The following is a 230,686-nucleotide window of genomic DNA, read 5'->3' as shown; positions in this document are numbered from 1 at the left end:
TTGTCATTTCTGAAAACCTCAATATCCGGATTTATTTCACCAATATACTGATATAAGTTATAAGTAAATGAGTCATAGTTATCTATAATAAGTATTTTTCCTCTACTTTCCATCATCTTATTTCACCTACTTCCTCAAGTGCCTTAAGCAATGCTGTAGCCTTGTTTATTGATTCTTCATATTCCTTTTCTGGGTCAGAATCTGCTACTATTCCTGCTCCGGCCTGTACATAAGCCTTACTGTCTTTGAATACCATGGTTCTTATAGTAATACAGCTGTCAAGATTGCCGTTGAAACTCAAGTATCCTATTGCGCCTCCATACGTTCCCCTCTTAACAGTTTCTAGCTCATCAATTATCTCCATAGCCCTGACCTTTGGCGCTCCTGATAATGTACCTGCAGGCAGTATTGACATAAGTGCATCAAAAGCTGTTTTATTGTCGCTGATTACACCCTGAACGTTTGTGACAATGTGCATTACATGGGAGTATTTCTCTATATGCATCAGATTTTTCACTTCTACAGTACCGTACTTTGATACCTTACCTACATCATTCCTGGCCAGATCTACGAGCATAGTATGTTCTGCCAGTTCTTTTTCATCACTCAGCAGATCCCTTTCCAGGGCTTCATCTTCCTGCAAGGTCTTTCCTCTCTTCCTAGTACCCGCAATAGGACATGTCTCAACCAAGCCGTCTTCCACACGGCAAAGCATTTCCGGTGAAGAGCCCACTACCCTGTAATCCTTGAATTTCAGATAATACATATACGGCGAAGGATTTATTACTCTCAGCACCCTATATACGTTAAAGGGATCCTGTTTGGTTTCTACGCACAACCTTTGCGACAAAACAACCTGAAATATATCTCCGTCCTTAATATACTGCTTTGCCCTTCTAACATTGCTGCAGTATGTTTCCTTATCAATATTGCTGGTATATACGAATTTACTTTTAGCCCTTCCGAAATCAGGTTTAAAATTATCGGCTATTTTCCATCTTGTTGAAAGAATTTCCCTATATATTCCCTTGATTTTTTCTACAGTGCTGTTGTAAGCCCTTTCTATATTTCCGTTAACATGGAGATTGACAACAATGTGTATCTTCTGCTTCAGATGGTCAAAAACCAGCACTTCGTCTGTAAACATGAAATGGCAGTCGGGAAGTTTCAATTCATCACATGCCGTATTGGGCAGGTTCTCATAATACCTGATAAGGTCATAACCAAAAAAACCTACAGCCCCACCATTAAACCTGGGTGTACCTGTCAAGTCCGCAGCCTTGTATTTCCCCATCAAGTCTCTTAATACTTCTATAGGGTTACCGCTATTTTCCGTAACATGACCATTGCTATCCTCGATAATCACTGAATTGTTAATGCATTTCAGAGTTATGAAAGGATTTCTGCCAATAAAAGAAAATCTTGCCCATTTTTCTCCTCCTTCCACACTTTCAAGCAGGAAGCAATAGCTACAGTCTTCAAATCTTTTAAACAGACTGATGGGAGTCTCCATATCGGCATAAACTTCCATGGTAACCGGTATTAAATTGTGGTTCTCTGCTAAAACCTTTACTTCATCAAGAGTAGGATAAAACACTACGACGCCCCCTTTTTAAAGGAAGACATGAGAAATGACGAAAATAAAAATTCTTTAAGTCAGCTCAAGTAATGATACTTAAGCATAATAAAAGCCGGGTAAGAAGCTACCCGGCGTGAAAGCAACAATTATCTAAAGTATCCGCCTCGTCTCTTCTCATCTCTTCTCAAACTCACTAAACTCATCTAAACTCTAAACTAATCTTTCAAGTCTACTTATTGGAATTATAGCATGATAAGATATCATATGCAATAGCTAATTAGCAAAAATAGGAATTTTGTGCCAACAAAACATTGTTAATGTCTGCCATATTTCTTCATCTCATTCAGCCTACCCGAGTAACCGGAAAATGTGTACGATTAACTTTACTCCAATAAAAATATAAACTATAATAAAAAAGTGTACTACCTTGCACGAATCAAGACTAAGATCAGATCATACTTTAAAGACAATCATACTGCTTTTTATTTTTTTATCTGGATCTTAACCTTATACGTACATTAATTAACTTTATGCAGCTTTTAAGTTGCATTTTTATCTTGGAGGGTCAATATGTCAAAGAAACTGCTGATGGGTAATGAAGCTATTGCCTTGGGTGCCATAAAAGCAGGTGTAAATGTTGTGTCAGGTTACCCTGGAACACCATCTACCGAGGTACTTGAAACAATAGCCGAAAATAATCCCGGGGATATATATGTAGAATGGTCCGTAAATGAAAAAGTAGCAATGGAAATAGCTGCAGGAGCATCATATGCAGGAGCGAGAGCACTTGTAACCATGAAACAGGTAGGGCTGAATGTAGCGTCCGATCCATTGATGAGCCTTGCATATATTGGTGTAAAGGGTGGACTGGTAGTGCTTGTCGCAGATGATCCGGGACCGTTTTCTTCCCAGACAGAACAGGATACAAGACATTTTGCGCGTTTTTCCAATCTGCCGGTTTTTGATCCCTCTTCACCAGAAGAGGCTTATGAAATGATACAGTCTGCTTTCGAGCTTTCCGAGCAGACTCAGCTTCCTGTATTCTTGAGGCCTACAACAAGAATTTGCCATTCATGCAGTACAATTGATATTACTAATACTGCCGTCTGCCACAAAATAGAGGGTTTTGAAAAAGATCCCCGCTGGGTGATTTTCCCCAGCCTTTCCTACAAAAAGCATATTCATATAGAAAGTCTGCAAGAAAAATTAAGCGAGATTTTCTCATCAAGTAAATATAACGGAATAACAGGTTTCGGAAAAATCGGCATTGCAGCATCAGGTATTGCATACTCATATGCAGTTGAGGCATTATCTATGCTGAAACTGGATATAAAGGTGCTAAAAGTCGGTACGCCTTATCCGCTTCCCACACAGCTGGCAAAAGAATTTATAGATGGCCTGGATAAGGTATTGGTGCTGGAAGAGCTCGATCCTGTGATTGAAGAAGAACTTTTGCTTCTTAGTGCCGGAAATAACGGTAAACCAGAAATATCAGGAAAGAAATCCAAAGACCTGCCTTTTGCGGGTGAGTATAGTCTTGAGTTGGTTAAGTCAGCAATCATGAAATTTTCTGGATTAGAGTCAGGAGAAACAGCAGAAGCTTCTTTACAGGTTCCTCAGCTACCTGTAAGACCTCCCGTTCTTTGTGCTGGCTGTCCTCATAGAGGTGCTTTTTATTCTGTAAAGATGGCTATGAAGAAAAAAAAAGCAGTATTCACCGGAGATATCGGCTGCTATACCTTGGGTAATGCCAAACCCCTGGAAATGGTGGATACCTGTTTGTGCATGGGTGCTGGAATTACTATAGCTCAGGGACTGCACCGTTCAGAGCCTGATGCAGACCATATCGCTTTTATAGGCGATTCCACTTTCTTCCACACAGGAATACCAGGAATAATCAATGCGGTATATAACAATACGGATATTACTGTTGTTATTCTTGACAACAGTACGACAGCAATGACAGGTCATCAACCGCACCCTGGAATCGGCAAAACAATGATGGGTACAGAGTCCGGAAAAATAGACATCTTCGCGCTTGTATCTGCATGCGGGGTAAAATATGTATCGAAGGTAAATCCGTTTGAATTGCAGGATGCGGTAGAAGCTGTCCGTGAAGCTGTTAATTTTAAAGGACCTTCAGTAGTGATATTTGAAGCTCCTTGCATTTCTTTATTTAAGCCTTCAAAGAAATTGCATATAAATGAAAAATGCACCTCATGCAAAAAATGTATAAAAGAGATCGGTTGCCCGGCCATGTCTTTTATGGAAGGCAAGGTTTCCATCGAACCTTCCTTGTGCTACGGATGTACCTTATGTTCACAAATTTGTCCATTTGATGCTGTAGGGGGTGCTGATAAATGAAATATGACGTATTGATCGCAGGAGTTGGCGGACAAGGTACTGTACTGGCCTCAAGAATGATTGCTCTGGCTGCTATAGATGCAGGTTTGTTTACCAGAACTTCAGAAACTATAGGTATGGCTCAAAGAGGAGGTTCCGTTGTCAGCCATGTAAGGGTAGACAGCAGTGCTTCGAGTCCTATAATTCCCATGAGTACTTCCGACGTTATTATAGCCTTTGAGTTGGCTGAAGCGGCACGCAGCCTTCCCAGATTAAAAAAAGGCGGCAAGTGCATTATTAATACTCAGATTATCAAACCAGTGACGGCTTCCCTGGGAAACTCCGCTTATGATTCGGATGAAATAATCGGTTTTATTAAGAAAAACGTTCCAAAAGCTGTTTTTATTGACGGTTATTCCCTGGCAGAAAAGGCCGGCTCTGTTAAAGCGGTTAATATCGTTCTGTTAGGTGCTGCCTGCGCCGCAGGAATGCTGCCCTTTTCAAAAGAAAGCCTTGAGAAAGCTATAAAAGAAAATGTACCTGAAAAATATCTGAATTTAAATATAAAGGCCTTAAACTCAGGCTATGATTCAGTTAATAATCTTTAGTTCATATTTGCCCACATGGTTTATTTTGTCAAACATTAAGGCCGGAGATTATGCCATATATATCCGGAATACAACTATAAACAGATTAGAAGGAGATGCCTGCTGAGGGATAGCTGCAAAAAGTTTGTGCAGTTTCGAAATAGATATGGTGTCTGCCTGTGAGGAGAGAGACGAGATGAGAGACACTCAGTTCAATCAACTAAAACATCTTTTGGAAAGAATATCAGTAAACAGTCCATTTTATAAACAGAAGTTTTCTTCTTGCGGAATCAGCATTGAGGATATAAAAACCTCTGAAGACATACAAAAGCTTCCCTTTACTACAAAGGATGAGCTGCGTGATGCCTACCCCCTTGGGCTGCAGGCAGTACATGACGAAGAAATTGTGAGGATTCATTCTTCTTCAGGAACTACAGGTAGGCCTGTAATAATTCCCTATACCGCCAATGATGTCAGTGACTGGGCAGAAATGATGGCCAGGTGTTTTAAAACTGCCGGAGTTACTTCTGTCGATAGAGTACAGATTACCCCTGGTTATGGATTATGGACGGCTGGCATAGGTTTTCAGGCAGGTGTTGAAAAGCTCGGAGCTATGGCTATTCCAATGGGACCGGGAAATACAGACAAACAGCTCCAGATGATGATCGACCTGAAATCTACTGCATTTGTAGCTACATCCTCCTATGCTCTTGTTCTGGCAGAAGAGGTAGAGAAAAGAAAGATTAGAGAAAGCATTCAACTAAAAAAAGGAATTATAGGTTCGGAACGCTGGGGCGAAAAAATGCGTTCAAGAATCAAGAATGAACTGGGCATAGAAATCTATGATATATACGGCCTTACTGAAATATACGGGCCGGGTATTTCCATAGATTGTGATTATCATACGGGGATGCATTACTGGAATGATTACCTTTATTTTGAAATAATTGACCCTGTTACAGGTAATCCCCTTAATGACGGTGAATATGGGGAACTTGTCATTACTACACTGAAAAAAGAGGGCGCTCCCCTTTTAAGGTACAGAACACGTGATTTGACCCGGATAATCCCCGGTACCTGTCCGTGTGGTCTACCCTATCCCCGTCATGACAGAATCATTGGAAGGACCGATGATATGGTTAAGGTAAAAGGGGTTAATATTTATCCCGGACAGATTGACGAACTTCTGAAGGAAGCAGCTGGGGCAAGCAGTGAGTATCAGGTAGTAATCAGTCATTTGGATGGAAAAGATATGATGACCCTTAAGGTTGAAAAAGAATATGCTGCTGATAAAGAAGCAGTAGAAAAAAATGTAACCGACCTATTCAAAAAGCGCATAGGCATTCTCATAAGTGCAGAAGCATATAATATTGGGGAACTTCCCAGAAGTGAAAAGAAAAGTAAAAGAATTCTTGATTACCGTGAAAGCTGATTACTGTAAGTAATCAGCATCAAAGCTTTTTGATAGGATTTGAATTGACATTTGAAATCTTTAATGTTACTATAATGTTAATTGGTTTTGAGAAGAGATGAGAAAATTTAAGACGAGATGAGACGAGATGAGCCTACTATCAATATGATGTTACATAGTCGGGTTTATCCTGGCTATTTTTATTATCAGAAATTATTTCAGATAGTATAAATAATTGATTAATGTGCAAATCTCAACCTTCTTCTCACAGAACTCAACAGTATATTAAGGAGGTTGTATTTTTATGGAAAATGTAGCAATGCAAAAAAGAGAAGTTTCAGCAAAGAAAGGTATGCAGGCAGTCGATGTAGTATTAGTAGGAATTTTACTCGCAGCAGGAGCAGTACTAAGACTATATGCACCACAGGTATTCGGTATAACGCCAAACTTTGTCATCGGTATGTACTGTCTTGCAATTATTCTTATCAGACCAAAATTCCTTGAAGCTGTAGGTATCAGTTTAGTTGCAGCTGCTGTGTGCCATTTCACAACAAAATCACTTATCCCCTACATTAATTTTCTGAGCGAACCTGTAGGACTACTGGTGGCATATGGGCTTACAATGCTTCCTTTCAAACCGTCTGTAAAGAAATTTTCACTTAAGCCGGCCTTAGTTACTTTCATTGGTACTCTGGCAAGTGGACTTACTTATATCACTACACTAAAATTCCTTATTCTGTTTGTGGAAGTGAAAAAAAATCCTACATTTACTTACCTGCTGACTGTAGTCATAGTAACGGCCGTAGTAAACACTATAATTGCACAGGTTTTATACTATCCTATTAAAACCGCTTTAGGAAAAAAAGATTGATAAGAGGCTATAATGATTGATATCAAAAATCTTACATTCAACTATACAGGCTCGGCAGAAGCTGCGCTAAAAAATATAGACCTGAATATTTCGGAAGGTGAGTTCGTAGGCATAATAGGCCCTACAGGTGCAGGAAAATCAACCCTTACTCTTTGTCTTAACGGAGTAGTACCTCACTTTCAGAATGGCGACTATTACGGTCATGTAATTATAGATGGCAGGGATACAGTGGATAATACCTGTGCTGTCCTTGCTTATTCAATCGGAAGTGTGTTTCAGGATCCGGAGGCTCAGATAGTATCTTCTATTGTAGAAGAAGAGATAGCTTTTGGTTTGGAAAACATGGGTATACCAAAACCAGAAATGGAGAATCGTATAGAAGAAAGCCTGAGACTCGCAGGGATATCCCACCTCAGACACTCATCAACAGTGAGGCTTTCGGGTGGCCAGAAGCAAAGAGTCGCAATAGCTGCTGCAATAGCACTAAGACCAAAAGTATTGGTTTTGGATGAACCAACATCCGAACTTGACCCTCTGGGAAGCCTTGATGTATTTGAAACTCTTAAAAAGTTAAATACCGAATTTAATATCACAGTAGTAGTTGTCGAGCAAAAAATGCAGCTTGTTTCAGAATACTGCTCCCGTTTGGTTGTTATGAACAAGGGAAGTATTATTATAGACGGTCCGACCCGAAATGTACTTTCCCGGCAGGATATTTTGCAGGAACTGGGTGTAAGCTGTGCACCCGTGACAAGGTTGGTTTCAATGCTGAAAAATGAAGGACTTTACAACGGTGAAATACCTGTGGATGTAGCAGAAGCATTTATGGCTATAAGCAAGGTGTTAAAAAATTTATCGTAAGCAGAGAACTTATTACCCTTATGACATATATGCAGGTTCTTTTACAATAGATATACAATTATCGATACATCTAAATGATAGGGTTGGTCACACAGGCCAACTTTATTATGTTGTCTGCTGCTATCTTCACTACCGGGTGTCATTACTTAGTCACTGAAGTATATTGTTTAGCCCTTAAAAAGCTTTGGAGGAAAAAAATGATTCATATAGAACATCTTAGCTATGAATATACAAACGGAATCCAGGTATTGAGAGATTTGAATCTCTCAATTAAGACGGGAGAGTTTGCCGCCATAATCGGCCAGAATGGTGCAGGAAAAACTACATTGCTCAAGCAGTTCAACGGCCTTCTTAAGCCCACAAAAGGTAAAATAACGGTAAATGGTGTGGATGTCTGTTCTGCTAAAACCAGTTCGTTGGCACAGCATATAGGATTTCTTTTTCAGAATCCGGATCACCAGATTTTTTGCAGTACTGTATTTGATGAAATAGCTTTCGGACTTAAAAATTTAGGAAAAAGCCAGGAGTATATTGATAAGCACGTACGGCTTGCTGCAGAAAATGTAGGCCTATCCGGCCACCTCGGATCAGATCCGTTTTCACTCAGTAAAGGTCAGCGCCAGCGTATTGCCCTGGCTTCAGTATTAGCAATGGAAACGGAAGTCATAGTACTCGACGAGCCTACTACAGGACAGGACTATCAGGAAAGCATAGAGATAATGGAGATAATAAAGCTGCTTAATATGTCCGGAAAAACAATCATATTCGTAACACATGATATGGAGCTTGTGTCCAGATATGCTAAACGGGTTATTATTCTGTATAAAGGACAGATACTCGAAGATGGACCTGCTGAGACAGTTCTTGGCAAGACAGAAAGTCTTTCACTTGCAAAGCTTCACTCACCTCAGATATACCTGTTGGCCAGAAAATTCCACAAGCAAGGCCTCTTTAAAAACGCATATACAGTAGAAGATATGTTTAATGAAATATTATTACTTACGGGTGGTGAGAAAAATGCCTGCAATGGTTGAATATATAGCTAAAGATTCGTTTGTACACAGGCTAAACCCTATTACTAAGATCATTTGGACGTTTGTTGTTTTAGCGCTTAGTTTCATGTTTAGCCAACCATTGATAATCCTGGTCATATTTGTAACAAATCTTTTAGTTGCGGCTGTAAGTGGTGTATTTAAACAAATTTTGCCAATAGTCAAAGGATTGTTTATATTTTCTCTTTTTCTGGTTCTATGTCAGATTTTCTTTGTCACAGATGGAAACACATTGTTTTATGCTATACCCTATTTTAATAAAGGAAGAATTACAGATACAGGTCTCATCCTCAGCCTCACAATGGCTCTGAGGATGCTTTCTACAGTCTCTGCCATTCCTATCATGATAATGACTACACCAATGACCGATATAGTAGTAGTTATGGTTGAGAAACTAAAAGTTCCTTTTAAGTATTCATTTATGTTTATTACAGCACTCCGTTTCATACCCACATTTATGGGTGAAATGGAACAGATACTGCAAGCACAGATGTCAAGGGGCTATCACTCTGATACAAGAAACCCTTTTAAGAAGCTTGTAATCGTAATCCCTCTTGCCGTCCCCTTGCTGGTTTCATCGGTAAAAAAGACTGAGAAAATGGCAATTTCCATGGAAGTGCGGGGTTTTGGGTCTGGAAAACGTACTCACTACAAGGAGATTAAGATGCAAAGTATGGACTACTTCGTACTTGTTTTTTTCACCATTACAATTATTTCTTCATTTATATTATCGACAATGATTTAAAACATATAAAATAAGAAAGCGCATGTATATGCATGCGTTTTCTTACGTAATAGCAGCTTCACCTCTCTGGTCGGTTCTGATTCTGTACGCATCTTCAACATCGTAGATGAATACTTTGCCATCCCCAATCTCACCGGTTCTGGCTACTTTTATTATCGCCTGCACAATCTCATCTACCCATGAATCCTTGACAATAGTTTCAATCTTTGTTTTCGGCAATAGGTTGATTGAGTATTTATTGCCTCTGTAATATTGTGTCCTTCCTCCCTGCAATCCACAACCCATAACCTGGGTAACCGTTATCCCGAAAATCTGATGGCGATTAAGCTCATCAAGTACATCATTAAGCTTGCCAGGCCGTATAATAGCCTCTATTTTCTTCATATCTCTTCCACCTCATTGTGCAATTTGGACTTTGCTGCAATAATCCCCATTGATCTAATAATATATGATTCTAAAGTTAATATTCAATACATGTTATTCTGCATAAATCACAAAAATCCTTTATGATTTAGAGAACCTTAGTATTACCCGCATATTATTTTATTGCATTAGAAAGTTATATCATATATAATTTTATAGGCAATATGCAACAGCTTATTTTTGTTGCTAAACCCTGATAAATTTGAACTGATTATTTAAATCCGGAATAAGTGGAATAAACTAAAATTGTATAGAATACGAAAGGACAGATGATATAGATGAGACTCGGAATTGTTGGTTTGCCGAACGTAGGAAAAAGTACACTTTTCAATGCTATTACCAAAGCAGGAGCTGAATGTGCCAATTATCCCTTTTGTACTATTGAACCCAATGTAGGAATAGTTGCCGTTCCTGATGAAAGACTTGACAAACTTGCCCAGATGTACAATCCGGAGAAGGTTACCCCCACTACAGTAGAGTTTGTTGATATTGCAGGTTTGGTAAGGGGCGCAAGTAAAGGTGAAGGTTTAGGGAACAAATTCTTATCCCATATCCGTGAAGTTGATGCCATAGTTCACGTTGTAAGGTGTTTTGAAGATGGGAATATAGTACATGTTGACGGTTCTATAGGACCCGTCCGCGATATCGAAACAATAAACCTGGAACTGATTTTTGCTGATATGGAAGTAATGGAAAGAAGGATAGACAGAACAAGGAAAATGCTTAAGTCCGGGGATAAGAAATTCCAGGTAGAACTTGAACTCTATGAAAGTATCAGAGACAATCTGGAAAAAGGCAACTCCGTCAGAATGATGAAATTTGATACAGATCAGCAGACACTAGTAGACCAGTTGCTGCTTCTTACCTCCAAACCAGTACTTTATGCCGCAAATGTGTCTGAAGACGATCTCCAATCAAGCGGCGACAATGCCTTTGTAGCAGAGCTAAAGGAATATGCTGCAAAAGAAGGCTCCGAGGTAATGATCATATGTGCAAAAATAGAAGAGGAAATAGCACAGTTGCAGGATGAGGAAAGAGAAGAATTTCTTGTTGAGTTAGGGTTATCTGAATCCGGTCTGGATAAACTGATAAAATCCAGCTACAAGCTTTTAGGACTTATTAGCTACCTCACAGCAGGGCCTCAAGAAGTAAGGGCCTGGACAATAGTAACCGGTACAAAAGCCCCTCAAGCTGCCGGTAAGATTCACAGTGACTTTGAGAGAGGATTTATACGTGCGGAAATAGTAGCTTATAATGACCTGATGGCCTGTGGCTCATACACAGTTGCAAAGGAGAAAGGACTTGTAAGGTCTGAAGGCAAGGAATACGTGATGCATGATGGAGATGTTACACTGTTCAGATTTAACGTTTAATGCAAAAAGCGGGGCTAAAACCCCGCTTTTATTTTATCCTGTTTAGTTTTTTATTTTCTTAACCTCAGTTTCGGTCAGAATACCTGCCAAATCCAGTACAGATATTATCCTGTCCCCTTTTTTCCCTATACATTTCAAGTATGTATTTCCTGTCCTAACAAGTATTTCTGGTAAAACTTCTATTTCTTCATTAGAAAGCTTTATTAATTCTATTACATCATTTACAATATATCCGACAAGCTTGCCATTAATTTCGGATATAAGCACCTTCGTTTTTTTGTTAATTTCAGTCTCTCCGTAATCAAATCTTTTGTTTAAATTGATTAATGGTATTACACTCCCTCTAAGATTAATCATGCCTTCTACAAATTTAGGCATTTGGGGTACTTTTGTAACATTCTGATATTTTACTATCTGCTTAACCTGTAAAGTATCAGCCCCACACATGTCGTTATTTAGACTAAATACAACTACCTGTAATTCAGCCATACCACCACTACCCCCTGTTAATTGATCGGTAAAACACTTGGAATTGTCTGAGTAAAACTTACAAAGCACTATTATCCTTCAAAAGCCGTAAGAATTTAGTAAACTAAAACATCATAGCAGTTAATAAATTAATGGCACTAAGTGAAAATGAATAGACAATTACCCTAATCAAAATATTGATCACATAAAATCATAATATTATAATACCATAAAATGATATTTTTTTGCAAATTTTTCGCATGCCTAATAAATACAAACATATACTTTTTTCATGCTATTTTAGCCAAGCAGCTCTCCGGAATTTCGTAAAAAGTTGTTTGTCTATATATTGACAGCCATAAAAAAACGTGTTATCATTAACCAAATAAAAATTTAAAAGCAATGATAAGGAAAAGTAAGTTACTTATCCACTTAATCAAGTGTATATATACTTTTAAAGCGATCCGGAGATGGTGAAAGTCCGGAAAAGTAAAAGTAACCGAAGTTCTCCTTTGAGCTGTTGGCTGAACCATTAGCGGAAACCATGTTTCCCTATGATAGAATAAAGATTTTTATCGAGTAGGCTAAACCGGATTCTTCACCGTTAAGAGAAGAAATGTATCGGATTCTTATTTTCCCGTACATTAAAGAGGGATTACATATTTCTGAGTAGTCCAATATGGGTGGTACCGCGTGGAGAATATACTCCTCGTCCCAGACAGGTCAATGACTTGTTTGAGACGAGGAGTTTTTATTTTATAATTTATCAAAAACCGGGGATACTGTCCCTTAAATTCAAAAAACTTTAATCGAGATTAGTATTATGGGAGGTTATGTTATGATTATTGTAATGAGCTCAACAGCTACAAGGGAAGAAATCGACAATGTAGAACGGAAGTTATCGGATCTGGGTTTTAGAACTCATCCCATTTTTGGGGAAATCAAAACAGTTATAGGAGCAATTGGAGATAAAAGACTGCTTAATACACATTCTATCATATCAATGCCTGGTGTAGAAAACCTTGTACCGATTATGAAACCTTACAAGCTTGCAAGCCGTGAGCTTAAACAGGTTCCTACCATTATTGAGGTGGGAGATATTAAGATTGGCGGGGATGAAATAGTTGTGATGGCAGGCCCCTGTGCCATTGAGAGCGAAGAAACTTTTATAGAAACTGCTATTAAAGTAAAAGAGGCAGGTGCAAAAATACTTAGAGGAGGAGCTTTTAAACCCCGTACGTCCCCTTATGCTTTCCAGGGACTAGAAGAAGACGGGTTAAAGATTATGGCAGCAGCCAGAGAAGCAACTGGCATGAAAATAGTTACTGAGGTCGTAGATACACGTGATGTGGAATTGGTAAATTCATATGCAGACATAATCCAGATAGGTGCAAGGAATATGCAGAATTTCAGACTCCTCCAGGAGGTGGGTATGTGTAAAAAGCCGGTACTTCTTAAAAGAGGCTTATCTGCAACAATAGAAGAATGGCTTATGGCATCAGAATATATAATATCCTCCGGCAACCCGGATGTTATACTTTGCGAAAGGGGTGTACGGACTTTTGAAACAGCAACAAGGAATACGCTGGATTTAAGTGCGATACCTGTAGTAAAAGAAAATTCACATCTTCCGATATTTGTTGACCCCAGTCATGCAACAGGTGCGTGGAAATATGTCGGTTCACTGGCAAAAGGTGCAATAGCAACAGGTGCAGACGGGTTGATTATCGAAGTGCATTCGGACCCAAGTACGGCCCTTTGTGATGGACCTCAGTCATTACGTCCGTCGAAATTTGCACAGTTAATGAAAGAATTCAGAAAGGTTGCGGCAGCAGTAGATAGAACAATTTAAAGATATAGTGTCAACCTCTTAAATATAAACGGGTATGGATTTTTTTCTATATCCGTTTATACAATCCTTCCATGTGATTTGATCATATCCTCATATGAGATAACAATATTTTTACCGTTTTCCTTTGCAAAGTACAATGCTTTATCAGCCAGGTCAATTGCTTCCTTGATGTTGCCGGAATGAGTAGGAAACTGAGCTACGCCGCAGCTGACCGTAACTTTCTTTCTGTTATCATCATCGCCCACGTAAATCCGTTGTTTTTCAAGCTGCCGCCTTATCCTGTCACCTACACTCTTAGCAGTAGCAGCATCAAGATCTCTTATAAGTATAAGAAATTCCTCTCCTCCGTATCTGACTGGAATATCTGTTTTCCTGATGTTCTGTTTTATAATATCGGAAAACAGAGTGAGAAGCTTGTCTCCCCAGACATGTCCGTAAGTATCATTAAACTTTTTAAAATTATCAAGATCAAATATTAAAATATTAAGAGGTTTGCTCGAATTAACAGCGTAATCTGCCTCCTCAACCAGCTTCTGATCAAAGTAATGCCTGTTTGCAAGCCCTGTAAGCTTATCTGTTCTGGCTAGTTTGAATTCCTTTTTATGTAATTCTCCATATTTTTTCACTTCGTTATTTATCATGGTAATTCCACAGGTAGCAAGAACTAAATATACATCTCTTATGACAAGTCTCCAGTGATTTATTTCGTCAACGCTTTTTCCAGCCATATACAAACTAAACAGTGTATATGAAGCTACACTAAGTATACCTACTTTAAGTGTAAATACTTTTTCTTTGTAAATACCACAATATCCCAATATAAAGAAAAGGAGGATATACATATCAGAATCGATGCCGCCTGATTGGGTTGTAAATAGAGAAATAATAATGGTGTCTGCATAAATAATAGGTTTTGAATTGAATTTGCTTTTATGCCTGCTCTTAATAACAAATGCTGTAATTAATATATTATAGATCAATGCTAGTGAAAAAAACACAAAGAAGTACTCACACCCTGCCGTATCATCACATGCAAGAAGAGCATAGGCTGTAATGGATGCCAGGGCGAACCACCTGAAACTGATTATTAGTATTCTATTTTTTTTATTCTTTAGTGATTTTTCGTCTGAACTGTCCTTTTTTACCTTATCCATGCTACTCACATTAATCCTCTTCTTTGTTCATCCATAGGATGGTTTAGGGAAGCCATGTAAGGTTATTCGATATATTATTTATTAATTCTCCATTTTATGCAAAAATCCTTTAAATTACTTGCTATTTTTTCCTTAAAACCATTCCAGTAAATCACCGTTGTGATTCCCAATATTACTAATACAGTACCTATTACCAGGTTAACAGTCATTTGCTCCTTCAGGAATATTACGGCTATAGCACTCGCCAATGCAGGCTTTACAAAGAAAACAAGCGATCCTTTGCTTGCTCCTGCAATAGATAGGCCCTTAAAGTAACTAAGATATGCCAGTCCTGTGACAAATACCGATAAATAAACAACCTGCCAGAGGCCGGAATAGTCAAATCTGACAACAGGTATTCTGAAAAATAAGAGTAACGGCAACAATGCAACACTTCCGAATATAAAGGAATAGGCGTTCATTTTAAGACTTCCGAGCCGTATGGAAAGTCTCCTTCCCAGCACAGTATATAAGCCGTAAAAGACAGCTGATAAGAGTGCAAAGAATGGACTTTTAAAATCAGAAAAACCTGTTATGAATTTATCCTCAAATATTACCAATATACCAATCAGGCCAATGAAGAGTCCGGCAATCTTATTAACGCTTAGCTTTTCCCTGTCCATAATTGCAGCAAATACAGCCACAAATATCGGATTGCTGCTGAATACAACAGCAGATACCGATGCTTGAGCCCCCTTCATATAAAGGCTTAGCTGCATAAGACTCATACTAAGGACAACATTTATTATTCCTACACCAACCAGCCAGAAAAAATCATTCATACTTATCTTAATATCTGATTTGACCAGTAAAAAAACAAACAAGATGAGTCCACCTACTAAAAAGCGGATGAAATTGATTTGGAAAGGATCAATTTTGTTAACCAGTGTTTTTACAACAGCCTCATATGTACTGAACAGCATTACGGTTATCAGCAGATATAAATATCCGTTCTTTTCGGTTTTCAACTTATTTCCTCCTGTTATTACAATTCATCTGTTAATTATAACATATAACAAGACGCCCCGGTATACAAATAACTATAGTTCACAAGTCCCACACCCTTGGGTCAGTCCATTCTAAAAATAAGACCCTTAGTTTATTAACATATTTCAATAAAGAGACTATAATAAAATCAAGACACCTATAGATAATCTCCCATTCCTTGGTTAGGGCATAAGTCTTAAGGAAATTGAAGAGTTTAAAAGACTTTGCTGCTGTACCGGTTTTTCAGGTACTGAAATAAATAGCCAGGGCAACCAATTGATTATATCCCATAAATGTTTTTGCAGAAAGCTCTGGTTCAAAAATGGGATAATTTATCTGCCCATGGCAGAAATGGAGATAAAAATGGTAGGTATTAAGAATTGTAAAAGGTGCGGAAGAATTTATGAAATAAATACGGATACCGAATACTGTTTTGACTGTATTCAAAAAGACGAAAAGGATTTTAGTAGAATCAAGGAATACTTGTATCTGCATCCCTATGCGAAAATTTTTGAGGTCTCTATCAATCTCGATATTTCTATTAATAAAATTAAGAGATACCTGCGTGAAGGCCGTATGGAAATAGTGGAAAAAGACAACCAATTCCTTAAATGCGAACTATGCGGATGTTCTATCTGTTCAGGTTTGTATTGTGATGAGTGCGGCAGGAAGACATCTCAAAACTTTAAATCCGTATACATGGGCAGTGATCCCCTTAGAGCCCCGCACAAGGTAAACTATCTGCAAAAAAAGAAATCTCCGGCAAAAAAGCATTATTGAACTGTAACTGACAAAAAACCTTTGCTTCAGGGTTTTCCGTCTGCAAAGGTTTATTAATATTACCGCCTAAGCTTTATTTTCAACAGCTATACTTCAATATCATCTACACCTTTAAACTCTATCCTTTCGCCGTTAAACATAACAGAAACGTATCTCTTACCTGCTGATTCCTGCTTCATAAGTTCATTTCCTTTTATATAGAGGTTGATGTTATGTTTCACATCTATATGAATCCTGTCGAAAATATCACTCTGCATTATCCTGATTATTGAATCTATATACTTTGCAGGAGAATGTGAAGTCTTTCCTTCAATCAGAACAGGCATACTGCCTTTTTTGTTAGGACTTAAAAGTTCAACATGTATGCTTCCTGGTTCAAACATATTCTCTGTCGGATAAAGCAAGTCTCTCTCATACACAATATTTTTGTCCATTGTTTATTCCCCCCGCTTTTATTCTATCGTTTGGCATATTTTCCATAAAGCACATAACTATTTTATTATTAATCATGGATTATTTCAACATAATTTAAGCCTGTTCATACAGTTTTTTATATACATTGTAATAGTTTTTCACTTTTTTCAGGTAATTATCGGTTTCTTTAAAAGGAATCTTCTCCAGTGAATTCCCAGACTTGCTGTACTCCTTGTTTTTTAGCCATTTGCTTACATTACCGTTTCCTGAATTATATGCAGCAATTACAAGATCAAGCTCATAATCAAACTGTTTCATCAGCCATCCAATATACCAGCAGCCAATTTTAATATTTGTATCAGGATCATACAGGTCTTTTTTATTGAATTTCTTGATTTTCAAATGCTTGGCACCCCATTGCCCCGTTTCATCCGTTACCTGCATCAATCCCCTTGCTTCTTTTTTAGATGTAGCGTCGGAATCAAATCCACTTTCCGCTTTAATTATTGCATATACCAGAAATGGATCAATATCATTTTCCGCTGCATACTTATTAACCAATTCCTGATATTTCATGGGGTAAGACAATTTTAAAACCTGAGACTTTCCGTTTATAACAACCACAATGACTAAAACGGCTGTAACAAACAGTAATATATACTTAAAGCCTTTATTGCTTTTTTTATACAAACATAACCCTCCACGCTGAAAGACTTTACAAATCTTAATCCAGGTAATTTTTTACCTGGATAACCAGATCTTCCGCACTTCCGTTGTTGATAATCACTTTATCCGCTAATTTCATATATTCTTCATCGCTTTTTTGAGACATAATCCTATCATGCACCTCATTATATGTCAGTCCGTTTCTATCCATAACCCTTTTTATTCTGAGTTCCATATCAGCAATAACAACCCACACTTCCTGAACCACATCCAAAAATCCATGCCTGAAAGGAATAGCTGCATCCACCACTACCAGGCCTGCTTCGCTAGCCCTTAATGAATTGATTCTATCAATTATTCTCTCTATTATATACTTATGTGTAATTCTATTCAGACTTTCCAGTTTATCATTTTCACTAAAAACAATATTTCCAAGTTTTTTACGGTTCAGTTCGCCGCTTTCAGTAAGTATTTCTTCCCCAAAGTGCTTAACTATTTCCTGCAACGCCTCTTGTCCTTTTTCAACTATCTTCCATGCTATGATATCTGCATCTATAACTTCCGCACCGAAGTCAGAAAGTATTTTTGTTACAGTACTTTTACCGCTCCCTATACCTCCTGTTACTCCAATAACCTTCATTATTGCCTCCTAAATTTACCGACTAAAATCCTTATTTTGTTTCATACCAGTTGCTGCCAAATTTCACATCCACACTTAATGGTACCTGCAAATCAGCGGCACTCTCCATACTTTCCTTTAATATGGCAGCTACCTCCTCTTTTTCATCTTTATGGGTTTCTATTATCAATTCATCATGTACCTGAAGTATAAGTCTCGAGTTTAGTTCTCTTTTTCTCAATTCTTTATATACCTTTACCATGGCAATCTTGATAATATCAGCAGCACTGCCCTGTATTGGAGTATTCATTGCTATACGCTCACCGAAGGATCTGATATTGAAATTACTGGATTGCAGCTCCGGCAAATATCTTCTTCTGCCGAAGAGAGTGTTTACAAAGCCAAATTGTTTACCCTGCTCAACTATATCATGCATATATTGTCTGACATTAGGGTATTTATCAAGATAACCGTCTATATATCTTCTGGCTTCTTTTCTCGTAATACCCAGATCTTTTGAAAGACTGAAGTCTCCAATCCCGTATACAATGCCAAAATTAACAGCCTTAGCCCTGCTTCGCATCAATGAAGTCACTTCTGACTTTGGAACTCCAAAAACCTGTGATGCTGTAGTTGTATGAATATCCTCGTTATTTTTAAAAGCATATATCATATTTTCATCGCTTGTTATATGCGCCAGTACTCTTAACTCTATTTGGGAATAATCTGCGTCGGAAAGTATATAACTTTCACTGCTCGGAACAAATACCTTACGTATCTTTCTTCCCATTTCAAGTTTTATGGGTATATTCTGCAAATTAGGTTCAGTACTGCTGATTCTTCCGGTAACAGTAACCGTCTGATTAAAGCTTGAATGTATTTTGCCCGTTTCAGTATTTATGACATTCAAAAGCCCCTCAACATAAGTCGATTTAAGCTTGACCATCTGCCGGTATTCCAGAATTTTTGAAACAATTTCATGCTTTTCTGCCAACTGCTCTAATACTTCTGCGTCTGTAGAATATCCGGTTTTTGTTTTCTTTATTATAGGCAGCCCGATTTTTTCAAACAGTATAACTCCCAACTGCTTAGTAGAGTTTATGTTGAATTCTTCACCTGCAAGTCTGAAAATATCTGATGTCAGCAAATTGATTTTTTCTTCAAGCTCTACTGCAAATTCCTTTAATCCTTTCTTATCGATTCTGAATCCCCAGTATTCCATATCAGCCAATACTTCTACCAGTGGCAGTTCTATATCATAATACAACTTTTCTTGTCCATTTTCGACAATCAGCCCGTTCAGCACTTTTACAGAATTGAAAACTACCTCCGAATGTATACCAGCTACGGCCGAAAGCTTTTCTACGGGCATTTCACTAAACGGAACAAAATTTTTGCCTTTTCCAGACAACTCTTCGATAGGTTCTATATTAATCTTCAGATATTCTTCAGAAAGCTCAGCAACTCTGTAAGTCTCCCTTGAAGGATTAATCAGGTATGCGCCGATCATTGTATCGAATGCAAGTCCCTTGAATTCGATTCCATTTTTCTTCAGGTATACAATTAAACTCTTCAAATCATGACCGTATTTTTTGATACTTTCGTCTTCAAAAACGAGTCGGAATTCATTTAAAAACTCTTCCTGAGTAAGACAAGATTTTCCACAAACATCTCTAAATCCAATATAACAACTTACATCCTTAGCCCAGGAAACAGCCACACCTGAAAGCCTTTCAGAAAATGCAACGTTTTTATCCATCAAATAGAATATTGCGCACTCTTTTGAAGAAGAAATGTTCTCCCTTATTATCCTAAGTTTCTCCACACTAAATATGCATGTTATTTCTTTTGATATTGCAGCAGAAACAGGTGCAGTTTGTCCAAGCTTCAGCTTTTCTATCAGACTTCTGAATTCAAGCCTTTTAAATATTTCATATAACCTTTCACCGTCAAACTCTGTTCTTTTCAATTCATCAACACCACATAAGCCGGGAACGAATCTATTGATAGTAGCAAGCCTTTTACTTAGGAATGCCAGTTCTTTGTTTGCTTCCAGCTTTTCTTTTACACCTTTTTTCTCAACCTGATCAATGTTTTCATAGAGGTTTTCAATTTTACTGAATTTTTTAATCAGCTCCAGGGCAGTTTTTTCTCCGATTCCAGGCACCCCCGGGATATTGTCGGATGTATCACCCATAAGACCTTTTACATCAATGAACTCGTCAGGGGTAACACCATACTTTCCCATCACCCTGTCGTAGTCGTACTCCTCAGTTTCTGTTTTTCCTGCTTTGGTAGTAGGCATTTTTATACGTGTTGTTTTGCTGGCAAGTTGAAAAGAGTCCCTGTCTCCTGTTACAACAACTACTTCAAGACCATCCTTTTCTGCACATAAGGATATGGAGCCTATAATATCATCTGCTTCATAGCCTTCTACTTCAAGCCTTTTGATATTCATTGCATCAAGTACGTCCTTTATCACAGGTACCTGCACTGCAAGCTCCTGAGGCATGCCTTTTCTGTTAGCCTTATATCCGTCATACTCTTTATGCCTGAATGTAGGCGCTTTAAGGTCAAAAGCAACACAAAGGTATCCCGGGTTTTCTTCATCAAGATATTTATATAGAATATTTAGAAACCCATATACGGCATTGGTGTATAGCCCCTCAGATGTTGCAAGCAATTGCTTCCCCTGAAGCCCATAGAATGCTCTATTTAAAATACTGTTCCCATCAATAATCATTAATTTTCGATTGCTCATTTGATTTCTCCATTCTACGAAAACTGATACCTTGAATTACAGATTTGGATTCCCGGCTTTATCCAATGTCAGGTATACTGTCTCGCCTTCTTTATATGTGCCCTTTATTTTTTCATCAGGAATATCTATCTCTATTCCCATCTCGTCCGAAAGCAGGATGGCACAGCCATTTTCGAACCTATCCAAAATTGTTTCAATTAACATTTATCCACCTATAACTATTATTTGTAATAATATTTAGTACAAAACCATTTTACACAAAAAAACAACAACCGTAAACGGCTGTTGAGTATTTTTTACTAATTAACTGACTACCTGAGGCATTCAGATATATATTCCTTTTCATTTTTATTTAAAGAGGCTATTAACTTACTAAGCAGACTTTTATTCCCCTCATCTATTTTAATAATCTCCATGCCATATTCATAATAGTTTGCTTTCCTTGTATTTCTTATGATTTTTGCCTTAAACTCCAAAAGTCCGTTATCCGGAATACAAATACTCATAACTACAATACTGTCAGTATCCAACTGTTCCCGTATAACCGCTGATACTCCTGAATCGCTTATGTTCTTAACTATTGCATACAAATTTCTGCTGATATCTGCACTGCTTATATTTGCCTGAAGGTTTGTCAAGTAACGCTTTGATTTTCTTTTGTTTTTATATCTGTCGACTTTATCAATAGATACCTGAACCTGCCTGGGGTACTGCAATTCTATATCACTTATCATACCTTGTATGACATATTCATAATTATCCTGAAGAGTCTGAATTGTAATCTGATCACCTTTAAAAATGTTATACTTTAAAAATGTGTCAGGAATCCTGAAAAAAACATTATTGCCCTCTGTTTTTTGAACTACAGTCAATACAGGCTCAAAAAGCAGCGGATGTTTTATACTGATAACAGTCCCTTTGGTAATATTAATACTGCACGGGGTATTCCCGGTAAACACTTTGTTATTCTGTGCAAAATTTTTATTAACAGGAACCATCTCTTTCCTCCGGATATCTGGTTTCAGAATAAATTTGGAATTACAACCAGAATTACTTATTATATATACTAATATTCGACAAAAATATTTAATTTCCTCTTTTATTTGAGCACCAATAATTATTAAAGGTAATAAACTTTATAGTACTGTTTCATACTATAAAGCTTATTACCTTTATCTTACTATACTTTTACTTCCTGATAATATCAAGGCAAACCGAAATGTATTGTACATCCCTCTTAAGGTTGCTTAATTCCCTTTGCATATTTTCACGTTCCGTTTTCAGTTTTTCCAGTTCTTCATTTGCCGCGGTCTGATTCATTGCAGCAAGTTCGCTTATTTTTTTGTCCAAACTGCTGATTTGAGTTTGTAATGTGTTTATATTTTCATTCATATCTATTGAATTAATACTTGCTGTTACCACAAAAGACTCACCTAAAACTGCCTTTAACGAACTTACAAATGGATTGTACTGTGTGTACGGCATACGGAGTGTAACTCTGATTTTCCCGGACTCACCTGTATTCTCTCCACCGGCTCCATCCATTGCTTTCCTTTCATCGAATTCCGCTCCGAACTCTACAGCTTTAAGCCTTATTTTTTCTAATTCTATATCAGGGTTTTCGACTCTAACTGTAATATCGGTATCTCTTATTACGTTGCTTGCTGATGCAGAAAAAGCATCAATCCGTTTGGTAGTAGGCACTGCATCAAATACTACCATTTGTTTTTCTTCTCCGTCACTTTTTATTTCTGCCTCATTTTCAGATGCCTTCAGATCGGGCTGTTCACTAGAAAATAACTTAACATCATCAGTACTATTCCCGTTTTTTTCCTTCATAGTAGTTTGTGGGTTTATGCTTTTTGCAGTATCAGCACTGCCATCAACTACTGTTCCATATTCATCAGCCGCTTGTATATTCTCTGAACTGGCAGTCCCATTAGCAATCTTGCTTTCAGCTGCAGCTGGTGCTTGTGCAGATTCTGTAGTGAAATTTTTTGTTGGGCTGCTCTCTGTTGTTTTATCGGAAACACTGCTTAAAGGGAAAAGTACTTTTATCATTACAGCTATTATAAAAACAGCCGCAATTGATGCGCAAATTCTTATATAGTTTTGAGGTAGTATCTTTTTAAACGGTTTTATTAACGCTTTGGTTGCATTTTCACTTCCATTTACAAGTACCAGCTTTTCATGCAACTGCTGTTTGAAATTCTCAGGCAATTCTTCTTCCGTGATACTCTTGCACAAATTGGCAATCTGCTGCAACTCCTGAAGTTCCTTCCTGCATTCAGAACATACGTCAATATGTTCTTCAAGCTCTATACATAGCTCTTCATTCAACTCATTTTCTATATATAACGATAATATTTCTATTACCTCATTACAGTTTTTCATCTTCACCCCTCCTTTCCATATTGTTTGACGTATTCATCGCTAAAAAGTTCCCGTTTACTTTTGAGTATTTCCTTCAATGCCAGCCTGGCTCTGTTTATTCTAGATTTTACCGTCCCCTCAGGGATCTTGGTTACCTTTGCAATCTCTTCATAGCTAAAACCTTGTATATCCCTCATAACAATCACCAACTTATGCTCTTCTGACAGTAATTGTATGGCTTCCGTTACAATTTTTTTCAGCTCGTTCCTTTCAGCTATTATATCTGGAAGCGGCTTGATATCTTCTATTTGTCTTGCAACTTCGCCATCTTCCAGTTTCATCTCTTCATCTATGGAAACTGTCTTTCTGTTTTTTCTTTTTCTCAATTCATCCAGACAAATATTAGTGGTAATCCTATATACCCATGTTGAGAAAGTCGATTCCTCCTTGAAGTTCTTTATTGACTTAAGTATCCTGATAAAGACCTCCTGAGCAAGTTCATTTGCATCATCATGGTTTCCTATCATTCTAAGCGCTATATTATATACTTTCTTCTGATATCCCTCTATTAACAGTTCAAAAGCCTTTAAGTCACCATTTTTGGCCTTTTCGAGAAGAATCTTCTCATTCTCGCTCATATATTTGAATCCCCCCTTGAAGTCAAACCATCAAATGCACAACAAACGGCCAAACATGTCTATTGTTTAATAAGTCACTTATTCCCTCAGGCCAGCTCAATGAGTTTATGAACAGGCATATTAATAAGCAACAAAATAATTATACATTTTTTATTTGTGTATTTAAACTCTTATCATAAATTTTAGCATATCTTGAAGAGTAAAAATCCAGGTTTATTTTTCCATTTTATATATTTGCTAAATAGAAATGAAATACATCATCCTTAGAATCCAGTTTTATTTGCATAAAAAAAATCAGATGCAGCCTACACCTGATTTTTATCAGTGTTTCAGTTTTATTATTTACATTGCCAGACCGACAGCATTTACAAGATACCTTATTTTATCCTTATCAAGATTATTCCCAAACTCAATACTATTGAAGTTCATATTTTCTACAGAAAATACGGGTTTCTGCATTATATCCCTTGCAAATCCCCTCAAACCTTTCATTTCTGAACCTCCACCGATAAAGAAAATCCTCTCTACTGCTTGTCCATCACACTTGTTTACGTAAAATTCAATACTCCTTTTAACATTATTCATAATTTCTCCTATGTATTCTCTTATACACGTATCTACTATATTTTCTATTTCATCCCCCATATGTCTTTCACTTACGATACCATGCATCTTCTTATAACGTTCTGCTATGTCATGCCTCACACCAAGTTTTTTACCTATTATTTCATCAAGGCTTCTTCCGCCTGAAAGTATCACTCTGTTAAACTCAAGTGCTCCCGCATTCAAAATACTCAAATTTGTAGTTTCCGAACCAAGATCAATAACTGCAGTAGCACCACTGTCTATATGATAAAACATATTGTGAACGCCCCTGCTTTCCCTATCAATCACATTTACACCTTTACTAAAAAAGCGTGCTACACTGCTGAAAGGTATTTCTATTGCAATAGGCTTAAAGTTCAATAGTTTTATGAGCTTGACGTAATTTTCAATAGTTGTATTTGGTACAATTGTAACAAGTGCTCTTAAACACTTCTCACCTTCCCTTTCTGTCTCACCTGTAACCCTGTAAAACAACTTTTGTGTATTAATGTCTACCAGACTATGTTTCATTATTTCATTTCTGATTTTATCCTCAACCTTTTTTGAGTCATCTTTTGGTATAAATATAATTTTAGAAATAATGTTTGAACCCGCAGATATTACAAATTTCACATTTCTCTCATTTATACGGTGCTCATTTATCACTTTTTTCAGGTTGTCTGCGACTCCATCCAGATTGGAGATTATTCCGTTTTTTATACAGCCATTAGGTGTGCTGCCTATGCCAAAATTGATAATTTTCAATTGATTCCCGTTTTTTTTTCTGCTGTGTACTACTTTTATATTAGTAAAGCCGATATCTATGCTTAATATATCGTTATTTAAAAATCCTCTTCCCAAGTCACTTATAAACGATGGCAGCATCACGCTTTTCCACCCCCACCAAATTAGCCTTTTGTACATGTTTGCAGCTTGTACGGATAAAGCATCCGTCTAATATTTTACATCAATTACCCTGTAATGCTGGTTGTCATAATATAATAATTTGATCTTCAAAGGCTTAATTGCTAAATATATCCTTTCCTATTCCAAGTCTTACGACTTCTTCAACAGTTGTTATTTTATCTTTGATCAGTCTTATGCAGTTATTCTTAAAACTGCTGCTTTCCTTTTGCATCCTGTGTTCAATAATTTCAGGATTATCCCCCTTATTTATCAGCCTTCTATACTCACTGTCCATATGGAACACTTCAAAAATTCCTATCTTCCCTTTATATCCTACATTATTGCATATACTGCATTGTTCGACATAAGCAGCATTCTTGCCAATTTCACTTTGCAAATCCAAATATGCTATAGCTTGTTTGCTATTTTGACAAGAAGTACAAACTTTTCTTACCAAGTGCTGAGCAATTATCCCTTCAATAGAAGTAGAAACCAGATAACGCTCAACCCCCATGTTAAGCAATCCGGAAATTGTCTCAAACACACTTGGGAAATCCATGGTAACTATAACCAGTTTACCACTGATTGCAGTATTCATAAGCTGCTTAAGTATATCAAGGCTCCGTCCCGAAGTTCCATCTATATTAAGGTCTGCTACTATGACATCAGGGTCGTGGGCTAATACGGACTCAATGAATTCCTGTTCGGCACTATCCTTTTTACTATAAAGCTGTATCTGGCTAATCCCCTCAATTTTTATTGTATTCCTTTTCTCTATAGTTATGATGTTTAGCTCTTTTGCTACAATTCTTTTTATCATGGCATAGCATGTAGTTGTTTTACCGCTTCCACCCAACCCGCTTACTACTATCATTCCGGTCCTTTTAGCCAGCATTCCGGAAATAAGCTCCATCTCTTTTTCAGATATTCCGATATCTTCCAAAACATGGTGGCAGGAACAGTTTTGAAGCTTAATCAGAATTTTTTCCCCGCCAACCACAGGAAGAACGAGTACCTCCAGATTTACTTTTTCCTTTTCATTCACCGCATAGTTTATAAATCCTTTCTGAGGCGCATTACGGTCACAGGTAAATAATCCTGCCATTACCTTTACCTTTACTATCAGCTCTTCGTAGCCTACGTTATGCCTGCTGTCTTCCTCCAGCAAAGAACCGTCCACTCTATACCTTATTCTCAGTTTTTTATTCAGTGAATCTATATGTATATCAAAGCAATTAATTTTAAGAGCCTTCAATATAATAAACCTGAAAAGCTCATCTACACTTTCTGTTGAGTCATCGCTCAAGATACTGATAGTATTGGACTTAAACTCTTCTTTCTTCTCGTTTCCTCTTTCCGTCTTCACTTTTCCTTCATCACTATCTTCTATTCGGCTCTCTACATTTCCATCGCCATAAAAGTACATGATCGCTCTGCTCAGGAGCCTATTGTCAGCTAGGAATGGCTTTATTTCCATCTGAGTAAAGACTTTTATTTCATCAATAAGAAATATGTCATCGGGATTCTGCATGGCAAGAAACAGAAGATTGTTTTTTATATTAAACGGAAAAACATTATATTTTACTGCTATTTTGGCACTTAGCATAAAAACTGCATCTTTACTTACAATTACATTTTCCAGGTCAATATACTCAACACCCATTTTTTTTGCGGTTATTTCCAGTATTTCTTTATAGTTGATTACTCCCTCTGACAGTAATATCCTCTCAATTTTTTCACCTGTTCTTAGTGCAATATCCTTAATTTCCTTAAGCTTCTGAGGGCTTATCAGACCTGCTTCCAGAAGAATGTCTTCTGTTTTTTTCTGCTCTTTTCCCTGCATTTCCTTATCAATTCCCTCTACAAAAATAGTAGTACTAAATATTCTCTGTATTATAAGTAAATTATATACTCCACTTACATTTATTGTCAATATTGCCTAAGGAAGTTCAAAATACGCAACAAATCCTTTTTTTCCCAAAGGTTTTTTGTATTTAGCGTAGAATAATAAAGAATAGTATGCAATAAAATTACTTAAACTGCAGACTTAAGGATTATTCACATGTGCTTTACAGGAAATATTTTTTCCTGAATAATTTTTATTTGCAGATAATAAGTGTTCCAAACATGACACTATAGCTTGGGAAGCTAATATACAACTGCCGTACGGCGTGGAGGTTTGATATGATAAATACTATTCTTGTAACAGATGATAATGTATTGGATAATGCAATATTAAGAAACTATTTATACAAAGAAAGGTTTAATGTGATTTCCGCATTAAATGGTCGCGAAGCTCTGGAGCTTTTAGAAAGCCGTAATGTGGATCTTATTATGCTGGATCTTGTAATGCCTGTAATGGATGGTTTTGAGTTTTTAAAGCTGTTTTCGAAAACCAAATTTTATAATGAAATCCCTATAATTGTTTCCTCAGGTTTGGATGATACCAAAGAAATAGAGCAAATACTCAGCTATAATATCTATGACTATATAATCAAGCCTCTGGATCATATAAATAGGCTGATACTGGTAAATAAGATAAAAAATGCAATTAATCACAGGAATAATTTATTAGAGATGCAGAAATTACAAAAGGAAATCGAAAAATCTGACTCAGAGAAATGATTATTTTTCTTGATAAAGATACAAACTAATTGTGTTGCGTTTTTTGCAATACTATATTATTCTGGGAGGTTGTTTTTATGAAAGTCCGCGAAGGCTTAGTACCTGCAGTGTTAGGAACAGTAGTAACAGCAACCGGTATAGCACTCAAACCAGTAGCACCGTTTCTGTCGTGGGGCATAGCTGGTTTTGGCCTGGCGCATATTGTGCTGGGATCAATTGACCTTGTAGAGCATCGTTCCAGATAACAATGGTAAAAAGTATAAGAGGAGCTTATGCTCCTCTTATTATTCTAAATACAATTTTTCAGCTAATTTTTTCCCTGTACTTGTCTTGAAGTTCTTTTCTATCACTGCCTGGAGATTTTCTACTGTTTTATCAAGCTCTTCCTCCTGGATATTTACTAATAAATCAGCCTCCCATATAATCTGAAAATCCAGGCCATTATTTTTTGAGCTGGTATGATGCCCACCTACTATATAGCATACGCGCTCAATCATGCTTTCTTCTACTTCCATCTCCTCCATGATTCTTCTTGCTATCGGAGGACCTTCTATTTCCTGATACCTGCCGGAGTTGGAGTTGTGTTTCCGCTCCGCTTCCCGTATACCAATATCATGCAAGACTGCGGCCAAAATTACAACATCCTTTTTATCTCTACCACCCACCTCACCTTCGATTATCCTTTCTGCAAAATTCAAAACCTTTAGGGCATGATTTATACGCCTTTGATCAGTTCCAAACTCTTCTTTCATCTTTTCTACTACCTTAGTTTTCAATTCCATGTTATGTACTCCTATTCAGATTTATATTCTTAAAATACCACACCTGAAAGCTAATAAACAGAAAAGTGTGCCCATAATATAACACAACCACCAGGATAGCATATAGTCACTTTTCCACAGCGCGCAAGCATAGGTCCGATAAAAATAACCGAAGATCTCATTTCAGTAGCAAGTTCTTCAGGAATTTCGAAATTGTTAACAACAGATGAATCAACTATTACAGTATTTTCTTCCATGTTAACCTTGCAACCGACCTTTTCCAATATTTCCAGCATTATTTCTACATCTCTTAATCTTGGACAGTTTCTAATTACGTTTATACCCCCGTTTAAAACTGTTGCAGCTAAAATTGGAAGTACTGCATTTTTAGAGCCTTCAACAGGTATTTCACCTTTCAATTTCTGTCCACCGGTTATGATAATTCTGCTCACGAAATTCACCTCCATAATGTACGGTGGATTGTGGTTTTGCAGCCACATAATCATTTTATGCGGTGTAAATAAAATTGTTACTTTGACTGCCATATTGCTTTTGACAGCTCTTTACATCTGGTAGGCTAGGTCAAAACGTATATGATTTAAGTAATCAGTTCATAATTACTAAAAGCAAGATACCCTCCGCTCCAGTTAATTAGTATATACTTATTGCCCTACCCATAAAATAACTGATGAAAAATTATGAACTAAACCAGAGAATTTAAAGAAAAATTACTGCTTAAGTATTGTTTTATACTACTACATAATATTAATTTAGACCAAGCGTGCATAAATATAAACAAGAAGCACTAAAAATCTTTCTCATTATCTTTCCGACCTTCACGTCAACTTACTCTGCCAACCTTGCATTAAGTACTTTAAGTCCGCCTGCAATAGAGTGGGATAAAAGCTCATCTTCTGCAAGAACATGCGCTTCGTTCAATTCTATCTGATGCTTTGTTAATTCCTTTCCTTTTCCCTTCCCAGCATGGTACAATTCCATTGTGGTTGCTCCTTTCGTAGAATCTGTTTGCCCAGCAATAGTTTACAAAACTATCGTCAGGAGTACCACATTCAAATTTACGAAATTCGGGACATGATCGTATCATTCTAATATAATTTTCATCCATTTATTGTTTGTTAATTAATGGCGATTATAACAAATCATTATTTGTTTCAACATATACATGTGCTGATTCATAATCCACCCACATGTCCATACTATCAAATTTAATTCCCTCATAAGAAAATAATTTTGAAAATGTAAAAATTTTGGCATTATAAACGCCAAAATCAGTTTTATTTCCCTTATAATCAGGAATTGCCGCCCGGTATTCATTATTCTTGCTTTTTAGCTGTAATGGTCTGTAAGTTAGATTACTATATTTTTTCCCAACGTATCTTTGTTTTTATCTATTGGAATGCTTTTGTTTATGAGTAAATAACTATTTGCATCGATAGTAGAAACCAAAAAGAAATTATTATTATCATTATCCGAGAAGGTGCAGTAGATATTGTTTTTGCCCCCCAGAACAGGTGGTACGCTTAATATAAAATTCGTTCACTAAAGGTATAAGAAATATTATAAATAAGCGACTTTTTCTCATTATGTTCCTCACTAAAATCTTAACATCTTAATTTGTATTTTGTTATTTTATACTTTTTTAAGTTTTTTCTCTACTGGAATAATTATTTTTTTATCAATAGAATAGATTAATTCATTACAATCCTTATACCTCTTTGTCTTGAGTACCCATGGGTATCTTTTCAAACTTTTAAACATACTAAATTCGTCAAAACCATGCTGTATAATGGGAACAACGGGTACTGATGGTAAGGCAGGTATTATTGTTGCCAGTTCTAGGGGAATACTTTTAGGTTCAGTTAAGTCAGCTATAATAAATTTTGATAAATGCGCTAAGGTAAAAACAGTTTCTTTAACATCCCTATTAATGGATTCATCAAAATCAAACATAACAGGCAAATAGTTGTGGTTTCTCAGTTCAACCCTTATAGCATCAAGTACTTCCTTGCGCTCCTTTATAAATCTGCCTAGTATCAAAACTAACTTTGAGGTAATGGTATCAATTACATGCCTAATTTTATTATTATTAAGTAATAGATATATAAACTGTGCTACTTCAAGATTATCAACAGTGATTTCCAATTCTTTATGCGGAGTTATTATAAGATTATTACATAATACATTATCTCCCATTTCGACATCCCAGACAGATATACCGTATACTCTACACCCACTTATATCAGTATTTTCAAATTTAGTTTTAACAACACTGCAATAACTGAGGTCTGCCCCTTTTATGTTTGCAAAACTACAGTCTGCATTTGTAAGATCGGCCCAACTTAGCGTTGCCCCGCTTAGGTCTGACCCACTGAGGTCTGCCCCGTTTAGGTTTGCTCTGCTCAGGTTTTCTTCACTTAGGTCAACCTTGCTGAGGTTTGCATCACAGAAATTTGTACCGCTGAGATATGCCTTTGTAAGTTTTGCCCCACTTAGGTCCGCTCCACTGAAGTCTGCACCACTGAGATCTGCTTTGCTGAAATCTGTTTCTCTTAGGTCTGCCCCTCTTAAATTTGCTCTGCTTAAGTCTGCACCACAGAAGTGTGCCTTGTTAAGTTTTGCTTTAATGAGTTTTGCTCCACTGAGGTTTGCCACATTAAGCTTTGCTTCACTGAGATCTGCTTCACTTAGATTTGCCCATCCAAGGTTTGCCCCAAAGAGGTTTGCCTTACTAAGGTTTGTCCAGCGAAGATCTGCACCAATGATTATTGCATTACTTAAATCTGCTTCACTTAGATTTGCTTCTGTAATTCTCGCTCCACTGAGGTTTGCTCTATTGAGCTTTCCATCATTTAGGTTTGCCATGAAGAGCATTGCATCTTTGAGATCTGCTCCACTGAGGTTTGCCTTGCTGAGGTCTGCCTTTCTGAGCGACACTTCACTGAGGTCTGCCTTTGCTAAATCTGCTCCGCTGAGGTCAATACTCTCCATATTGTTTATCTGTATCCATGCATCTCTGAGATCTGCTCCACTGAGGTCTGCCCTTCTGAGCGACACTTCACTGATATCTGCTTTGCTTAAATCTGCTCCGCTGGGATCAGTATTATCCATATTGTATATCTGTATCCATTCTTTCCAAGCTTTCTTTCCTAGCCTTAATACATTGACTTTATATTCATCTGCCATGTTATTCCTCACAACAATCAATATGTATTATAATCTTATCACAATGAGATAACATTTTCCATTATGCTTACCAATAGAAATTCCCAAGAATACCGCATTTTTCAATTATCAAAGACCAATTCTCTTATTACCCATTGAAGTAGAAGAATGTCAAAACTGATTTTGAACAATCCTTTTTGCTTTAAATAATCCTTACTATAAAAAAAGTCCGCCTTCAGGAGCGGACTCAATAAGCTCTTTGAGATTTTTATATAAGTATTTACTTTCTTTAGCAATTCATAAATACTTCTCCTTACTGTAATAACTCTCATTGACCTGTTATTCTTCTTCTGGATACTTGTGCTTATCTTCCTCCAAAACCTTCGCCTTTCTTATTCAAAAATATAGGACTACCTGCAAAGGTAGTCCTTGTAAAAAATCAAGTTTTATAAGTGAAATAAAACAATACTTTACTACAAAGGGATACTTTAAACAATTGGTATAGTATCAGCGAATATTGTTATATCTTTTCCCGTAAGGCTGCATGTCCTAATATTAGTATACTTCTCCTTCAAACTTATTTCAACAAATAATGGATTATTTTCCATATTATTGTATTTACAAATTCTGCTCAGGACATTGTGTAATCTCTTTAACAGAAAGTAACATCAATACCGGTTAAAATGAATTTTATCATAAAGCAGTTCTTTCTCATCATAAGGCTCCTTAATTTCTCCCGGATAGCCTATTGCTATAATGTTTTCAACACTATACTTTTCAGGTATTCTCAAAATTTCTTTGATATAGTCTTCAACTATTTTATTATTATGTAATCTTTGCCTCACCTGTATCCAGCATGAACCCAGCCCCTGTGATTGAGCGGACAGCTGAATGATGATAGAAGATAAGGACGCGTCCTCTATCCAGACGTCACTTGCCTCCGGATCAGCAATCACAACTATCCCTAGTGGAGCCCCTGCTAAAAAAAATGAGCTATGCTCCCTGCATTGAGAGAGCTTCAGCAGTAATTCCTTGTCAGTGACAACAATGAATTCCCAAGGTCTTCTTGATCTTGACGACGGAGACAGCAACGCACTCCTTAGAATTGTATCAATCTTCTCTTTTTCCACTTCTTTATCAGAAAATTTCCTTATACTTCTTCTGGTTCTTAACAGGTCATAAAACATATACTTATACTCCTTCCTACTGCATGACATAAAAATTACCAATTGCATACTATGTATGATAGCTTTGCCAAGTTTATAATCATTAAGTACAAGAGAACCATAAATATAGATCAAACATCCATTATTTCGTACATGTAAACGTAAATATATTAATTATATTCTACCATTTATGCCATAAAAACGTAAATATACTGAATCATGCAAATAAAAAAAGTACACTCGAGGGATTAAGGAATATAAACATTAATCTTAATATTGACTGTACACTTGCTATAATTTTGTATAATATGCTATAAACAATTGAGTTATGATAATAATTTGTTTAATGTTAATTGTAAAAGGCTATAGTATTTTGATTGTCATCTGAATAGTACTAACCCTTTGAATGTTTTCTTTATCATATATTCACAGCTAACTCCTCAGCCATATTTCGCTACTTTTTCTTATAATTATATATGTTGTAAAGAATTAATTCTAACATTTTTCTGAACAGTATAACAGTCTTTTTTTATTCCATGTTTTACTATAAAATCTAATCTAATATAATTAAGGAGGATAAATTAATGAGAAATTTGAAAAAGATAGTAAGTTCAGCTATAGTTTTAGTAATGGTATTTTCCCTTTTATGTATTAATGCTTACGCATATGATGCAAATGACTTAACTAATTCAGCATATGCACATTACGCAAGTAGTACTATAGGCGGAGCCGCAAATCATGCATCGGATAATGATTACACATTATTTGTAGCTGATCCAGCGTCAGGTGGTTGGTGGCATAGTAATGCAGGTCAAAGCCAGTGGATTGCCATTGACTTTGGAGCTACTAATTCAAAGAAAATTTCAAAACTTAATTTATTATCAGGAGCGCCAGGCTATGGAGGAAATCTGAAGGATTTTAAACTGCAAGCTTCTAATGACTCAACAAACGGAGAAAATGGAACTTGGGTAGATATATATAGTAAAACAAATAATACAGATCAAGTTAACACATGGCAAACATTCGAGTTTAATGCACCTTCAACTGCATATAGATTTTATAGAATATATGTCACAGCTACATGGAACTATAATTATGTAATTATTACAGAGTGGGAAATGATGGAATCACAGATCCAAACACCCAATGCACCCACAAACCTTACAGCAGTTGGCAGCAACTCAAAAGTTGATCTCTCATGGACAGCATCAACAGGAGCTACAAGTTACAATATTAAGCGTTCACTATCAGCGAGTGGGCAATTTACTACTATAGGAACAAGCACAACCACAAACTATACTGATACAACGGTTACAAACGATACAACGTACTATTATGTTGTTACAGCTGTAAATAGTGGAGGAGAAAGTCCCAATTCTAATGTAATAAGTGTCACACCGACGAACAAGGGTAATCGTGCAATCCTTGTTATTACAATGACAAATGGAATCGTAAAAGAGTATGACATGTCTGCTGCTGAAATAGATGCATTCTTGAATTGGTATGACAATAAGGAAAATGGAGTTGCTGGAACAAAATCATATTTTCCAATTAAAAAGAATTATAATGTTAAGCCTTTTCTTAACAGGATAGACTACATAATATTCAGTAAGATTCAGGATTTTGAAATTAAGGATTATAACGCTTAATCATAAAAACAACTTAATAAATAAAAAACCAACCTCCAATCGTTAGATTTTAGGTCTAACTTTTGGGGGTCGGTTCAAACTGAATGTGGTGTTTTTTATGAAGCATCTATTGATAACCGAAAGCACCGCTAAATATAGCAATAGCCTTATCCTCTGCTGAAAATAAAGAGATTATTTGAGACAAAATATTGTCTGACTCCATAAAATCCCTCGCTATCTGTGGTTAATTTCTTTTTCGGGCAGGGCGACAAACCGAGCCTCTTATTCTTTGGTTGATCCTTTTCATTCAGACATAAAAGCAAAATAGTGACCAGATAATAACGTTCAGTTTACTGATACTTTACCTATTTTTTCACCAATAAAACACATCTAGTATAAATTGAACTTCCACAACTATATTATCCGCCAGGACAGGGTTCCAACCACATTTGAAGTACACACGAAATATTAGGCAAAAACTAATACTTGGGGGTTACACATAAAGAGTTCTCTTTTGCTAACATAAATATATTTTATATTTTCTTCTTTATGATTTCTGACAGCATTGAGTATATTTTTTCTGTCGCATTTGAAATACCGGTTTTCTTACTGTTTCGTGACATTTTTGCCAGTTGTTCCTTATCTTTTAGCAGGCTTATCATCTGATTGTACAGTATATTTCCATTTAAGTCTTTTTCAAGTATAACTACTGAAGCCCCCTGCTCTTCCAATGCTCTTGCGTTATGCTCCTGATGGTTTGCTGTAACATATGGCGAAGGAACCAGTATTGAAGGTATCCCCATAACTGTAAGCTCACTTGTTGTAATAGCACCTGCACGACAAATGACGAGATCTGCAGCAGCCATTACATTTGCCATATCATAAATATATGGTACCAATTCAATTGATTTTGGAATTTTATCACCCATTTTTGCCTTTATTTTCTCATACTGAGCTTCTCCAGTGGCAAAAATAATTTTATAGTCCTCATCACCTAGATACTTAACAGCCATTTCAACTACAGATTCATTAATTTTTTCTGCGCCCCTGCTTCCGCCCATAATGACTACTGTCGGTTGTTCCAAAGCTATATCCAGTTTTTTTCTGGCTTTTATCCTATCTGCCTCAAGCATTTCACTCCTTACAGGATTTCCTGTCAGCACAAGCATTTTGGCTTTTTTGAAAAACTCTTTTGATTCCTTGAAGCTTATTGCTACTGCATCAGCAAACCTGGAAAGTATCCTGTTTGTCACACCCGGGTATGCATTCTGTTCATGTATTAGAGTAGGAATTTTCATTCTGGAAGCATTAAAAACAACAGGACCGCAAACATACCCTCCTGTACCGATTACAATATCCGGTTTATAGCCTTTTATTATTCTCCTCGCTTCAAAAATCCCCTGAAAAAGCTCTTTTACTGCAAGGAAAGTATCGGAAGAAAGCTTCCTTCTGAAACCCCTTACCGTTATGAGCCTAAGCTCGAATCCCTCACGGGGAACCAGCTTTGTTTCAAGCCCTTTCTGTGTACCCACAAATACAATATCTGCATCGGGATTCTTTTGCTTTATATATTTTGCTATGGCTATCCCCGGATTAATATGTCCTGCAGTTCCGCCACCGGCTATTAATACTTTCAAGAATTCTCACCTCAATTAGTTTATATTCTTTCATAGTTTGCATATCTGGAAATATTCAGCAGTATCCCTACTTCACACATGAAAAACAAAAGGTTTGTTCCCCCATAGCTGAAAAATGGCAGCGGCATTCCTGTTGTTGGCATAGATGATGTAACAACAGCAACATTTATTATCACTTGGACAGCAATAAGTGATGTAATTCCGATAGCAGTAAGACTTCCAAAAACATCCGGTGCATTTATCGATACTTTAATACCCCTCCATATGAAAATCAGGAATAATGTAAGTACAACAACCACACCTATAAAACCCAGTTCTTCTGCTAAAACAGAAAGTATGAAATCGTTGTGCGGCTCCGGTAGGTATAGATACTTCTGCATACTCTTTCCAAGGCCTTTACCAAACAAGCCTCCTGACCCGATAGCATAGAGTGAATTAATTGCCTGCCAGCCCTCGTCCTGTTTATATTTGAATGGATCGAGAAATGCGTACAGTCTCTGCATTCTAAATGGCTCGATAATAATTGCAACTGCTACTCCACAAACTGCCGGAACTGTGAGCATAACAAAGTGACTGATCTTTGCCCCCGCACTAAAGAGTATAACACAAGCAATCATAACAATTACCAGAGTACCGCTCAAATGTTTTTGAAGCAGTAAAAGCATAGCTGCAAATACCCCTATTAAAAAGAGATACGGCAGTAAACCTTTGAAAAATGACTGCAACTGATCCTTTCTTTTTGAAAGGCTGTATGAAAAAAACAGTATAACTGCCAGCTTTGCAAACTCTGACGGCTGAAAGCTGGTAAAACGCAAATTAATCCATCTTCTCGCACCATTGATTGTCATCCCCACTCCAGGCAAGGGAACAAGCAGTATGAATATTATACATGTCACCAAAATTATCGGTGATAATTTGCCCAGTTTTCTGTAGTCGAAATTCATCATGAAAAACATGGCAAAAAGACCTGGTGGCAATACAAACAACTGCTTTTTCAGAAAATAGTATGCATCATTCTCATAGTTATAAGCTGATGGAGCACTTGCACTAAACACCATTATCGTTCCTAAAGCCAGTAAAATAATTACTGTCATAAAAATCCAGAAATCAAAAGGTTTTTTCGATTTCATCAATATCCTCCAAAAGACTCAATTAAAGCTTAATAATAGTCTTTATAAAAACCTGAGACCCATTACTAAAAATCCTAATAAGCATAAAATCAAAGTTACAGACCAAAATACTGCAACCACTTTTGTTTCTTTCCAACCAAGCAACTCAAAATGATGGTGTATTGGTGCCATTTTAAACACCCTTTTGCCCCTGAGCTTAAAAGAAGCAACCTGTATTACAACTGAGAGCATTTCCATCACATATACAGCACCTACAACCAAAAGAATAAACGGTTCCTTCATCATAATTGCAGTTGCAGTTACAGCACCGCCTAAAGCCAGTGAACCTGTATCTCCCATAAATACCCTGGCAGGATGAATGTTGAATGTAAGGAATCCAAGGCAGCCCCCTGCTATGGTAGCAGCGAATATCTTTAAATAATCCCATTCACTATTGGTCATGGCAACAACCGTAAAGAAAACCATGACAATAAGAGTCATACCTGCACAGAGCCCATCCAGTCCATCGGAAAAATTAACAGCATTAGTCATTGATATCAAAACAAAAATTGTAAATGCAATAAAAAACCATGTAGAACTGATTGTACCAATCAAAGGTATATCTATATCTATGCCCAAATCTGTATAAAATGCAGTATAAACCGAAAATATCACTGCTACAAGAATCAGTCCGAACATTTTTTGTTTTGCATATAGTCCATCTTTTCTTTTCTTTACAACCTTAATGAAATCATCTATAAATCCGATTACTCCGAACCCAAAAGTAGCAAAAGTGAGAGGTAGAATTCTTGGATCTTTGATTGAATAATATACCGAAACTATTAAAATAGGTACGAGAAATATTATGCCTCCCATAGTTGGCGTACCTGTTTTTTTGAAGTGGGTTGTAGGCCCATCGTCCCTTACGGTCTGACCGAATTTCAATCTGGTTAATACAGGGATAAAAACAGGACCTGCAATTAATACCATAACAAAAGTTATTATGAAAACCACTACTTGCGGCGAATTTAAAAATGGTATATTCAAAACCTTCCACCTCACGTACAGTATAATTTAGCGACCTCTGGTATCTACTATTTCTTTATAGTATATGTCTGACAGTTCTTTTTCGGGTCCGGAAAAAGATTACAGTTTTATTTCTAAAGCACTTATATATATTACCCTTTTACTGAATATTTTTCAAATGTAGAAAAAGTAAAACGATATTTTAATCAATTGTGAGTTTTTCTACAATTTGCTCCATCTTCATGCCCCTTGATCCTTTTATCAAAATTACATCATTTTGTCTTTTGAAGTCTTTTAAGAATTTTACAATATCCCCGTTATTGTCAAAGGTTTTGACATTGCTAAAATCAGCACCGGCTTCAATGGCACCTTTAGCAATATTCCTTGCTTCTTCACCTACTGTAAAAATACAGTCAATCCCCTTAGAAACAGCATATTTCCCAACATCAATATGTGCTTTAAATGCCCAATCTCCTATTTCCAGCATATCTCCAAGAACAGCTATGGTCCTTTTGCTGCCGGCAACATCTTTCAGTACATTTATAGCAGCCTCCATTGACTGTGGACTGGCATTATATGTATCATTTATAATCTTGATATCACCATGTGAAACTATATTCAGTCTCATTTTACTTGGAGAAAATTCAGATATTCCTCTGATTATTGCTTCCATCGGTATTTTAAGTTCAACTCCTGCTGCAATTGCCGCCAGAGCATTATATACATTGTGCACTCCAGGTACAGGTACAGGTATAACGTAATCCTTACTACCTATGGTTATTTCAAAGGTAGTACCATGTTCTCCTGATGTTTTTATATTATAGGCCTGGTATTCCAAGCCCTCTTCCATTCCATACAGCACCGTGCGCTGCTTTAACATATCCTTAACACCAAACAAAAGATTATCATCTCCGTTTAGAATGACAAGGCCATTTTCTCTTAACCCTTCAAGGATTTCAAGTTTTGCTTTCAGGATATTCTGCCTGGAGCCAAGTTTCTCTATATGTGAAATCCCTATATTGGTAATGATAGCCACATGGGGTTTCACTATTGAAGTAAGCCTGCTTATCTCACCAAAACCACTCATTCCCATTTCTATTACTGCAGCTTCATGAAAAGTGTCAAGATTAAAAATTGTTAACGGAAGTCCTATTTCATTATTAAAATTACCTTCCGTTTTCAAAATATTTAGGCTCTGACCCAGGACAGTTGCTACCATATCCTTTGTACTGGTTTTGCCTACACTCCCAGTTACCCCCACAAAAGGAATATTGAATCTTCCCCTGTAATATGCAGCTATCCTGCCTAAAGCCTTTAAGGTATCGTCAACCTTTATTATCAGCTTATCCCCTATGGGAATCATATCTTTTTGTGTCAAGGCTGCAGCGGCACCCGACTCAAGTGATTGTGCAATATAGTCGTGTCCGTCAAACCGCTCTCCTACAAGTGGAATGAACAAGGTTCCATTTTGGATTTTTCTTGAATCAGTCGATATACTGTCTATCTCAGTCCCGCTATTTCCTGATAAGAGAGTTCCACCAGTTGCCTCAAGTATTTGACTGCATGTAATTTTTTGCATTGTCCTTCCTCCTGTTGCCGGTTACTTTTTCTTATTAGCGAATACACCAAACTTGTTCTGTTATTTCCCGGTAGTAGATTGGTCCAATATTTCCCGTACTACTTCCCTTTCATCAAAATGTATTGTTTTATCTTTAAATATCTGATATGTCTCATGTCCTTTGCCTGCCAATACTATTATGTCATTCATTTGTGCATTTTCAATAGCGTAGCTGATAGCCTGACGTCTGTCTACTATTTTTATATATTCAGCATTTGTCTTTTTAATTCCTTCTTCAATATCATTTATGATTTCAACAGGTTCTTCGGTTCTTGGATTATCGGAAGTTATGACAGTAAAATCCGCAATCTTGCCGGATATTTCGCCCATTACAGGCCTTTTTGACCTATCACGGTCTCCTCCACACCCGAATAGGCATACAAGCCTGCCAGGAGTGTAACCTTTTACTGTAGTCAGAATATTTTCCAGACTATCCGGTGTATGTGCATAGTCAATCATAATTGTAAAATTTCTGCCTGTTTCAACTATTTCAGCCCTACCGGGTACACTTACCTTTTCAAGTCCAGAAGCAATTATATCTAAAGGTATTCCCATCTTCAAACAAACCCCTATAGCAGCAAGGGAATTGTATATGGTAAATTTCCCTGGAATATTCACTTTAATATTACCTTCTCCCCATGGAGTTTTCACTTTGAATTCGACATTGTCCGGGTTTGTGGCTATATCTGTAGCCCTGATATCAGCATCCTTATCGATACCGTAAGTAAAAACTTCACACTTCGCTCTTTTTATTACCTCTTCCCCATATTTGCTGTCTATATTCACAAGACCCATTTTACACATACTGAACAGCTTGATTTTTGCGTTGAGATAATGTTCAAAATCCGGATGTTCCTTTGGTCCTATATGATCTTGTGAGATATTTGTAAACACTCCTATGTCAAAATCGCACCCACCTACCCTATGGAGTTCCAGACCTTGTGAGGAAACCTCCATAATTACACTGTTTACATCTTTTTCTACCATATCAGAAAATAATGCTTGTAAATCATAGGATTCAGGGGTGGTTCTCTCTGTAGCAAGCACCTCTTCACCTATACGGCTCCCCAGTGTTCCTACCAGACCTACTTTATGATTTGCTTTATCCAAGATAGATTTTATCATAAAAGTAGTTGTTGTTTTACCTTTAGTTCCGGTAATACCCACTAGTGTAAACCTGCCTGATGGATGCCCATAAAAAACATCTGAAATTCTTGCCAGTGCGTAGCGGGTATTTTTCACCTTAATAACTGTAATTTCATCAGACACATCTACATGCTTTTGTACAAAAAGAACTTTTGCTCCATTTTCAACAGCAGCGGGAATATACTCATGCCCATCAACATTAAATCCTTCTATACAAACAAAAGCAGTCCCCATTTTTACTTTTCTCGAATCATATGCAATTCCACTGACTTCTGTTTTCATATTGCCTTTGTAATCTAGTATTTCCAATCCGTCTATTAACTGTTCCAGTAACATATATATCCTCCATTCTGCTAGTCAAAATAAATATGGCTATAGAAGCTTATATCAGCCTGGCTATTCCGTATCAGGATGTCTGAAATCAACATTTATGACATCGCCCTTTTCTACCTCTGCACCAGGCTCATATTCCTGTCCGAATGCTACCCCATCTCCATTTACTTTTATATTCAGGCCAAGTTTATTCAGGGTCTGTGTAGCTTCATCTATAGTTTTGTTTCGTACATCCGGTATTTTTATCATCTTTTGCTGCTTGGGTTTATAGGTATACAATATCACAACTGATTTTTTATTCAAACTGATGCCCGGTTTAGGCGTCTGATCAACAACAACCGTATCATTATTATAACCTTCACCCTCAACTTTAAACTTAAGATCAAATTGGGCTGCCGACAATACCTTTCTTGCCTCGGCAATGCTTTTCCCTCTTATATCAGGCACAAATACCTGTTCTGTCATCATTTCTTTGTCCTTCTCCGTATACCTTTTCTCTACGCCAAGGTATTCCAGAGTATCTTCCAGTATTGATTTGGCCACAGGTGCAGCTATAACCCCTCCTTGATGTCCAAACGGCCCCTTAGGGTAATCAAGTACTACAAGTACACAAATGACGGGATTATCTGCAGGTGCAAACGAGGAAAAAGAAGCTATATATCTGTCTTTAATCGTAGTTTCAGAAGTTCCTGTCTTACCTGCAACATGATAGCCGCTTATATATGCATTTTTTCCGGTACCTTCCGATACAACACCTTCAAGTATTTCTCTCAAAGTATCGGATGTCTTCTTGGAAATTACATTCCTTACAACCTCAGGTTCAAAACGTTCAATAATATTTCCTTCCGAATCGGTAATTTCCTTAACAATCCGAGGTTTCATCAGCTTTCCACCATTTGCTATAGCGGTATATGAAGAGATTAACTGTAAGGGAGTTATCTGAAATCTCTGTCCAAAAGACGATACAGCCATATCGATTTCTTTAGGATTTTTGAACATAATACTCTTTGCTTCTCCCGGAAGGCTGATTTCTGTCCTGTCGTAAAATCCGAAAGCTCTTACATAGTCAAAAAACTTCTTTGGTCCCAGGCTTTGGGACACCTTTACAAATACAGGGTTGCAGGAAAAATATACACCCTGTCTGAATGTTTCATTTCCATGCTCTCTTCCCCTTCTCCAGCAGTATATTGTGTGTCCCTGCACACTGATCGGAAAGTCACTGGTTTGAGTATCAGGGGTTACAGCACCCTCTTCCAGGCCTGCAGCTGAGGTAATAGCTTTAAATGTAGATCCTGGCTCATAAGTATCTACAACAGCTTTATTTCTCCAAACTGTCTTCTGAAGCTTCTGAATACCTTCCTTAGTCCTTCCATTCCATGTATTCGGATCCTCCCCCGGAGGAGCACCCCATGGGTCATTCAAATCAAAATCCGGCTTTGAAACCAAAGCAAGAATATCTCCATTTCTGGGATCCATGACAATCGCACTTGCACCATTCATTAGCTTGTTATCATCAATAGCCTTTTCCAGCGCTTTCTGAGCAAAGTACTGAATTGTTTCGTCTATTGTAAGTACAACATTAGCTCCATCCTGCACCCCTATATGTTTTTCCTCTTTTATAGGTAACTCTCTGCCTCTTGCGTCAGTTTCGCTGAGAATCTTACCGGGAATTCCCTTTAAATATGCGTCCATTATAGCTTCAATTCCATCCAGCCCCTGATTATCATCACCTGTAAATCCCAAAACATGCGCGGCGAGGTTTCTGTTAGGATAGAAGCGTTTTGTATCTTCATCTATATAAACACCGGCAATATCATTTTTCTTGCACCATTCTCTTATCTTGTCTCCGGTATCTTTAGAAATCTTTCTCTTGATAACCTCGTAACTGCTTCTCTTTTTTACCTTTTTCAATATGGTTTCACTATCCATATCCAGCATTACAGCCATATCTCCTGCAATTGCTTCATCACTCATGTCCGAGTCCCTCACCTGTTGCGGATTTATGATAACCTTTTCTACAGATGCACTGATTGCCAGTTCTTTGCCATTCCTGTCATATATCTTTCCCCGCTTGGGGCTGATGTCACGTCCTCTTGTTTGCTGCTGATATGCTTCCTTTTGATACCAGTCTCCTTTAAATATCTGAATCCAGGCCAGTCTGACTATTAGCGCAGTAATCAGAATAGAAAAACTTACAAGTAAGATAATAAGCCTCTTTTTTATCAGTAAACTTGGTCCAGCCAAAATTTGTCCCCCCAATAAAACATTAAATTCATGTTTTCACATAGTATTATGTATCAACAACCGCATCTGTCATTTAATTTTATTCAACTTATTTCATTAATATATCTAAGTTTACCTTCTATATGCAATAAACACAACCTGAAATCCAAGGCATTTTAGTTAAATACATAAAAAAGACCATAGACTGTATAAAAATAAATTTTATACTATCCACAGTCTACAATTCCTGGATACTTTAATGCATTATACTAAAATATCAGTACTTTGTATATTTTTATTGCTAGTACAATAACTCGGTTATTTTACCAAGCTTGTCAATAACTGCTGCAACTGCACCTTTTGATTCGTCAGAATCCTTATATTTTTCCGACACCATTGAGAAGTCATTCCTTGGAACATTCACATATACAATCTGATATTTATCAGGCTTCTGCATTCCAAGCTTTCCCTCAGCTATGTCTTTTATCTTGGATATATTCATGTTTTCCTCTATAGCTACTTTTAATCTGGAATTCTCATTTACTATTTTATTGTATTCTTTTGTTTTTTTGTCTATATTGTAGCTTATTTCGGTTATCATGGCATATCTAAGGGCTATTATGGCACCCAGAGCAAAAACAAACAATATGTTGAGTATCATTTTGACTTTTACTTTATTACTACTGCGCTGCTGCTTTTTCTGCCTGAGAACGTTGTTTTCCTCGTATACATCATATTGAATTTTTTCGGCAGCAGTACCATATACATATTTATGTTTCATATCAGCCAATTAATTCACCTCAACTCATACTTTTTTAGGTAGCGGGTACCATTCCATTTCAAGCTTTTTGCGATGTGAAAGACAATAAATCCGGGGACTGGGAAAACCAGTCCTCCGGCAAACAAATCACATGCATCAAAACTTATCTTCTGTTTCTTGTCTTTCATTTTTTCTTTTGTAAACTTTATAATTTTAGCTTTTGTAAATTAGAATATCTTTTGTGTCTTGTTACTGATTAATACTCTTTTGTATTTTACAATCTTTTGTATACCAACCTTATTTATGCATAATTTTTTCTTAAGTAACCTTATATCTTTTGAATTACCCTCAGTTTTGCACTCCTTGCTCTGGGATTGTTTGCAACCTCTTCTTCAGTAGGCAGTATCGGTTTTCTCGATACAAGCTCTGCTCTTGGCCTTAATCCGCATGCACATACCGGAAAAGTTGAGGGACATATGCAAGGGTTAACTTTTTTCTGGAATTCCGTCTTTATTATCCTGTCTTCAAGAGAATGAAAAGTAATGATACACAACCTTCCTCCAGGTCTTAATACTTCAATTGAGTCATCCACAGCCTTTTCCAATATTTCCAGCTCACTGTTCACTTCAATTCTGATTGCTTGGAATGTCCTCTTTGCAGGGTGTGGTCCCTCACGTCTTGCAGCACTAGGTATTGCCGCTTTGATTATATCTACTAATTCCCCTGTAGTTCTTATCCTCTTATCATCTCTTGCCTTTACAATAAATGCAGCGATTCGTGCTGCCCATTTTTCTTCTCCATACTCGCGAATAATTCTTTTTATACTTTCTTCAGAATATTCATTAACTACAGCTTCTGCGCTTAATTCCTGTCTTCTATCCATCCTCATATCCAGAGGTGAATCTTTTTGATAGCTGAAACCCCTCTCGGACTCATCCAGCTGGTGGGATGATACGCCAAGATCCATCAGTATCCCATCAACTGCTTCTATTTTGTTTTCCATACATATTTCCTTAATATATCTGAAATTTCTGTTTACAAATATTAGTCCTGCTTGTCCGCCCAAACTCTGAAGTCTGCTACTGGATGTTTCCAGTGCAAATGCATCCTGGTCTATTCCTATTAACAACCCTTTTGCAGATAACCTTTTATATATCTCTGTCGAATGTCCGGCTCCACCTAAAGTCCCATCTATATAAACCCCATCAGGCTTTATATCCAAGTTTTCAATACATTCATCTAACAAAACCGGTTTATGGCTGAATTCCATACCTATTACCTCTAATTTACCTTCCTAGATTGCAGCTTTATTTGTTCTAAACTTTCAACGTCTGCCATTAACAACTATATACCCAGCATAGACATTTTCTCAGCAATCTTGTCCGCACTTACATTATCGTCCCCACTATAGTTTTCCCATTTTTCCTTATCCCATATCTCAACTCTGGTAGAAACACCTATAATATAAATATCTTTTTCCAAACCGGCATATTCTCTTAAATTTTGCGGAATTAATATTCTTCCCTGCTTGTCCACTTCACATTCGCTTGCACCTGCAAAAAAGAATCTTACAAAAGCTCTTACATCCTTATCGGTGAAAGGCAGTGATCTTAGCTTTGCTTCAAGGTTGCTCCATTCCTGTGATGAATACGCAAACAAACAGTTATCCAGACCTTTGGTCAATATGAATTTCTCACCAAGGCCTTCCCTGAACCTGGAAGGTACAATAGCCCTGCCTTTAGGGTCTATCGTATGCTGGTATTCACCATAGAACAATTATTTCACCTCACATTTTGGTTTTTTCCACCACTTCACTCCACTTTCCACCACTTCTATAGTTATTTTATTGCAAATCATATAAATAATCAAGACAAATTTGGAAATTTGAGCAAAAAAAATATAAGATAGGGCATAAGACCTACTAAATAAAAAGGAGCTGTGCACTAGTTACTTAGTGCGCAGCCCCTGCTTATTTATGTTTTCTCACTGGGAACTGTTAAATATCGTTCGTTTCCTTCGTATTGAAACACTTAAGATAATCCCAATGGCTATATAGTTGGTTACCATGGCACTTCCTCCCTGGCTTATAAACGGTAGAGGAACGCCGGTGATAGGAAGTATGCCTATATTCATACCGATATTTTCAATGAAATGGAAACCCATCATAGCTGTCAGTCCCGATACAAGGAACGAGCCGTATAAGTCCCTTGAATTCTTAGCAATATATATGCACCTCATCAGAATTATATAAATTAGTGCTACTACTACTATACAACCTATAAAGCCAAGTTCTTCACCAATTACCGTAAATATAAAGTCGGATTCCTTTACTGGTACTATGCCTCGCTGTGTCTGTATCCCCTGAAAAATACCTTTTCCGGATAATTTCCCGGAACCGATAGCTCTTATTGCATATTTTATATGAAAACCGTTACTTAAAGGGTCAGCTAAATCGGGAAAAATAAAGGTAAGAATTCTGTCTTTTCTCTTTTGGTTAAGAAGAAATATCCATGCTAACACTGCACAGGGTATGGAAGCAATCAGACCCATAAATATATATTTATACCGTAATCCATAAATATATAGTATGATAAAAAACATAAAAATAAACACCATCGAAGTACCATAATCCTTTTGAAGTATAACCAACCCAATAGGTATAGCTGAATATATTATGAATTTCAACAGATTTCTACCTTGCTGTTCCTGCCCTTCCTTTAACCTTTCCAGGAAAGTGGAAATTACTATTACAAAGGTTATCTTTGCAATTTCTGATGGCTGAAAACTCCCAAAAACCGGCACTTTCATCCAGCTGTTGCTCCCCCACTGTGTAGCTCCGGTACCTTTAAAAATGACATATATAAGCAATACAATACTTATCAGATAAAATATGATTCCAACGGTTTTAAAATCTTTATAGTCAAAAAAGCTTATTGCTAAAGAAAGCACTATTCCTATACCAAGAGCCACACCTTGCTTAACTACCATATTAAAATCATCCATTGACAGAGTTGCACTGTATAATGCAACCATACCTATTCCGGATAGAAGTAAAACTGAAATAAACAACACATAATCATAATATCTGAAGTAATTCAGGCCTCTGGTTTTTTCAACAAAATACATAGTCAATTCACCTGTCTATATAAAAACTTTTATCATCCTCTTATAGTATTATCATTTCCCGATATACAGAAACTTCCGTTCAATATAGCTATCCGTCAATAAATTCTATCATAATTACTAAAACAAAACTAGTATTACAAAAGACATAATACTAGTTTATAATCATAACATTAATTAATTAAGTTAATCCATAGGTATATTTTTCATTATACACCTAAACTTTTCTTTCATTGTAGTACTGCAATATTAATTTATCCAGCTTGACACTCAACTCATACACTTCCGTAAAATTATACCCTCTGTCAATCAGATGGTTCAACTCATTTTGCAGCGCTTCAATTTGAACTTCAACCATATTCGCCACCACCGTCATCTTTAGTATTCTGAATACAAATGTAAATCATGATTTACTAATACTATTTTATTATATTTATCACCAATAATCAACTATAATTTTCTATTTTTTCCCATCTTCATTAATTATATCTTTGCTTTCGACACCTGTTCCTATATCAGCTTCTGATTTATCGTTTCCAGCGTTATTTCCGGTATACTCGTCACTCTCGGGCGTATGGTTGTCATTTGGTACATCAGTACTACTATCATTGTTATTATCTGTTTCTGTATTATCAACAGACTCTTTCTGTTCTAGTTCCCTCAGAACTGTGCCATAACTGCTTGCTCCCAATTCAACTACTTCTTCAGCACTTATCTCTGCTGCCTTTTTTCTTCTTATAATAAATACTGCTGTAAACGTAATCGCGAGAATTATTCCCAAAGCCTGTGAAACTCTGAAATTACCAAGCATCAGGCTGTCGGTCCTTATTCCTTCAATAAAGGCCCTTCCTATTCCATATAAAATCATATACAGAAAGAAAACGCCACCTTCCAGCTTCCTCTTTTTCCTGTATAATATAAGAAAAATAAAAATCAGAAAGTTCAGTAATGACTCATAAAGAAAAGTAGGATGTACTGGCAAATCCGGGGTGACATCCATACCCAGGTTTTCGCGCATGCTATAAAGTTGCATTTTTATTGAGTCACCTGTCATGCCCCAAGGTAGTGTTGTATTGGTTCCGAAGGCTTCCTGGTTCACAAAATTTCCCCACCTGCCTATAGCTTGAGCTAGTACCAGGTAAGGCACGCCCAGATCGAAAAGTTTTAGCACTCCGATTTTCTTCCATCTGGCAAAAAAGTATGCCGATAAAAAAGCACCAATTATTCCGCCATATATAGCAAGGCCGCCACGTCTTGTATTAAACACTGACAGTATATTGTCACTAAATTCGCTCCAGTTAAACAAAACATAATATAATCTTGCGAGAACTATCGAAACAGGAACCGCTATCAATACCAGATCAATAATGTTTTCAGGCTCTATCCCAAATTTTTTGCTGTTTTTCATAGCCAGAAGCACAGCCAGAAGAAACCCAAACGCAATTATTATCCCATACCAGAAAATATCAATACCGAACACCTGAAATGCAACTCTATCAATTGCAAATTTCAGCCCCAACTTTGGAAACTCAATCATTTTCTTTAATCCCCCTTGTTTATATTACTCAATCCAGAGTTATCTTTTGATATTATTAATATCCCTACCCTGCCGAAACAGGCTTTATTACTGAAAGTGCAAGATTATTAAGGTTAAAGTGGTCACTAAAAACATCGTTTATATATTCAAAGGTAATTTTATCATAAACTTCATAATAATCAAACATATTGACTCCTCGAAAATACACCGAAATAAAAGTATGAGATATTCTCTCTACAGAATTCAACTGTTTTATGAATCTTCCTGTCATGGCCCTTTTTATGCGTTCATAGCTATCCTTATCAAGTCCCTTACTTTTAATATCTTTAATAGCACCGGATATTCTTTCCCTTACTTTTAAAGGATCAACAGATTCGCCGCCAAACATGGAAAAAGCATAATTTTCCTCGATTGTATAATCAAATTCAAAAGTGCTGTTTATAAGGCCTTCCTCGTACATCTCATTGTAAAGCCCTGAACTTCTTCCCATTATCATTTCCAACAGGAGTTTTACGGCAACTTCTCTTTTCAAAGCTTCAATACCTTTAGTATTATGTGTATTATCCCTGAATCCCATTTGGAAAAGCGGTGTTGATACTGCCAGCGCTTGTTCTGCATAATCCTTGTTTAGTGATTCCTGTTCTTGTGGAAAAATCCTCTTGATTTCCGGTCTCTCCTGTGTGTTTTTAAGTTCACTCTCCACATGCTGAAAAACTTCTTTCGGGTCAACATCACCTACCACAAGTATAATCATATTTGAAGGATGATAAAAAGTATTATAGCATCTATATAGTACGTCCCTGTTTATTTCTGCTATAGATTCAATAGTTCCGGCAATATCTATCCTCACAGGATTATTTTTGTAAAATGCTCCCAGCAGGTTGAAAAAAGCCCGCCATCCTGGATCATCCTCATACATTTTTATCTCCTGACCTATAATTCCTTTTTCTTTTTCAACACTTTCCTCAGTAATATAAGGATTCTGAACATAATTTAGTAAAAGTTTAAAATTTTCATCAAATCTGTCTGTACTTGAAAACAAGTAAACTGTCTGACCGAATCCGGTATAAGCATTAGGGCTGGATCCCAATTGCGAAAACTTATCCATTACACTGCCGTCCTCTTGTTCAAACAGTTTATGTTCAAGAAAGTGTGCAATTCCGTCAGGTACTTTAGTAGTTTCAGCCTCACCCGGAATAATAAATTCATTATTTATGGAGCCAAAATGTGTAGCAAATGTAGCATATTTTTTTGAATACCCCTTCTTTGGCACCACAAAAGCTTTCAATCCGCTTTTGTGTTCATACATGTACATCAATTCATTAATATTCTTATATTCAATAGTTTTTATATCCATATTTTATCTCCTTTTACCAAATATATACTCCTGCCGTTCCATAGACTTCCCTAACTCTCTGATTTATCAGCAACAGGGATATCCGGAGTTGTGCCTAATATCCTGTAAGAAAATAAACAGTATCAAGTACTACCCTTTTTGAAATATCTATAACATCTTCTTTTGATACATTCTTTACTTTTTCGATAATTGTACTGAAACTATCATTTGTATCTACAACGGCTTGGCTCAGATAAAAATCCACAATATGCAGCTGACTATCCCTAAGCGATTTTACTCCTGTTTCTATGGTCTTGATAGTTGAATCAAACTCATAATCGGAAATTTCCCCGTTTTTTATATCATCTATTTGCCGGAGAATTATATCCATGGCTTTGTCCTTATTCTGGCTTTCTATTCCGCTGCTTATTACCATCAAGCCTTTAAATTTCTCCAAGCGTGAAAATACATAGTAAGCCAGACTTCCTTTTTCTCTCACGTTCTGAAACAGTTTAGAATGCATGCCTCCGCCAAGAATACCGTTATATACCAGAAGAGAATAATAGTCCTTATCATTGGATGCTGTATTTGTTCTGAAGCCAAGAGAAAGTTTTGCCTGATTTACACTCATTTTTTCAGTGATATTCTTTATTTCTTTTACATCTTTCCCTACTTTGCTTATATCAACATTTTTCAGGTTATTCCTATTAATGCCGGATAATCTGCCTGTAAGAGCTTTTATCCGTTCTTCGCTTGTATTGCCGGTAAAATATATACTTATTGGCAGACTTTCCAAAAAAGTCTTATAGTGCTCATATAAATTCGCCGCATCTATTGAATCCAAATCGGATACAGCGCCATATTCAAATATACCAAAACGTTCATCTCTGCACATTTCTTCAAAACACTTGTCTACGGCATATTGAACTTTATCATTTACCCTGCCCTCTATAAGCCGCTTAAGGTTTTCTTTTTCCTGCGCTACGTATTCTGTCTTAAAATGCCCGCTTTCCAATACAGGATTGGTTATTATATCAATCAAAAGGTTAAATGTATTTTCTAATAAGTCTGCCTTTTCAACTGTATACTCATCTGCAACAAATTCCGTATAAAACTGTATTATCTGACGTTCTCCCTTTTTTACTACACCGCAGTCAAAAGCTGCTCCATAGAGCCCTTCAAGGTATAAAGCAATCTCCTGAAAAGAGGGGAATGGGACGCAGCCCCTGCGTAAAACAGCAGGGATAAGTGCGTTTTTTGAAGCATTTTCCCTACTCAAGTTATCATGAAAGAAAATATTTATAGAGTTGGTTTTAAACTTATTTGTCTTAATATTGTAAACATCAATTCCGTTATACGAAGCTACTTTAGTGACTTTTTCCTCTATTATGTTATTCATCCGAACCTTCCTTCCGTCATTTCCTCAACCACGATTTTACATTAATAGTATAATAAAAAAAGGCATCATTATTCAATATCTGGAAAATTAATTTTTTATGACAAATAAACCCAGCATTTAATCAGATTCAGATTGTAAACATATTCTTTTAAACCCATTTGCAGGATGTTATAATAAGATAATGCAGCAACCCCCGCTTAAAAGGAGTATTTGAAATGACTACAATACTTGAATATCTGATTATTATCATATTAATCATTTGCGTCTTTTTCATTTATATGTATCTAAACAAGAAAAGAAATCTGAAAGCTCTCAAAAGAAAGCTTGTGGAGCAATGGGCCAGTGAACCTGGAATTAATTACAGTCCAAATGAAATAGAATCGATAGCAGACTAATAGTTATTGCTTCATACAGAGACAGCCTGACCTATTACTCCAATCCTCAATTAACTAAAAACTCAAATAACTATGATATCTCAATATCATTTAAGGATATATACCACCCTCTTATTAATAGACCTGTCCCCAATTCACTAAAAATAAATAAGCCTGTGCTTATCACTGGCTCAAATGCATCAGGTAAGTCTACCTTTCTAAAAACAATTGCCATAAACTCAATTTTTGCACAGACAATTTATACATGCCTTGCAAATGAGTATGTGTCCAGCTGCTTTATGATTTTCAGCTCAATGGAATAGTCATATACGTTTATCCAAATTTCTTATCCATAAATATTACGCAATAACTTTGAAAATAATAAAGGTAAGAAATATTAGGAGGCGATAAGGTGGAATACGCTAGATATAGAAGACATCCAAGGGTATATCAGAAACAAAACAATGAAAAGGATGAGGAAAATAGCCTGGTACTAAATGTAGCAGTTGCAGCCGGCATAGTAGTCTTTGCATTTGCAAAGGGAATGTTCTGGGGTTATATGCTCAAAAGAAAATTAGGGTAAGCACAAACGGGCTGGTCTGTTCCAGCCCGTTTTTAGTTCAGCCATTCTACCCTTGGCCTAAACCTCAATTCATTCAGCATATCGTGATAATCCTCTTCCGAAAGCTCTTCAGGATTTTTACCGGATAAGCTCACTATTAAGGCTTCAACTACATTTGTCCCAAAAGACCTTCCATCCCATTCGGGTGTAGTTGTAACAAGCTGCATTACTCCTCTGGCTCTCAACATATTTACATCTTCAGGCGTAACAGTATTTGTAACTACAATTTTTCCTTCCATATTTTCCGGCATGTATTTTTTGATATAGTGATAATCTCCCGCAATTATATCAGAATTCCAATAGTATTTTGAAAATCTTTTATGATTGTTTTCTTTCTGCCTGTCTCCTGTAGGATACAGCATTTCAAAGGGCAGTTTTGATACAATCGGAATTGCTGCATCTGCAACCCTCCTGAAGGTATCTAGTCTTTTGATCTTTATCGGAATCCCCAAAGCGAAGATGAGGTCTCCGATAATCACGTCACATCCATACTCGACAAAAGCTTTAGCCATTCTGAATCTATCTGCTGCTGAAGTTATCAATACCCTTTTCCCTTTCAGATCAATGATTTTATTCGCTTCTATATAATCAATCACATTTTTTTCCAAAGTATTTTTTATCCCTGTACCATCAACAATAGGAGTGTTTCTGGCAGCCTCTTTTATCGGTACGGCTTCTCTTATCACATGTCTTTTATTAGACCCTGATGTAAGATACAAATCTATTCCACCCATTCCGAAGGCATCAACCTTTCCATCCAGCTCCTTTATAGTATCAATCGCCTTTCTTATACTGCCGTTTGTCCCGATTCTTTCTATACTGCATCTATACCCCATTATATCAGTCTCAACACATTTATCACGGGAAGAAGAACCTATACTTACACTTACTATCCTTTTCATGCCGGCCTCCATGTCTAAGCTTTTCAAACATACGGTTGCAATTTCTGAGATACCTTGGAACGAGACTTGCAACTAAAACTAACTAGCACAACAGGTTAATCTACTGCAATGCGATATAAACAAAATATAGTATCTGCAAGTATCCGTTCATTTATATGTTTTGAAATTCAATTATTTATCCGATAAAATAATTGACAACAGTAAACCATTAACTACACCAGGGGGGATATCAATGTACTATACTAATACTCTAAGTCAACTGACTTTTATCGCTGCCGTATGTTTTTCATTTTCGATCCTGGCCTTCGCTCTTTTTATCAACACGGAAAAATCAATTATAAAACTTAAGGGGTTATGTTTTATAGTTACATTAATACTTGGCATTTTCTCAGTTCTTACCAAAAACAGAAGCCTTGCCTACCCCGTACTATATCTGGCACAAGCCTTTATGTATTTATCACTGTTTTTGATAATGGCTATAAATCCGAAGAAGAAACATTACGGGACAGTATTTCTTTTAGTTGTAATATTGCCTGCAATTCTTCTAACTTTGGTGCTAAACTCAACAGCTATTCAAAAACTTATCTGCACTTCACATTTTGGTGTCTTATGTCTAATACTATCTACAGTTATGATACTATTTATTCTGAGGAAGGAAAAAGGTAATAAGAGCCTGATCTTCTGGTCTGCGGTCTTACTGCTTATACAGAGCTTGCTCAAACTGCTGGTGCAGAATACTATCATTGAATATATATCACTTTTTTGCCATGTTGGTGCATATTCAATACTTATACTTTATTTTTACAGGGAGACTTTTATAAAACTTTTGAAAAAAGTGCATGAGACAGAAAAAAAACTCGCAGCTGTCGATAAAAATCTTAACCTGGAAGTGAGAAAAAGAGTCCTTGAGATTGAAAGGTCAAACGAAGTGCTGATCAATATATCCAGGACTGATTCATTAACCAAGGCACTCAACAAGGCTGCCATTCTCGATACCATATCAGTCCTGATTTCATCATCAAAGGCTGGAAGCGTGTTCTCGGTATTAATGTTTGATATAGACAAGTTTAAAACGATTAATGATACTCTTGGTCACATAACAGGAGACAAGTGCATAAAGAAGCTAGCGTTGTTGGCAAAAAACAGTTTGCGTGATATGGATTCACTTGGAAGATATGGAGGAGATGAATTCATAGCAGTACTTCCCGGTGCAACGGTTCCTCAGGCAAAACTGGTTGCGGAACGTTTCCGGAAAAGAGTTGAGGAAACCGAATCGCCTAATTTCACGGTATCTATAGGCATATCTTGTTATCCGCAGGACGGAAACACAGTAAAAGAACTTATTGCAGCTGCAGATGATGGTTTATACCATTCAAAAAGAAAAGGCAGGAATATGGTATCTTATAAAAATACATTTTAATTGTCTTAGCAAAACAAAGTTTTAAAATAATTTTATCTTTAAGTCGCTTTAGAAAAGAGGTTGATTCACGGTATAGCAATAAGTGACCGTTTTGAATATATAAAAAAGGACTTTTCTGGGTAAAAATTCTTATAATAAATCTCGGCATTGTTTTAACTCTCATATGCTTATATACTTATGTCGTAAGAGAATGGCCGTTTCTTAACACAATTAATAATGGGGTGACCATAAAATGAAACCAACACAAAAAGAACTGACAAACTGGGCTATCACCCAAATACAGAAGAAATACAAAGATGATGTCGCTCTACTGATAGCAATTTCAGGGCATTCATTGGAAAATGATTGTCATGGTGAGTGCTTTGACTATTTTGTGCCTGCAAACGAGAGTGGAAATAAGCTAGCACAGACCTTCATCATCGACGGTGTAGGTCACGATCTGTACCCTCGTTCGTGGGAGCGCATCGAGAATATGGCGGATTTTAATGATGATTTCACATATGGTTTAGCAGATGCCAAAATTCTGTATTTCCGCAGTGAAGAAGACAAAAATCATTTTATTGCAATGCAGGAAAAGCTGAAAGCCAACTTACAGGATAAAGACTTCATGTTGAAAAAGGCTCTTGAGAAATTGGATACCGCCATGGAAATTTACCGTACCATGATGTTTGAAGATTTGCTTTATAAGGTGAGGATGGCAGCAGGATTTATTGCTCACTATCTATCCATTGCTGTCGCTTGCATCAATGGCACATACTTTAGGCAGAGACTTGATTTGGAAACCATAGAGCTGGCACAGATGAAAGAAATACCCGAAAATTTCACCGCACATTACGAAGCAATTGTCAGAGCAAAGTCGGTTGAAGAATTGAAAAATCTCAGCCATGAAATCATTAGCACAGCACGAAAATTCATCTCAGCACACAAACCGACAAAGATTGAGAAAGCAAAATCACCTAACTATGAAGACTTAGCGGACTGGTATGAGGAAGGTTCATTGACATGGCGAAGAATTTATTATCATTGTGATACCCAAAATTACCAGAGGGCTTTCCTGGATGCAATTAATTTGCAGCACGAACTCAACATTATCAAAGAAGAATTTGGCCTGCGCGAAATGGATTTGCTCGGGAGTTTTGATACAGTAAACCTCAGCGCCTTTAAACAAAGAGCGGAGGAATTGGAGCAGTATATCATTTCCGTGATTGAAAATCATGGCGTTATTCTGAACAAGTATGACACCCTGGAGCAGTTTTTGAAAAAAAACAGTTAGAGGGGTGCATTCAATGAAATATAGAAATGCATCCGATATTCTTCCAGACGAACTGTTGAAAGAAGTGCAAAAATATGCTTCTGGTGAAACCCTGTATATTCCAAGCAGTATAGAACGTAAAAAGTGGGGGCATGGTTCAGGTGCAAGAGTATTTTACAAACAGCGCAATGAAGAAATCAGAAATAAATATTTTCACAAAGCAAGTATTGAAGAACTTGCTGAGGAATACTGCCTTTCCACAGAGACAATAAGGAAAATTGTATACAAATAATATGATCAGTACATAACCTTCTAAAGCAGCAAAAAGGGTGGCGAAAACTAAAGTTTGTTACGCCGCCCTTTTTATCAGTTGATTGTATAATACATATTTCTTACATGAAGTATAGGAGGGGTAAATTGAATTTACCCCTTTTTGATTCTATTCATATCTTAATGATTCAATAGGATCGAGATCTGCTGCTCTCTTTGCAGGATATACTCCAAACATCAGACCTAATGTAACAGAGCCCAGGAAAGCCATTATAATAATTTTAAAATCCACTACCTGAGGAATTTTAAGCTGCGCTGAAATAACCGCCCCTGCAATTATTCCCAGTGCTATGCCTATTAGTCCACTCAGCCCTGTCATTATTATGGATTCGGTAATGAACTGAATAATAATATCCTTCTTTCTGGCACCTAGTGCTTTTCTTATACCTATTTCCCTGATTCGCTCAGTTACAGATACAAGAAGTATGTTTATTATCCCGATTCCCCCGACTATAAGCGTTATTATAGCAATTACAAGTAATACTGCAGATATAACGTTTGTAATTGTTGAGAAAATTTTCTGTTCATCCTGTGAGTTCCGTGCAAAATATTTACCTACCGCACCATGCTTCATTTCAAGAGCTTTTATAACACGGTCGCTTACACTTTTTGTTTTCTCCTTATCCACTACAGAAACACTTATACTGTCGAGTCCCTTAAAGTTGAAATAAAACTCTTGCAACGTGGTAATAGGCACATATATGAATGCAGGAAAATTCTCATTATCAAGCATGCTTCCAAACAAATCTTCCCCGCTTTTTGTAACACCTACCACCTTAAGGTTCATAGCGCCCCAGGAGGTCTTGAAATTTATCGTCTCACCGATTATATCAGTTTTTTTGAAGTACCTGAGTGCAAATTTCTCATCAACAATTACAACTTTGGTTTTTGCATCTTCATCAATATCACTGATATACCTTCCATGTAGCATTTCCTTCGGGTCAAAATTCTTAAACTGTGAAGTAACACCATATACAAGGGCTTCTCTGGTCTTGGAACCAATCCTCAAGGTTCCGTTTCTTTGTATGCTTGTAGCGATGTTTTTTATCTCTGGCGCCGCTTTTCTAATTGTATCCATATCATCAAATTTTAAAGCCTTGCTTGGGTCATAGCTTCCTGATGATCTGTACATAAAGCTTATAACATTTGCACCGAGCTTTTCAAACTGAGAATCTATATATCCTTGAGTTGCATTTCCTACTGCAAGTATGGTTATAACAGAGAAAACTCCCATTATGATGCCTATCATGGTAAGAATCGAACGCAATTTGTTCGCTCTAAGGCTGTCCAGTGCCTGCTTAACACTTTCCGAGAAATTCATACCCTCAACCTCATTTCTTTTCTTCTTCCATTATTTTAACTTTTGCACCATCCTTGAATGTAGGTTGCGGGTCTAGTACCACAGCATCCCCCTCTTTGAGACCTTCAACGATTTCTGTACTCATGTCGGATGTGATTCCCGTTTTCACCATAGTTTTCTTCATCACATTATCATTTGCACTGACTAAATAGACAAATTTGTTATCATCCTTATCTGTATCAAGCATGTTCAGCTCTGCAACAACTATACCTTTCTTTTCTACAGTGAAGATGTTGCAGGTTACATTCAAACCCGGTTTTAGGATATTTTCGCTATTATCAGTTGATATCAGTACTTCAAAGGCAGTTTCTTCTCCATTACTGGTCATGTTTTTTACTGCAGTGGGTGAAATACTGATAACCTTCCCGGATATTTTCTTTTCCTTGTCTATTGCATCTCCGGAAATTTCAACATTTTGCCCAACCATAACATTTCTTATGTTGAATTCACTTACTCTTGCCTTGGCACGGACTTTGTGGGGATTCACAACCTTGTATGCAGCCTGCATATTACTGGTATATGCCCCCTGTATGACATTCAATTCACTTATTGTGCCTTCTATGGGACTAAGGACACTTTCATTTATCCTTTTCAGCTTAGCTTCAAGATTTGAGATATTTAAAATGGTTCCTTTCAAGGTCTGCTCCTGCATTTCTATATCTATACTTGTACTGCTCGCTGACTGGGAATTTGCTTTCCTAGTTTCATTCAGATTATCAACAGCGGTATTATAATTAAGCTTTGCGTTTTTCAATGCGATCTCAGCATCTTTCACAGCCTTTTCACACCTGTCAAGTTCACTTTTTGATATTGCGCCGGAGCCATATAGTTCTTTATTGTCTTCATATACCTTCTTACTGTCATTATAAGCGCTCTCTGCATTTTTTATATTATTTTCCGCAATAGTTACGGCAGCTTCCATACTCCCTGTACTCTTCGTTCCTGATAATGCCCTTACTTTCTTAATAGCGAGCTCCTGTGAAACCTTGTTTATTTTAGCCTGCTCCAGTTGTGAAACCAGCTCATCTACATTTACATCCAATATTTTCTGTCCTTTTGTTACCTTTTGGTTTTTTTCAACCAGCACCTGCCTTACCTGTAATGGAGTATCAAAATATACTTCCGCTTTTTCTATTTCCTCTATGATTCCATTTGAAGAAACAGAGGATGATATGTTGCCTTTTTCAATCTTTTTAACCCTTACTGCTGTTGTTTTTCCCCCTGCAAAAGCAGCAGAACTGCTATTGTTTCTGGAAATATTTATCCCGACAAAAATAACAACAACTAAAGCAATTATACTGCCGATTATTATTTTCTTCTTCATATTTTCACCTCATCAAAATTATATCTGAGAACTTATACCTGAAGTCATTACTTCAGTTACGCCTGCTAAAGCACCACCCAATAAAACAACTACAATAAAATATACTATTATAACAGCGCAAACCTTTGCTTTGCTAAGTTTTGTCATATGTATGAGACCTAGGCCCGTGACAGCATAATTCCAGATTGTAAATACTCCAATTGCTGTAAGCAAAGTGTACATCAGGCCGTATATGAAGCTGCCTTCACTTCCCGAGAGAAGCTGTCCTGCAAAAATCCCCAAGGATAAATCCAGCTTCAGACTTCCGCTGAAAAACGACACTATCAAAGTTAATACCGACAGCAGTACAGTAATCATACTGGCATATCCGGTCACTGCCATGCATTGCTTGAATTTTCCCTGACCTCCGAAAGCCTTCAGTATACCAAAAATAACTGCAGTGCCAATAAGCCACATTATTATAGTTACTATTGGAGTTGTAATAGACCCAAAAATCAGATTATTTGAGACAGCCTTATCTATATCTGCTGCAGTCATAACAGGAGTGTTAAACCTGGCAGCCATTGTTTCAGAGGTTTTTACCATAAGCTCTCTTTGCATTTCCTTATATAAGGGCAGTCTAATAATATTAACCAGAACCGGAGTTATTGCCATAGCAAGTATAGGAAATAAAACCTTAGGTCTTTCCACAATACATTTCATAGTTTCTGAAGGAGAAAATATCACTCCAAAAAATCTTTGCAGAAGATTCAGGTTTTTCACGTTATCATTCTGCATTTCAGTATTTCCATTCCAGACAGGTTGTAAATTATCCATATGAAACCTCCTCAAATAATTAACTGCTTCTGTTTCATTTCTTTACTTTTCGCTATCTTACCCTGCTGCATCAGTTTTTTGCATATTTATTACTTCCCTTGCATCAACCGGGTTTTCCAAAACCACATCGCTGATTAACATACCATCCCTGAACTTTACTACTCTTTTTGTATGTTCTGCTATATCTGGTTCATGAGTAACAAGTACAATAGTTACTCCTTCCCTGTTGAGTTCCTGGAATACTGCCATTATCTCTTCCCCTGAAGCGCTGTCAAGGTTTCCCGTAGGCTCGTCAGCAAGAATGATAGCCGGATTGTTGACTAAGGATCTGGCTATTGCAACTCTTTGTTTCTGCCCCCCGGACATTTCATTAGGCTTATGCTGCATCCTCTGGAGAAGCCCGACCCTATCAAGGGCTTCCATGGCTCTTTTCCTTCTCTCCTTCGCATGAACTCCTGCATAAATCATCGGAAGCTCAACATTATGTAATGCTGTAATCCTGGGCAGGAGGTTAAAGGATTGAAAAACAAAACCAATCTTCAGATTCCTTATTTTTGCCAATTCCACATCATTGAGCCCCGATATGTTAACCCCATCAAGTTCATAGCTGCCTGACGTTGATCTGTCAAGACATCCGACTATATTCATAAGGGTAGACTTACCTGAGCCGGATGGACCCATTATGGATACAAATTCTCCCTTTGATATGGAAAGATTGACCTTCTTTAATGCTTCCACTTCAATCTTGCCGTTTTTATAGATCTTACCCAAATCTTGCATTTTAATTATCACATTTTTCACTGCCTTCCTGATGGAATATATACCGATACAGTTATCCTATTTCAAATTCATACTGATAGTACTGCCCTGGAATAAACACTTACAATATTATACCATATTTGAGTATTAGCACAAATTGCTTGAACAAGAATTAATAAAATTTTAAGATTGTTAATAAAATATTTATATTTAAAGAATAACTCCATGTATTTGAAGTGCTATATATATAGGATGACTAAAACAAAAGGGACAAAATCAATAGATTTTATCCGGTTTACTTTGAAACGCAAAAAACTTTTGGGATGATTTATGTCAAACTAAAAAACAGAATCTTTAACTCTATGATTATATGCCTTCTAGCAGATTCTTGGCAATTGGTCGCCTACGAGCATATCCACTATCCTGTTACCACCAGTAATTGTTTTAATGAATACCTTTCCTGCAGGTACTTCTACTACTTCACCAATTATACAAGCTTTCCTTCCATTTTCATCTTCTCTAACGGTTTTTAGTACCTTATCCGCTTCATGTTCTGCAACTACCATCAACATCTTGCCTTCATTTGCCATATACATAGGATCCATACCTAGCAGCTCACATACACCTGCAACTTCCTCACTAACCGGTAATTCATTTTCGTATAGTCTTATTCCTACGCTGCTTTGCACCGCAATTTCATTTAAGGTAGTTGCTACCCCGCCCCTCGTGGGATCACGCAAAACATGAACACCTTTTGCTTCTGCCAAAACCCTTTCTACGAGCTTGTTCAGCGGTGCACAATCACTTGCTATTTCAGCGGTAATATTCAGCCTTTCCCTTTCGAGCAGTATCGCACAACCATGATCACCCATAGTTCCGGTAAGTATGATCTTATCTCCTGGCTTTGCATTGCTACCGGAAATGCTTACACCATCACAAATGGATCCTATGCCTGAAGTATTGATAAAAACCTTATCTACTGCACCTTTTGGTACAACCTTTGTATCACCGGTAACAATTTTAATTCCACATTCACGGGCAGTCCTCCCCATAGATTCAACTATGGTTTCCAGTTCACTAAGTGGCAAACCCTCTTCTAATATAAATCCACAGCTTAAATACAAAGGCTTTGCTCCGCTGGAAGCCAGATCATTTACTGTACCGCATACCGCAAGTTTACCTATGTCACCGCCTTTAAAGAAAATAGGCGTAATTACAAATGAATCGGTAGTAAAAGCTAGCTTGCCCGGAGTAACATCCAGTTTTGCGGAATCATCTCCCTGCAGCAAAATATCATTCGACAGATGTTTTATGAAAATATCCAAGATAAGATTATGAGTCAATTTACCTCCGCTCCCATGAGCCAGAGTGATTATTTCAGACATTAGAATCCTCCGCTTCCGTATTTATGATATGCAGCACATGTTCCTTCAGATGATACCATGCATGCTCCCACAGGATTTTCCGGAGTACACGCTTTGTTGAACAATCCGCATTCTACCGGAGTTTTTCTCCCTTTCAGTACCTCACCACATAGACAGCCCTTTGGTTCATCAATATTATCCCATTTTATTCCAAATACATTCCATGCATCAAATGCAGCATATTTATCTTTCATTTTCAGGCCTGAATCCGGTATTGTTCCTATACCTCTCCATACAGCGTCAACAGGCTCAAATACCTCATACATCTTCCCAAGGGCAAGAGGATTTCCCTCTCTTGATACAACTCTGGAATACTGGTTCTCTGCAACAATCCTGTTATTATTAACATTTGACACCAATGTGATTATTGAATGCAGTACATCAAGGGGCTCAAATCCGGTAACAACTCCAGGAACAGCATATTCTGCAGCAATTCTGTCATAAAAATCCGTACCTATTATAGCACTTACATGCCCCGGGTAAATATATCCGTCCACTCCGATATCCTTATCTGCAGAAAGTACTTTCAGCGCTTCAGGTACTGTTTTGTTAGCCGACAATAATGTAAAATTACTTAACCCCTTCTCATAAGCATTCAAAACAGACAAGGCCGCAACAGGAGTAGTTGTTTCAAACCCTATCGAAAGAAAAACAACCTTTTTTCCCTTATTTTCTTCTGCTATTCTCAGCGCATCAAGAGGCGAATACACTATCCTTATATCACTCCCCTTTGCCTTCTCCTTGAGAAGGGAGCCTTTGCTCCCTGGCACCCTCATCATGTCTCCAAAGGTCGTGATTATGACATCACTCCTTTGCGATAGCAAAATGGCAGAGTTTATATAGTATGAGGGAGTTACACATACGGGACATCCCGGACCTGAAACAAGCCTTATACTTTCCGGAAGTATGTCCCTAATTCCATACCTGAATATTGCCATTGTATGCGTACCGCATACTTCCATTATTGTCACTCTGCGTCCCTTGTATGCTTTAAGTACGGCAGCCATTTTCTGTGCTTGTTCGGAGTTTCTGAATTCACTAAATACCAGTTTTTTGCCGTTATTTATCATTTGCCAGTTCCTTCAATTCCTTAAACAGTTGTATTGTATTTAAAGCTTCTTCCTCATCTATTTTTTGTATGGCACATCCAGCATGTACAAGTACATAATCACCAATTTCTATTCCACTGACCAGCTCCGTCGACACTTCCCTGGTTGCACCCATTATTTCAACAATGCTGGATTTTTCTTCAATCTTAACTACCTTACCCGGTATAGCAAGACACATAATCATTCACCTTTCCTAATAACAATTCTTTTTTATAATACTCTTCATTCTCTTTTTCTGCAAGATTATAATACTTAAGCTTTAAAAATTGCCATCACTGCCTGCCCTAATGAAATACCAGCATCATTGGTAGGGACTCTGCTGTGGATAAATGCTTCAAATCCCGAGCTCCTCAATTTATTAAGGCTCTTTTCCAACAACGTCATGTTTTGAAATACTCCTCCGCTTAAAACTACCTTATTTAAGCCTGTTTCCTTTCTTATATGTACACAACCTTTTAGTATGATTTCAGCGGCTGTTTCGTGAAATTTACCCGAAATCCGGCTATTTGAAACACCGGCTGTCATGTCCTTCAATATTCCTCTAATAATTCCTTCTGTTGAAATTCTGAAGGGAGCTGAAGCAGCTTCACCTTCAGTAATTATAAATTCATAAGTTTCCTGAACATCCATATCTGCAATATACTCAAGTTCGATAGCCGCCTGGCCTTCATAGCTGATAACATGTCTTATGCCTATCAATGCGGAAACCGCATCGAAAAGCCTACCCATGCTTGAAGTCAAAGGAGTGTTCACCCCCCTCTCCAGCATCTGAAGAACTATAGATATTTTCCCCGCGCCTATTGCTTCAAAAAGTCTTGTATTATTACAGTTTATTCCCCAGTCATGCTCTGAAAATCCGTTAACAGCATGTAAATATTTATACAAATAGCTTACAGCCATCCTCCATGGTTCCCTGATCGCTGCTTCGCCTCCGGGCATACCTGTATAGTCAAGATGTCCCTCACGCTTAAAGCCCCGGTAGCTCCCTGAAAAAAATTCTCCACCCCATATATTCCCGTCTTCTCCTAAACCGGTACCATCAAAAGCAACACCTATAATATTCTCACTTAAGTTATTTTCCGCCATACATGAAGCAATATGAGCATGGTGATGCTGTACAGGAATCTTTTTATCCGACTTAACCGATACCGAATACTTTGAAGACAGGTATTCAGGGTGAATGTCATAGGCGACTACTTTGTAATCTATGTTAAGTATCCTTGAAAAGTGCTGTATTCCTTCCTCAAAAGATATCAATGTTTCATAATTCTCAAGATCTCCTATATGATGACTTAAAAAAAATTCATTTCCTCTGTTCATACAAAATGTATTTTTTAGTTCACCGCCACAAGCTAAAACCGACGGTACTTCCTCAGAAAATACTTCACTGAAAATGTCACATACAACCGGTATAGGAGCATAGCCCCTTGAACGCCTAATTACGAATTCCTTTCCGCTAAAAACTCTTGTAACTGAATCATCCGTCCTTACATGTATCTCTCTATCATTGGATAAAAAAAAGTCAGCTATATCCTTTAAGTTTTCAAAAGCTTCATTATCTTCATAATATATAGGCTCACTGCTTCTGTTACCACTTGTCATAACCAGTGCTGAAAGCCTGCTGTCAACATCCGGACACCATATATCCTTCTTTCCTGTATTAATATGCTTAAAGAGCAACATATGTACAGGGGTATACGGCAGCATTACACCTAAAAACGGATTCCCGGGTGCTATCTGTACAGGAAGGTCATAGTTTCTGCTTTTTTTTAGTAAAACTATAGGCTTCTGTACGGAACTGAGCAGTTTTACTTCCTCTTCACTGGCACTACATAGGCGTAAAGCAGTTTCAACATCCCTCACCATTACTGCAAAAGGCTTATCGTCACGTACCTTTCTGTCACGCAGCTTTCTGACAGCAGTTTCATTATTTGCATCACAAGCCAGATGATATCCCCCGAGGCCTTTGATAGCAATTATATTGCCTTCAGCCATCAGTCTGATTGTATACTCAATCAGGTCTTTTTGAAATATTTCCTTCAGTGTATTATCAAGCAGTCTGAGCTTTGGCCCGCACTCATAACAAGATACCGGTTGTGCGTGGTATCTTCTGTCCAGGGGATTGTTGTACTCCTCAGCACAATTTCTGCACATCGGGAATTTATCCATCGTAGTATTTACTCTGTCGTATGGAGTATCCTTTGTTATGGTAAATCTTGGTCCACAATTTGTGCAGTTAATAAACGGGTATAGATATCTCCTGTCGGAAGTATCGTATAATTCCCTCCTGCAATCCTCACATACAGATACATCAGGAGAAATATATATGTAATTTTCCTCTGATTTGAAGCTCTCACGGATTTCAAAACCGTTATATCCCACAGTCACACTCTCTGTCACATCAATACTTCTGATATGTGAAAGTGCCGGCGCATCTTTTTCTATAGCATTAACAAAGTAAGCCAGGTCGCCCTCTTTTCCTTCAGCTTCTATTACTACTCCGTCACTTATATTATTTACCCATCCATTTAAAGAAAGGGATTTTGCTTTGGTGTATATAAAAGGTCTGAATCCGACACCCTGCACAATCCCTGTAATTTTAATTATATATCTCTTATTATCAGCCATCGAGATTAAAAAACTCCCTTGCTTTAAGCATATCCTTCCTGATTTGATCCTTCAGTTCGGAAACACTGCAAAATTTCTTCTCATCACGTATCTTTTGAAGGAAAAATACCTCTATTTTTTTCCCGTATATATCACCCTCAAAATCAGTTATGTGTGTCTCAACCGTTATTTTGTTCACATCTTCGAAGGTTGGGTTATAGCCTATATTTGTTATGCTGTTGTATAGAATGTTATCAAGAAGCGTCTTTGTGATATATACACCCCTCTGCGGCAGAATCAGATAATCCTCCGGATTTATATTGGCAGTAGGAAATCCTATCGTATTACCGATACGCCTGCCACTTACCACTTCTGCCGTGATTGAATAATGCCTCCCCAGAAGCTTAAAGACCTGATCCATATAGCCTTTACTTACATCATTGCGTATCTTCGTACTGCTCACAACCTCATTATCAATCTTTATAGGCGGTATTACTATGACCTTGAAGCCATACTTTTTCCCAAGTTCCTTCAGCAGTTCTGTATCACCACTGCCTTTGTATCCAAACCTGTAGTCAAAACCTGCTACTGCAAGCTTGGTGTTTAGCTTGTCAACAAGTATGTCCTTTACGAAAGCCTCAGGTGCCATTCTGGAAAAGTTCTCATCAAATTCATCAAAATACACGTAGTTTAAGTAGGTCTCTTCCAGAAGCTCAATTTTTTTCGCTTCGGTAGTTAATAAGGGAGTAAACAGCTTTTTTCTAAGTATATTCTCCGGATGTTTTGTAAAAGTATAAACTATAGAACATAAGCCGTTTAGTCTTGATTCCTTGATTAAAGTATTAATCAAAGCCATATGGCCTATATGAAGCCCATCAAAGTTACCAAGACCTACACCGGATGAACAAAGGGTTTCACTCTTAATACTCCTATTTTCTCTGCCGTAAATAACTTTCATAGTAACCCACCTTTATTTCTTATAAACTTACCGTATTAAAAACTTTCTTTGACTTCAATACAAGCTTGTTCTGTTTGAGGATTACTTCCCCAAGGGCAAGAAAACAATTCTTATTGTTATAAACTCTGATATTTTCTCCTGCTTCTAAAATCGGATCGGCGCAGTTAATAAAAACACCATTCAAAAAACGTTTACTATCTGCATCATTCAAAACAACCGGCTTTAGTATTTGAAAAACCGTATCAACCGGTAGAAATCTTTCCTCAAGTTTATTTTGCTCTGCAAGCATTTCTACCTCTTCAAGCGTTATTGCAGAAGAAATATCATATGGACCGGCCTTGGTCCTTATGAGAAATGACATATGTCCTCCGCATCCCAGACGCTTTCCGATATCATCACAAAGAGTCCTTATATATGTACCCTTTGAACAATGCACATCAAACAGGATAGTCTCTTTATTTTTGATTTTAAGAATATCTATGGAAAAAACCTCTACTGTTCTTGGTTCCCGCTCAATTGTTTTCCCTTCCCTTGCCAGTTCGTACAGTTTCTTCCCCTCAATCTTTACAGCAGAATACATTGGCGGTATCTGTTCATATGTTCCAAGAAAGCTGCTCATAACGCTTCTTATCTGAGTTTCATCTACATTGACATCATAAGTAGCTACTACTTTGCCGGAAGAATCCTGAGTATCTGTTTCGGCCCCAAGAGTCAATTCTGCTCTATACAGCTTGTCCTTTTCCATCATAAACTCTATTGCTTTTGTTGCATTGCCTATACAGATAGGAAGTACTCCTACCGCCCCAGGATCAAGGGTCCCGGTATGCCCTATCTTTTTAGTTTTCAGTATCCGTCTTAAGAAGCCGACTACATCAAAAGATGTCATTCCCGGTGGCTTCAATATGTTAAGAATTCCGTCCATCAAAATGTCCCTTTTATATCTTCAATCAGCATTTTTTTTGCTTCATCAGTAGATTTACCCTCTATGATACATCCAGCAGCCCTTTTATGTCCGCCGCCTTTGAACAAACCGGCAATTGCTGCTACATCTACATAGCTTTTGGATCTAAAGTTTACTTTTATTGCACCATTAGCTTTCTGCCTCATCATTACAGCTACTTCAACCCCTTTGATGTTTCTTCCCAGATTTACAATTCCGTCACAATCCTCTTCGCTTGCACCTGCTTTTTTCATCATCTCATCTGTCAGGATAATTAAAGCAATCTTACCATTTTCATGTAATTCTAGAGAACTTACCGCTTCTCCCATTAGTTTTGTTTTTTCCAGTGAAGCAGTTTCAAAAACCTTCTGAGATATTTCTGCAACATTTACCCCATTATTAATCAGGTCAGCAGTTATCTGATGCGTTGCAGAAGTGGTATTGCTGAACCTAAACCCACCAGTATCCGTTGTAATTGCGACATAGAGGCACGTTGCTGTCTCGGCATCCAGGCTTTGTCCCATCACTTTTATCATTTGATATACTATTTCTCCCACTGCAGCTGATCCGGGTTGAACGTAATTTATAAACGCAAACTCAGTATTTGTAGCATGGTGGTCAATATTTACAGTTATTTTAGCCCTTTCAAAAATATCCGCTCTGTCCCCCAGCCTTTTCATGTCTCCCGTATCCAATGCTATAGCCAAATCATACCCATCTGTATTTTTGTACTTGCAGATATCATTAACAATACTTACCAGCTCTTTACCCGGTAAAAAATCATATATGTAGGGAACATCCTCTTCAAGGTAAACCGTTACTTTCTTTCCCATTTTTTTAAGCGTAAGGCCTAATGCAAGACTTGAACCGAGGCCATCCCCATCTACTGAAATATGAGGCATTATGGCAATATTTTCAGCATCCTTGATTAATGTAATTATTCTGTCTATAATCATAAATCAGTCTCCTGATATCGTGTATACGTATTTATTCTTTTTCCTCATGCTTCACTGTTTCATTAATCAGCTTTGATATATATACGCCATGCTCTATTGAATTATCTAATTCAAATTGAATTTCAGGCGTATACCGGAGCTGCATCCTGTGTCCCACTTCACGGCGGATGAAGCCTGCCGCACTCTTTAGACCATGTATTGCATTCTTTTTCTCTTCTTCGCTTCCCATGATACTTACATACACTTTTGCATATCTCAAATCCTTTGTAACATTAGCTGAAACAACACTTATCAGCTTTGGCAGCCTTGGATCCTTAAGCTCGTTCTGTATAATAGTACTTATTTCTTTTCTCATTTCTTCTGATATCCTGTTTATTCTATCTACCATTTTAAATACGCTCCTTTCGATACTATAGGATAATACTTAATAAGGTTAAGGTTAAGGTCAAAGTATAAAAACCTCAACCCAAACCCTAACCTCAATCAGACCCATAGCTTATGCGTTACTGCAAGGTTTATCTTGCAACCTCTTCCATTATATAAGATTCTACGATATCGCCTTCTTTAATATCATTAAACCTTTCAATGGATAATCCACATTCAAAGCCTTGTGCTACTTCCTTCGCATCGTCTTTAAATCTCTTGAGCGATGCCAGCTTACCCTCATGTACTACTATTCCACCACGTACAACTCTAACATCCGAATTCCTTATTATTTTTCCATCAGTTACATAGCTACCGGCTATAGTACCTACACCTGACACTTTGAATGTCTGTCTTATTTCTGCATGCCCTTGTATAACTTCTTTGAAGGTAGGCTCTAGCATACCCTTCATTGCGGCTTGAACATCTTCAATTGCGTTATAGATGACTCTGTACAATCTCATGTCAACACCGGCATTTTGTGCAGCTTCGGTAACATTTGTACCCGGCCTAACGTTAAATCCTATGATTATTGCATTTGATATCTGCGCAAGCGTAACATCTGCTTCTGTTATTGCACCTACACCGCCGTGAAGAATCTTTACTCTGACTTCTTCATTGCTCAGTTTTTCCAGTGATTGCTTGACAGCTTCTACAGAACCCTGTACATCCGCTTTTACAATTATATTAAGGTCCTTCACCTTGCCTTCTTTAATCTGATTGAACAGATCATCCAGCGATACCCTTGCAGATGCCTTAAGCTGTTGTTCTTTCTGCTTAAGCCTTCTCTTTTCAACCAGTTGCTTTGCTACCTTTTCATCGGCTACTTCATAGAAGATTTCACCTGCTTCAGGAACTTCAGGCATTCCAAGTATCTCAACAGGAGTAGATGGTCCTGCTTTCTTTATTTTGTGCCCCTTGTCATCTACCATTGCTCTGATTCTTCCTACTGTTGTTCCGGTTACTATAGTATCCCCGACATTCAAGGTACCTCTTTGAACAAGAACCGTAGCTACAGGCCCTTTGTTTTTATCCAGCTGAGCTTCGATAACCGTACCCTTTGCTTGTCTGTCTGGGTTCGCTTTTAATTCCTGCAAATCTGCTGTAAGCAATACCATTTCCAGAAGCTGGTCAATATTTTCCCTTTTCTTTGCAGAAACTGGAACAAATATTGTATCTCCACCCCATTCTTCAGCAACCAGACCATACTCGGTAAGTTCCTGTTTTACCTTGTCAGGATTTGCACCGGGTTTGTCTATTTTGTTAATTGCTACAACAATTGAGACATTTGCAGCCTTTGCATGATTTATAGCTTCAATAGTCTGTGGCATAGCGCCGTCATCTGCTGCTACAACAAGTATGGCTATATCCGTTACTTGAGCACCTCTTGCTCTCATTGCTGTAAAAGCTTCATGTCCCGGAGTATCAAGGAATGTAATATTCCTGTCGTTTATTTTTACCATGTATGCACCAATATGCTGGGTTATACCGCCGGCCTCGCTGTCAATAACATTTGTTTCCCTGATGGCATCCAGAAGTGAAGTTTTACCATGGTCAACGTGTCCCATTACTACAACAACAGGAGGTCTTGGCTGTAAATTCTCTTCATTCTCTTCATCCGAGTCATCAAACAGAATATCTTCTTCATTGACCACAACTTCCTTTTCCGTTGTGACACCAAATTCAGAAGCAACAATTGAAGCCGTATCGAAATCAAGTTCATTATTCAAGGTAACCATCATTCCAAGTGCCATAAGCTTTTTAATTACTTCAGTTGCGGTTTTTTTCAAAGCTTCAGCAAGATCCTTCACGGTTATTGTTTCAGGAATCTTTATTGAAGTGAGAACTGCTCTATGAGGTATATGCTTGCTTTCATTTTCTCTTCTTATATCCTTTTTAGGCTTCGATACTCTCCTTGTACTTTTTACACCATCATCATCATAAAACTCTTCAAGTATAAAGTCCTCGGAAAGTACTTCAGAAACACCCTTTTTCTGACCAACGATAAACTTCTGGTTTTTAAATTTTCTATCCTTATCTCCGGCCTGACCCTTTGGCACTTCCCTCTTCTGCTCTCTCTTGGAATCCTTATCTACATCCTTATTCTGGAATTCACGCCTTGCTTCATTGCGCATTGAATTCTCTTCTTCCTTTTGTATAAGCGATGTATCTATTTTAGGTATATCCAAAGGTCTGGATGCAGATCTGAATCCACCCTGCGGTCTATCACCCTGAGGTCTGTTATAGCCGCCCTGTGGTCTATCACCCTGAGGTCTGTTATAGCCGCCCTGTGGTCTATCACCCTGGGGTCTGTTATAGCCGCCCTGTGGTCTATCACCCTGGGGTCTGTTATAACCGCCTTGTGGTCTGTCTCCCTGAGGTCTGTTATAACCGCCTTGTGGTCTGTCTCCCTGGGGTCTGTTATAGCCGCCCTGCGGTCTGTCTCCCTGGGGTCTGTTATAACCGCCCTGCGGTCTGTCTCCCTGAGGTCTGTTATAGCCGCCCTGCGGTCTGTCTCCCTGGGGTCTGTTATAACCGCCCTGCGGTCTGTCTCCCTGGGATCTGTTATAACCGCCCTGCGGTCTGTCTCCCTGGGGTCTGTTATAACCGCCCTGCGGTCTGTCTCCCTCATGTCTGTTATAGCCGCCCTGCTGGCGATTATCATTATAGGTTCTTGTATTAGTATTTTGTCTCTGATGTTCAGGCACTCTGTTTTCACCTGACATTTCCGGAGCTTTGGGTTCTTTTACCTCTTGTACCGGCTTTTCAGAACCTGCTGGTTGACTGCTGGCTGCAGTTTGATTCTCTTCATTAACAACAACTTTTTTCATCTCATCCACTTTTCTGTTTTCTTCGATATTCTTTACTTCCTTTACACTTATATTTTCTATTTCATTGTGTGTCATAGTCTTTTGAATGTTTTTACTATCCGGTAAAATTTCACTTTTAGCTTCTGTTTTTGCAGGTTCTTTAATAATATCCTTTTTAGTTTCAACTTTATTTACAGGTTTGGCTTCTTTCACATATGCAGGCCTGTCATCCCTTATATACCCCGGCCTTAAACCTGTGCTTGAATCTGCAACCCTTACTATTTCCGGCTTTTGCCCTGTACGGTTATTTCCCCTGAAATCGTTATGAGCATCACGTCTTGATTCATTCCTGTATACATCATTTCTATTTGATAATACTACTTCATCCCGTGATTCTTTCTTTGTATCAATAATTATCTCCGTTGTCCTTATTATTCTGGGTGCCTGCTTAGCATCCTTTTTCACGTCTTTCCTGGGATCAACTTTAGCAGCAGATGATACGGCCTTCTTTTCATCACCTTCAGCTTTCTTGCTGTCATCATGTTTTATAATACCTATATGCTTATATAAAGCTTCCAGCTCTTTATCCTCCAACAAGCTCATATGATTTTTTACTGATATATTTATTTCGGCTAATTTCTCCATCAAGCGCTTGCTGGTAGTATTCAACTCCTTTGCAAGCTCATAAACTCTAGCTTTTTCCAAACTATTCACCCCCGAATTGTAGGTACTTTCCATCGATCATTTCTATTAAACGTTTCGCAAATCCATTTTCTATAATGGCGATAACACTTCTCAGCTCTTTTCCGGTATACCTCCCAAGTAAAACTTTCTCTCCAAAAAACCTTATTTCGTTTCCTCTATATCTGCATGCATCGGAAAACTTCTTTTTAGTGTTGTCTGAGGCATCTTCCGATACAATTATTAAGTATGTCTTTCCAGCTTTTAAAGCTCTCTCACAAGCATCTTCACCCGATAATAACTTTCCTGCTTTTGTGGCTAGACCTATAAATGAGTATATTTTCTCATCCATCATTGTCCTCCAGTTGCTTCTTTAATGTATCGTATATTTCTTCACTTATGGGTGATTCAAAAGCTCTTTCCAGCCTTTTTGCTTTTCTTGCTTTTTCAAAACAAGAAACTGCCCTGCAAATGTATGCTCCCCTACCAGGTTTTTTCCCTATAAAATCCACGCTGGTTTCATTTTCCTTGTTCTTCACTATTCTTATTAATTCTTTTTTAGGCTTCATTTCCTGGCAACCGAGGCACATTCTCATAGGCACTTTTTTTTGTTTCACTAAAACCCACACCCTTAAACTAAAAAAATCAAAATTGTAAGTTATCCTGCTTATTTTGGTATTACCAATTAATAGCCGGAATTCGTCGCAATCTGTCATTGCAGACTATTCATAGTCTTCAGTGTTTTCATCTTCATCCTGCTTTATATAGTTGCTGTCATTGTTAAACATCTGTTGTTCTATAGAAGCTCTAAGCTGAGACTCACTCTTTATATCAATTTTCCAGCCTGTCAGCTTGGCTGCGAGTCTGGCATTCTGACCTTCCTTGCCTATAGCAAGTGAAAGTTGATAATCCGGCACCGTCGCTTTTGCGGATTTTTCTTCTTCATTTACATCTACACGAACAACTTTTGCAGGACTTAAGCTTGCAGATATAAGCTCCTCCGGATTGTTACTCCATTTTATAATATCGATTTTTTCTCCCCTGAGCTCATCTACTATAGCCTGAACCCTGGTGCCCTTCTGTCCGACACAAGCTCCAACGGGGTCAACATTATCATCTTTTGAAAAAACTGCTATTTTTGTTCTTGAACCGGGTTCTCTTGCTATGCCTTTAACCTCTACAGTTCCATCGTGTATTTCAGGAACTTCCAGCTCAAATAGCCTCTTTACAAGACCCGGGTGCGTTCTTGACAATACTATCTGAGGTCCCTTTGTTGTTTTCTTGACTTCAATCACGTATGCTTTTATTCTGTTGTTAAACCGGTATTCTTCTCCCACTGTCTGTTCTGCAGGAGGTAACACGGCTTCAGTTTTTCCAAGATCTATAATTACATTCTTCTTTTCAATTCTCTGAATAATTCCGGTTACTATATCGCTTTCTTTATTATAATACTCATCAAATATAATTCCGCGTTCCGCTTCTCTGATTCTTTGTACTACTACCTGCTTCGCAGTCTGAGCAGCAATTCTACCAAACTTTTTCGGTGTAACCTCTACCTCGGCAGTATCATTTTCTTCAAGCTTCTTACTTATTTTCTTTGCATCTTCTATAGAAATCTCCAACAAATCATTAGTCGGCCTTTCTGTTACCCTTTTTAGTGCGTATACCTTGACATCTCCACTGTTAGTGTCAAACATTATTTTGACATTTTGAGTAGAACCAAAGTTTCTTTTATACGCAGAAATCAGTGCGGCTTCTATAGCTTCTATAAGAATTCCCTTTTCAATTCCTTTTTCTTTTTCCAACTGCTCCAATGCATGTATCAATTCAGCGCTCATTCCCTATGACAACCTCCCTTTATAATCACTGCTCCATCTGATGTTACAGATTCTACAGCTAAAAATATATACAAATCTTCTACTGACAAGTACAGCAATTTACAGAATCTATAATTAAAAATTGAGAATGCGTTTTAAAACTTTATGACTCTTCGTACTATAGAAATCTTATCCCTGTCAAAATTTATATTTTCCGCATTTCCCTGTTTTATTACAATCTGTCCGTCTACCAGTCCCACAAGTTCACCTTCGAATACCTTTTTGCCGTCTAAAGGCTGAAAAAGTTTTACCTCTACCTGTTCACCCTTAAACTTTTCAAAGTCACTATCTTTTTTCAGAGGTCTTTCCAGACCTGGAGAAGACACCTCAAGAAAATAGCTCTGTGATATAGGATCTGTCTCATCCATTTTATCACTTATTTCCTCGCTGATTACCTGACAATCGTCTATGGTTATTCCACCAGGTTTATCAATATATATGCGAAGGTACCAGTTTGCACCCTCCTTGACGAACTCAACGTCAACCAGCTCGAAGGAATGTTTTTCCGTTATAGGTAATGCAAGCTCGGAGACTATCTCCTCAACTTTTTTTCTCGCCATATACTCCTCCAGTTTCTTTAACAGACAGGCATTTTACAGTCTGCTTTTCTTCCGCAGTTCATATTTTTAAAAAATAACGCGAAAGAGTGGGATTGGCCCACTCTTTCTCTTAAAATACTATTTGCTTTAGTCCAGTAGTATTATACCACTATTATTTGTAATTATCAACAAAATTATTATATTAAATTTAAATTTCCCAACTCACCGGGAATCTATCTTAACTTACCCCCATTACAGCCTTAATATAACAACATGTATTACAATAAAAACATGTAGAAATTTGTAATAACAATTGAAAGAGTAAAGTTATAGTGGTAGAATTTACTTTAATTCTTAGTCAGCTTACATTCGCACGGAATACTTATGGGGGTAAACCTTAATGGATATAGGACATTCATCAGCAAAAAAATTAACCTTACTAAATTTAACCTGGCCAATTTTTATAGAAGTACTTTTGCGTATGTTATTGGTCAATGTAGACATGTATATGCTGGGTAAATACTCCGATAGCGCTGTAGCAGCTGTAGGAGCTACAAATCAGTTTTTAAGCCTTGTAGTTCTCTTATATGGGGTTGTCGGCTCCGGTACTGTAATACTTGTATCTCAATATCTCGGTGCAAAGCTTAAAGACAGGATTTCAGAAATTGTAGTAGTCGCACTGGCAACAAACTTTATTTTTGGTATAGTCATGAGCTTAGGCCTTCTTTTATTCGGTCCAAGTCTGTTAGGTCTGATGAATCTTCCAAAAGATGTATTTGCTTATGCATCACAGTTTATTTTTATCGTGGGAGGATTTTCATTCTCCCAGGCATTAATCGCTACAATTTCATCCATTCTCAGAAGCCATGGACGTACAAAAATTTCTATGTATGTGGCAATCGGTATGAATATAATAAATGTTATAGGGGACTATTTATTTATTTACGGACCAATGGGGATACCTGTCCTCGGAGTAAAAGGAGTTGCTATTTCTACTGCCACAAGCCAGTTTGCAGCAGCGATCGCACTGCTAATCATACTAAAGAAGAAAGTGGATGTAAAACTGTCTATAAAATACCTGAGTCCTATTCCAAAAAAGACTCTGGGACAAATTTTAAAAATCGGCATACCTTCAGCAGGAGAAACTTTATCATATAATATTTCCCAGATAGTGATCACCTCAATGATAGCTCTAATGGGTACAACCGCACTGGCTACAAGGTTTTATGTACACAATATCATAATGTTCATTCTTCTGATCTCCTTCGCTATGGGTCAGGGAACTCAAATACTTACAGGACATATGATAGGTGCCGGTAAAGCAAATGAGGCATACAGGGCTTGCTTAAAATATTTAAGAACTGCAATAATCATATCTTTTTCCTTTGCAGTAGTATTTTTACTTTTTAGAAAATCTTTAATCAGCATTTATACAACCAACAATGAAATAATTGAAATAGGAAGCCAATTGCTGCTCATAGCCTTGATCATGGAGCCTGGCAGAGCCTTTAACCTCATAATCATCAACGCTTTGCGTGGTGCCGGAGATGTAAGATTTCCCGTAGTCATCGGTGTCTTATCCATGTGGGGTGTATCTGTAGTGCTTTCATACCTGCTGGGTGTTTATTTCAAACTCGGCTTGCTTGGCGTATGGATAGCATTCACCTGCGACGAGTGGCTGCGCGGCATAATCATGCTTAACAGATGGCGCTCCCGTATATGGCAAAGGATGTCTGTAGTTCATAATACAGACCCGGTTGAGCTGGAAAACCCTGGGGAAAATACCCTATCCCCAACTCTGTCTACATTAACCTCAGAAGATGACAAGTAAAGAGCCGATATATATTATGTTCAGAATAAGCTTAGCTGGTTGCTTTCCGGCAGCCCTTCGAGACATCCGTTCTGCTGCAATATCTCTATAACCGCTTTGCTTATTTTTGCTCTTACTCTCAATTCATCAACAGAGAGAAACTCTCCATCTCTGCGGGAATCTACGATATTCTGGGCAGCAGCACCTCCAAGCCCCTGGAGTGCATTAAGAGGTGGCCTTATTCCTTCTGATGTTATCTGGAATTTTATTGCATCCGATTTATATAAATCCACCGGCAGGAACTTAATTCCCCTTGCATACATCTCATTTGTTACTTCAAGAATGGTAAGAACGTTTTTTTCTTTTTGAGTCATATTATTACCCTTCTGTTCGAGCTCCCTGATCTTGTTTCTGACTCTGTCCTGTCCATGTGTCATTATCTCCGCATCAAATTCATCCGCCCTTACAGTAAAGTATGTTACATAAAATGCTTCAGGATGATATACTTTGAACCAGGCTATTCTGAATGCCATCATTACATATGCAGCTGCATGTGCCTTAGGAAACATATATTTTATCTTATTGCAGGAATCAATATACCACTGCGGTACATTGTTTTCCTTCATTGTCTGAACGTATTCTTCCTTCAATCCCTTTCCTTTTCTTACATCCTCCATTATCTTAAAAGCTGTTTTAGGATGAAGTCCCTTATGGATCAGGAAAATCATTATATCATCACGGCAACATATGGATTCCGAAAGGGTACAGATACCTGAACGGATAAGATCCTGTGCATTATTGAGCCATACATCCGTACCGTGTGACAAACCGGAAATTCTTATAAGTTCCGAGAAATACTTCGGTTTTGTATCAACCAGCATCTGTCTTACAAATTTTGTCCCAAACTCAGGTATGGCAAAAGTACCAACTTCACTGTTTATATCTTCAGGCTTTACTCCCAGAGCTTCAGTACTGTTGAATATGCTCATTGTTTTCTCTTCGCCGATACGTATTGTTGTAGCATCCACCCCTGTCAAATCTTCGAGCATTCTTATCACTGTAGGATCATCATGTCCAAGTATGTCAAGCTTAAGGATACTTCCATGAAGAAAGTGGTAATCAAAGTGAGTTGTTATTGTATCCGATTCTGTATCATCAGCAGGTCTTTGAATAGGAGAAAAGTCATAAATCTCCTTATCCTGAGGCACAATCATTATCCCTCCCGGATGCTGGCCAGTGGTCCTCTTTATTCCCGTACATCCTTTAACCAGCCTGTTCATTTCAGCATTTGTTACAACCACTTCTCTTTCATCAAGGTAGTTTTTAACATAACCGAATGCAGTCTTATCCGCAACAGAAGCTATAGTTCCTGCTCTGAAAACATGCCCTTCTCCAAAAAGCTCCTCAGTGTATTTATGTGCCCTTGGCTGATATTCACCCGAGAAATTCAAATCTATATCAGGTTCTTTATCGCCATCAAACCCAAGGAAGGTTTCAAAGGGTATGTCATAACCATCCCTTTTCAGCGACTGCCCGCATTCAGGACAGCTTTTCTCAGGCAAATCAAATCCGCAGTCATAACTTCCATCAGTTATAAACTCGGAGTATTTACATTTGGTGCAAATATAATGCGGTTGAAGAGAATTAACTTCTGTAATCCCTGCCATATTTGCTACAAAAGATGAACCCACAGATCCTCTGGAGCCGACAAGATATCCGTCACTTACAGATTTGTACACGAGTTTCTGGGCTATAAGATACATAACTGAAAAACCGTTCTTTATAATGGAGTTAAGTTCCTTATCAAGCCGTTCGGCCACTACCTGCGGCAATGTTTCTCCATATATTTCCCTGGCCTTGTTCTCTGCCAGCTTTTTTATTTCTTCCTCCGCACCTTCTATTTTCGGAGGATGCACCCCCGGCAGCACAGGCGGTATATCCTCAACCATATCAGCTATAAGGTTTGTATTGGTCACAACTACCTCATACGCCTTTTCCCTGCCAAGATACTCAAACTCTCTCATCATTTCCTCTGTAGTTCTGAAATAAAGGGGCGCTTGGTTATCCGCATCGGCAAAACCTTTCCCCGCCATGAGAATCCGCCTGAACACCTCATCTCTCGGGTCCATAAAGTGCACGTCACAAGTAGCGACAACTGGTTTCTTAAACTTCTCTCCCAGTCTGATTATTTTTTTATTTATGCTCTTTAGCTCTTCCTGGCTGTTTACCTTTCCATTATTGATTAAGAACTGGTTGTTTCCTAGAGGCTGGATTTCGAGATAATCATAAAACTTGACAATTTTCATAATCTGGTCGTCGCCTTTGTTGTCCAGTATTGCCGAATATAGTTCACCCGCTTCACAGGCACTTCCCAGAATCAGCCCTTCACGATGTGTCATTAACAGCTTTTTAGGAACCCTAGGCCTTTTATGATAATACTTCAGATGAGAATCCGAAACTATTTTATAAAGATTTTTTAGTCCAATATTGTTTTTCACAAGTATTACTGCATGGTATGTAGAGCCCTTTTTGTAATCGCCAGTACTGTCAAAGGCTCCATCAATGTCATTAATTGTTTTAATGCCCTTTTTCTTTAAAATATCCAGACACTTAATAAAAATTTCAGCAGTCGCCCTGGAATCATCAACTGCCCTGTGATGATTCTCCAATCTTATTCCAAGATGCTTTGCAATAATATTCAGCCTGTATTTGCTTAATTCAGGAAACATGTTTCTACATAATTGCAATGTATCTATAACCGGATTGTTTATATGCTCTCCGATAGTCTTGGCATAATGCTTTAAAAAGCCTAAATCAAAGGTTGCATTGTGGGCTACAAGAGTTGTCCCGTTTATAAATTCTAAAAACTCCAGTAAGACAGGTTCTATTGCAGGTGCTTCCTGAACCATTTCGTTCGTTATTCCGGTAAGTTTTACAATATAGCTTGGTATCGGTATTTCAGGGTTTACAAAAGAGCTGAACCTGTCAACTATTACCCCGTTCTTAATTTTTACTGCACCTATCTCGGTTATTCTATCCTTATCGGCATTTAAGCCTGTTGTCTCCAAATCAAGCACAACAAACTCACCGTCAAGTGACTGCCCGTTCGGATGGTACGCAACAGGAACACAGTCATCAAGCAGATAGCACTCCATACCGTAAATAATCTTTATTTTGTTTTTCTTACCGGTATCAAAAGCATCAGGATATGCTTGCACGACACCATGGTCCGTAATGGCTATAGCTTTATGTCCCCATTGTGCTGCTCTTTTTACCAGTTCTTTTACCGGTGTGACACCATCCATTGTACTCATCTGTGTATGCAGGTGAAGTTCAACTCTCTTTGTTTCTGCTTCATCAATTTTCACCTGTTTTTCGACCTGTATAATATCTGAAGCCATCACAGCAAGCTCTTTTGAGAATTTATCATATTGAGCTTCACCACGGACTTTTACATTGATGCTTTCCTTTATCTGCTCTTTTATTAAATCTATATCTCCTTTTTCTACGAAGAATTTTACAGTCAAAGAGCTTGTGAAATCTGTAATATCAAATATACAGATATGCCTTTCTCCACGGATTTCCCTGAATTCAACCCTGAAGATTTCCCCACACATCGCTACCTTTCCTGAATCCTGGGTAATCTCAGACATTTTTATTATACTGTCGTTAAAGTTTTTTCCAAGAATGATGTCCACAACCGTACCGTTTTGAAGAGTTTCACGTTTAGCCTGCTGCCTGCTGCCCGAATCAGTTTTCTGTGTATTCTGAACGATAATGGCATCACTGATAAGTTTGGCTTCTTCACTTTCTTTTAGCTTTATATATTCATCTTTAGCAGTCTCATCGACTTCAAAATCAACAAACTCAACCTTTATATTTGCTGAAAACATCTCATCCAGATATTTTTCTATAAGGGCATCACATGCCTGGGCTTTAAGTATCTGTGTTCCTTTGGTCTTAAGGCATATTTTCAGCCTTTTTCCGTCAAGTTCCCACATACAGTCGTGAAGTATACCCCTACTCAATGCTATCTTATTATTGACTAAAAATAAAACACTATCCCAGTACGAAACCAGAATATCCTTTAATTCCATAGATGTATTGAATCTTATCTTAATACTCGTTGATTCAAGTTGAAATGAATTGACGAAATTCTGCTCTAATTTGGAAATACTTGAAGCCGGAATCAATTTTTCCGACAAAAGAAAAACTTCCAGCCTTTTGGATTTTCTATATACATTTATACTTGAAATTTTAATGTCTTTTAACAGATTTGATTTTTCATCCCCGGAAAAGACCTCCGGAAAAAGCTCTGACAATGTTTTATTTTCTAATGCTACATTTTGCACTGAACTCATACCCCTTTTATCTCCTTGCCAGCCGCATCCCTTTTAATATCTGCCAGTACATTTTCATTCTTTCCATAAAACCACGCAGCAAACCTAGCTTTTCTTCTTTCATTACGTGTGTCAAATCTTCTAATACAACCTCATCTACTCTAATATTAGTTTTTTGGGCATGGATTGTCAATGAGACCTCTATACCATAACCGGCAGTATCAATACCTTTTAAACTTTCGAGAACGGATTTCCTTACAGCTCTCTGTCCGGACAGATTCGGCGCAATTTTCTGGGCAATATCCGTTGAAAATCTACCCTTGCTGAACAAGCCGATTGTCATGTCTGCAGAGTTATTCAGAACCGGATTCAACAGTTTCCGTATATGAAATGCATTAAGTCCTATCAAATCAGCATCAAGAAGTAAAATTATTTCACCGCTGCAATGCTTGATGCCTGCTTTGATTGCAGCTCCTTTTCCCCTGTTATGCTCGAGCTCGACAACCCTTGCTCCACAGCTTATTGCCAGGCCGGCAGTGTTGTCTCTTGAGCCGTCGCTCACAACAATTATTTCTTCTATCTCATTTACGCTTTTTATTGTTTTTATTACGTCTGAAATTGTGTTTTCTTCGTTATAGGCGGGAATTATTGCACTAATCTTCATACATACCAGTCCTTTCAGAAATAGTATGTATTTTTTACGATCATTAAATTCAATTCACCTATAAAGTGATTACATTTTTTTTATTTCAGCCAATAACTCTTCCACTGCTCTTTCTTCCGGTATTTTACGGACTGCTTCACCTTTCTTGAACAGCAGCACTTCTCCCTTGCCACCTGCTATACCGATATCAGCTTCCCTTGCCTCTCCTGGTCCATTTACTGCACAGCCCATAACTGCAACCTTTATATCTTTCTCCAGCATCTGAACACTTGCTTCTACCTTGTTAGCTATATCTATCAAATCAACCTGGCATCTGCCGCATGTAGGACATGATACAAACTCTATACCGCCCTTTTTCAGGCCGAGTGCCTTCAAGATTTCTATTCCTGCTCTTATTTCCTCTACCGGATCACCGGTTAATGAAACCCGTAAAGTATCACCTATTCCCTCAGCCAACAGACATCCTAAGCCTACGGAAGATTTGATTGTTCCCTTATAAACAGTACCGGCTTCCGTGACACCGATGTGCAAAGGGTATCTTGATTTCTCCGACATAAGACGGTAGGCGGCTATCGTCATTGGCACGCTTGAAGCCTTTATGGAAAAAGCTATCTGGTCAAAATCAAGTTCCTCCAGTATTGCTGCATGACCAAGAGCACTTTCTACCATACCTTCAGGTGTTACCCCACTATACTTTTCAAGTATGTGTTTTTCTATAGAGCCCGAGTTAACTCCAATCCTTATAGGTACTTGACGCTCTTTAGCCATTTCAACAACCTTCATAACCCTATCACGGTCCCCTATGTTTCCCGGGTTTAGCCTTATTTTGTCTGCACCCATTTTCATAGAGGAAAGGGCCAGACGGTAATCAAAATGTATGTCTGCTACCAAAGGAATCCTGATTGATTTTTTTATTCCGCCTATAGCTTCTGCTGCTTCAGCATCCGGCACCGCAACCCTTATTATTTCACAGCCTGCTTCTTCTAGCTTTTTTATCTGCTCAACCGTTGATTTGACATCTCTAGTATCGGTATTTGTCATTGACTGTATAGTGACCGGAGCATCACCGCCTATATACAAACTGCCTGCTCTTATTCTTTTAGTCGGTCTGCGTTTGATGTAACTATATTCTTTCAATGCATTTTCCTTTCTCAACAAATATATTTATTATCTTACCCGCCCCCCGCAAGACGGACTATATCATTATAGGTAGCATAAATCATCAGCATTATCAAAAGTGCAAGTCCTATCAATGAAATAAATGCTTCGCGCTCAGGCGGTATAGCCTTTCTCCTTATACCTTCAATAGCAAGTATCACAAGCTTGCTTCCATCAAGTGCAGGAAAAGGTATAAGGTTGAATAAGCCGAGGTTGATACTTATGAAAGCGGTAATCTGCATCAAGCCTAATATCCTGTCAGCCAGGGTTGGACTCATTTCAACAATATCTCCTATAGTGGATACTATTCCTACTGGACCAGACATCTGCTTCATGGATACATTGCCTGTCACAAGCCATGCAAGAGAATAGTAAATGTTTCTCGAAAGTGATACACTGTAAATAGCGGAATGTTTCAAGGAATTAAGTATATTGCCCTTTTCCCCACTGAAATCCAAACCTATTTCATACTGCTCAGGTGCATTACTTTTTGTAGGTATAACAGTAAACGTTTCTGTTTTTCCATTGCGGATAACTTCTACATTGATGGGTTTGTCACCATTCTGTCCAAGGAACTTTCTTATATCCCTGCCACTTGATATTTCCTGACTGCCTAGTCTGACTATTTTGTCTCCCTTTCTGAACAATACCTTTTGGTTTTTGCTGTCAACAGAGTCTGCTCTTACTATGTTAGATTTATCATTATAATAAGACATGGGACTAAACCCAAGTAAAAACCGGTTTTCCTTAAAAATTTCCGGAGTAATCTCTGCTTTTTGCTTGATACCGTTTCTTTCAAACTCTATACCCACAGGCTTACCCTTGTTTCCAAATTTAAAAAGCTCAACATCCATAGGATGCAGTATTTTCTTACCGTTATATGTCAATACCCTGTCACCCTCCCGGATACCTGCATTATATGCCGGAGAATTCTCTTCTACATATCTTATGTTGGTAGTCCTGTAACCTGCTACTGAAGTTATTATTGTGAGGAATATAACCGCTACGATAAGATTCATTATAGGCCCTGCAGCAATAACGGCTGCCCGTATATAGACAGGCTTCCTGTTATATGCTCTGTCATCGCTGGATTCCTGTTCTTCACCTTCCATTTTCACGTACCCACCTAAAGGTATGCTTCTTATGGAATAAGTGGTTTCACCTCTCTTTAAGCTGAAAAGCTTGGGTCCCATAAAGAGTGAAAACTCAAGAACCTTTATACCTGAAAGCTTGGCAACTATAAAATGCCCGAATTCATGTACAATTATCAAAAAGCTTAAAGCCAGAATAGCAACAAAAATGTTCATATTAATACCTCATTCTAAATTCTTAGATGTTTGATTTCTTCTCTCGTCCACATATCTACTTCTATTATATCATTCAGGCTTGGGTTATTATTCACAATATGTTTGCCCATTGCACTCCCGACAATCCGTGAAATGTCCAGAAAACCAATTCTTCCATTTAAGAATAAGCTAACTGCAACTTCATTGGCAGCATTAAGCACAACCGGCATTGTTCCGCCTATCCGCAGGGATTCAAAAGCGTATTCCAAGCTTCCGAAAGTTTCATAATCCGGCTCTTCAAATGTGAATTTGCCTGCTTTCAGCAGATCAAGTCTTGAAAAATCGCCTTCAGCCCTGCCTGGATATGTAAGGGCAAATTGTATTGGAATGCGCATATCCGGAGAACCCAACTGTGCTATAATTGACCCATCTTTATACTCTACCATGGAATGAATAATACTCTGAGGATGTATTACAACCTGTATCTGCTTCAGGTTCAGATCAAAAAGCCATTTTGCTTCTATAACCTCCAAGCCTTTATTCATCAGAGTCGCCGAATCTATTGAAATTTTGCTGCCCATGCTCCAGTTAGGATGCTTCAGAGCCTGTGCAGGAGTTACAGCTTTAAGTTCATTTTTCTTTTTACCTCTGAAAGGTCCACCGGAAGCAGTCAATACTATTTTCTCCAAATCCCCTGCCCTGTTTCCCATAAGGCATTGAAAAATTGCTGAATGCTCGCTGTCTACAGGAAGTATCCTGACATTATGTTTCTTTGCTTCAGACATGACAATAGCTCCGGCTGTAACAAGAGTTTCCTTATTTGCCAAAGCAATATCTTTTCCGGCTCTTATAGCTTCCAAAGTAGGGATGAGTCCTGCTATACCGACGACGGCAGATACAACAGTATCCACTTCATTTATAGTGCCCACCTTCTTAAACCCATCTTCACCAAAAACAACTTCGGTGTCATAGCCTCTAATTCTTTTTTTCAATTCTTCGGCAAGTTTTTCACTTCCAACAGCCACTACCCTTGGACTAAACTCTCTCAACTGCTTTTCCAGCAAATCAATATTTGAGTTGGCTGACAGGCCTGATACTTTCAAACCAAGATTTCTCGCAACATCAAGAGTCTGTACCCCTATCGAACCTGTTGATCCCAGAATTGCTATGTTTTTTGCCATACTTAACTCCTTGAAACAAGTTATATCAGCTATTATCTTATGAAAAAGCTGAAGTAAAAATAAATAACCGGTGCCACAAACAATATACTGTCAAAGCGGTCCAGAACGCCGCCGTGACCCGGCATTATCCTTCCATAGTCCTTAACTCCTATGTATCTCTTAATTGCCGAAGCCGCCCAATCACCAATTTGTGAAATCACTCCACATAATATACCTATAACAATAAAGTGGTATAAAGCTACTGAGTCTTTTACCCATCCCATACTATCAATAATCAAACCATATATTAACATAAGCAAAACACAGCCTACAATTCCACCTATTGACCCTTCCAGCGATTTTTTCGGGCTTATAACAGGAAGTATTTTTGTTTTACCTATTAAGTTTCCGAAAATATAAGCAAATGTATCCGTTGCAAAAGCACCAATAAAGACAAGCCATATATAGTACTGCCCTGCTTCCATATTTCTGGTAAGAACTACAAATGAAAACAGGAATACTACATAAAATATACCAAAAAAGGTTAAAGATATGTCATTGATATTGACCTTGTTTTCAGTAAACACGACATAGGAAAACAAAATACATATCATAGCAAACAATCCGAATGTAATATACTCAATATTGAATAGGAAGCTCAAATTATTTTCCCCGGCTTGCAATCCCACAATGAAAATAACCAGGCATGATATATAGCCGATAATCCTTACCGGTTTATAGCCTCCTTTGGAAACTGCATTGTAAAACTCAAACATGCCTATCAGAGACAAAAGGGTTATTGCAGCAGTAAAAGCCATACTCCCAGCTAAAATTACAGCAACCAATAGAATAAAACCAATACCCCCGCTGATTATTCTAGTCTTATGCAATTAAATTCCTCCAAACCGTCTGTTTCTATTTTGATAGTCTCTTATTGCTTCCAGTAAATGCTCTTTTTTAAAATCAGGCCACATTACGTTTGAATACCAGAACTCAGTATAAGCTGCCTGCCAGAGAAGAAAGTTACTTATTCTTTGTTCTCCACTAGGCCTTATCAGCAAATCAGGGTCAGGTATCCCGGTAGTGTAAAGTCTGTCTGAAAATAGATTCTCATCTATATCATCAACTTTTATTTTTCCATCATTGCAGTCCTTTATCAATAATTTTGCTGCATTAATAATTTCATTCCTGCTTCCATAGTTTAGTGCCATATTCAGACACAATCCTGTGTTTTCCCGTGAAAATTTTTCTACCCTTTCAACCTGTTTTTGAATCTCCAGTGGAAGTCCTTTTTTGTCACCTATCACTTTAATCCTGATATTCTTTCCCGAAAGCTCATCTTCAGCCTTTTTTAAATATTCAAGCAAAAGATCCATCAACTTGTCAACTTCACTTTTGGGTCGTTTCCAGTTTTCTGTTGAGAATGCATATACAGTAAGATACTTAATTCCCAGGTCACTGCAAAACTCTGTTATCCTCTTTAAGACGTTAGATCCTTCCCTATGGCCCAAACTTCTGGACAATCCCCTGCGTTTTGCCCAACGTCCGTTTCCGTCCATTATTATGGCAATATGAACCGGAAGATTGTTCTTATCTATCTCATAACTTGTTTTCTTAAATCTGGAAAAATTAAACATCAGTTCCTCCGAAAACCCTCACGTGTAACATTTTCTTTTTAATAATTGTATCAATCATATATTATAATATAGGAGTCTCTATAAAAAAACAACAGATTTGAATTTTGTGCATATACTTTTCTTTTACCCATCAATGTTAATTCAGCACGGGACATAAGGACAACCAGTATAAAACCTCTCTAGAATACTAGAGAGGTTTGCATACTAATAACTCTATTTCCTTATCACTTATCATACTTGTTCTAACCACCCTGTATGATTCATCGTATATATCGGATTTTTCTCTCGGAGGAGCAGTTACATTTATTCTTTTTATAGATATGCCAGTGTTTTCAAGAGTTTTTATCGCATCCCCCAATAAAAATCCTACAACGTCAGGTCTACTCATATTTATTCCCTTTGCCTGATGCCTGATATATGATTCAAGGCACCTAAACCTCCAGAATTTCCTTATCCTTTAATTCTACAATCTTATCTACTTCTGTTATGTACTTATCAGTAATTACTTGTATATCCTTTTCTGCATCCTTCAGATCATCTTCAGTAATTTCACCATTTTTCTTCTGAGCTTTAAAGTGCTCGATAGCATCTCTTCTTATAGACCTTAATGCCACTTTTGCATCTTCACCGTATTTCTTAACTACCTTAGTCAGTTCTTTTCTTCTTTCCTCAGTCAAAGGCGGGAATACAAGCCTAATAACTTTTCCGTCATTTGATGGATTAATTCCGATATCGGATTTTTGAATGGCTTTTTCTACTTCCTTTAGTATCTTTATATCCCAGGGCTGAATCAGTATCACCCTGGCTTCAGGTATGGAAACATTTCCAATTTGATTTATAGGTGTTGGTACTCCGTAATAATCTATGTTCACTTTATCAAGAATTGAAGGGTTTGCCCTTCCAGCTCTTAGTCCTGCCAATTCATCCTTTAAAACGTTAATTGTCTTTTTCATCTTCTCTTCAGTAGGCTTGTAAGCTTCCTTACTCATAAAACTCCTCCTTATTTATGTTATTGAAGTACCAATTTCCTCTCCGAGCAAAACTTTTATAATATTTTCCGGTTGATCCAGCCCGAATACTAAAATAGGTATTTTATTATCCATACACAACGACGCAGCTGTTGAATCCATTACACCCAGACCTTTATTCAAAACATCTATAAAAGTCAATCTATCGAATTTTTTTGCATCCGGGTTTAAATTTGGATCACTATCATATACCCCATCAACTTTTTTTGCGAGCAAAATAACCTCTGCATCTATTTCTGCTGCCCTCAGTGCAGAAGTAGTATCTGTAGAAAAATAGGGGTTTCCCGTTCCGCAGGCGAAAATTACAATTCTTCTTTTTTCAAGATGTCTAACAGCCTTCCTTCTGATATAAGGTTCTGCAATCTGTCTCATTTCTATGGCAGTTTGAACTCTAGTAGGAACATTCCTGGATTCAAGAGCATCCTGTAGTGCCAATGCATTAATGACTGTAGCCAACATCCCCATATGGTCAGCGGTAGTGCGATCCATACCCTTGCCGCTTCTACCCCTCCAGAAATTTCCGCCCCCGACAACTATGGCTATTTCTACTCCCATGTTGTAGGCTTCGCATATCCTGTCAGAAATGTTGTTGATTGTATCCGTATCCAAACCAAGTCCCTTATCTCCAGCAAGAGCTTCTCCGCTTACTTTAAGTAGTACTCGTTTATACTTGAGCGTTTTTTCGTTTAATTGCATTGAAGTTTACCCCCACTCCTTTTAGATATTTTCTACATCAGATTTTAAAATCCTGCATGCCGACTAAATTTTATTAAAGTATTGGTCATGAATTGCTAATAAAATACTTTTTATTAAGTTCATTACCAGTGTATGTTAAAATTTCCTGCTTGCTATGAAAAAGGAACATATATTATATGTTCCTCATCATATTTTAACCATTTATTTGCTTCATTACTTCATCAGCAAAGTTTTCTTCTTTTTTAGCAAGACCTTCGCCTCTTTCAAACCTTACAAACCTTCTTATATTGATATTTTCTCCAATCGAAGCAATTTTTTCAGTCATAAGCTGTTGAATTGTCTTATCTGGATCTTTTATGAATGGTTGTTCCAATAAGCAAACTTCTTTATAATATTTCTCTATTCTTCCTTCTACCATCTTTTCAATAATTTTTTCAGGTTTACCTTCGTTTAGCGCCTGAGCTTTAAGTATTTCTCTTTCTTTTTCAATAATTTCTGCAGGTACTTCTTCTCTTCTTACATATTCAGGTTTCGCAGCAGCTATCTGCATTGCTACTTCCCTTACGAATGATTTGAATTCTTCATTTTTTGCAGCAAAATCTGTTTCTATGTTAATTTCTACCAATACACCTATTCTTCCATCACCATGTATGTAAGCATCAACCAGACCTTCCGCAGCTATTCTGCCAGCTTTTTTTGCTGCAGATGCAAGGCCCTTTTCTCTTAATAATTCTATTGCCTTTTCAGTATTACCGTTTGCTTCGGTTAGAGCCTTTTTGCAGTCCATCATACCTGCACCTGTTCTCTCACGTAGTTGTTTAACCATTTCAGCAGTAATCATCGTAACTCCTCCAAACATGAATTATTCATATTATTTACTTTCTTACTATTCTTATACTTTTATTAAAGCGACTCTATAGCTTTATGTGTTTATTCTTAAAAAGGGACATTCCATAAGTATAAAAATCAAAGGGCAGAGACCAGAAACTAGAAAGAATCTTACTAGGAATTTATTACTCTGTTATCTGGCTTTCTGCATCTGATATCTGTACTTTCGGTGTGTCCCCTAATTAATCTAATCCATTAAGAATTAATTATTCTGCTGCTTCTTCAGCACCATTTTCTTCAACATCAGAAGTTGTCAACTGTTCGCCCTGTCTTCCTTCAATGATCGCATCTGCGATCTTTGCAGCTATAAGTTTTACGGCTCTTATAGCATCATCGTTACCAGGAATTACGTAATCAACTTCATCAGGATCACAGTTTGTATCAACAATAGCAACAACAGGTATACCCAGTTTCCTTGCTTCTAATATTGCATTTCTTTCTTTTCTTGGATCTACTATGAACATTGCACCGGGAAGTCTCTTCATAGCCTTTATTCCGCCAAGATTCTTTTCGAGGTCTTCCATTTCCTTTTTGAGCTTGATAACTTCTTTTTTAGGAAGAACATCAAATACACCGTTCTTTTCCATATCAGTCAACTGATTTAGTCTGTTGATTCTCTTTTGGATAGTCTTGAAGTTGGTGAGCATACCACCTAACCACCTGGCGTTCACAAAGTACTGACCGCTTCTTTCAGCTTCTTCCTTAATAGCATCCTGTGCCTGTTTCTTTGTACCGATAAAAAGTACATCTTCACCGTTCATTGCTACTTCTCTTATGAAGTAATAAGCTTCTTCAACTTTTTTTACAGTCTTTTGAAGATCGATAATGTAGATGCCGTTTCTTTCAGTAAAGATATATTCGGCCATCTTTGGGTTCCATCTCCTGGTCTGGTGACCAAAATGAACACCTGCTTCTAAAAGTTGTTTCATTGAAATTACTGACATTTTAAATACCTCCTATAGTTTATACCTCCTCAGCTTTCATTTTCATGGAGTACCGGTTTGAGTAATTTTCTCATTTCAGGAACTTCTCCACAAATCCGACTGAGTGTGTATTTTCCGCTATGTAGTATAACACAATGAATATTTTTTATCAATAATTTTTACATAATTTTATAAAATATTTTATAGAATCAATAAAAATCTTTCCAGTTATATATTTACACATATTTACATATCGTTCTTGACGATTTGAATACCTTGGATTAAACTGTTCTTAATAATTATTTGTTTTGAAAAGCACAATATTGAATGAGGATTAGTATAAGTTATGAGTATTGAAAATGGTTCATTTCCTAAACAGATTCTCAAGGTTGTAGTAACTGTTTCAGGATTGGTTCTGGGAATTTTTACTATATATAAACTGTTTTTTTACCTTATTCCATTTATACTTGCTTTTGTGTTTTCGATTCTTATCGAGCCTGTCGTAGGCTTGCTTTCAAAAAAGCTTAAACTTTCCAGACCGGCCGCATCAGCAGTTTCAGTATTTCTTGTCCTTTGCATGTTCGGCTTGATTTTAGTAGTTATTATTTCCAGACTGATAGCTGAGATCGTTAACCTGTCTGAAACCCTGCCAGGATATTTTAATGACTTCTACAGGAATATGGATGACTTAATAAAAAAAGGTACGGACATCTACCTTAATCTTCCTGGGGAGGTTACACAGTACATCGGAAATGCTGCTTCCAATTTATCTACTTATCTGATGAAAGCCACAAATTCGTTCCTTACGGGGGTTCTAAACACTGCGGCATTTATACCGGGTCTGGTTGTATTCATACTTGTAACGATTTTAGCTACCTATTTCTTTCTAAGCGACAGGGATAAAATATACGTTTTTTTCGAATCAATACTTCCTAAGAGTGTTATCAGCAATTTTCTTTATATAAAAAACAGTATGCTTTTTGCACTTTTAGGTTATGTTAAGGCACAGTTAATCCTAATGACTGTTACATTTGTAGAACTCTATACCGGTCTGTTGATTATCGGAGTAGAGCATCCTCTGATCATTGCGCTTTTGGCCAGTTTTATAGATGCATTGCCTATAATAGGGGTAGGAAGCGTACTTATACCCTGGTCTGTTTACTCGGTATTAACAGGTAATATTAAAACGGGAATAGCAATATTGATTTTGTATGTTATCGTGCTGGTAGTAAGACAAACTATCGAGCCTAAGATACTCAGTCAACAGATAGGGATACACCCTCTGCTGACATTGCTTGCAATGTATACCGGACTTCAGTTGTTCGGGATTTTAGGCTTGATTTTGGGACCGATAACGGTTCTTTTGGCAAAAAACATCCTATCCGGAGTTCTCAAAAATCGTACGATCAAGGATTTATTAGCCAAGCCAAAAAATGAGAACAACAAATAAAATAAGGATAGGCTTTTGCTGCATTGTTTGAAAAGCTCTATCCTCATTTTTTTACCCATTTCTGATTATTGCAACTTAACTGCTACACTGCTACAGGCCACGGCTGTTTTTTATGGAGATGTTGATATCACTGAACTCAGTTTTGTGATTAATGCTGTCCCAGGTTCTTGAGAATAGACCAAAACTGCTGGTTTTCTGGGTTGTCTTCATTGTATACTCCTCTCTCCAATTATCATACCTGTTAAGCTTTGAGTAAAAAATATACTCTTCGCTTGTTCTTTCAACTTTGAGATACAAATCCTTATTCAAATCTCTTCTTGCATAGACACTGTAGTCGTCCCCCATTTCAGGGCATATTACTTCAATGATCATCCCTTTTTCGCTACCATAAAAGTATTTACTCTCGTCTTCCATTCTAAGGACTATACCGCTGTTGAAAAAGCTTTCCGTCGGAGTATCAGTAGTGACCCTGGCCTCGATGCTGAATCCGATGTCATCGGGAGTATATACAAGCAACTGTGCGGCAGCATCCTGAAGAACCCATGTATTGTATATGTTTTCGGATGAATGTATTATTTGAATTTTATTATCATCCCTTATGATAAGAGCCTTATTACTGTTTCTTTCGACAAATTCGATATCGCTGCAGCCAGCTTTATTAGCAGATTTCTCCAGGTTAAGTGCCGAAATGATTTCAATATAAATATCCCTGAATTCCCTTTCTTTGCTTATACAGTTTTCTATTAATGCCTTTATTTCATCATAGTTGCTGTCTGCACTTATTATCTTCTGTATTATAGCAGTCCTTACATCATTCCATTTCTCACTAAGCAAACCTTTCAAAGCTTGCAGCTTTTCTACACTTTCTTCTGCTGCTTTTGCCCTTCTCAGGAATTTGAACAATAAATCATAATACACTGATTTAAAGTTTAGTATCCTGACTAAAAACTCTATATCATCTACAGTATAATTATTCCCAAACATCTCCAGGCTCTTTAAGGCTTCATGCTCAAGGTGCTTAACAATATCTGTTTCTCCGGAATTAATCCTATTCAGGAATTTGCAGTGTTCCTCCAAAAGGTTGATATAGTCGTAGCTACCAGTATTCTTTAATTGTCTCAGTGCCCAGAAGCTGGGCTTTTGCCCTTTTTGCACAAGATAGGTAAAGAAATTCCAACCCACTTCATACATCTTGGAAAAATCCATTGTGAAGTTTTCATACGTTATACTTGTTCCTCCTCTAACGTGCATGTTATCAAGTATATAGTATATTTCCCTTTCAGCATCGTATCCCTTGATAATGAAATAATGTCCGTGGTGCTTCTTCCTGTAATCCTCATAGTAATTTATATAAAACTGGTCTCCTGGTATTAATATCCGTGTGCCCTTATCTATTTCTTCCTTAATATTTTTATGGAAATCCTCTTCACCGTTAAATTCCACTGTTTCTATATATAGGCCGAATTTTTCTCTTAATAACTTATTACCGAAATCAATAAATGCTGCATCAGGGTCGTTTATGTCCGTAAACCACCCTTCTGCCATAAATGTACTGTAGTAACTTGTGTAGAAAAGGAACAAGTCGAAATACTCCGGCTTATATGAAGCATACAATATAGCCCATGGTTTATAAAAACAGCTTAGTTCCTTCATAGTATAACTATCGGTGTTTTCTGTAATGCTACTGATTATTTTTGCATTCCTGGATTTCAAATGCAGGGGTTTGGTGTTATGTTCTCCGCCTTTCTCCCGTACTTCCTGACTTTTTTTGCTATCTCCAATATTTGCATCAGTCTGCTCCCTGTTAGCAATAAACAAAGCCAGTTCTTCGATGGTCTCATTCTGATAAATATCCTGAATCTTTATAGGCATGCCATTTTTACCCATCTCAACCTGCAGCTTTATAATAAGGATTGAATCTCCACCAAGTTCGGAAAAACTGTCAGTTATCCCTACTCTGTCCAAATGCAGTACCTCTTGCCAGATATCTACAAGCTTTGTTTCTATTTCATTTCTTGGAGCTGCATATTTGACACCTGTATTCATATATGCATCAGGTTCGGGTAATGCTTTTCTGTCTATTTTACCGTTATCCGTTAACGGAATTTTTTCTATAAGGGTAAAATGAGTCGGAATCATATAATCCGGTAAACTGGCTGATAAGAATTCTTTTAATTCTGAAGCCGACAAATCATTATCCGACACCAGGTAAGCGCATAAATACTTGGTACCCTGAGTATCAGCCCTATCTACCACTACACACTCTTTTACGCTTATATGCTTAGAAAGCTGGTTTTCAATCTCACCCAGTTCAACTCTGAACCCTCTTATTTTTACCTGATGATCCTTTCTTCCTAGAAACTCTATATTACCATCAGGAAGCATCCTTCCCAAATCTCCTGTCTTGTACATCATTTCAGATTCAAGTAATTTGTTCTTTACAAAAGATGCTTTTGTTCTTTCTTCATCATTCATATACCCACGTGCAACACCAACACCGCCGATATATAGTTCACCCGCAACACCTCTGGGTACCACATTCATATTATCATCCAGAATATAGAAATAGTTGTTGTCTATCGGCTTGCCATATGGTATGCTTGTTTGATTCTTGTCAACATATAAAATCGGATAGTATATTGACCATACCGTTCCCTCAGTAGCTCCCCCAAGCGATATGGGCCGTGCATTGGGGAAATATCTCTTAATTTTCTCGGGTAAACGGACAGGAATCCAGTCACCACTCATAAACACCAGACGTAATTGCTCCTGTACATAATCTTCATTATTTCCTTCAAGGGAATTTACAAGATAGTTCATTGTTGACGGAACGGAATCCCAGAATGTTATCCTGTTTTCAGTCAGCAATTGTTTTAGCTCGTCAGGATTCTGCACCTGTTCCCTTTTTGCTATAACAACCCTGCCTCCGGAAGCCAGAATTCCGAAAATATCATAAACAGACAAATCAAAACACATGGATGTAATAAATAAAAGAGAATCATTTTCGTTTACACTAAACTCTTTATTAACCCAGGAAATCAGATTAACTGCAGAGTGGTGCTCTATCATTACACCTTTTGGCATACCCGTAGAACCTGAAGTATAAATGACATATGCTAAATCTCTTGAATCTTTTTTTATGTCGAGGTTGCTGCAAGTGAATCTGCTCATTTCTTCAAAATTAATCTTTATCACATTTTCATGACTAATATCATATTCCCGGTCTACTACTACGGCAGTTACCTTGGAGTTTTTGGCTATGTACTCTTGCCTTGCCAAAGGATATCCAGGGTCTATAGGCACATATGCACAACCGCATTTTAAGATTCCAAACATACCTATAATCATCTCGAAGCTGCGTTGAGTTATTAAGGCTATGTTTTCCCCGTTCTTTACCCCTTTTTCCAGTAATACCCTTGCCAACTGGTTGGCTTTTTCATTTAATTCCCTGTAAGTGAGCTGTTTATCTCCCATGACCAATGCCACATTTTCAGGAGTTTTAGCGGCCTGCTCTTCAAACAGCATGTGCATGGTTTTTTCCCTTGCATACTCAACCTTTGTGTCATTAAAGTCATACGCTATTTCTTTAATTTGTTCTGGTGTAATCAGTTTCTCACTTCTAAGGCATTCATCATTACCATATCCAAACTCTTCAAGAATCCTTACATATAAGTCAAATGCCATTTGCATATCTTCATCATGAAAGAAGTTCTGTGAATACTTTATCTGAAGATACAGCGAATCCAGAGTTTTTGAAACTTCCAGATCAAACAGGGTATTGGTCATTTCGTTTGAGTTTATTTGTATATTTCTGTCAGAATCTTTTACCATATCCGATTGTTCTACATTTTTCAAAACATGGAAATCGGTAAAATTATGCAGCGTATCGAATATAGGATTTCCTGAAGTACCATTTTCCCCAATTATTCCAGCAATATCCGCAAGAAAAAGTTCGTTTGCTTTCATTTCCCTCAGCGATTTTTTTACCGTATCAATTATTCCGTACTTATTAACTACGTTTTCAACTTTTATCCTTAGTGGCATGGTATTCAGAAAACACCCGAGGATTTTCTCGCTATCCTCAATAGTCGGCCTGTCATGTGTAACAACACCGGTAATGATGTCACTCTCCGAGCTTATCAACCCAAGCAGGTAAACATGCGCCGCCAGACATATATCCTTTACTGTGCAGTTGTATTCTTTCGCTTTTCTTTCCAGTGTTTTCAATAATTCAGGATTCAGGTCAGCAGATAGTATTCTGCTGCCCGTTAAACTTCTTATCTTTTTACCTGCAAAATTGAACGGAAGCTTGTTGCGTGTATAACCTTTCAATATATTCTTCCAGTAATCCCTGACCCTCTCTGAAGCCTTACGGCTTATGCACATAGCTACATAATCCTTGTATGAACTCATGAGTTTTTGATTTTCATATTTATCTCCCTTTACAAGCCTGTTAAAGATTTCAAGTAATTCGCTCATAAGACTTGCAACACTCCAGCCGTCAAGGATGGCATGCTGGCAAGATAGTATCATACAGTAATTTGTTTCATCCAATCTGAATATACGCAACCTCCACAGCAGGTCATTATCAAATCTGAACTTATCTTTCAGCTCGTCCTCCATATATTGACTTATCTTTTTTTCCTGATCCTTATTACTCAAATATGAAATATCGTCTATCTTTATTTCAGGTATTATGCCACTGTCTACACTATGTACGATCTGCAAAGGCTCACTAAAATTTTCAAGATCGAAGGTTGTTCTAAGTATCTGATGCTTATCAGCCAGTATCCTCACAGCAGCATTAAAAACACGTAAATCTAAATTCCCGAATTTTATAAGATATGGGAATTGATCGTGATAAATAGGTTCTTCAGGCATCAGCCTTGTAAAGAAAACCATTCCCTGCTGAATTGGACTTAGAGGGTAAAAATCCTCATAACCTTCTGGCAGTTTGCTTACCTGCTTTTCATTTTCCAATACTTTATTTTTAATCTCCTCAATAGCTGACAGACCGATTCCCAGATTATCTTCTCTCACCTGCCAGTCAGTAGTTTTTATAAATTCCCCCAGTTCCTTAATCGTCTGGTTCATGTATATATCCTTAATAAGTATGCTTGTACCCAAACCTCTGTTAACCTTATTGATTAGGCTTATAGCTTTTATGGAATCTCCGCCCAGGTTAAAGAAATTACCATTTATACCTGTATCCCCTATTTCCAATACTTCTCTCCATATATCCAGTAATTTTTCTTCAATCTCATTCCTTGGAGCCTCATACTCTACTTCTGCACAGATACAACTCTCGGGTTTTGGCAGAGATTTTCTGTCAACTTTATTATTGGAAGTTACAGGTATTTTATCCATATGTACAAAATAAGCCGGAATCATATACCCCGGAAGTTTTCCGGCCAGATAGCCTCTGAGCTCAGAAACGGATAAACTTTCCATGGAAACATAGTATAGACAAATATATTTATTCTTATTTGTATCTTCTCCTACAACAGCTACTGCTTCCTGAACCGGGCCATACTTTAGTATAACAGATTCTATCTCCCCCAACTCAATTCTATGGCCTCTTATTTTTACCTGATGGTCTATTCTACCGTAATACTCCATATCCCCATCCGGCAGCAGCTTCGCAAGGTCTCCCGACCGATAAAGCCGTTCTCCCTTTTTGTACGGATTCTCTACAAAACGCTCTTTTGTGAGTTCCGGCCTGTTCAGATATCCACGCCCTACACCGTCTCCTCCCACACATAATTCTCCAATAGCACCTACAGGCAGGAGTCTCAGATGCTTGTCCATTATGTACACTGTAAGGGTAGGAATGGGTTTTCCGATATTGCTTATACCCATTTCTATCTCCTTTTCCGAAATTTCCTTATATGTGACATGTACTGTTGTCTCTGTGATTCCATACATGTTTATAAGTTTTGTTTCGGGATACTTTTCTCGCCATTTTTTCAGCATAAGCGGATGCAGTGCCTCTCCGCCGAATACCACGTACCTGATTGCAAGGCTTTGATCATCAGACTTAAGTTCCTCGTTCATCAGACTGTAAAATGCAGTAGGAGTCTGATTCAAAATTGTCACTGTGTTCTTTTTCAAAAGTCTTAAATACTCCCCAGGATCTTGTGCAGATTGTTTTGAAACAATTACCAGCTTTCCTCCGTACAGCAAAGCTCCATATATCTCCCAAACAGAAAAATCAAAACAGAATGAATGAAACATTGTCCACACATCAGTATCACTGAAATCAAACTGCATTTTATCATTAAACATTAGTCTGACCACATTCCTGTGTTCTATCATTACTCCCTTTGATTTACCTGTAGTACCGGAGGTGTATATTATGTATGCCAGATCCGTTGGCTTATTTACAGCCGAAAGATTGGAGCAATCCCCGCTAAACAGAGACTCTTCACAAAGATCAATAACCTTGATATTTTTATCACTGCCTAATGCCAATTGTACGGCATTGTTTGTATTATATGTCAACAGGATTTCGGTTCCGCTATCCTCAAGCATATAGCTTATTCTTTCTTCAGGGTAATCAGGGTCTATTGGCAGATATGCTCCTCCTGCCTTCAAAACGGCCAGCATTCCTATAATCATTTCAATTGACCGTTCTGCCATGATAGCAATTACTTTGTCAGGACACGCTCCATGTTCCCTTAATTTCCGCGCCAACTGGTTGGATTTCTCATTCAGTTCTTTATATAGTATCTTATCATCCCGGAATATCACAGCAGTATTGTCAGGCTTTCTTCCGGCTTGCTCCTCAAACAGCAGGTGAATGGTTTTTTCTTCCGGATAACTGGCCTGTGTATTGTTCAATTCATATAGAATACGATGGCTGTCTTTTTCAGAAAGGATATTTATGTCTGCCAAATTGATTTTCGGATCTTGTGTCACTGTATCCAGTATATTTGAAAATTGCTCTATTATCTGCTGCATCATATTTCTTCCATACAATGCAGGATTATATTCCATATTTAGCTTCACCAGCTTTTCTTTTACCGAAAAGGAAAAAATCAGATCAGTATCTGTATCCTCCAGCATATTAGTATCATGAATTTCTTCCATCAATACCATAGTTTTTACATACGGATTAGACTCATTCCCTCTTTCCGGGTTTATTAACCCTGAAATCTTGCTGTAAGGAAAATTTGAATATCGGTCAGCTTCAGTTACAGTCTTTTTTATTTCCAGAAGAAAATCCTTGAAAGCAGCTTTTCCGTCCACAATGCTTCTTAGTAAAAGGATATTTTTTGTTGAAGTTGCTTCTGTATCACTTTTAAATGCAGGCATTCCTACAACAATATCCTCGTTTCCGGTATACCTGTAAAGCAAATACTCAAAAGCAGCCAATAAAAACATATACATTCCATAATGGGAGTTCCTTGTCATTGAAACAAGCTTTTCAGATGTGCTGGTACTGATATTACTGTACACATACGCTTTTTTAGTTTCATGTTCCTCTGTAGCATATGAAGATGCAGGAAAAGCACTCATAGTAATTTCGCCCTTAAGCTTTTCATTCCAGTACTTTCTCTCCTCTTCAAATTCCCCACTTGTCAGAAATATATTCTGCGAAAACTGATCAAAACTCATCTTTATCCCTCCGCTTTTATTTGATATATTTAGCATTTGAATTTCAAATGCAATATCTTTTCAAATAACTTATTCCTTTTTAAAGCAGCCTTCTTTTAGATTTACACATTTTTATGCGTATTTTTGCCGCAGTCTCAAGTTTTTCCAGGTTTACTGACTCCCTCAGCTACCTCACTCAATGTATATTAAAACCGTTTTTTATCCATAATTGTAATAGTTTTACATATAATAAATGAATTAAACTTAGCTGTCCTACTCTCAGCCTGTATGTGAATGAATATTGTTACCTCTGCTTTCCAGGATTTCTGTATTACTTATATGGAGAAAATAAAAATAGTCAATTGCTTAACCTAAAATCAAACAAAAACTAAATATGTTAACAAAATACACCTGTCTGATCAAGTCTTAGTAATTGTCAAATTTCAATGGAAAAACATGATTTAATGACTGGATGAAGTGTTGGAATTCTTAATAGGAATTATTTTAGAGAATGAAATAAAATTGTAGAAATTATTAGAATTTAAATCATATTTTAACAAACCGTGCTTTAAGTATATATATTGTCTAATCTTCTATATTGTGCCATTTTTCCATTAATATAACACTAATATACATGTTCTGTCAAGTTGTTATTACATAATTCAACCCTTAAAGATAAAATCCCGGCCATATATGGATATAGTCCGGAAATATCGTATTAATCTCCAAAAACAAAGCACCTCAAAAATGATATGTCATATCCTATATCATCAAGAAGTGCTTCTTTCAGCTTCACTTAATTTTACTGTTTTAGATATTTTTTTCACTGGTGACAGCTTTCAGGCTTTAGTTCTTTACTCAGCTTTTTTATTGCTTTTTTTTCTATCCTGGATACATAGGATCTAGAAATACCCAGCATCTTGGCAATTTCTCTCTGGGTTTTACTACTTCCGTTGAGTAAGCCATATCTGAGCTCCAGCACTGTTTTCTCCCTCTTTTTCAAAACTGCCCGCATTTTATTGTATAACCTCCGCACCTGCATTTTTAACTCAACTTCATCTATAACAGACTCAGCCTCGTTTCCCATTACGTCTATAAGTGTAATTTCATTACCTTCGCGGTCTATCCCGATGGGATCCTGCAGTGAAACCTCATTTTGTATCTTTTTGGTTGATCTGATTTGCATCAATATCTCATTTTCAATACATCTGGCAGCATAAGTTGCCAATCTTGTACCTTTGAGCTGATCAAATGTGGAAATAGCTTTTATTAAACCTATTGTACCTATAGAAATCAGGTCATCACAATCACTACCATATGAATTGTATTTTTTTACAATATGTGCGACAAGTCTGAGATTTCTTTCTATCAGTACATTTCTTGCTTCCTCATTGCCGTTTTTGTACATTTCTATATACCTTTGTTCATCTTCAGGCGACAAAGGATGCGGGAAGGAATTCGGGTTTGAGACATAGCCACATAGGAAAAAAATATTATTTATAGCTCCTAGTATTGCTGTAAAAATATCTGGAAGCAAATAAGGCACCCCCTAAAAACAGGCTACCTTATAAGTATATGAACAGGTATTTGAATATGTGCCAGTACAGAACAAAGTATAAAACTTTTTTAGTGTCCGTTTTGGTATATTTTACTATACTGCTAACAAGCTGCAGAAAAGAGTAAAAAATTAGACTATTGCTAATCATTCTAAAACACAATATAGAAGAAATAGAGGGTTTACATACTGATACTTTTCATTTGATACTGAAATGTGATTCGGTCCAGGATTCAGTATGTTTTGAAGCAAACGCTCCTATAGCTATCCTATAGCTATGTCCTTTCTTTAAGAAGGAAGACGGTACTATATAGCTCGTACCACTGATGAAGTCTTGGGAAATAAGCTTTTCATCCGTGGTCAAATCCCTCAGTGCAAACTTATAGTATTCTGCTTTAAGCACACTGTCCCACCTTACTGTAACACCTTCATTATGGATAATCGCACCATCACCCGGATTAGTTATCACAGTAGATGATAACTCTGGTGGAATGACAGCCGGAGCCGGCGCATTTACAGTATGTATGCAGGTATTTGAGTCTGCATCTCCGGCATTAACTATAAGCTTAATGTACGTAATGCCAAATCTCCAGATTTCCAGTGTTGTATCCTTCGTATCTGCAAACCAAATATAGTCAGAGTCATTCTGAGTTTTTATATACCAGTCATGTTTTCTTGCGTTTTTTGAAGAATTCTTGCAGCTTACTGTGTAGGGTAGCTTGGGTACAGGCTTGGAAATTACTCCATCGGTAATATCACTGTCACAGTACTCTATGCAAAAATTCGTCTGGGTAGGAGCAGGTGAATTAGCAGTCACAGTATGTATGCTGGTATTTGAATCCATGCTGTTTATTATAAGCTTGAAATATGTGGTACCATACCTCCAGATATTAGCAGTTGCATCCTTAGTATTTGCAAACCAAACATACTGTGATTCTCCTGGCACCTTGATATACCAGTCATATTTTTTTGCATCCGGTGAAGAATTCTTACAGGTTATGGTATAGGGCAATCTGAATAGTGACGCAGTAATCTTTCCATCGGTAAAGTTATTATCATTATATTTTACAATGAAATCTGTCTTTACAGGAGCAGGTTCAGTATTAGTAATGGTATGTACTTTATTATTTGAAAAATCGCCATCAACAACAAGCTTTATAAAGACAGTACCGTACTGGTTTATTTGGCGGGTAACAGCCTTAGTATTGGCAAACCATATGTATTCAGTCTGATCTGGAGATTTGACATACCAATCATATTCTCTTGCATTTGCTGAAGAAGCTGTACATGTTATAGAATATGGTAAGTTATTCACCTGATTATGTAGCGTCTGGTCTGTAACATTACTCCCATCATATACTATACTGAAATCTGCTGTAGTGAGTAAAGGTGGTCTGGTTCCTGAATACGCAAAACTACCTATTGTAAGAACAATAAAAAACAAGGAAATGAGACATAAATATTTATAGTTGTGCAAAAAAAAGTGTGATTTACTATTCCTAGGGACTACATTTTTATCAATACTCGTATTTAGCTCTGCATTGTCTTTTTCCACAAATCTTTCTGTTAATTCATTACCCTTTTCCGTTTCAATTATTTCTTTCTGAACAAATTCATCTTTATTATCATTTAGTAAAACAGAAATGGTCAGTACTTCTGATAAGAATTCCCCTAGGTTTTCATTATTAATTGCAGCATTTTTTATATCCTCTTTTAGTAAAGAATTCTTTAAAAGGATTTCAATTTTATCTCTTATTATCTTGCGTTGGGATTCATTAGTTTCCTGAGTCGTAAATTCCACGATTTTAGTTAAGTCATCCTTCGATGGCTTCAATTTTTTACTCTTCCATTTATAAAGTATCGAGATGTCTTTGCAAAGATAAGTATCAGCAAAAATCCTTGTACTTTTCATAGTGTTTTTAAATATAATTTCCAATATATCTTTAATATCAAAATTAATTTCAGCCATAAACAATACCCCCCTATATGTAACTAATTTGGTAAATTTGTTATTTTTTTACATTGATATATTATTCTACTACTTTTATAGAAATCCTTCAATAAGCGGACTCACTTTTGCATAAAAACGAAATATCTAGTATTTATTTAGTGAATAATAAGTAAAATTTCATATTCCTCTGGCTGAAAATATGGTAAGTGTATAAAACGAATATTGCTGGCTTATTTAAAATTTTAATATCCTTTTTTCACAATCTCTACAGCAATTTCCCTGAAAATTGGGGCTGCTGCCTCATTTCCCATCCTTCCATTCTCTACAAAAACAGCGATAGAGTATTTAGGGTTAACTTTAGGAAAAAAGCCTGCAAACCAAGCCTGAATAACCTTTTCACCGTCTAATAACTGTCCGGTCTCAGCACTGCCGGTTTTCCCCCCTGCCCCACCGTAATCCTCCATATTTGCTTTACTTCCAGTACCCGATAATACCACTTCAATCATCATTTCCTTTATAGCATCAGAAGTTTCCTTGGATATGATTCTAGTGCCTCTGGTATTTCGTACTTCCCTGACTTTATTCCCGTCATCATCTATTACAGAATCAACTATGTTGATTCTATTCTTAATCCCACCATTAGCAACCGTAGCGATCAAATCAACTACCTGCAGCGGTGTTACCATCACCTCACCCTGTCCTATTGAGATATTGGCAGTATCACCCCTTGTAAAGGAAGTGTCTGTCTCAGGCAATCTCCCTGTTGCTTCAGAAACTCCCTGTTCCTTTACCCCCGTTATCTCTCCCAATCCAAACTTTTTTGCCATATCAATAATCCCGCTGTGTCCGGCTCTTATTCCTAAATCAATAAAATATGTATTACAAGATAAGGCAAAGGCTCTTTTAAGGTCAACCCAGCCATGACCGCCCTGCTTATGGCATTTAAATGTCTTGTTACCTATTCTGATAAAACCTGGACAAAAATAATGCGGATTCAAATATAGTTCCGTTTCCAGTGCTTTTGCCGTATCTATTATTTTAAATATTGAGCCCATATTATATGCCGCTGTAGCTTTATTAAAAAGTTCCTTTCCTGGACTGTTCAGATACTCTCCTACACTGTTCTGGTCATAATCCGGCTTACTGGCTATTGCAACAATATCACCAGTATAAACATCCTCTACTACAACAGCACCCTTGACACTATTTTTCTCCATTACCTCTTCGACTATTTTTTGTATATGGTAGTCAAGAGTCAGCTTAAGGTTTAGTTTCTTACCCTTGTAGGGGTCTGCCATAATTCTGTATCCAAGCCCCTCAAGCAGGTTATTTCTTGCATCGGTAATAACACCTACTGTATTCTTACAATCAAACTTCAACGCACTTTCATAAAACTTTTCCAGTCCTGATTGTCCAGTTTTATCGATACTGTTGAGATATCCAAGTATATGCTTTGCCAATGATTCTTCATCATACCGCTCTAAATAATTAATAGCTGATACGCCATTGATTTTTTCGTCCAGTATCTTCTTCTTTTTTTCTTCATCAGCCTGAATAACTATAGGTTCCTTCTTAATCTCTATCAGTCTTCTGGTTGTATTAAAGTCCTCGCCAAGAATTCCGCAGATTTTCTTTATATCCTCCTCATTTCCATTTAGATACAAGGGTTTTATAATAATCAAGACTTTCTTTTTTCTGTTAGTAAAAGAAATACCGTTTTTGTCAATTATTCTGCCACGTGGTATCTGTATAATTGAATTTGTTATTCTCTGAGCAGATGCAGCCTTGGAAAGCCTTGACCCATCTATAACCTGTATATAGAACAGCCTTAGAAGCAATGCAAAAAAAATCAGGCAAATGCCTAGGAATAAAAACATCTTCCTGTTATTTCTCATAAAAAAACCCCTTTCCATGTAGAGATTTTCCCCATGTAAAGCGGCTTTTTATTCATTTATATAAATTTAGCAAAAACTACGTTCTGTCAGCCATTCTTTCCCTTCCGTCTAAGCATTGTATACTCCTCAACTTCCTGATCCATAGGCATGAATACTGTCATTTGAGGATGTGGTGCCACTTCTATTTCTTCACCTTCAATATTTTTCATGGTTTTGATATTTTGTACGAAATATCCTCCCCCGGGTCTTACTACTTCAATCTCATCTCCAGTATACATCCTGTTTCTCTGTTCTATTGTCGCCATTCCCGTAACTTTGTCATAAGCAGTAACCAATCCAACAAAATCATATTCCCTTATATAAGAACTAGTATGATAAATCTGGTCCTGCCCTGTAGGTTTGTTAAAGTAAAAACCTGTGGTGTATTCCCTGTGGCTTGCTTTTGATATTTCTTCAAGCAGTTTCGGATTGAAAATGTATTTTTCAGGATCGTTGTAGTATTCATCTATTGCCTGTCTGTAAGCTCTCACAATAGTTGCTACGTAGTAAGAGCTTTTCATCCTGCCCTCTATTTTAAGACTGTAAACTCCAGATTCGATAATGTCCGGAATATGTTCTATAAGGCACAAATCCTTTGAATTATAAATAAATGTACCCCTCTCGTTTTCGAAAACAGGCATATATTCCCCTGGTCGCTTCTCCTCTACGAGATGATACTTCCACCTGCATGGATGCGCACACTGTCCCCGGTTTGAGTCGCGGTTTGCCATGTAATTGCTTAATAAGCATCTCCCCGAATACGATATACACATTGCACCATGGATAAAGATTTCAAGCTCCAGAGCCTTATCCGTCTTCTCTCTAATTTCCTTTATTTCGGAAAAAGAGAGTTCTCTTGCAAGTACTATCCTTCTCACACCATGCTCATGCCAAAAACGGGCGCTTCTCCAGTTTGTATTATTGGCTTGTGTACTAAGGTGTATCTCCATTTCCGGTGCACATTCCTTTACAATGGAATATACTCCCGGATCAGATAGGATTATAGCATCTATTCCCAGCTTTGAAACACTTTCGACATATGCCGGCATTTCGCTTAAGTCTTCATTATGCGGAATTATGTTCATTGTAAGATAAATCTTCTTACCTTTTGAATGTGTATATTCGATTCCATCCTTCATTTCTTCAAGATTGAAGTTATCTGCAGAGGCCCTCAATCCATATTCTTCTCCTCCTATATACACAGCATCCGCTCCATATTCAATAGCCATTTTAAGCTTCTCAAGATTGCCTGCAGGTGCAAGCAGTTCAACTTTTCTCATGTGCTTTGCTCTCCGTTCCAACTCATTTCTAATCCTTTTCATTTGCTATCAACTTTTTTTATACGACAGCGCTACTCCATCCCCTATAGGTATAATGCTGGTCTCCAGCTCGTCCATATTACATATGGTATCGAGGTAATCCCTCATACGCTTTACAATAGTTTTCTTTCTTCTCACTACCAGTTCATCAGTTGCAATCATGCCCTTGTAAAGTACATTATCCGAAATCAGAAGCCCACCCTTGTTCAGCATCCTTAAGCATTCAGGCAAAAACTCCCCATATTGCCCCTTCGCTGCATCAAGAAAAATCATATCATACTTCTTATCAAGGCATTTCAGTACTTCAAGCGCGTCTCCGACTATTATATTGATAATATCTGCTTTTCCTGCTCTCTTAATATTTTCTTTTGCCCGTTCTGTCATTAGCTCGTATCTGTCAATAGTATCGATTTTTCCTCCAGGCTTTAAGATTGAAGAAAACAGCAATGCAGAATACCCGATTGCAGTACCTACCTCCAGTATCCTCTCCGGCTGCTGCATCTTGCCCAATACACATATCAGACGTGCTACTTCCGGATGTATGATAGGCACATGATTTACTTTTGCAAACTCCTCCAACTCAACCAATATACCTTCATTCCGTTTTATTGTTTTCCTGATATAATCATTTATGTATTCATAACAAATCATCTTTTTTCCTCGTTCATAAAAATTGTGAGGTGAGTAACATTATATGCAAATGTCTCTCTTACCTCACAATTCGATTAATCTTTTATATTTTTTTGTGCTTTTGCTTGTGCACTAAGATGTTCCTTAAAAGTTCTGGAAAAGTAATGCCCGCCTGTTCCGTCTTCCTTTGCAACAAAATACAAATAATCATTCTCTTCAGGATAAAGCGCTGCATTTATTGCATCTTCCCCCGGACTGCAAATAGGTCCCGGAGGCAAGCCTTCGTGTAAATATGTATTATAAGGATCATCAATCTTTGTATCCTCATTAAACAACCTTGTTTTGGTTTTACCTGTTGTTTTCAAAAGTATGTATTGCACTGAAGCACATGACTGCAATCTCCTGAGTGATGCATCCTTGCTTTTCAACCTGTTATAAAAAACTGCTGCTATTTTAGGACGTTCATCCTTGACACTTGATTCCCTTTCAATAAGTGATGCAAGTGTAATGATCTGGTCCACTGTCATATTTAGTTCCTTGGCTCTTTTAAGGTATTCCTCGCTAAATATCTTATCAAATTGCCCCAGCATTTTATTTATTACTTCTTCTTCTTTACCGTCGGAATCAAAGAAATAAGTTTCCGGGAACAGGTAGCCCTGGAGCCTGAATTCTCTTCCTTGAGGTATATCTTTAATAAACTTGTAATCGAATTTTCCGTTTTCTACAAGATTCTTAAATCTATCCTTGTCCACCAATTTTGGCTTTTTTTGTTTTTCTGCATCCTTATTCAGCTTATTGATAATTTCATCAAGGGTCAGCCCTTCAGGAATGGTAGCTTTTACACTGGTATTATCAGTAGGTTTGCTGGACAATACCCGCATTATTTCCGTATAACTTAAGTCTTTGCTTAACACATGAGTTCCCGATTTATATGTACTATCGTATCCGTTTATCTTAGAAATAAGTTTAAAAATTCTTGGGTGGCTTATTATACCTTCTTTTTTCAGTATTTCTGCTATTGAAGCAGGTCCCGCACCCAAAGGAATCTTGACTTCTATTTCTTTTCCGTGTTCAATAGTTATGGTAGTTTCCTTTTCGCTATCGCCCGTGTTCTTAATAACATACTTGTAGGACACAACACTACAAATAATTGTTAAGAGGACGATTACAGCAAAAACAGACAACCTGAATAATGCTTTCTTCCGCTTTACTTGTCTCTTCTTTTCAATTCTTTCCCTTAAATCGCTCATGCACGCACCACCAAAATCAATTGACAATGTCAATTAAGATTTTTTGACTAAATTTTTTATAATAAAGCTGTAAATCTAAAAGTAGATATTACAGCTTTATATAAAATTACAATCAGAAAGATTAATTTGATTTACGAGCTTTTGATTCCTGCTTAGCTCTTAATTCCGTATCTAATATTTTTTTCCTGAGTCTTATGGTCTTTGGTGTGATCTCTACAAGCTCATCATCAGCAATAAACTCCAAAGACTGTTCCAGGCTCATTACTCTTGGAGGAGTTAACCTCAGAGCCTCGTCTGAGCCTGAAGCACGCATGTTTGTGACATGTTTTTTCTTGCATACGTTTACCACTATATCTTCAGTTCGTGAATTTTCTCCTACTATCATTCCCTCATATACTTTGGCACCGGAGCTAATAAATAGTGTTCCCCTTTCCTGGGCATTATACAAGCCGTAAGTTACAGCTTCTCCTTCTTCCCAGGCCGTCATTGCTCCCCTCTGCCTTCCGGATATTTCACCTCTGAAAGGCTCAAATCCATGGAATATATGATTCATTATACCATTTCCTTTTGTATCCGTCAAAAACTCTGACCGGTAACCTATAAGACCCCTTGCAGGTATTTTGAACTCCAGGCGCATATAGCCCTGGTTTGCTGAATGCATATTAACCATTTCTGCTTTCCTTGACCCTAGCTTTTCCATAACTACGCCCATAAAATCTTCCGGTACATCTATAGTCAAATACTCTATAGGTTCATAAGTTTCGCCATCTATTTCCTTCAATATAACCGTAGGTTTTGAAACCTGGAATTCATATCCTTGCCTTCTCATGGTTTCTATAAGTATTGATAGATGCAATTCGCCTCTTCCTGATACCTTAAAAGAATCGGCAGAATCGGTTTCCTCAACCCTCAAGCTTACATTTGTCTCCAGTTCTTTATACAGCCTGTCCCTAAGATGTCTTGAAGTAACAAAAGTACCCTCACGTCCAGCAAAAGGACTGTTGTTTACAATGAAATTCATTGATATTGTAGGCTCGTCTATATCGATAAAAGGCAATGGTTCCGGAGTATCAGTATCACAAATCGTCTCACCTATGGTAATATCTCCGACACCCGACACTGATACGATATCTCCCAGTGCTGCCTCTGCAGCATCTATTCTTTTAAGCCCCTCAATTGTATAAAGCTTGCTGATTCTGATATTTTGCAGGGAACCGTCTTTTCTACATATGACAGCCTGCTGTCCCGACTTTACTGTACCCCTCTCAACACGTCCAACAGCAATACGTCCTACATAATCGTCGTAATCTATACTTGACACAAGCAACTGGAGTGGTTTATCAATATAGCCCTTAGGCGCAGGTACCTTTTCGATTATGGTTTCAAACAAAGGTTTCAGATCCACTCTCTCACCGTAAAGGTCACAGACAGCAAAACCTTCCCTTGAAGAAGCATATATCACAGGAAACTCCAACTGATCATCATCTGCACCGAGCTCGATAAACAGTTCTAGAACATCATCTACAACCTCGTCAGGCCTTGCTTCAGGTCTGTCAATTTTGTTTACAACTACTATAGGCTTCAAATTAAGTTCCAAAGCTTTTTTTAGAACAAACCTGGTCTGAGGCATTGGTCCTTCAAAGGCATCTACCAGCAACAAAACACCATCTACCATTTTTAGGACGCGTTCAACTTCTCCACCAAAGTCTGCATGACCCGGGGTATCTACAATATTTATCTTTATCCCTTTATAGTTGACTGCAGTATTCTTTGCGAGAATGGTAATTCCTCTTTCCCTCTCAAGGTCATTCGAGTCCATTACTCTTTCCTGTACCATTTCATTTTCTCTGAATATACCGCTCTGTCTCAGCATACCATCTACCAATGTTGTTTTGCCATGGTCTACGTGTGCGATTATTGCTACATTTCTTAAATCTTCTCTAATTTTTTCCACAAAAACTCTCCTTTAATTACTCTAAACCAAAATTTATACTTACATACATAAGAAAAATTGCCTGCACCCCATACACGAATGCTGCCGGATATACTTCCCTTTTTAGGCCATAAGCAATTCATCCGGCAAATGATGGCCCTTCTCGTATTAACATTCTAAATTATGGGTGAAGTATTGTCAACTGCATGGCAACTGTTTAGACTATTTCAACTCCACTATGGTCACACCTGTCTCACCTTCACCATACTTTCCCAACCTGAAATTCCCAACATGATGGTTTAGTCTCAGGAACTGATGTATGCCGTTCCGCAGCACACCGGTTCCCTTCCCGTGTATTATTGTAACCTCGTGTAATCCTGCAATACTTGCGTCATCAAGGTATTTATCTACAACCTCGACAGCTTCATCCAGATTCAAGCCTCTTAGGTCAACTTCCATAGATACACTTTTTGACTTTGATACTCCTATCTTCCCCATTCCACTTTTATGTGTTTCAATTTTTTGCTCGTCAACCAACTTAAGATTGGTGATATGAACATTAATTTTCATAATACCGGCCTGAACCAATACCTCGCCTTCTGCATTTGGCGGATTAACCACTGTTCCTTTCTGATTAAGGTTTACAATAAGAATGCTGTCTCCGGGCTTCAGATTTTTTGGAGGTTTTACATATCCCTGCTTTGGCATAAGTGACTCGGCAAGTGAATCCTCAATTCTATTCAACTTGCTTTTAAGTCTTGCTTTTAGCTCCTCAGCCTCTCTTTCCCTTTGAGCAGCTTCTCTGTCTGCTTCCATTTTTCTCATTTCCGTCAATACGTCAGTAGCTTCCTGCTTCGCTTCAAGCAGTATTCTCCTTGCCTCTTCCTTTGCTTCTCTTAATATTTTATCTTTCTGTGCGTTTATTCTTCTATTCTGTTCCTCTATTTCACCCTTCATCTTTTCTATCTCAATCCTGTATATCTGGGCTTTTTCTCTTTCCTTCTCAGATTCGCTTCTATTTTTTTCTATGCTTAACAGCATATCTTCGAACTTAATATCTTCCTGTGTGAGAAACTCTTTCGCCCTTTCAATAATATCTTCCGTCAACCCAAGTCTTTTGGAGATTGCAAAAGCATTACTTTTGCCCGGTATACCTATCAAAAGCTTATATGTGGGTTTTAATGTCTCTACATCAAACTCACAACAGGCATTCTCAACCCCTTTAGTCGATACTGCATAAATCTTCAGTTCACTGTAGTGGGTGGTTGCAACAGTCACAGCTCCCATCTGATGCAGACACTCAAGTATTGACATTGCAAGAGCAGCGCCTTCCGTAGGATCCGTACCTGCACCAAGTTCATCAAATAAAACCATTGACTTGTTATCAGCGTTTTTAAGAATATTTACAATATTCTTCATATGTGAGGAAAATGTGCTTAAACTCTGCTCTATACTCTGTTCATCACCTATGTCAGCAAAAACATTTTCAAAAATACTGATCTCAGTACCCTCGTTAGCCGGAACATGAAGACCGGCTTGAGTCATAAGCGTAAATAATCCTACAGTCTTTAGGGTGACAGTTTTTCCTCCCGTATTCGGTCCTGTAACTACCAAGGTGTCAAATCCATCTCCAATCCAAAAATCAATTGGAACAACATTTCTCTTGTCCAGAAGAGGATGACGCCCCTTTTTAATAACTGTCCTTTTATTATCATTCAGCTTTGGGCAAACACAGTTGTAGTCTACACTGAATTTTGCTTTGGCAAATATGAAGTCCAGTCTGGCAAGAATAGTAATATCTGATTGGAGGCCCGGTAATATTTCTGAAACTTCAGCAGTTAGTTCATATAATATCCTTTCAATTTCAACCTGTTCTTTTATTTTCAATTGCCTTATATTGTTATTAGCTTCTACTACTGCCATTGGTTCTATAAATAGAGTCGCTCCACTGGAGGATGAATCGTGCACCAATCCGGGAATTTCATTCCTGTGTTCATTTTTTACCGGAATAACATATCTGTCACCCCTTATTGTCACTATTGCCTCCTGCATAAATTTCTGGTACTTCGATGACTTCAGTATGTCATTCAACTTATCCTTTATCGAATTTTGCGCATCTTTAATCTGTTTTCTTATACTAGCCAGTGTAGAGCTTGCAGCATCAGCTATCTCATCTTCACTGATTATAGACAGCCTGATTTTTTCTTCCAGCTTCTTATTGGGTTCAAGGCACCCGATAAGCTCACTTACAATATTACCGCCATCTATGATCAGATTGTCGGAAGAACTGTACCTCTTCAAATTCCTGCTTGCCATAAGAACATCGCTTATTCTCAAAAGCTCGGAAGGGCTCAATACAGATCCCATTTCTGCACGCTTAAGGCTCCCTCTAATATCATGTATGCCACTCAGGGGAGGGCTTCCCTTACGTACTATAAAACTGACTCCGTCACTGGTTTCATTCAGTGCAGCTTGTATCCTAGTAAAACTCTTTTCCGGCAAAAGCGACTCAGCCAACTCCATCCCAAGATCCGAAGCTGTACGTCCGGAAATTTGCCTGACAATTTTATCAAATTCCAATATCTTAAGCGTTCTTTCATTCATAGCCACAATACCTCTTATCTAAGCAATACGCGGGTATTTACAGATAATAACAGGCTATAGTTATGAGACTATATGACCATTAACCCGGTATCGGTTTGTAAATTAATATTACTTTGCACTGTACACACAAATGCACCTAATATATTATAACATAATAAAATCTTATATCAACGTCTAAACGCCTGATACTCAAGTATTTGCAGCTATTAATAAATATTCCGGTATATTTTAAGCAAATATATGCTATAATCATTCAGAGTAATCGACAGCTTGATCAAATAAAGTTAACCTGTTGTGCTAATATGCTCTTGGAATGAAACTTGTAATATAGTCAATTAGCTTAATAAGCTTATTTAGACGTAGTAAGGAAAAAGGGGGCTAAAATAATAACAATGTTCAAATATATCCTTTTCGACTTTGATGGAACACTTATTGATACCAATGAACTTATAATACTTACACTGAAAGAAACTGCAAAAAAGTTTATTAACAGGGATTTATCGCCGGATGACCTGAATTCTATTTTAGGCAGGCATCTGGAAGAACAGATGAAATGTATTTCCCCCGTTTTTTGGGAAGATATGATGCTGTTTTATAAAACCTATTATAAGGCAAATAAGGACAGAATGATAAAAGAGTTTCCGGGAATAAGAGAAATGCTCAGTCAAATAAAGGCTATAGGGTGTAAAACAGCTATTGTCTCTGCAAAAGGCAGGAGTGGTATAGAACATGGACTGGACTGTTTTAAACTTTCTGAATATATAGATGTCATCGTAAGTGCATATGATATACAAAACAACAAACCTCACCCTGAACCCGCGCTGAAAGCCCTCGAATTATTATGTGGTGTAAAGGAACAATCACTACTTATCGGGGATAGCCCATACGATATTTTATGCGGTCAAAATGCCGGAATTAAAACAGTTCTTGTCGATTGGACAATTTTTCCTAAAAATGAAATATGCAGGCTTAAGCCTGATTTCATAATCAAGGAGCCTACAGATCTGTGCAAGATTATTGCATCACAGAAATAATAAATATTTCTCACATAACGTACTACATAATTAACTCCCGTTTTAGGCAAAATATATACCAGCATATCTAAATTTCGCTTTGAAGGAGTTTCTTATGACACATGAACAAAAACTTGAATTGATAAAAAGCTATATAGATGATATAGAAAACTACATAAAAAATCAAAACCTGTCTATAAATGAGAAGCAGCATATGGAAAGAGCTTATGGAGTATATATGGAACTGTACAGAGATGCAGAAAGAGGTAAGGTAGATCCCGATATTATCCATGAAAACATTACAGGTTTCTTTTATATGCTGCAATAAAGGGTATATTATACCCTAAAATAACACTGCTTACTTTTCCAGTATGATTTTGTGCTCTACAAGCGCAAGCTCTTTAATCTTTGCTCTTATTATTTTTCTCTGCCCGAAAATATTCTCAAGAATGATCTTATCACCGTCCGGCATAAGTTTATCAACACCTTCAAGGTATAAAATCTCATCTCCGTTTTCATCACGCAAATAAGCATTTGCTTCACACATCAAGTTCACCTCTTTGAAAATCTTCCTATAAGGAGTCTTTTATCGCATTTACAGCATAATCAATATAATGTGGCAGTGGCTCTTTCTTCACTGCTACTACTTCTATACTGCAGCGGTTCAAAGGTATCAGTATCTTTTTTGCCGGGCTTTCAGAAATTGCACTGGCCATTTTTGGCGTTAGCTCCCCCATCATGGAATTTGCTGCAATTATTCCTATTGTCCCTACTATAACATCCACTTTTGATGCATTAAATACAATAGCATTTTCCCCGGTAGCTCCTTCATTTGCACCGGCTTTTAGCATTATCATTGTTGCTACGGCATTAGTCCCTAATGCAACTATGTCTGTTTCCTCTGGAAGCTCTTTTCTCAACTTTTCTACAATTGCTTTGCCAATTCCCCCACCCTGTCCGTCAATTACTGCAATCCTCACTCTTTTTCCACCACCCCAAAATTTCTTTGTCTCAGGCCCTCATACAAAATAATAGACGCAGAAGTAACTATATTCAAAGATTCAATATTCCCGGGCATTGGTATTTTCACAAGCTCGTCCATTAACAGCATATTTTGTTTCGATAAGCCTGTAGCCTCATTACCAAATACAAATACAGTAGGTTTAGTGTAATCAACCTGTGTATATATTTTTTCCGCTCTTGGCGAGGTGCCTACAGCTATGTAGCCATTACCCTTCAAACGCTCTATAAGACTCTTAAAATCCCTTTCATAAGTCAAATCTACCATATCCTCGTATCCTACTGCAGACAAAAGAGCTTTTCTATTTTTATAGTCAATACTGTTTCCCGTAAAGTACAGTCTGCTTCCCGTAGCGCATGCAAGACGGATAATAACTCCTGCATTAATAGGCTTTGTCAGATTATCAAATATAAGTTCAAACACCGTTTACCTCTCACACTCTTGTCACGATAATTTCTGAAGCGATACCCTCGTCTAATGCAACCTGAGTAAACCCTATCTGTAAAACATAAGCAGGATATCTCTGTATGAGCATTATATCAAATCCCGGCATAATTCCGAAAGCAGTCAATTTTCTCAATTTGACCAGATCATCCGTATTTATCTTAGTTATTCTTGCTTTCTCATTTGTTTTCAAATCTGTTAACGGCATATTCATATTCTTAATCATTTTTCCTTCTTCCATATTTTCCCGCCCCATTTCCTAATTGTTTCAATCAATCTCATCTCCGGCTCCGGATGCATTTCATAGTTGCAGTTGGGACACTTTATTTTCTTGCAGGAATTATTCATGGGACAGCCCGCACACCCTTTCCTGCTTTTATTTTCATCAAACACAACTCCGCAAAAATCACACTTCATAGTTATCATCCTTCACATTTCCTCTAGCCTAAATCAACTCCCCAAAGTACTAACAGTTTATTCAACAGATACCCTGCACCAAAAGCAAATGGGACTATGAATGCTCCCATAGCAACAGCAGTTTTCACTCCTCTTTCCTTTATCATCATTGCAAATTGTGCTACACACGGCACAAACAGTGTAAGTGTAGCAGCCGCAACAACAAGCTGCCTACCATCCATAATACCTGATCCCTGCATATCAAGAAGTCCAGCTGCTCCATAATCCCTCCTGAAGAAACCAAACAGGAATACCTCTGCTGTTTGGGCAGGCAGTCCCAGAAGATTTACTACAGGCTTAAGACAATTAACAAGGAAGGTGAACAAACCGGTCAGGTTACCAAACCATATCAAAACGCTTGCCAGTATGAACAGAGGTAGCACCTCTTTAAAATACCAATACATTCGCACATATGTTTTTTTCAAAATATTTGAGAGTTTTGGCATTCTTAAAGGCGGAAGCTCCATATAAAACCCGGCTCTGTCACCTGGGAGCACCTTTGAAGTCAGAAAACCTATCAGCAGGAAAACCAGAATCATAAACCCTAACCAGATAGCAAGAGCAAGCGGCTTCCCGGATAGCAATGCAAGAATTACGCCAAGTTGTGCCGAGCAGGGAATCGCCAACGCCAATAAAAATGTTGCTATAACCCTTTCTCTTTTGGTTTCCAAAGTTCTACTGACCATAGTAGCCATAGTATCACAACCGAAACCTAATGTCATAGGTATGACAGCCCTCCCATTAAGGCCGATTTTTTTGAATACCCGGTCCATAAGTAAGGATATTCTCGGTAAATATCCACTATCTTCTATAATAGAAAACATTAAGAAGAAACAGCCGACCACAGGAAGGACAATAGCTATTGCGTATTTTATCCCCAGTGTAATTATCCCGTAATCATTGACAAAAAGATCGCTTACTGTTTTCCAGGGTATAAGTCTATTTACTGTATCATTGATAAAAGGGTTTATACCTTCATCAAATATTGATGTTTCTATAAAGTCTACAAGAGTTCCTGCCCCGAAAACACCTACAAATCTGTAAAATCCGAAATAAAGCACCAATAGGAGAAGAGGTATCCCGGTAAAAGGGTTTATTGCTATTTTGTTGATTATGCTTGCAACACTTCTCTCCTTTGATTCATAGGAAACAGATTTATTCAATATGTTCTTGCTGTACTCCTGATGAATATTTGCAATGGTCATTATAGGGGATTCCTTGCTGTGTGCAATATATTCATCGATAATTAGCTGTATTTCTTCAAAGCCTTCTCTTTCCTTTTCCCTTACCAGCCCTGTTACCTCCTCATCTTTCTGTAAAAGCAGGGTAGCTATAAATCTTTTGGAAAAGCTGTATTCTGATTTTAAGTGCGTTGATATTCTATATATGACATTTTCTATATCCTTACTGTATACTAACATTTTATCCTCCATTTATCCTGTTTCTTATTCCGTACTAAGCAGCCTTTTTTATCTGTTTCATAATTGTACCTTTCAACTCACTAATGCCTATATTCATTGCAGCACTAGCTTCTACAACAGGTATGCCTATCAAATTCTGTAATTCTTTTATATTTATTTTTATGCCTAAGGCTTCAGCCTCATCCATTATGTTAAGTACTAAAACAACAGGCATACCTGATTCGATAAGCTGTATTGTAAGCGGCAGCATTCTTCCCAGGTTTTTTGCATCTACGACATGTAGTATGAGATCAGGACGCTCTGTCATTAAAAGAGTCCGCGTTACCCTCTCTTCTTCTGTTATAGGAAGCATTGAGTACATACCCGGGGTATCAATAATTTCAATCTTCATATCCTCCATGTTGTACCAGCCTCTTGAAACCTCAACTGTAGTGCCAGGATAATTTGACACTGTTACATATGCTCCTGTCAAACCGTTAAATATAACACTCTTTCCCACGTTGGGATTTCCGATTAATGCAATCTTTTTTGCTACCCCTTCCGGATTAGTATGATTTTTATCGTTACTCAGCAAAAAAGCTTTTAGCCGCTTAATAAGTGATTGTTTATTATTGCAACACTCCATAACCTTCACCATCCATATTCCGATTCTGAGAATCATTATCAATTATTATTTAAAAAAATTTGCCCTTCTAAGATAATAGTTTAAAACTAATTTTACCAAAAGTCAATACTAAATGATAATTATTCTCAATTATTATCAATAAAAAAATACCTGCCAAATGGCAGATATTTTTTATATTTTATCCAACGCCTTTAAAACCGCATTTTTTAGAGCTTCAGCCGCATCTTGTCTATAATCCGGATCCATAAGCTTTTTTAATTCTTTTGCATTGGTCATATAACCAACTTCCGCAATAACGGCAGGCATATTTGCAGTTCTTAATACCGCAAGCTTAGGTCTCTCAATTTCACCCCAATCAAAAGTGCTTAGCTTGTCGGTCATTTCCTTCTGTACTATAGAAGCAAAGCTTCGTGCTGTAAGTCTGCCATTAAAGTTACTTCTTCCTGGATAATATAAGCTCATACTACCCCATGTGCTCGAGCTCCCTGCAGCGTTATTATGGACACTTATAAGCAAATCTGCATTTACCCTGTTCGCTAACGCAGACCTGTCATATAATCCAAGAAATCTGTCATCGAAGCGGGTCATATAGGTTTTTATTCCTTCTTCTTTCAATAAAAGATTAAGCCTTTTTGAAATATCAAGGTTCAGGTCTTTTTCACGAATCCCGCTATATACAGCCCCAGGATCTTTTCCACCATGCCCCGGATCTATGACCACCACGAACGGTACAGCTATATTACCCTCTAATATCTTCATCCTGCTTTTATAATCATATATTCCTAAAACACCGTTGTCCATGCTTATCCTGGCTTTGAAAACTTCAGAAACCTGCTTTACGGGAACCATTACAGCGCCATTTACAACTACGGGCGGAACACTCAGTTTCTTTCTTACTCCATTAACAAAAATACTCCTATCGCCCACTCTCATGGATATTTTTGTCCCATTGTTGTTCATCTTTATTCTGCTGCCCGGATACCAAATTACACTTACTCCCAGCCTTTTGAACACAGAAATTGCAGGTACAAGCACATCGCCATTTACTTCTACAGGTTTTTGTGAAAGGGCAACTTCGCTCCCATTCACACGCACTACCAAATCTGTTTGCTTATAATTTTGCAGATCAAAAGCCGCATAGGCAGGTCTAACACTCACTACTGATGTAAGGAGTATTAGAACAATAAGAATTAATCTTTTCATCTGACCCCCTCCACCAATTATGTTAACATAATATTTCATTAATGAGAATTGATTTTAGTAATGTAATTTTTAGTAGAATAACATATTCATAGAAGGTCAGGCATTTCAGATAAGATTATTGAAGCTCTGCAGTGGACTACATAGTTTGAGTGCTTAATTCCTGAATTTTCTTCTGACAGTAGGAAAAAGCCAAAATCCCAGAACCATGCTGATTAGACATGCAGATATCCCGGCAAAAATGGGGAGTAAAAATAAATATAAATCCGTTAGATTTGGCATTGATGAGGAATGCATGAAACTTACAAGCCTGATAATGGAATATGTAAACAGTATAGACACACCTGCCAGTTGAATAACATAATGGTGTTTGAGCAGGTTAATTACACAACCTGATAAAAAAATTATTACAAAAACCCCAATGGAATAAAATTCAATACTCAGCATAATCAATACTTCCTTTTTTTATTTACCAAATATTGTAATATATGCTGTACAAGTTTTCAACTCTATCCAATATTTCCATCAGGATATATGATCTGGACACTTACCCTTCTTCTGCCGAATTTCCTGGCTTCCTGGAGTGCTGATTTTCCAAAGTATATATCTATTATATTTCCCTTTATCTTACTTCCCGTATCTTCTGCTACATACCATCCGTTTAAAGCCGTATAATTCCTTGGAAACTCTATGTATACCTTGCTTCCCAGAGGAATAACCTCAGGATCTACAGCAATTGTCCTGCCTTTTACAGCAGGTTTACCACTGAAAGTAATTCCATATTCGGGATGTGAAGGATATTTGCCGCAACTCTCATAGGACAAATCATATGCCGTAGCAATAAAGCTTTTCAACCTATTGCTTCGGCCTGCTATCCTGAAGTCCCTCGAATACTGCCTGTCCAATCCGAACCTTCTGATAAAATCCTCCAGCACACTGAACTTTTTTTGATTTGTATCCTGAACGGTTATGGTACTCAATTTCTTTTCTGCTTTTCTATCTGCTGCTACTGTTCTTGCCTGATAATCTTCAGCTTTCTTTGCAATTTGTATGTCTTTTGATGCTTCAGGCCTAATAGTAACTTTTTTCATGAAGAAAACTATTAAAAAAGCATCTATCAGTATTAACTGAATCAATATGATACATACAAGGTGCGTAGCACTAAATTTCAGCTTCATAGGCATACCCCTGATACACCGGATAGGATAATTAACTTAAATCTTCAGTATCTTTTTCAGTTTTTGTCTGTAATACTGGATAAAAAGAGTGTATACATAATCGTACACAATAAAAACAACTTCAAGAATAACCACTGCTATCCACCAGGGAAATTTGATTTCCAGTCCCTCAAGGAAGATTTCCTTTACAAGATAGAATGATACTGCTAAAGATATATTGAAATAAAGAATTTTGAGTATGATTTCAACAAAATAATTGTTTATCTTTTCGATGTAGTATTTGATTAATCCATATATCCCGAAGAAAATAACATATGGAATAAGCCGGATCTTGAACTGGATTATGATAAATGCCAGTATACCGGATGAAAAGTAAAAAATCCACCCGGTCTTCACACCAAATTCAATAATCACTATAGCAATAAAGAACGAACTCAGTGCATACAGCGAAATTCTATTTGTAGGCATAATAGTTGCTAAAAACAGTATTATTACAGCAAGCGCTGTCATAATTCCGGTTAGAGCCAGCTTCTTTGAAATATTCGTATTTCCATTTCCTTGCATATACACCTCATCAGCAGCAATCTATCAAATCTCCACCGGCACATTCACAACAACAGTCTGAACACCATAGGCACTGGCACATAGTACACATATCCGGGCCTTGATTATAGCCCCTGCCAAAAGCATTACCCCTATATGTGCGATTTGAAGTGTTTATCCTGTTCAGAGTATCTCTGTATTCAAAATTATTCGGGTCCATATTTACAGCATTCTGTATGTTTGTATATGCTTCATCATACCAACCTTTTCTTAAAAAAACCAATCCATTAAGGTAGTACCATTCTGCTGTCCGGTCAGTTGAACTGTTCAGCATTTGTTCTGCCGCCCCAATATTGCCGGATCTTATATGCATTTTCACCTGGTTATAAAAGTCGCTACCCTCCTGATTATTTCTGTTTGAAGAATGCCTGCCCCAGCCACCACTTCTTCTTGGGTTGTTACTGTTTTTCATCAGCTGCTCATAGGCTTCATTTATTTCTCTTAGCTTATCTTCTGCAAGAGTATATAAAGGATTATCCTGGTGCTGATCAGGATGATATTTTTTTACAAGATCCCTATAAGCTTTTTTAATCTCTTCTTCTGTAGCGCCTTCTTTTATTCCCAACACTTCATATGGATTTCTCACTTTTACCACAACTCCTTATTCCGAGTATTTGTTCTGTCTTTTTTAGCATTCCCATGTATACTATATTGTCTACTATTCCATTTTGCACGGTTCTGTCTTTGTATTCATTCAACCCAAGCATTTCATAAGACTTCGCAATTTGACTTAAGGAATATGTCAGATTGAATTCGACTTTTTGCCTTATTCTTTCCTTAAAAGTATTAACTTCTTCTTCAGAGTTAAGAAACTGGCAAACTAAAGGATTATAGGATCCATTTTTTATATCTTTCTCAAGATCATCAAATGCATCTACTATGTATATCCATTTACCCAAATTGTATCCTATCCATCTTAGTATTTTCTCATCATTTTCATTTCTGAATACCGGTTTGTATGCGGTTATCTCTTCCATCAGCTTGGCGAAGGGTTCTGCAGCCCTATCCATGGAATTGCATTTTTGTTCTTCCAGCACCGATAATTCAGCCAGCCTATTTTCAATTATAGCACATTTTTCACTATATTTCCTTTTTAGTTTTTTAAAACTTTTTTTCAGAGCCAGCATAGCTGTACCAGAAAAATATGATTTTTCATCTACCCAATTATCTCTCAGGTTATAGTACGCCAATATGATATTAATGTCTGAAGCATAATCGACCACAACATTGTTCTTAACCACATACTTCTTTTTTAAAGGGTGTGCAATGCATCTCTCTTTTTTTATATCCAAACATTCTCCATTAACTGAAGAAATCAGCAGAGCAAGAAATGTCGTATCATAATTCAGTGTCAAACGTGGAAATTGTCCATACCTCTTCCCCATGGACTTGCACACACCACAGTAATATGCTCTGAAAAGCTCATATTCCTTTATTTTCAGTTCCGGCTTATCCGGCAATACATAGCCAAACATTTGAGCTCCTTGTTATTCCGAAGATAATCATATGATAGCATACACCAGCCGTTTTTAAAACAGTATCTTACATTATTTGATGTATTTTTCTATTCCCTCCCCTGTTCTATTAAAAAGATATTTTTTTTGTGGCTTAAGCTATAAACTTGGATAAGAAAAACATGCGGCCAATACACTTTGGCAGTTTAAATTTTATATGTAATTTATTATAATATTATAAAATATATTTTTGAGGTTAATAATGAATTCTTCAGATAAAGTACAACTTGAAATAAACAAAACCAGATACTCAATAGCTGCATTGTCTATGTACAGGAATATAGCAAGTGATCCTGTAATACATAGCCTTAATAAGTTATTAGACTGTTTTTTTGAAGATGATTTCGACCTGCTTCATACTATAAAGCTATATAATGAATTCTTTTATGAGCTTATGAACCGTAACCATAACTTCAGCATAAAAGAGTATCTGATAGAAAAAATCATTTTTGATGAAAACTTATTTACATTAAGCTCAGAGAAGTCAGGTTCAGAAAGAATCAATGAGAGTATTATTAAAATAATCAGCAATGATCTTGTAAGTCTCCAACATATTTCTTCTTTATCACCATTGCATATAAAGAATGATCTTTTAAACAGATATTCTTTATCAGATTTTGAAAAGCAAGTTGTAGAAAGTCTTCCTGAATGGAACACCGGAGTATTGGATTCATGTGAAAGTATCGCGCACTATCCCCATGTACTTTCAGCAATGTACCTGTTAACATGCAGTAACGATTGGTCCGGTTGCACTGATGGTCTGGCAGATTTCTACAACAAATTCGGGTCAGGCATTTTTTCCAGGTATAAAGCATTTATTTGGGAACACAGAAATGATGCAACCAATCTAAGAGGAGTGGAAAACCCTGACCCGGTAGCCTTACAGGAACTCATTGGTTATGATGCTGAACGCTCCCAAGTAATCAACAATACACTTCAATTCCTAAAGGGTTTTCCTGCAAACAATATATTATTGTATGGCGACAGGGGAACAGGCAAATCATCAACTGTAAAGGCAATATTGAATGAATATCACACACAGGGTTTGCGTTTGGTGGAAATCCCCAAAAAGCATCTCATGGATTTTCCTGAAGTAATAAGAATTCTTTCTGGTAGAAAGCAGAAATTTATTATTTTTATAGATGATCTTGCTTTTGAAGATAATGAGGAAAGCTATACTGGACTAAAAGCCGTATTGGAGGGGGGTATAGAAAGCAGACCTGAAAACGTTGTTATCTATGCAACTTCAAACAGGCGTCATTTGATTAAGGAAAGGTTCAGTGACAGGTCGGGCTTGTATTCGTCCAATACCGATGATGAAATACGTTCATCGGATACGATACAGGAAAAATTGTCTCTTTCGGACAGGTTTGGAATCACTGTGGTTTTTTCATCTCCGGACAAATACAAATTTCTTGAAATAGTGGACGGACTGATACTACAAAGAGAAATAAAAGCTGATAAAGAGTTTGTTCACAGAGAAGCTTTAAAGTGGGAATTGTGGTATAACGGGCGATCTCCAAGAACTGCACGACAGTTTGTAGATTGGCTGGAAGGTGAACTTGCAGCCAGATAATACAATTATAAAAGGACCCGGAAATAAATTAACGGGTCCTTAGTCTTATGCTTAATTAACCTGGTTTATTAGTATTCGTGCTGCTTTTAATCTTCCTGTATGTCATAGAATACATAAAAAATGCAAAGAGTGTAGCACATACTGCTATTGCAATAAATATATCACTATAGGATTTGTTTGCACTGAAAATCGCGATTATTATTGCTATATGAAACACAACTGTTGCAAGTTTGCCATACCAGTTTGCAGAAACTACAAGATTTTCCTGCCTGTACAGCAATATACTCCCTGTTCCCATAAAAGCTTCCTTGGCTATCACAATAATCAATACAACAACAGGAATTTTGTCCTGTATGGTTAAGATAACAAGTGCGGTAATTTGCATTAATTTGTCTGCAATTGGATCTGCAAGCTTTCCAAAGGATGTAATCAAATTGAACTTTCTCGCAATAAAACCATCCAGAACATCTGTAAATCCACCTATCAGAAATATAATTACAGCCACAATATATTGACTGCTGTCAAATTGACCCATATAAAGAAAATATCCAAAAAACGGTATTAGTACAAATCTTACTGCTGTTATTGCATTTGGAATATTCACTGACTCACCACCTGAACTTTAATTGTGAAGACTGCCAAAATCAAGCTATACGTCCATTATGGTAAAAAACTGAACAAAACAGGCACATTTAGTTTACCATACTTTATATTTTTATTGCAATGTAAAACAGAAAATATTTTCCAGCCGTAATCGAAAACAAACTAATGCTAGTCTGTAGCTTTAAGTATCATATTATAAACTTCCGGTGCAAGCTTTTTTATATTGACCGGCTTTAGTTCTTTTGTTGTCCATGCATGCATAGTTTCACCGGAGTTTATCAAATCGTCATTTTTATATACTTCATACCTGAATGTTATTCTAACGCCGGAAAAATCTTTAATGCTGGTTTTAACAGTAACTTCGTCCTCATACCTTGCGGCACCCTTATAATTGCACTTTAGTTCAACCAAAGGAAGCAATATTCCATTTTCCTCTATTTTTGAATAGGGCATACCCATTTTCCTTATAAAATCGGTTCTACCTGCCTCATACCAAACAGGGTAGTTTGAATGATGCACTATTCCCATCTGATCAGTTTCCGCATATCTTACAATAAATTTTGTATCAGACACAAACACTGTCCTCACCCCTCTTACAATGACAGGATTCTACCCAGTTCGATAAAGTCCTCGTCTATTGTCTTTTTCATATCCAGTGCTTCATTTATTTCTATATCTACAACTTTGTTATCTTTCAAGCACACTATTCTGTTTGGTTTGTTATTTTTCAGCAGTTCTACCGCTTTTGCCCCCATCATGCTAGCCATGACTCTGTCATGCACAGTCGGGCTTCCGCCTCTCTGAATATGACCAAGTATCGTTGCCCTTGCTTCAATACCTGTCTTTTCCTGAATTTCTTTCGCTATTTCAATAGCTCCGCCTACACCCTCAGCTACAATAACTACGTAATGCTTCTTCCCTCTGTTTCTTCCTTCGATTATCGGCTTGATTACGTCTTTACTGATATCAAACTGCTTTTCGGGAAGTAAAACAACCTCAGCGCCACCTGCAATACCGACATTCAATGCAATATAGCCTGCATGTCTTCCCATAACTTCAAGAACGCTGCATCTTTCATGTGAGTATGCAGTATCCCTTATTTTATCTATCGCATCCTGAACGGTGTTCATTGCTGTATCATAACCTATAGTATATTCTGTACAGCCTATATCATTATCTATAGTACCCGGCAGACCTACAACACTCATTCCAAACCTGCTTAAGTCTCTGGCCCCGCGGTATGAACCGTCGCCGCCGATTACAACCAGTGCATCGATTCCAAAAACTTTTGCCATAGCAATGGCGCGTTTTACGCCCTCCTCAGTTTTAAACTCAAGGCATCTTGCAGTTTGCAGTATTGTACCACCCCTGTGAATAATATCTGACACGGATCTGAGAGTCATCTCGGTAATATCTCCATTGATCAGGCCATTATAGCCCTTTCTGATACCCATAACCTTAAAACCGTGATATATGCCAGTCCGGACAACTGCTCTGATTGCAGCATTCATACCTGGAGCATCTCCCCCACTAGTCAATACTCCTATAGTCTTTATATCCGTCATAAGAAAGCCTCCTTAATAACATTAAACCCGTGTCATTAATCGCAACACGGGATTATTAATATTTTAAATTTTAAATTAACTAGCTATTTATAAATAGACTAATATCCCTTTTCAATAATTACACTATGAGCTTCTTCCACCTCTGCTTCCGGCACAAGTACCTCGTAGTAATTATCATTATTTTCATGGTTTTTGCTTATCGGTCTAAGCTTCACTAATATACCCTCATTTGTGAGCAATTCCTGTAGTCTGGTAGCTATCTCCTTGCTTTGAGCCATATAGACTACTGTCCACATATAAACACGCCCCTTTATTCTTTATTCACCAGAATTTACTTCCCCATGCCGACACATTATTTTTGCCCTGCCTCTAATCTTGATGGCGGATGTATTCTCGGTAAACTGGGCAATTAACACTTCACCTTTATCAAGTTTCTCTGTATGATGAAATTTGGTATCTCTTCCCCGTGTTAAACCTATTATGTTCACACCATTTTCTTCAGCCTTTATTACGACATAATCTCCGAGTATTTTTTCGAGCTCCATGTCCAAATTAACCACCTCGTCATAACTATATATTATTTACCAGTAAAAATCAACAGTAAAAAACAAAACCCTAAACAACCTTTACATTATCGTCACCCAGCCTGGCTTTCAGTTCTTCCAACAATTTGTCATTCAAACTTACCCAGTAATCCCTTTGAGCCATACTCGACCTTTTCTCCTCTTCGCTATAAAGACAGACAGGTATATCACCACTAAAATATTTTAGCATTGACATAACAGATTTTCGTACTTCTTCACTTTCACCATTATTCAGCTTCAGATATAGTTTTTGTGTTTTTAGCTTTTTTAATGGTTTCACTTCTTCACATATTATTTTGGGATTTTCCTCTTCTTTAATACTTATTCTTCCACTCACCAATACTATGCTTTCTTCTGTGATAAGTCCCGAATATTTTTCCAAAGTGGTAGGGAAAACAATTATCTCCATAGTCCCGTACAAATCTTCCAAAGTAACAAATGCCATTATATTATTACTTTTTGTAGTTTTAGTCTTTTTCTCAACAATTATTCCCCCAACTATTACCGGCATACCGTCACTTATCCCTTTTAGTTCCGCAGCTGCAACATCTTCATCATTGCCAGACATATTCATATCCGAACTGAAAAGAGTAACCTGAGAATTTATTTCCTCTTCAAATTCACTCAAAGGATGCCCTGAAACATATAATCCGAGCATTTCCTTTTCCATTGATAAGAGCATTTTTTGAGGATATTCTTTCAAATCCGGATATATTTCCGAAATAAAGGAGTCTTCCTCAATTTTCTGATTTCTTTGCTCAGATACACCCTTAGCAGCAACTTCAAAAATGGATAACTGTCCGTCCATATTACGCTTTCTGTTTTGTTGTATACCTTCCAGCATTTTTTCATAAACAGCCATAAGTTTTGATCTGAATATTTTCAAAGAATCAAATGCTCCACTTTTTATCAGGCTCTCAATGCACCTTTTGTTGACATCCTTTCCGTCTATTCTTTCACAGAAATCCCTGAAGTTCTTAAAGATACCCTTTTGTCTTCTCTCTGCAATAATTTCCTGCACGGCATTTCCACCTACATTTTTTACTGCGGCCATACCAAACCTTATCTTATTATTTACAACTGTGAATTTTACATAGCTTTCGTTTATATCCGGCGGTAATACTTCAATATTCATTTGTCTGCATTCATGCACATATTGGGATACCTTATCACTGCTACCCAGAAAGCTGTTAAGTAAAGCCGCCATAAACTCTACAGGATAATAGCATTTGAGCCAGGCAGTCTGATATCCTACAACCGCATATGCAGCAGCATGTGACTTGTTAAAAGCATAGCTGGCAAAATCCATCATTTCATCAAATATCTTATTTGCTGTTTTTTCATCTACACCGTTTCTTGTTGCGCCATTAACTATTACGTTCCCCGCATTATCGGTTATGCCATGAATAAAATTCTGTCTTTCCTGCTCCATAACACTTATTTTTTTCTTGGACATGGCACGCCTCACCAGGTCTGACCTGCCCATTGAATATCCTGCCAAATCCCGCACTATCTGCATAACCTGTTCCTGGTATACCATGCACCCATATGTTACATTTAAAATCTTTTCAAGTAAAGGATGATGATATTTTACATCTTCAGGGTTATTTTTATTTTTTATATATCTGGGAATCTGATCCATTGGGCCCGGTCTGTAAAGAGAAATGCCGGCGATTATGTCCTCAAGTGATCCAGGCTGGAGATCCCTCATGAATTGTGTCATCCCAGGGCTTTCCAACTGGAATACACCCGCTGTTTTTCCATCACTTATAAGTTTGAAAACATTTGGATCATCCATTTCAAGCTTATCTATTTCTATACCTATACCATGATTTTGTCTTATCAGATCAACTGCATCACGAATTACCGTCAAGGTTCTGAGGCCCAAAAAATCCATTTTGAGAAGTCCGATCTCTTCGAGGAGTCCCATTGTGAACTGAGTTGTAATACTATCCTCATTTCTTTGTAGTGGAACATATTCGACTACGGGTTCTTTGGAAATAACTACACCAGCTGCATGTGTTGAAGCATGTCTGGGCATGCCTTCAAGAAGTCTGGCTGTATCTATCAGTTCACCAATACGCTCGTCATCTTCGTACCATTTTCTTAGCTCGGGATTAAACTCCAGAGCCTTATCAATGGTCATTCCTATCTGAAACGGTATCATTTTAGCTACAAAATCGACTTCATTGTATGGTATGTCTAATGCTCTGCCTACATCTCTGATTGCAGCTCTGGCAGCCATTGTCCCGAAGGTAATGATTTGTGCAACCCTTTCCTCTCCATACTTTCTGACTACGTAATCTATTACTTCCTGCCTTCTCTCATAACAGAAATCTATATCAATATCAGGCATGCTTATCCTCTCAGGATTCAGGAATCTTTCAAAGAGGAGGTTGTATTTCAGCGGGTCAATATTTGTGATACCCAGGCTATATGCTACAAGACTCCCTGCAGCCGAGCCTCTGCCAGGTCCTACCATTATGCTGTTGTCCCTGGCATATTTGATGAAATCCCAAACGATCAGGAAGTAATCGACATACCCCATTTGCTTTATAATGGTTAGCTCATAGTCAAGCCTTTTTTGTTTTTCTTCATTATACCTGTCACCGTACTTTTCCTTTAATCCTTCTATGCACAATTCCTTTAGATATTCATAAGGTTCTGACTTTCCGGGTACTTCAAACGCAGGAAGATGCAATTTATTGAATTCAAGTTCCACATTGCACATTTCAGCGACCTTCAGAGTGTTTTTTACAGCTTCAGGAATATTCTCAAACAGCTGTATCATCTCTTCAGGTGATTTTAAATATACCTCATCAGTAGAAAATCTCATCCTGTCTTCATCATTTATACTTTTACCCGTCTGGATACAGAGCAGAATTTCATGAGCCCTGGCATCTTCACGCCTTAAATAGTGTGCATCATTAGTTGCTATAAGAGGTATTCCCGTTTCTTTGCTTAGCTTTATAATGCTTTGATTTACCAGGTTTTGTTCTTCTATACCGTTTATCTGCAGCTCAAGATAAAAATTTTCCGCTCCGAAAATTTCATTATATCTCAAAGCTATTGTTTTTGCTCTCTCATAATCATTTTGTAGCAGTGCCTTAGGTATTTCTCCCGAAAGACACGCACTCAATGCTATTAATCCGCCTCTGAATTTCTCCAGAACTTCCATATCGATTCTGGGTTTATAATAATAACCTTCAGTAAAGCCCGAAGATACTATTTTCATCAAATTTTTATACCCCATATTATCTTTCGCGAGCAACACTAAATGCCCCTGATCGGAATCAATGCCCGGTTGCTTGTCAAACCTGCTCCTGCGGGCTGTATACACCTCGCAGCCAAGGATAGGCTTTACGCCGTTCTTTACAGCTTCCTTATAAAAATCTATTATTCCGTACATAACACCATGGTCAGTAATGGCAATGCTTTTCATTCCCATTTCCATTGTACGCTTTACAAGATGCTTTATTCTGTTAGCCCCGTCAAGCAAGCTGTATTCAGTATGAACATGCAGGTGTACAAAGTCACCCATACGGAAACCTCCATTTATCATAAGTTTAGATATTACATTAATTTTATATTATAAACAGTTTCACTAATCCCTTGCGCCGGCTCACATAACTCGTTAAGTAAAAAGACTTCAGGGTTAAACCCTAAAGTCCTTGATATTATCAATCCTTATTTTATTATAATCTTGATTTTCATACTAGTCCATACATTATTACAATTCATATGAATCAACAATATATGCGTTTATTTTCCTTGCCAGATCAACTTCATAGTATTGTTCTACACGTGACCTGTTTTCATCAAACACTATCCTGACTACCGGCCTTGTAGGCATGCTTTTGTTAACTCTTACTACAATTCCTATTTCCTTTGTGTTCAGCATTACACCTGTCCCAACCGGGTAAACCGCAATATATTTTACAAAATTCTCAACTATTTCCTTGTCAAAGTGGTGGGTACCAAGCGAAGTAATGTATTCTATCACCTCATGGGTTTTTAATTTTCTTCTGTATACCCTATCTGAGGTGAGCGCGTCATATACATCCGCTATAGCTACTATTCTTGCGCACTGGTGGATGTTCTCGCCTCTGATCTGGAGCGGATAACCGCTGCCGTCATACCTCTCATGATGCCCAAAAGCAATAAAGGCAGAAATCATACTTACACTTGGGTTATCCTTAAGTATTTCATATCCGTATATGGTATGTTTTTTTATCTCTTCAAACTCTTCAACTGTAAGCTGCGACGGTTTTTTAAGTATCTCTTCGGGTATTTTAAGTTTCCCTATGTCATGTAACAGTGCACCGATGCCCAGATCTTTAAGCCGGTTTATTGAAAATCCCATTCCTATACCGGTGATAAGAGAAAGAATACATACATTGACTGAATGTTCAAATGTATAGTCATCTACTGATTTTATGTCGGAAAGGTTTACAAGTATATCCTTGCTGCTCAAAAGCTCATCTATTAGCTTGTCAATAACCTCTTTTACACGTCCCGTATTTATATACTGTGAAACTGTATAGGTTTCCATCAGGTTTTTCACCAATAATTTTGCTTCTACCCTTGTATCTTCACAAACTACATCAGTTACTTCTATGCCTGCAGATATCTCATCCTCGATATAGATTTCCTTTATTCCATTGGCCTTTAGCCTCTGTATGTAGTTTTCTTTCAATTCCATACCAGAAGTAAGCAAAACCCGCCCTTCAGACGTAAAAACCGATTTTGCCAGTTTAGCTCCCGAAACTAAATTTTCTATACCTATTTTATGCATTCTAAGCCCCCAGCCCTAGCTTTTTGCCATACACTATGCACTAAATAAAAAATCTTTTGTTTTGGTACGGGTGACAGTTGTATATATATCCCACTAACTGTTATTACTACCAATCGTATCAAAAAATAATGCATAAATGTAGCAAATTCTGTAAATTATCTCTAATATTCGACACTTTTTTCATAAACTCCTTCTAAATTTTAAGGCTTTTCAACTTTTTTACCAAAATTTTCTCATATTCAGTACATAAGAACTACTATATAGGACTTCAGCACTACACAAGTCAACATTTCATTCCAGATTCTGTTGCATTTTTACCCACAAAAAAAGTGCAGCTTTTGTCAGCTGCACCGTTTATTTATCTTATTGTATATTCAGAAGTGGTTTAACTACAGAAAGCACATCACTCTGCAAAATATTCAGTCTGTTTTGTGCAAGCTCCTGAGTACTGTCCGAAACACCATAGTATATCTTGATTTTCGGTTCAGTACCTGATGGTCTTATGCAAAACCATGAACCATCACTCATTTCAAAATACAATACATCAGATTCAGGCAAAGTAAGCTTTTCACTTCTCCCACTTGTAAAGTCAAATCTGTTACCTTCTACGAAATCTCTTATTGCTGATACCTTAGAATCACTAAACTTTGAAGGCTTTTCCTCCCTCAGTCTGCTCATTGTGCTCTTTATCTTATCAACACCTTCTTTTCCAGCTAATGTAAAGGAATTGATGCCTTCCAGGTAGTATCCATATTTCTTGAATACTTCCTGTAAACCTTCATACAGAGACATCCCTCTTGATTTATAATAAGCAGCCATCTCAGCAATGAGCATAGAGGCTACAACTCCATCCTTGTCCCTCGCAAATGTTCCTGCCAGATATCCATAACTTTCTTCAAACCCAAACAGATATTTTTTATCACCCTGTTCATCAAGAAGCTTGATCTGCTCACCAATGAACTTAAATCCTGTCAAGACTTCTATAAGTTCAATATTATAGGCTTTTGCTATTGCTTTTGACAATTCGGTCGTCACAATAGTCTTCACTGCAAACCCGTTTGCAGGAAGCTCACCTTTAGCCTTTTTCTGTGATAGTATATATTCAAGCAGCAAGCAACCTGTCTGGTTTCCTGTAAGCACAACATATTCTCCCCCTGCATTTCTTACAACTACACCTACTCTGTCACAATCAGGGTCAGAACCTATAATCAAATCCACATTTTCTTTTTTAGCCAGTTCAATAGCAAGAGTAAAAGCAGCTTTCTCCTCAGGGTTAGGTGACTTTACCGTAGAAAATGCAGGATCGGGAAGTTCCTGTTCTTTGACAATCAGAACATTATTAAAGCCTATTTCATCCAGTATTCTTCTTACCGGCTTGTTCCCTGTACCATGTAAAGGTGTATAGACTATCTTGAATGTATTAGATATATTCTTTACAAGCTCAGGATTTATACTCAACGTCTTAAGTCTTGCAATATATTCGTCATCAATTTCCTTGCCTATCATCTGAATCAGGCCATTTTTGACGGCGTCGTCCTTTGAAACGAGATTTACCTTTGTAATATCTTCTATTTTGTTTATTTCATCTAAAACAGCGTTGGAGCCTTCCAGTGAAAGCTGCCCTCCGTCTTCTCCATATACTTTGTAGCCATTATACTCTTTAGGATTATGACTTGCAGTTATTACTATACCCGCTGCCGCATTCAAAAACCTTACTGCAAAAGAAAGTTCAGGTGTAGGCCTTAATTCATCAAACAAATATGCTTTAATTCCGTTTCCTGCAAATATTCTGGCTGATTCCAAAGCAAATTCAGGTGATTTATTACGGGAATCGTAAGCAATTACAATCCCACGCTTTTTCATACCCTCACCCTGATTTGATATGTAGTTTGCAAGCCCCTGTGATGCTTTTCTTACGGTATAGATGTTCATCCTGTTTGTACCTGCTCCGATAATCCCGCGAAGACCTCCTGTACCGAATTCCAGATCTCTATAAAATCTTTCTTCAATTTCCTTAGGATCATTTTTTATTTTTTCAAGTTCTTCTCTGGTATCTTTGTCAAAGTATTCGTTCTCAAGCCAGAACTTAAATATTTTGTTGCTTTCCATAACTCTCCTCCTGTTTGTAATTGCTTATTTAGTAAGATTGATTTCTTTGTAAATTTATACAATAATATATTATAAATCAACTTCTTAAAAACTCAAACATTATTTTTAGCATAGTCCGTAAAAAATATATAATTAATATTAATAACTTGATAAGACCCAAAAAAAAACCCCGGACCAAATATCCGAGGATTCATCAGCTTTTTTAAAGTATAATACAAATTAAGCCTCCACTGCCTTCATTTATAATCTTTTGCAAAGTTTCCTGAAGTTTTAGTTGTGCATCTTCAGGCATTCTGAACAGTTTATTGTGCAATCCCTCGCTTACAAGTTCATGTAAGGATTTACCGAATATGTTTGATTCCCATATCTTTCCCGGATCACTCTCAAATTCTCTCATCAGATAGTTTACAAGCTCTTCCGACTGCTTTTCTGTTCCAACCAGCGGAGCTATTTCAGTTTCTATATCTGCTCTGATCATATGTATCGAAGGCGCACTTGCTCTCAGTTTGACTCCGAATCTGCTTCCCTGTTTGATTATCTCCGGTTCTTCAAGAGACAATTCATTCATTTGAGGAGTTACCATTCCATAGCCTTTTACTTTTACTTCGTGCAGTGCATACTCAATCTTTTCATATTCCTTCTTGATTCTTGCCAGGTCTTTCATCAGGCCGATCAGCTTATGTTCGCCTTCAATGTCAAGACCCGTAGTTTCACTTAATATCTTATAGAACAAACCATCTGCAGTCCTCAGTTCCATCTGCACAGTACCGTCACCAAGATTAATCCTGTCGATGTATGCTTTTTTTATAAAGTCGTATTCATCAAATTTGCCTACTGCCTCTCTCACTTCACGGATTTTAGCAATATCTCTGAAAGAGTCTTTTATTGCGTTTAGCATCTCAGCCCGCAGCCAGTGGTTTTCGTCCAGGTTTTCCACCCACCTTGGAAAATTAATACCAATTTCGCATATAGGAAATTCATATAATACTTTTTCCATTACTGCGTTTATGTCTTCAGTTCTGAGCTGCGCACAATTAACACAAATAACAGGTACTGAGTATTTCTCTTCCAATTCTTCCTTTAACCTTACGGTTTCATTATCGTAAGGTCTTGTTGAGTTCAATACTATAACAAACGGTTTGTTTATAGCCTTCAACTCGGATATTACACGTTTTTCTGCTTCCAGATATTCATCCCTGGCGATATCTGTAATACTTCCGTCTGTCGTAACAACAAGCCCTATAGTCGAATGCTCGTTTATCACCTTCTTTGTTCCCAGCTCCGCCGCTTCCTCAAATGGAATCTGATAATCATACCATGGTGTTGATACCATTCTCGGAGCATTGTTTTCCATGTACCCAAGTGCTCCTTTTACGAGATAACCGACACAGTCAACCAATCTTACCTTCAACTGAATATTTTCATCAACAGTGATTTCAACAGCCTCATTAGGTACAAATTTTGGCTCTGTAGTCATTATAGTCCGTCCTGTAGCACTCTGGGGCAGTTCATCTTTCGCCCTTTCCTTCTGGTATGCATTTTCTATATTTGGTATAACCAGTAAATCCATAAACCTTTTTATGAATGTAGATTTACCCGTCCTCACCGGTCCAACTATACCTATGTAAATATCACCCTGAGTCCTCTCAGCTATTTGCTGGTATATGTTGTACTTCTCCACCCTAAGAACCCCCCTTATTTTAATTGACAATTGGCTGTAACAATTGGCAATTCACATCTGAATAAACGCTATATAGAATTTTAAAGCTTCGGACCGGCAGCATCGTTTAGTATTCATCTCAGCATCAGCGTCAATCATACTTCAAAATCTATTGCCCATGTCCTAATGCCCGTTTCCTATTTTATATATATGAGCTTATTCCCTTATTATTACAAAAAAATGAGCAAGTTATCTTGCCTTGCTATATGCATGGAAACAATTTCATCAGCATAACTGCTGGCTGCGATTTTCAAGGACATGACCCGGATAATATAAAAAAACAAAAACCTGTCTACCAATATAATCTATTAAGGTAGACAGGCTGTTTATGCCTTATTCATAATCTAAATTAATTTTTATTTTACAAACACTTTTAATGCCTTATTGATAAATCTTATTGTTACCGGTAATCCGTCTCCCTTCTCACCGTCCACACTTAGGCTTATTCCATTATCTCCGCTTATTTCACATGTTTTTGCCTGAAGCTTCATGACATTTTTGTTGTTCAGGTACGCATTGCTTAATACATTGAAAAACAAGCTTGCTAAATCAATATGGGAACAACTTTTAATAAGAACTATATCCATCATACCGTCTGATATGTCCGCTTCCTCTATCAGATTGTAAAAACCTGCTGCATGCTTTCCGTTAAGAATGAAGAAGAGAAGCACCTGTTCTTCAATTGTTTTGGTTTCAGTTTTGATTTTCACTTTGAAAGATTTGATATTCTTTACCTCACTAATCGCCTTCAGGTAATAAGCAAGAGGACCGAAATTCTTTTTCAGTTCATTATGTGTACTGAAAGATACATCTACGAAGCCTCCTCCGGCACATGTACTCAGGAAATACTGCTGTTCATTTATCAAACCTGCGTCTACTTCAATTGTGTTCCCGGCTAAAATTATATCTATTATCTCACTGAGATTTGAGGGTAAACTCAAGCATCTTGCAAAGTCGTTGCTTGTTCCGTATGGAAATATACCGACAGGAATATTTATCTCATTTTTCATCATAACATTGATAATAGAATTTAAAGTCCCGTCTCCTCCTGAAATAATAGCAAAATCATAGTTATTCTGCTTTAAAAACTCAGGAAGCATATGGTCTGTTTCTTCACTCAAACGGTATGGTTGAAGAAGTACAAAATTTTCCTGAAACCGCTTCATAATATAATCAAGTTTGCTTGGTATGCTGTGATCTCCTGAAACAGGATTATAAATAAAAATAGCATTTTTCATACATTCCGCCTCCTGAATAACTATATAGTCTCTATTTTATGCAATAGCAGCAAAATTATCTTTTTTCTACTTTTTTATTCCGTAATGAAGCTTCTTACTGTACGTATATATCCTATCCAGTACCCTTTTCCCCTCTTCCCCCTCCAATACTACAGGCTGGAAGTTATTAATACTGTCTGAGGTTGATACGCTGCAGGGTAAAATCTCACCTTCGCTTTTACTCATTTTCTTTTCTTTAAACGTAAAAGTATTTTGAAATATTATACAATCTTTATCCGGAGGAGTCGGATTACCTCCAAAACAAAAGTTACCCAGACTGTATACTATATACTTTCCTTTGTAATATTCTATTCCCTGGATTACATGAGGATGATGCCCTACCACTATATCAGCTCCACTATCGATACTGTATCTTCCGAGCTCTGTTTGAACAGCGTTGGGATAATTAGTATACTCCTTACCCCAGTGAAGAGATACAATGATTATGTCCGCTTTTTTCTTTGCCGTTTTTATACTATTTCCCAAACGTTTCTTTATAGTTGTATCCCATCCGTTAAAGCCTATACTTGCAATAGTCGTATTCTTTGTTTTATAGTACTCTGTATGACCTTCACCCGAATACAATATGCCCTTGCTCTTTAATGCTTTCAAAGTATCATTATAGCCTTGAGTCAGAAAGTCATAAATATGATTGTTTGAAATATTGACCATTTCTATACTTCCTGATTTCACTATGTTCACATAGGAAGGATCGCCTTTGAAACGCCATTTCTTTCTGGCCATTTTTGTTGCAGTAGTAAAAGTTCCTTCCAGATTTACAATGGTCAGATCATCTTTTTCAAACACAGGCTTTACTTTTTTGAAGAAATAATCATAATCATTTTTATTCTGCTTAAGCACATATGGAAAGGAGTCTTTATACGGTATACCTTTTTCATCTGTCCCGATCGTACAATCTCCGGCAAAAGATATCTTGATTGTGATATCCTGCTCCTTCTTTTTAGTTTCTATGGACGCTGCAGCCTTTCTCTCTGCTTTTTCAATATTGCTTCCCTCACTCTTTGCAGTGCCGCTGTCTGAAAACAGTAAATAAAGCAAAATACCCGTCATCACTGAAACAATTAACAAAATGCGTTTTATCAAAGACTTCCCACCCTAAATTATTATTACACTGTAATATAAGAAATTATATACTTAGACAAGAAAAAAATCCATATTGCGTTAATATTTACGGAATCCTTTATTGGTACTATAAATGAAAAAGAGGTGAGTAACTGCATTCACCTTAAATCAGATTTTTTTGTCAAAGTTACCAACAGTTCTCAACAGTTTCTTCTATTTCATGGGTTTTATTTCTTGTCATCAAATCTACTACAGCCTGCTTTGGATTCTTATTACCAAATAATACATTGTACGCTTCAGTCGTGATAGGCATAGATACATCCATCTTCAAACCCAATTCATATGCCGGTTTCGTCGTCGCAACACCTTCAACTACCATCTTGACTTCATCCAACGCTTCCCTGACCGATTTGCCCTGACCGATTAGTATTCCGGCTCTTCTGTTTCTGCTGTGCATACTTGTACATGTAACTATGAGATCCCCTATTCCGGTAAGTCCGTTAAAAGTTTGCCGGCTTGCTCCCATAGCCTTTCCAAGACGCGCAATTTCAGTAATTCCTCTTGTCATCAAAGCAGCTTTCGTATTGTCTCCAAAACCCAGACCATCAGAAATACCCGCACATAATGCGATGACATTCTTTAGTGCGCCTCCCAGTTCTACACCTAAAATATCAGGGTTTGTGTACACTCTGAACCTTGGAGTCATAAATATGTCCTGCATAAACTCAGCAGCCTCTCTGTTTTCACTTGCTGCAACGACTGCAGTAGGTATATCCCTTGCAATTTCTTCCGCATGACTGGGCCCTGACAGCACTGCAATCTGAGCCTGTGGTACTTCCTGCTTCATAACTTCTGACAGTACCATGCATGTACTTTCTTCTATACCCTTTGAGCAGGTCGCAACTATTTGATCTCTTTTTATGTATTTGGAAATCATTCTGCAATTCTCACGGGTTGTTTGTGAAGGAACTGCCATGACAACCATCTCTGTACCTGTCATTACCTCTTCTATATCTGTTGTACAGATAATATCCTGAGGTACTTTTACTCCCGGAAGCCTTTGTATATGCTCTCTTTCTTTATTCAGCATGTCTATTTCATCCCCAAACGGAGACCATAATCTTACTCTATGACCATTTTTAGATAGGAGGATGGAAACTGCCGTACCCATACTACCTGCACCTATAATAGATATATTCTTTTTCATAAAACCCTCCAATACACTAATTGTTTTTCTTCTTGCTTCCGAGCTTGGACTCAGTACCATTATATATTCTTTGAATATTTGCACGATGCCTTATAATAGCTAAAAGACCCAGAATTGCAGCAAATATGATAAACGCATTACTCCGGCCAAAAACTGCTGCTGCAACAGGAAACAAGCCCGAACCTATAATGGATCCCAATGATACATACCTTGTAATCGCTACTATAACAGCAAATATTCCAAACAGTATCAGTGCAATAAGCGGATCCATCATCAAAACAACTGCCAGAGAGGTAAGTATGCCCTTTCCCCCTTTAAATCTGAAGTAAGCAGGCCAGTTGTGTCCAATTATAGCACTGATTCCTCCCACCATCAAACCTAATTCTTCATTCCATGTGCGTCCGAAGACTTCTGCTTCAATGCCTCTGTCTCCAACTATGTACAACCCCACAAGACATGCCAGTATACCTTTCAGCAAATCACCTATTATTACAAATAAAGCTGCAAGCTTCCCTAGTGTTCTCAAGGTATTTGTCATTCCTGCATTGCCGCTTCCATGTTTTCTTACATCCACTCCATAAAATTTCCCGACTATCAATGAAGTATTAGCACTTCCTAAAAGGTAACCAGCAACAGCTGTTATAATCAATTTGACCACCAAACTCATCCAGGATATCACTCCTTATCCTTTTCTCTATGAATAAACCTTATTGGGGTTCCTTCAAACCCAAAGCTCTTACGAAGCTGATTTTCCAAATATCTTTCATAAGAATAATGAAACAGCTCCGAACTATTTACAAAAATTACAAAGGTCGGAGGCTTAACTCCTGCCTGAGTAGCATATAATATTTTCAGCCTCTTGCCCTTATCTGATGGAGGCTGAACCATGGCGATGGCTTCATTTACAATATCATTCAGCATCCCTGTTGATATTCTCATCGCACCCTGATTTGATACATATTTGATTAATTCATACAGTTTCTGAACCCTCTGTCCTGTTTTAGCTGAAATAAACACTACCGGCGCATATGTCATAAATCCCAGCTTTTCATGTACAACTTTCCTGTACTCTTCCAGTGTTCCTGTTTCCTTCTCTACCAGATCCCACTTATTTACTACTATAATTGAGGCTTTACCCTGTTCATGAGCGTATCCGGCAATCTTTGTGTCCTGTTCGGTAACCCCATCAACCGCATCTATCATGATAAGACATACGTCGGCTCTCTCAACGGCTCCCCAGGAACGGATCACACTGTATTTTTCTATACTTTCTTCTATTTTGCTTTTACGCCTTATACCTGCTGTATCAATAAATACAAACTTATCATCATCAACCTCAGCATATGTATCAATTGCATCCCTTGTCGTTCCGGCAATCTCACTTACTATTACCCTTTCCTCCCCGAGGATTTTATTAATAAGTGACGATTTTCCTGCATTTGGTTTTCCTACTACAGCGACTTTTATTACATCTTCGTCATATTCTTCCTCATCGACTTCAGGAAAGTGTTTATATATTTCGTCCAACAAATCTCCCATTCCCAGGCCATGAACAGATGAAATAGCCATAATGTCTCCCAGACCAAGGTTATAGAATTCATATGCCTCAGAAGGCAGTTCTCCTACCCTGTCTACTTTATTCACAACCAGGATAACAGGTTTATTTGTTTTCCTGAGCATCACGGCAACTTCCTGATCTGCTGCAGTAAGCCCATCTTTAATATCAACCATAAAAACTATGACATTTGCTGTTTCTACAGCCATTTCTGCCTGTCTTCGCATCTGCTGCATTATTTTATCTTCAGAGTATGGTTCTATCCCACCCGTATCTATAAGTGTGAATTTTCTACTTCTCCACTCTACCTCTGTGTAGATTCTATCACGTGTTACACCCGGTGTATCTTCAACTATTGATATCCTTCTACCTGCTACATAATTAAAAAATGTGGATTTACCTACATTAGGTCTTCCAACTACTGCAACTACCGGCTTAGCCAATTTTTTCACCTCTGTCTCAATATATGAGTATAGTTAACTTCAAATAAATGGGTGTTTTATCCTTTCTTTTTTCACTCACAAAATAATATTATACAACAATTTAAAACTTTATCAATAAAGTTATTCATTCTTTGACTTAATGTCCAAGAATTTTGTTTATAAAATCTGCTCCGTCATTATCGACTATCACAACCTCTATACCCAGTTGTTTATGGATATCTTCTACAGTATAATCATCCAGGAAAACTTCCTCTCCCGCCCTTAGCATACATCTGCAGATAAGAAGCTCCTCCCCCAGTTCCTTACCCTTTAACTGAGAGACTATATCTCTACCTGTTAATAGACCTGTTACTGTTACATTTTTCCCGAAAAAAAAGTTTTTAATATCAAAAACATTAATTTTTATGCCAGGAATTTTATCTTCCAGTACACCAGCCAGATTTTTAATATACTTATATGAAGAAACACCGGTAGCAACTGATACATGCCTATGTGCCAATGATTCAGGAGACGCTTTCCGGTTTGCTTCCGGCAGTTTCCAGCCTCTTAGTGAATTCAGATGCTCATTGAATTCATGTTTAAAAAGCGCTATGAGACCTACTCCATTCTCAATCTGTGGAAAGTCTTCATAGTGTCCGTAGTCCGGTATGTTTCTTCCTGCCAATATATAAAACTCATCAGCTAGATATACTATTCTTGAACCATAGGATTCGAATAGCTTCTTTTGCCATTCTTCTACCTGGGAAATCACGAGTTCTGACGACTCCGGAGTATATGGCTCCAGTAGTGCCAGTCCGTCTCTGTGTTTCGTAATTCCTACAGGTACTACAGATATGCTTCTGATCAATGGATATAGCTCCGTAAGGTCTGCAATTGAACGATCCAGTTCATTTTTGTCATTTATATTGCGGCAAAGAACTATCTGACAGTTTACTGTGATTCCTGCGCCGGTCAACTGCCTTATCCTGTCGATTATGTTTGAAGCAGATCTGTTGTTTAGCATAAACACTCTTAAATCAGGATTCGTTGTGTGCACTGAAATATTAATAGGTGATAATCTATATTTGATAATTCTATCAATATCCTCATCCCTCATATTTGTCAGAGTAACATAATTACCTGTAAGAAAGGAAAGCCTAGAATCATCGTCTTTAAAATACAAAGTACTACGCATGCCTTTGGGAAGCTGATCTATAAAACAAAATACACATTTGTTTGTACAGCTTTTTGCTTCATCTATCATTGAGGATTCAAATCCTATCCCCAGGTCTTCATATTCATCTTTTTCCAGTTCGATTTCCCAGACATCGCCGTCACTTTTTAAAACCTCAAGCGTGAGTTCATCGCTTGTAGTCAGAAATCTATAATCAAATACATCTCTAATTTTCTCTCCATTTATGGAAACCAGACTGTCTCCCGGCTGAATTCCAGCCTCTTCAGCAATACTCCCGGGTACAATGTCTTTTATTTTAACGAATTTTTCTTTCAAAACTACACTCCCTAGCGATATATTATGTAGAATACGTAAGCTTAACCACGTTTTTCAGGAATCAAGAAAAAGCAGCAAGGCTATAACCTGCTGCTTTCTTGTTTATAAGATTTTATTTAGCTTCAACCTTAATAATCTCTTTGCCGTCATAGTAACCACACTCTTTACAAACTCTGTGAGGTAACTTCAAGCTATGACACTGAGGACATCCTACCAAACCTGGTGCGGATAATTTCCATTGTGATCTTCTTGCGCCTGTTCTTGCCTTTGACCATTTACGTTTTGGATTTGCCATGTATTACACCTCCCCGTCACTATGCAACCACTACACATTACTATATATTAAAATTTTATATCAACTTTTAAAAAAGTCCTTAAGAACTGCCATCCTGGGATTAATCTCATCCTCTATGCACTCACATTCTCCGGAATTAAGGTCGATTCCGCACTTCGGACATATACCCTTGCATTCTGCTTCACACACCTGTTTCATCGGCAAGTTCAATACTATGTTGTCTATAAGTACCTTGTCAACTTCTATATAGTAGCCTTCATAAGTATAAGTTTCTATATCCGTCTTATCTTCTACCTTTTCAACGTCTACAAAACTTTCTTTTATACCGATATCCAGCTTACCTGTTACTTCTTTCAGACATCTGTAGCATTTCACGGAATACTCTGTACTCAACCGTCCATCAAGCTTCATAACACCGCTGATATTTACTAGTTTTCCTTCAAACCTAACAGGGTTTTCGAAAGTAAATTCATTTCCTGCTATAGTTTTCAAATCATCCATGACCTCGTTGTAATTTATATCCAAAGAGGCTCCATCTGTCTTTACAATATCTGAAATATTAACTTTCATTAAGCACCTCAAGCTACCTCATAAACCGACAAAAGATATTATACTAACTAATACATCTTTTGTCAATAAATTTATATCTTCAAAAAATTAATAAAAACCATCTGTTCCTTCATATTTATTGCCCATTTATTCCTAAAAGTATACACAAGCAAAAAACAGCTTGTAAATCAACTTACAAGCTGCAAAACTATTCTAAAATTGAGCTTGTTCGCCGGATATGGCTTTTGCAGGCGCAGCTTTCCTTATGCCCATCTTTAGCCCTCCGCTTAGTATAGTCATGAGAAAGAATGCAATACCCATTAATGCTAAAACCAGTAAAGGAGTCGTAATTGAACTCAGTCCCAGATTTCCCACCACTGTACTCATCAAACCCTTCATAGCCCAGTATTGAGGGAATATTGCAGAAAACTTCTGCATTGCCGGTGACATTATATCTGCAGGCCACATACATCCGGACAACATGGAAGTGCAGATTACAAATATAGTAGACAATGCGCCAAGCTGGGCATTGGTCTTTACAAGAGAAGCCAGAAGAAGCCCCATACTTGTCACACTCAAGAGGTATACACTCATTAATATCACTGTTGTTAAAAGTGAATTTCCCCAACTGACCCCCATAGCAAACCTACCGAAAAGTATAAGGAACAAAAGCTGTACCCAGCCCCTTAAAAACGTACCCAGTACTTTACCCAGCATTATTGTCCCTTTACCCGTAGGAGTAATTCCCAACCTCCCCCAGGTATTGTTCTTCTTTTCATCCAGTATTTCCCCAGCACTCATTATAAGGGTAAACATGACAAACATTACTGCAAAACCTAAAGAATTCTGTGCTTTTCCATCATATTTGACACTCTCGCTTTTTCCGGAGTAACGTGAGGCCTCTACTGATATCAGAGAAGGCTTTTCCAGATTTGCTTCAACTTTTTCGCTTATATCATCCAATAGAGTTTTCTTATTTCTTTCAGGTATTTGAAAAGAATTAAGTTTTTCTTCAAAAAAGATTTTCGTACCTTCCCCTGCCTTAATTTTTGCATAAGCTGAAGATATGATACCTTCTATTGCCATAAAATCAACGGAAGATGGAAGCTTAAAGACTTTTATTTCAGGAGCCTTAGCTTCGACGATATTTTTACTGAAGTCCTCAGGGATGATAAACCCTATCTCTATATTTGCATTTTTCACCTTATCTACCAATTCATTTTCATTATACTCAATAAGTTTAATGGTCTTATCCTTACCTGCTTCGGCTAATAATCTTTTTCCCTCAATCCCTGAGTCATGATTGGATATACCTACAGGAATCCTTCTATCTTCATTTGCAGAACCATTGCCCATTGCAAGTCCCATGACAAAGGTAAGAATTATAGGCATCAGTATCAAAACCGGCAGTGTGGATTTTTCTCTGGCTAACTTGAGCAAGTCATATTTTGCAATACTTATTATCTTAATCACTTAATAATCAACCCTTTCATTGCTTCGTTTGTCAGTTCTTTTGTGACTCATTCCACTCTAAACCTTATTACGCCTATTGTCAGATATATCATACCCATAGCAGCTAGAACGCCACAGTAAGGCAGTATTGTGCCTATGCCCGCTCCCAGCATCAGTTCGTTATATCCTTGTGCAGCCCACCAGTTCAGTGTCACTTTCGATACCTTTTTCATTGCATCTGGCATTACATATATAGGTATCATTCCTCCACCCAGAACAGTAAAAGTTTGAATAAACAACTGTGATATTCCTTCAACAGTTTTTGAACTCTTTGAAATTGTAGCTATGAACATCCCGAGACCTGAGCCGGCGAATACGGCACATATTGTAACCAGAGCTACACCCGTAAGGGATTCTCCCCAGTCCACGCCATATGCAAAACGTGAGAAAATGATTAATATTAATGCTTGTATCAGGCATATGCACATGAGTCCCAAAAACTTCCCGGATACAAGGCTTAACTTCCCTACTTTTGCACTCATAACCCTGCCTAATGTCTTTTTTTCTCTTTCTTCAACCATCAAACGTGTTCCAAAGCCGGCTCCAAACAGTATAAACATTATCAACATTGCAGCCGCATAGTATTGCATGCCTGAAACATTTTTTATCTTTTCCTGATTGAATTCCTTAAATTCCAACATACCTGAACCTAGCTTTTTTTGAAGTTCTCCCATTATTGCCGTAGTCTCCGACATTCCATCGACAGGTACTTTCACTGGGATATTGTATTTTTTATAGATATCCATAATGGCAAATGCACCCGCATATCCCAGTGACATATTCTGTGAAAAGCTTCCTGTAACACTTTCTATTATCTTTGATCTAAGCTGGTCATCCACTTGAGATTTTACTTCAATTTTTACCTGCCTGTCATTTTCGATATCTTTCGAAAAGCTTGCAGGTACTATTATGGCAGAAGGTATAGTTTTTTCGTCAAGCATTTTCATAGCCTTATCCCTGTCAACTACATATGTATCAAACATATCAGACATTCCATCCCTAAGAACCTGGTTAATAAAAATGTCTGACATCAGTCCGCCATCTTCATTTACAACAGCAATTGAAAATCTTTCAATTGCCAATTCGTTTGAAAAAGTAGACCCCAGTGCAGAGCCGAGAATCAAAATAATAAGTGCCGGCATCAGCAACATTATTGCCAATGCCTTTTTATCCCTGAAAACGATCTTAAGGTCTTTTAGAGCTATATATAAAAACATATTTATCCCCATTTCTTCCAGACTATTTCTCATATCTTCAGCTTTACGTTATTACATCAATCCCTCAGTGCCCTTCCTGTCAAGTGGAGGAAAACACTCTCGAGATTTGACTGTTCCACATTTATAGAGTGGATTTTGCACCTCTCAGAATCAAATATTGAAATAACCTTTGCAAGAAGAATGTCGGCATTTCTGACAATCATTTTTATTTTGCCGTTCTCATGGCAAACTTCATCTATGCCTGAAATGGATTTTATCTTATCAATGATACTGTTATTTGCATTGCTTGTCTCTATGTTAATAATATCACTATCCCCTACAAGACTTCTAAGCTCTTCTTTTGTACCTGCTGCGATAATTTTCCCGTGGTCAATTATCGCTACCCTGGTACAAAGGAATTCTACTTCCTCCATATAGTGGCTTGTGTATATTACAGTCATACCATCCTTATTAAGCTTCACAACTGTTTCCAGTATGTGGTTTCTCGACTGCGGATCTATGCCTACTGTAGGCTCATCCATAATCAGTATCTTCGGATGGTGGAGCAATGCAGCAGCAATATTGATCCTTCTTTTCATACCGCCTGAATAGGTTTCTATCCTTTCTTTCGACCTGTCTTTTAATCCTGCTATTTCTAAAGCTTCATCCACCCTCTGAGAAAGCAGCTTTCCTCTCAGGCCGTACATCCTGCCCCAGAAAACCAGGTTTTCCTTTGCAGTCAGTGTCGGATAAAGTGCAATTTCCTGAGGCACAAAACCCAGCAATTTCTTTGCTTCCATATCGTTATTTTTTAAGTTATGACCACCGATTAGAATATCTCCGCTATCCGGCTTCAGCAGTGTAGTTATCATTGAAATAAGAGTGGATTTCCCTGCACCGTTTGGACCCAGCAGTCCAAAAACCTCTCCTTCCTCTACCTTGAAACATACATTATCGTCTGCCACAAGACTTCCGAATCTTTTAACTACATTTTTAACTTCGATTAAGCTCATACTTTATCCCTCTCAATTCGTATATTAAGAAACTATAGAATAATTAATCGGCAGTTTTAATATCATTTTTAGATTTATCATAAAAAACTGAATATTTAGCCTCAAATTCTTTCATATCCATAAGGTTTTTTTCATTTATTTCCGGCATTTCTACCTTGATACTGTTATTGTTTATATTCCATCTTGTTATGTGCACTTTAAAGCCTATTCCTATCTCGCCTTTATGTTTGATAACAATAGTACCCTGGATTGTCTCGTCAATGATGTAGGAATCCTTATCAACCTTAGCTGACAGCTTAAGATTTTCCAGAGAATATTTTTTTTCTGAATCCTTTATGTTCCCAGGAAGGTTATCTAGCCAGTCTTTAAGCTTTTTCTCAGACTCTTCCTGATTTATCCCTTCTTGTTTAAAATTCTTTGAAATTTTAGCAATAGTATTTTTTATTGCATCATTTTTAGAAACTGCTTCTGCAATTTTTCTTACAATGTTTTTCTGCTTTTCATCATTTAGTTCAAGCGACAGCTGTGTAACCTTTATATCACCATCCGGAGTATACAAAATTGAATTCCCCTCACTGGACAGGATTTCATTAGCAATTGCGTCTTTCCAAATAGTGCTAAATTCCCCGTAGAGCTTTCCATATTCCTCGTATGAAGGCTTGGAAGAATTTTCTTTGGCACCTTTCATCTTGCTCAAATCAACATATTTTTCGTTCAGTTTCATATACACTTTTTCGCCTTCTCCATAAACTACGGGATTCATCATAATATCACCCGCGCCTAAAAATGTATTGATTCTCCACTTCTTTCCTTTGTTATCTAAAGCCCCATCCATATTCAGTGTTATTTCTTTGAATTTTTCAAATTCTGATTTGACTTCATCCGAAGCTTTTGAAAGATCGATGTTGATTTTGAACTCGGTTTTTTCTTCCATCGAATCTGCATCATTTGTTTTAACAAATGCATTGATATACTTGAGTGTAGGATTACTCTGCAAACTGCACGCTGATATTGATGCTATCAAAACAACAGATACCAGCATATAGAAAAGTCTCTTTTTCATAAACTCACCTTCCGAATTATTTATTCTATTGTACCGGCAAACCAATAGCATTTGGCAATAGCAATAAGTCACAACCGGCAAAACATTTTTATTTACATATCAATTATATATAGTATACTGTTTATTCTGCATCTGGAAAAAGTAATGTTTATGCATATGACTTTAGTCATGGATATGATTAAGAAGCCGGTATAAATCCAAGATCAATACCGGCTTAGCATTTTTACTTCAATTTTTCGATATTCTCCTCAAAAGGCGGATACACTAAACCTTTTTCAGTAATAATCGCTGTTATATATTTACTGGGTGTTACATCAAAGGCCGGATTCATTACTGTAACTCCTTCCGGCGCCAGACGTATACCCTTAATGTGAGTAACCTCTTCTGCTTTTCTTTCCTCTATGGGAATACTATCACCGGTTTTTATGGAAAAATCGATCGTAGATACGGGAGCTGCCACATAAAATGGAATATTGTTTTCTTTCGCCAGTACGGCTACTGAATATGTTCCGATTTTATTAGCAGTATCGCCATTTAGTGCTATTCTATCCGCCCCAACAATTACACAATCAATCTTACCGGCTTTCATAAAGTGACCTGCCATATTATCACATATAAGAGTTACCGGTATTCCGTCCTGCTGCAATTCCCATGCTGTAAGCCTCGCTCCCTGGAGGTAGGGCCTGGTTTCATCAGCAAATACTTTTATGTTTTTACCTGTCTCATGTGCTATCCTGATAACCCCGAGAGCAGTCCCGTAATCGCTTGTCGCAAGAGCTCCCGCGTTACAATGTGTCAGAATTGTAGAATTCTCTTTAATGAGTTCATTTCCATTCACTCCTATGGATTTACAGGTCTGGACATCCTCTTCATCCATTCTGCAAGCTTCTTTAACTATGATATCCTTTATTTCCCCAATTGTTTTATCCTTATTTCCCGCAGCTCTGCCGTAAACCCTGTCTACAGCCCAAAAGAGGTTAACCGCTGTAGGACGCGTACCTCGCATTACATTGCATATTTCTAAAAGCTCACTAAAAAACTCTTCTTTTGAATCAGTTTGAATTGAAAGAGCCCCTATTGCTATGCCATAAGCGGCAGAAACACCTATTGCAGGCGCACCTCTTACTATCATATCCACTATGGCACCGGCTACCTCCTCATATGTTTTGCAGTCAACAATTATGTGCTCAGTAGGCAGCTTAGTCTGATCTATCAATTTCAATACTCCATCTTTATACTCCAGTGGTTTCATAAAACAACACCCCTTATCATCTTGTTTGGACATGTTTCTCACATACTCATATTATATAATAACTTTGTCAATATGCAACGTTTAAAAGTGCATACTGCTTATGTGCAATATATGTACAACAAATAATTTATCTGTTAAAATAAATCCATAAAAATACATTTTTGGTGGTGGTAGTCGTATGTCGACAGAAGTCAGAAAACAGGTTTTGGAAGTTGCACGGTTAATGTATAACAAAAATATGGTCAATACCTTTGAAGGTAATATATCCGCTTGCGAAAACAACAGGATTTATATTACACCCAGCCAGATTTGCAAGGGTATATTGGAAGAAGGCATGATTCCCGTATGCGATCTGGAGGGTAAGCTGATTGAGGGAACGTATAAGCCAAGTTCAGAGATAAAACTCCACCTTCCTATATATAAGGACAGAAGTGATGTCAAGGCAGTTGTTCATGCACACTCACCATATGCCACGGCTTTTGCAATAGCCAACAAGCCTATTGAATCAAAAGCGTATCCTGAACTTATCATGCTTTTTGATAAAATCCCCCTTGCTGCTTATGGCACTCCTTCTACTGCTGAAATATATGCTGATGTACGCAATTATATCATGGATTATGATGTGATTTTATTAGCAAACCATGGTATTCTGGCTGTTGGAAGTGATCCGTTTGATGCCTTCTTTAAACTTGAAGCTGCAGAAAGTATAGCTAAAGCTCTGTTTCTTGCCAGACAATTAGGTGGGGAAAAGGATTTGCCACCGGATAAACTCATGGAGCTGTATGATATGCATTAATAATTATGTATCTAAACGCGGCGCAAATATAAAGAATTATTCTTGATTAAAGGGTGCAGTTTTCCAATATGACTTCAGCTTATTGAAAAAACGCACCCTTTAATTAATCCGCTTTAAATCTGCAGTTTGTTTTCGATTACATATAACGCAATCTGGGTCCTGTGGCTCAAGCCCAGCTTGGAGAGAATATTCGTAATATGATTTTTCGCTGTTCCCTCAGTTATGAACAGCCTTTGTGCTATTTCCTTATTCGACAGCCCTTCTGCAACAAGTTTTGCCAGTTCAATCTCCCGCTGGGTCAATACAGGACCACTCCGCGATTGTTCCGGTTTAGATGCCTTATCAACCAGCCTTGCTGCTACATTTCCGTGAAAGACAGTTCCTCCTGAATGTATAACTTTTATAGTATTGATGATTTCTTCCGAAGCCATATCCTTGAGCAAGTAGCTACTTGCACCGTTCTTAAGTGCATCAAATATAAATTCATCATCATTGAAAGTAGTAAGTATGATTACTTTTATCGCAGGATGTCTTTCCTTTATAAGTTTTGTTGCTGTTACACCGTCCATTTCAGGCATCCTTATATCCATGAGTACCAGATCCAGCTCTGTTTCAGAGCAGGCTACTACAGCTTCATTCCCGTTTGAAGCTGTCTTTACTACTTCTATATCATCGCTTAGACTCATTATCATCTTCAATCCGTCTCTGACTATAGGCTGGTCATCTACTATCATTATTCTGATACTGATATTAATCACCTCATTTGGTTATTTTATTAAAGTAATCCGTTGTTCTAGCCGTTAATCATTACCTGATTTACGCTTCTACTGGAATGGTTATATTTATCATGAATCCATCCTTTGCATAAAAGTTTACATCTCCTCTAAACTCCCTTATTCTCTCCTTCATTCCCCTGAGTCCGCTTCCGGCAGTAAATTTTTCAGCACCTTTACCATTATCTTTTATGAGCATATGAAAGCAGTTAACTTTGTAGTTTATCGAAACATCCACTCTCGTAGCATTGCCATGACGCACTGCATTAGTTACAGCTTCCTGGACAGCTCTATATACTACAATATTGAAATCCGGCCCGGTCTTATATATTTCCCCTTTAATAACAAGACCGATATCAATAGCAAATTTATGCTTTGAACTGTTAACAAGCTCCTCCAGAGACTTTATAAGCGGAAGCTGCTCGACAACTACAGGCTTTAAAGCTTGTACTGACCTTCTTATCTCTGTCAGACATTCTTTTGCAATATCTCTGCTTGACGCAATCTGTATCTGAGCTTTTGCCACATCTTTCTGAACAATATTTTCACAAAAATCCAGATTCATAATTAATCCTGTGAGATTATGCCCCACACTATCATGTATTTCTCTGGCAATCCTGTTCCTTTCTTCAAAAATAGTTAATTCCTTAATCTTTTGATTCTTCTCTTCAAGCAGGTCATTTGCTTCCTTCAATTCCCTGTTAAGCTTATCCAGCCCGGCTTTCTCTTCACTTAATACCCTGGAATGATTAAAGAACACTGCTACAGTTACATATACCATAAAAGTGAAGAGTATATATGAAACGACAAAAGTTATGTTATAATATTTTTCACTCGATACTGCTACTTCGATAAATCTGTAATACTTAATAAATGCTGACGAAATAATAAAAAAGCTTACTATAAGCCTATGCTTCTGTCTGGGAATAAAACCTGCAGATATGAGTATATAAAAGTAATAAAGATTAAAGTAATAGTTTACAACAAATTTTGAGCTGTCATCAAGCAGTATAAGAAGGATTATGTCAACACTAAATGAAACTGCAATTAATTTCCCAAATCTGTTCAGGATTTTTTCTCTGAAATGTATCCAGATAAAAAACAATGCAAAAAGCACAGACATAAAAAGCAGTCTGCTTCCCCTTGCATTTTCAAGGTATACTGCAAAGATAAAAGTAGTCAGCATTGTAATGTCGCGGAATATTACATATAAAGAAATTCTTTGTTTGTTCAAATTCTATCACCAGTTTTATTTTATCAGATACAAGTAATTTGGCAAAGCTGGATATAGCAAAAATTGTGCATATAAAACAAAAGAACCGGAATGCAAATCATGTTTGCACTCCGGTTTTTATCTTACTTTATTTATTTCACCAGTTTCATTGTTTCCCTTGCTATAGCCAACTCTTCATTTGTTGGCACTACAAGTGTTCTGACCTTAGCATCTGGTGTACTGATATCCAGTTCTTCACCTCTTACCTCGTTTTTCTGCCAGTCAATCTCTATACCCAGGTATTCCAAACCGGTAAGGACACCCTTTCTCACTATCTGAACATTTTCACCAATTCCTGCTGTAAAAATTACTGCGTCTACCCCATTCATAACTGCCGCATACTCTCCAATATACTTTTTAACTCTATAGCAGAATATCTCTATCGCCAGCTTGGCTCTCTCATTACCTTCTTTTGCAGCCTCCTGCAAATCTCTGAAATCACTGCTTACCCCCGAAATACCAAGGACGCCGGATTTTTTATTTAAATAATCATCAATCTGTTTAATGGACATATTTTCCTTGTCCATCAGGAATTTGATGATGGCAGGATCTATTGAACCGCTCCTTGTTCCCATCGCCAAACCCTGAAGAGGAGTAAGTCCCATAGTGGTTTCTATAGATTTTCCATTTTTAATAGCGCAGATACTTGCTCCGTTTCCAAGGTGACATGAAATCAACTTAAGTTTATCTACCGGTTTTCCCAGCATTGCAGCTGCTCTCTCTGCCACATACTTGTGTGAAGTACCATGGAATCCGTATTTACGGACACCATACTTTTCATAAATTTCATAAGGTAATGCATATAAATATGCATACTTAGGCATTGTCTGGTGGAATGCAGTATCAAAAACCGCAACCATGGGCTTATTGGGCATTATTTGTCTACAGGCTTCAACACCAATTATATTGGGCGGATTATGAAGTGGCGCAAGTTCAATACAATCCCTTATCGCCTGCATTACATCGTCATTTATCAACGCAGAATCATAAAATTTTTCTCCGCCATGTACTATTCTATGTCCTATGGCAGTTATTTCATCCATACTAGTAATTACTCCAAGTTCCTTTTCAGTAAGAACATTTGTTACTCCCTGAATAGCAGCCTTGTGATCAGGCAGGTTTTTTTCAATAACTACAGTTTCATGACCTGTCTTTGTGTGCTTGATAAATGAATTATCTATACCTATCCTGTCGCACACGCCTTTTGCCAATACTGACTCATTTGTCATATCGATAAGCTGATACTTTAAGGAGGAACTTCCTGTGTTAATAACAAGAATTTTCATTTTGATCTACCCCATTCTATTATTTATAAAGCGGATTTTTAGTTAAAGAATAAAAACTTTCAGTTAAGCTTACTATGCTATCTTAATTAGTTTATCCATAGCTTTACATCTTAAGCGCACTTTAAGCTTCTTGCGCTTGTACAGCTGTTATTGCTACAACACCAACTATATCCTCTGCACTACATCCCCTAGAAAGATCATTCACCGGTTTTGCAATACCCTGAAGTATTGGACCATACGCTTCAGCCTTTGCTAAACGCTGTGTAAGTTTATACGCTATATTACCGCAGTTAAGGTCAGGGAAAACCAATACATTAGCCTGTCCTGCTATATCGCTTCCAGGAGCTTTTGATTTTCCTATGGAAGGAACGATGGCAGCATCTGCCTGCAGTTCACCATCCAGCTTAAGTGCCGGAGCTTTTTTCTTGGCAAGATCTGTAGCTTTAAGTACTTTCTCAGTCAACTCGCTTTTGGCACTTCCATATGTTGAGTATGAAAGCATGGCTACTATCGGTTCAGCCTTTACCAACTGTTTAAAGGAATTGGCAGCTTCTATGGCTATTTCTGACAAATCTTCAGCACTTGGATTTTCAACCAGTCCGCTGTCCGAGTAAACAAATGTGCCATTATACCCATATTCGCAATCAGGAACAACCATGACAAAAAATGAAGATGCCAGCTTTGTTCCAGGTTTTGTTTTAAGTATCTGTAAAGCAGGTCTTACAGTATCTGCAGTTGAATGTGCAGCTCCTGATACCATACCATCCGCATCACCCTTTTTTACCATCATTGTTGCGTAGTATACATAGTCTTTCATTGTTTCTCTTGCTTGTTCCAGTGTTATGCCCTTGGATTTTCTCAACTCATAGAATGTATTTACATAATCCTCAAATTTATCAGAATTTAAGGGATCTACTATCTTCGCCTTCGAGATATTCAGATCCCCCGCAAGTTTCTTAATATTATTTCCATTACCTACAAGTATAATATTAGCTAAACCCTGCTCCTGTATCATTGCAGCTGCTTTAATTGTCCTGATATCTTCACTTTCAGGTAAAACTATAGTTTTTAAATCCGATTTTGCTCTCTGGGAAATCTGTTCTAAGAAATTCATTTTCTTACTCCTTTCATATGTAAAAAGTTATTGCTTTGAATAAAACTTATTTTATTACCAGGTCTTAATATCTGCTCACACCAAGCATTTCCCAACCATTTTAATTATATACAAATTGTTTATTGTATACAAGATTAATTTGATGAAAAATTAAATTTCCAACATTTCCATATCCATTAACGAAAATAAAAATTTTGATAATATCAAAGATAGCTCTGCCGCTTTCCCTCAGATTTGCTTCTTTTAATATTATTACAAAAAAATGTTCAAAAATCATAGATATCCGCAAAAAAAGAGAGTTTTCAGACAATAAAAAAACGGGTTGTTAACCCGGAAACAAATTACCTTGTTATGTGTTTCACTGCGAATAAAAAAAGCACCTAAGGATAAACTATTAACCTACAGTTCATATGTGTACTGTATTGACAAACTGGTACCGGAATAAGAAGGGTGTTCGCGAGCCCTTCTTATTTTACATGAATCTCATTGTTGTCAATTAATCAGTTCCCAGTAATCATAATCACACTCCCAGATATAGTTCCTGTCATTCATTCTGAATCCGAAGGTAAACCCTCTTTCATATCTTCTTAAAACAAATCCGTGATACAAGGTATTGTTATGCTTTATGGTTGAAAACTTAGCCATATCTGCACCTTTTTATTGACATAACTCCTGGTTAATATATAACCTTCTTTTAATTGTCCTAAACAAGTTTAGTATTAATTAATCTTTTTTGCATATTTCCCGTTTGAAAAAATAGAATTTTACAGGTATATATTTATAAGGTAAAAAAATGAACATATATTTATTTGTAGTAGTTTCGTTAATTTTAGCAGTTTTTCTTTCTAAAACTAAGAAATCAAGGATGATATATGCAAGAAAACTTTCATTCCCCATACTCTGTGCAGTTTTCATTCTGTGTCTGATAATATTCTCTGATACAGCAGTAAAATCGGCTTTAAAAGGCATCAACCTGTGGCTGTATGTCGTCTTTCCTTCGCTATTCCCATTCTTTGTCGGGTCCGAACTTCTGAATAAATCCGGATTCGTCAAAGCTATGGGTATACTCCTTGAACCGGTAATGCGACCATTGTTCAACGTCCCCGGTTGCGGCTCCTTTACCCTTGCAATGGGTATTACATCAGGCTATCCTGTAGGGGCAAGAATTACTGCAGGCATGAGAGAAGAAAAACTGTTAACCCGGGCTGAAGCTGAAAGGCTTCTTGCATTCACCAACAATTCCGGACCTTTGTTTATAATTGGTGCAGTAGCAGTAGGGATGTACAACAATGTGCGAATAGGTGTGCTTTTACTGGCTTGTCATATTATTGCATGCTTGACTGTAGGAATTCTTTTCAGATTCTACAAGAAAGGCATTGATAATAACTGCTGTAAGAGAAGAGGAAGTATATTTAGAAGATTTAAGAATGAATTGCTGAATAACAATAAGCTTACTTTTTCTGATTTAGGCAGTGTTTTTGGGGATGCAATCCGCAATTCCATGAGTATTATGCTAAATATAGGGGGCTTTATTATCTTTTTCTCTGTTTTAATAAGTCTACTTTCTGAAGCAGGTATGATAAACTGGGTTTCAAACCTCTTACATGAACCTCTAAAATATGCAGGAATAAGTAAGGAATTAATAAATGCTGCCATTAGCGGAATATTCGAAATTACTACAGGAACGAATACCGCAAGCAAAACAACCGGGGTACCCTATATACAACAACTTACAGTAACCAGTATGATTATAGGATGGGCAGGCTTTTCAGTTCACTCTCAGGTAATAAGCATTGTTTCTAATACCGACATCGGCATAAAACCATATCTCCTCGGGAAATTCATACAGAGTATGTTTGCAGGAGTATATACCTTTTTAGCAATTAAGATTTCCGGTAATCTGTTTATTGGCTCTGAGCCGGTCTTTTCTCCGTTAAGAAGCAGAATATCTCTGAACTGGAACTATTATCTTATGAACTCTTGCAAATACTTTTTTATTTTCATGTCAGTAATTGCAGCTTTTACTGCTTTTTCATTTCTTATTAACCATTTACTAGCAAGGTACAGAAGAGTTCATAGATAAAACTCATACCAAAAAAGTCTCTTTGCAGAGACTTAAAGCACTGTAGCTTAAGCTATTTCAACTCTTCCCTGTTAACCTGAACAACATCCAAAGTATCCTTTAATATCTCCTCAACCTTGTTTAATATACTATCAGCATATTCTCTGGTACCCAGTCTGATTTCCCTTGCATTTTTCTGTGCGTTGGAAATTATCTCATTAGCCTGCTCGTACGCTTTCTTGGTTATTTCATGTTCATCCACCAGCGAGGCAATTTTGTTTTCTGCATCTTTAACTACGTTATTAGCCTCCTTCTGAGCCTCCATTAAAATTCTTTGTCTTTCTTCTTTTACCCATTTTGCCTGTTTCATATCATCAGGAAGCTTAAGTCTTATTTCCTTTATGATCTCAAGTATCTCTTCCTTGTCTACCAGGCATTTCCCAACTACAGGTACATTCACACTTTTTTCTATTACATCTTCCAGTGTTTCTAAAATTGCCAGTATCTCCATTTATTATCCTCCCCTGCTTTGCTGCCGAAAATCACTTATCTGAAATTGTTTATTGTTGTAAACTTCTTGGTGACAGCTTCTTTTATACATTCAGGAACAAGCCCGTCAACCTTCCCTCCATTTTTTGCAAGCTCCTTCACTACACTTGAGCTTAGAAAGGAGTAATTTATACTCGCCATCATAAACAACGTTTCAATATCAGGATCAAGGTTTTTATTTAGTAGAGCCATTTGAAGCTCGTATTCATAATCTGACACAGCCCTTAATCCTTTAATTATGGCTGTAGCTTTCTTTTCTTTCATAAAATCTATCAATAGCCCTGAAAAACTTTCAATCTCTATATCCGGCCTGTCTGCGAAAACACACTTCAACAGGTCTACCCTTTCATCGAGAGTAAAAGCCGGCTTTTTGTTATTGTTTACAAGAACAGCTACAATTAACTTGTCACACAGCTTTGATGCTCTGTATATTATGTCAAGATGCCCGTTTGTAACAGGATCAAAGCTGCCGGGATATACACATATTTTCAATTCATATACCTTCCTAATTCTTATTTGGCTAAAAATTATGATTCACTTCAATTTATTACATAAAAAGATAAAATAGTATCTCCATACTTTTGGTTTCTCGCCAATTTAAGCGGTCCGATATGTTCAGGTACTGCATCATCCTTATCTCTTTCAGCGACAATTATGGTATTATCCTTAATTATACCACTATTTACAACAAAATTTAAAGTTTCTTCAACAAGATTCCTATTATATGGTGGATCAAGAAATATTATATCAAACTTTTTATTATTATCTGCAAGCTTTTTTATTACTGAACCAACTTCTCCAACTAAAACAGACGACTTGTCCGATAGTTTTGTATGATTCAGGTTTTCTTTAATAATACTTAAACACTCATTGCTTTTATCAACAAAAAAGGCGAATTTGGCTCCTCTGCTCAAAGCTTCAATTCCCAGATTTCCTGTACCCGCAAACAAATCAAGTACTTCAGCATCATACACATACTCTGCGATTATATTAAATAATGACTCCTTGACCCGGTCGGAAGTAGGTCTGGTATTATCGCCTTTTAAAGTTTTCAGTTTATGTCCTTTTGCCGTACCTGAGATAACTCTTAAAATAAAAATTCCTCCAAACATTCATTCAATATTAGTATACTGAAAAAAATTTCATCAATTCAGGCTTAATTCATCTGCTTTCTGTTTAAAGCGCTCTATCACTTTCTCCTTAAGTTTGAGATTCACGTCACTTCTAAGCTGAGGGTCTTCTTTTAAGACTTGTATCGCCAGTTCCTGAGCTTTTTTCAGGATATCCATATCTTTGTACAAGTTTGCTATCTTCAATTCAGGAATTCCATGCTGCCTTGTACCAAAAAACTCTCCAGGACCTCTAAGCTCAAGGTCTTTCTCGGAAATAACAAATCCGTCATTAGTCTTTTCCATGACCTTCATTCTTTCAGTCGATACTGCAGCCTTGCCCTCATTATATAGAATACAATATGATTGATGCTCTCCCCTGCCTACACGTCCTCTAAGCTGATGAAGCTGTGCTAGCCCGAATCTTTCAGCATTCTCAATAACCATTACAGTTGCATTCGGAACATTTACTCCAACTTCTATGACCGTAGTAGAAACAAGTATATCTATCCTGCCTTGTACAAAGTCATTCATAACCGTATCCTTATCCTTTGATTTCATCTTACCATGAATTAAGCCTACATTCAAACCAAAGAAATCATGCTTTGATAGCCTGTCCGCCAATTCGAGTGCCGATTTAGCTTCTATAGTATCTGATTCTTCAACAAGGGGACAAACAATATAAACCTGGCGGCCTTCAGCAACCTTCTTTTGTATAAAGCTGTTTACCCTATCCCTCATACTTCCATCAGCTGAATAGGTCTTTATAGGTTTTCTTCCCGGCGGAAGTTCGTCAATTATCGATATATCCAGGTCTCCGTAAAGTATAAGTGCTAAAGTCCTCGGTATAGGAGTAGCTGTCATTACAAGTATATCCGGATTCAGTCCCTTCTGCGACAATATAGCCCTTTGCCTAACACCAAAACGGTGTTGTTCATCCGTAATTACCAAACCAAGTCTATCAAATTGTACATTGTCTTCAATAAGTGCATGTGTTCCTATTACTATATCGATTTCTCCTTTTTTTATTCTTTCAAGGATTTCTGCTTTTTGTTTTTTGGTTTGACTTCCTGTTAATATTTCTGTCTTAATATCATATTTATCAAACAAACCTTTTATTGATCTGTAATGCTGGTCAGCCAGAATCTCAGTAGGCACCATCAAGGTACCCTGGTATCCTCCTCTTACTGCCTTAAACAAAGCCAGTACAGCAACAATAGTTTTTCCCGAACCTACGTCCCCTTGCACAAGTCTATTCATTATACCGGGACTTTCCATATCCTTTTCTATTTCATCAAACACCCTTAGCTGGGCGGTGGTAAGCTTAAAGGGTAAAGAATCTATAAATTCTCCTGTTTCTTCAACTTTTTCAAACTGAATCCCTGCCTTTTCTTCACCAAAGGAATTCTTTATGTTCAAAAGACCAAGCTGAAGGAGAAAAAGCTCTTCAAAAACCAACCTGTATCTTGCATTCTTGAAATCTTCCTCGCTTCCCGGAAAGTGTATGTTTTGTATTGAATAGTTAATATCGCTTAAGTGGTATTTGTTCCTTATTGCCTGAGGTATTATTTCCTCTAGGCTTTCGGTTACAATCTGCAATGCGTTACCTATGACGGTCCTTATTATGTTCTGAGTAAGATTTGCAGTAGAAGCATACACGGGAATGATTCTGCAGGTGTTCTTCATTTCGCCATTTCCTACTTTTTCATATACAGGGTTCTGAACTTCAAAGCTCCTGTATTTTCTACTTATCCTCCCAAAAAAAACGTAACTTTCCCCAACGCTAAATACGCTTTTTATATAGTGCTGATTATACCATGTTGCTATAATAGTTCCTGTATCATCTTTTATAATTACCTTGTATATGGTCAAACCTTTCCTAGGACGGTTTTCCGAGACCTTGGACATAATGACGCCTTCGAAAGCGCAGGTCTCTCCATCCTGTAAGTGTGCGATCTTTTTCATGTTTCCCCTGTCTTCGTATTCTCTGGGAAAATGAGTTATAACGTCTTCAACGGTGTACAGACCTAATCTGTGAAATAGTCTGGCCCTTGACTCTCCTACACCTTTAATATATTGTATTGGTTTTTCCAACACACCTCTAATGCTTTCTATCTTCATAGTATCCCTTTGCTTAAGTTCATTCTCTATTCATAATGCATTCTCTGTCACAGCCCACTGCCTATATCCTCCGCCTCAACTGCTCTATATCTATTTTAATATAATGAGTTATTTTTTGCTATAAAATATAAAAAAAACTTGCGGTTTTTCTGGTTTATGTGTTAAAATAGTTATTGCTTTGGTTATGCACATTTGCTTAAGCAGTGATAAATAGTGCATATAAAACGTGGTTGATTAACTGTTAATTATTGAGATAATTCTCCAGTTTAAAGGAGGTGTAATTATAAATGGCAAAATGTGATATCTGTAGTAAAGACATAAGCTTTGGTTTAAGTGTAAGTCACTCCAATAGAAAAACCAACAGATCTTGGAAACCTAATGTAAGAAAAGTTAGAATTGTTGAAAGTGGCGCAACTAAATCCGCTAACGTTTGCACAAGGTGCTTACGCTCAAACAAGGTAACTAGAGCAGTTTAATTTTTAACTATACACTATAAAAAAAGGTATGTTAGGATTGAATAATCCTAGCATACCTTTTTTTATAGTGTATTTTATCTTATCCTATTCTAAGTACCTTTTTCAGTATGTTACCAAAGAACTTCGGCATCTTGACTACCATTATTTTCATAAAAACACTCCTCCCAGCAAAAAGGCATCGACACTATCAATATATTCAATACATACATTTTTAGTGAATGCTTAAAAAAAATTCCTGATGGTTGATCGGCCATCAGGAATTTTTTTATCCTGTCTCCCCTGCTGTCCTTTTGAATAATCCAAGTATAAAAACAAACAACGCTGCTCCCAATATTGTCGGTACTATAGAAACACCCCATAATCTTGGTCCAATCGTATTAAAGAACGGAATGTATGCTCCTATCCACGACCCTATAAGCCCAGCCAGTAAAGCACCCCAAAATCCACCCGGCATATCGTTTTTAACAAGTGTATCTCCTATCCACCCTGCCAAAGCAGCAATCAATAGTGTTATAATGAAGCCCAACATGCTTAATTCCTCCTTTATCGGTATGTTATCGCAGTGCCTTATGTGTTTCTATATTGCTCTTTTTATGAATTTTCATTTTGAAATAGCTTTTTTCATATATATTTTCTGTATTTTAGATTAATTTAATCTTTATTTTTTATGCAATACTTAAAAGGATTACACTATATGGTTTTTTTTGAATATAAGTAATCCTATCACACAAAATTTAATAAAATTTGAAAATGAACAGCATAGCCTCATTTATTTATAAAATACAAAAACAAGGCCATTTTGCGGCCTTGTTTTCGTATTTTATTTATTTTCTAAGTATTTGCAATCTTGACGCAGTTCCTTCCAGCCTTCTTAGCTTCATATAGAGCATCATCAGCATACCTGACCAATTCATTTTCCATGCTTGCGTTTTCCGGGTAGCAAGCTATCCCAAAACTGACCGTTACCGAAGCAGTAACAAGATTATCCTTTATACTGGCGTGGGAAATCTTTTGTCTTAAGGACTCAACCTTCTCATATGCCTCATCCAGTTTTGTATGAGGAAATAAAATAATAAATTCTTCTCCTCCGTATCTTGCGAAAACATCACTGCTTCTCAACGAATTGTTAACGAGATCTGCAATTGTCTTAAGCACTTTGTCACCAAACAAATGCCCAAAAGTATCATTAAAGCGTTTAAAGTGATCGATATCAAATATTGCAACAGATAATTCGTAATTCCCAACCTGAGCATTCTTGAATTCTTTATGGAGTCTGTCTTGAAAGTACAATCTGTTGTATACCCCTGTAAGTCCATCTATGGTAGCCATATCCTGCATCTTCTGATATAGTTCCGCATTTTCCATGGCAATACCAACCTGTTGCCCGATTATGTCAAGTAATCTTACATTTTCTTCATCAAATGCACTAAAATACTTATGCTCTATAAGCACAAGCCCAAACTTCCGCGTTTTTGTAATAAGGGGTACACATATGAGAGAATTTACTTCTCTGCCCTCCACAAATACATACTCTTCAGGATCTACAAAATTTTCTGCAATTGGCTTTCCATTGTTTAATGCTCCTAAAAGTATGGAACAGTTTATATTCCTGTTTACAGTTTCAAGTTCATCTCTATTCTTAATATTAGTAGTATGAACTCTGAGTTTGTCTTTTTTTTCATCATATATTATTATAGTCGAGTAATTTACACCCATTACTCCTAATATGATATCGTTTACGTATTTAAGAAGTTCCTTGATATCCAGTATAGAGCTTATAGCCTGTGATATCTGCTGTAAGGTATAAAATTCCGCTATACTGCTTGTCAGCTTCTTGTTTGTTTCCTCCAGTTTTATATTTGTATCCTTTAATTTTTCATAATGATACTTGATCTCATCCTGTGCTACTGCCAACTGTTCATATTTTTCTCCGAGCTGTGCTACCAGGGCTTTGTTTTCTTCCTCGCCCACCAGTGAATCTTTATGGATCATACCACAGAGTATAACAAACAGGACAAGTCCCGAGTATGTAAAAAGCAAGAGAATAAAACCGCTATACGCACTATTGTTCAACTCATTTAAACTTTTTGTTTCAAATACAAAAACTCTCGTAGCAAGGATGGCAGTATGAGCAATAAAAGAGTAGCCAGTTAATAGCAGTCCGGTTTTTGCTCCTTTGGCCAGCGTTGCAATAAGCGCTGACAGAGCAATCATAATATACGCCCACTGACCAACTTTCAGATAAATAATCGCATATGATAATACTGTAAATTCTGAAATCCTATATACTATAAAGGATTTGCCCCCAACCAGAAGCCCTTTTCTCAGGAGAATCCTTCTTATATAGTTCAATATGCAGGACATAATATAGAAAACTATAAATGTTAACACATATGAAGACTTGACATTATCCGAAAAGATAATATTTACTATCAAGCCGTACGTAAACCCCATAACTATAAAAAACCACGATAATTTGGCATATATCTGCTCATATCTTTCAGTCTTGTTCACAAAAACACTTCCTTCTAACCCTCGTTACTCTGCTTATCCCAGTAGATTTCAATGACATCACCTGTCCGGATAATATCGGTAAAACCTGCCATTCTTCCGTTTAGCTTCAACACAATGTTTCCTTGCGGTTTTGAAAGGTCAAAATCTATATAGTTGAAAATATCAACAAATATGTATTGAGACTTGTCACCGCTTAATTCCATAACTTTCCCGTTTATTATGACACTCACACAATTGCTAAAGCCGCTAAAGCTTCCGTTACTTAGGGTGTTTATTATTTCTGTCGGAAATTCAGCCTGCGCATCCTTGCTTTCTTCACAACTCAGTATCGTTTTTCCCTCGGTGTCGTAGGAATCTGATACTGATTCATCCTTAGATATATTCAGTTCATCCGCCTGAATCCTTTTCTTTAATTCCACATTGTCTAGGTTTTTCAATTCGTAGTTCTGTTCTGACTCTTCACCGTTTACAAAAACACTATAAGTGTCCAAATCAATTTCATAAAGATTTGCTAAATCTGCAAGTGTTTTTATCTCATTTGCCTGTATTATATCACCATCGGCAATACTCTGTTCTTTTGACGCTATTCTGCCGTTGATATAAACCCTGGTATCAATGTCAATATAGCTGCCGTTCATAATAACTTTTCCTTTTGCATCAGGGGAAACATAATCTGAAACACAAGCTTCAGCGTTTTCTCCGTCCTGTGCCGGAATCACCCGTATATCATCCCCAACTTTCAATACGGTATCAAGGCTCGCCAAATTCTCGTTCACATATATTTCTGCTGCTTTACCATACCCGCCTCTGACTGTCCTCTTTATTCCATTCAATTCAAAAGAAATGCTTTTACCGCTTCTTCCGATCAATTGGCCCGGGTTAAAGCCTACAAGTATCAACGCATCTGCTACTGTAAGTTTTTTTGAGTTAAATAGTCTAACCTTCTTGCCATTTACGGTAACAGCCAGAAAATCCTGCCCCTTCTGAATCTGAGCAGTTACAGCTATACCGAATGGAGTTATGGCCTCAGGTCCCGCCAGCTTTTTTCCACTGAATTTGATATTTTGTATAATATCCCGACCCCTTACTACAACTCTCTCTCTTGATATTTTCAAGTATTCGGCGATTAACCCGGTCAACCCAGGTATCTGACTTCCTCCACCTATGAGGAATACAGCATTGGGTGCCTTGTGATTGTATTCAAGGATCTTTTGTGATATTGTATCTGCCAGAATCCTCACTGACGGTTCTATTACTTCATTTACCTCAGTTACTTCAACAACCTGCTTGTTACCCAGTATGTCAACAAAACTCACACTACTGTCTCCGGAAGATAGGGATATTTTGATTTTTTCTCCCGTATTGAAATCCACCAGATAATGCTGGGCAATCTTCTCAGTTATCTCATCACCTGCTACAGGTGCCATTGCATAAGCTACAACACTTCCGTCACGTGTAAGTGCAATATCCGAAGTACCCGCACCTATATCAACCAAAGCAAGATTAAGGAGTCTCAAATCTTTAGGTATAGTAACATTTATAGCTGCTATAGGCTCAAGTGTAAGGCTTATAACTTCAAGTCCAATCTTGCTCATTACCGTATAAAGACTATCTACAACTATATGCGGCAAAAAAGTCGCAAGTACATCCACGCCTATTTTTTTGCCCTTATGCCCAATAAGAGATGAAATTACATATCCGTTAAGATAATAGTTGATAACACTATACCCCACACAATAAAACTGAGTCTTTTCATCCCTTGACACTTCATCATCCAGCTTTATCTGAGCATACTGGATACCTTCCATCTCAATACTGCTTACTAGCTCCTGATCTATTTCCTTACCTTGCTCTATCTCTCTTTCAACTCTAACTTCACATGTCTTCAGCACTCTACCAGCTGCAGCAATGGCCACTTTTGACAAAGTGATTTCAAGCTTTTCTTCAAGTTTTTTCTTCACTTCAAGGGCAATTTCCGCAACCTGTGCTATATCATGGATCTGTCCGTCAAGCATAGCCCTGTTTTTGTGCTCTACTACTTCAGCAGCAACAATTTTAAGCTTGTCATCTTCAGGTATCCCTACTACTCCTACTACGGTTCTTGTCCCTATATCAAGAGAAAATATTATCTCATCAGGATCTACTCCTTTCAGAGAAATAATCTTTTCCTTTTCCTTATTTTTAGCTACTGTCTTTGAAGCAGACAAGTTCCTAGCTTTTTTCTTATCTGTCTGCTTGTCCAACTGGATAACTTTTTTTTCTTTTTTCTGGGGTTGCTTAGCATTAGCAGGCATGTTAACACCTCTAAAAAATATTGTAGTGCTAAATCTTTTAATAAAAGTAATTTTTCTTTTATGAAATATAAGTGCTGATTTCTTTGCATAGATATTAAAAGTTTAAGTAAAAGTTAAAGTAAAATATTCAACTATTATTTGTTCGACAAAAATACTTTAAATCCTTCTTTTATTTACTACTTTTTTATAAATTCTTATATGAGTTACAAAAGTTCTTTATTTCACATTCATTACATTTAGGTTTCCGAGCATCACATATAGCCCTGCCATGATATACCAGCTGATGGCAAAACTTACTCCAGTCTTTTGGCTTAACTATTTCCATCAGATCATATTCTATCTTTTCCGGATCTGTATTTTTTGTCAGCCCTATTCTGTTTGTCAGCCTTTTTGCATGGGTATCAACTACAATACCAGGGATACCAAAAATATCTCCCAAAACCAGATTTGCAGTCTTACGCCCTACTCCCGGCAGATTAAGTAGATCTTCCATATTGGCCGGTACCTCTCCCCCGTATTTCTCTATCAGCATTTTACAGCAGTTTTTTATGTTGCGCGCTTTATTATGATAAAACCCGGTAGACTTTATTTCCATTTCAAGCTCTTCTAAATCAGCATTGGCAAAGTCATATACATTTTTATACTTTTGAAATAAGGTTTTGGTAACAATATTTACACGGGCATCAGTGCACTGAGCAGCCAATTGTGTTGCAATAAGAAGCTGGAGCGGATCCTTGTATTCTAATGAACATTCTGCATCACTGTAAAGCCGGTCAAACACCTTGATTATTTCTCTGACCTTTTTTTTATTGTCCAATTCTTTTCACAACCCTTCCATCTGTTAGTTAAGAAGAACCTTTGAACGAAACTTGCTATAAAAACCAACTGGTACAGTAGGTTTAGTTATTAGTATTTTATCATATCTGTAAAGAATTTTTCTAATACAAAAAAGCCCAGTTTGGCTGAACTGGGCTTGATATAGTTTGTTTTATTCAAACTTTTTCTAGTGCCTGCCGATAAATTTCCATATATTTGACTGATGGTTTTTTCCATGAAAAATCCGATGTGAGAGCTCTTTTTACCAACTGCTGCCACTCAAGCGGTCTTTCACTGTATAAGTTTAGACATCGCTTTAAAGTGCTGAAAAACTTCTCTGAGGTAAACTCAGCAAATGAAAATCCATTTCCTATTTCCTTATCCGCATCATAATCTAAAACTGTTTCAGCCAGTCCACCTACTGCTCTTACTACAGGAATGGTTCCATACCTGAAGCTGATTATTTGTCCCAGGCCGCATGGTTCAAACTTTGAAGGCATAAGGAATATATCACTCGCCGCATATATTCTTTGAGCAAGCGAGGCGTTAAATTCAATTCTTACCCCCACCTTGTCAGGATACTTTTTCATTATATCCTTAAATGCATTTTCATAATAAGGATCGCCTTCTCCTAAAAGCACAAATTGTACATCCAGAGCCAAAATATCATCAATTACATCTAAAACCAGATTTAGTCCCTTTTGTCCTGCCAATCTGGATATCAGACCCATTACAGGAACATCTTTTACAGGCAATCCCAATTCTTTCTGAAGTGCATATTTGTTTTCCTTTTTATCTTCTATGTTTTCTTCACTATAGTTTTTTGCTATTCTTGGATCTTTGGAAGGATTAAAATAGTCATAACTTATTCCATTTACAATTCCGCATAAATCATCTGCCCTTGACTGAAGCAGCCCTTCCAGCTTTTCTCCATACTCGGAAGTCTGAATTTCACTTGCATACATCGCGCTTACGGTATTTATCTTATCAGCATAAACCAAACCGGCCTTCATAAAACTGAACATACCATAAAACTCAACTTTTTCGGGTACGAATACATCTTCCTTCATATTGAAAAGCTTATAGACATCCTTTGGGAAATTTCCCTGATACTCAAGGTTGTGTATTGTATAAACTGTTTTAATATTCTTATAAAAAGAGTGATTTTTATACTTTTCATTTAAAATCATACAGACAGGGCCTGCATGCCAATCGTTGCAATGTATTATGTCCGGCTGAAAATTAATCCTAGGAAGCATCTCCATTACCGCATTGCAGAGAAAAGCAAATCTTTCTCCGTCATCATAATGGCAATAGATTCCATCCCTGTCATAATAATGGTAGTTATCAATAAAATAGACTGGTACAAGCTTTTTCCCATTATTATCTTCAAAAACAACCTCTGTTTCCCTCACTATGCACGTTTCCTTTTTGTAGTCGACTTGTACCGGAAAATCAGTAACATAACTCATTTTGCAATCAATACTTTTATATCTCGGCATGGCAACTCTGACATCATTCCCCATCGCCGCAAGTGCCTGTGGCAAAGAACCTGCAACATCCGCAAGCCCGCCTGTTTTTGCAAAAGGTGCAACTTCTGCTGATACGAATAATATTTTCAATTTGTTAGTTTCCTGCATATTTTAACCCCCATAGGCATAATATGAACTGTTATTCTAAATAGTTCAAATATATATAGTCAGCAAGTTTTAAGTTATCATATTAAACAACTATTTTCAATGTATAATTTAGGTTAAACAGTATTCATTCAAAACTTGCTAAAATGAAAAAAACCAAGCTTATTTTAGCGTGTTGTACCGGCCGGCACAACTTGTTCGTTTCGCTAAAACCTGGTTTTAGTAGACTGAACTTATACAATTTTAGGTATTGATACTATTCTGTTTCTGACTCTATGATCTGCTTGCTCATAGCAATAAATACATCCGCAATATGTGGGTCAAACTGTGAACCTTTACACCTTTCAATCTCAGCTATGGCTGTTTCCATAGACATACCCTTTCTGTATGGTCTGTCACTGGTCATAGCGTCAAACGCGTCGGCAATACACAATATTCTTCCCAGCTTGCATATTTCGTTACCTTTTCTCCCGTATGGATATCCTTTGCCGTCATATCTTTCATGGTGCTGCAGTATCCCATCCAACCCGTTTCTTATGAATTCTACATCCTTGAGTATGTTGTATGCAATAAAGGGATGTTTTTTTATTTCATCAAACTCTTCATTTGTAAGCTTGCCTTCTTTGTTAAGGATATTTGCAGGGATACCTATCTTTCCGATGTCATGAAGTATTGAAATATACCTTAAATCCTGTATTTCGCTATCGCTAAGTCCCAACTTCTTTCCTATTTCACAGGAAATCTCCATGACTCTCTGGCAATGTCCTCTGGTATATGCATCCTTTGCTTCAATAGAATTTGACAGTGCCATGACAGTCTGAATATATCCGGTCTGGATTTCATTGTAAAATCCACTTAATTCTTCATTCTTCACTTTAAGTTCTTCCTTGGTTTTGTTTAATTCATCCACATATGAACTCAATTCCTCATTTACAGCTGCAGTTTCTTCATATAATGCTTCAATTTCCTGTTTCTGCTCAAAAATACTGTTAAATAGTTCTGCATTTTTTATTGCTATTGCTGCATAAACTGCCAGACTCTCCAAAAATCCTACATTTACCTTAGAAAACGCTCCCGGCCCGCTACTTTCCATAAAAATAACACCAACTATTTCTCCAGAAACGCTTAAAGGTATGGCTATTTTATCACCGGTAATTCCTCTACTGTTTATGGTGGTGTTAATTTTTATTATCGTCTGTCTGTTCTGAAAGCATTTTCTGATTACAGAATCCTTGTCGACCAGATTTCCGGTTTCATTCAATTGTATAGTGCCAAATTCATATCTGCAAACAAGATTATTATCCTTATCAGAGAAAAATATCAAATACCTGTCACACCCTGAAAATCTGTTAAAAACCTTGTATATGTATTCAATGATTACTTTAACGTCAAAGGTGGAGGTTATTATTTCTGAAGCTTCCCTTAATGCTTTGAGCTCCTCATTTTTCATTTTCAACTCGCTGCGTATGCTTGATATTTTTTCTATAAAATCGCTTAATCTGCTGCCATTATCTTCACAGTTACCACTCAAAAACTCTAAAGCTTCCTTGGATGCTGCTGCCTCAATGTTATTATCCCTTACCTCTTTTATGCAGCTACTGTTTTCTGCCTTCTCTCCTGCTCTAGATTTTTTTAAATTAACATAATCTAAGAAAGCCATCAGTAAAAAAGTTGATATATAGGCAGTAATGCTTATGAAATCTATTCTCCCACCACTATATACTATAGCTCCCAAAAGTAAAAATATTGCCATGTATTTAATTATGTAAAGTGTAAAATGTGTCTGTTTCATTCCTTCCTCCTTGAAGAAGTTTTATCCTGTCCTGTTATGAAGTATAGCAATCAAAAAATTCATCGGTGATAAATTAAGATTAAACTTTTGAAACAAACAAACTCAACTTGTAAAATATTGAATAGATAACAAAAGTGATCCCTGGAAATGCTTTAAGGATCGTAAATGGTTGAAAAACAAAATCTGATGACCACAACTGTATATATTCTACATAATTATGCAAATTCCTCTAATTCAGAAATATTTTTTTAATATTTCTGAAACATACCCGAAATCATTTTATAATTGAATCTCTTAAACAAAATAAAAGGACCCTCTCCCAAATGGAAAGGATCCTGATGATGTTCCACTAACTAACAACACTTTTTACCGGAAATTGCTTTATAAACAAAATATGCAATTAACCCAAGTACTGCAGCAGGAACAAGTATTGCAAATATAAAGCCTATAAGCTTTAAAAGAATCTTTACTGCTATTATGAAGAGAATTATCAATACAGCGGCTGTAATAATTTTCTTTAATGAATCGTTACCCATAAATCATTCCACCTTTTTAATTGTTTTAATCTATTATACTATATTTGTGATACAATGTCTGATTATTTTAAATATTTTTTATTTAAAATTTAAAATATTTAATAATTAAAGACTTTGCGAGATCTCTCTTAATGCTTCCAGTGTAATGTCTATTTCTTCAATCGTGTTAAAACATCCCACGCTGAAGCGTACGATTCCGCTATTTACTGTCCCAAGAGTCTGATGTGCCAGAGGAGCACAGTGCAAACCCGGACGGGTAGCTATTCCATATACTTTATCTAATGCATAGCTTATCTCGGAAGAATCTATGTCATCAAAATTTACAGCTACTATGCCGGAATTCTTTTCCATATCGTTTTTACTATAGATTCTTATTCTCCTGATATCTCTTAGACCTTCAAAAAATCTATTTACAAGCATATATTTATATTTTTTCAAGTTATCAAGACCAAAGCTGCTTATAAAATCTACCCCATAGCCCAGGCCTACAATACCTGGAGTATTCAATGTACCGCTTTCCAGTAAATCCGGCATAATTTCAGGCTGAAAAATATTTTCGGAATTGCTACCTGTCCCACCCTGCATAATAGGTTTCAGATCCAGTCCTTCCCGGGCATACAGACCGCCTGTTCCCTGTGGGCCAAGCAAACCTTTATGACCTGGAAATGCCAGCATATCTATATTCATATCCTCTACATCTATGTTAAACACACCCGCTCCCTGTGAAGCGTCAACTAAAAAGATTATTTCATTCTCACGTGCGATTTTTCCTATTTCCTTTACAGGCATTACTATACCGTTGACATTGGAAGACAGTGTCAGTGCAATAAGCTTTGTATTCTTCCTTATATTTTTCTTCACTTCATCAGGATCTATTTCGCCATATTCATCCCCTTTTACTATCGTGATCTCTGCGCCATTTTCTTTCTCCAGGGTTTTCAGCGGCCTGATTACGGAGTTGTGTTCCATACTTGTGGTAATGACATGGATATTCTCCCGCAAACAACTCTTGATTGCTATATTTAGAGACTCTGTGGCGTTTTTTGTAAAACACAGCTGCATAGGATTTTTAATACTAAAAAATTTACATATTACTTCTCTGGCTTCAAGAACTGCCTTTCCCGATGCTATAGACATTGCATGTCCTCCACGTCCGGGATTTGCACAGTATTCCCTCATGCATCTGTCGATTTCTTCATATACTCTGTTGGGTTTAGGGTATGATGTTGCTGCATTGTCAAGATATATCATATCGTCCCTCCATTACAAAATTATGTACCCAATTCTTCCAGTATTATTGATGCTGCAGGAAATGGTTCCAATGCTCTTTGCAGAATCCCTTGTACATAAGCTATCAACATTCCATAGTTTGTAATAGCGATATTATTATCTTTTGCATAATTTATCCTATATTGCATTTCCTGCCTGTTTAGCATACAACCTCCACAATGTACTATAGCATTGAACTTTCCTATATCCTTGGGAAAGTAATTGCCGCTGGCCCATTCGAATTCTATATCTCCTCCCGCTATCTGCCTTATCCATCTGGGTATCTTGACTTTACCGATATCATCAGCCTGTCTGTGATGTGTACAACCTTCAACTACGAGAACTTTGCCGCCTGGTTTCAACCTTTCAATTTCCTTCAGTCCCCTCACCATTTCTATCAATTCACCCTTTTGTCTCGCAAAAAGTATAGAAAAGGATGTAAGCAGTATCTCCTTAGGTGTATCTGCAGATACTTTCATAAAAGCCTGTGAGTCGGTAATAACCACAGATGGCTTCCTGGCAAGATTGTCCAGTGTTTCTCTCAGCTCATGCTCCTTTGTAACCACTGCTATCGCATCAGATTCTATTATATCCCTGATAGTCTGTTGTTGAGGTAGTATCAGCCTCCCTTTAGGTGCTGCCTTATCAATAGGTGTCACTAAAACTACAAAATCTCCTGGTTTGACCAGATCTCCCACCAGACTCAGCTGTATGTCATCAAATCTTGCACTCTGTCCGATTACTTCTTTTAGCTTTTCTATTCCTTCACCTGTTTTTGAGCTTACCTTTATAAAAGGAATACCATATTTTGAAGCATAACCACTGAAGTTTTCCTCTACTGACCTGCTCAAATCACTTTTGTTAATAACGCCAATTACCGTAATACGCTTATTCTTCATTTTCTCAATCAGATCAGCTTCAAAGCCTGTAATACCATCAACAGCACTTACCACGATCATTGCAAGATTTGTTTTCCTCATCACATCATATGTTTTTTCCACTCTTAAGTTTCCTAATTCACCCTCATCGTCCAGACCAGCGGTGTCTATTATTACCACAGGCCCAATAGGAAGAAGCTCCATTGTTTTGTATACAGGGTCTGTTGTAGTACCCGGAACATCTGATACCACTGCAAGCTCCTGCCCGGTAAGAGCATTTACCAGACTGCTTTTCCCTGCATTTCTTCTTCCGAAAACCGATATATGCAGGCGATTACCCACAGGTGTAGCATTCATTTTCATACCCCCTATCTCTTTATCCCCGGTATTCCCGGCTTGGTCATATGGACAGCATTGAGTATCCGTTCAATAGAATTTTCATCCATTATGTTTTCTTCTATCAAAACTCCTTTTATCGTCCTTCCTGTAGCTAAGGATTTTTTAGCTACTTCTGAAGCTTTTTCGTATCCTATATGTCCCACAAGTGCAGCAGCAAGAATCAGACTATTATCAACCTGTTCCTTACAGCGCTCTCTATCCGCTTCTATACCTTTAATACATTTATCTATAAAAATTCTCAGGCCGTTTTTCATCAAGTCCAGCATCTCAAAAAGATTATGAGCAATAAGTGGCAGGAAGGCATTCAATTCCAGCTGACCGGCTTGTGCTGCTATAGTAATGGCAACATCATTGCCCATAATCTGAAAAGCAATCTGATTAACAGCCTCAGGTATTACAGGGTTTACCTTACCTGGCATGATTGAAGATCCTGTCTGTACAGGCCTCAGCTTCAACTCTCCAAAACCCGCTTTAGGTCCTGATGAAAGCAGTCTTATATCGCTTGCTATTTTCGAAAGGTTTACCGCAGCAGTTTTCAGCAGCCCGGAAACCTCAACAAAAATATCAGTATTCTGGGTAACATCCATCATATGTTCTGCTCTAGCCAACCCCAAGCCTGTCAAATCCCTTAACTTTTCTATCATCCAGAATATATATTTCTTGTCTGCATTCAAGCCTGTACCTACTGCAGTACCTCCTATGTTGACCTGCCTCAGTCTTTCTTCCGCTTTGTACAATCTCCATCTGTCCCTTGCCACAGCTTGAGCCCAGGCCCCGAATTCCTGTCCGAGCAGTATGGGAACGGCATCCTGAAGTTGAGTTCTTCCGACTTTCAAAATTGACGAATATTCTTCTTCCTTCTCCTGCAATGCATTTTGTAATTCTGCAAACAGCTCGCTTACCGGCTTAAGAAGTCTTATTGCAGCTAGCCTTACAGCTGTTGGGAAAACATCATTTGTCGACTGGGACATGTTCACGTGATCCAGGGGATGAACCAGTCCATATTCGCCTTTGCTGCCACCCATCAATTCAATTGCTCTGTTAGCAATCACTTCATTGGTATTCATATTTGCTGATGTCCCCGCTCCACCCTGTAGGCAATCCACTACAAACTGATCGCTTAGTTGTCCGGAAAGTATTTCATCACATGCCACTTGAATTGCTCCAGATATATTTGTATCCAAAAGCCCGATATTTTCGTTTGTAATAGCTGCTGCCTTTTTTACAACAACCAATGCCCTGACCAGTTCTTTATGAATCGGCCTTCCGCTGATATTGAAGTTTTCTATTGCCCTCGCAGTATGAATACCGTAGTAACAGTTCCCAGGTATTTTTTTCTCACCTAATAAATCGCGCTCTATTCTCATAGCTAAACCCCTCTAAAAAGCCATCTATCTCAAAGCCTATGCATTTATCTTTGCATTCCTTTCTTCACACCTCTTTAAGTATGCTCCATATATTCCCTCAGGTGTTTGTAATACATAACCGTCAACTGATCTTCAGATATGCCGGTAGCTTTCTCCCGGCTTTTTTTACTGCATAGACGGCAGCTTCCATGTCTACCATATTCTTATTGTCATATATCCTGTAACTTCCTCTGTATTTCTCGGGAGTATTTATTAGCATTATTGTATTAGCCCCCCACTGTAAAGCCCTGACCTGTGCATCCTTATCTAACGATGCAAGAGCCGTAGTTGATGGAATATATACTTTTTTGCATACTATCCTGGTAACTGCCACAACCCGTAAAGTCAGCTCAATGTCTCCATGCGGATGTTTTTCATAGCTGCTTCCCTTTGCGGGTATAAAAGGTCCGATACCAATCATGTTTATTCCCATATCTTTGAAATAAAGAATATCACCGGCAATATCTTCTGTTGTCTGACCCGGCAGACCGATGATATTCCCCGAACCGTTTATGTACCCCAGCTCCTTTAACCATTTAGAGCACTGAAGCCTGTAATAAAAATCATCATCAGGATGAATCTCACTGAATAATCTTGGATTCGTGGTTTCTATCTTCAAAAGGAAATTATCCGCACCGGCCTCTTTTAAGGCTGTATACTCTTCCCTACTTTTTTCTCCTACACTTAAAGTTACCCTCATACCTGTTTTTTCTTTTATTTGTTTTATTAGTGTAATAAGCCTTTCAGTCGTCCAAACCATATCTTCACCCGACTGTAAAATAACCGTCCTCATTCCCAGTCCATGAATATGATCTACAGCTTCCATTATTTCTTCCTCTGTCATTCTGTATCGCTGAACCCCGGAATTTGAGCCTGCTAATCCGCAATAGTTGCAGTTCTTCCTGCAGTAGTTCGAAAACTCTATAGCACCTCTTATTTCTACAACGTCCCCGACCATTTCTTTTCTGATCTTATCCGCCACATTCATAATTGTATGGATTTCTTTTTCCTTTTCAGTAGAGAGGAGATACATAACATCTCTTTTTTCAAGCTCCTCTCCTGCCTCTATTTTTTTAAGAATACTCAGAAAGTCCGCAGTAATCATCTGACCAAGTTTTTTACTTATAAAACCCTGAAGTTTGAATTTTTTATCTTCGTATATATTACTTACTTCTATTTTGTTTTCGATTATCAGTTTTTTTGCAATTCCAAGACGCTCTCCCGGTATTTTTACTGCAATAGCACATACAGAACCTGACTCCGGAGGAGCGGGCACAAGATCGGTTTCAATTCCATTCAGTTTCAAAGCCTTGTCAAGCATCAGCATCTGAGCTGTATTCCTTGCAAGTATTAGAAAGTACTTATTTTCCAAATCAACACACCCTTTATGTTCAGTAATCCAACCTGCCCGGCCAGTTTGATAGATTTTTTTACCACCGTGGTCTTTTAAAAACTTAAAAATACAAATCCCTTTTTCCCAGCTCTATTTCTTTAAGCCTCTCTATAGTTGCACTTCTCATTTTGGGGTCTTCTATCTCCATTAATGCCTTATCAATAATTTTATCGCCTTTGACTCTTAAAAACTCAGTCCCGTAATCAATAAGATTTTCCTTGAATGTAAGGATCGCATTAGGCTGGCAAAATTCATGTATTTCCCCCTCCTTGGCGTACTCCATAAAAGCTTCCCCGGTCCTGCATCTTCTGTAGCAGGCAGTACAAAAGCTTGGAATATAGCCATTTTCGCATATGCTTTCCAGCATTTTAGGCAGGTTTCTATGATCGCTGACAGCGAACTGGTCCGCTTTTTCTTCTTCCGCTACATATCCTCCAGGACTTGTTTTGGAACCTGCACTTATCTGAGTTACTCCTATGCTTAAAAGTTCATCCCTCATTTCAGCATTTTCTCTGGTAGAAAGTATAATTCCTGTGTAAGGAACAGCAAGTCTGTAAATAGCGACTATTTTCTTAAATTCCTGGTCATTGACCCTGTAGGGTATTTTTTCAAGGGCTGACCCCAAAGCAGGCCTCATTCTCGGTACGGATATGGTATGAGGTCCTACACCATATCTTTTTTCAAAACTTTTCACATGCATTAGCAGACCAAGTACATCAAACCTATAATCGTAGAGCCCAAGTAAGGCTCCCACACCTACATCATCTATCCCGGCTTCAAATGCACGGTCTATGGCAGTAATTCTCCAATCATAATCAGCTTTAAGCCCCACAGGGTGCATTTTTTTATAAACTTCCCTGTTATACGTTTCCTGAAAGATTACATAAGTACCGATACCGGCTTTTTTCAGCTCTTTGTATTCTTCTGTTTTCATAGGTGCAGCTTCAACGTTTATCCTACGGATATCCACGTTTTTGTATATAGCTTCCATTGCTTCTCTTATGTGCACTGCACCGGTTTTTCCAGGATGCTCGCCGCAAATAAGCAATAGCCTCTTATGTCCTTGGGCTTCAATAGCCTTAGCTTCGCTTACTGTTTCTTCAATAGTCAGTGTCTTACGGTGCAGTTCCTTATTGTCTTTACGAAAGCCACAGTAAAGGCAGTTATTTGTGCATTCATTACTTGTATACAGCGGTGCAAAGAGCACAACCCTTTTTCCATATACCTTGTTCTTAATAAAGCTTGCAGTTTCATAAATCTCAGTCAGCAAATCCATATCCGTTACATTAAGCAGCTTGGATACTTCATCCATATCAATACCCTTACATTCTTCTGCTTTCTTAAGTATATCCCTTACCTCTTCCTTCGAGGTACTTTTACCAACCTCCAAAGACTTGCATATCTGTTCTTCATTGATGTAATCAACCATAATAACTCCCCCTTGGATATTTCACCTCAGCCTCCACAGTAGGAGTCAAATAATGCAAAATAAAAATGGCTCCTCTGAAAATTACAGAAAGAGCCACAGAAAACAAGACATATCCGCTCTCCCTCCGTTAAGATTCACTCCGTCCCGTCAGGCAAGGTATTCATTTACAAGCTTAAGTTCAAAATTTCTATTTTTGAATATTTTTATCCAACACTTTTATTAGTAATAACGCCAATACTCCGCCAACCAGAGCTGTTATTGCCTGCGGCCAACTAAAGGACCACAGCAGCATTTCCGCCTTCTTGCCTTTCATGTCCATAGCCCATACGAAAATCTTAATTGCAGCAAACAGCCATACGGATTTTGCCAGAGCACCAAGTGTCAGACCCAAAATCTTGCTTCTATACATAAATAAGAAAAACAATAGAACAAGAAGAAAATTACCTAATGCTACAAATGGCGCAAAAGGCAAGGGAATTGCTGCTCCGGTGAGAATTGCCCCAAAAGGTGACAGTAATGCTACAATTCCTCCTCCTGATAGTCCGACCATTGCTGCCGCAACCATTAAGCATGCATTTATCAGAGGCCCCACAACAAACTGACTGTTTGGTCCTAACGGAATATACCTCCCTAGCATCTGGAATACAATAGCAAGTGCTAAAAGAATTGCTGTACGTGTAATAAATCTGATTTTTTTGTTCATGATACAACCCCCAATTATTAAATATAAAAAGCCCCTCCCGAAAGTTTTTCTTCAGGAAGAGCCGATATTTAACAAATGCCATTCTCTCCCCTCAGCTAGGAATTAACCATCCCCTCAGGATTAAGTCATCTCCTTGGTTTTCGGGCTTTACACTCCCCTCATAACCTCAGATTATTCAATTACAATGTTTCTATTTTTATAAATCTATCTGTTGTGCCAGTTGAATTAATTAACCCGTACCGGATATCAGAACCAAAAACGCCAGTTTAATATGTCAATGCTACTTTGACCTTTATCCCCTTAATATTGCCCAGTTTGCCGGTTAAAGCTCCTATTTCGTCATTAGTTCCGTCAACTATTATTGACATGACGGAAATTTCCTTTTCTTTATAAGGTATGCCCATCCTGCCTACAATAATCCTTCCAAAATCACTTAATATATCATTTACTTTTCTTGCAACCTCTTCACGGTTACTAATAACAATGCCTATGACAGCAACTCTGTTCACAGTCTCCATATTAACCTCGTTAATTATTTAACTAACTACAATAATAATTATACCAACTTACAGAAAAATGTAAACAGTAAAATATAAAAAATATTATGTAAAAGAGGAGTGAACCTTCTGCTATCCGTAAAACGCTTTGTGACGTTTCCAGGTAATTCACATAAAGTAATTTTACAATGAAATACCTACACAATTTATCAGATAATTCAGTTTTTCCTGATCCAGATTCTTTTCCAGCTCAACTCCTCTTAAGTTCATCAATCCTACAGGGTATACAGGTATGTTGAAAACGGAGAATAAATACTGTCTCAATCCTGCCAATTGCGATCCACCGCCGATAATGAACACCTTTGATATAGGTTTTCCATAACAGTGTTCCTGATAAAATATAAAACAATTAGCTATCTGTTTTACAAGTCTTTCTATGAAATCAGTGATTATTTCATGTGAAGTATAGTGCTCCTCAGGCGAATTATACCTCGGTGCTTTTAGTCCATATTTCTTTTTAAGCCACTCAGCCTCGTCAAGCCTTATATCCATATTTTTTGCCAGATGCTCGTCAATATTGCTGCTGCCACAAAGAATAACCTTATTGAATTCAAGAATCTTATCATTTAAAAAATTGACTATTGTAGTTTCAGATCCAAAATCCAAAACCGCAAAGGCTTCAGTACCAACCTTTTTATATACCTTCTGGCGGTACCATTCTTCCATCTCCGTAACCTCAATATCCCTGTTAAAGAACTTGGCAGTACTGTTTGCTGGTATATCAACAGCAAGAGGCTTAAGATCCAACCCTCTCAACACCTCTACATAGCTCTGAAGTATCTTTTTGGGAACGGCTGTGAGGAACACCTTGTATTTTTCTACCCCTCTGTCTAATACAGTCTGAAGTATTTTATAATCTATCTGATAGTTGTCAATATCCAGTGGAAAAAAGCCCGGGATACTTTTCTTAATTGTATCATCGCTTTCTTCCCCTGACTTTTTATCAATCAAGTAAATTCTGGTAATTATATTAGTACCGGACATAATTATCTTCGCATTTTTTGCCTTCATATGCTGCTGATATATAACCTGCTTAATCATATCTAATACACGTGACACATCATATATAGCTCCGTTTTTTATGCACTCCTTCGGAGTCGCCGTTATCCCATAGTTACTGATGTGGATATTGGAATTGCTTTTATTTGCGTCAACCTCCACAACTTTTATATTTTTATAGCCTATATCGATGCATATCATTTCATTATTGGATTTTTTGCGACGTAAAAAATCAAAAACCATCTCTAATCACCACATAAAGTTATTTTATCGATTATAAGGAATATACTGCCATTATAAAAATTCATTATCAAGCACCTGCAACCTATCAGCATACTGCCTCTTGCCTGTATTTAAGAACTGCTTCGCGTTTGTTCCAATTACCTATAGTTGTTTTGAACCAAGTAATTGCAAATCTATCCTTTATACACCAGATCAGAAATCCCCTTTCCTGTTATTTTCTTGTTTGTAGAATCATATACAGTTACTAAAGCTCTCGAAATATTCGATTTATTAATGTTTACAGTTACAACTTTGGCTCCATATTTGGATATTTGCACATTTTGAATGACATCCTTCAGTTTTTTGCCTTTAGTGTCATATGTCGTATATACAACCTTGAATTTTTGTTCTGCAGCCCCATTAGTAATACATAAGGAATATATGTCAGTTTTTCTTTGATGATCCACTGAGTAACTGGATGCCAGAATACTTGTATTGCATTTGACCCCATAGAGGAAGCTCTTTACACTTACTACTTGCTTAATATTGCTTAAGGAATTTTGTAATTTTGTTACAGTTAATGGAGAAATCTCATAAGGTCGTGTAGCATTCATATCAACCGCTTTACCTCTGGAATCATATCCGATAGAAACAATACCAGCAATTTGCTTTAATGTTGTTCCATTAGAAATAACAGCGTTAATATGCCCATTTTCCAATTCTTTATAAAATCCTGCGCCATTTAGCACCAGATTTGGACTTAACTTGTTTGCTTCAACTATGTATGTCTGTAGTGATTTCATTTTTGAGTTATTAAGCTTTAACAAAAATGGTGTTACAGTATTTTGATCTAATGATCTATACAAGCTGTCTATATCAACTATTTTCCCATTTTTATCTTTACCAATAGCTATAAACCCTCCGTAATGCTGAGCATTACCATTCAAAATAATCCCTGATACAAAAGTATAGCCTGCATCAGTATAGGAAGCATGAATTTCCTGAGTATCACCTTTTACTAATCCTACGAACTCTGCTGTAACTTTTTTTATGTCTTTGGTATTGGTAAGTATGGATTTATATTGTTTTGTGCTATTGGCAGGAATATTATCACTATATCCTGTAACTTCAACAACATTTCCCGCCTCATCATAACCTGTTACCTTAACCCCCGCAGTTTGCTGTACGGTATTTCCGTTTTCAATAATACTTGTTACCAGATATGTACCATTTTCTACCCTATAAGCACATTTTCTGAGTAAAATCTGATCTTCAAGTATCCCTGCCAGTTCTACATTCACACGTTTTATCCGATCTCCTGCTTCCAGAGTAGTTTTCACATGTTGAAGCTGAATGGTATTACCCTTAAATGGAAGTATGGAAGTATTAGTCTCTATTACTTTAAAATCCCTATCTAATCCCGATACTATAATGCCTAGATTTTTATCTTTGTAGTATCCACTCGATACCAGTGCATCTACGATTATCTTATTACTTTCAGTATGTGTGCTGTATGCAACAAGCTCCGCACTCCCCACTATTTCCTTCTGCTGTTTTACCAGCACTTCAACTCTATCAATATTATTGTGTTGATCCATTTCAAATCTATAGCTGGCATTGGCACTTTTTTCTATAGTTAATGTCTTCCCGTCTACTTCAACAACCTTCCCTCCCGAATAACCCTTAGCTACAATCTGAACATACTGACTGTAAGGATTGTTCTCTATGTTGCCTGTTATTATATTCTTGCCATTTTCAACCCTGTTGCCGTATATATTTAAGAAGGTTGAATTAGAGTTACCCGTAACACTAACATTCACCTGGTCTATTAAAGACCCTGCCAGGAATGTCAGTTCAAAGGTTTTTACAACCCCGTTCGGAACATTATCAGAGGCTCCCTGAACCTCTACAATTTTACCGTTTTTATCATATCCACTGGCTACTATCCCTGCGTTTTGTTTAATCGTCTTCACTTCGCTGCTAAAAGGATAAGGATAATTATCCTTCACAATACCTGTTACTATTATTTTGTTTTGTATATCATCTCTTCTTATACCGTAACTGAAAAGTTGAATGGTTTCACTTGTATTGCCTACTATACCCGTCTGTATCGAGGCTATAAAGAACCCGGCTTTTAATCTAATTTTCACTTTCTTAACGGTAGATATCTTTGTCTCATCCAGAACTTTGACAGTACATGTTTTATTGTCACTTCCTTTATAAGAAATGCTTTTTGCAGGACTTTTAGGTATAGTAACCGTAGTAGATCCTACCTCAATAAGATTACCCTTGTCATCTATTCCTATAACGTATAGAGGAACCAGATACTCTTTTTCAATAGAGCGGTTAGTTAAGTCAAAACTACACACAAGATCTCCATATTCAAGAGTAGAAAAACCTGTTACATTAATATCACTAAAATCATATGGAATTGTCTGAAAGTTGAGAGGAAGTGCCTGATTTACCAGCATTTCATCAGCTTTAGCCATACGTCCCTCAAACATAATTGTATTTAGTACAAGTAATAAACAGCAAATTATGCAAAATATTTTTTTCATCTACATCCCCCAATATAATAAAATAATAACTTATTAATCCTAAAATACTTTTAGGAGGCATGAATCCTATGATTCAGGCCTCCTTATATATTTATTGATTTTGTTTTCAGATAAGCCTAGTTGATATCTACAGTATAGTAAAGTATTATAGTACTTGTCCCTTCAGTATCCAAGGCAGTACTCTTTAACATAATCGCAGCAGTGACTTTCTTGTTAACGAGTAATTGGTCTGTAATCCAAGTCCCTGTAATATTGCCATTTCCGTCAGGTATCCATGTACTGTTTATCTTGCTATTTCCTATATAAATGTTTTCACTATCAAGTTCTATGGTTTCTCCTGAATTATTTGTGCCATATATTACTACCTTAGAGTTTTGAGATGAACTAGAATATATATCAGAGTATTTAGGCATTACAAACTGTATCTGAACCTTTACTCTGTCTCCAGACCGTTCTATTTCCCTAACTTTTTTAATAGTTGGCAAAGAATATCCGAAATTGACATTGTAGCTTACTTTAGGCTTTAACGCATCATTCATAGAAGTAAGCGCACCATCACTAACTCTTTTCAAATACGCTTTTACTTCATATTTATGGAGATTTATTAGTCTTCCTAACTTGACTCTGATTTTTAGCATCTGAGTTGAATTTGTAAACCTAACGTTTGATAATGTTATTTTTAGCTTGCTGCCATCTGCTGTGTTAGTCACTACAATACCATCTAGTCCTTCCACACTTATGGCTTTTGCAAGCACTTCCAACTCTTCCTTGTTTATTTCACCAGCCTGCGATTTCAAACTCCCTGAATCGCTAATTATAACTGGTTTGAGAGATTTTCTATCAGCACCACTGGCATTCATCCTGTATAAATCAATGTATAATTCATATGTATCCATTCCCGCACCTATCATACCGGCTTCTATAGGTGAGGGTATCCTGACGTCGAAATATGTTTTTATACAATAATCGTTTGTACAGTCAACCTCGATATTTCCAGCACTCATCGAAAGTTCAGGAGCTTTCAGATTTAGTAGAACCGTATTACTGATATTTTTAACTTCATCAAGAGCAGTACTTGTAACAGTCAGCCTTACGTGGTAATTTGATTCTGCTGTAAGTAAAGGAAGCGTATCTGATGTCCATGTTCCAGTAACTCTGCCGGCAGTACTTTTTTGAAGATTTTCAGAGTCCACAACAGTTTCAGCACCATCGGAATCTACCTTATACACTTCTATCCTGTTACTTTCTGCTTTAAATGCAGTATATAAATCAGAGTATTCAGGAATTGTGTAATCTACTGCCAACTTCACACTAGTATCTGTTTTGTCTAAATGCTGAACTCTTGTAATACCGGGTTCTTCATATTTGTAATTGACAATAAAGGAAGCCCTTGGTTTGAGTGCATCGATACAGGTAGTAACTGCTTCATCACTTAATCTTTTCATATATGCTTTAATTTCATACTTTTTGCCATTAATAAGCCTTGCCAGTTTTACATGAAGCTTTAAATTCTCATCCACTGATGAAAATTGGACATTTGATGCTGTCACCTTAAGCCTGTTTCCTTCAATACTGGTCGTCAGTGTTACATCGTCTATTCCTTCAAAATTTATACATTTAGCTATTATTTTATTATCATTCTTGCTTATTTCCGCTGCTTGGCTCTGTATACTTGAAATATCGTTTACCGTTAAAGCATTTATAGTCTGTATATCTGACCCATCTAAATTCATTCCATATATGTCAAAGAATATTTCATATGTGTCATTTGGAGCACTTGCATTATTAGAAACCATTGGCGACGGTATATTTACATCAATAAAAGATTCTACGCAGTAATCCTCTGCACTATCTACTTCAGTGGTACCTGCATCCAGTGTAAATCTGGGGTCATGTAATGGAACAAAAGCAATCAATTCCGCATTTCTTGTTTGATCAAGCGCAGAGCTTGATGTAATTATTCGGGCATAGTACTTATATCTTGAATCTAAAGCCTTTGTCAACCAAGTGCCATTAATCGTGCCCTCTGTCTCTTTGATCAAGTTTGTTGAATCAACTATAGTCTCCAACTCACCATTAGTTCTATAAACTTCAATTCTGTTGCTTTCCGCTTTTCCCAATGAATAGATATCCGAATATTGAGGTATAGAATAAGACAACTCGATTTTTACACTGTTGACAGTCCAGTTGAATTCCTCAAGTTTTGATATTGCCGGATTATTATATCCATAATTAATATCGAAACGTACTTTCGGTTTAAGTTCATCGTTTGTCTCGGATGTTTTGTTATCCCTTAATCTCCTTGTATAAGCACTAACCTCGTACTTATACCCATTTATTAATCTTGCAAGATCTATTCTTAACTTTAATGTTTGACCTGACTTGCTAAATTGTACGTTTCTTGCAATTATCTTTAACCGACTACCTTCAATATAACTTTCAGTGGTAACACCGGTTAATCCCTCTGTCGATAGTAAGCTATCACTTACTAATATTTTATAATCTTTTTCACCTATACTGGAAGCCTGTGATTTCAGGTTTCCTGCTATTATCTTCTCCGGTACCAGTTGCCGCTTATTGCTTCCATCAAGATTTAGCCTGTATAAATCAATATACATTTCATATGTATCAATAGGAGGTGATACGATACTGTCATCTGAAAGCGGAGAAGGAATCTCTACATCTACATATGTCTTTAAACAATAATCTGTCCTGCTATCCACCTGTTCATTGATTGGATCATATGATAAAATAGGCGGATTCAGTGGTACATTAGCAACAGATAGTTTATATTCAGACTTATCTGTATCCCTCTGGTCTCCCTGTGCCTTGGCTTGTATTTCAAATTTATATTCTGTATTTTCCTTCATTTCTCCATTGACTTTCAGTGTATATGTGATGTTTACAGACTCATTTGATGCCAATCGTATTATTTTGGGGTATCCGGAAAAACCAATTACTTCTTGACCGTAATTTTCTATCAGCGTTTTGTTATCTACTATGTATGAGGTTGAAGGAATCAAATTCCACCCATTACCTACAACAGGTGTCAGCATATAGTCTTTCATTTTCCCCCCAAGATTAGTAACAGTTGCTACAAGTGAAATTTCAGTCGGGTTTATGTTCTCCCATGTCTTACCTTCCATTTCACCAAAATCAACTGCAACCTTGGACATCCAGCCAATAAGATTATAGCTGAATTTGTAGTCTTCCACTCCATTGCCGCCACCATTGACAATATCACAAATACCACAGGCAATATCATTTGCAGAAACAATCAACCTGCCATTTCCTAAAGTAGAACATATGATACTTGGTAAGTCCTGTGCCTTGTTTGAAGGATTTATGTTTTTTACAACAACTACTTCATTTTGCGTTCTTTTTACATTTGTAATGTATGCGGTACGCTTTTTATATTCATTTAAATCTCCTAGCTTTGTTACTTCAGTATGTGTTGGTGAATAATTTGTGCCGGAGGTTACTATATCAGTGTTCACTCTGTAGATGTTATCCAGAAGGGGGTGTATACTATTAATATCATCCGGAATCTGGTCATATCTTATTCTATTAGTAGAATCTATGTAATTATTATTAGCAAACCCATAACTGACAAAATTGTTGTTTACAACCAAGCCGTCACAGTTTTCCCACCACATTTGTCCACCCTTGTTTATAAAATTCTGGATTTTTTCCTTATCCGCATTACTCATTGTGATTGTCTTATGAGAAGTTTGAAACAAAACATCATAATCATTGGCCAACTCATCTGCTGAACGTTCGCTTAGCTTTACTTCCCAATATCTGAATTTAGCCTTACGGCTTTCACTCTGGTCGGCTGCATTGGTATCAAGCCCGTTAGCATCACTTTTTGATGTTCCTGCCGGGTTATGCGGATTTATTAGATTCCAGTCCATTGGTTTATTGATGTTTCTGTCTAGTGCATAAAACAATGTATAATCCGGATTTGCATCTGTCTGGTTATTTGCAAACTGAGTACTATCAAAAATCAATATACCCACTTTTACATCTCTTTTCGTAGCTGTTATCCTTGGTGCAGCTATCTTAGTCGAACTTGGTATAAAATTATTCTCATTGCATGCAGAAACATTTGCAAGTAATTGTAAAGCTTCTTCTTTTGTTATTGCCCTTGCAGGATATAAATACTTCTTACCATCTTTTTCGACCCCATTTAGAACATTCTTTTCAAGCGCTAATTCAACAAAATACTTAAATATATCAGTAACTTCGCCTTTATCGGCAAAAGAATTTATTGGGGCACTGCTAAAAAGATAAGGATCCTTGGCAAACACTTTTCCTTTTGCATTATAGTCAAGTCTTTTTGACCCAATCATTGCTATTGCAAATTCTTGTCTGGTGATAATGGCATTTCTCTTTTCCTTATTAAAATAATTATAATAAGCCCTCATATAGTTATATGCCCAAAAGTTAGCAGGTACATCTGCCAATGTTTTCCACGCTGTGATTTGATTTTTTACAGCCAGTGATATTTCCTTTTCCTTCAATGCTGATTTCATTGTGTTGAACATCATCTGAGCTACGTCTGCACCAAGCAGATTGCTTGCTACACTCGTTGCAACACCTTCTGCAAAGCTTGCGGGCATGCATATACCCGAAATTACACAAAGTACCAGCATCACCGCCAACATCTTTTTCATTTTCCTACTACCCACTCAAATCCCCCCTTAATATATTTAAGAACTGCTTATACAAAAGCATTCATTGAGTCTTAATTCAATTACTTTTACAGAATCACCCATTCTGTTGACTGTAACAAAATAATCATATCTGTATAGTTGCTCTTCTCCGCTTATCCCATTAGTTTTTTCTACGGATGCTTCAAAATTTACAATATATTTTTTGTTTTTTTCCGAGTATCCGGGATGCGGCATAATCCTGAAATTTTTTAATGATTTTATGCTGCTCATATTTGACCTAAGTGGAAAAGCTTCGAACTCAAATTTACTCATATATTCGCTGTTTATGTCCATTAAGTCACTTATTTTCCTACCCTTTTCTCCGTTTAGAGCTTCAATCTTTTTTATGCAGTCAAGTAATTTAGCATAATCATTGCTTGTCCATGATAAGTATAATAAATTTGATTTTTCATTATCAACACTTCGTGCGATTCCCTCAAAAAATGACTGTATTACTGTTTTTTCTTCATTGAATACTTTCTCATCATCCCTGTTTATGCTTACATTTCCCATTGGTAAAGCAGATATGCTGAGGTATGGCAAGCGGATGATGAATTCATTATTATGTCGAGATATCCTATTTTTTATTCCCGGTTTCAAATCAGCTTCAGTCATTTTTGATATCTTGTATTCCTTATCCTCTTTTATCACTTCAACGTTATACCTTGCCTGTACCTTTATATAATCTACTTTAGATTCATCAACAGAACCCATTTTTTCATAGACATAACTTTGCGGATTACGTTTAAATACCTTATCAAAGAAGTCATCAGGAATACATTTTGCTCTTAATCCAACCTTTACATAGCAGCTAACAATATCACCTTTTTTCCCTGTACATAACACAAACACTTCAGGACTGCCTTTTTTTCCTTCATTTGCAAGGATTTCGTACCCAATAGCAGTTACTCCATTTAAAGACACATACCTTGGCATATGAATTCCTATTTCCGGATTAGAATCTGCCAGCTTCAAAGTGTGTAACGACATAAAGTTTCTTAATTCATATGGTATATTCCCATTAACACTGCACTGCGTGCTTGTCTCTATAGGAAGTGAATACAGCTTAAGGACATAATCAGAAATCACTTTTTCTATCATTTCGGTGTCCAACTTGCTCACCGCAGAAATCTCCTTTTTTCCAGATTTGATTTTATCTGCAGATACAGCTTTGCCGGCTGAAGAAAAAGGCATAGTACAAGCAGTATTAGTACCCAACAAAACAATACAAATAAAGACAATTAATTTTCTATACAATGCAGTCATCAATTTTCACCTCAAGATTTTAAAGTATGGAACTTAAAGCATTAAAAATCGTGTCCTGAGAACTAAACCTGTTAAATAGTGCTACTCTTCCAGGAAAGGATACTGATGCTGTACCTGAACCTTCAAAGCATATCCCGGCTAAATCGCCGTTATCCATCAGGTTTATTCCTGTACCATCTTCACTGATCTTAGGAATTCTGCACTCAATGTCGGGCATTGTCCCTATATTTTCAGCGGCAGATCCATTAAAGGAACCGTTTACATATCCCCGTCCAGAAGCAATTATAGCTCCATCAATCGAAGCTCCGCCTCTGACCAATACACGTCCCATACTGAAAATAATACCGTTAAAGCTATTTGATATCTCAAGTGTTACCTCAGGATCATTATTAATAATCAAATAATCTTTAGTAATATCTTTTCCTGATAAAATTGCACCTAAATTTTCGCTATGCTCAGTATTTCCTACTGTATCATCGATGTTAACAACATAGTAACTACTGCCTGGAGCAAAAATATTATTAAGCCTACCCTGTAAAAATGTGAAAAGATTATCTCCACCGGTAATATTTCCAGTAGCTGGAGCAGGCTTGTTCAAAATTTTACCCAGTGAGTATTTGTAATCCCTTTTTACAAACTTTTCTGTCAAAGGAAGCAAATGTCCGCCTATTTGTTCCAACATTTCCGATACCATATTGACATATGAACCTCCCCACATAGTGTAGTCCCAATAGTTACTTCCTACACCACTGACATTATCTATGGTATAGCCTGCAAGGTTATTTAGAGGCTTGACTTCCGAAGCACTTATGTCGGATTTATCCATAAAATATAGCACATCATTTGCTGCCATCTCATAGTTGCAATAACCCGTTATTTCTGTTGGAATTGCAGTTATATTGTTGTAATCTCCTGGAGACCTTACGTTATCTATATCAGCTAACCAGGCACCTATATCTGTCTGTTTTGGCCATATCTGTAATAAGTTCCCAAAACCTGTAACATCGCTTCTGTTTGCCCTTAACCAACTATGGTAGTCTGTCCCTCCTAGCCAGTTAAAATTCTTATACATTGCCTGATTTGTTCCAGGGCTCCATCCTATTGAAGCGTCTTCAATTTGTCCCTGTGCGCCCAAGTCAGTATCAAATTTAAAAGTTCCGCCGTTTATCAAAACATCACCATTTATGACAATACGAGATCTTTTTGCTGCTGCAGATCCAGGATAATGAACTACTGCGCTATTTACAATAGCACTTGAATCGTCATGGTGTACAATACCTTTTGAAATGCCAAAGTAGCTTCCGTTTATAGCTATTATAGAATCTTCCCCATTCATTTCCACATCATCGTAAGTATATGCGTTGTTATGTACAACGATCCTGTCATTTTTACCAAAAGCCTGTATACTCTGCGCTATAGCATCTTTTGTTATGTGTATGGCGCTGTTATCATCAATTATCGCACCTGCAACTATATCATCGTACTTACCTGTTCTTATCAGACTCCTGCAGTATACATTACCGTTTATAGTCAGTCTTGAATTCAGCCTGGAATAAATCCCACCATAATAAAACTGTTCTGCCTGACCCGGAACTTCCGGAGAAGTGCCACATACATATACATCTCCTCCAATCCATGCGTTTATCCCATTCATTGTTACAAGGTCACCCAGACTGTAAATAGGAGCATTAAGCTCAAAAACTGTGGGCAGAAATACTTCAAATTCCCTTTGTGCGTACACCGGCTTGATCCCGGAATTATAAATACCTTTCTTAAAATAGCCATTGGCAACTATACCTATAGTAATATTCATTTTTATATTAACAGGTGGAACAAGGCTTTGATTTATTAGCCTTATATCGCTAATGCTGACATCAGCGTTTATACCCTCATCCGTTATTTCTACTCCCCCCGGGATAGTATATTTGAAAGGATCACCCGGATTAACGTATGAAGTATCCAGCGTCTCCTTTATCTTTTCTATTACATTATTGGCAAAATCCATATCTGTCGGTCGTGGAACACCATTAGTAAAAACGGGATTTTCACAGAGCCTGTATATACTATCAAATGCCTTCTCTATTCCTGATTGTGCAGCATAATGTGCAAATTCTATATTCTGTTGGAATTTGCTCGTTTTATAGCTGTATAAAGATGAATTTATTAATGCGGTTCCAAGTATTATCAATACAGTAAGAGTGATAAGTACAGTAGCCAAAGTTGATCCTCTATTATTCATTTTGCCAAAAAACATTCATACTCCCCCAATAAAATTCCCTTAAACTAAAATAAACATTATCCTAATCCTCCAACAAATTAATATCCAGCCTAAGCCTTGCTACAACCCTGTTGTTAGCATCATTTCTAAAGATTGTTACAAGATACTGGCAGGTATTTGGAAATTCAGGGTCATAATTGATAAGAGGCCTTGGACCTCTCTCAAATTCTGCATTAAACGCGTATTTATTATATATATTTCCGTCAGAATCACTAATAATCAGATTTACACCACTATTAAAGCCGGTAGCATCCTCTCGAAGTATAACCCCATCGGCTGTTGCATTATATGCTGTACCGTTAGCAGCAGCATCAAAGGTTTTTATGGGACTATATGCATATTTTACGGCATTGGTCACCGTTTTTTTTACTATCCTGGTTATTGCATTTACTTCAATCTGGTCCTGGGTGAGCTTGGTAACCATTATCGAATTTGTAAATGTCATCATAAGCGGTACCGATAATATTCCCAATACCGCCAGAGAAACCATAACTTCAGTAAGAGTCATTCCTTTTTTGCTGCTATAGAGTTTGTACATTATATCACCCTGTTACTTAACAAATATTTTATCAATAGGGCTTCCTGAGTATATGTTAGATCCATTCTCATTGTACAGATTCACTCTCCTTGAGTTATCCGACAATGTAATATTCAGATTTCTTCCTGAATCATTCACAACAGTTATGTTCATACCTAAACTGTTATTATCCTTTACCGCAGGGAAATCAGCAGATATAGAGATGTTAATATCCCTTGCAGGAACTGTCCCTGAAATTCTCACAGGTTTACCATTGCTATCCCTTGTTTCGATGCTATAAGATGAACTTTTTACAGTAACCCTGATATCACTATTTTCCTTTGTCTTAACACTCAGATACTCACTACTTTTATTGATACCTGAAATATTCAGGTTATCACCTGCTGTAAGGAAACTATTCAGTGAAATCGAAATATCAGAACCTCCTGTATTTCCTGCCAAAGATGAGGCTGTACCTGCTGCTTTTTTTGAAGGTATATAAGGCAGCCCGTTTCCAGATGTATAAGTACTGAATTTATGCCTGCTGTATTCAAATAATTTATCAATCGTTCCTATTTTCATTGCATACAGATTTATTGTCATATCTATCTGGAATAGTTTTTTATCAGAATTTATTTTTTTCTCCAGTTCTGCCATTATTCTTTCAATTTCTTTAATCAGCTCTTTATCATTTATTTGTTTGCCAATATCTTTTGCCAGATCAGGCAGGCCGTTTTTTTGCTGTTTTCCTTTTTCCTTTTTCTCCTCTTCAAAAGGTATCATCTTGAAGTATGAAACCCGTACTTTTTTTGATCCGCACTCAAGATAATTAAGAAGTTCTACTATTTTTGCGTAATCAAGTTTTGTAGAAAAGCTAATTCCGAATTCATAAAATTTTGTTCCCTTAAACCCAGCTTCCTTTTTTGTTTTTTCAGTTTTATCCTTACTGTTTTTCTTATCACTGCTGTCAACAAGGCTTTCAAAGTATGACCTCTCTACGGGCGCCAGTATATTTATTCCTTCAAGGTCTCTGCCTAAAAGGGCAGACAGCTTTTCTATATACTCTATACTATCCGTAATATTGGCCTGATCCATTAATAGATAACCGATTTTTTCATTAGTTATTTTTAAGGCAGAAATCTCATTTTTCTTGTTTTCTATGCTATTTCTGTCATTATCAAGAGCTTGTTTTTGCATGGTAATTTTTATCAGCTGGTCATTCTTTTCAGATATTTTGGGTATTATAGGAATCCAGACAAACTTAACGGCAATCAATACATAAATCAATATTCCTAAAACAACAAGCAGGATTTTTTCTCTTTTTCCAAGGGCCATCCTATTTTCCACCCTTTCTGTCGACATTGAAGGTATATTCAAACCTGCATCTGGAATTTGATTTATCTATTGTTACATTTGCCAACATATTATTTGCACTTAGGAATTCCAGCCTGTCAACATTAATAAGAAATTCGGAGGCCTGTAAGCTGCTCATTGCATTCCCGGTAATTATTACAGAATTTGAATCATATTCTACGCTGTTAATTTCCAATCCCTTAGGTGATACTTTGCTTAAAGATGAAGTAATTTCGTTTACCGGATAACTGTATTTGTCTACGGACTTGATTATTTGCTTTTTGGAATCCAAAGCTGCTTTAGCAGCAATCAATTCTGCATTTATATCTTTTATTTCCTTATATGCCTTATTGCTTAATTGTCTATCTACAGATGCTATGCTTAAATCTACAGCTTTTATGTAAATAATAGGAATCAAAATCAAGACTACCATGATAACTATTGTTAAGGCTGCAATAATAATAGTTTTTGTCGATATGGATACCTTGACTTTTTCCTTGATTTTTTCAGTAGTTTCATTTCCAGGCCTGATTTCCTCAGGCAGAAGATTTATATCCCGCACAGCAGTATGACCTCCTCAGGACATTATTGTTTATACTTAACAGAAAACTCTGTAATTATCGGATTAACTATATTTCTGTTTCTACTTCTGTTTATATTGGTTTTTTGGGGCTGTATCCTCAGAATCAGACTATTGCCGATTCTTTTAAAACTATTATCCATACCTGAAGTATCCAGTTCACCTACTACAGATGTATAAATAACCCCATCCGTACTTGTCTCAAGGGCATTACCCGCAAACCTCCAAAACCTTTCAGTGCCATCATAAAAAGTCAGGTGTAAAATTTTGTTAGGTTCGTCCACTATTACTCCTTGTGCAAATTCAACATCCTTACGTATCAGATGTGTTGCTTCTATTACTTTGTCCTGTTGGCGTATGTATCTTGTTGATGTATTATAGTCCGACGTACAGGATAGAAACACTGAAAGTACTATAGGAGACACAACAACAACTAACGCAAAATATATCATGATTTCAGGGAGCGATATTCCCTTTTTATTGTTTTTCATACGACCTCAAACCAATTATCCAACCCGGTCAAAAAAACCGGGTTGGATGTGTTTATTAAGTTATGTCAATAAGTGGATCAGCATTTACAGGTCTGCATGTAACAGTTTGATCTGCTGCATTTACGGCTAAAGCAAACCCGACATTTCCTGGGCCTTGAGCAGGTATAGTTGCATTACCATCCGGATCTTCCAGATAAGGTCCGCAAGGATCATCAACTGCTCCATCTCCGTCAACATCAAGTGTAACGCCGTTTACTAATGCAGTTATAGCATCAGCAGTATCATCACCATCTGCTACTCCTAGTCCGGAAAGATCCCAGTCATCAGTTTCGGAAATATATGTCTGTATTGCCTTTTCAATATTCTGTGCCTGCTGCATATCCGCTTTCAGCCTACTATTATCCAATACATTACCAAAGGCTACTATACTAATTACAGCAATAATTGCCAGTATCCCCAATACAATCATTAATTCTACCAGTGAAAAACCTTTGTTACTTTTTAATACCTTCTTAGAATCCATTACTTTAAAACCTCCCTTTTCATTTTTATAAAAATTTAGACTTCTCATTCTCTCCCCCCTTTCCTTTATCGCTTTTCATTCAGAAAGTGCTTTATAAACATTGAACATTGGATACAATATGCTTAGTATGATAAATCCAACTACTACAGCCAGCAAAATAATTATTATCGGCTCAAGCAAGGTCGTCAGCTGCTGTGTAGAAGTTTCAACCTCCTGGTCATAAAAATCTGCCGACTTATTCAGCGCAAAATCAAGCTCACCTGATTCCTCTCCGATCCTTACCATAGATATAAGCATTGGAGGAAAATATCCCATACTGCTCAAAGGACTGGTCAAACCTCGCCCTTTCTTAATTTCCTCAATAACAATTTCCATCTTTTCTGAAACTAAAGCATTTCCCAAAACCTTTTGCACAACCTCCAAAGCCTGTATAAGAAGCACTCCGCTTGCCACAAGGGTCCCGAGTGTTCTTGTAAACCTGGCGGTAATTATATATTTTGTTACCCTTCTTATAATTGGCAATTTGATTGACAGCCGGCTAAAAAACATTTTTCCTGTATATGTCCTTGTGAAATATTTTATATAAGCGAAAATCGCAAACAGCAATATAAGCATAATGACCCAGTAGCTCTTAAATATATTGCTTATTTTTATCAGTATCTTAGTCGGCAAAGGCAATTCTGCATTAAATGATACTAAAACCTGCGTAAACTGCGGCAAAACGAAAGTCATCATTACAAAAACCAGAATTACAGCAACAATACATACTATCACTGGATATGTCATAGCACTTTTTATTTTGTGATTTAACTTAAATTCCTTCTCATAGTGGTCAGCCATTCTGATAAAAACTCTATCCAGCTGCCCACTGACCTCTCCTGCTTCAACCATATTGATCAATATTTCGGGAAATATTTCCGCATGCTGTTTCATAGCATTTGTAAGTGATGAACCCTTCTGTATGTTTTCATAAACATCGTTTATACATTCCTTCAATGTCCTATTCTGGGTTTGATCCCGTATTACTTCCAATGCTGCAGATAGCGGCACTCCTGCCTCAATCACTATAGCGAACTGTCTGCAGAAAACAGCCAGGTCTTTTATCTTCACTTTAGGTTTTAAAAAACTTATGGTTGAAATATCAGTAAAAGCATTCTTAACCTTTATCTCTACAGGAGTATACCCCTTTTCCACCAGAAGGCTGATAAGGTCTGATTCGCTGGCTATTTTTGTTTCCCCAGCAAATAGCTTTCCTGATTCATTTTTTGCTTTGTAAGTATATACAGGCATCTATACTTAACCCCCGTATGAAATTTTGTTTTTTATGTGAAATATTTAGTTAGAACATCAGCATTATAGATAAAACAACACTGTTGGAGATAGGCTGTCATGACTTGACGTTTTAGACCCTTACCTTTGCGTCATCAGCTTTCGCCGATTTTGCCCTTTCATATGCTTTTGTACATATTAACATTATTATACATTATTGTGCAATAACTTACAATAAATATATACAAATTTCTTTTATGCAAATACACTTTTATGTTTACTGGTATTTGTACTGAACAAATATTTTGATAATGGTTAATATTATTGGCAGGATAAGCACCTGCAAACAGCATTATTTACCATGTATTACATAGAAATATCTAAAGTGCTATACCCATAGCATTTATGAGGAAGTTTACCCTGTCTGTGTCAAGTCCAGAAGTAAATTCAACACCTTCTACGGATATGCTGTTTATAGGATATACTGGTATACCAAGTGTGTCTTCAAAAAACTCTCTGATACCCTTTAGTTTGGAGCCCCCTCCTATTATGTAGACCTTGCTCAGCTGCTCGCCTGCACATTTCGTCATATAAAACTCTATACACATTTTTATGTTTCTTACAACATCAAGCATTACTGATTTTGCCGCCTCACTGCAGCTCCATTCAAGCTCGTTGTTCGGATCTTTATATCTGACTATACCATAGGACTTTTTATATCTCTCAGCTTTATCCATCTGGTTTTGCTCAAGATTCAGGGCCTTAAAAATCGCCACATCTATATTACTGCTGCCATTTAGCAGCACTCTGTTGAATTCGGGTGTTTTGTCCTTTAATATATTGATAATTGTCGTTTCTGAACCAAGGTCAATCACTGCAAAGGTTTTTGAATTAAGCTTTGAAAGTTTTTGCTTTCTAGCCCAGTTTTCAGGCTCCTTGTGTTCGATGTCCTTCTGAAAAAACTTTGCAACACTGTTAGCCGGAATATCAACTGAAACAGGTTTTAAACCCAGACTTTGAATTATCTCAATATAACTGTTAATAATCTTTTTTGCTACTGCAGTAACAAATATCTTGATTTTCTCTTCATTTCCTTCATTTACAATACCAAGTACCTTGTAATCTACAGAGTGATCATTGAAATTTATAGGCAGGTAGGCTTGTATTTCCTCCCATGCCTTCGTATCAATCTCACTAGCCGGAACTTTGTCTATCATAATTATTCTTGTTATGATATTTGTACCTGACATTACTATTTTAGCTTCCTTAGCGCTTATGTTATGCTCACTCATTACCCTTTTTATTTCAGCAATAACCCTTTCCTTATCCTTTATAGCTCCATTTTTGATACAACCCCTGGGTGTATCTCCTATTCCAAAGTTTACTATGGTGAGGTCGTTATTCTTCTTCTTTCTTATCTGAACTATTTTTATATACCTGAATCCTATATCTATGGTTATTAGGTCATTTGCAAATAGTGATTGAAAAGTAGCCATTTATTTTACCTCCTACTAAATATATCTGCTTTATTATTCTCACTATCCGACAAGCAGTTTCTTAAAATTCTCCTGATCTATGGCATATTGATTGGCACTTTCAAAGCTTATCTGTTTCGCTTTAAATAGTTCTGCTATGCAACTATCCATTGAATGCATGCCAAATTGCGAACCCGTATGAATACTTGTATTAATCTGTGGCGTACGGCCTTCCCTTATAAGGTTCGCAATAGCAGGAGTCCAAACCATTACTTCTGTTGCAACAACTCTGCCTTTTCCATCTGCTTTTTTTATCAATTGCTGTGAAATAACACTTTGAAGCACTGTTGAAAGCTGACTTCTGACTTGCTGCTGCTGGTGCGGCGGAAAAACATCAATTATTCTGTCTATTGTCTTTGCTGCTCCCAGAGTATGAAGTGTTGAAAATACCAAATGCCCGGTTTCTGCAGCTGTCAGTGCTGTTTCTATTGTTTCCTTGTCACGCATTTCTCCTACCAGGATTACGTCTGGATCTTCCCTTAATACCGCTCTCAAAGCGTTTGCGAAGTTATTTGTATCACTGCCTACCTCCCTCTGGTTGATTACACTTTTCTCGTGCTTGTGCAAAAATTCTATAGGGTCTTCTATAGTAACAATATGACACCGTCTTTTACTGTTTATATAGTCAATAATTGCAGCCAATGTTGTAGATTTTCCGCTACCTGTCGGACCTGTTACAAGAACAAGCCCCCTTTGTCTTTCTGCCAGATTGTTTAATATACCCGGGAGTCCCAAATCTCCCAGCTTCGGTGTTTCTGTCGGTATTACCCTGACTGCCAGGGCAAGTGTGCCTCTTTGTTTGAAAACATTAATTCTGAATCTCGCCACTGCAGGCAACATGTAGGATAAATCAATTTCACCCTTATCTTCAAGAATCTCGTAGCTTCTTGATGTAAGGCACTGCTTTGCCAGGTTTTCGCAATCCTGTGGTGTCAGATTTGGCTCGTCCATATAAATCAGATCACCATGTAATCTTATAACCGGTGGAAGTCCTGTACATATATGAAGGTCTGAAGCTTTATACAATATAGTCTTCTCGAGCAAATGATTCAAGTTCATTATATCTACCTCGCTATTTATTCTTTTGCATATGTAACTCTTAACATTTCCTCTACTGAAGTTATACCCGCTTTAACCATCCGGGAACAATTCATTCTTAGCGTCTTCATCCCGTTCTTAGTCGCTGTTTCTTTCAAAATATCGGAAGTAACATTTTTCGATATCAATTCTTTTATCTCGCTGGATATTTCCATTATCTCGTAAATAGCTATTCTGCCTTTATAGCCTGTATTGTTGCAGGCAGGACAGCCTTGGGGCATATATATGCTGACATCTTCACCTTTTTCAATATTGAGAATTTCAGCTTCATTAATACCTGGAGTATATTCCTGTTTGCATTTCAGGCATAATTTTCTTACAAGCCTCTGTGCTATTACCCCTACAATAGATGAAGACATCATAAAGGATTCAATTCCCATATCTATCATCCTGGTAATTGAACTTGCAGCATCATTTGTATGTAATGTGCTCAAAACAAGATGACCTGTAATAGCAGCTCTTGTAGCTATCTCAGCAGTTTCCGAATCACGTATTTCTCCAACCATTATTATGTCGGGGTCCTGCCTCAGGAATGATCTGAGAGCTGATGCAAAAGTCATGCCTGCCTTAACATTTACCTGAACCTGATTAACCCCTCTTACAGTGCATTCAACAGGGTCTTCAACCGTAAGTATATTTATACTTGGCTTACACAGTTCTTTCAGTGCGGTATATAAAGTAGTTGATTTACCACTTCCAGTAGGCCCTGTAACCAATACTATCCCGTGAGGATGCGAAAGAATGGAATCAAACTTCTGAAGATCATCATCAAAGAAGCCCAGTTCTTTTTTAGATATATTAAAACCATCCTTGTCCGCAATTCTGATAACTATCTTTTCTCCAAATATTGTTGGCAACACAGAAACACGGAGATCATAGGGTTTGCCTTCTATTTTGAGAGTCAGTCTTCCATCCTGCGGCACTCTCTTTTCTGCTATATTTAAACCGCTGATTATCTTAACCCTGGCAACAAGAGCAGAAAGAATTTTTCTATCATGCTTCATAGTTTCCATTAATTGTCCATCAACCCTGTATCGGACCATAACACAGTCTTCATACGGTTCAATATGTATATCACTTGCTCCACTGGCTACAGCTTTATTGAAAATAATGTTTACCATCTTCACAATAGGAGCATTCTCTACAGAATTTATATCAAGGGTCTCTTCATTATCTACTTCTTCACTGCTAATCTCTACAGATATTTCTTCTTTTACCTTTTCAAATTCCTTATCAAATTCATCCAGTTTTTTCTTGCTCTCGTTGGTTTTTCTTATTTCCCTTGCCTTTTCAAAATACTTATCCAGTATAGAATTAATCTGCTCTTCATCTCCCAATACCGGCACAATGTCCATACCTGTCGCCAGTCTGAGATCGTCTATGGAAAAGATGTTCATTGGATCACTCATAGCTACTTTCAAGCTGTTTCCAGATATCTCTACAGGCACGAGTGTATATCTTCTGGCTATGTTTTCACTGACAGCTTTTACAACATCTTCGGTTATATTTATACTGTCCAGGTCGATATGAGGCATGTCCAGCTGCATGGCAAGAAACTCATACAATATCTTTCTTGTTATGTAGCCTTGTCTGACAAAAATCTGTCCTATACGCTCTCCCGAACTCTGCTGGATGCTTAAGGCTTCTTCAAGCTGCTCCTTTTGAAGAATGCCTTCATTCACAAACAGTTCCCCGATTCTATTCTTACTAAATATTAAGCTTGTTTCACTTAAGTTTGAATCAGAATCATCCGGTATTTGGTTCTGAATGTTTGAACCAGTTATATTATTGTCAAAACTGCCATAAATCTCGTTAGTATATACAGAATTATTAGAATCGTTTATCGTTTTAGTTCCTCTAGTATGGAATTTCTTAATAAGAGCTTCTATTTCCTCAATATCAGCAAATAGAGGTTTTATCTCCAGAAAGGTTGCCAAACGCAAATCATCTAATGCAAATATATCTGAAGGGTCCTTCATGGCTACTGTAAGTACACCGTCTTCTTCATCAATTGGAATCAATCCGTATCTTGAAGCTATATTCTCGGAAACTTTACAGGGAATGCTCTCATCCTTTATCTCATATACGCTTAAGTCGACAAATTCCACTCCGAAACGTCTAGCTTTAGCAATAAGAATATCAGGTTTTGACACATATTCATTTTCAAGCAGAATTTCTTCAATATCTCTCCTGGTTTCCCTTTGCAACTCCCAGATACTTTTGAATTGAGTAGTGTTTATTTTACCCATTTCAAGAAGTATTTCATCAATACCTTTTGTGCTGATACTTATCACTTTTACTCCCCCTACGAACAAAGTTATGAATTATTCAGCAAGATAATAACATGTTTATCTGATATATGTTTTGTTTAAAATGTTAGTTGAATTTTAGGTTTGTAACTTAGCTCTTTATTGTAATAAACAACAGCATTATTAGTACATTTGTTTTTATATAAAGTATTTTGTTAACTTTTATAGAAATATAAACAATGGAATCGTACTAATATTCTACACACATATCCATATCAATTCAAGTATTTTTTACAAATATACCAGTATTCGACAAATGTTCTCATAAATTTCCACAAATCCGGATTTAATGAACTTTACAAGTTATTCCCCTTTGTCAATACTTAGGTCTACTATTCTTTTTTATGTTAATCACTTTATATGTAATCAAATAAAAAATAAAACACACAAAAGTGTGTTTTATAAAGGAAATCTATGTAATTTGCAACTCTTGATTGATCTACTATCCGCCATCATACCAGCAAAGGCTGAATCTGTCTCCCTTTAAGGGCTTCAATTACAGTTGGTAGTATCATTTCTGTTTTAGCCATCAGAGAGTTACATTTTTTCAAAGGATCATCCTGTCCAAAGGGTACAAAGTAAACATTCTTCATATTTAAAACCGAGCCAATGTTTTTTGCATTGCATCCAAGCCCATCATTAGTAGATATAGCCAGAACCAAAGGTTTTTGATTTCTCAAATGAGCTTTGCATGCCATTGTTACTGTAGTATCCGTTATGGCATTTGCAAGCTTCGAAGCAGTATTTCCGGTACAGGGCGCAACCACCAGTATATCTAGATAACTTTTGGGACCGATAGGCTCGGCATCAACTATAGTTGTTATAATTTCCTTGCCGGTTATACTCCTTAATTCAATTTTCCAATCCTCAGCCTTTCCAAACCTGGTATCAAATCTATCCACAGATTCGGAGATAATAGGATATACTTCAGCCCCCTCGTTTACAATTCTTTTTATCTCAGGTATTACTTTTGCAATAGTACAAAATGAGCCTGTTAACGCAAACCCAACTTTCAGTCCGTTTAATAGCATTTGCTATACCCCCAACTCATCAATTATATTATATACTGTTTCTTTTATAAACTTCGCAGCAGTTACAGGTGCAACCTTGCCAGGTAAAGATAATGCCCATATTGCCTTTAAACCCATTGATTTTGCTCCTTCAAAATCTACACCTCCGGGTTTGGATGCCAAATCAATAATCAACCCCTCAGGTTTGATTTTTTTCAATGCATCAGTATCGAGCAATACGTGGGGTATGGTATTGAATATTACATCCATTTTAGGGAGGTAATCATCAATATGAGTAATAAAAACGGGGTTATAGCTATAACTCTTTATCCATGCTATATCTGAGTATTTTCTGGCTTCTACAAAAACGTTTGCACCTATTCCCTGGAGCATCTTGCCTAAAATCTTTCCTATCCTTCCAAAGCCTAATACCATAGCATTACAATCATGAAGAGTTATCGGCATTTCTTCCATAGCAATCTGAATAGCACCCTCAGCTGTAGGTATTGCATTCAATACTGCCATCTCTTCTCTTTCCAGCAAATCAATAGAATATACATTATAGACTTGTGACTGATGAAGTATCTTCTCACTCAACCTACCTGCGACAAAGAGTTGGTTTTTAGACATTTTTTTCAAAATATCACTTATGTAAATTTTTTCAGTGTTAAAGGGAGCGTTTATTGTTTCGTTGTCATTTGTACAAGGTATAGGTCCGATAACCACATCAGATTCCTCAATAGCATGTAATAGATCCTGGCTTTCTTCCATTCCCAAATCAAAACCCGCGTTGTCATACCCATATATGTAAACTCTGTTACCATCAGCCTGTAATTGATTGGCTAGTTTAACACTTCGTAAGTCGCCTCCGATAACAGTAAATTTCATTTTTCCCATTTACATATCCCCCCGCACTCTCCTAATAGAAACTAGTATATCTTATGTGAATTTTGACAGTAGAGTGCTTGTATTATCCCCTAAAAACGATGCAATAAAAAAGAAAGAACAGGTGCGCACATTAGCACCTGTTCTTTCCAAGAAATCGTTATTTTATTAATTCATGAAATTTGATATCATTTTTCACATTGCCTACCAGTGTAAAACTGGCATTTTTCAAATCCAGGATCCTGTTAATAATAGTCTCTACATTATCCAGGCTGATATTATCAATCTTCTTAAGTATTTCTTCCGGACTATGAATTTTCCCAAGAAGTAACTCTGACTTCCCGATACTGTTCATTCTACTGCTTGTACTCTCAAGACCTAAAATATAGTTACCTTTTAGCTGTTCTCTGGATTTATCTATATCTTCTTTCTTTAAACCATTTTCCTTTAAAGTTCTAATTTCCTGTATGATTAACTCAGTAACCGTATTTATATGTTCAGGGTTCATACCCGCATATATAGTGAACAGTCCCGTATTTTTATAAGAAGACGGATACGAATAAATAGAATATGCGAGGCCTTTTTCTTCCCGTATTTTCTGGAATAGCCTGGAGCTCATCCCCCCGCCGAAAATGTTGTTTATCGCCAGTAATGTGTAAAGGTCATCGTTTCCATGCTCTATACCTTCAAATCCGAGACATACGTGAGCTTGTTCAGTATCTTTCTCTTTTATTTTAAAGCCAGATAGAAATTTGACCTTTTCAAAATCCGTTGTTTTTTTATTTCCAGGTTTCCAACTGCCGAAATATTTCTTTACCGTATCAATAAGTTTTTCATCGTCATAGTTTCCTGCAACAGAGATTACAACATTTGAAGGTATATAGTTATCCTCAATATACTGTTTTATTATATCACGATTAATATTATCCAGACTCTGCTGCCTGCCTAGTATGGGGTATCCCAGTGAATTTCCATCCCACACAGTTTCCGATAGGATATCATGGACAAGTTCTTCAGGCGAATCTTCGTACATGCCTATCTCTTCCAATATTACTCTTCTTTCAACATCAATATCCTTTGCCTCAAATTTGGAATTGAAAAACATGTCTGAAAGTACATCAAATGCTATATCAAAGTGTGTATCCAGAGTTTTAGCATAATAGCATGTACATTCCTTACCTGTAAAAGCATTTAGCTGCCCACCGATGCTATCGATACTCTCGGCGATCTCCTTAGCACTTCTTTTCTCTGTACCTTTAAAAAGCATATGCTCAATAAAGTGTGATATCCCGTTATTATCCTTATTCTCAGTCCTGGACCCGGTTCCAACCCATATTCCTACAGAAACAGACCTGACATGCGGGATTTTTTCACAAACTATTCTTATGCCATTATCCAGTGTTGTCTTCTTAAACATAATCCCTCCGTTTTGAATTGATGTAAAGGGACATTCCCAACCAAAAGTAATATGCTCCCAGTTCAGAAATGCCCCCTCTTAACCGTCTATGGCTTGTTATTCTTTATTTGCTTCTTCACTTTCTACCATGGCATCTTTTCGAGAAAGATTGATCCTACCCTGTTTATCAACTTCCATCACTTTTACCAGTATTTCGTCACCTATCTTAACAATGTCTTCAACTTTTTCTACACGCTTTTTATCAAGCTTTGAAATATGAACTAGGCCTTCCTTGCCGGGTAAAAACTCTACAAATGCGCCAAAAGGCATTATACGCATAACTTTGCCCATGAAAACCTGTCCGGGTTGGATTTCTTTCGCAATCCCCTCTATGATTTTTAGAGCCTTCAAGCCTGCATTCGTATCGGAAGTGGCAACAAAAACCCTTCCATCGTCTTCAATATCTATCTTTACTCCTGTTTCTGCGATTATCTTATTTATCATCTTGCCGCCTGGGCCAATTACCTCTCTGATCTTATCCGGATCAATATTGGTAGTAAATATCTTTGGTGCATAAGGCGAAAGTTCTTTTCTTGGTTCAGCTATAGCTTTCAAAATAACATCATCAATAATTTGATAACGGCCCTTTTTGGTCAATTCAAAAGCTTGTCTTATTATTTCTTCATTTAATCCTTCAACTTTTATGTCCATTTGTATTGCAGTAATACCGTCCTTTGTACCAGCAACCTTGAAATCCATGTCTCCAAAGAAGTCTTCTATGCCCTGGATATCCATAAAAGTAACGAACCTATCAGAATTGTTTTCATCCATTACCAATCCTGCTGAAATACCTGCAACCGGATTCTTAATAGGCACACCGGCATCCATGAGTGCTAAAGTGCTTCCGCAAACACTCCCCTGTGATGTCGATCCGTTTGACATTAATACTTCAGATACCAGCCTTATAGCATAAGGGAATTCCACTTCATTCGGAATAACTGGTTCTAAAGCCCTTTCAGCAAGTGCACCATGACCTATTTCCCTTCTGCCGGGTCCCCTTGAAGTTTTTGCTTCACCTACACTGTAGCCTGGGAAATTATAATGATGCATATACCTTTTGGTCTCTTCTTCATCCAGTCCGTCCAGCATCTGCACATCCCCCATAGCACCAAGGGTTACAGTTGTGAGAACCTGTGTCTGCCCGCGCTGGAATAATCCTGAACCGTGAGTCCTTGGCAGTAAGGATACTTCTGCAGATAACGGTCTGATTTCATCCAACTTTCTGCCATCTACCCTCTTGCCCTCTTCCAGAATATATTCTCTCACTACCTTTTTCTCAAGTTTATAAATTGCATCAGATATAGTAGATTTCATATCCGGATACTGTTCTTCAAATTTTGCCTGAACTTCTTCAGTCAGCTTTCTTATTTTTTCATCCCTATCCTGCTTGTCTACCGCAAGAACAGCCTCTCTCATTGACCGGTATGAAAACTCTTTAACAGCCTTGAATATTTCCTCCGGAACATCAGATGATACATATTCAAACTTAGGTTTACCTATTTCACTGACGATGTCATTTATGAAATTAACTATTTTCTTTATTTCATCATGACCTTTCCTGATTGCCTCAAGCATTATTTCTTCCGAAACTTCCTTGGCTCCAGCCTCGATCATGGTAATTTTGTCTTTTGTTCCGGCAAGAGTAACATACATCTTGCTTACTTCCCTCTGTGCCAAGGTAGGGTTAATAACAATTTCATCATCAACCAGACCTAAAACTACTCCACCGATAGGTCCTTTAAACGGGATATCGGATACTGATATTGCTATGGAAGCACCAATCATTGCCGCAATTTCCGGTGAATGATCCTGATCAACTGACATTACTGTATTTACCACAGCTACATCATTTCTTAAGTCCTTTGGAAAAAGGGGTCTGATAGGTCTATCGATAACCCTGGATGTAAGTATTGCTTTTTCTGAAGGTTTACCCTCTCTTTTGATAAAGCCCCCAGGAATTTTCCCAACTGCATATAATCTTTCTTCATAATCAACACTTAACGGGAAGAAGTCTATTCCCTCCCTTGGAGCTGCTGATGCTGTAGCGGAAGAAAGAACGACAGTATCACCATACCTGATTAACGCTGATCCATTTGCCAATTGAGCCAGTTTCCCTGTTTCTACAATCAGCTTTCTTCCTGCCAACTCCATACTGAATATTTTTTCCATTTTCATGCCTCCTTCTGTAATAAACTACAGACTGTAGCATGTAGATTCTACACCAAAACTTCACAGATTAAGGATTAGGGATATTCTGTTTGATGTACAATCTACCTTCTACTGCCTGTTGTTTATCTTTACGTAACTTTAATTGTTTTTATATATTATTGCACATTTCCTTTTTTGATATTTAGCCAAAAAATTCTTCTATAACAGCTACCTATAGAAATAAATTTTTGAAAAAATCAATATTGTTAGAAACGTGCTAATATACCATATTAACAAATAATGAGCGGATGTCTCCGCTCATTATTATTTTCTAAGGCTAAGCTTTTCAACTATTGAACGATATCTGTCAATATCGTTGTTCTGAAGATAGTTCAACAGCCCTCTTCTCTGTCCAACCATCTTTAAAAGACCTCTTCTTGAATGATGGTCTTTCTTGTGTACCTTCAAGTGGTCGTTCAAATGATTGATTCTTTCTGTAAGAATTGCAATCTGAACCTCAGGTGACCCTGTGTCATTCTCGTGAATTTTAAACTTTCCGATAATTTCTTGTTTCTGTTCTTTAAACATGATAATAAATCCTCCTCATTTTAAATCGCCATTAGCCCGGTAATTGGTCGGAGTCTTCCAATAACCCAGCAAATGGTTATAATCATACCAAGTTATTTTAGCATACTATTTGTCAATTGTAAATAATTTATTTTTCTTTCAATTCATATATATCAGTCCGGCGATTTTTAAGTAGCGGCAGTTCATTCCGCACCTTTTCCATATGAGCCGAATCAATATCTGCGTATATTATACTCTCACGTTCATCAGTTCTTGATATGATATTTCCCCAAGGCTCAGCTATCATGGAATTTCCATAAGCTACATAGCCGGAATTTATATTTCTTGCAGGTGATGCTGCCGCTACATAAACCTGATTGTCTACTGCCCTGATACGTATCAAAGATTCCCAGTGTGCCGGTCCTGTAACCATATTGAAGGCACCGGGCACCAAAACGAGTTCCGCCCCCTTTAATGCCATAATCCTGAATAATTCAGGAAATCTCATATCGTAGCATATTGCAATGCCCAATTTACACAGTTCAGTGTCTACCACAGTAACCTCATCCCCGGGTGCAAGTATATCAGATTCCTTAAATACTATCTTTCCGGGTATATTAATATCAAACAGATGCATTTTCCTGTGCTTTGCGATAATACTGCCTTTTTTGTCAAATATAATGCTGGTATTATATATTTTGTTTTCACTTGATTCAGGTATTGAACCCGCTGCTACGTAAACACCTGCCTGTGCTGCAGCCTCTTTTAAAGCAGTTACTGTCTCACCGCCATCTAATTCTTCAGCAAATATAGGAAACATTTTGTTATCATAGGGACAGTTGAACATTTCCGGTAATACAACAAGTTCAGCTTTATTTTCAGCTGCTTCTTTTATTAAGCAAACAGCCTTTTTTATGTTTTCCTTTTTGTCTTCCGTGACTTCCATCTGGCAAACCGCAAGTTTAAATCTTTCTTTCATCATAATCCCACCAATGCAAACTTTTTTAAGTATATTATACCAGAACTATTAATTAGTGTATCCGATACCGCAAGAAAATAATTGAACCATTTAACATAATATTGAATATTATGAAATAAAGTAATTATTATCGGAGGAATACTATGAATGACAATCCGGCTATAATACCTAACAATATCCAACCATTATATCCTCAGTGCATTCCTCTCCCCATAATGCCTGTAATGCCACAGCTGGCTCATGCTTATGTACCTATTCAATACCTTAACTGTATATATCCTCCTATGAAAGGCCTTGAAAGTGGGACTATATTCCCTGAACTTGACAGACCTTACGGGACTGATCCGGAATATACAGTTGATGCATAGGAGGTGTAGAAAATGGACATGAATCGTGAACAACTTTTAAAAGAAGTAATGGCTGCAGATTTTACCGTTATAGACTTACACCTGTATCTTGATACTCACCCTTGTGATAGCAGGGCATTAGCCATATATAACAGTGCAGTTCAGAGGTCGAACATGCTCAGAATACAGTTTGAAAGACTGTATGGACCATTGACTCCAATGACACCAAATTTAGGGAACAAATGGCGTTGGATAGAAGATCCGTGGCCTTGGGAAAGGGGGATATAGCGATGTGGATTTATGAGAAAAAACTTGAATATCCTGTTAAGATAAAAACATGCAACCCAAAAATGGCAAAATACATTATAACTCAATATGGCGGGCCGGATGGAGAATTGGCAGCTTCCTTGAGATATCTCAGTCAGAGATTCAGCATGCCTACGGAGGAAGCAAAGGCTATCTTAAATGACATAGGTACCGAAGAAATGGCCCATTTAGAAATGGTCGGTTCCATGGTATACCAGCTTACAAAGGGAGTCCCTGCGGATGTTCTTGAAAAAGAGGGTTTGGGTGCATATTACTCAGACCATGATCATGCAATATATCCTGTAAGTGCAGCCGGAGTGCCATTTACAGCAGCATATATCCAATCAAAAGGGGACCCTATTGCCGATTTGCATGAAGATCTTGCGGCTGAGCAAAAGGCAAGAGCTACTTATGAAAACCTGATTAATCTTACTGATGACCCTGATGTAATTGACCCTTTGAGATTTTTGAGAGAAAGAGAAGTAGTACATTTCCAGCGGTTTGGTGAAGCTCTGAGGATTGTTGAGGAAAAGCTGGCTCAAAAGAATTTTTATATTAAGAAGACGTATTAGGCCTCCGGCCCAATACGTCTTTATAGCAAACTCTCTCTATTCTTTATTTTTACCCCTAGTACATTCATTGCATTTTTATACATTATGTTCTGATAGTGCTCCGATCCGATTTTTCGTTCCAGTTCATTAAAATACTGCTGATAAACAGATAACTCTCCCTTTGGATTATGGTGATAGGTATCTACACCATCTATAGGATTGTCACTACCAAAAAACACTCGATCACTCCCGAAATTCTTAACTATTTCAATAATACTACTTATGGGTACCCATGTTGTATCTGCGTATAAATTTGGGGCTTTTCCCAATAATTCTATTGCCTCCTGATTGTCTGTACCTAATCCCATATGAACCATAACAAAATTGACGTCCGGATACTTTACCGCCATATTATATACATGTATCGGATGTGCTTCTTCGCACCCCCCTGTATGGCTAAAAACCGGTATATGAAATTTCTGAGCCAATTGGATATACGATTCCATCTTAGGAGAATCGAAATAAGTCTTAGAATGGAAGGGATGTACCTTTATACCATATACTATGTCCGAATTTTCTTCCATCAGCCGCCAGAAATCCTCATCCGGTCTTTCTGTTGCAGGCTTTATCCATGGCAATATTCCAATCATATCCGGATGTCTTCTCGCAAAGTCTATGCTTTCTTCAAAGGAAGCTAGCTGGCTTTTTTGCAAAATCATTGGTATTGGATTTAAATCACCATCATATTCTACAGATGATAAATTCGATACCAATGAAAAGTCGATTTCATATCTTTCCATTGATTCTATTACCATCTCTTTTGTCATGCATTTACCTATAGCATTTCCTATATGTACATGTGTATCGATTATCAAACTAATCCTCCGTTCATTATTCCATAAAAAACTATATATACTGTATTCGTAAGCTTTTTATGCTTTTTACCTACAATAATTAAAAAGTTTTTAGTAAAAATTCAACATACTTTATTTTTTTCAGCTTCAACATACTCTTCCAAAGCCTTTGCCAGTTGATCCGGACATGATGTACCCTTGTTCATGCAATCAATACCTTTGAGACGCCTAATTACCTCAACAACTGCCATCCCTTCCACAAGGCTCCCTATTCCCTGAAGGCTTCCCGGACATCCCATACTGAATTTAACACTCATTAACACCCCGTCTTCGACAGAAAATGTTATCCCTCTTGAACAAACCAACCTGGTCTTATAGGTAAAATCCTTCATAAATATATCCTTTCATAAAAACTCTACAAGTTTTGTCAGCTATAACTACGGATGGAGTATTCTATCCTGTTTCAGCAATGCCTCAAGTTCTTCTGCCGGCAAAGGCTTGCTGAAAAAGTACCCCTGCACCTTGTCACACCCCTGCTCTTTGAGGAATGTCAACTGGTCTACCGTTTCTACACCTTCAGCAGTTACACTAAGCATCATACTGTGTGCCATAGAAATAACAGCTTTTGCTATAGCTTCCTCTTTCGAATTATTGGTAATCTCCTGCACGAAATGCTTATCAATTTTCAATGTGCTTATTGGTAAATTTTTCAGGTAATTAAGCGATGAATAACCTGTGCCGAAATCGTCTAGCGAAACCCTTATACCCATATCCCTCAGGCTGTTCAGGACAGTCATCGTGTAATTCAGGTCCTGCATCGCTATACTCTCAGTAATTTCCAGCTCCAGTAATTCAGGAGTCATGCCGGTTTCCTCCAAAACCCTGCTTATCATTTCAACCAGGTCTTTTTGCTGGAATTGACGCGCAGAAAGATTCACTGCCATATTCAGATTTTCTATCCCTTCGCTTCTCCACTTTCTGTTTTGTTTACACGCTGTCCGCAGCACCCATTCTCCTATTGTTATAACTAAACCTGTCTCCTCTGCTAAAGGAATAAATTTTAGCGGCGGAATCATGCCGTGTTCAGGATGAACCCATCGTATCAATGCTTCCACACCTGTAATTGCTCCTGTAGCAATATCAATCTGTGGCTGGTAAAAGACTACAAACTCATTCCTATCTATTGCCCTTCTCATATCATTTTCCATGACAAGCTTTTCCATTATTCTGACATTCATATTCTTTTCATATAACTGATAGTTGTTGCGGCCAAGTTCCTTAGCAGTATACATGGCCATATCGGCATTTTTCAACAATGTAGGCCCATCTTTCCCGTCATTCGGATATATAGTAATCCCTATACTGCATGTAATATAGTAGTCTCTGCCGCTGATGACCCATGGTTCCTGTATGGCGCTTATGATCCTGCCCGCAAGACGAACAGCATCATCGGCTGCATTTATTCTGGGCTGAAGTATTACAAACTCATCCCCTCCCAAACGCGCCACTGTATCATACTCACGTACACAATACTTCAATTTGTCGGAAATCTTTTTAAGAAGCTCATCTCCAAACGCATGACCCTGAGTATCGTTTATCGTCTTGAAATTATCCAGATCTAGATATAATAGTGCACCCATATTCTTATTTCTTTTGGATTCCGCAAGCACCATATTAAGCCTGTCTATCAGGAGTACTCTGTTTGGCAGATGTGTCAATGTATCATAATATGCAAGCTGATGGATTTCTCTCTCAGCTTCTTTCCTTATAGTTATATCCATAAAGGACCCTGCAACTCTGACAAGTTTTCCTGAAGAATCCCATATTCCTTTACCCCTGCTCAATACCCATACTGTGTTTCCGTCCTGCGAGATTATTCTGTATTCAAGCTGTGCACTTTTTTCTTTACCGGTAAAAAACGACCGCATATACTGTAGGTATTTTGCCTTGTCATCAGGATGGATGAGTTCAATAAACATCTCATTTTCCAACTCTTCATCCTTTGAATAACCTGCAATCTGCTTGCCACGCGCCGATATGAACAGTCTGTTAGTCAGAACGTCAAAATCCCAGAGAGCATCATTTGACCCTTCTACAGCAAGCCTGTAGCGTTCTTCACTTTCACTCAATGCATCCCTGCTTTTTTGCAGTTCAAAGTAATTTGACTTTAATTCCTCCTCAGTAGCAGACAGTTCTTCATGCGCAGCCTCTAACGCCTCAAAGCTTTCCATAAGCTTTCTTTCAGTCTTTTTCCGATCTGTGATATCTACACCAGTTGATATCACTACCTCCTGATTTCCTGAGGCATCATATAGAATGCTGTTATTCCAAAGAATGTCGATCAACCTTCCATCTTTGCAAAGAATAGGGTTTTCATGGTTAACAGCCAGCTCACCCTTTTTTATTCTTTCAAAAGCATCTATCATCTCATTATATATATCGCGTGGAATTATGACATCGAACCACTTTTGCCCTAGCACTTCTTCTTCTCTAAATCCTGTCCTGGCTTCAGAAAATTTGTTGAATTTTATCAGATTGCCTTCCATATCCCAGATAACAATCATAATATTTGCATTATCAACAATACTATTAAGAAAGTTTTTTTGTTTCAACAACTCCCTGGTTGCCCCTCTGATCCTTTTTCTCAAGAATTCTATATACCTCTGAATGATAACGACCAGCACAAATATAAGTACTGCTACAATTACAAAACCAGCTATCCACTTTTGCTTTAATGACTCTTTATAATAATCGGAATGATCGAAAAAATACTTCTGATAAAGTTCCTCAAATACTCCGGATTTTTTCAAGGATTTGATTCTGGCGTTTATGTACTCAGCTAATTCTGGTTTGTCTTTATTTATCCCATATGCAAAGTCTATATTGAACTTCTCTGTCCTTAAGCATTCAACCTCTCCCACTATTCCCTTACTTAACAAAGTGAAATTAATCACTTCCCTATTTCCAAAAATAGCATCTACACGCTTTTCAACAAGCTCATCTAGCGCTATGCTCACATCAGTGTAGGTTATATATTTATCCACCCCCAAAGTGTCCTTTAAAACCCTCTCACTATAAGAGCCTTTCATTACCATAACCTTGAATGCACGCAAATTATCAAGATTGATTCCCTGCCTTCCTTTACTTGTGAAAAGTGCCTGATGAGTTTTCAGTACAGGTTCGGAATATATTATTTCCTTTTTCCGTTCATTGGTTATGGATAATAGGCCACATGTATCTATTTCACCGTTTTTTAGTCTGGCATAGACATTTTCCCATATATCGGTTGAGTATTCTATTTTATAGTCCTCACTATTGAAAATAAGACTCCCGAATTCAATGTCAAACCCTGTTAAGTAACTACCATTTACAAACTTGAACGGAGGATAGTTCTTCTCGACCTGGTATTTGATTTCTATAGGATTTGCACTAACATTGACATATGTGAAAAAAGTCAGGATTATAAATACAAGACAGGTTCCCAGTTTTTTAAACATACCATTCCTCCGGTTCTCCGGTATAGAAGCTAAAAGTATAAATCTGAAAACTTATATGCAAAATATTAGAAATATAATAATTGCCTAACATAATAATTATAACTAAATTATATAGCATTGCATATTGTTTTCAATAAATTTTTCAGCGCATATTTCCCAAACTATATTAAACGATAATCCCGAACATATGTTTGATTTTTTCGCATTTATATGGTAAAATATTAATAACATTGTTTATTAAGCCATTTAAATAATATTACAGGAGATACCTATGGAGTTAATTGATAAACTAGAAATATTATCCGATGCTGCAAAGTATGATGTTTCATGCTCTTCAAGCGGCGGAACAAGAAAAAATACAAAAGACGGAATCGGCAATAGCAAAAAAAGCGGAATTTGTCACAGCTGGTCTGCCGATGGCAGATGCATATCACTTCTAAAAATTTTACTCACTAATTATTGTATGTATAATTGTGCTTATTGCGTAAACAGATCTACAAATGACATTCCCAGAGCTGCATTTACACCTGAGGAAGTTGCAGAAATGACGATAAACTTTTACCGCAGGAATTATATTGAGGGTCTCTTTCTGAGTTCAGCTATATTTAAAAGCCCTGACTATACAATGGAGCTGCTTTTGCTTACTGTAAAACTGCTCCGCACCAAATATAAATTTAATGGATATATACATATAAAGGCAATTCCCGGTGCAGATGCCAAGCTTATCTCAGAAACCGGCAAGTATGTCGACCGTATGAGTGTCAATATAGAACTCCCTTCAAATCAAGGTTTGAAGCTGCTTGCACCTCAAAAAAACAAAGATGCGATAATAAAACCAATGAATCTGATAAGTAACAGGATTGTTGAAACCAGAGAAGAAAACCGGCTTTTCAAAAATTCCTCATTATTTGTTCCTGCTGGGCAAAGTACACAATTAATTGTCGGTGCAACTCCTGATAATGATCTAAATATTCTAAAACTTTCAGAAGGTCTATATAAACGCTTTGATCTAAAAAGAGTATATTATTCAGCCTACGTTCCTGTCTCCAATCATCCCAGCCTGCCTAGCATAGAAAAACCTCCTCTGCTTAGGGAACACAGACTTTATCAGGCTGACTGGCTATTGAGGTTTTACGGTTTTTCCGCAAACGAACTGCTTAATGATAGTAATCCTGATTTTTCGGCAGAGCTGGATCCCAAGGCCGATTGGGCGATAAGGAATCTACATTTCTTTCCGGTAGAAATAAACAAGGCAGATTTTTCAATGCTTCTACGTGTTCCGGGAATAGGAGTCAAGTCAGCAAAGAGAATAATTGCTGCGCGACGTACATGCCACCTGGATTTTGAAAACTTAAAAAAACTGGGTGTCGTACTAAAAAGAGCACGTTATTTTATTACCTGCAAAGGAAAACATTTAGGCATATCCAGTATGAATCAGTCATTAATAAAAACCAGTATTCTGGCTCTGACACCACCCGAGCCTTTGAATAATCAATCTTATGAGCAGCTTACTATTTTTCCGTTTCTTCAGAACCAGTATGAAATGTCAACTGTTTTATCAGGTGAACTTTAATCAAGGAGGTTTCCTTTGTTTATTTATATATATGACGGCAGCTTTGAAGGTCTTCTTACTAGTATTTATGAATCATTTTATAGAAAACAGGTTCCTTACAGGATTATTTGCCGACATGATCCACAGGTGAATTTCATCGATCAGAATGTGCATATTGAAACTGATATAGAAAAAGCAAAAAAAGTTTATGATTCAATCAGGCAGAAAATTTCTTCAGTAAGTCTCAAAAAGGTTTTTTATACCTACCTCTCAGACTATGAAGATTCGGGAATCTGGATCTACGACTATCTAAAACTTGGATGGAAAATGGGAAGTAAAGTAGACAACCATCTTGCTGACGAAAGAGTTCTGAAAGTTCATAAAACAAGTCTGAAAGTACTGGCAGAAAGTCATAGACTTCTAGGCTTGATCAGATTCCAGGAAGTTTATGAAGATGTTTTTTATTCACCCATTGAACCTGACCATAATATTTTGAGACTAATAGCCCCGCATTTTGAAAAACGTTTTGCAGACCAGAATTGGATTATTCATGACATAAAAAGATCTCTCACAGCTGTTTATGATAAAAACACCTGTGAAATAAAAAGCACAGAATTTAAAGGAAGCTTCCAAAAAAGTGAAGATGAAGCAAGCTATCAGGCAATGTGGAAGAAATACTTTGAAAGTATAGCAATAAAGAACAGAATAAATCCAAAACTCCAGAGGAGATGTATGCCTGCAAGATATTGGAAGCACCTTATAGAAATGCAGCCTGACTAGACAGAGCCATATGATATGGCTCTGTCTAGTCAGGCAATTGCCGTTTATACTCTTCATTTGAAACCTGATCCATATCATCTACTATACCCTGTTTATCTATTTCATTGGTATAATACTCCTCATAATCATGGTATCCGCCCAGATCCTGAGGACTGTCTGCAGAGCCGTATTTCATAAGATCGTTAAGCTGATCCATACCTTCATGCTCATCATCTTCCCTTCTGTTTAGATACTTTCTGCCAAAAGGAGCATCCCATATGAGTTCCTCATTTGGTCTGTTCTTAGCCAGTATCTCAGGATCAACAGCCTTGCTTTGTTCACATTCTATACAAACACGTGCATATGGTATTACCTCAAGCCTCTCAGTTCCAATATCGTTTCCGCAGAATGCACATCTGCCATAGGTACCCTCATCAATCCGTCCTAGAGCATCATGTATGTCTTTCAACAGGTGTTCTTCGTGAACTCTAAGTGCAAGATTCAATTCAGTCAGAAAAAGTTCACTTCCAAGTTCCGCAGGGTGGTTATCATAACTGGAAAGCTCATTGTTTGAATACTTATCCTGCTCTCCTGTTTTATTTTCCTTCATTAGTTCAATTGTATGCTCTATTTCTCTTCCTTGCGTCTCAAGAAGCTCTTTAAAATGTTGAAAATTGCTGCTATCCATTAATACGCCCTCCTGTTTTTTGCATATTATCCTGAACTATCCTTACTATTTCACTGATAAACTCACCTATAACAGGTAAATTCAACTTGACAACCAACTGTAAAAAATATATTATCAGCGCTCCTAGCAAGGTAAATCCTATAGCGATCCCTACTCCGCGTGCAAGACCTCCTATAAAATTGGCAAAAAGCATCTTTCGGGGGTTCTCAAGATAGTATACATAGTCAACTAGTTTAAATTTCTCCATATTCAAGGAAATCTGATCAAGCTTTTTATTTATTGTTCTAAGTATTCCTATCTTTCCGAACATGTTACCTCCTTAGATACTATAATCTCAAATTGTAGAGGGTTTGATAATATTAACTTTCTAAGCCCTGTTTAGTACTTTAAACTTTGTTATGAGATAATCACAATTATAAATATCCTTTTGAAGTGTACCCTCCATATCTTCGAGCCTAAACATTACAGTATCCATCAACTCCTTCATTTCACTGCTCTCTTTACCAAAATCCTTCGATTGAAGCAAATCCAAAAGATTCCTTGTCTTTGAATAAACATTCTCAAGATCTTCCTTCAATTCAGTATATAAAACTTCTGCCATATTTCCTCCATTCTGTGACCAAACTGCACTGCTTTCAGTTCTGAAAACAAATTCGGCATACATATCAACTTAACTTGAACAATTTTACTATGGGAAATATTCAACTTTTTATTTTTTTATTGCACTATCTGATTATTATAATATACTTGTAATTGGATATATATTTATAAGAACAGGAGGTTTTATATGGAATATAAAGCAGATATCGGAGTTTTTGGCGGCTCAGGTTTTTATTCTTTTTTAGATAATATTGAAGAGATTGAGATTGAAACTCCTTACGGAAATACCAGTGAAAAAATTGCCATTGCCGAATATGAAGGAAAAAGGATCGCTTTCCTTCCACGTCACGGCAGAGAACATCACCTTCCACCACATATGATACCGTACAGAGCAAATCTGTATGCAATGAAACATTTAGGAGTAAAAAAGATATTAGCTCCAACTGCTTCCGGAAGTCTTCAGCCGTACATAAAACCAGGTGACTTTGTAATATGCGATCAATTCGTAGACAGGACTTGGGGACGCAAAGATACCTATTATGATGGCCCTGAAACAAAACATATCAGTGCTGCGCATCCTTATTGTCCCGAACTGAGAAAACTGGCAATTGATACTGGTAAATCATTAGGAATAACAATTCATGAAAAAGGCACAGTTGTTGTGATACAAGGCCCGAGGTTTTCTACTGTTGCAGAAAGCCGCTGGTTCAGTAAAATGGGCTGGGAGGTCATCAACATGACCCAGTATCCCGAATGTTATCTCGCTAGAGAGCTGGGTATATGCTATGCGAATATCGCACTTATCACCGACTTTGACGCTGGTCTTGAAGGAAGTGAGGATATCCCTCCTGTGACAGAGGAAGAGGTATATAAGGTATTTAGTGAAAATAATGATAAAGTTAAGAAAATGCTCTTTGAGGTTATTAAGAAAATAGATATTGAAAGTGCCGGATGCAGCTGTAGCAAGGTATAAAAATTATTAATTGCTATAACCTTGGCTCCCGTAAGTATAGTAAGAGGCTCATTTCACATGAGCCCCTTCTATGTCTTTACTGTTTACTTTTAGAATCCAACGAACTTATTGCCTTTTTTATTAGCCCTTCATCATCTATACTTACCTGAATGACCTCACCGATTCCCCTTGGTAGAATAAATGACAATTTATTATTTTTTATCTTCTTATCAAAAAACATCTGCTTATAGACCTTTTCTACATCTATCCCGTCAAGCTCCACAGGTAGTCCCACTCTGGCTAATGTTTTTGTTACCTTTTCCACTGTTTCACCAGTGACCATCTCAAGCATCTGAGCCATTCTGAAAGCTCCTACCATCCCCAGAGATACACATTCACCATGAAGCAATTCAAAGTCATACACACTTTCAATTGCATGCCCTATTGTATGTCCGAAGTTTAAAACAGCCCTCAGGCCACTTTCCTTTTCATCCTGTTCAACTACTGCTCCCTTTATACTGCAGTTAGTTTTGGCAATAAATTGCAGTATATCCTCATCGAAGTTGAATATTTTCTTTGTGTTATAATCTATATAGTCAAAAAAATCCGAATCCCTGATAATTCCATGCTTGATAATTTCACCGAAACCGGCTATCAGTTCACGTTTTGGCAGTGTCTTAAGCGTGTTGACATTTATATATACAAATCTCGGCTGATAAAATGCTCCGATGATATTTTTACTGCCCTCAAAATCTACCCCCACCTTACCTCCTACACTGCTGTCAGCTTGTGCAAGTGAAGAGGTTGGCACCTGAATGAAGTTTATTCCTCTTAAAAATGTTGCAGCAACAAAACCAGTAATATCTCCTACTACACCGCCGCCCAGGGCTATGAGTACAGAATCCCTGTCAAGCCTTAGCTGCAACAGATATTTGTAAATATCACTTACCGTATCGAGGTTCTTACTCTTCTCTCCAGCCTGTATTATATACTTCTGCACCTCATATCCCGCAGCTTCAATGGAGGCAATACACTCCCCTGCCTGATACTTAGCAACATTAGTATCTGTGATCACAACAATTTTTCCGTTAAGTCTTGCGCTGGAAATACATTTACCTATCCCTGAATAGTCAGTAGTAATATATATAGGGTAGCTTCTCTCACCCAGATTAACATTTACTTTTATCATAGAATGTCCTCCGTGTTAACGCATAAACAGGAAATGAGCAGAATAAGCAAATATACAGGATTTATTCCACTCACACCCGTTACCTTAGAATGTTCAAACTTTGATTACAGTCATGTTAACGCTCTCACCGTTTACATTCCAGTCTTTATTATACCCTTGTTCAGAACGCCCTTCACTGACTTCATCCGCCAGAACTTCTTCAGCTATCAGATCCCTGTTTTTGCTTATAATCTCAGCAATGCGGTCATTTTCACTGTAATAAAGCCTAATATGGTCTTGTACCTCAAAGCCTGCTTCTTTTCTCATAGTCTGAACCTTGCTGATGATTTCACGAACAAAGCCCTCCTCAAGAAGCTCCGGAGTAATATTTGTGTCTAACACCACAGTTACATCCTTCTCGGTTTCTGTAACAAAACCCTGCTTCTGTATAGTTTCTATAAGCAAGTCTGTTTCAACCAGCACGATTTCTGTTCCTTCTAAAACAAATGAAATATTCTGTCCGCTTCTGAGCCTGTTCATTGCTTCGTTTCCGTCTATCTCGGTAAGCTTCTGTCCGATCTGAGGTACAAGCTTTCCATACCTTGGCCCGAGTGTTTTTAGTTGCGGCTTAAACTTATAGGTAGTAAAGTGGCTAGCATCATCAGTAAATATAATCTCTTTTACATTCAATTCATCAGCAATGAGCTCCTTGTAATCTGCCGGTAATTCAAAATCAGCTTTTGCATACATCTTCCCTATAGGTTGACGATTCTTGATATTCGCTGAGTTTCTGCAGGCACGCCCCAGCACTACAAGCTTCAATACAAGTTCCATATTCTTTTCAAGCTCTTTATCGATAAGCTTTTCATCCACTACAGGGAAATCACACAGATGTACGCTTTCAGGAGCACTTGCATCGACGCCTTTAACAATATTCCTGTATATCTCTTCTGCCATAAAAGGTACAAATGGTGCAGACAGCTTAACCAATGTAACAAGTGCAGCATTCAGTGTCATATATGCATTTATCTTATCCTGGTTCATTTCCTTCTGCCAGAAACGCTCCCTGCATCGACGTACATACCAGTTACTCAATTCATCGACAAATTCCTGAATCGCTCTTGCTGATTCTGTAATACGATAATTTTCAAGGTTCTTGTCTACTAAGCCTATCAAAGTATTAAGTTTTGACAAAAGCCACTTGTCCATCTGTGACAACTTATCATATTCCAATTTATATTTTGTAGGGTCAAACTCATCAATATTTGCATACAATACATAGAATGCATAGGTATTCCAGAGGGTTCCCATAAACTTCCTCTGTCCTTCACTTACTGCCTCTTCATAAAAGCGGCTTGGCAGCCATGGTGCGCTTCCGGTATAGAAATACCAGCGGACTGCATCTGCTCCCTGTTTATCCAGAACTGTCCACGGGTCAACTACATTTCCTTTATGCTTGCTCATCTTCTGCCCTTCCTTATCCTGAACAAGACCAAGAACTATTACATTCTTATATGCAGGCTCGTCAAAAAGCAGGGTTGAAATAGCCAGCAGTGTATAGAACCATCCTCTGGTCTGGTCAAGAGCCTCACTGATGAAATCAGCAGGGAAGTTATCCTTGAATATCTCTTCATTTTCAAAAGGATAATGCCATTGTGCAAAAGGCATTGCCCCTGAGTCAAACCAGCAGTCGATTACCTCTGTAACCCTCTTCATCTTCCCGGACTTACATTTAGGACATGTCAGATACACATTATCTATATATGGCTTGTGAAGCTCTATATCCTCGGGTACATCCTGTCCCATCTCTTTCAATTCCTTTATACTACCTATAAGATGTCTGTGTCCGCATTCACATTCCCATATAGGTAATGGTGTCCCCCAATACCTTTCACGGCTTATACCCCAATCAACTACATTTTCTATAAAGTTTCCAAAACGTCCGTCTCTTATATTTTCAGGCAGCCAATTTATCTTCTTGTTGTTTTTTACAAGACGATCCTTTACCTCTGTCATTTTTATGAACCAGGTATCACGAGCATAGTAAAGTAACGGTGTATCACATCTCCAGCAGAATGGATATGAATGCTCATAATCCAGGGATTTATACATCAGATTCCTCATGTCGAGAGTTTTAATTATTTCTGAATCTGCATCCTTTGCAAATACACCCTTCCATGGTTCTACCGCATCAACGAATTTCCCCTGCTCATTTACAAGCTGAACAAACGGCAGGTCGTACTCTCTTCCCATTCTTGCGTCATCTTCACCAAACGCAGGAGCAGTGTGCACTATTCCTGTACCGTCAGTTAAAGTTACAAAATCACCGCAAACAACATAGAAAGCCTTTTTATTAATTTCGGCAAAGTCAAAAAGCGGTTCATACTCAACTCCGGCAAGGTCTTTACCTTTAAACTTTTCTACAATTGTATACTCTTCCTGTAAAACCGTTTCAGCTAAAGATTCAGCCAGTATATAGTACTCATCTGCACACTTTACTTTTACATATGTGAAGTCTGCATTTACAGTCAATGCTACATTTGACGGCAAAGTCCATGGAGTAGTAGTCCATGCCATCAGATACTCCTGCTTTTTACCTTTTATCGCAAACTTAACATAAATAGATTTTTCTTTTACATCCTTATAGCCCTGAGCAACCTCATGACTTGAAAGTGAAGTACCACAACGCGGGCAGTATGGAACAATCTTATGCCCCTTATACAAAAGGTCCTGATCCCATATCTTTCTTAATGCCCACCAGACAGATTCTATATAACTGTTATGGTATGTTACATAGGGATGATCCATATCAGCCCAGTACCCTACCCTATCACTCATTTTTCTCCACTCAGTCTCGTATTTCCATACACTTTCTTTGCACTTTTTTATAAATGGCTCTACGCCATACTTTTCTATATCAGGTTTTCCGCTAATGCCCAACACTTTCTCAACTTCCAGCTCTACAGGAAGTCCGTGAGTATCCCATCCCGCTTTTCTCAAAACTTTATAGCCCTTCATTGTCTTATACCTTGGGATAATGTCTTTTATTACACGTGTCAGAATATGACCTATATGAGGCTTTCCATTTGCCGTTGGCGGACCGTCATAAAAAGTAAAAGTAGGCCCGTTTTCTCTGGATTCGATGCTTTTTTTAAATATTTCATTTTCTTTCCAATACTTTAAGACTTCCTGCTCTCTGTCTATAAAGTTTAGATTAGTAGACACTTTTTCGTACATTTCCATACCTCCATCTTAATATTTAAATAAAATTCCTATGCTAAGAAAATATACTTTTCCAAACAATAAAAAACCCTCTCGATCTATTTACATAGGGACGAGAGGGTATATCTCACGCGGTACCACCCGATTTATTATGACATCACAGAGCTATTTCAAGCGCTACGCAATAGTAATCCAATCTATCACTAGTTATCGCCTGTAGTCTGCAAACTGTATTTCAGCTTGTCTAATCACTTCATTCCTTAACGGTTTTAGCCGGCATCCCTTACTTATTTATTCAGGTAGCAACTCATGGATGATTTTCAAAGGTATTCTCTGCAGGACTTGCACCATAATGCACAGGTATCTGTAATAGCATTGCCTGTCATCCGCCTGCTCTCTATAAAAAGAACCACCATCTACTCTTTCCAATCGCAGTTTTTATTCAATATTTATTTTTCTAGAATTATATAATAACAAAAGCTTGTATGTCAAGAGTCAGGCTTACTGTCAATACTTACTATTCATAATCCTCAAACATCTGCTTTAATACCTCTAATTGTGAAAGCAGGAGAGTTTCTGATTTTGATTTGAAGATATGCAGTTTCTTCCTCAACTCTTCATATTCAAATTTTATTTTAATTACTTCCTGATTTGCCTCACCAATTATTCTCTGTGCCTTTAGCTCGGCTTCCTTGATAATATTTTCCGCCTTTTCATATGAGTTCTTTTTAATCTCCTCACTTGTCTGCTGAGCAACTATCAAAATATTTTGCAAGGAATCTTCAATATTCTTATAGTGTTGTATTCCTTCATTTAGAACAGATATCCTATCCTTCAGCTCAACATTTTCTCTTACATATTCCGAATAATCTTCTATAACCTTGTCCAAAACTTCATTTACTTCATCCTCATTATAGCCCATGAAACCCTTTTTAAAAGTCAAGTTTTGCAAATCGTTCGGGGTGTAATTCATACATGGCACCTCTCTATATATATTTCTTTAGTAAAATCCTGATTCTATCTTTCCTGGTAATACTCCCTACACTTTCCATCACCAACCGGCCTTTTCCCCTTATAGAAATTGTGTCTCCCTCTTTAACCTGCTTGGTGGGGGTATTGGCCGTATCCCAGTTCAGATTTACCCTATCTGCCTTAATCAACTCCAAAATCTTGCTTCTCGATATGCCAAAACCTGCACTTGCCACACAATCAAGCCTTAAGGAAGCAACAGAAGCCTTGATCTCTTTGGTTTTTGAATCAGGTGTATTTATACTATCTACTTCTTTTACGCTTATCATGATTTTGGCTTTGCCTATTCTATCCAGATTAAATGCTATGTATTCTGCAATATCACTTAAAACAATAATGTCACAGGTTTCTTCACCTACAAGAATATCACCAATCTTTTCCCGTTTTATACCAAGGGACATAAAAGCCCCAAGGTAGTCTCTGTGAGTCAAGCTTTCCCTGCTTAGCACTTCAACCCTTATGACTTTAAGGGGAAGCTCATCTATTATATCGTCATCCTGAAAAATAAAATTAGGGCCGAAAATAATAATAACTCTCTCTGCCCCATTGTACCCACCACTAAATGCATAGTTTAAATTCTTTGTCCCAGCTAAAGCTTTCTCGATTACACTCCTCTGATACGGATCCAAAAAATGTGAAAACACGGAATTATTAATATATTCAGCCTTTTCCGCCTTATCCAGTAATTTTGATATCAGCAGTTTATCTTCTATCTTTGTAACTCTTTTTAATATAGCACTTTTGTCGATCATAGCTAAAACATCCAATAGCCACCGAGCAGCATTCTCCTGATTACATTCCTGACTATGTTGATAAGTATAAATGCGATTATGGGTGAGAAATCTATCATCATATTTCTACCCATGGCAGACCTCTCAATCAAGCCTCTTATTGGCGCCAAAACCGGCTCAGTGACTTGGTATAAAAGCCTTATGAACTGATTATCCTTAGGAACCGGTACCCAAGATATTATTACCCTTGCAAGTATGGCATACTCAATAATCATCAAAAGTAAATCTATAGCTCTATAAACAGTTATCATCATTACCTCCGGCTCTATTTAGCCCAGGGAAATACTCCCTTATTTCTCAGTTCATCCTTAAAATCTCCCATAAGATCAACATTACTAGGAGCTATGATAAATATTCCGCCTGAAACTTTCTGAATATTTCCATCAAGTGCATAAATTGATCCACTGAGAAAATCAATTATCCTCTGAGCATTTTCCTTATCAAGTTCTTCTAAATTAACAACAACCGGTTTTTTACTTTTTAGATGATCACAGATATCTTGAGCATCGTCAAAGTTTTCAGGCTGCATAATAACAACTTTAAGCTGACTTGCTGAATGAATATTTACTACCTTGTTTTGCTGTTTTCTTGATGAATGCTGTAAGAACTGGGGTTGAGCAATTTCTTCCTTTGAGTCTTCCTGTTCCTCAACTATATCCTCTTCTTCTTCCGCTTCCCAACCAACAAAATTGAGAACCTTATCAAATAGCTTTGCCATAAGTAAATCCTCCTATTTTTTCTTTTGTAATAAATTGTGCCACTTTAATTATATAACTTTCCAACAATAATAAAAATAGTACTTTAGGTCCAGAAAATACAATCCTTTGCTGTTTGCAGATTCATCCCGATGGAGAATACTGCCGCCTTCCAAAAATTGCAGTACCTATACGTACCATATTAGAGCCTTCTTCAATAGCAACTTCAAAATCGTTGCTCATTCCCATGGAAAGATAATCCATATTTATATTATCAATATTTTCCCGCTTTATGTCAATAAATATTTTTCTTAATTCCCTAAAGACCGGCCTAACTTCTTCCTGGTTTTGTACAAGTGGAGCAATGGTCATCAAGCCTTTTACACTTATATTATCAAACTTGCTTACATTTTTTATGAACTCAAGAGATTCCTCTGAAGAGAGCCCAAACTTCGATTCCTCTCCGGCAACATTTATCTGTACAAGAATGTCTAATATTTTACCCGCTTTCTTTGCCCTCAAATCAATTTCACGGGCAAGGTCAATTCTATCAACAGAATGAATTAAGGCCACTTTGTCAACTATGTACTTTACTTTGTTTGTTTGTAAATGTCCAATGAGGTGCCATTTGCACTCCTCACTCAATATATCGTATTTTTCACATAATTCCTGAACCCTATTTTCACCCAAATTTTTCAAACCAGCTTCTATAGCCTTATTTATCCTTTCAGGCTCCACTGTCTTACTGACAGCAATGATCTCTATGTCGCTCAAGCTTCGCCCGCTTTTTAATGCTGCTTTCTCTACTCTTTTACGAATATCTTCAATATTGTGTTTAATAAAGTCATTTTCATTACTCATTTGATTATCATCTGCCCCTCCTGAATATTTCCCGGATTACAAACGTATATGTCATATAGCCCAATTCCATTTTTAGTCTTATCGTCCAGACTGGTTACTATGGCAAATTCTTCGTCTGTGCCTTTGATTTTCACATCTCTTATAGTTGCATAGTTTGATTTCACCAGCACTACCTTAGCCTTCATGTTTTTCATATCAATATTCAACAGACTATTCAAGGGCACCCTATATCCTTTATAATGCTTTGAAATAATATCGACGTTAACCTTTCTGAGCCCTGATGTTTCACTTATTCCTTGATTAACCCTAAATGCAAGTATTATTTTGCCATCTATCTTTTCTGATTTATATTCAATTGTACTATCTATTATTTTACTGATTTCATTTATCCTTATGTCAATAGAATCACCAACTTTATATCGCTCAGCTTTTGAAGGAGTCAATGCTGCTAATATATAGCAGTCCAAATCTTTTATAACTTTTGCAAAGGGTTTTCCGGCTTCAACAGTTTTGCTGCCAGTAAAATTAATGTTCTTCCCTTCTTTTATGCTCTCTAGAAATTTCGGGGTAATATCCTTTATTGCTGATGATCTCAACATGTTTTCATATCCGTCCGTGGTATATGATATTATACCCGAAGACTTTGAGACAATATTTCTTGTATTCATTCTCATCTGCAACTGCAATTTTTCCTTTTCCTTCTGCAGAGAATTTATGTAAGTATCCGTACTACCTGTATCACCTGAAATTGTGGCTTTTTTTTGTATCAGTTCATCTATATCATCTTTTATTTGCCCAATCTTCAAAAGACTGTTCTTATTTCCTTGCTCAATTACAAGTTTTACCTTGTCACCTATTTCGTTCTCAATCTTAACAATATCTTCAGAAAAAATTTCAGTATTTTTGTTTTTTTCCTGTTTGGCCTTTATGATATCAAGTTCCTTATTCTTTAATGCTTCCAATATGCTGTCACTATCATCCTTAAGTACTGTGGCAATATTAGTATTGACAGCAACTTTTTCTCCCTCTCCCACCTCAGGAATACAGGTACCCTCAAAGGGTGACTGAAGTACTTCCTCATTTCGTACGAAATAACCGTCAGTATTAACAGAATCCTCCAGCTCTCCTATTCTGACAATATCTGTACTTATAGTTTCACCATATAACCAGTGTATTAACGAAGGTACATACAACAATATGAATACTATTATGATAAAACTACCAATTTTTATTCTAGAATTTTTTCCTTCGCTTCTCTCTTCCACTTTTTCATTTGGTTTCTCTTCCATAAAAACACCCCGTAAAAGGCAATTAAATCTTTACTATTCCCTTTTCTTTCATCTTCTGTACAGCAATCATTACACCAAGCTTAACGTGTTCATATACTAGCCCTCCTTGCATATATGCAACGTAAGGCGGCTTTATGGGGGCATCCGCACTGAGTTCAATTGACGACCCCTGAATGAAAGCTCCTGCAGCCATTATAACCGGACTATCGTATCCTGGCATGTCCCAAGGCTCTGGATTAACGAAAGCATCTACAGGTGAACCCTTCTGAATCCCTTGACAGAATGCAATCAGGCTGTCTGGGTTATTGAACTTTATAGCTTGAATTATATCTCCCCTTTTTTCTGTAGTTGCCGGAGATGTTTCAAATCCGAGCCTCTCCATCAAAGCAGCACAGAAAACTGCACCTTTTAAGCTTTCTGCCACTACATGGGGCGCAAGAAAAAGCCCTTGGAACAACAATCTGTTATGTCCCAGAGTAGAACCAACTTTTTTCCCTAAACCTGGTGTTGTAAGCCTATATGCCGCTTTCCTGACACAACTTTCTCTTCCTGCAACATAACCTCCTGTAGGAGCAAGACCTCCACCGGCATTTTTTATCAGTGAGCCTGCTACCAAATCAGCCCCAACTTCAGTCGGTTCCCTATCCTCTACGAATTCACCATAACAATTATCCACCAATACAACTATATCCTTTTTTACCCCTTTAATGAACTCTATGACTTTTGCAATTTCATCTATCTTTATGGATGGTCTCCATCCATATCCTCTTGAGCGTTGTATAAGGACGAGTTTGGTATTTTCATTTATTGCTTCTTTTATAGCATTATAATCCATTCCACCGTCAGGAAGGAGTTCTACCTGATTGTAAGATACACCGAATTCCTTAAGTGAACCTGCACCCTCACCTCTAATTCCAATAACTTCTTCCAATGTGTCATAAGGTTTTCCCGTTACAGACAGCAGCTCTTCTCCTGGTCTTAGGTTTCCATACATGCATATTGCCAAAGCTTGAGTTCCCGAAACTATCTGATGTCTGACCAATGCATCCTCTGCCTTGAAAACATCTGCATATACCGAATCAAGAACTTCCCTTCCTCTATCATCATAACCGTATCCTGTGGTCCCAGAAAAATGTGAATCACTCAAGGAGTTGTTCTGCATAGCCCTTATTACTTTTATCTGATTGTACTCTTTTATGTAATCAATTTCTCTTATTACTTCTTCGATTTCCTTTTCTATGGAGTTTGAGATATTGACTATGCTTTCATTTATCCCAAACTCACTTTTCATATAATTCTGTATTCTAAAATTCATTTGTAATCCTCTCTTTGAGTAAAATGTGCAATTTAGTATGCGGTATTGCATTGTGTTCTGAAATAAGCATTATTTATATTTTATACAACTACGGGATTTATTTCAATGATTAAGGATAATTTAAATATATTGACAAGCTTAAACACTGAATAAGTTGCCTTGATTTTCGGTCCATGATGATGTAGTATTTGAATATGTTGTGCATTAACGTCATTATCGATTGAATAATTGTTTGTAGGGAACGCCCCCCGTGGTGTTCCGCTATTTGGCAGGATATTTAACCATTCAATCCATTCCCTACAGAGACGAATTATTTTTTATTGGCGCATGTAGGGACGTATTGCAATACGTCCGCCCTAGATAGGTAAATATCCATTTGTTATATTGATATTTAATTCTGGTAAATTTACGGCCGTATATCCATACGGCCCTACAACGATTTAATACACACTATATTCAAAAGGTGATCAAATGATATTAAAATACATAGTGGATGAAGAATCCTCTGGAAAAAACGTGAAATACATATTGAAAAACAAATTGGATTTATCAGAAAGACTTGTAAAAAGGCTCAAGTACAGCAGTAAAGTTTTGTGTAATTCAACCCCTGTATATGTAAATACCATTGTTAAAACCGGAGATATTATTGAAGCTCTTGTTGATTTCGAAGAGGACTGTAGTGATATTATTCCAGAAAAAATAGATATGGATATTATCTATGAGGATGAATTCATGATAGTACTCAACAAACAGTCAAACATAGTTGTACATCCTACAAGCTCTCATATATCCGGAACAATCGCCAATGCAATAATGTACTACTTGAGTTCAAAAGGGATTTCAAAAAAGATCAGACCTGTAAGCCGTCTTGATAGGGATACAACAGGTATAATTATTTTTGCAAAAAATGAGTATGTACAGGAATCCCTTATAAGGCAGATGAACAACAAGCTATTTTCCAAGGAGTATATTGGCGTAGTATATGGAAATGTATATCCCTGTAAAGGTACGATAAACATGCCCATAGGTCGCAAACCTGACAGTATAATGCTTAGGCATATCACTCCATCAGGTGATCATGCAGTAACTCACTATGAAACACTTGAACTTTTTCCCAATGCGACCAAATTGAAATTCCTTTTGGAAACCGGTAGAACTCATCAGATTAGGGTTCACTGTCAGGGAATCGGTCATCCTCTGATTGGAGATACCTTATATCCTCCATTATCCCCTGTTGCTTATGAAATGCTCAATGAATATATAGGCAGGCAAGCACTTCACTCTCACAGGGTCCGTTTCATACACCCCTTTTTCAAAAGTGAAATGGATCTCCTTGCCCCTATTCCAGCAGATATGATTAATCTGTTGGAAATATTAAGAAAATAATATCCCATTTATTTACAGCTTTTTACACTAATGGTATTATGTATATGATACGCGGAGTATCTCGACTATAGTAACCGGGGGGAAATGTTGTGGAAATACTAAAGGAACGTTATACCATTACAGAACTAAGCGAATATCTGCACATAACAGATCACGCTCTAAGATACTATGAAAAGGAATTCAATCTTAAAATTCCAAAAGATGAACGTGGAAGACGCTTTTATACTACGGAACACGCAAATCTAATGTATCAAATCAAAAAAATGAGAGACGAAGGTCTTGAAATAAAGGCAATAAAAAAAATTCTCGAATCGGAAAGTATAAGCGAAGAACCTCCACCTGTTGTTTTAGACGACGGATCTATGTCTCTAATAACCATAGATCCGATAGATAGCCCCCTTGATATCAGACAGTTCTTTGAAGACTTCCGTGAGCAGCTTACAAACAGTGTAACTGCGGAAGTAAGTTCTGCTAGAGAGCACATTACAAAGGAAATCACTAAAACAAAGCTGGAACTAGGAGCTTGTGTAGAAAATAGTGCACGTAAGCTTGAAAGTAAGATGGAAAAGCATTTTGCAGAGGTTGACCGTTCATTGGGCAAGTGGAGAGAAAGAAATCACAAGAGTTTTTTTAGGAGACTTTTTAAATAAGAATTATAAAAAAAGCAGGGAATGAAAATTTCCCTACTTTTTTTTATTTTTATAATAAAAGTAAATAAAAAAAGCATCCCTTTTTAGGATGCATTTTTTATTTTCGATCTATTAACTTACTTTTAGCTCCAGTCTTAACTTATCTGCTACCATAGCTATAAACTCTGAGTTTGTAGGTTTTCCTTTTCCTATACTTACAGTATAACCGAAAAGTGCATCTATGGTGTCAACCTGACCTCTGCTCCATGCAACTTCGATTGCATGTCTTATTGCTCTCTCAACTCTACTGGGGGTAGTATTGTATTCCTTAGCAATTGATGGATATAACTGTTTAGTTATTGAATTAATGATATCCAAATCCTTAACAACCATCATTATTGCATCCCTAAGATACTGATATCCCTTAATATGAGCTGGTACTCCGATTTCATGCATAATGCTTGTCACTTCAACTTCAAGATTCCTTGAAGGAGATACATGA

202 protein-coding genes, 1 riboswitch and 2 other annotated features (1 of these 205 cut by a window edge) are annotated in these 230,686 nt (G+C 37.4%); of the genes, 34 read left to right on the top strand and 168 right to left on the bottom strand.

What is annotated here, in order from left to right; all coding sequences use genetic code 11:
* Both N3I35_08705 and trpE read right to left on the bottom strand, forming a co-directional pair.
* On the bottom strand, nucleotides 1-116 hold the beginning of the coding sequence (locus N3I35_08705; GenBank protein MCX8130165.1) for an aminodeoxychorismate/anthranilate synthase component II. The gene continues 487 nt to the left of window position 1, outside the view; 116 of the gene's 603 nt are visible here — the first part of the coding sequence; its start codon is at nucleotides 114-116; the stop codon falls past the left edge of the window.
* Nucleotides 113-1,597, bottom strand: coding sequence for an anthranilate synthase component I (gene trpE, locus N3I35_08700; protein ID MCX8130164.1), 1,485 nt, complete (start codon nucleotides 1,595-1,597; stop codon nucleotides 113-115). Before trpE ends, N3I35_08705 begins: the two co-directional genes overlap by 4 nt.
* Before the next feature lie 552 nt (nucleotides 1,598-2,149).
* Here trpE and iorA point away from each other — a divergent pair.
* The 7 genes from iorA (at nucleotide 2,150) to N3I35_08665 (ending at nucleotide 9,449) form a co-directional block, all read left to right on the top strand.
* A complete protein-coding gene (gene iorA / locus N3I35_08695; protein MCX8130163.1) occupies nucleotides 2,150-3,943 on the top strand; it encodes an indolepyruvate ferredoxin oxidoreductase subunit alpha in 1,794 nt (597 codons plus the stop codon).
* Entirely contained in the window at nucleotides 3,940-4,530 is a 591-nt protein-coding gene (locus N3I35_08690; protein ID MCX8130162.1) for an indolepyruvate oxidoreductase subunit beta, read from the top strand. Before iorA ends, N3I35_08690 begins: the two co-directional genes overlap by 4 nt.
* Nucleotides 4,531-4,705: 175 nt before the next feature.
* Entirely contained in the window at nucleotides 4,706-5,941 is a 1,236-nt protein-coding gene (locus N3I35_08685) for a phenylacetate--CoA ligase (protein MCX8130161.1), read from the top strand.
* Between the two features lie 283 nt (nucleotides 5,942-6,224).
* Entirely contained in the window at nucleotides 6,225-6,791 is a 567-nt protein-coding gene (locus N3I35_08680; GenBank protein ID MCX8130160.1) for a hypothetical protein, read from the top strand.
* 12 nt (nucleotides 6,792-6,803) lie between these two features.
* Nucleotides 6,804-7,652, top strand: a complete 849-nt coding sequence (locus N3I35_08675) for an ATP-binding cassette domain-containing protein (GenBank protein MCX8130159.1) — start codon at nucleotides 6,804-6,806, stop codon at nucleotides 7,650-7,652.
* 197 nt (nucleotides 7,653-7,849) lie between these two features.
* Nucleotides 7,850-8,686: an energy-coupling factor ABC transporter ATP-binding protein gene (locus N3I35_08670; GenBank protein MCX8130158.1), complete on the top strand. Its 837-nt coding sequence runs from the start codon at nucleotides 7,850-7,852 to the stop codon at nucleotides 8,684-8,686.
* Nucleotides 8,670-9,449: an energy-coupling factor transporter transmembrane protein EcfT gene (locus N3I35_08665; protein MCX8130157.1), complete on the top strand. Its 780-nt coding sequence runs from the start codon at nucleotides 8,670-8,672 to the stop codon at nucleotides 9,447-9,449. The genes N3I35_08670 and N3I35_08665 overlap by 17 nt, the downstream gene beginning before the upstream one ends.
* Before the next feature lie 42 nt (nucleotides 9,450-9,491).
* On the opposite strand, the gene N3I35_08660 is transcribed toward N3I35_08665, so the two are convergent.
* Entirely contained in the window at nucleotides 9,492-9,833 is a 342-nt protein-coding gene (locus N3I35_08660; GenBank protein MCX8130156.1) for a P-II family nitrogen regulator, read from the bottom strand.
* A gap of 317 nt (nucleotides 9,834-10,150) precedes the next feature.
* On the opposite strand from N3I35_08660, the gene ychF reads away from it, so the two are divergent.
* A complete protein-coding gene (ychF, locus tag N3I35_08655; GenBank protein MCX8130155.1) occupies nucleotides 10,151-11,245 on the top strand; it encodes a redox-regulated ATPase YchF in 1,095 nt (364 codons plus the stop codon).
* Nucleotides 11,246-11,287: 42 nt separating this feature from the next.
* Here ychF and N3I35_08650 read toward each other — a convergent pair whose 3' ends face one another.
* Nucleotides 11,288-11,734, bottom strand: coding sequence for a chemotaxis protein CheW (locus N3I35_08650; GenBank protein MCX8130154.1), 447 nt, complete (start codon nucleotides 11,732-11,734; stop codon nucleotides 11,288-11,290).
* 372 nt (nucleotides 11,735-12,106) lie between these two features.
* Nucleotides 12,107-12,433 (top strand) — a binding site (T-box leader).
* 118 nt (nucleotides 12,434-12,551) lie between these two features.
* Between N3I35_08650 and aroF the strand changes: the two genes are divergently transcribed.
* Nucleotides 12,552-13,565 carry a 3-deoxy-7-phosphoheptulonate synthase gene (gene aroF, locus N3I35_08645; GenBank protein MCX8130153.1) on the top strand — a complete coding sequence of 338 codons (1,014 nt, stop codon included), beginning with the start codon at nucleotides 12,552-12,554 and terminating at the stop codon, nucleotides 13,563-13,565.
* Nucleotides 13,566-13,621: 56 nt separating this feature from the next.
* Here aroF and N3I35_08640 read toward each other — a convergent pair whose 3' ends face one another.
* Both N3I35_08640 and N3I35_08635 read right to left on the bottom strand, forming a co-directional pair.
* Entirely contained in the window at nucleotides 13,622-14,719 is a 1,098-nt protein-coding gene (locus N3I35_08640; protein MCX8130152.1) for a GGDEF domain-containing protein, read from the bottom strand.
* A 74-nt stretch (nucleotides 14,720-14,793) separates the two neighbouring features.
* Entirely contained in the window at nucleotides 14,794-15,726 is a 933-nt protein-coding gene (locus N3I35_08635; protein ID MCX8130151.1) for a DMT family transporter, read from the bottom strand.
* A 382-nt stretch (nucleotides 15,727-16,108) separates the two neighbouring features.
* On the opposite strand from N3I35_08635, the gene N3I35_08630 reads away from it, so the two are divergent.
* On the top strand, nucleotides 16,109-16,525 hold the full coding sequence (locus N3I35_08630; protein ID MCX8130150.1) for a flagellar protein: 417 nt from the start codon (nucleotides 16,109-16,111) through the stop codon (nucleotides 16,523-16,525).
* Between the two features lie 86 nt (nucleotides 16,526-16,611).
* On the opposite strand, the gene N3I35_08625 is transcribed toward N3I35_08630, so the two are convergent.
* The 10 genes from N3I35_08625 to N3I35_08580 form a co-directional block, all read right to left on the bottom strand.
* On the bottom strand, nucleotides 16,612-16,959 hold the full coding sequence (locus tag N3I35_08625) for a hypothetical protein (protein MCX8130149.1): 348 nt from the start codon (nucleotides 16,957-16,959) through the stop codon (nucleotides 16,612-16,614).
* Nucleotides 16,960-17,053: 94 nt separating this feature from the next.
* Nucleotides 17,054-17,629 (bottom strand): lytic transglycosylase domain-containing protein, encoded by a 576-nt coding sequence (locus tag N3I35_08620; GenBank protein MCX8130148.1) that lies wholly within the window; start codon nucleotides 17,627-17,629, stop codon nucleotides 17,054-17,056.
* Nucleotides 17,630-17,663: 34 nt separating this feature from the next.
* A complete protein-coding gene (coaE, locus tag N3I35_08615; protein ID MCX8130147.1) occupies nucleotides 17,664-18,245 on the bottom strand; it encodes a dephospho-CoA kinase in 582 nt (193 codons plus the stop codon).
* Between the two features lie 31 nt (nucleotides 18,246-18,276).
* A complete protein-coding gene (gene polA / locus N3I35_08610) occupies nucleotides 18,277-20,985 on the bottom strand; it encodes a DNA polymerase I (protein ID MCX8130146.1) in 2,709 nt (902 codons plus the stop codon).
* A 36-nt stretch (nucleotides 20,986-21,021) separates the two neighbouring features.
* Nucleotides 21,022-21,189, bottom strand: coding sequence for a DUF3006 domain-containing protein (locus tag N3I35_08605; GenBank protein ID MCX8130145.1), 168 nt, complete (start codon nucleotides 21,187-21,189; stop codon nucleotides 21,022-21,024).
* Nucleotides 21,190-21,296: 107 nt separating this feature from the next.
* The gene (locus N3I35_08600; protein ID MCX8130144.1) at nucleotides 21,297-21,983 is read right to left on the bottom strand and encodes a PilZ domain-containing protein; all 687 of its coding nucleotides are present in this window, start codon (nucleotides 21,981-21,983) and stop codon (nucleotides 21,297-21,299) included.
* Between the two features lie 190 nt (nucleotides 21,984-22,173).
* Nucleotides 22,174-23,379 carry a DUF4349 domain-containing protein gene (locus N3I35_08595; protein ID MCX8130143.1) on the bottom strand — a complete coding sequence of 402 codons (1,206 nt, stop codon included), beginning with the start codon at nucleotides 23,377-23,379 and terminating at the stop codon, nucleotides 22,174-22,176.
* Nucleotides 23,380-23,381: 2 nt separating this feature from the next.
* Nucleotides 23,382-23,996, bottom strand: a complete 615-nt coding sequence (locus tag N3I35_08590; protein MCX8130142.1) for a sigma-70 family RNA polymerase sigma factor — start codon at nucleotides 23,994-23,996, stop codon at nucleotides 23,382-23,384.
* A 342-nt stretch (nucleotides 23,997-24,338) separates the two neighbouring features.
* Nucleotides 24,339-25,466 carry a pilus assembly protein PilM gene (gene pilM / locus N3I35_08585; protein ID MCX8130141.1) on the bottom strand — a complete coding sequence of 376 codons (1,128 nt, stop codon included), beginning with the start codon at nucleotides 25,464-25,466 and terminating at the stop codon, nucleotides 24,339-24,341.
* A 136-nt stretch (nucleotides 25,467-25,602) separates the two neighbouring features.
* Nucleotides 25,603-27,330, bottom strand: coding sequence for an ATPase, T2SS/T4P/T4SS family (locus tag N3I35_08580; protein MCX8130140.1), 1,728 nt, complete (start codon nucleotides 27,328-27,330; stop codon nucleotides 25,603-25,605).
* Between the two features lie 341 nt (nucleotides 27,331-27,671).
* Here N3I35_08580 and N3I35_08575 point away from each other — a divergent pair, with 341 nt between their 5' ends.
* Both N3I35_08575 and N3I35_08570 read left to right on the top strand, forming a co-directional pair.
* The gene (locus tag N3I35_08575; GenBank protein ID MCX8130139.1) at nucleotides 27,672-28,112 is read left to right on the top strand and encodes a response regulator; all 441 of its coding nucleotides are present in this window, start codon (nucleotides 27,672-27,674) and stop codon (nucleotides 28,110-28,112) included.
* A 77-nt stretch (nucleotides 28,113-28,189) separates the two neighbouring features.
* Nucleotides 28,190-28,357 carry an asparagine synthase gene (locus N3I35_08570; GenBank protein ID MCX8130138.1) on the top strand — a complete coding sequence of 56 codons (168 nt, stop codon included), beginning with the start codon at nucleotides 28,190-28,192 and terminating at the stop codon, nucleotides 28,355-28,357.
* A 39-nt stretch (nucleotides 28,358-28,396) separates the two neighbouring features.
* Here N3I35_08570 and N3I35_08565 read toward each other — a convergent pair whose 3' ends face one another.
* The 5 genes from N3I35_08565 to N3I35_08545 form a co-directional block, all read right to left on the bottom strand.
* Nucleotides 28,397-28,894, bottom strand: coding sequence for an HD domain-containing protein (locus N3I35_08565; protein ID MCX8130137.1), 498 nt, complete (start codon nucleotides 28,892-28,894; stop codon nucleotides 28,397-28,399).
* A gap of 50 nt (nucleotides 28,895-28,944) precedes the next feature.
* Nucleotides 28,945-29,325, bottom strand: coding sequence for a UDP-N-acetylglucosamine 1-carboxyvinyltransferase (locus tag N3I35_08560; GenBank protein MCX8130136.1), 381 nt, complete (start codon nucleotides 29,323-29,325; stop codon nucleotides 28,945-28,947).
* A 394-nt stretch (nucleotides 29,326-29,719) separates the two neighbouring features.
* Nucleotides 29,720-29,872 (bottom strand): hypothetical protein, encoded by a 153-nt coding sequence (locus tag N3I35_08555; protein ID MCX8130135.1) that lies wholly within the window; start codon nucleotides 29,870-29,872, stop codon nucleotides 29,720-29,722.
* A gap of 651 nt (nucleotides 29,873-30,523) precedes the next feature.
* The gene (locus tag N3I35_08550; protein ID MCX8130134.1) at nucleotides 30,524-32,077 is read right to left on the bottom strand and encodes a pentapeptide repeat-containing protein; all 1,554 of its coding nucleotides are present in this window, start codon (nucleotides 32,075-32,077) and stop codon (nucleotides 30,524-30,526) included.
* A 647-nt stretch (nucleotides 32,078-32,724) separates the two neighbouring features.
* Nucleotides 32,725-33,243, bottom strand: coding sequence for a nitroreductase family protein (locus tag N3I35_08545; GenBank protein ID MCX8130133.1), 519 nt, complete (start codon nucleotides 33,241-33,243; stop codon nucleotides 32,725-32,727).
* A 563-nt stretch (nucleotides 33,244-33,806) separates the two neighbouring features.
* Here N3I35_08545 and N3I35_08540 point away from each other — a divergent pair.
* Nucleotides 33,807-34,871, top strand: a complete 1,065-nt coding sequence (locus N3I35_08540; protein ID MCX8130132.1) for a discoidin domain-containing protein — start codon at nucleotides 33,807-33,809, stop codon at nucleotides 34,869-34,871.
* A 512-nt stretch (nucleotides 34,872-35,383) separates the two neighbouring features.
* Here the strand turns inward: N3I35_08540 and murG are convergent.
* From murG to N3I35_08470, 14 genes are all read right to left on the bottom strand, one after another.
* On the bottom strand, nucleotides 35,384-36,487 hold the full coding sequence (murG, locus tag N3I35_08535; GenBank protein MCX8130131.1) for an undecaprenyldiphospho-muramoylpentapeptide beta-N-acetylglucosaminyltransferase: 1,104 nt from the start codon (nucleotides 36,485-36,487) through the stop codon (nucleotides 35,384-35,386).
* 20 nt (nucleotides 36,488-36,507) lie between these two features.
* Nucleotides 36,508-37,617, bottom strand: coding sequence for a putative lipid II flippase FtsW (gene ftsW / locus N3I35_08530; GenBank protein ID MCX8130130.1), 1,110 nt, complete (start codon nucleotides 37,615-37,617; stop codon nucleotides 36,508-36,510).
* Nucleotides 37,618-37,659: 42 nt separating this feature from the next.
* Complete coding sequence (gene mraY, locus N3I35_08525; protein ID MCX8130129.1) at nucleotides 37,660-38,643, bottom strand: phospho-N-acetylmuramoyl-pentapeptide-transferase; 984 nt, start codon at nucleotides 38,641-38,643, stop codon at nucleotides 37,660-37,662.
* Nucleotides 38,644-38,824: 181 nt separating this feature from the next.
* Complete coding sequence (locus tag N3I35_08520) at nucleotides 38,825-40,201, bottom strand: UDP-N-acetylmuramoyl-tripeptide--D-alanyl-D-alanine ligase (protein ID MCX8130128.1); 1,377 nt, start codon at nucleotides 40,199-40,201, stop codon at nucleotides 38,825-38,827.
* A gap of 60 nt (nucleotides 40,202-40,261) precedes the next feature.
* Entirely contained in the window at nucleotides 40,262-41,722 is a 1,461-nt protein-coding gene (locus N3I35_08515) for a UDP-N-acetylmuramoyl-L-alanyl-D-glutamate--2,6-diaminopimelate ligase (GenBank protein ID MCX8130127.1), read from the bottom strand.
* Nucleotides 41,723-41,782: 60 nt separating this feature from the next.
* Complete coding sequence (locus N3I35_08510) at nucleotides 41,783-43,963, bottom strand: penicillin-binding transpeptidase domain-containing protein (GenBank protein MCX8130126.1); 2,181 nt, start codon at nucleotides 43,961-43,963, stop codon at nucleotides 41,783-41,785.
* Nucleotides 43,964-44,243: 280 nt separating this feature from the next.
* Nucleotides 44,244-44,723: a cell division protein FtsL gene (locus tag N3I35_08505; GenBank protein MCX8130125.1), complete on the bottom strand. Its 480-nt coding sequence runs from the start codon at nucleotides 44,721-44,723 to the stop codon at nucleotides 44,244-44,246.
* Between the two features lie 307 nt (nucleotides 44,724-45,030).
* Nucleotides 45,031-45,972, bottom strand: a complete 942-nt coding sequence (gene rsmH / locus N3I35_08500) for a 16S rRNA (cytosine(1402)-N(4))-methyltransferase RsmH (GenBank protein ID MCX8130124.1) — start codon at nucleotides 45,970-45,972, stop codon at nucleotides 45,031-45,033.
* Nucleotides 45,973-46,046: 74 nt separating this feature from the next.
* Nucleotides 46,047-46,478: a division/cell wall cluster transcriptional repressor MraZ gene (gene mraZ, locus N3I35_08495; protein ID MCX8130123.1), complete on the bottom strand. Its 432-nt coding sequence runs from the start codon at nucleotides 46,476-46,478 to the stop codon at nucleotides 46,047-46,049.
* Between the two features lie 207 nt (nucleotides 46,479-46,685).
* Complete coding sequence (locus tag N3I35_08490) at nucleotides 46,686-47,828, bottom strand: rod shape-determining protein RodA (GenBank protein MCX8130122.1); 1,143 nt, start codon at nucleotides 47,826-47,828, stop codon at nucleotides 46,686-46,688.
* 214 nt (nucleotides 47,829-48,042) lie between these two features.
* Nucleotides 48,043-48,183, bottom strand: coding sequence for an aspartyl-phosphate phosphatase Spo0E family protein (locus N3I35_08485; GenBank protein MCX8130121.1), 141 nt, complete (start codon nucleotides 48,181-48,183; stop codon nucleotides 48,043-48,045).
* Nucleotides 48,184-48,285: 102 nt separating this feature from the next.
* Nucleotides 48,286-49,362 (bottom strand): prolipoprotein diacylglyceryl transferase, encoded by a 1,077-nt coding sequence (gene lgt, locus N3I35_08480; protein ID MCX8130120.1) that lies wholly within the window; start codon nucleotides 49,360-49,362, stop codon nucleotides 48,286-48,288.
* Nucleotides 49,363-49,426: 64 nt separating this feature from the next.
* Nucleotides 49,427-50,719, bottom strand: coding sequence for an insulinase family protein (locus N3I35_08475; protein MCX8130119.1), 1,293 nt, complete (start codon nucleotides 50,717-50,719; stop codon nucleotides 49,427-49,429).
* A 94-nt stretch (nucleotides 50,720-50,813) separates the two neighbouring features.
* Nucleotides 50,814-52,097 (bottom strand): insulinase family protein, encoded by a 1,284-nt coding sequence (locus N3I35_08470; GenBank protein MCX8130118.1) that lies wholly within the window; start codon nucleotides 52,095-52,097, stop codon nucleotides 50,814-50,816.
* A 215-nt stretch (nucleotides 52,098-52,312) separates the two neighbouring features.
* Between N3I35_08470 and N3I35_08465 the strand changes: the two genes are divergently transcribed.
* Together N3I35_08465 and N3I35_08460 are read left to right on the top strand one after the other, a co-directional pair.
* Nucleotides 52,313-52,492 carry a hypothetical protein gene (locus tag N3I35_08465; GenBank protein MCX8130117.1) on the top strand — a complete coding sequence of 60 codons (180 nt, stop codon included), beginning with the start codon at nucleotides 52,313-52,315 and terminating at the stop codon, nucleotides 52,490-52,492.
* Between the two features lie 391 nt (nucleotides 52,493-52,883).
* Nucleotides 52,884-53,054 carry a hypothetical protein gene (locus N3I35_08460; protein ID MCX8130116.1) on the top strand — a complete coding sequence of 57 codons (171 nt, stop codon included), beginning with the start codon at nucleotides 52,884-52,886 and terminating at the stop codon, nucleotides 53,052-53,054.
* A 32-nt stretch (nucleotides 53,055-53,086) separates the two neighbouring features.
* Here the strand turns inward: N3I35_08460 and N3I35_08455 are convergent, their stop codons facing one another.
* Nucleotides 53,087-53,995, bottom strand: a complete 909-nt coding sequence (locus tag N3I35_08455) for a quinate 5-dehydrogenase (GenBank protein ID MCX8130115.1) — start codon at nucleotides 53,993-53,995, stop codon at nucleotides 53,087-53,089.
* A 232-nt stretch (nucleotides 53,996-54,227) separates the two neighbouring features.
* Between N3I35_08455 and N3I35_08450 the strand changes: the two genes are divergently transcribed.
* The 3 genes from N3I35_08450 to N3I35_08440 all read left to right on the top strand — a co-directional run bounded on the left by N3I35_08450 (nucleotide 54,228) and on the right by N3I35_08440 (nucleotide 56,959).
* The gene (locus N3I35_08450; protein MCX8130114.1) at nucleotides 54,228-55,415 is read left to right on the top strand and encodes a GGDEF domain-containing protein; all 1,188 of its coding nucleotides are present in this window, start codon (nucleotides 54,228-54,230) and stop codon (nucleotides 55,413-55,415) included.
* A gap of 232 nt (nucleotides 55,416-55,647) precedes the next feature.
* A complete protein-coding gene (locus N3I35_08445) occupies nucleotides 55,648-56,688 on the top strand; it encodes a hypothetical protein (protein ID MCX8130113.1) in 1,041 nt (346 codons plus the stop codon).
* 13 nt (nucleotides 56,689-56,701) lie between these two features.
* Nucleotides 56,702-56,959: a CD3324 family protein gene (locus N3I35_08440; GenBank protein ID MCX8130112.1), complete on the top strand. Its 258-nt coding sequence runs from the start codon at nucleotides 56,702-56,704 to the stop codon at nucleotides 56,957-56,959.
* A gap of 147 nt (nucleotides 56,960-57,106) precedes the next feature.
* On the opposite strand, the gene N3I35_08435 is transcribed toward N3I35_08440, so the two are convergent.
* The 17 genes from N3I35_08435 to rimP form a co-directional block, all read right to left on the bottom strand.
* The gene (locus N3I35_08435) at nucleotides 57,107-58,318 is read right to left on the bottom strand and encodes an ABC transporter permease (GenBank protein MCX8130111.1); all 1,212 of its coding nucleotides are present in this window, start codon (nucleotides 58,316-58,318) and stop codon (nucleotides 57,107-57,109) included.
* Between the two features lie 10 nt (nucleotides 58,319-58,328).
* Nucleotides 58,329-59,681, bottom strand: coding sequence for an efflux RND transporter periplasmic adaptor subunit (locus tag N3I35_08430; GenBank protein MCX8130110.1), 1,353 nt, complete (start codon nucleotides 59,679-59,681; stop codon nucleotides 58,329-58,331).
* Between the two features lie 18 nt (nucleotides 59,682-59,699).
* Nucleotides 59,700-60,497: a YIP1 family protein gene (locus N3I35_08425; GenBank protein MCX8130109.1), complete on the bottom strand. Its 798-nt coding sequence runs from the start codon at nucleotides 60,495-60,497 to the stop codon at nucleotides 59,700-59,702.
* A gap of 57 nt (nucleotides 60,498-60,554) precedes the next feature.
* Nucleotides 60,555-61,286, bottom strand: a complete 732-nt coding sequence (locus N3I35_08420) for an ABC transporter ATP-binding protein (protein MCX8130108.1) — start codon at nucleotides 61,284-61,286, stop codon at nucleotides 60,555-60,557.
* Nucleotides 61,287-61,633: 347 nt separating this feature from the next.
* Nucleotides 61,634-62,641, bottom strand: coding sequence for a hydrogenase expression/formation protein HypE (gene hypE / locus N3I35_08415; GenBank protein ID MCX8130107.1), 1,008 nt, complete (start codon nucleotides 62,639-62,641; stop codon nucleotides 61,634-61,636).
* A complete protein-coding gene (gene hypD, locus N3I35_08410; protein ID MCX8130106.1) occupies nucleotides 62,641-63,750 on the bottom strand; it encodes a hydrogenase formation protein HypD in 1,110 nt (369 codons plus the stop codon). Before hypD ends, hypE begins: the two co-directional genes overlap by 1 nt.
* Nucleotides 63,740-63,967: a HypC/HybG/HupF family hydrogenase formation chaperone gene (locus N3I35_08405; GenBank protein MCX8130105.1), complete on the bottom strand. Its 228-nt coding sequence runs from the start codon at nucleotides 63,965-63,967 to the stop codon at nucleotides 63,740-63,742. Before N3I35_08405 ends, hypD begins: the two co-directional genes overlap by 11 nt.
* Before the next feature lie 74 nt (nucleotides 63,968-64,041).
* Nucleotides 64,042-66,417 carry a carbamoyltransferase HypF gene (hypF, locus tag N3I35_08400; protein MCX8130104.1) on the bottom strand — a complete coding sequence of 792 codons (2,376 nt, stop codon included), beginning with the start codon at nucleotides 66,415-66,417 and terminating at the stop codon, nucleotides 64,042-64,044.
* The gene (locus N3I35_08395; GenBank protein MCX8130103.1) at nucleotides 66,410-67,354 is read right to left on the bottom strand and encodes a bifunctional riboflavin kinase/FAD synthetase; all 945 of its coding nucleotides are present in this window, start codon (nucleotides 67,352-67,354) and stop codon (nucleotides 66,410-66,412) included. Before N3I35_08395 ends, hypF begins: the two co-directional genes overlap by 8 nt.
* A gap of 19 nt (nucleotides 67,355-67,373) precedes the next feature.
* Nucleotides 67,374-68,276, bottom strand: a complete 903-nt coding sequence (gene truB / locus N3I35_08390; protein MCX8130102.1) for a tRNA pseudouridine(55) synthase TruB — start codon at nucleotides 68,274-68,276, stop codon at nucleotides 67,374-67,376.
* Nucleotides 68,276-69,250 (bottom strand): bifunctional oligoribonuclease/PAP phosphatase NrnA, encoded by a 975-nt coding sequence (locus N3I35_08385; protein ID MCX8130101.1) that lies wholly within the window; start codon nucleotides 69,248-69,250, stop codon nucleotides 68,276-68,278. The genes truB and N3I35_08385 overlap by 1 nt, the downstream gene beginning before the upstream one ends.
* A 31-nt stretch (nucleotides 69,251-69,281) precedes the next feature.
* Entirely contained in the window at nucleotides 69,282-69,638 is a 357-nt protein-coding gene (gene rbfA / locus N3I35_08380) for a 30S ribosome-binding factor RbfA (GenBank protein ID MCX8130100.1), read from the bottom strand.
* A 127-nt stretch (nucleotides 69,639-69,765) separates the two neighbouring features.
* Nucleotides 69,766-73,188 carry a translation initiation factor IF-2 gene (infB, locus tag N3I35_08375; GenBank protein ID MCX8130099.1) on the bottom strand — a complete coding sequence of 1,141 codons (3,423 nt, stop codon included), beginning with the start codon at nucleotides 73,186-73,188 and terminating at the stop codon, nucleotides 69,766-69,768.
* Between the two features lies 1 nt (nucleotide 73,189).
* The gene (locus N3I35_08370) at nucleotides 73,190-73,519 is read right to left on the bottom strand and encodes a ribosomal L7Ae/L30e/S12e/Gadd45 family protein (protein MCX8130098.1); all 330 of its coding nucleotides are present in this window, start codon (nucleotides 73,517-73,519) and stop codon (nucleotides 73,190-73,192) included.
* Nucleotides 73,509-73,781, bottom strand: coding sequence for a YlxR family protein (locus N3I35_08365; protein ID MCX8130097.1), 273 nt, complete (start codon nucleotides 73,779-73,781; stop codon nucleotides 73,509-73,511). Before N3I35_08365 ends, N3I35_08370 begins: the two co-directional genes overlap by 11 nt.
* Before the next feature lie 105 nt (nucleotides 73,782-73,886).
* A complete protein-coding gene (gene nusA, locus N3I35_08360) occupies nucleotides 73,887-75,002 on the bottom strand; it encodes a transcription termination factor NusA (GenBank protein ID MCX8130096.1) in 1,116 nt (371 codons plus the stop codon).
* Nucleotides 75,003-75,136: 134 nt separating this feature from the next.
* Nucleotides 75,137-75,601, bottom strand: coding sequence for a ribosome maturation factor RimP (gene rimP / locus N3I35_08355; GenBank protein MCX8130095.1), 465 nt, complete (start codon nucleotides 75,599-75,601; stop codon nucleotides 75,137-75,139).
* A gap of 379 nt (nucleotides 75,602-75,980) precedes the next feature.
* On the opposite strand from rimP, the gene N3I35_08350 reads away from it, so the two are divergent.
* Nucleotides 75,981-77,411, top strand: a complete 1,431-nt coding sequence (locus tag N3I35_08350) for an MATE family efflux transporter (GenBank protein ID MCX8130094.1) — start codon at nucleotides 75,981-75,983, stop codon at nucleotides 77,409-77,411.
* Nucleotides 77,412-77,431: 20 nt separating this feature from the next.
* Here N3I35_08350 and N3I35_08345 read toward each other — a convergent pair whose 3' ends face one another.
* The 12 genes from N3I35_08345 to rpsB all read right to left on the bottom strand — a co-directional run bounded on the left by N3I35_08345 (nucleotide 77,432) and on the right by rpsB (nucleotide 91,191).
* Nucleotides 77,432-81,742, bottom strand: a complete 4,311-nt coding sequence (locus N3I35_08345) for a PolC-type DNA polymerase III (GenBank protein ID MCX8130093.1) — start codon at nucleotides 81,740-81,742, stop codon at nucleotides 77,432-77,434.
* A gap of 16 nt (nucleotides 81,743-81,758) precedes the next feature.
* Nucleotides 81,759-82,394, bottom strand: coding sequence for a glycosyltransferase family 2 protein (locus N3I35_08340; protein ID MCX8130092.1), 636 nt, complete (start codon nucleotides 82,392-82,394; stop codon nucleotides 81,759-81,761).
* A gap of 69 nt (nucleotides 82,395-82,463) precedes the next feature.
* Nucleotides 82,464-83,531 (bottom strand): flavodoxin-dependent (E)-4-hydroxy-3-methylbut-2-enyl-diphosphate synthase, encoded by a 1,068-nt coding sequence (gene ispG / locus N3I35_08335; protein ID MCX8130091.1) that lies wholly within the window; start codon nucleotides 83,529-83,531, stop codon nucleotides 82,464-82,466.
* 35 nt (nucleotides 83,532-83,566) lie between these two features.
* On the bottom strand, nucleotides 83,567-84,859 hold the full coding sequence (gene rseP / locus N3I35_08330) for an RIP metalloprotease RseP (GenBank protein ID MCX8130090.1): 1,293 nt from the start codon (nucleotides 84,857-84,859) through the stop codon (nucleotides 83,567-83,569).
* A 14-nt stretch (nucleotides 84,860-84,873) separates the two neighbouring features.
* Entirely contained in the window at nucleotides 84,874-86,019 is a 1,146-nt protein-coding gene (locus tag N3I35_08325; GenBank protein ID MCX8130089.1) for a 1-deoxy-D-xylulose-5-phosphate reductoisomerase, read from the bottom strand.
* A 32-nt stretch (nucleotides 86,020-86,051) separates the two neighbouring features.
* Nucleotides 86,052-86,888 (bottom strand): phosphatidate cytidylyltransferase, encoded by an 837-nt coding sequence (locus N3I35_08320; protein MCX8130088.1) that lies wholly within the window; start codon nucleotides 86,886-86,888, stop codon nucleotides 86,052-86,054.
* Complete coding sequence (locus tag N3I35_08315) at nucleotides 86,889-87,635, bottom strand: isoprenyl transferase (protein MCX8130087.1); 747 nt, start codon at nucleotides 87,633-87,635, stop codon at nucleotides 86,889-86,891.
* A 187-nt stretch (nucleotides 87,636-87,822) separates the two neighbouring features.
* A complete protein-coding gene (locus N3I35_08310; GenBank protein MCX8130086.1) occupies nucleotides 87,823-88,023 on the bottom strand; it encodes a hypothetical protein in 201 nt (66 codons plus the stop codon).
* Between the two features lie 43 nt (nucleotides 88,024-88,066).
* Nucleotides 88,067-88,624, bottom strand: coding sequence for a ribosome recycling factor (frr, locus tag N3I35_08305; GenBank protein ID MCX8130085.1), 558 nt, complete (start codon nucleotides 88,622-88,624; stop codon nucleotides 88,067-88,069).
* Nucleotides 88,625-88,639: 15 nt separating this feature from the next.
* Nucleotides 88,640-89,359: a UMP kinase gene (pyrH, locus tag N3I35_08300; protein ID MCX8130084.1), complete on the bottom strand. Its 720-nt coding sequence runs from the start codon at nucleotides 89,357-89,359 to the stop codon at nucleotides 88,640-88,642.
* A 193-nt stretch (nucleotides 89,360-89,552) separates the two neighbouring features.
* On the bottom strand, nucleotides 89,553-90,200 hold the full coding sequence (gene tsf / locus N3I35_08295) for a translation elongation factor Ts (protein MCX8130083.1): 648 nt from the start codon (nucleotides 90,198-90,200) through the stop codon (nucleotides 89,553-89,555).
* Nucleotides 90,201-90,453: 253 nt separating this feature from the next.
* Nucleotides 90,454-91,191, bottom strand: coding sequence for a 30S ribosomal protein S2 (rpsB, locus tag N3I35_08290; GenBank protein ID MCX8130082.1), 738 nt, complete (start codon nucleotides 91,189-91,191; stop codon nucleotides 90,454-90,456).
* Nucleotides 91,192-91,516: 325 nt separating this feature from the next.
* Between rpsB and ytvI the strand changes: the two genes are divergently transcribed.
* Nucleotides 91,517-92,620, top strand: coding sequence for a sporulation integral membrane protein YtvI (gene ytvI / locus N3I35_08285; protein ID MCX8130081.1), 1,104 nt, complete (start codon nucleotides 91,517-91,519; stop codon nucleotides 92,618-92,620).
* A gap of 90 nt (nucleotides 92,621-92,710) precedes the next feature.
* Here ytvI and N3I35_08280 read toward each other — a convergent pair whose 3' ends face one another.
* The 9 genes from N3I35_08280 to N3I35_08240 all read right to left on the bottom strand — a co-directional run bounded on the left by N3I35_08280 (nucleotide 92,711) and on the right by N3I35_08240 (nucleotide 113,392).
* Complete coding sequence (locus tag N3I35_08280) at nucleotides 92,711-100,237, bottom strand: amino acid adenylation domain-containing protein (GenBank protein ID MCX8130080.1); 7,527 nt, start codon at nucleotides 100,235-100,237, stop codon at nucleotides 92,711-92,713.
* 802 nt (nucleotides 100,238-101,039) lie between these two features.
* Complete coding sequence (gene sigK, locus N3I35_08275; protein ID MCX8130079.1) at nucleotides 101,040-101,753, bottom strand: RNA polymerase sporulation sigma factor SigK; 714 nt, start codon at nucleotides 101,751-101,753, stop codon at nucleotides 101,040-101,042.
* A 217-nt stretch (nucleotides 101,754-101,970) separates the two neighbouring features.
* Nucleotides 101,971-103,740, bottom strand: coding sequence for a hypothetical protein (locus tag N3I35_08270; protein MCX8130078.1), 1,770 nt, complete (start codon nucleotides 103,738-103,740; stop codon nucleotides 101,971-101,973).
* Between the two features lie 224 nt (nucleotides 103,741-103,964).
* A complete protein-coding gene (locus N3I35_08265) occupies nucleotides 103,965-105,617 on the bottom strand; it encodes a penicillin-binding transpeptidase domain-containing protein (GenBank protein ID MCX8130077.1) in 1,653 nt (550 codons plus the stop codon).
* 86 nt (nucleotides 105,618-105,703) lie between these two features.
* Nucleotides 105,704-106,936: a U32 family peptidase gene (locus N3I35_08260; protein MCX8130076.1), complete on the bottom strand. Its 1,233-nt coding sequence runs from the start codon at nucleotides 106,934-106,936 to the stop codon at nucleotides 105,704-105,706.
* Between the two features lie 48 nt (nucleotides 106,937-106,984).
* Entirely contained in the window at nucleotides 106,985-107,626 is a 642-nt protein-coding gene (locus N3I35_08255) for an O-methyltransferase (protein MCX8130075.1), read from the bottom strand.
* A gap of 74 nt (nucleotides 107,627-107,700) precedes the next feature.
* Nucleotides 107,701-108,855, bottom strand: a complete 1,155-nt coding sequence (mltG, locus tag N3I35_08250) for an endolytic transglycosylase MltG (GenBank protein MCX8130074.1) — start codon at nucleotides 108,853-108,855, stop codon at nucleotides 107,701-107,703.
* A 121-nt stretch (nucleotides 108,856-108,976) separates the two neighbouring features.
* Nucleotides 108,977-110,809 (bottom strand): translational GTPase TypA, encoded by a 1,833-nt coding sequence (typA, locus tag N3I35_08245; GenBank protein MCX8130073.1) that lies wholly within the window; start codon nucleotides 110,807-110,809, stop codon nucleotides 108,977-108,979.
* Between the two features lie 201 nt (nucleotides 110,810-111,010).
* On the bottom strand, nucleotides 111,011-113,392 hold the full coding sequence (locus N3I35_08240) for an endonuclease MutS2 (protein MCX8130072.1): 2,382 nt from the start codon (nucleotides 113,390-113,392) through the stop codon (nucleotides 111,011-111,013).
* A gap of 392 nt (nucleotides 113,393-113,784) precedes the next feature.
* On the opposite strand from N3I35_08240, the gene N3I35_08235 reads away from it, so the two are divergent.
* Together N3I35_08235 and N3I35_08230 are read left to right on the top strand one after the other, a co-directional pair.
* Entirely contained in the window at nucleotides 113,785-114,426 is a 642-nt protein-coding gene (locus N3I35_08235; protein ID MCX8130071.1) for an HAD-IA family hydrolase, read from the top strand.
* A 94-nt stretch (nucleotides 114,427-114,520) separates the two neighbouring features.
* Nucleotides 114,521-114,733, top strand: a complete 213-nt coding sequence (locus N3I35_08230; GenBank protein ID MCX8130070.1) for a hypothetical protein — start codon at nucleotides 114,521-114,523, stop codon at nucleotides 114,731-114,733.
* A 30-nt stretch (nucleotides 114,734-114,763) separates the two neighbouring features.
* On the opposite strand, the gene N3I35_08225 is transcribed toward N3I35_08230, so the two are convergent.
* The 13 genes from N3I35_08225 to N3I35_08165 form a co-directional block, all read right to left on the bottom strand.
* The gene (locus N3I35_08225; protein MCX8130069.1) at nucleotides 114,764-114,952 is read right to left on the bottom strand and encodes a CooT family nickel-binding protein; all 189 of its coding nucleotides are present in this window, start codon (nucleotides 114,950-114,952) and stop codon (nucleotides 114,764-114,766) included.
* 25 nt (nucleotides 114,953-114,977) lie between these two features.
* Nucleotides 114,978-115,385 (bottom strand): DUF3842 family protein, encoded by a 408-nt coding sequence (locus N3I35_08220; GenBank protein ID MCX8130068.1) that lies wholly within the window; start codon nucleotides 115,383-115,385, stop codon nucleotides 114,978-114,980.
* On the bottom strand, nucleotides 115,382-115,849 hold the full coding sequence (locus tag N3I35_08215; protein MCX8130067.1) for an RNA methyltransferase: 468 nt from the start codon (nucleotides 115,847-115,849) through the stop codon (nucleotides 115,382-115,384). Before N3I35_08215 ends, N3I35_08220 begins: the two co-directional genes overlap by 4 nt.
* A gap of 10 nt (nucleotides 115,850-115,859) precedes the next feature.
* Complete coding sequence (locus N3I35_08210) at nucleotides 115,860-116,111, bottom strand: ferrous iron transport protein A (GenBank protein MCX8130066.1); 252 nt, start codon at nucleotides 116,109-116,111, stop codon at nucleotides 115,860-115,862.
* Nucleotides 116,093-116,287 (bottom strand): hypothetical protein, encoded by a 195-nt coding sequence (locus tag N3I35_08205; protein ID MCX8130065.1) that lies wholly within the window; start codon nucleotides 116,285-116,287, stop codon nucleotides 116,093-116,095. The genes N3I35_08210 and N3I35_08205 overlap by 19 nt, the downstream gene beginning before the upstream one ends.
* 23 nt (nucleotides 116,288-116,310) lie before the next feature.
* The gene (locus N3I35_08200; protein MCX8130064.1) at nucleotides 116,311-117,747 is read right to left on the bottom strand and encodes a ferrous iron transporter B; all 1,437 of its coding nucleotides are present in this window, start codon (nucleotides 117,745-117,747) and stop codon (nucleotides 116,311-116,313) included.
* A gap of 34 nt (nucleotides 117,748-117,781) precedes the next feature.
* On the bottom strand, nucleotides 117,782-118,372 hold the full coding sequence (locus N3I35_08195) for a 50S ribosome-binding GTPase (GenBank protein ID MCX8130063.1): 591 nt from the start codon (nucleotides 118,370-118,372) through the stop codon (nucleotides 117,782-117,784).
* A 171-nt stretch (nucleotides 118,373-118,543) separates the two neighbouring features.
* Nucleotides 118,544-119,575, bottom strand: coding sequence for an N-acetylmuramoyl-L-alanine amidase (locus N3I35_08190; GenBank protein ID MCX8130062.1), 1,032 nt, complete (start codon nucleotides 119,573-119,575; stop codon nucleotides 118,544-118,546).
* A 153-nt stretch (nucleotides 119,576-119,728) separates the two neighbouring features.
* Nucleotides 119,729-120,019, bottom strand: a complete 291-nt coding sequence (locus tag N3I35_08185; GenBank protein MCX8130061.1) for a hypothetical protein — start codon at nucleotides 120,017-120,019, stop codon at nucleotides 119,729-119,731.
* A gap of 62 nt (nucleotides 120,020-120,081) precedes the next feature.
* Complete coding sequence (locus N3I35_08180; protein MCX8130060.1) at nucleotides 120,082-120,750, bottom strand: 3D domain-containing protein; 669 nt, start codon at nucleotides 120,748-120,750, stop codon at nucleotides 120,082-120,084.
* A gap of 36 nt (nucleotides 120,751-120,786) precedes the next feature.
* Complete coding sequence (locus tag N3I35_08175) at nucleotides 120,787-121,314, bottom strand: hypothetical protein (GenBank protein MCX8130059.1); 528 nt, start codon at nucleotides 121,312-121,314, stop codon at nucleotides 120,787-120,789.
* A 10-nt stretch (nucleotides 121,315-121,324) separates the two neighbouring features.
* The gene (locus N3I35_08170; protein ID MCX8130058.1) at nucleotides 121,325-121,939 is read right to left on the bottom strand and encodes a DnaJ domain-containing protein; all 615 of its coding nucleotides are present in this window, start codon (nucleotides 121,937-121,939) and stop codon (nucleotides 121,325-121,327) included.
* Nucleotides 121,923-122,828: a DUF5685 family protein gene (locus tag N3I35_08165; protein ID MCX8130057.1), complete on the bottom strand. Its 906-nt coding sequence runs from the start codon at nucleotides 122,826-122,828 to the stop codon at nucleotides 121,923-121,925. Before N3I35_08165 ends, N3I35_08170 begins: the two co-directional genes overlap by 17 nt.
* Before the next feature lie 241 nt (nucleotides 122,829-123,069).
* On the opposite strand from N3I35_08165, the gene N3I35_08160 reads away from it, so the two are divergent.
* Complete coding sequence (locus N3I35_08160) at nucleotides 123,070-124,443, top strand: ATP-binding protein (GenBank protein ID MCX8130056.1); 1,374 nt, start codon at nucleotides 123,070-123,072, stop codon at nucleotides 124,441-124,443.
* A gap of 55 nt (nucleotides 124,444-124,498) precedes the next feature.
* Here the strand turns inward: N3I35_08160 and pgsA are convergent, their stop codons facing one another.
* The 22 genes from pgsA to mtnA form a co-directional block, all read right to left on the bottom strand.
* The gene (gene pgsA, locus N3I35_08155) at nucleotides 124,499-125,047 is read right to left on the bottom strand and encodes a CDP-diacylglycerol--glycerol-3-phosphate 3-phosphatidyltransferase (protein ID MCX8130055.1); all 549 of its coding nucleotides are present in this window, start codon (nucleotides 125,045-125,047) and stop codon (nucleotides 124,499-124,501) included.
* Between the two features lie 167 nt (nucleotides 125,048-125,214).
* Entirely contained in the window at nucleotides 125,215-125,625 is a 411-nt protein-coding gene (locus tag N3I35_08150; GenBank protein ID MCX8130054.1) for an acyl-CoA thioesterase, read from the bottom strand.
* Nucleotides 125,626-125,639: 14 nt separating this feature from the next.
* Nucleotides 125,640-126,611 carry a 6-phosphofructokinase gene (pfkA, locus tag N3I35_08145; protein ID MCX8130053.1) on the bottom strand — a complete coding sequence of 324 codons (972 nt, stop codon included), beginning with the start codon at nucleotides 126,609-126,611 and terminating at the stop codon, nucleotides 125,640-125,642.
* A 98-nt stretch (nucleotides 126,612-126,709) separates the two neighbouring features.
* Nucleotides 126,710-126,907, bottom strand: a complete 198-nt coding sequence (locus N3I35_08140; protein ID MCX8130052.1) for a flavodoxin domain-containing protein — start codon at nucleotides 126,905-126,907, stop codon at nucleotides 126,710-126,712.
* A 21-nt stretch (nucleotides 126,908-126,928) separates the two neighbouring features.
* Nucleotides 126,929-127,162, bottom strand: coding sequence for a trp RNA-binding attenuation protein MtrB (mtrB, locus tag N3I35_08135; protein ID MCX8130051.1), 234 nt, complete (start codon nucleotides 127,160-127,162; stop codon nucleotides 126,929-126,931).
* A gap of 64 nt (nucleotides 127,163-127,226) precedes the next feature.
* Nucleotides 127,227-130,736: a DNA polymerase III subunit alpha gene (locus tag N3I35_08130; protein ID MCX8130050.1), complete on the bottom strand. Its 3,510-nt coding sequence runs from the start codon at nucleotides 130,734-130,736 to the stop codon at nucleotides 127,227-127,229.
* A 189-nt stretch (nucleotides 130,737-130,925) separates the two neighbouring features.
* The gene (locus N3I35_08125; GenBank protein MCX8130049.1) at nucleotides 130,926-131,990 is read right to left on the bottom strand and encodes an HD-GYP domain-containing protein; all 1,065 of its coding nucleotides are present in this window, start codon (nucleotides 131,988-131,990) and stop codon (nucleotides 130,926-130,928) included.
* A 363-nt stretch (nucleotides 131,991-132,353) separates the two neighbouring features.
* Entirely contained in the window at nucleotides 132,354-134,099 is a 1,746-nt protein-coding gene (locus N3I35_08120; GenBank protein ID MCX8130048.1) for a phospho-sugar mutase, read from the bottom strand.
* 202 nt (nucleotides 134,100-134,301) lie between these two features.
* On the bottom strand, nucleotides 134,302-135,780 hold the full coding sequence (gene spoIVA, locus N3I35_08115) for a stage IV sporulation protein A (GenBank protein ID MCX8130047.1): 1,479 nt from the start codon (nucleotides 135,778-135,780) through the stop codon (nucleotides 134,302-134,304).
* A 395-nt stretch (nucleotides 135,781-136,175) separates the two neighbouring features.
* Nucleotides 136,176-137,057, bottom strand: coding sequence for a YegS/Rv2252/BmrU family lipid kinase (locus N3I35_08110; GenBank protein ID MCX8130046.1), 882 nt, complete (start codon nucleotides 137,055-137,057; stop codon nucleotides 136,176-136,178).
* Nucleotides 137,058-137,123: 66 nt separating this feature from the next.
* On the bottom strand, nucleotides 137,124-138,200 hold the full coding sequence (locus tag N3I35_08105) for a CapA family protein (GenBank protein ID MCX8130045.1): 1,077 nt from the start codon (nucleotides 138,198-138,200) through the stop codon (nucleotides 137,124-137,126).
* 166 nt (nucleotides 138,201-138,366) lie between these two features.
* Nucleotides 138,367-139,386, bottom strand: a complete 1,020-nt coding sequence (locus tag N3I35_08100; protein ID MCX8130044.1) for an NAD(P)H-dependent glycerol-3-phosphate dehydrogenase — start codon at nucleotides 139,384-139,386, stop codon at nucleotides 138,367-138,369.
* Nucleotides 139,387-139,402: 16 nt separating this feature from the next.
* The gene (gene plsY / locus N3I35_08095) at nucleotides 139,403-140,053 is read right to left on the bottom strand and encodes a glycerol-3-phosphate 1-O-acyltransferase PlsY (protein MCX8130043.1); all 651 of its coding nucleotides are present in this window, start codon (nucleotides 140,051-140,053) and stop codon (nucleotides 139,403-139,405) included.
* An 8-nt stretch (nucleotides 140,054-140,061) separates the two neighbouring features.
* A complete protein-coding gene (gene der, locus N3I35_08090) occupies nucleotides 140,062-141,384 on the bottom strand; it encodes a ribosome biogenesis GTPase Der (protein ID MCX8130042.1) in 1,323 nt (440 codons plus the stop codon).
* 136 nt (nucleotides 141,385-141,520) lie between these two features.
* Complete coding sequence (locus N3I35_08085; protein ID MCX8130041.1) at nucleotides 141,521-142,873, bottom strand: DUF512 domain-containing protein; 1,353 nt, start codon at nucleotides 142,871-142,873, stop codon at nucleotides 141,521-141,523.
* A gap of 112 nt (nucleotides 142,874-142,985) precedes the next feature.
* On the bottom strand, nucleotides 142,986-143,168 hold the full coding sequence (gene rpmF, locus N3I35_08080; protein MCX8130040.1) for a 50S ribosomal protein L32: 183 nt from the start codon (nucleotides 143,166-143,168) through the stop codon (nucleotides 142,986-142,988).
* Nucleotides 143,169-143,228: 60 nt separating this feature from the next.
* Nucleotides 143,229-143,738, bottom strand: coding sequence for a DUF177 domain-containing protein (locus N3I35_08075; GenBank protein ID MCX8130039.1), 510 nt, complete (start codon nucleotides 143,736-143,738; stop codon nucleotides 143,229-143,231).
* Nucleotides 143,739-143,930: 192 nt separating this feature from the next.
* Nucleotides 143,931-145,190 (bottom strand): ABC transporter permease, encoded by a 1,260-nt coding sequence (locus N3I35_08070; protein ID MCX8130038.1) that lies wholly within the window; start codon nucleotides 145,188-145,190, stop codon nucleotides 143,931-143,933.
* A gap of 47 nt (nucleotides 145,191-145,237) precedes the next feature.
* Nucleotides 145,238-146,446 carry an ABC transporter permease gene (locus N3I35_08065; protein ID MCX8130037.1) on the bottom strand — a complete coding sequence of 403 codons (1,209 nt, stop codon included), beginning with the start codon at nucleotides 146,444-146,446 and terminating at the stop codon, nucleotides 145,238-145,240.
* Between the two features lie 56 nt (nucleotides 146,447-146,502).
* Complete coding sequence (locus tag N3I35_08060) at nucleotides 146,503-147,438, bottom strand: ABC transporter ATP-binding protein (GenBank protein ID MCX8130036.1); 936 nt, start codon at nucleotides 147,436-147,438, stop codon at nucleotides 146,503-146,505.
* 43 nt (nucleotides 147,439-147,481) lie between these two features.
* Nucleotides 147,482-148,501 carry a hypothetical protein gene (locus N3I35_08055; protein MCX8130035.1) on the bottom strand — a complete coding sequence of 340 codons (1,020 nt, stop codon included), beginning with the start codon at nucleotides 148,499-148,501 and terminating at the stop codon, nucleotides 147,482-147,484.
* 223 nt (nucleotides 148,502-148,724) lie between these two features.
* Nucleotides 148,725-149,753: an S-methyl-5-thioribose-1-phosphate isomerase gene (mtnA, locus tag N3I35_08050; GenBank protein ID MCX8130034.1), complete on the bottom strand. Its 1,029-nt coding sequence runs from the start codon at nucleotides 149,751-149,753 to the stop codon at nucleotides 148,725-148,727.
* Nucleotides 149,754-149,931: 178 nt separating this feature from the next.
* Between mtnA and N3I35_08045 the strand changes: the two genes are divergently transcribed.
* Complete coding sequence (locus N3I35_08045) at nucleotides 149,932-150,549, top strand: class II aldolase/adducin family protein (GenBank protein ID MCX8130033.1); 618 nt, start codon at nucleotides 149,932-149,934, stop codon at nucleotides 150,547-150,549.
* A 113-nt stretch (nucleotides 150,550-150,662) separates the two neighbouring features.
* Here the strand turns inward: N3I35_08045 and N3I35_08040 are convergent, their stop codons facing one another.
* From N3I35_08040 to N3I35_08020, 5 genes are all read right to left on the bottom strand, one after another.
* Nucleotides 150,663-151,283 (bottom strand): response regulator transcription factor, encoded by a 621-nt coding sequence (locus N3I35_08040; protein MCX8130032.1) that lies wholly within the window; start codon nucleotides 151,281-151,283, stop codon nucleotides 150,663-150,665.
* A gap of 82 nt (nucleotides 151,284-151,365) precedes the next feature.
* The gene (locus N3I35_08035; protein MCX8130031.1) at nucleotides 151,366-152,556 is read right to left on the bottom strand and encodes a sensor histidine kinase; all 1,191 of its coding nucleotides are present in this window, start codon (nucleotides 152,554-152,556) and stop codon (nucleotides 151,366-151,368) included.
* Nucleotides 152,557-152,687: 131 nt separating this feature from the next.
* Nucleotides 152,688-153,881: an acetate kinase gene (locus N3I35_08030; protein MCX8130030.1), complete on the bottom strand. Its 1,194-nt coding sequence runs from the start codon at nucleotides 153,879-153,881 to the stop codon at nucleotides 152,688-152,690.
* Between the two features lie 121 nt (nucleotides 153,882-154,002).
* Nucleotides 154,003-154,995 (bottom strand): phosphate acetyltransferase, encoded by a 993-nt coding sequence (gene pta / locus N3I35_08025; protein ID MCX8130029.1) that lies wholly within the window; start codon nucleotides 154,993-154,995, stop codon nucleotides 154,003-154,005.
* Between the two features lie 492 nt (nucleotides 154,996-155,487).
* On the bottom strand, nucleotides 155,488-155,640 hold the full coding sequence (locus N3I35_08020; protein MCX8130028.1) for a hypothetical protein: 153 nt from the start codon (nucleotides 155,638-155,640) through the stop codon (nucleotides 155,488-155,490).
* Nucleotides 155,641-155,788: 148 nt separating this feature from the next.
* On the opposite strand from N3I35_08020, the gene ylbJ reads away from it, so the two are divergent.
* Nucleotides 155,789-157,078 carry a sporulation integral membrane protein YlbJ gene (gene ylbJ / locus N3I35_08015; GenBank protein MCX8130027.1) on the top strand — a complete coding sequence of 430 codons (1,290 nt, stop codon included), beginning with the start codon at nucleotides 155,789-155,791 and terminating at the stop codon, nucleotides 157,076-157,078.
* A gap of 52 nt (nucleotides 157,079-157,130) precedes the next feature.
* Here the strand turns inward: ylbJ and N3I35_08010 are convergent, their stop codons facing one another.
* The 4 genes from N3I35_08010 to recG are packed head-to-tail and all read right to left on the bottom strand — an operon-like array spanning nucleotide 157,131 to nucleotide 160,836.
* Nucleotides 157,131-157,568: an ATPase gene (locus tag N3I35_08010; GenBank protein MCX8130026.1), complete on the bottom strand. Its 438-nt coding sequence runs from the start codon at nucleotides 157,566-157,568 to the stop codon at nucleotides 157,131-157,133.
* 35 nt (nucleotides 157,569-157,603) lie between these two features.
* Entirely contained in the window at nucleotides 157,604-158,098 is a 495-nt protein-coding gene (gene coaD, locus N3I35_08005; protein ID MCX8130025.1) for a pantetheine-phosphate adenylyltransferase, read from the bottom strand.
* A 47-nt stretch (nucleotides 158,099-158,145) separates the two neighbouring features.
* Complete coding sequence (gene rsmD, locus N3I35_08000; protein ID MCX8130024.1) at nucleotides 158,146-158,718, bottom strand: 16S rRNA (guanine(966)-N(2))-methyltransferase RsmD; 573 nt, start codon at nucleotides 158,716-158,718, stop codon at nucleotides 158,146-158,148.
* A gap of 33 nt (nucleotides 158,719-158,751) precedes the next feature.
* A complete protein-coding gene (gene recG / locus N3I35_07995; protein MCX8130023.1) occupies nucleotides 158,752-160,836 on the bottom strand; it encodes an ATP-dependent DNA helicase RecG in 2,085 nt (694 codons plus the stop codon).
* A gap of 287 nt (nucleotides 160,837-161,123) precedes the next feature.
* Between recG and rpmB the strand changes: the two genes are divergently transcribed.
* A complete protein-coding gene (gene rpmB, locus N3I35_07990) occupies nucleotides 161,124-161,312 on the top strand; it encodes a 50S ribosomal protein L28 (GenBank protein ID MCX8130022.1) in 189 nt (62 codons plus the stop codon).
* A 265-nt stretch (nucleotides 161,313-161,577) separates the two neighbouring features.
* Here rpmB and N3I35_07985 read toward each other — a convergent pair whose 3' ends face one another.
* From N3I35_07985 to N3I35_07820, 34 genes are all read right to left on the bottom strand, one after another.
* Nucleotides 161,578-161,841 carry a GlsB/YeaQ/YmgE family stress response membrane protein gene (locus N3I35_07985; protein MCX8130021.1) on the bottom strand — a complete coding sequence of 88 codons (264 nt, stop codon included), beginning with the start codon at nucleotides 161,839-161,841 and terminating at the stop codon, nucleotides 161,578-161,580.
* A gap of 302 nt (nucleotides 161,842-162,143) precedes the next feature.
* The gene (locus N3I35_07980; GenBank protein MCX8130020.1) at nucleotides 162,144-163,826 is read right to left on the bottom strand and encodes a GGDEF domain-containing protein; all 1,683 of its coding nucleotides are present in this window, start codon (nucleotides 163,824-163,826) and stop codon (nucleotides 162,144-162,146) included.
* A gap of 14 nt (nucleotides 163,827-163,840) precedes the next feature.
* On the bottom strand, nucleotides 163,841-166,120 hold the full coding sequence (locus N3I35_07975; GenBank protein MCX8130019.1) for a rod shape-determining protein: 2,280 nt from the start codon (nucleotides 166,118-166,120) through the stop codon (nucleotides 163,841-163,843).
* 184 nt (nucleotides 166,121-166,304) lie between these two features.
* The gene (nth, locus tag N3I35_07970) at nucleotides 166,305-166,937 is read right to left on the bottom strand and encodes an endonuclease III (GenBank protein MCX8130018.1); all 633 of its coding nucleotides are present in this window, start codon (nucleotides 166,935-166,937) and stop codon (nucleotides 166,305-166,307) included.
* A gap of 175 nt (nucleotides 166,938-167,112) precedes the next feature.
* Nucleotides 167,113-168,576 carry a glycogen synthase GlgA gene (glgA, locus tag N3I35_07965; protein ID MCX8130017.1) on the bottom strand — a complete coding sequence of 488 codons (1,464 nt, stop codon included), beginning with the start codon at nucleotides 168,574-168,576 and terminating at the stop codon, nucleotides 167,113-167,115.
* A gap of 253 nt (nucleotides 168,577-168,829) precedes the next feature.
* Nucleotides 168,830-170,365 carry an HD domain-containing protein gene (locus N3I35_07960; protein MCX8130016.1) on the bottom strand — a complete coding sequence of 512 codons (1,536 nt, stop codon included), beginning with the start codon at nucleotides 170,363-170,365 and terminating at the stop codon, nucleotides 168,830-168,832.
* Nucleotides 170,366-170,718: 353 nt separating this feature from the next.
* Complete coding sequence (locus N3I35_07955; GenBank protein ID MCX8130015.1) at nucleotides 170,719-170,901, bottom strand: hypothetical protein; 183 nt, start codon at nucleotides 170,899-170,901, stop codon at nucleotides 170,719-170,721.
* Between the two features lie 105 nt (nucleotides 170,902-171,006).
* Nucleotides 171,007-172,152, bottom strand: coding sequence for an aminotransferase class V-fold PLP-dependent enzyme (locus N3I35_07950; protein MCX8130014.1), 1,146 nt, complete (start codon nucleotides 172,150-172,152; stop codon nucleotides 171,007-171,009).
* Nucleotides 172,153-172,172: 20 nt separating this feature from the next.
* Nucleotides 172,173-173,405, bottom strand: a complete 1,233-nt coding sequence (gene hydF, locus N3I35_07945) for a [FeFe] hydrogenase H-cluster maturation GTPase HydF (protein MCX8130013.1) — start codon at nucleotides 173,403-173,405, stop codon at nucleotides 172,173-172,175.
* An 11-nt stretch (nucleotides 173,406-173,416) separates the two neighbouring features.
* The gene (locus N3I35_07940; GenBank protein MCX8130012.1) at nucleotides 173,417-174,814 is read right to left on the bottom strand and encodes an aspartate ammonia-lyase; all 1,398 of its coding nucleotides are present in this window, start codon (nucleotides 174,812-174,814) and stop codon (nucleotides 173,417-173,419) included.
* Nucleotides 174,815-174,935: 121 nt separating this feature from the next.
* Complete coding sequence (hydE, locus tag N3I35_07935) at nucleotides 174,936-176,225, bottom strand: [FeFe] hydrogenase H-cluster radical SAM maturase HydE (GenBank protein MCX8130011.1); 1,290 nt, start codon at nucleotides 176,223-176,225, stop codon at nucleotides 174,936-174,938.
* Nucleotides 176,226-176,307: 82 nt separating this feature from the next.
* Nucleotides 176,308-177,675 carry a [FeFe] hydrogenase H-cluster radical SAM maturase HydG gene (hydG, locus tag N3I35_07930; protein MCX8130010.1) on the bottom strand — a complete coding sequence of 456 codons (1,368 nt, stop codon included), beginning with the start codon at nucleotides 177,673-177,675 and terminating at the stop codon, nucleotides 176,308-176,310.
* A 187-nt stretch (nucleotides 177,676-177,862) separates the two neighbouring features.
* Complete coding sequence (locus N3I35_07925; GenBank protein MCX8130009.1) at nucleotides 177,863-178,378, bottom strand: ECF transporter S component; 516 nt, start codon at nucleotides 178,376-178,378, stop codon at nucleotides 177,863-177,865.
* A gap of 266 nt (nucleotides 178,379-178,644) precedes the next feature.
* Nucleotides 178,645-178,896 (bottom strand): iron-only hydrogenase system regulator, encoded by a 252-nt coding sequence (locus N3I35_07920; protein ID MCX8130008.1) that lies wholly within the window; start codon nucleotides 178,894-178,896, stop codon nucleotides 178,645-178,647.
* A 162-nt stretch (nucleotides 178,897-179,058) separates the two neighbouring features.
* The gene (locus N3I35_07915; protein ID MCX8130007.1) at nucleotides 179,059-180,177 is read right to left on the bottom strand and encodes a pilus assembly protein PilM; all 1,119 of its coding nucleotides are present in this window, start codon (nucleotides 180,175-180,177) and stop codon (nucleotides 179,059-179,061) included.
* Between the two features lie 173 nt (nucleotides 180,178-180,350).
* Nucleotides 180,351-182,714, bottom strand: coding sequence for a hypothetical protein (locus N3I35_07910; GenBank protein MCX8130006.1), 2,364 nt, complete (start codon nucleotides 182,712-182,714; stop codon nucleotides 180,351-180,353).
* A gap of 116 nt (nucleotides 182,715-182,830) precedes the next feature.
* A complete protein-coding gene (locus N3I35_07905) occupies nucleotides 182,831-187,405 on the bottom strand; it encodes a hypothetical protein (GenBank protein MCX8130005.1) in 4,575 nt (1,524 codons plus the stop codon).
* Nucleotides 187,406-187,426: 21 nt separating this feature from the next.
* Nucleotides 187,427-188,695, bottom strand: coding sequence for a hypothetical protein (locus N3I35_07900; protein ID MCX8130004.1), 1,269 nt, complete (start codon nucleotides 188,693-188,695; stop codon nucleotides 187,427-187,429).
* 19 nt (nucleotides 188,696-188,714) lie between these two features.
* A complete protein-coding gene (locus N3I35_07895) occupies nucleotides 188,715-190,949 on the bottom strand; it encodes a pilus assembly PilX N-terminal domain-containing protein (GenBank protein ID MCX8130003.1) in 2,235 nt (744 codons plus the stop codon).
* 46 nt (nucleotides 190,950-190,995) lie between these two features.
* On the bottom strand, nucleotides 190,996-191,511 hold the full coding sequence (locus N3I35_07890) for a prepilin-type N-terminal cleavage/methylation domain-containing protein (GenBank protein ID MCX8130002.1): 516 nt from the start codon (nucleotides 191,509-191,511) through the stop codon (nucleotides 190,996-190,998).
* A gap of 12 nt (nucleotides 191,512-191,523) precedes the next feature.
* The gene (locus tag N3I35_07885; protein ID MCX8130001.1) at nucleotides 191,524-192,825 is read right to left on the bottom strand and encodes a hypothetical protein; all 1,302 of its coding nucleotides are present in this window, start codon (nucleotides 192,823-192,825) and stop codon (nucleotides 191,524-191,526) included.
* Nucleotide 192,826: 1 nt separating this feature from the next.
* A complete protein-coding gene (locus tag N3I35_07880; protein ID MCX8130000.1) occupies nucleotides 192,827-193,405 on the bottom strand; it encodes a PilN domain-containing protein in 579 nt (192 codons plus the stop codon).
* A 23-nt stretch (nucleotides 193,406-193,428) separates the two neighbouring features.
* A complete protein-coding gene (locus N3I35_07875) occupies nucleotides 193,429-193,914 on the bottom strand; it encodes a hypothetical protein (GenBank protein ID MCX8129999.1) in 486 nt (161 codons plus the stop codon).
* A 55-nt stretch (nucleotides 193,915-193,969) separates the two neighbouring features.
* Nucleotides 193,970-194,485 carry a type II secretion system GspH family protein gene (locus N3I35_07870; GenBank protein ID MCX8129998.1) on the bottom strand — a complete coding sequence of 172 codons (516 nt, stop codon included), beginning with the start codon at nucleotides 194,483-194,485 and terminating at the stop codon, nucleotides 193,970-193,972.
* A 27-nt stretch (nucleotides 194,486-194,512) separates the two neighbouring features.
* The gene (locus N3I35_07865) at nucleotides 194,513-195,727 is read right to left on the bottom strand and encodes a type II secretion system F family protein (GenBank protein ID MCX8129997.1); all 1,215 of its coding nucleotides are present in this window, start codon (nucleotides 195,725-195,727) and stop codon (nucleotides 194,513-194,515) included.
* 81 nt (nucleotides 195,728-195,808) lie between these two features.
* Nucleotides 195,809-195,892: riboswitch (cyclic di-GMP riboswitch) on the bottom strand.
* Nucleotides 195,893-196,086: 194 nt separating this feature from the next.
* Nucleotides 196,087-197,202: a type IV pilus assembly protein PilM gene (gene pilM, locus N3I35_07860; protein MCX8129996.1), complete on the bottom strand. Its 1,116-nt coding sequence runs from the start codon at nucleotides 197,200-197,202 to the stop codon at nucleotides 196,087-196,089.
* Between the two features lie 42 nt (nucleotides 197,203-197,244).
* The gene (locus N3I35_07855; GenBank protein MCX8129995.1) at nucleotides 197,245-198,300 is read right to left on the bottom strand and encodes a type IV pilus twitching motility protein PilT; all 1,056 of its coding nucleotides are present in this window, start codon (nucleotides 198,298-198,300) and stop codon (nucleotides 197,245-197,247) included.
* Between the two features lie 17 nt (nucleotides 198,301-198,317).
* Nucleotides 198,318-200,633 carry an ATPase, T2SS/T4P/T4SS family gene (locus N3I35_07850; GenBank protein MCX8129994.1) on the bottom strand — a complete coding sequence of 772 codons (2,316 nt, stop codon included), beginning with the start codon at nucleotides 200,631-200,633 and terminating at the stop codon, nucleotides 198,318-198,320.
* A gap of 467 nt (nucleotides 200,634-201,100) precedes the next feature.
* Complete coding sequence (locus N3I35_07845) at nucleotides 201,101-201,679, bottom strand: dipicolinate synthase subunit B (GenBank protein ID MCX8129993.1); 579 nt, start codon at nucleotides 201,677-201,679, stop codon at nucleotides 201,101-201,103.
* Nucleotides 201,680-201,682: 3 nt separating this feature from the next.
* Nucleotides 201,683-202,555, bottom strand: a complete 873-nt coding sequence (gene dpsA / locus N3I35_07840) for a dipicolinate synthase subunit DpsA (GenBank protein MCX8129992.1) — start codon at nucleotides 202,553-202,555, stop codon at nucleotides 201,683-201,685.
* Nucleotides 202,556-202,703: 148 nt separating this feature from the next.
* Nucleotides 202,704-203,960, bottom strand: a complete 1,257-nt coding sequence (locus tag N3I35_07835) for an insulinase family protein (GenBank protein MCX8129991.1) — start codon at nucleotides 203,958-203,960, stop codon at nucleotides 202,704-202,706.
* A gap of 96 nt (nucleotides 203,961-204,056) precedes the next feature.
* The gene (locus N3I35_07830; GenBank protein ID MCX8129990.1) at nucleotides 204,057-206,168 is read right to left on the bottom strand and encodes a polyribonucleotide nucleotidyltransferase; all 2,112 of its coding nucleotides are present in this window, start codon (nucleotides 206,166-206,168) and stop codon (nucleotides 204,057-204,059) included.
* Nucleotides 206,169-206,471: 303 nt separating this feature from the next.
* Complete coding sequence (gene rpsO, locus N3I35_07825; GenBank protein MCX8129989.1) at nucleotides 206,472-206,735, bottom strand: 30S ribosomal protein S15; 264 nt, start codon at nucleotides 206,733-206,735, stop codon at nucleotides 206,472-206,474.
* Between the two features lie 127 nt (nucleotides 206,736-206,862).
* A complete protein-coding gene (locus N3I35_07820; protein ID MCX8129988.1) occupies nucleotides 206,863-207,693 on the bottom strand; it encodes a carbon-nitrogen hydrolase family protein in 831 nt (276 codons plus the stop codon).
* Between the two features lie 215 nt (nucleotides 207,694-207,908).
* On the opposite strand from N3I35_07820, the gene N3I35_07815 reads away from it, so the two are divergent.
* From N3I35_07815 to N3I35_07805, 3 genes are read left to right on the top strand one after another with little or no spacing between them, the layout of a single operon-like run.
* Nucleotides 207,909-208,061, top strand: a complete 153-nt coding sequence (locus N3I35_07815; GenBank protein MCX8129987.1) for a spore coat associated protein CotJA — start codon at nucleotides 207,909-207,911, stop codon at nucleotides 208,059-208,061.
* Between the two features lie 12 nt (nucleotides 208,062-208,073).
* On the top strand, nucleotides 208,074-208,328 hold the full coding sequence (locus N3I35_07810; protein MCX8129986.1) for a spore coat protein CotJB: 255 nt from the start codon (nucleotides 208,074-208,076) through the stop codon (nucleotides 208,326-208,328).
* 2 nt (nucleotides 208,329-208,330) lie between these two features.
* Nucleotides 208,331-208,918, top strand: coding sequence for a manganese catalase family protein (locus N3I35_07805; protein ID MCX8129985.1), 588 nt, complete (start codon nucleotides 208,331-208,333; stop codon nucleotides 208,916-208,918).
* 20 nt (nucleotides 208,919-208,938) lie between these two features.
* Here N3I35_07805 and N3I35_07800 read toward each other — a convergent pair whose 3' ends face one another.
* From N3I35_07800 to N3I35_07790, 3 genes are all read right to left on the bottom strand, one after another.
* Nucleotides 208,939-209,772: an amidohydrolase family protein gene (locus N3I35_07800; GenBank protein ID MCX8129984.1), complete on the bottom strand. Its 834-nt coding sequence runs from the start codon at nucleotides 209,770-209,772 to the stop codon at nucleotides 208,939-208,941.
* Nucleotides 209,773-209,873: 101 nt separating this feature from the next.
* Nucleotides 209,874-210,143 carry a TIGR03905 family TSCPD domain-containing protein gene (locus N3I35_07795; protein MCX8129983.1) on the bottom strand — a complete coding sequence of 90 codons (270 nt, stop codon included), beginning with the start codon at nucleotides 210,141-210,143 and terminating at the stop codon, nucleotides 209,874-209,876.
* 45 nt (nucleotides 210,144-210,188) lie between these two features.
* Entirely contained in the window at nucleotides 210,189-213,248 is a 3,060-nt protein-coding gene (locus tag N3I35_07790) for an EAL domain-containing protein (protein ID MCX8129982.1), read from the bottom strand.
* Nucleotides 213,249-213,519: 271 nt separating this feature from the next.
* On the opposite strand from N3I35_07790, the gene N3I35_07785 reads away from it, so the two are divergent.
* Both N3I35_07785 and N3I35_07780 read left to right on the top strand, forming a co-directional pair.
* Nucleotides 213,520-214,821 carry a putative DNA modification/repair radical SAM protein gene (locus N3I35_07785; protein ID MCX8129981.1) on the top strand — a complete coding sequence of 434 codons (1,302 nt, stop codon included), beginning with the start codon at nucleotides 213,520-213,522 and terminating at the stop codon, nucleotides 214,819-214,821.
* Nucleotides 214,822-214,836: 15 nt separating this feature from the next.
* A complete protein-coding gene (locus N3I35_07780) occupies nucleotides 214,837-215,580 on the top strand; it encodes a TIGR03915 family putative DNA repair protein (GenBank protein ID MCX8129980.1) in 744 nt (247 codons plus the stop codon).
* A 25-nt stretch (nucleotides 215,581-215,605) separates the two neighbouring features.
* On the opposite strand, the gene N3I35_07775 is transcribed toward N3I35_07780, so the two are convergent.
* From N3I35_07775 to N3I35_07765, 3 genes are read right to left on the bottom strand one after another with little or no spacing between them, the layout of a single operon-like run.
* Nucleotides 215,606-216,247 carry a TraR/DksA C4-type zinc finger protein gene (locus tag N3I35_07775; GenBank protein ID MCX8129979.1) on the bottom strand — a complete coding sequence of 214 codons (642 nt, stop codon included), beginning with the start codon at nucleotides 216,245-216,247 and terminating at the stop codon, nucleotides 215,606-215,608.
* Nucleotides 216,240-216,557 carry a DUF5665 domain-containing protein gene (locus N3I35_07770; protein MCX8129978.1) on the bottom strand — a complete coding sequence of 106 codons (318 nt, stop codon included), beginning with the start codon at nucleotides 216,555-216,557 and terminating at the stop codon, nucleotides 216,240-216,242. The genes N3I35_07775 and N3I35_07770 overlap by 8 nt, the downstream gene beginning before the upstream one ends.
* Before the next feature lie 57 nt (nucleotides 216,558-216,614).
* Nucleotides 216,615-216,848: a hypothetical protein gene (locus N3I35_07765; GenBank protein MCX8129977.1), complete on the bottom strand. Its 234-nt coding sequence runs from the start codon at nucleotides 216,846-216,848 to the stop codon at nucleotides 216,615-216,617.
* A 186-nt stretch (nucleotides 216,849-217,034) separates the two neighbouring features.
* Between N3I35_07765 and N3I35_07760 the strand changes: the two genes are divergently transcribed.
* Nucleotides 217,035-217,820, top strand: coding sequence for an S-methyl-5'-thioadenosine phosphorylase (locus N3I35_07760; GenBank protein MCX8129976.1), 786 nt, complete (start codon nucleotides 217,035-217,037; stop codon nucleotides 217,818-217,820).
* 76 nt (nucleotides 217,821-217,896) lie between these two features.
* Here N3I35_07760 and aroB read toward each other — a convergent pair whose 3' ends face one another.
* The 9 genes from aroB to N3I35_07715 all read right to left on the bottom strand — a co-directional run bounded on the left by aroB (nucleotide 217,897) and on the right by N3I35_07715 (nucleotide 228,169).
* A complete protein-coding gene (aroB, locus tag N3I35_07755; GenBank protein ID MCX8129975.1) occupies nucleotides 217,897-218,988 on the bottom strand; it encodes a 3-dehydroquinate synthase in 1,092 nt (363 codons plus the stop codon).
* A gap of 93 nt (nucleotides 218,989-219,081) precedes the next feature.
* A complete protein-coding gene (gene ileS / locus N3I35_07750) occupies nucleotides 219,082-222,204 on the bottom strand; it encodes an isoleucine--tRNA ligase (GenBank protein MCX8129974.1) in 3,123 nt (1,040 codons plus the stop codon).
* A 90-nt stretch (nucleotides 222,205-222,294) separates the two neighbouring features.
* Nucleotides 222,295-222,631, bottom strand: a binding site (T-box leader).
* Between the two features lie 75 nt (nucleotides 222,632-222,706).
* Nucleotides 222,707-223,162: a DivIVA domain-containing protein gene (locus tag N3I35_07745; protein MCX8129973.1), complete on the bottom strand. Its 456-nt coding sequence runs from the start codon at nucleotides 223,160-223,162 to the stop codon at nucleotides 222,707-222,709.
* Nucleotides 223,163-223,175: 13 nt separating this feature from the next.
* Nucleotides 223,176-223,970, bottom strand: coding sequence for a YlmH/Sll1252 family protein (locus tag N3I35_07740; protein ID MCX8129972.1), 795 nt, complete (start codon nucleotides 223,968-223,970; stop codon nucleotides 223,176-223,178).
* A gap of 2 nt (nucleotides 223,971-223,972) precedes the next feature.
* Entirely contained in the window at nucleotides 223,973-224,263 is a 291-nt protein-coding gene (locus N3I35_07735) for a YggT family protein (GenBank protein ID MCX8129971.1), read from the bottom strand.
* A gap of 11 nt (nucleotides 224,264-224,274) precedes the next feature.
* A complete protein-coding gene (locus N3I35_07730) occupies nucleotides 224,275-224,727 on the bottom strand; it encodes a cell division protein SepF (GenBank protein MCX8129970.1) in 453 nt (150 codons plus the stop codon).
* Between the two features lie 121 nt (nucleotides 224,728-224,848).
* On the bottom strand, nucleotides 224,849-225,565 hold the full coding sequence (locus tag N3I35_07725) for a YggS family pyridoxal phosphate-dependent enzyme (protein MCX8129969.1): 717 nt from the start codon (nucleotides 225,563-225,565) through the stop codon (nucleotides 224,849-224,851).
* Nucleotides 225,562-226,854, bottom strand: a complete 1,293-nt coding sequence (locus tag N3I35_07720; protein ID MCX8129968.1) for a hypothetical protein — start codon at nucleotides 226,852-226,854, stop codon at nucleotides 225,562-225,564. The genes N3I35_07725 and N3I35_07720 overlap by 4 nt, the downstream gene beginning before the upstream one ends.
* A gap of 22 nt (nucleotides 226,855-226,876) precedes the next feature.
* Entirely contained in the window at nucleotides 226,877-228,169 is a 1,293-nt protein-coding gene (locus N3I35_07715; GenBank protein MCX8129967.1) for a methionine gamma-lyase family protein, read from the bottom strand.
* Between the two features lie 471 nt (nucleotides 228,170-228,640).
* On the opposite strand from N3I35_07715, the gene N3I35_07710 reads away from it, so the two are divergent.
* Together N3I35_07710 and N3I35_07705 are read left to right on the top strand one after the other, a co-directional pair.
* The gene (locus tag N3I35_07710) at nucleotides 228,641-229,555 is read left to right on the top strand and encodes an RluA family pseudouridine synthase (GenBank protein MCX8129966.1); all 915 of its coding nucleotides are present in this window, start codon (nucleotides 228,641-228,643) and stop codon (nucleotides 229,553-229,555) included.
* A gap of 89 nt (nucleotides 229,556-229,644) precedes the next feature.
* On the top strand, nucleotides 229,645-230,205 hold the full coding sequence (locus tag N3I35_07705) for a MerR family transcriptional regulator (protein ID MCX8129965.1): 561 nt from the start codon (nucleotides 229,645-229,647) through the stop codon (nucleotides 230,203-230,205).
* 111 nt (nucleotides 230,206-230,316) lie between these two features.
* On the opposite strand, the gene spo0A is transcribed toward N3I35_07705, so the two are convergent.
* Nucleotides 230,317-230,686: sporulation transcription factor Spo0A (gene spo0A, locus N3I35_07700; protein ID MCX8129964.1), on the bottom strand; the 370-nt coding region annotated here is incomplete at its 5' end.

The organism is Clostridia bacterium, from assembly GCA_026414765.1.
Lineage (GTDB): Bacteria > Bacillota > Clostridia > Acetivibrionales > DSM-27016 > SKW86.
The sequence above is the reverse complement of the archived record's forward strand: the minus strand, read 5'-3'. Positions and strand labels throughout refer to the sequence as shown.

Bases quoted from the DNA above. Each gene is read 5' to 3' on its own strand.
- N3I35_08660 (MCX8130156.1), bottom strand. From the start codon at position 9,833: ATGAAGAAAATAGAGGCTATTATACGGCCTGGCAAGCTTAATGATGTA.
- rpsO (MCX8129989.1), bottom strand. From the start codon at position 206,735: ATGTTTAAAGAACAGAAACAAGAAATTATCGGAAAGTTTAAAATTCAC.
- N3I35_07745 (MCX8129973.1), bottom strand. From the start codon at position 223,162: ATGAATTACACCCCGAACGATTTGCAAAACTTGACTTTTAAAAAGGGT.
- aroF (MCX8130153.1), top strand. From the start codon at position 12,552: ATGATTATTGTAATGAGCTCAACAGCTACAAGGGAAGAAATCGACAAT.
- N3I35_07950 (MCX8130014.1), bottom strand. From the start codon at position 172,152: ATGATATATCTTGACAATGCAGCAACATCATACCCTAAACCCAACAGA.
- N3I35_08550 (MCX8130134.1), bottom strand. From the start codon at position 32,077: ATGGCAGATGAATATAAAGTCAATGTATTAAGGCTAGGAAAGAAAGCT.
- rimP (MCX8130095.1), bottom strand. From the start codon at position 75,601: ATGGCGAGAAAAAAAGTTGAGGAGATAGTCTCCGAGCTTGCATTACCT.
- iorA (MCX8130163.1), top strand. From the start codon at position 2,150: ATGTCAAAGAAACTGCTGATGGGTAATGAAGCTATTGCCTTGGGTGCC.
- N3I35_07885 (MCX8130001.1), bottom strand. From the start codon at position 192,825: ATGGCCCTTGGAAAAAGAGAAAAAATCCTGCTTGTTGTTTTAGGAATA.
- rpsB (MCX8130082.1), bottom strand. From the start codon at position 91,191: ATGTCAGTAATTTCAATGAAACAACTTTTAGAAGCAGGTGTTCATTTT.
- rpmB (MCX8130022.1), top strand. From the start codon at position 161,124: ATGGCAAAATGTGATATCTGTAGTAAAGACATAAGCTTTGGTTTAAGT.
- N3I35_08685 (MCX8130161.1), top strand. From the start codon at position 4,706: ATGAGAGACACTCAGTTCAATCAACTAAAACATCTTTTGGAAAGAATA.
- N3I35_07735 (MCX8129971.1), bottom strand. From the start codon at position 224,263: ATGATGATAACTGTTTATAGAGCTATAGATTTACTTTTGATGATTATT.
- rbfA (MCX8130100.1), bottom strand. From the start codon at position 69,638: ATGGTAGATAGAATAAACAGGATATCAGAAGAAATGAGAAAAGAAATA.
- N3I35_08670 (MCX8130158.1), top strand. From the start codon at position 7,850: ATGATTCATATAGAACATCTTAGCTATGAATATACAAACGGAATCCAG.
- N3I35_08235 (MCX8130071.1), top strand. From the start codon at position 113,785: ATGTTCAAATATATCCTTTTCGACTTTGATGGAACACTTATTGATACC.
- N3I35_07795 (MCX8129983.1), bottom strand. From the start codon at position 210,143: ATGAAGGATTTTACCTATAAGACCAGGTTGGTTTGTTCAAGAGGGATA.
- ylbJ (MCX8130027.1), top strand. From the start codon at position 155,789: ATGAACATATATTTATTTGTAGTAGTTTCGTTAATTTTAGCAGTTTTT.
- N3I35_08040 (MCX8130032.1), bottom strand. From the start codon at position 151,283: ATGATAGTAGATGACCAGCCTATAGTCAGAGACGGATTGAAGATGATA.
- N3I35_08125 (MCX8130049.1), bottom strand. From the start codon at position 131,990: ATGCATAAAATAGGTATAGAAAATTTAGTTTCGGGAGCTAAACTGGCA.
- N3I35_07830 (MCX8129990.1), bottom strand. From the start codon at position 206,168: ATGGAAAAAATATTCAGTATGGAGTTGGCAGGAAGAAAGCTGATTGTA.
- N3I35_08680 (MCX8130160.1), top strand. From the start codon at position 6,225: ATGGAAAATGTAGCAATGCAAAAAAGAGAAGTTTCAGCAAAGAAAGGT.
- N3I35_08350 (MCX8130094.1), top strand. From the start codon at position 75,981: ATGGATATAGGACATTCATCAGCAAAAAAATTAACCTTACTAAATTTA.
- N3I35_08100 (MCX8130044.1), bottom strand. From the start codon at position 139,386: ATGAAAAAGAATATATCTATTATAGGTGCAGGTAGTATGGGTACGGCA.
- N3I35_08580 (MCX8130140.1), bottom strand. From the start codon at position 27,330: ATGCAGGGAAAAGAGCAGAAAAAAACAGAAGACATTCTTCTGGAAGCA.
- ftsW (MCX8130130.1), bottom strand. From the start codon at position 37,617: ATGAAATCGAAAAAACCTTTTGATTTCTGGATTTTTATGACAGTAATT.
- mltG (MCX8130074.1), bottom strand. From the start codon at position 108,855: ATGAGCGATTTAAGGGAAAGAATTGAAAAGAAGAGACAAGTAAAGCGG.
- tsf (MCX8130083.1), bottom strand. From the start codon at position 90,200: ATGATTACTGCTGAAATGGTTAAACAACTACGTGAGAGAACAGGTGCA.
- N3I35_08255 (MCX8130075.1), bottom strand. From the start codon at position 107,626: ATGATTTGTTATGAATACATAAATGATTATATCAGGAAAACAATAAAA.
- nusA (MCX8130096.1), bottom strand. From the start codon at position 75,002: ATGAGCGCTGAATTGATACATGCATTGGAGCAGTTGGAAAAAGAAAAA.
- rpmF (MCX8130040.1), bottom strand. From the start codon at position 143,168: ATGGCAAATCCAAAACGTAAATGGTCAAAGGCAAGAACAGGCGCAAGA.
- N3I35_08570 (MCX8130138.1), top strand. From the start codon at position 28,190: ATGAAAGTCCGCGAAGGCTTAGTACCTGCAGTGTTAGGAACAGTAGTA.
- N3I35_07940 (MCX8130012.1), bottom strand. From the start codon at position 174,814: ATGAGAATAGAGCGCGATTTATTAGGTGAGAAAAAAATACCTGGGAAC.
- N3I35_08110 (MCX8130046.1), bottom strand. From the start codon at position 137,057: ATGAAAAATGCTATTTTTATTTATAATCCTGTTTCAGGAGATCACAGC.
- N3I35_08520 (MCX8130128.1), bottom strand. From the start codon at position 40,201: ATGCAAAAAATTACATGCAGTCAAATACTTGAGGCAACTGGTGGAACT.
- N3I35_07900 (MCX8130004.1), bottom strand. From the start codon at position 188,695: ATGACTGCATTGTATAGAAAATTAATTGTCTTTATTTGTATTGTTTTG.
- hydG (MCX8130010.1), bottom strand. From the start codon at position 177,675: ATGGTTGATTACATCAATGAAGAACAGATATGCAAGTCTTTGGAGGTT.
- N3I35_08240 (MCX8130072.1), bottom strand. From the start codon at position 113,392: ATGAATGAAAGAACGCTTAAGATATTGGAATTTGATAAAATTGTCAGG.
- N3I35_08260 (MCX8130076.1), bottom strand. From the start codon at position 106,936: ATGAGAAAAGTTGAACTGCTTGCACCTGCAGGCAATCTTGAGAAGCTT.
- N3I35_08650 (MCX8130154.1), bottom strand. From the start codon at position 11,734: ATGGCTGAATTACAGGTAGTTGTATTTAGTCTAAATAACGACATGTGT.
- N3I35_08450 (MCX8130114.1), top strand. From the start codon at position 54,228: ATGTACTATACTAATACTCTAAGTCAACTGACTTTTATCGCTGCCGTA.
- N3I35_08575 (MCX8130139.1), top strand. From the start codon at position 27,672: ATGATAAATACTATTCTTGTAACAGATGATAATGTATTGGATAATGCA.
- N3I35_08435 (MCX8130111.1), bottom strand. From the start codon at position 58,318: ATGAATTTCTCGGAAAGTGTTAAGCAGGCACTGGACAGCCTTAGAGCG.
- N3I35_07960 (MCX8130016.1), bottom strand. From the start codon at position 170,365: ATGAAACAGACACATTTTACACTTTACATAATTAAATACATGGCAATA.
- N3I35_08010 (MCX8130026.1), bottom strand. From the start codon at position 157,568: ATGGAGATACTGGCAATTTTAGAAACACTGGAAGATGTAATAGAAAAA.
- pyrH (MCX8130084.1), bottom strand. From the start codon at position 89,359: ATGCAATTAAACGAAAAAACGCTCAAGTATAAACGAGTACTACTTAAA.
- N3I35_08195 (MCX8130063.1), bottom strand. From the start codon at position 118,372: ATGGAGTGTTGCAATAATAAACAATCACTTATTAAGCGGCTAAAAGCT.
- N3I35_08140 (MCX8130052.1), bottom strand. From the start codon at position 126,907: ATGTGGACAGTAGTCTATATGGCTCAAAGCAAGGAGATAGCTACCAGA.
- pilM (MCX8129996.1), bottom strand. From the start codon at position 197,202: ATGGCTACTTTTCAATCACTATTTGCAAATGACCTAATAACCATAGAT.
- N3I35_07875 (MCX8129999.1), bottom strand. From the start codon at position 193,914: ATGAAAAACAATAAAAAGGGAATATCGCTCCCTGAAATCATGATATAT.
- N3I35_07870 (MCX8129998.1), bottom strand. From the start codon at position 194,485: ATGAGAAGTCTAAATTTTTATAAAAATGAAAAGGGAGGTTTTAAAGTA.
- dpsA (MCX8129992.1), bottom strand. From the start codon at position 202,555: ATGGGAAAAATGAAATTTACTGTTATCGGAGGCGACTTACGAAGTGTT.
- N3I35_07725 (MCX8129969.1), bottom strand. From the start codon at position 225,565: ATGAGTAATGAAAATGACTTTATTAAACACAATATTGAAGATATTCGT.
- N3I35_08590 (MCX8130142.1), bottom strand. From the start codon at position 23,996: ATGAGCGAGAATGAGAAGATTCTTCTCGAAAAGGCCAAAAATGGTGAC.
- rsmD (MCX8130024.1), bottom strand. From the start codon at position 158,718: ATGTTTGGAGGAATTTTTATTTTAAGAGTTATCTCAGGTACGGCAAAA.
- N3I35_08600 (MCX8130144.1), bottom strand. From the start codon at position 21,983: ATGGTTCCTGTTAATAAAAATTTTGCACAGAATAACAAAGTGTTTACC.
- pfkA (MCX8130053.1), bottom strand. From the start codon at position 126,611: ATGACGGATATAAAGACTATAGGAGTATTGACTAGTGGGGGAGATGCT.
- N3I35_07955 (MCX8130015.1), bottom strand. From the start codon at position 170,901: ATGGGTAACGATTCATTAAAGAAAATTATTACAGCCGCTGTATTGATA.
- N3I35_08180 (MCX8130060.1), bottom strand. From the start codon at position 120,750: ATGAAGCTGAAATTTAGTGCTACGCACCTTGTATGTATCATATTGATT.
- N3I35_07775 (MCX8129979.1), bottom strand. From the start codon at position 216,247: ATGGATAGCAGCAATTTTCAACATTTTAAAGAGCTTCTTGAGACGCAA.
- N3I35_08130 (MCX8130050.1), bottom strand. From the start codon at position 130,736: ATGGGTGACTTTGTACACCTGCATGTTCATACTGAATACAGCTTGCTT.
- N3I35_07710 (MCX8129966.1), top strand. From the start codon at position 228,641: ATGATATTAAAATACATAGTGGATGAAGAATCCTCTGGAAAAAACGTG.
- N3I35_07805 (MCX8129985.1), top strand. From the start codon at position 208,331: ATGTGGATTTATGAGAAAAAACTTGAATATCCTGTTAAGATAAAAACA.
- N3I35_07785 (MCX8129981.1), top strand. From the start codon at position 213,520: ATGGAGTTAATTGATAAACTAGAAATATTATCCGATGCTGCAAAGTAT.
- N3I35_08690 (MCX8130162.1), top strand. From the start codon at position 3,940: ATGAAATATGACGTATTGATCGCAGGAGTTGGCGGACAAGGTACTGTA.
- N3I35_08230 (MCX8130070.1), top strand. From the start codon at position 114,521: ATGACACATGAACAAAAACTTGAATTGATAAAAAGCTATATAGATGAT.
- N3I35_07810 (MCX8129986.1), top strand. From the start codon at position 208,074: ATGGACATGAATCGTGAACAACTTTTAAAAGAAGTAATGGCTGCAGAT.
- N3I35_08565 (MCX8130137.1), bottom strand. From the start codon at position 28,894: ATGGAATTGAAAACTAAGGTAGTAGAAAAGATGAAAGAAGAGTTTGGA.
- N3I35_08210 (MCX8130066.1), bottom strand. From the start codon at position 116,111: ATGGAAGAAGGAAAAATGATTAAGAATATGAATATGCCGTTAACAGAT.
- ychF (MCX8130155.1), top strand. From the start codon at position 10,151: ATGAGACTCGGAATTGTTGGTTTGCCGAACGTAGGAAAAAGTACACTT.
- N3I35_08630 (MCX8130150.1), top strand. From the start codon at position 16,109: ATGGTAGGTATTAAGAATTGTAAAAGGTGCGGAAGAATTTATGAAATA.
- N3I35_08200 (MCX8130064.1), bottom strand. From the start codon at position 117,747: ATGTTAGTATACAGTAAGGATATAGAAAATGTCATATATAGAATATCA.
- mtnA (MCX8130034.1), bottom strand. From the start codon at position 149,753: ATGAAACCACTGGAGTATAAAGATGGAGTATTGAAATTGATAGATCAG.
- N3I35_07765 (MCX8129977.1), bottom strand. From the start codon at position 216,848: ATGGCAGAAGTTTTATATACTGAATTGAAGGAAGATCTTGAGAATGTT.
- N3I35_08030 (MCX8130030.1), bottom strand. From the start codon at position 153,881: ATGAAAATTCTTGTTATTAACACAGGAAGTTCCTCCTTAAAGTATCAG.
- N3I35_08640 (MCX8130152.1), bottom strand. From the start codon at position 14,719: ATGGATAAGGTAAAAAAGGACAGTTCAGACGAAAAATCACTAAAGAAT.
- N3I35_08325 (MCX8130089.1), bottom strand. From the start codon at position 86,019: ATGGCAAAAAACATAGCAATTCTGGGATCAACAGGTTCGATAGGGGTA.
- N3I35_08555 (MCX8130135.1), bottom strand. From the start codon at position 29,872: ATGGAATTGTACCATGCTGGGAAGGGAAAAGGAAAGGAATTAACAAAG.
- N3I35_08060 (MCX8130036.1), bottom strand. From the start codon at position 147,438: ATGAGCTTAATCGAAGTTAAAAATGTAGTTAAAAGATTCGGAAGTCTT.
- N3I35_08485 (MCX8130121.1), bottom strand. From the start codon at position 48,183: ATGGTTGAAGTTCAAATTGAAGCGCTGCAAAATGAGTTGAACCATCTG.
- N3I35_07815 (MCX8129987.1), top strand. From the start codon at position 207,909: ATGCCTGTAATGCCACAGCTGGCTCATGCTTATGTACCTATTCAATAC.
- N3I35_08455 (MCX8130115.1), bottom strand. From the start codon at position 53,995: ATGAAAAGGATAGTAAGTGTAAGTATAGGTTCTTCTTCCCGTGATAAA.
- N3I35_07890 (MCX8130002.1), bottom strand. From the start codon at position 191,511: ATGTACAAACTCTATAGCAGCAAAAAAGGAATGACTCTTACTGAAGTT.
- N3I35_08675 (MCX8130159.1), top strand. From the start codon at position 6,804: ATGATTGATATCAAAAATCTTACATTCAACTATACAGGCTCGGCAGAA.
- N3I35_08045 (MCX8130033.1), top strand. From the start codon at position 149,932: ATGTCGACAGAAGTCAGAAAACAGGTTTTGGAAGTTGCACGGTTAATG.
- N3I35_08665 (MCX8130157.1), top strand. From the start codon at position 8,670: ATGCCTGCAATGGTTGAATATATAGCTAAAGATTCGTTTGTACACAGG.
- N3I35_08490 (MCX8130122.1), bottom strand. From the start codon at position 47,828: ATGTATTTTGTTGAAAAAACCAGAGGCCTGAATTACTTCAGATATTAT.
- plsY (MCX8130043.1), bottom strand. From the start codon at position 140,053: ATGAGTTTGGTGGTCAAATTGATTATAACAGCTGTTGCTGGTTACCTT.
- N3I35_08545 (MCX8130133.1), bottom strand. From the start codon at position 33,243: ATGTTTTATGACCTGTTAAGAACCAGAAGAAGTATAAGGAAATTTTCT.
- aroB (MCX8129975.1), bottom strand. From the start codon at position 218,988: ATGATAAAAGTAAATGTTAATCTGGGTGAGAGAAGCTACCCTATATAT.
- N3I35_08225 (MCX8130069.1), bottom strand. From the start codon at position 114,952: ATGTGTGAAGCAAATGCTTATTTGCGTGATGAAAACGGAGATGAGATT.
- polA (MCX8130146.1), bottom strand. From the start codon at position 20,985: ATGAGCAATCGAAAATTAATGATTATTGATGGGAACAGTATTTTAAAT.
- N3I35_07835 (MCX8129991.1), bottom strand. From the start codon at position 203,960: ATGTTTAAGAAGACAACACTGGATAATGGCATAAGAATAGTTTGTGAA.
- N3I35_07865 (MCX8129997.1), bottom strand. From the start codon at position 195,727: ATGCCTGTATATACTTACAAAGCAAAAAATGAATCAGGAAAGCTATTT.
- coaE (MCX8130147.1), bottom strand. From the start codon at position 18,245: ATGAAGGTTATTGGAGTAACAGGAGGTATAGGGAGCGGTAAAAGTACT.
- N3I35_08315 (MCX8130087.1), bottom strand. From the start codon at position 87,635: ATGTTTAATTTTTCCAGATTTAAGAAAACAAGTTATGAGATAGATAAG.
- N3I35_07845 (MCX8129993.1), bottom strand. From the start codon at position 201,679: ATGCTATTAAACGGACTGAAAGTTGGGTTTGCGTTAACAGGCTCATTT.
- N3I35_08395 (MCX8130103.1), bottom strand. From the start codon at position 67,354: ATGAAAGTTATTTACGGCAGAGAAAATAGGAGTATTAAGAGTGAAACC.
- N3I35_08270 (MCX8130078.1), bottom strand. From the start codon at position 103,740: ATGGCTGAAATTAATTTTGATATTAAAGATATATTGGAAATTATATTT.
- N3I35_08065 (MCX8130037.1), bottom strand. From the start codon at position 146,446: ATGTTTTTATATATAGCTCTAAAAGACCTTAAGATCGTTTTCAGGGAT.
- N3I35_08505 (MCX8130125.1), bottom strand. From the start codon at position 44,723: ATGAAACATAAATATGTATATGGTACTGCTGCCGAAAAAATTCAATAT.
- rsmH (MCX8130124.1), bottom strand. From the start codon at position 45,972: ATGGAATTCAGCCATAAACCGGTTTTGTTAGATGAATGTATTGAAAAC.
- N3I35_07925 (MCX8130009.1), bottom strand. From the start codon at position 178,378: ATGAACAAAAAAATCAGATTTATTACACGTACAGCAATTCTTTTAGCA.
- recG (MCX8130023.1), bottom strand. From the start codon at position 160,836: ATGAAGATAGAAAGCATTAGAGGTGTGTTGGAAAAACCAATACAATAT.
- truB (MCX8130102.1), bottom strand. From the start codon at position 68,276: ATGGACGGAATTCTTAACATATTGAAGCCACCGGGAATGACATCTTTT.
- N3I35_08385 (MCX8130101.1), bottom strand. From the start codon at position 69,250: ATGATTATAGACAGAATAATTACATTAATCAAGGATGCTGAAAATATT.
- N3I35_07720 (MCX8129968.1), bottom strand. From the start codon at position 226,854: ATGGAAGAGAAACCAAATGAAAAAGTGGAAGAGAGAAGCGAAGGAAAA.
- N3I35_07985 (MCX8130021.1), bottom strand. From the start codon at position 161,841: ATGTTGGGCTTCATTATAACACTATTGATTGCTGCTTTGGCAGGGTGG.
- N3I35_07730 (MCX8129970.1), bottom strand. From the start codon at position 224,727: ATGGCAAAGCTATTTGATAAGGTTCTCAATTTTGTTGGTTGGGAAGCG.
- N3I35_07915 (MCX8130007.1), bottom strand. From the start codon at position 180,177: ATGGTTTTTGATTTTTTACGTCGCAAAAAATCCAATAATGAAATGATA.
- N3I35_08445 (MCX8130113.1), top strand. From the start codon at position 55,648: ATGAAACCAACACAAAAAGAACTGACAAACTGGGCTATCACCCAAATA.
- N3I35_08470 (MCX8130118.1), bottom strand. From the start codon at position 52,097: ATGAATAACATAATAGAGGAAAAAGTCACTAAAGTAGCTTCGTATAAC.
- hypE (MCX8130107.1), bottom strand. From the start codon at position 62,641: ATGTCTGAAATAATCACTCTGGCTCATGGGAGCGGAGGTAAATTGACT.
- N3I35_08190 (MCX8130062.1), bottom strand. From the start codon at position 119,575: ATGAAAAGATTAATTCTTATTGTTCTAATACTCCTTACATCAGTAGTG.
- N3I35_08475 (MCX8130119.1), bottom strand. From the start codon at position 50,719: ATGGATATAAAAACTATTGAATATAAGAATATTAATGAATTGATGTAC.
- N3I35_07790 (MCX8129982.1), bottom strand. From the start codon at position 213,248: ATGTTTAAAAAACTGGGAACCTGTCTTGTATTTATAATCCTGACTTTT.
- N3I35_08280 (MCX8130080.1), bottom strand. From the start codon at position 100,237: ATGAGTTTTGATCAGTTTTCGCAGAATATATTTCTGACAAGTGGGGAA.
- pilM (MCX8130141.1), bottom strand. From the start codon at position 25,466: ATGCTGCCATCGTTTATAAGTGACTTGGGAAGAGGATTTTTAAATAAC.
- N3I35_08205 (MCX8130065.1), bottom strand. From the start codon at position 116,287: ATGAAGTGTGATTTTTGCGGAGTTGTGTTTGATGAAAATAAAAGCAGG.
- ileS (MCX8129974.1), bottom strand. From the start codon at position 222,204: ATGTACGAAAAAGTGTCTACTAATCTAAACTTTATAGACAGAGAGCAG.
- N3I35_08265 (MCX8130077.1), bottom strand. From the start codon at position 105,617: ATGAGAAATAACAGGAAGATGTTTTTATTCCTAGGCATTTGCCTGATT.
- N3I35_07895 (MCX8130003.1), bottom strand. From the start codon at position 190,949: ATGTTTTTTGGCAAAATGAATAATAGAGGATCAACTTTGGCTACTGTA.
- N3I35_08020 (MCX8130028.1), bottom strand. From the start codon at position 155,640: ATGGCTAAGTTTTCAACCATAAAGCATAACAATACCTTGTATCACGGA.
- N3I35_08175 (MCX8130059.1), bottom strand. From the start codon at position 121,314: ATGCAAGGAAATGGAAATACGAATATTTCAAAGAAGCTGGCTCTAACC.
- N3I35_07975 (MCX8130019.1), bottom strand. From the start codon at position 166,120: ATGCCTGCTAATGCTAAGCAACCCCAGAAAAAAGAAAAAAAAGTTATC.
- N3I35_08540 (MCX8130132.1), top strand. From the start codon at position 33,807: ATGAGAAATTTGAAAAAGATAGTAAGTTCAGCTATAGTTTTAGTAATG.
- N3I35_08465 (MCX8130117.1), top strand. From the start codon at position 52,313: ATGACTACAATACTTGAATATCTGATTATTATCATATTAATCATTTGC.
- N3I35_07820 (MCX8129988.1), bottom strand. From the start codon at position 207,693: ATGAAAGAAAGATTTAAACTTGCGGTTTGCCAGATGGAAGTCACGGAA.
- N3I35_08310 (MCX8130086.1), bottom strand. From the start codon at position 88,023: ATGAGTAGACCTGACGTTGTAGGATTTTTATTGGGGGATGCGATAAAA.
- N3I35_07740 (MCX8129972.1), bottom strand. From the start codon at position 223,970: ATGATCGACAAAAGTGCTATATTAAAAAGAGTTACAAAGATAGAAGAT.
- N3I35_07760 (MCX8129976.1), top strand. From the start codon at position 217,035: ATGGAATATAAAGCAGATATCGGAGTTTTTGGCGGCTCAGGTTTTTAT.
- N3I35_08370 (MCX8130098.1), bottom strand. From the start codon at position 73,519: ATGATGGATGAGAAAATATACTCATTTATAGGTCTAGCCACAAAAGCA.
- N3I35_08595 (MCX8130143.1), bottom strand. From the start codon at position 23,379: ATGAAAAACTGTAATGAGGTAATAGAAATATTATCGTTATATATAGAA.
- rseP (MCX8130090.1), bottom strand. From the start codon at position 84,859: ATGAACATTTTTGTTGCTATTCTGGCTTTAAGCTTTTTGATAATTGTA.
- frr (MCX8130085.1), bottom strand. From the start codon at position 88,624: ATGAGTAAGGAAGCTTACAAGCCTACTGAAGAGAAGATGAAAAAGACA.
- N3I35_07770 (MCX8129978.1), bottom strand. From the start codon at position 216,557: ATGTTCGGAAAGATAGGAATACTTAGAACAATAAATAAAAAGCTTGAT.
- N3I35_08425 (MCX8130109.1), bottom strand. From the start codon at position 60,497: ATGGATAATTTACAACCTGTCTGGAATGGAAATACTGAAATGCAGAAT.
- ytvI (MCX8130081.1), top strand. From the start codon at position 91,517: ATGAGTATTGAAAATGGTTCATTTCCTAAACAGATTCTCAAGGTTGTA.
- N3I35_08120 (MCX8130048.1), bottom strand. From the start codon at position 134,099: ATGGAAAGCAACAAAATATTTAAGTTCTGGCTTGAGAACGAATACTTT.
- hypF (MCX8130104.1), bottom strand. From the start codon at position 66,417: ATGGCTGATAATAAGAGATATATAATTAAAATTACAGGGATTGTGCAG.
- N3I35_08165 (MCX8130057.1), bottom strand. From the start codon at position 122,828: ATGTTTGGCTATGTATTGCCGGATAAGCCGGAACTGAAAATAAAGGAA.
- N3I35_07715 (MCX8129967.1), bottom strand. From the start codon at position 228,169: ATGAATTTTAGAATACAGAATTATATGAAAAGTGAGTTTGGGATAAAT.
- N3I35_08430 (MCX8130110.1), bottom strand. From the start codon at position 59,681: ATGAAGAAGAAAATAATAATCGGCAGTATAATTGCTTTAGTTGTTGTT.
- N3I35_07855 (MCX8129995.1), bottom strand. From the start codon at position 198,300: ATGAACTTGAATCATTTGCTCGAGAAGACTATATTGTATAAAGCTTCA.
- N3I35_08625 (MCX8130149.1), bottom strand. From the start codon at position 16,959: ATGGACAAAAATATTGTGTATGAGAGAGACTTGCTTTATCCGACAGAG.
- N3I35_08055 (MCX8130035.1), bottom strand. From the start codon at position 148,501: ATGAAAAAGAGACTTTTCTATATGCTGGTATCTGTTGTTTTGATAGCA.
- N3I35_08405 (MCX8130105.1), bottom strand. From the start codon at position 63,967: ATGTGTCTTGCTATACCGGGTAAGGTAGTTAAGATTGAAGAAAAATCC.
- N3I35_08605 (MCX8130145.1), bottom strand. From the start codon at position 21,189: ATGTTAATTGAAACAATTTTGGATAGGTTCGAAAATGGCTGTGCCATC.
- N3I35_08515 (MCX8130127.1), bottom strand. From the start codon at position 41,722: ATGTTACTGGAACAGTTAATAGACGGATTGGAAATACTAGATTACAAA.
- lgt (MCX8130120.1), bottom strand. From the start codon at position 49,362: ATGATTGAGTTTCCAAAGTTGGGGCTGAAATTTGCAATTGATAGAGTT.
- N3I35_08075 (MCX8130039.1), bottom strand. From the start codon at position 143,738: ATGAAAGTTAATATTTCAGATATTGTAAAGACAGATGGAGCCTCTTTG.
- N3I35_08440 (MCX8130112.1), top strand. From the start codon at position 56,702: ATGAAATATAGAAATGCATCCGATATTCTTCCAGACGAACTGTTGAAA.
- N3I35_08185 (MCX8130061.1), bottom strand. From the start codon at position 120,019: ATGCTGAGTATTGAATTTTATTCCATTGGGGTTTTTGTAATAATTTTT.
- hypD (MCX8130106.1), bottom strand. From the start codon at position 63,750: ATGATAAATAACGGCAAAAAACTGGTATTTAGTGAATTCAGAAACTCC.
- N3I35_07910 (MCX8130006.1), bottom strand. From the start codon at position 182,714: ATGAAAAAAATATTTTGCATAATTTGCTGTTTATTACTTGTACTAAAT.
- pta (MCX8130029.1), bottom strand. From the start codon at position 154,995: ATGAATTTCTTAGAACAGATTTCCCAGAGAGCAAAATCGGATTTAAAA.
- N3I35_08340 (MCX8130092.1), bottom strand. From the start codon at position 82,394: ATGAAGATTAGTGCAATAATTCCCGCCTATAACGAAGAAAACACAATT.
- glgA (MCX8130017.1), bottom strand. From the start codon at position 168,576: ATGCAGGAAACTAACAAATTGAAAATATTATTCGTATCAGCAGAAGTT.
- hydF (MCX8130013.1), bottom strand. From the start codon at position 173,405: ATGAATGCTACACCTGTGGGTAATCGCCTGCATATATCGGTTTTCGGA.
- N3I35_08160 (MCX8130056.1), top strand. From the start codon at position 123,070: ATGAATTCTTCAGATAAAGTACAACTTGAAATAAACAAAACCAGATAC.
- N3I35_07920 (MCX8130008.1), bottom strand. From the start codon at position 178,896: ATGGAGACTGTGAACAGAGTTGCTGTCATAGGCATTGTTATTAGTAAC.